This window comes from Sphingomonas sp. J315, from assembly GCF_024666595.1.
GTDB lineage: Bacteria > Pseudomonadota > Alphaproteobacteria > Sphingomonadales > Sphingomonadaceae > Sphingomonas.
This window is the reverse complement of record NZ_CP088296.1, coordinates 837,129-1,066,734: the sequence shown is the minus strand read 5'-3', so window position 1 is coordinate 1,066,734 and position 229,606 is coordinate 837,129. Positions and strand designations below refer to the sequence as shown.

197 protein-coding genes, 2 tRNA genes and 16 pseudogenes (2 of these 215 only partly in view) are annotated in these 229,606 nt (G+C 65.3%); 98 read left to right on the top strand and 117 right to left on the bottom strand.

The window, feature by feature from the left end; translation table 11 throughout:
• The 4 genes in view from cysD to LRS08_RS05595 are tightly spaced (at most 30 nt apart) and all read left to right on the top strand, a layout consistent with a single transcriptional unit that may run on beyond the window.
• Window positions 1-460 carry the 3' portion of a sulfate adenylyltransferase subunit CysD gene (gene cysD / locus LRS08_RS05610; RefSeq protein ID WP_257844573.1) on the top strand. It extends 437 nt beyond the left edge of the window, so 460 of the gene's 897 nt are visible here — the last part of the coding sequence; its start codon lies off the left edge, out of view; its stop codon occupies window positions 458-460.
• On the top strand, window positions 460-2,373 hold the full coding sequence (gene cysN, locus LRS08_RS05605) for a sulfate adenylyltransferase subunit CysN (protein WP_260481421.1): 1,914 nt from the start codon (window positions 460-462) through the stop codon (window positions 2,371-2,373). The genes cysD and cysN overlap by 1 nt, the downstream gene beginning before the upstream one ends.
• A 30-nt stretch (window positions 2,374-2,403) precedes the next feature.
• The gene (locus LRS08_RS05600) at window positions 2,404-2,571 is read left to right on the top strand and encodes an LPXTG cell wall anchor domain-containing protein (RefSeq protein WP_260481420.1); all 168 of its coding nucleotides are present in this window, start codon (window positions 2,404-2,406) and stop codon (window positions 2,569-2,571) included.
• 30 nt (window positions 2,572-2,601) lie between these two features.
• Entirely contained in the window at window positions 2,602-3,354 is a 753-nt protein-coding gene (locus tag LRS08_RS05595) for a 3'(2'),5'-bisphosphate nucleotidase CysQ (RefSeq protein ID WP_257844574.1), read from the top strand.
• On the opposite strand, the pseudogene wecC reads toward LRS08_RS05595, so the two are convergent.
• The 3 genes and pseudogenes from wecC to LRS08_RS05580 form a co-directional block, all read right to left on the bottom strand.
• Window positions 3,351-4,651 (bottom strand): annotated as a pseudogene (gene wecC / locus LRS08_RS05590) (UDP-N-acetyl-D-mannosamine dehydrogenase). The gene LRS08_RS05595 and the pseudogene wecC overlap by 4 nt on opposite strands.
• The gene (wecB, locus tag LRS08_RS05585; protein WP_257844576.1) at window positions 4,629-5,768 is read right to left on the bottom strand and encodes a non-hydrolyzing UDP-N-acetylglucosamine 2-epimerase; all 1,140 of its coding nucleotides are present in this window, start codon (window positions 5,766-5,768) and stop codon (window positions 4,629-4,631) included. Before wecB ends, wecC begins: the two are co-directional and overlap by 23 nt.
• Window positions 5,769-5,819: 51 nt before the next feature.
• Window positions 5,820-6,842, bottom strand: a complete 1,023-nt coding sequence (locus LRS08_RS05580; RefSeq protein ID WP_257844577.1) for an NAD-dependent epimerase/dehydratase family protein — start codon at window positions 6,840-6,842, stop codon at window positions 5,820-5,822.
• A 99-nt stretch (window positions 6,843-6,941) separates the two neighbouring features.
• Between LRS08_RS05580 and galU the strand changes: the two are divergent.
• Window positions 6,942-7,812, top strand: a pseudogene (gene galU, locus LRS08_RS05575) (UTP--glucose-1-phosphate uridylyltransferase GalU).
• 285 nt (window positions 7,813-8,097) lie between these two features.
• Here galU and LRS08_RS05570 read toward each other — a convergent pair.
• Together LRS08_RS05570 and LRS08_RS05565 are read right to left on the bottom strand one after the other, a co-directional pair.
• Entirely contained in the window at window positions 8,098-8,340 is a 243-nt protein-coding gene (locus LRS08_RS05570; protein ID WP_257844578.1) for a hypothetical protein, read from the bottom strand.
• Window positions 8,341-8,564: 224 nt separating this feature from the next.
• Window positions 8,565-9,308, bottom strand: a complete 744-nt coding sequence (locus LRS08_RS05565; protein WP_257844579.1) for a metallophosphoesterase — start codon at window positions 9,306-9,308, stop codon at window positions 8,565-8,567.
• Window positions 9,309-9,424: 116 nt separating this feature from the next.
• On the opposite strand from LRS08_RS05565, the gene LRS08_RS05560 reads away from it, so the two are divergent.
• Window positions 9,425-10,435 carry a M48 family metallopeptidase gene (locus LRS08_RS05560; protein WP_257844580.1) on the top strand — a complete coding sequence of 337 codons (1,011 nt, stop codon included), beginning with the start codon at window positions 9,425-9,427 and terminating at the stop codon, window positions 10,433-10,435.
• Here the strand turns inward: LRS08_RS05560 and LRS08_RS05555 are convergent.
• The 3 genes and pseudogenes from LRS08_RS05555 to LRS08_RS05545 all read right to left on the bottom strand — a co-directional run bounded on the left by LRS08_RS05555 (window position 10,398) and on the right by LRS08_RS05545 (window position 12,641).
• Window positions 10,398-11,320 (bottom strand): annotated as a pseudogene (locus LRS08_RS05555) (alpha/beta fold hydrolase). The gene LRS08_RS05560 and the pseudogene LRS08_RS05555 overlap by 38 nt on opposite strands.
• Before the next feature lie 61 nt (window positions 11,321-11,381).
• Window positions 11,382-12,281, bottom strand: a complete 900-nt coding sequence (locus LRS08_RS05550; protein WP_257844582.1) for a pirin family protein — start codon at window positions 12,279-12,281, stop codon at window positions 11,382-11,384.
• A gap of 75 nt (window positions 12,282-12,356) precedes the next feature.
• Window positions 12,357-12,641, bottom strand: coding sequence for a BolA family transcriptional regulator (locus tag LRS08_RS05545; protein ID WP_257844583.1), 285 nt, complete (start codon window positions 12,639-12,641; stop codon window positions 12,357-12,359).
• A gap of 35 nt (window positions 12,642-12,676) precedes the next feature.
• Here LRS08_RS05545 and LRS08_RS05540 point away from each other — a divergent pair, with 35 nt between their 5' ends.
• Complete coding sequence (locus LRS08_RS05540) at window positions 12,677-13,282, top strand: J domain-containing protein (protein WP_257844584.1); 606 nt, start codon at window positions 12,677-12,679, stop codon at window positions 13,280-13,282.
• Window position 13,283: 1 nt separating this feature from the next.
• Here the strand turns inward: LRS08_RS05540 and LRS08_RS05535 are convergent, their stop codons facing one another.
• The 8 genes and pseudogenes from LRS08_RS05535 to LRS08_RS05500 all read right to left on the bottom strand — a co-directional run bounded on the left by LRS08_RS05535 (window position 13,284) and on the right by LRS08_RS05500 (window position 17,915).
• Window positions 13,284-13,952, bottom strand: a complete 669-nt coding sequence (locus LRS08_RS05535) for a dihydrofolate reductase family protein (RefSeq protein WP_260481419.1) — start codon at window positions 13,950-13,952, stop codon at window positions 13,284-13,286.
• A gap of 13 nt (window positions 13,953-13,965) precedes the next feature.
• Window positions 13,966-14,625 (bottom strand): glutathione S-transferase family protein, encoded by a 660-nt coding sequence (locus LRS08_RS05530; protein ID WP_257844586.1) that lies wholly within the window; start codon window positions 14,623-14,625, stop codon window positions 13,966-13,968.
• Complete coding sequence (locus LRS08_RS05525; protein ID WP_257844587.1) at window positions 14,622-15,413, bottom strand: VOC family protein; 792 nt, start codon at window positions 15,411-15,413, stop codon at window positions 14,622-14,624. The genes LRS08_RS05530 and LRS08_RS05525 overlap by 4 nt, the downstream gene beginning before the upstream one ends.
• A 114-nt stretch (window positions 15,414-15,527) precedes the next feature.
• A complete protein-coding gene (locus tag LRS08_RS05520) occupies window positions 15,528-15,938 on the bottom strand; it encodes a DUF1428 domain-containing protein (protein WP_257845488.1) in 411 nt (136 codons plus the stop codon).
• An 18-nt stretch (window positions 15,939-15,956) separates the two neighbouring features.
• Window positions 15,957-16,253: pseudogene (locus tag LRS08_RS05515) on the bottom strand (DUF1428 domain-containing protein); the annotation flags it as partial.
• Between the two features lie 22 nt (window positions 16,254-16,275).
• The gene (locus LRS08_RS05510; RefSeq protein ID WP_257844589.1) at window positions 16,276-16,926 is read right to left on the bottom strand and encodes a glutathione S-transferase family protein; all 651 of its coding nucleotides are present in this window, start codon (window positions 16,924-16,926) and stop codon (window positions 16,276-16,278) included.
• Window positions 16,927-16,952: 26 nt separating this feature from the next.
• The gene (locus LRS08_RS05505; protein ID WP_257844590.1) at window positions 16,953-17,447 is read right to left on the bottom strand and encodes a VOC family protein; all 495 of its coding nucleotides are present in this window, start codon (window positions 17,445-17,447) and stop codon (window positions 16,953-16,955) included.
• Between the two features lie 24 nt (window positions 17,448-17,471).
• Window positions 17,472-17,915, bottom strand: coding sequence for a VOC family protein (locus LRS08_RS05500; RefSeq protein WP_257844591.1), 444 nt, complete (start codon window positions 17,913-17,915; stop codon window positions 17,472-17,474).
• Window positions 17,916-18,051: 136 nt separating this feature from the next.
• On the opposite strand from LRS08_RS05500, the gene LRS08_RS05495 reads away from it, so the two are divergent.
• From LRS08_RS05495 to LRS08_RS05480, 4 genes are all read left to right on the top strand, one after another.
• Window positions 18,052-18,732, top strand: coding sequence for a helix-turn-helix domain-containing protein (locus LRS08_RS05495; RefSeq protein WP_257844592.1), 681 nt, complete (start codon window positions 18,052-18,054; stop codon window positions 18,730-18,732).
• Between the two features lie 217 nt (window positions 18,733-18,949).
• On the top strand, window positions 18,950-19,954 hold the full coding sequence (cobS, locus tag LRS08_RS05490; RefSeq protein WP_257844593.1) for a cobaltochelatase subunit CobS: 1,005 nt from the start codon (window positions 18,950-18,952) through the stop codon (window positions 19,952-19,954).
• A 52-nt stretch (window positions 19,955-20,006) separates the two neighbouring features.
• Window positions 20,007-20,279, top strand: coding sequence for a type II toxin-antitoxin system Phd/YefM family antitoxin (locus tag LRS08_RS05485; protein WP_257844594.1), 273 nt, complete (start codon window positions 20,007-20,009; stop codon window positions 20,277-20,279).
• A gap of 3 nt (window positions 20,280-20,282) precedes the next feature.
• Entirely contained in the window at window positions 20,283-20,669 is a 387-nt protein-coding gene (locus LRS08_RS05480) for a type II toxin-antitoxin system VapC family toxin (protein ID WP_257844595.1), read from the top strand.
• A gap of 51 nt (window positions 20,670-20,720) precedes the next feature.
• On the opposite strand, the gene LRS08_RS05475 is transcribed toward LRS08_RS05480, so the two are convergent.
• Window positions 20,721-22,904 (bottom strand): methyl-accepting chemotaxis protein, encoded by a 2,184-nt coding sequence (locus LRS08_RS05475; RefSeq protein ID WP_257844596.1) that lies wholly within the window; start codon window positions 22,902-22,904, stop codon window positions 20,721-20,723.
• A 195-nt stretch (window positions 22,905-23,099) separates the two neighbouring features.
• On the opposite strand from LRS08_RS05475, the gene cobT reads away from it, so the two are divergent.
• The 4 genes from cobT to LRS08_RS05455 all read left to right on the top strand — a co-directional run bounded on the left by cobT (window position 23,100) and on the right by LRS08_RS05455 (window position 28,361).
• Window positions 23,100-24,932, top strand: coding sequence for a cobaltochelatase subunit CobT (cobT, locus tag LRS08_RS05470; RefSeq protein ID WP_257844597.1), 1,833 nt, complete (start codon window positions 23,100-23,102; stop codon window positions 24,930-24,932).
• Window positions 24,925-25,197: a ribbon-helix-helix domain-containing protein gene (locus LRS08_RS05465; RefSeq protein WP_260481418.1), complete on the top strand. Its 273-nt coding sequence runs from the start codon at window positions 24,925-24,927 to the stop codon at window positions 25,195-25,197. Before cobT ends, LRS08_RS05465 begins: the two co-directional genes overlap by 8 nt.
• 79 nt (window positions 25,198-25,276) lie before the next feature.
• Window positions 25,277-27,595, top strand: a complete 2,319-nt coding sequence (locus LRS08_RS05460; RefSeq protein WP_257844598.1) for a TonB-dependent receptor — start codon at window positions 25,277-25,279, stop codon at window positions 27,593-27,595.
• An 82-nt stretch (window positions 27,596-27,677) separates the two neighbouring features.
• The gene (locus tag LRS08_RS05455; RefSeq protein ID WP_260481417.1) at window positions 27,678-28,361 is read left to right on the top strand and encodes a Fe2+-dependent dioxygenase; all 684 of its coding nucleotides are present in this window, start codon (window positions 27,678-27,680) and stop codon (window positions 28,359-28,361) included.
• A 307-nt stretch (window positions 28,362-28,668) separates the two neighbouring features.
• Here the strand turns inward: LRS08_RS05455 and LRS08_RS05450 are convergent, their stop codons facing one another.
• The 6 genes and pseudogenes from LRS08_RS05450 to LRS08_RS05425 all read right to left on the bottom strand — a co-directional run bounded on the left by LRS08_RS05450 (window position 28,669) and on the right by LRS08_RS05425 (window position 38,226).
• On the bottom strand, window positions 28,669-29,544 hold the full coding sequence (locus tag LRS08_RS05450) for an FAD:protein FMN transferase (protein WP_260481416.1): 876 nt from the start codon (window positions 29,542-29,544) through the stop codon (window positions 28,669-28,671).
• Window positions 29,545-29,642: 98 nt separating this feature from the next.
• Window positions 29,643-30,473, bottom strand: a complete 831-nt coding sequence (locus LRS08_RS05445; protein ID WP_257844599.1) for a DUF4198 domain-containing protein — start codon at window positions 30,471-30,473, stop codon at window positions 29,643-29,645.
• Window positions 30,474-30,490: 17 nt separating this feature from the next.
• Window positions 30,491-30,994, bottom strand: coding sequence for a DUF2271 domain-containing protein (locus tag LRS08_RS05440; RefSeq protein ID WP_257844600.1), 504 nt, complete (start codon window positions 30,992-30,994; stop codon window positions 30,491-30,493).
• A 15-nt stretch (window positions 30,995-31,009) separates the two neighbouring features.
• Window positions 31,010-31,657 carry a PepSY-associated TM helix domain-containing protein gene (locus tag LRS08_RS05435; RefSeq protein ID WP_257844601.1) on the bottom strand — a complete coding sequence of 216 codons (648 nt, stop codon included), beginning with the start codon at window positions 31,655-31,657 and terminating at the stop codon, window positions 31,010-31,012.
• A gap of 471 nt (window positions 31,658-32,128) precedes the next feature.
• Window positions 32,129-36,769 (bottom strand): annotated as a pseudogene (locus LRS08_RS05430) (NAD-glutamate dehydrogenase domain-containing protein).
• A gap of 176 nt (window positions 36,770-36,945) precedes the next feature.
• On the bottom strand, window positions 36,946-38,226 hold the full coding sequence (locus LRS08_RS05425) for a hypothetical protein (RefSeq protein WP_257844602.1): 1,281 nt from the start codon (window positions 38,224-38,226) through the stop codon (window positions 36,946-36,948).
• Between the two features lie 170 nt (window positions 38,227-38,396).
• Here LRS08_RS05425 and LRS08_RS05420 point away from each other — a divergent pair.
• A tRNA-Thr gene (locus LRS08_RS05420) sits at window positions 38,397-38,472 on the top strand.
• 170 nt (window positions 38,473-38,642) lie between these two features.
• On the opposite strand, the gene paoC (LRS08_RS05415) is transcribed toward LRS08_RS05420, so the two are convergent.
• The 4 genes and pseudogenes from paoC (LRS08_RS05415) to LRS08_RS05400 all read right to left on the bottom strand — a co-directional run bounded on the left by paoC (LRS08_RS05415) (window position 38,643) and on the right by LRS08_RS05400 (window position 43,525).
• Complete coding sequence (gene paoC / locus LRS08_RS05415; RefSeq protein ID WP_257844603.1) at window positions 38,643-40,841, bottom strand: aldehyde oxidoreductase molybdenum-binding subunit PaoC; 2,199 nt, start codon at window positions 40,839-40,841, stop codon at window positions 38,643-38,645.
• Window positions 40,842-40,844: 3 nt separating this feature from the next.
• A complete protein-coding gene (locus tag LRS08_RS05410) occupies window positions 40,845-41,795 on the bottom strand; it encodes a xanthine dehydrogenase family protein subunit M (protein ID WP_257844604.1) in 951 nt (316 codons plus the stop codon).
• Window positions 41,792-42,421, bottom strand: coding sequence for an aldehyde dehydrogenase iron-sulfur subunit PaoA (paoA, locus tag LRS08_RS05405; RefSeq protein WP_257844605.1), 630 nt, complete (start codon window positions 42,419-42,421; stop codon window positions 41,792-41,794). Before paoA (LRS08_RS05405) ends, LRS08_RS05410 begins: the two co-directional genes overlap by 4 nt.
• A gap of 190 nt (window positions 42,422-42,611) precedes the next feature.
• Window positions 42,612-43,525, bottom strand: a pseudogene (locus LRS08_RS05400) (formylglycine-generating enzyme family protein).
• A gap of 112 nt (window positions 43,526-43,637) precedes the next feature.
• Between LRS08_RS05400 and LRS08_RS05395 the strand changes: the two are divergent.
• Window positions 43,638-43,781: a hypothetical protein gene (locus tag LRS08_RS05395; RefSeq protein ID WP_257844606.1), complete on the top strand. Its 144-nt coding sequence runs from the start codon at window positions 43,638-43,640 to the stop codon at window positions 43,779-43,781.
• 285 nt (window positions 43,782-44,066) lie between these two features.
• Here LRS08_RS05395 and LRS08_RS05390 read toward each other — a convergent pair whose 3' ends face one another.
• From LRS08_RS05390 to LRS08_RS05370, 5 genes are read right to left on the bottom strand one after another with little or no spacing between them, the layout of a single operon-like run.
• Window positions 44,067-44,549: a DUF892 family protein gene (locus LRS08_RS05390; protein WP_257844607.1), complete on the bottom strand. Its 483-nt coding sequence runs from the start codon at window positions 44,547-44,549 to the stop codon at window positions 44,067-44,069.
• Window positions 44,550-44,579: 30 nt separating this feature from the next.
• On the bottom strand, window positions 44,580-44,855 hold the full coding sequence (locus LRS08_RS05385; RefSeq protein ID WP_260481415.1) for a hypothetical protein: 276 nt from the start codon (window positions 44,853-44,855) through the stop codon (window positions 44,580-44,582).
• 8 nt (window positions 44,856-44,863) lie between these two features.
• Window positions 44,864-45,649 (bottom strand): SDR family oxidoreductase, encoded by a 786-nt coding sequence (locus tag LRS08_RS05380; protein WP_257844609.1) that lies wholly within the window; start codon window positions 45,647-45,649, stop codon window positions 44,864-44,866.
• Between the two features lie 5 nt (window positions 45,650-45,654).
• Window positions 45,655-46,851: a zinc-dependent alcohol dehydrogenase gene (locus tag LRS08_RS05375; protein WP_257844610.1), complete on the bottom strand. Its 1,197-nt coding sequence runs from the start codon at window positions 46,849-46,851 to the stop codon at window positions 45,655-45,657.
• Window positions 46,851-47,456: an SRPBCC family protein gene (locus LRS08_RS05370; RefSeq protein WP_257844611.1), complete on the bottom strand. Its 606-nt coding sequence runs from the start codon at window positions 47,454-47,456 to the stop codon at window positions 46,851-46,853. Before LRS08_RS05370 ends, LRS08_RS05375 begins: the two co-directional genes overlap by 1 nt.
• Before the next feature lie 171 nt (window positions 47,457-47,627).
• Here LRS08_RS05370 and LRS08_RS05365 point away from each other — a divergent pair, with 171 nt between their 5' ends.
• The gene (locus tag LRS08_RS05365) at window positions 47,628-47,924 is read left to right on the top strand and encodes a plasmid stabilization protein (protein WP_260481654.1); all 297 of its coding nucleotides are present in this window, start codon (window positions 47,628-47,630) and stop codon (window positions 47,922-47,924) included.
• A gap of 197 nt (window positions 47,925-48,121) precedes the next feature.
• Here the strand turns inward: LRS08_RS05365 and LRS08_RS05360 are convergent, their stop codons facing one another.
• The 6 genes from LRS08_RS05360 to LRS08_RS05335 form a co-directional block, all read right to left on the bottom strand.
• Window positions 48,122-48,301, bottom strand: a complete 180-nt coding sequence (locus tag LRS08_RS05360) for a DUF202 domain-containing protein (RefSeq protein ID WP_257844612.1) — start codon at window positions 48,299-48,301, stop codon at window positions 48,122-48,124.
• Window positions 48,298-48,813 (bottom strand): DUF421 domain-containing protein, encoded by a 516-nt coding sequence (locus LRS08_RS05355; protein ID WP_257844613.1) that lies wholly within the window; start codon window positions 48,811-48,813, stop codon window positions 48,298-48,300. Before LRS08_RS05355 ends, LRS08_RS05360 begins: the two co-directional genes overlap by 4 nt.
• A 57-nt stretch (window positions 48,814-48,870) precedes the next feature.
• Entirely contained in the window at window positions 48,871-49,155 is a 285-nt protein-coding gene (locus LRS08_RS05350) for a hypothetical protein (RefSeq protein ID WP_260481414.1), read from the bottom strand.
• Window positions 49,156-49,157: 2 nt separating this feature from the next.
• Complete coding sequence (locus LRS08_RS05345) at window positions 49,158-51,689, bottom strand: cbb3-type cytochrome c oxidase subunit I (RefSeq protein ID WP_257844615.1); 2,532 nt, start codon at window positions 51,687-51,689, stop codon at window positions 49,158-49,160.
• Window positions 51,686-52,528 (bottom strand): cytochrome c oxidase subunit II, encoded by an 843-nt coding sequence (gene coxB / locus LRS08_RS05340; RefSeq protein ID WP_260481413.1) that lies wholly within the window; start codon window positions 52,526-52,528, stop codon window positions 51,686-51,688. The genes LRS08_RS05345 and coxB overlap by 4 nt, the downstream gene beginning before the upstream one ends.
• Before the next feature lie 89 nt (window positions 52,529-52,617).
• Window positions 52,618-52,998, bottom strand: coding sequence for a c-type cytochrome (locus tag LRS08_RS05335; protein WP_257844617.1), 381 nt, complete (start codon window positions 52,996-52,998; stop codon window positions 52,618-52,620).
• Window positions 52,999-53,077: 79 nt separating this feature from the next.
• Here LRS08_RS05335 and LRS08_RS20225 point away from each other — a divergent pair.
• A pseudogene (locus LRS08_RS20225) lies at window positions 53,078-53,653 on the top strand (c-type cytochrome); the annotation flags it as partial.
• 1 nt (window position 53,654) lies between these two features.
• Here LRS08_RS20225 and LRS08_RS05330 read toward each other — a convergent pair.
• From LRS08_RS05330 to LRS08_RS20220, 3 genes are read right to left on the bottom strand one after another with little or no spacing between them, the layout of a single operon-like run.
• Entirely contained in the window at window positions 53,655-54,332 is a 678-nt protein-coding gene (locus tag LRS08_RS05330; RefSeq protein WP_257844619.1) for a cytochrome b, read from the bottom strand.
• Window positions 54,329-54,418, bottom strand: a complete 90-nt coding sequence (locus LRS08_RS05325; RefSeq protein ID WP_409456293.1) for a hypothetical protein — start codon at window positions 54,416-54,418, stop codon at window positions 54,329-54,331. The genes LRS08_RS05330 and LRS08_RS05325 overlap by 4 nt, the downstream gene beginning before the upstream one ends.
• Before the next feature lie 32 nt (window positions 54,419-54,450).
• Window positions 54,451-54,690, bottom strand: coding sequence for a cytochrome c oxidase assembly protein (locus LRS08_RS20220; RefSeq protein WP_409456277.1), 240 nt, complete (start codon window positions 54,688-54,690; stop codon window positions 54,451-54,453).
• Between the two features lie 461 nt (window positions 54,691-55,151).
• On the opposite strand from LRS08_RS20220, the gene LRS08_RS05315 reads away from it, so the two are divergent.
• Window positions 55,152-57,545 (top strand): membrane-bound PQQ-dependent dehydrogenase, glucose/quinate/shikimate family, encoded by a 2,394-nt coding sequence (locus LRS08_RS05315; RefSeq protein ID WP_260481412.1) that lies wholly within the window; start codon window positions 55,152-55,154, stop codon window positions 57,543-57,545.
• 223 nt (window positions 57,546-57,768) lie between these two features.
• Here the strand turns inward: LRS08_RS05315 and nagE are convergent, their stop codons facing one another.
• The 6 genes from nagE to LRS08_RS05280 form a co-directional block, all read right to left on the bottom strand.
• Complete coding sequence (gene nagE, locus LRS08_RS05310) at window positions 57,769-59,448, bottom strand: N-acetylglucosamine-specific PTS transporter subunit IIBC (RefSeq protein WP_257844622.1); 1,680 nt, start codon at window positions 59,446-59,448, stop codon at window positions 57,769-57,771.
• Window positions 59,445-61,991 (bottom strand): phosphoenolpyruvate--protein phosphotransferase, encoded by a 2,547-nt coding sequence (gene ptsP / locus LRS08_RS05305; RefSeq protein ID WP_312026659.1) that lies wholly within the window; start codon window positions 61,989-61,991, stop codon window positions 59,445-59,447. The genes nagE and ptsP overlap by 4 nt, the downstream gene beginning before the upstream one ends.
• A complete protein-coding gene (locus LRS08_RS05300) occupies window positions 61,951-62,361 on the bottom strand; it encodes an amidohydrolase family protein (RefSeq protein WP_260481411.1) in 411 nt (136 codons plus the stop codon). The genes ptsP and LRS08_RS05300 overlap by 41 nt, the downstream gene beginning before the upstream one ends.
• A gap of 32 nt (window positions 62,362-62,393) precedes the next feature.
• Window positions 62,394-64,139 (bottom strand): SIS domain-containing protein, encoded by a 1,746-nt coding sequence (locus LRS08_RS20020; RefSeq protein ID WP_312026658.1) that lies wholly within the window; start codon window positions 64,137-64,139, stop codon window positions 62,394-62,396.
• Window positions 64,140-64,249: 110 nt separating this feature from the next.
• Window positions 64,250-65,326, bottom strand: a complete 1,077-nt coding sequence (locus LRS08_RS05285) for an acyltransferase family protein (protein WP_257844625.1) — start codon at window positions 65,324-65,326, stop codon at window positions 64,250-64,252.
• A 126-nt stretch (window positions 65,327-65,452) separates the two neighbouring features.
• Window positions 65,453-65,785: a hypothetical protein gene (locus LRS08_RS05280; protein ID WP_260481409.1), complete on the bottom strand. Its 333-nt coding sequence runs from the start codon at window positions 65,783-65,785 to the stop codon at window positions 65,453-65,455.
• On the opposite strand from LRS08_RS05280, the gene LRS08_RS05275 reads away from it, so the two are divergent.
• The 4 genes and pseudogenes from LRS08_RS05275 to LRS08_RS05260 all read left to right on the top strand — a co-directional run bounded on the left by LRS08_RS05275 (window position 65,775) and on the right by LRS08_RS05260 (window position 73,149).
• Complete coding sequence (locus tag LRS08_RS05275; RefSeq protein WP_260481407.1) at window positions 65,775-68,708, top strand: TonB-dependent receptor; 2,934 nt, start codon at window positions 65,775-65,777, stop codon at window positions 68,706-68,708. The two genes, LRS08_RS05280 and LRS08_RS05275, sit on opposite strands and share 11 nt — an antisense overlap.
• A gap of 65 nt (window positions 68,709-68,773) precedes the next feature.
• Window positions 68,774-70,280, top strand: a pseudogene (locus tag LRS08_RS20215) (tryptophan halogenase family protein).
• Entirely contained in the window at window positions 70,277-71,668 is a 1,392-nt protein-coding gene (locus tag LRS08_RS05265; protein ID WP_257844627.1) for a tryptophan 7-halogenase, read from the top strand. Before LRS08_RS20215 ends, LRS08_RS05265 begins: the two are co-directional and overlap by 4 nt.
• A complete protein-coding gene (locus tag LRS08_RS05260) occupies window positions 71,665-73,149 on the top strand; it encodes a tryptophan halogenase family protein (RefSeq protein ID WP_257844628.1) in 1,485 nt (494 codons plus the stop codon). Before LRS08_RS05265 ends, LRS08_RS05260 begins: the two co-directional genes overlap by 4 nt.
• Here LRS08_RS05260 and LRS08_RS05255 read toward each other — a convergent pair.
• The gene (locus tag LRS08_RS05255) at window positions 73,146-73,823 is read right to left on the bottom strand and encodes a GntR family transcriptional regulator (protein ID WP_260481651.1); all 678 of its coding nucleotides are present in this window, start codon (window positions 73,821-73,823) and stop codon (window positions 73,146-73,148) included. The two genes, LRS08_RS05260 and LRS08_RS05255, sit on opposite strands and share 4 nt — an antisense overlap.
• Before the next feature lie 131 nt (window positions 73,824-73,954).
• Window positions 73,955-75,016, bottom strand: a complete 1,062-nt coding sequence (locus tag LRS08_RS05250; protein ID WP_257844629.1) for a glycosyl hydrolase family 18 protein — start codon at window positions 75,014-75,016, stop codon at window positions 73,955-73,957.
• An 89-nt stretch (window positions 75,017-75,105) separates the two neighbouring features.
• Between LRS08_RS05250 and LRS08_RS05245 the strand changes: the two genes are divergently transcribed.
• Window positions 75,106-77,658 carry a family 20 glycosylhydrolase gene (locus tag LRS08_RS05245; RefSeq protein ID WP_257844630.1) on the top strand — a complete coding sequence of 851 codons (2,553 nt, stop codon included), beginning with the start codon at window positions 75,106-75,108 and terminating at the stop codon, window positions 77,656-77,658.
• Between the two features lie 38 nt (window positions 77,659-77,696).
• On the opposite strand, the gene ggt is transcribed toward LRS08_RS05245, so the two are convergent.
• Entirely contained in the window at window positions 77,697-79,418 is a 1,722-nt protein-coding gene (ggt, locus tag LRS08_RS05240; RefSeq protein ID WP_257844631.1) for a gamma-glutamyltransferase, read from the bottom strand.
• Between the two features lie 566 nt (window positions 79,419-79,984).
• Between ggt and LRS08_RS05235 the strand changes: the two genes are divergently transcribed.
• Window positions 79,985-81,625: a TonB-dependent receptor plug domain-containing protein gene (locus LRS08_RS05235; protein WP_257844632.1), complete on the top strand. Its 1,641-nt coding sequence runs from the start codon at window positions 79,985-79,987 to the stop codon at window positions 81,623-81,625.
• Here the strand turns inward: LRS08_RS05235 and LRS08_RS05230 are convergent.
• Window positions 81,609-82,387, bottom strand: a protein-coding gene (locus LRS08_RS05230) for an IS5 family transposase (RefSeq protein ID WP_374580061.1) whose coding sequence is annotated in 2 segments (ribosomal slippage) — window positions 81,609-82,030 and window positions 82,030-82,387 — 780 coding nt in all. Because the reading frame shifts where the segments join, the coding sequence is not laid out codon by codon here. The genes LRS08_RS05235 and LRS08_RS05230 overlap by 17 nt on opposite strands.
• Before the next feature lie 149 nt (window positions 82,388-82,536).
• Here LRS08_RS05230 and LRS08_RS05225 point away from each other — a divergent pair.
• From LRS08_RS05225 to LRS08_RS05215, 3 genes are all read left to right on the top strand, one after another.
• Window positions 82,537-83,742, top strand: a complete 1,206-nt coding sequence (locus LRS08_RS05225; protein WP_374580819.1) for a TonB-dependent receptor domain-containing protein — start codon at window positions 82,537-82,539, stop codon at window positions 83,740-83,742.
• A 124-nt stretch (window positions 83,743-83,866) separates the two neighbouring features.
• Complete coding sequence (locus LRS08_RS05220) at window positions 83,867-84,715, top strand: dienelactone hydrolase family protein (RefSeq protein WP_257844633.1); 849 nt, start codon at window positions 83,867-83,869, stop codon at window positions 84,713-84,715.
• Between the two features lie 135 nt (window positions 84,716-84,850).
• Entirely contained in the window at window positions 84,851-86,809 is a 1,959-nt protein-coding gene (locus LRS08_RS05215) for a DUF5060 domain-containing protein (RefSeq protein WP_312026656.1), read from the top strand.
• Window positions 86,810-86,917: 108 nt separating this feature from the next.
• Here LRS08_RS05215 and paoC (LRS08_RS05210) read toward each other — a convergent pair whose 3' ends face one another.
• The 15 genes and pseudogenes from paoC (LRS08_RS05210) to LRS08_RS05150 all read right to left on the bottom strand — a co-directional run bounded on the left by paoC (LRS08_RS05210) (window position 86,918) and on the right by LRS08_RS05150 (window position 100,389).
• Window positions 86,918-89,134, bottom strand: a complete 2,217-nt coding sequence (gene paoC / locus LRS08_RS05210; RefSeq protein ID WP_257844635.1) for an aldehyde oxidoreductase molybdenum-binding subunit PaoC — start codon at window positions 89,132-89,134, stop codon at window positions 86,918-86,920.
• Window positions 89,131-90,085: pseudogene (locus tag LRS08_RS05205) on the bottom strand (FAD binding domain-containing protein). The gene paoC (LRS08_RS05210) and the pseudogene LRS08_RS05205 overlap by 4 nt, the downstream one beginning before the upstream one ends.
• Window positions 90,082-90,711, bottom strand: a complete 630-nt coding sequence (paoA, locus tag LRS08_RS05200; protein WP_257844637.1) for an aldehyde dehydrogenase iron-sulfur subunit PaoA — start codon at window positions 90,709-90,711, stop codon at window positions 90,082-90,084. The pseudogene LRS08_RS05205 and the gene paoA (LRS08_RS05200) overlap by 4 nt, the downstream one beginning before the upstream one ends.
• Window positions 90,712-90,760: 49 nt before the next feature.
• On the bottom strand, window positions 90,761-91,975 hold the full coding sequence (locus tag LRS08_RS05195) for an MFS transporter (protein WP_260481406.1): 1,215 nt from the start codon (window positions 91,973-91,975) through the stop codon (window positions 90,761-90,763).
• Window positions 91,976-92,116: 141 nt separating this feature from the next.
• Window positions 92,117-92,665 carry a 3-dehydroquinate dehydratase gene (locus tag LRS08_RS05190; protein ID WP_257844640.1) on the bottom strand — a complete coding sequence of 183 codons (549 nt, stop codon included), beginning with the start codon at window positions 92,663-92,665 and terminating at the stop codon, window positions 92,117-92,119.
• A 38-nt stretch (window positions 92,666-92,703) separates the two neighbouring features.
• Window positions 92,704-93,480 carry an SDR family NAD(P)-dependent oxidoreductase gene (locus tag LRS08_RS05185; protein WP_257844641.1) on the bottom strand — a complete coding sequence of 259 codons (777 nt, stop codon included), beginning with the start codon at window positions 93,478-93,480 and terminating at the stop codon, window positions 92,704-92,706.
• Entirely contained in the window at window positions 93,477-94,286 is an 810-nt protein-coding gene (locus tag LRS08_RS05180) for an alpha/beta fold hydrolase (RefSeq protein WP_257844642.1), read from the bottom strand. The genes LRS08_RS05185 and LRS08_RS05180 overlap by 4 nt, the downstream gene beginning before the upstream one ends.
• Window positions 94,273-95,079 (bottom strand): alpha/beta fold hydrolase, encoded by an 807-nt coding sequence (locus LRS08_RS05175; protein ID WP_257844643.1) that lies wholly within the window; start codon window positions 95,077-95,079, stop codon window positions 94,273-94,275. The genes LRS08_RS05180 and LRS08_RS05175 overlap by 14 nt, the downstream gene beginning before the upstream one ends.
• A complete protein-coding gene (locus LRS08_RS05170) occupies window positions 95,076-96,158 on the bottom strand; it encodes a CaiB/BaiF CoA transferase family protein (RefSeq protein ID WP_409456292.1) in 1,083 nt (360 codons plus the stop codon). Before LRS08_RS05170 ends, LRS08_RS05175 begins: the two co-directional genes overlap by 4 nt.
• Window positions 96,088-96,291 (bottom strand): CoA transferase, encoded by a 204-nt coding sequence (locus LRS08_RS20210; RefSeq protein WP_409456276.1) that lies wholly within the window; start codon window positions 96,289-96,291, stop codon window positions 96,088-96,090. The genes LRS08_RS05170 and LRS08_RS20210 overlap by 71 nt, the downstream gene beginning before the upstream one ends.
• The gene (locus LRS08_RS05165) at window positions 96,288-97,067 is read right to left on the bottom strand and encodes an IclR family transcriptional regulator (protein ID WP_257844645.1); all 780 of its coding nucleotides are present in this window, start codon (window positions 97,065-97,067) and stop codon (window positions 96,288-96,290) included. Before LRS08_RS05165 ends, LRS08_RS20210 begins: the two co-directional genes overlap by 4 nt.
• Window positions 97,064-97,654, bottom strand: a complete 591-nt coding sequence (locus LRS08_RS05160) for a thiolase family protein (RefSeq protein WP_260481405.1) — start codon at window positions 97,652-97,654, stop codon at window positions 97,064-97,066. Before LRS08_RS05160 ends, LRS08_RS05165 begins: the two co-directional genes overlap by 4 nt.
• Window positions 97,655-97,922: 268 nt before the next feature.
• A pseudogene (locus LRS08_RS20205) lies at window positions 97,923-98,177 on the bottom strand (lipid-transfer protein); the annotation flags it as partial.
• Window positions 98,178-98,212: 35 nt separating this feature from the next.
• A complete protein-coding gene (locus tag LRS08_RS05155) occupies window positions 98,213-98,614 on the bottom strand; it encodes an OB-fold domain-containing protein (protein WP_260481404.1) in 402 nt (133 codons plus the stop codon).
• A 410-nt stretch (window positions 98,615-99,024) separates the two neighbouring features.
• A complete protein-coding gene (locus LRS08_RS05150) occupies window positions 99,025-100,389 on the bottom strand; it encodes a sensor histidine kinase KdpD (RefSeq protein ID WP_257844647.1) in 1,365 nt (454 codons plus the stop codon).
• A gap of 133 nt (window positions 100,390-100,522) precedes the next feature.
• On the opposite strand from LRS08_RS05150, the gene LRS08_RS05145 reads away from it, so the two are divergent.
• The 5 genes from LRS08_RS05145 (at window position 100,523) to LRS08_RS05125 (ending at window position 105,016) form a co-directional block, all read left to right on the top strand.
• On the top strand, window positions 100,523-101,431 hold the full coding sequence (locus LRS08_RS05145; RefSeq protein ID WP_257844648.1) for an Ig-like domain-containing protein: 909 nt from the start codon (window positions 100,523-100,525) through the stop codon (window positions 101,429-101,431).
• A gap of 287 nt (window positions 101,432-101,718) precedes the next feature.
• Window positions 101,719-103,365 carry a tetratricopeptide repeat protein gene (locus LRS08_RS05140; RefSeq protein WP_260481403.1) on the top strand — a complete coding sequence of 549 codons (1,647 nt, stop codon included), beginning with the start codon at window positions 101,719-101,721 and terminating at the stop codon, window positions 103,363-103,365.
• Between the two features lie 25 nt (window positions 103,366-103,390).
• Window positions 103,391-103,684, top strand: a complete 294-nt coding sequence (locus tag LRS08_RS05135) for a hypothetical protein (RefSeq protein ID WP_257844650.1) — start codon at window positions 103,391-103,393, stop codon at window positions 103,682-103,684.
• Window positions 103,681-103,896, top strand: a complete 216-nt coding sequence (locus LRS08_RS05130) for a hypothetical protein (protein WP_257844651.1) — start codon at window positions 103,681-103,683, stop codon at window positions 103,894-103,896. Before LRS08_RS05135 ends, LRS08_RS05130 begins: the two co-directional genes overlap by 4 nt.
• 28 nt (window positions 103,897-103,924) lie before the next feature.
• Window positions 103,925-105,016 (top strand): hypothetical protein, encoded by a 1,092-nt coding sequence (locus tag LRS08_RS05125; RefSeq protein ID WP_257844652.1) that lies wholly within the window; start codon window positions 103,925-103,927, stop codon window positions 105,014-105,016.
• 88 nt (window positions 105,017-105,104) lie between these two features.
• Here LRS08_RS05125 and LRS08_RS05120 read toward each other — a convergent pair whose 3' ends face one another.
• From LRS08_RS05120 to LRS08_RS05110, 3 genes are all read right to left on the bottom strand, one after another.
• On the bottom strand, window positions 105,105-105,758 hold the full coding sequence (locus LRS08_RS05120; RefSeq protein ID WP_257844653.1) for a response regulator transcription factor: 654 nt from the start codon (window positions 105,756-105,758) through the stop codon (window positions 105,105-105,107).
• An 84-nt stretch (window positions 105,759-105,842) separates the two neighbouring features.
• Entirely contained in the window at window positions 105,843-107,024 is a 1,182-nt protein-coding gene (locus LRS08_RS05115) for a carbohydrate porin (protein WP_257844654.1), read from the bottom strand.
• Between the two features lie 29 nt (window positions 107,025-107,053).
• Window positions 107,054-108,247, bottom strand: a complete 1,194-nt coding sequence (locus LRS08_RS05110) for a PepSY-associated TM helix domain-containing protein (protein WP_260481402.1) — start codon at window positions 108,245-108,247, stop codon at window positions 107,054-107,056.
• 45 nt (window positions 108,248-108,292) lie between these two features.
• Here LRS08_RS05110 and LRS08_RS05105 point away from each other — a divergent pair, with 45 nt between their 5' ends.
• Window positions 108,293-109,420, top strand: coding sequence for a CaiB/BaiF CoA-transferase family protein (locus LRS08_RS05105; protein ID WP_260481401.1), 1,128 nt, complete (start codon window positions 108,293-108,295; stop codon window positions 109,418-109,420).
• Window positions 109,421-109,565: 145 nt separating this feature from the next.
• Here LRS08_RS05105 and LRS08_RS05100 read toward each other — a convergent pair whose 3' ends face one another.
• The 7 genes from LRS08_RS05100 to LRS08_RS05070 all read right to left on the bottom strand — a co-directional run bounded on the left by LRS08_RS05100 (window position 109,566) and on the right by LRS08_RS05070 (window position 119,193).
• Window positions 109,566-110,528, bottom strand: a complete 963-nt coding sequence (locus LRS08_RS05100) for an alpha/beta hydrolase fold domain-containing protein (protein WP_260481400.1) — start codon at window positions 110,526-110,528, stop codon at window positions 109,566-109,568.
• Complete coding sequence (locus LRS08_RS05095; RefSeq protein WP_260481399.1) at window positions 110,510-113,692, bottom strand: amidohydrolase family protein; 3,183 nt, start codon at window positions 113,690-113,692, stop codon at window positions 110,510-110,512. The genes LRS08_RS05100 and LRS08_RS05095 overlap by 19 nt, the downstream gene beginning before the upstream one ends.
• An 86-nt stretch (window positions 113,693-113,778) precedes the next feature.
• Window positions 113,779-115,116: an MFS transporter gene (locus LRS08_RS05090; protein ID WP_257844659.1), complete on the bottom strand. Its 1,338-nt coding sequence runs from the start codon at window positions 115,114-115,116 to the stop codon at window positions 113,779-113,781.
• 50 nt (window positions 115,117-115,166) lie between these two features.
• A complete protein-coding gene (gene proC, locus LRS08_RS05085) occupies window positions 115,167-115,943 on the bottom strand; it encodes a pyrroline-5-carboxylate reductase (protein WP_257844660.1) in 777 nt (258 codons plus the stop codon).
• Window positions 115,943-117,196: an amidohydrolase family protein gene (locus tag LRS08_RS05080; protein ID WP_257844661.1), complete on the bottom strand. Its 1,254-nt coding sequence runs from the start codon at window positions 117,194-117,196 to the stop codon at window positions 115,943-115,945. Before LRS08_RS05080 ends, proC begins: the two co-directional genes overlap by 1 nt.
• Entirely contained in the window at window positions 117,193-118,521 is a 1,329-nt protein-coding gene (locus LRS08_RS05075) for an amidohydrolase family protein (protein ID WP_257844662.1), read from the bottom strand. The genes LRS08_RS05080 and LRS08_RS05075 overlap by 4 nt, the downstream gene beginning before the upstream one ends.
• Window positions 118,522-118,563: 42 nt before the next feature.
• On the bottom strand, window positions 118,564-119,193 hold the full coding sequence (locus tag LRS08_RS05070) for an FMN-binding negative transcriptional regulator (protein WP_257844663.1): 630 nt from the start codon (window positions 119,191-119,193) through the stop codon (window positions 118,564-118,566).
• 166 nt (window positions 119,194-119,359) lie between these two features.
• On the opposite strand from LRS08_RS05070, the pseudogene LRS08_RS05060 reads away from it, so the two are divergent.
• From LRS08_RS05060 to LRS08_RS05020, 8 genes and pseudogenes are all read left to right on the top strand, one after another.
• A pseudogene (locus LRS08_RS05060) lies at window positions 119,360-120,824 on the top strand (PLP-dependent aminotransferase family protein).
• Window positions 120,825-120,912: 88 nt separating this feature from the next.
• A complete protein-coding gene (locus LRS08_RS05055) occupies window positions 120,913-121,392 on the top strand; it encodes a hypothetical protein (RefSeq protein WP_257844665.1) in 480 nt (159 codons plus the stop codon).
• Window positions 121,392-123,059, top strand: coding sequence for an amidohydrolase (locus tag LRS08_RS05050; protein WP_257844666.1), 1,668 nt, complete (start codon window positions 121,392-121,394; stop codon window positions 123,057-123,059). The genes LRS08_RS05055 and LRS08_RS05050 overlap by 1 nt, the downstream gene beginning before the upstream one ends.
• A 168-nt stretch (window positions 123,060-123,227) precedes the next feature.
• Window positions 123,228-125,426, top strand: coding sequence for a TonB-dependent siderophore receptor (locus tag LRS08_RS05045; RefSeq protein ID WP_257844667.1), 2,199 nt, complete (start codon window positions 123,228-123,230; stop codon window positions 125,424-125,426).
• A gap of 331 nt (window positions 125,427-125,757) precedes the next feature.
• Window positions 125,758-127,240, top strand: a pseudogene (locus LRS08_RS05035) (UxaA family hydrolase).
• A pseudogene (locus LRS08_RS05030) lies at window positions 127,237-127,842 on the top strand (mannitol dehydrogenase family protein); the annotation flags it as partial. The pseudogenes LRS08_RS05035 and LRS08_RS05030, both read left to right, overlap by 4 nt.
• 1 nt (window position 127,843) lies before the next feature.
• Window positions 127,844-128,680 (top strand): hypothetical protein, encoded by an 837-nt coding sequence (locus LRS08_RS05025; protein WP_260481398.1) that lies wholly within the window; start codon window positions 127,844-127,846, stop codon window positions 128,678-128,680.
• A complete protein-coding gene (locus LRS08_RS05020; protein WP_260481397.1) occupies window positions 128,658-128,852 on the top strand; it encodes a hypothetical protein in 195 nt (64 codons plus the stop codon). Before LRS08_RS05025 ends, LRS08_RS05020 begins: the two co-directional genes overlap by 23 nt.
• A gap of 283 nt (window positions 128,853-129,135) precedes the next feature.
• Here LRS08_RS05020 and LRS08_RS05015 read toward each other — a convergent pair whose 3' ends face one another.
• From LRS08_RS05015 to copC, 6 genes are read right to left on the bottom strand one after another with little or no spacing between them, the layout of a single operon-like run.
• Window positions 129,136-129,309, bottom strand: a complete 174-nt coding sequence (locus LRS08_RS05015) for a hypothetical protein (protein ID WP_257844670.1) — start codon at window positions 129,307-129,309, stop codon at window positions 129,136-129,138.
• Window positions 129,310-129,352: 43 nt separating this feature from the next.
• Window positions 129,353-129,745 (bottom strand): Cu(I)-responsive transcriptional regulator, encoded by a 393-nt coding sequence (gene cueR / locus LRS08_RS05010; protein WP_257844671.1) that lies wholly within the window; start codon window positions 129,743-129,745, stop codon window positions 129,353-129,355.
• Window positions 129,742-132,093 (bottom strand): heavy metal translocating P-type ATPase, encoded by a 2,352-nt coding sequence (locus tag LRS08_RS05005; protein WP_257845491.1) that lies wholly within the window; start codon window positions 132,091-132,093, stop codon window positions 129,742-129,744. Before LRS08_RS05005 ends, cueR begins: the two co-directional genes overlap by 4 nt.
• A 57-nt stretch (window positions 132,094-132,150) precedes the next feature.
• Window positions 132,151-132,555, bottom strand: coding sequence for a DUF305 domain-containing protein (locus tag LRS08_RS05000; RefSeq protein WP_257844672.1), 405 nt, complete (start codon window positions 132,553-132,555; stop codon window positions 132,151-132,153).
• 50 nt (window positions 132,556-132,605) lie between these two features.
• A complete protein-coding gene (gene copD, locus LRS08_RS04995) occupies window positions 132,606-133,493 on the bottom strand; it encodes a copper homeostasis membrane protein CopD (protein WP_257844673.1) in 888 nt (295 codons plus the stop codon).
• 2 nt (window positions 133,494-133,495) lie between these two features.
• Window positions 133,496-133,882, bottom strand: coding sequence for a copper homeostasis periplasmic binding protein CopC (gene copC, locus LRS08_RS04990; protein ID WP_257844674.1), 387 nt, complete (start codon window positions 133,880-133,882; stop codon window positions 133,496-133,498).
• Between the two features lie 117 nt (window positions 133,883-133,999).
• Here copC and LRS08_RS04985 point away from each other — a divergent pair, with 117 nt between their 5' ends.
• The 8 genes from LRS08_RS04985 to LRS08_RS04950 all read left to right on the top strand — a co-directional run bounded on the left by LRS08_RS04985 (window position 134,000) and on the right by LRS08_RS04950 (window position 140,421).
• Window positions 134,000-134,278: a hypothetical protein gene (locus LRS08_RS04985; RefSeq protein WP_224921278.1), complete on the top strand. Its 279-nt coding sequence runs from the start codon at window positions 134,000-134,002 to the stop codon at window positions 134,276-134,278.
• Window positions 134,275-134,712, top strand: coding sequence for a periplasmic heavy metal sensor (locus tag LRS08_RS04980; protein WP_257844675.1), 438 nt, complete (start codon window positions 134,275-134,277; stop codon window positions 134,710-134,712). Before LRS08_RS04985 ends, LRS08_RS04980 begins: the two co-directional genes overlap by 4 nt.
• The gene (locus LRS08_RS04975; RefSeq protein WP_257844676.1) at window positions 134,709-135,269 is read left to right on the top strand and encodes an RNA polymerase sigma factor; all 561 of its coding nucleotides are present in this window, start codon (window positions 134,709-134,711) and stop codon (window positions 135,267-135,269) included. The genes LRS08_RS04980 and LRS08_RS04975 overlap by 4 nt, the downstream gene beginning before the upstream one ends.
• Before the next feature lie 64 nt (window positions 135,270-135,333).
• On the top strand, window positions 135,334-136,497 hold the full coding sequence (locus tag LRS08_RS04970) for an acyltransferase family protein (RefSeq protein ID WP_260481396.1): 1,164 nt from the start codon (window positions 135,334-135,336) through the stop codon (window positions 136,495-136,497).
• Window positions 136,498-136,593: 96 nt separating this feature from the next.
• Window positions 136,594-138,405 (top strand): copper resistance system multicopper oxidase, encoded by a 1,812-nt coding sequence (locus LRS08_RS04965; RefSeq protein ID WP_257844678.1) that lies wholly within the window; start codon window positions 136,594-136,596, stop codon window positions 138,403-138,405.
• Window positions 138,402-139,499 carry a copper resistance protein B gene (locus LRS08_RS04960; protein WP_257844679.1) on the top strand — a complete coding sequence of 366 codons (1,098 nt, stop codon included), beginning with the start codon at window positions 138,402-138,404 and terminating at the stop codon, window positions 139,497-139,499. The genes LRS08_RS04965 and LRS08_RS04960 overlap by 4 nt, the downstream gene beginning before the upstream one ends.
• A 37-nt stretch (window positions 139,500-139,536) precedes the next feature.
• The gene (locus LRS08_RS04955; RefSeq protein WP_257844680.1) at window positions 139,537-139,974 is read left to right on the top strand and encodes a DUF305 domain-containing protein; all 438 of its coding nucleotides are present in this window, start codon (window positions 139,537-139,539) and stop codon (window positions 139,972-139,974) included.
• 12 nt (window positions 139,975-139,986) lie between these two features.
• The gene (locus LRS08_RS04950) at window positions 139,987-140,421 is read left to right on the top strand and encodes a DUF411 domain-containing protein (protein WP_257844681.1); all 435 of its coding nucleotides are present in this window, start codon (window positions 139,987-139,989) and stop codon (window positions 140,419-140,421) included.
• 9 nt (window positions 140,422-140,430) lie between these two features.
• Here LRS08_RS04950 and LRS08_RS04945 read toward each other — a convergent pair whose 3' ends face one another.
• From LRS08_RS04945 to LRS08_RS04895, 11 genes are all read right to left on the bottom strand, one after another.
• Complete coding sequence (locus LRS08_RS04945) at window positions 140,431-140,757, bottom strand: YkvA family protein (protein ID WP_374580842.1); 327 nt, start codon at window positions 140,755-140,757, stop codon at window positions 140,431-140,433.
• Window positions 140,758-141,012: 255 nt separating this feature from the next.
• The gene (locus LRS08_RS04940) at window positions 141,013-141,192 is read right to left on the bottom strand and encodes a hypothetical protein (protein WP_257844683.1); all 180 of its coding nucleotides are present in this window, start codon (window positions 141,190-141,192) and stop codon (window positions 141,013-141,015) included.
• A 20-nt stretch (window positions 141,193-141,212) separates the two neighbouring features.
• Window positions 141,213-141,572, bottom strand: coding sequence for a hypothetical protein (locus LRS08_RS04935; protein ID WP_257844684.1), 360 nt, complete (start codon window positions 141,570-141,572; stop codon window positions 141,213-141,215).
• A 69-nt stretch (window positions 141,573-141,641) separates the two neighbouring features.
• Window positions 141,642-142,991: an MFS transporter gene (locus tag LRS08_RS04930; RefSeq protein ID WP_257844685.1), complete on the bottom strand. Its 1,350-nt coding sequence runs from the start codon at window positions 142,989-142,991 to the stop codon at window positions 141,642-141,644.
• Window positions 142,992-143,037: 46 nt separating this feature from the next.
• Window positions 143,038-143,667 carry a transmembrane anchor protein gene (locus tag LRS08_RS04925; protein ID WP_224921289.1) on the bottom strand — a complete coding sequence of 210 codons (630 nt, stop codon included), beginning with the start codon at window positions 143,665-143,667 and terminating at the stop codon, window positions 143,038-143,040.
• A gap of 13 nt (window positions 143,668-143,680) precedes the next feature.
• Complete coding sequence (locus tag LRS08_RS04920) at window positions 143,681-144,376, bottom strand: HupE/UreJ family protein (protein WP_224921290.1); 696 nt, start codon at window positions 144,374-144,376, stop codon at window positions 143,681-143,683.
• Between the two features lie 29 nt (window positions 144,377-144,405).
• The gene (locus LRS08_RS04915) at window positions 144,406-144,828 is read right to left on the bottom strand and encodes a hypothetical protein (RefSeq protein ID WP_260481395.1); all 423 of its coding nucleotides are present in this window, start codon (window positions 144,826-144,828) and stop codon (window positions 144,406-144,408) included.
• A gap of 2 nt (window positions 144,829-144,830) precedes the next feature.
• A complete protein-coding gene (locus tag LRS08_RS04910; protein WP_257844687.1) occupies window positions 144,831-148,007 on the bottom strand; it encodes an efflux RND transporter permease subunit in 3,177 nt (1,058 codons plus the stop codon).
• Window positions 148,008-148,018: 11 nt separating this feature from the next.
• Complete coding sequence (locus LRS08_RS04905) at window positions 148,019-149,269, bottom strand: efflux RND transporter periplasmic adaptor subunit (protein ID WP_224921293.1); 1,251 nt, start codon at window positions 149,267-149,269, stop codon at window positions 148,019-148,021.
• Complete coding sequence (locus LRS08_RS04900; RefSeq protein ID WP_224921294.1) at window positions 149,269-150,477, bottom strand: TolC family protein; 1,209 nt, start codon at window positions 150,475-150,477, stop codon at window positions 149,269-149,271. Before LRS08_RS04900 ends, LRS08_RS04905 begins: the two co-directional genes overlap by 1 nt.
• Window positions 150,478-150,570: 93 nt before the next feature.
• The gene (locus LRS08_RS04895) at window positions 150,571-150,954 is read right to left on the bottom strand and encodes a hypothetical protein (RefSeq protein WP_224921295.1); all 384 of its coding nucleotides are present in this window, start codon (window positions 150,952-150,954) and stop codon (window positions 150,571-150,573) included.
• A 464-nt stretch (window positions 150,955-151,418) separates the two neighbouring features.
• Between LRS08_RS04895 and LRS08_RS04890 the strand changes: the two genes are divergently transcribed.
• The 4 genes from LRS08_RS04890 to LRS08_RS04875 all read left to right on the top strand — a co-directional run bounded on the left by LRS08_RS04890 (window position 151,419) and on the right by LRS08_RS04875 (window position 157,788).
• Window positions 151,419-152,006 (top strand): RNA polymerase sigma factor, encoded by a 588-nt coding sequence (locus tag LRS08_RS04890; protein ID WP_224921296.1) that lies wholly within the window; start codon window positions 151,419-151,421, stop codon window positions 152,004-152,006.
• On the top strand, window positions 151,952-153,013 hold the full coding sequence (locus LRS08_RS04885) for a FecR domain-containing protein (protein ID WP_260481394.1): 1,062 nt from the start codon (window positions 151,952-151,954) through the stop codon (window positions 153,011-153,013). The genes LRS08_RS04890 and LRS08_RS04885 overlap by 55 nt, the downstream gene beginning before the upstream one ends.
• A gap of 144 nt (window positions 153,014-153,157) precedes the next feature.
• Complete coding sequence (locus tag LRS08_RS04880) at window positions 153,158-155,671, top strand: TonB-dependent receptor (protein WP_257844690.1); 2,514 nt, start codon at window positions 153,158-153,160, stop codon at window positions 155,669-155,671.
• A complete protein-coding gene (locus tag LRS08_RS04875; RefSeq protein WP_409456275.1) occupies window positions 155,665-157,788 on the top strand; it encodes an Atxe2 family lasso peptide isopeptidase in 2,124 nt (707 codons plus the stop codon). The genes LRS08_RS04880 and LRS08_RS04875 overlap by 7 nt, the downstream gene beginning before the upstream one ends.
• Here the strand turns inward: LRS08_RS04875 and LRS08_RS04870 are convergent.
• From LRS08_RS04870 to LRS08_RS04835, 8 genes are all read right to left on the bottom strand, one after another.
• Window positions 157,778-158,386, bottom strand: coding sequence for an asparagine synthase-related protein (locus LRS08_RS04870; RefSeq protein WP_257844693.1), 609 nt, complete (start codon window positions 158,384-158,386; stop codon window positions 157,778-157,780). The two genes, LRS08_RS04875 and LRS08_RS04870, sit on opposite strands and share 11 nt — an antisense overlap.
• Entirely contained in the window at window positions 158,302-159,546 is a 1,245-nt protein-coding gene (locus LRS08_RS04865) for an asparagine synthase-related protein (RefSeq protein ID WP_257844694.1), read from the bottom strand. The genes LRS08_RS04870 and LRS08_RS04865 overlap by 85 nt, the downstream gene beginning before the upstream one ends.
• Window positions 159,546-160,196 (bottom strand): lasso peptide biosynthesis B2 protein, encoded by a 651-nt coding sequence (locus LRS08_RS04860; protein WP_257844695.1) that lies wholly within the window; start codon window positions 160,194-160,196, stop codon window positions 159,546-159,548. The genes LRS08_RS04865 and LRS08_RS04860 overlap by 1 nt, the downstream gene beginning before the upstream one ends.
• 48 nt (window positions 160,197-160,244) lie before the next feature.
• Window positions 160,245-160,364, bottom strand: coding sequence for a benenodin family lasso peptide (locus LRS08_RS04855; RefSeq protein ID WP_257844696.1), 120 nt, complete (start codon window positions 160,362-160,364; stop codon window positions 160,245-160,247).
• A gap of 122 nt (window positions 160,365-160,486) precedes the next feature.
• Complete coding sequence (locus tag LRS08_RS04850) at window positions 160,487-161,098, bottom strand: GntR family transcriptional regulator (RefSeq protein WP_257844697.1); 612 nt, start codon at window positions 161,096-161,098, stop codon at window positions 160,487-160,489.
• The gene (locus LRS08_RS04845; protein ID WP_257844698.1) at window positions 161,095-161,976 is read right to left on the bottom strand and encodes a phytanoyl-CoA dioxygenase family protein; all 882 of its coding nucleotides are present in this window, start codon (window positions 161,974-161,976) and stop codon (window positions 161,095-161,097) included. The genes LRS08_RS04850 and LRS08_RS04845 overlap by 4 nt, the downstream gene beginning before the upstream one ends.
• 15 nt (window positions 161,977-161,991) lie before the next feature.
• A complete protein-coding gene (locus tag LRS08_RS04840) occupies window positions 161,992-162,609 on the bottom strand; it encodes an acyl-homoserine-lactone synthase (protein WP_257844699.1) in 618 nt (205 codons plus the stop codon).
• A gap of 79 nt (window positions 162,610-162,688) precedes the next feature.
• The gene (locus LRS08_RS04835) at window positions 162,689-163,441 is read right to left on the bottom strand and encodes a LuxR family transcriptional regulator (protein WP_257844700.1); all 753 of its coding nucleotides are present in this window, start codon (window positions 163,439-163,441) and stop codon (window positions 162,689-162,691) included.
• A 350-nt stretch (window positions 163,442-163,791) separates the two neighbouring features.
• On the opposite strand from LRS08_RS04835, the gene LRS08_RS20200 reads away from it, so the two are divergent.
• The 7 genes from LRS08_RS20200 to LRS08_RS04805 all read left to right on the top strand — a co-directional run bounded on the left by LRS08_RS20200 (window position 163,792) and on the right by LRS08_RS04805 (window position 172,556).
• Window positions 163,792-164,307 carry a transcriptional regulator domain-containing protein gene (locus LRS08_RS20200; RefSeq protein ID WP_374580855.1) on the top strand — a complete coding sequence of 172 codons (516 nt, stop codon included), beginning with the start codon at window positions 163,792-163,794 and terminating at the stop codon, window positions 164,305-164,307.
• The gene (locus LRS08_RS20195; protein WP_374580857.1) at window positions 164,195-164,488 is read left to right on the top strand and encodes a DNA -binding domain-containing protein; all 294 of its coding nucleotides are present in this window, start codon (window positions 164,195-164,197) and stop codon (window positions 164,486-164,488) included. Before LRS08_RS20200 ends, LRS08_RS20195 begins: the two co-directional genes overlap by 113 nt.
• Window positions 164,489-165,203: 715 nt before the next feature.
• Complete coding sequence (locus tag LRS08_RS04825) at window positions 165,204-166,076, top strand: ArdC family protein (RefSeq protein ID WP_257844702.1); 873 nt, start codon at window positions 165,204-165,206, stop codon at window positions 166,074-166,076.
• Between the two features lie 155 nt (window positions 166,077-166,231).
• Window positions 166,232-167,581 (top strand): site-specific integrase, encoded by a 1,350-nt coding sequence (locus LRS08_RS04820; protein WP_260481392.1) that lies wholly within the window; start codon window positions 166,232-166,234, stop codon window positions 167,579-167,581.
• Entirely contained in the window at window positions 167,578-169,365 is a 1,788-nt protein-coding gene (locus tag LRS08_RS04815; protein ID WP_021224414.1) for a hypothetical protein, read from the top strand. The genes LRS08_RS04820 and LRS08_RS04815 overlap by 4 nt, the downstream gene beginning before the upstream one ends.
• Window positions 169,362-171,524: an integrase gene (locus LRS08_RS04810; protein WP_224921298.1), complete on the top strand. Its 2,163-nt coding sequence runs from the start codon at window positions 169,362-169,364 to the stop codon at window positions 171,522-171,524. The genes LRS08_RS04815 and LRS08_RS04810 overlap by 4 nt, the downstream gene beginning before the upstream one ends.
• Window positions 171,525-171,692: 168 nt before the next feature.
• Complete coding sequence (locus LRS08_RS04805) at window positions 171,693-172,556, top strand: ArdC family protein (protein ID WP_016744721.1); 864 nt, start codon at window positions 171,693-171,695, stop codon at window positions 172,554-172,556.
• A 3-nt stretch (window positions 172,557-172,559) separates the two neighbouring features.
• Here LRS08_RS04805 and LRS08_RS04800 read toward each other — a convergent pair whose 3' ends face one another.
• A complete protein-coding gene (locus LRS08_RS04800) occupies window positions 172,560-172,976 on the bottom strand; it encodes a MerR family transcriptional regulator (RefSeq protein ID WP_224921299.1) in 417 nt (138 codons plus the stop codon).
• A gap of 222 nt (window positions 172,977-173,198) precedes the next feature.
• Between LRS08_RS04800 and LRS08_RS04795 the strand changes: the two genes are divergently transcribed.
• From LRS08_RS04795 to LRS08_RS04760, 8 genes and pseudogenes are all read left to right on the top strand, one after another.
• Window positions 173,199-173,411 (top strand): mercuric ion transport protein, MerT, encoded by a 213-nt coding sequence (locus LRS08_RS04795; protein WP_260481391.1) that lies wholly within the window; start codon window positions 173,199-173,201, stop codon window positions 173,409-173,411.
• Entirely contained in the window at window positions 173,404-173,628 is a 225-nt protein-coding gene (locus tag LRS08_RS04790; RefSeq protein ID WP_021224337.1) for a GDCCVxC domain-containing (seleno)protein, read from the top strand. Before LRS08_RS04795 ends, LRS08_RS04790 begins: the two co-directional genes overlap by 8 nt.
• 214 nt (window positions 173,629-173,842) lie before the next feature.
• A complete protein-coding gene (locus LRS08_RS04785) occupies window positions 173,843-174,421 on the top strand; it encodes an alkylmercury lyase family protein (protein WP_260481390.1) in 579 nt (192 codons plus the stop codon).
• The gene (locus LRS08_RS04780) at window positions 174,403-175,752 is read left to right on the top strand and encodes a dihydrolipoyl dehydrogenase family protein (RefSeq protein WP_016744716.1); all 1,350 of its coding nucleotides are present in this window, start codon (window positions 174,403-174,405) and stop codon (window positions 175,750-175,752) included. Before LRS08_RS04785 ends, LRS08_RS04780 begins: the two co-directional genes overlap by 19 nt.
• Before the next feature lie 378 nt (window positions 175,753-176,130).
• A pseudogene (locus tag LRS08_RS04775) lies at window positions 176,131-176,316 on the top strand (zincin-like metallopeptidase domain-containing protein); the annotation flags it as partial.
• A gap of 161 nt (window positions 176,317-176,477) precedes the next feature.
• Window positions 176,478-176,894 (top strand): DUF2958 domain-containing protein, encoded by a 417-nt coding sequence (locus LRS08_RS04770; RefSeq protein ID WP_224921302.1) that lies wholly within the window; start codon window positions 176,478-176,480, stop codon window positions 176,892-176,894.
• 161 nt (window positions 176,895-177,055) lie between these two features.
• On the top strand, window positions 177,056-178,831 hold the full coding sequence (locus LRS08_RS04765) for a ParB N-terminal domain-containing protein (protein ID WP_312026653.1): 1,776 nt from the start codon (window positions 177,056-177,058) through the stop codon (window positions 178,829-178,831).
• Window positions 178,832-179,001: 170 nt separating this feature from the next.
• On the top strand, window positions 179,002-179,445 hold the full coding sequence (locus LRS08_RS04760) for a hypothetical protein (RefSeq protein WP_224921304.1): 444 nt from the start codon (window positions 179,002-179,004) through the stop codon (window positions 179,443-179,445).
• Window positions 179,446-179,502: 57 nt separating this feature from the next.
• Here the strand turns inward: LRS08_RS04760 and LRS08_RS04755 are convergent, their stop codons facing one another.
• Window positions 179,503-179,913, bottom strand: coding sequence for a thermonuclease family protein (locus LRS08_RS04755; RefSeq protein WP_224921305.1), 411 nt, complete (start codon window positions 179,911-179,913; stop codon window positions 179,503-179,505).
• Window positions 179,914-180,397: 484 nt separating this feature from the next.
• Here LRS08_RS04755 and LRS08_RS04750 point away from each other — a divergent pair, with 484 nt between their 5' ends.
• The 6 genes from LRS08_RS04750 (at window position 180,398) to rlxS (ending at window position 185,363) form a co-directional block, all read left to right on the top strand.
• Window positions 180,398-180,718 (top strand): DUF736 domain-containing protein, encoded by a 321-nt coding sequence (locus LRS08_RS04750; RefSeq protein ID WP_179510978.1) that lies wholly within the window; start codon window positions 180,398-180,400, stop codon window positions 180,716-180,718.
• 179 nt (window positions 180,719-180,897) lie between these two features.
• Window positions 180,898-181,119 (top strand): helix-turn-helix transcriptional regulator, encoded by a 222-nt coding sequence (locus LRS08_RS04745; protein WP_224921306.1) that lies wholly within the window; start codon window positions 180,898-180,900, stop codon window positions 181,117-181,119.
• Complete coding sequence (locus LRS08_RS04740) at window positions 181,112-181,708, top strand: S26 family signal peptidase (RefSeq protein WP_224921307.1); 597 nt, start codon at window positions 181,112-181,114, stop codon at window positions 181,706-181,708. Before LRS08_RS04745 ends, LRS08_RS04740 begins: the two co-directional genes overlap by 8 nt.
• Window positions 181,696-182,328 carry a lytic transglycosylase domain-containing protein gene (locus tag LRS08_RS04735; RefSeq protein ID WP_224921308.1) on the top strand — a complete coding sequence of 211 codons (633 nt, stop codon included), beginning with the start codon at window positions 181,696-181,698 and terminating at the stop codon, window positions 182,326-182,328. Before LRS08_RS04740 ends, LRS08_RS04735 begins: the two co-directional genes overlap by 13 nt.
• Before the next feature lie 320 nt (window positions 182,329-182,648).
• Window positions 182,649-183,008 (top strand): hypothetical protein, encoded by a 360-nt coding sequence (locus LRS08_RS04730; RefSeq protein WP_224921309.1) that lies wholly within the window; start codon window positions 182,649-182,651, stop codon window positions 183,006-183,008.
• Window positions 183,009-183,350: 342 nt separating this feature from the next.
• Complete coding sequence (gene rlxS / locus LRS08_RS04725) at window positions 183,351-185,363, top strand: relaxase/mobilization nuclease RlxS (RefSeq protein WP_224921310.1); 2,013 nt, start codon at window positions 183,351-183,353, stop codon at window positions 185,361-185,363.
• 631 nt (window positions 185,364-185,994) lie between these two features.
• Here the strand turns inward: rlxS and LRS08_RS04720 are convergent.
• The 7 genes from LRS08_RS04720 to LRS08_RS04690 form a co-directional block, all read right to left on the bottom strand.
• On the bottom strand, window positions 185,995-186,234 hold the full coding sequence (locus LRS08_RS04720) for a hypothetical protein (protein WP_224921311.1): 240 nt from the start codon (window positions 186,232-186,234) through the stop codon (window positions 185,995-185,997).
• Window positions 186,231-188,213: a heavy metal translocating P-type ATPase gene (locus LRS08_RS04715; protein ID WP_224921312.1), complete on the bottom strand. Its 1,983-nt coding sequence runs from the start codon at window positions 188,211-188,213 to the stop codon at window positions 186,231-186,233. The genes LRS08_RS04720 and LRS08_RS04715 overlap by 4 nt, the downstream gene beginning before the upstream one ends.
• Window positions 188,210-191,434, bottom strand: a complete 3,225-nt coding sequence (locus LRS08_RS04710; protein ID WP_224921313.1) for an efflux RND transporter permease subunit — start codon at window positions 191,432-191,434, stop codon at window positions 188,210-188,212. The genes LRS08_RS04715 and LRS08_RS04710 overlap by 4 nt, the downstream gene beginning before the upstream one ends.
• Before the next feature lie 3 nt (window positions 191,435-191,437).
• Entirely contained in the window at window positions 191,438-192,628 is a 1,191-nt protein-coding gene (locus LRS08_RS04705) for an efflux RND transporter periplasmic adaptor subunit (RefSeq protein WP_224921314.1), read from the bottom strand.
• A gap of 2 nt (window positions 192,629-192,630) precedes the next feature.
• Window positions 192,631-193,908 (bottom strand): TolC family protein, encoded by a 1,278-nt coding sequence (locus LRS08_RS04700; protein WP_224921315.1) that lies wholly within the window; start codon window positions 193,906-193,908, stop codon window positions 192,631-192,633.
• Between the two features lie 60 nt (window positions 193,909-193,968).
• Entirely contained in the window at window positions 193,969-194,310 is a 342-nt protein-coding gene (locus tag LRS08_RS04695) for a hypothetical protein (protein ID WP_224921316.1), read from the bottom strand.
• Between the two features lie 199 nt (window positions 194,311-194,509).
• Window positions 194,510-195,157: a cation transporter gene (locus tag LRS08_RS04690; protein WP_224921317.1), complete on the bottom strand. Its 648-nt coding sequence runs from the start codon at window positions 195,155-195,157 to the stop codon at window positions 194,510-194,512.
• A gap of 66 nt (window positions 195,158-195,223) precedes the next feature.
• On the opposite strand from LRS08_RS04690, the gene LRS08_RS04685 reads away from it, so the two are divergent.
• The 4 genes from LRS08_RS04685 to LRS08_RS04670 all read left to right on the top strand — a co-directional run bounded on the left by LRS08_RS04685 (window position 195,224) and on the right by LRS08_RS04670 (window position 200,257).
• Complete coding sequence (locus LRS08_RS04685; protein ID WP_260481389.1) at window positions 195,224-195,613, top strand: MerR family transcriptional regulator; 390 nt, start codon at window positions 195,224-195,226, stop codon at window positions 195,611-195,613.
• A 231-nt stretch (window positions 195,614-195,844) separates the two neighbouring features.
• Complete coding sequence (locus tag LRS08_RS04680) at window positions 195,845-196,624, top strand: IS5 family transposase (protein WP_374580018.1); 780 nt, start codon at window positions 195,845-195,847, stop codon at window positions 196,622-196,624.
• A gap of 40 nt (window positions 196,625-196,664) precedes the next feature.
• Window positions 196,665-198,602: an ATP-dependent nuclease gene (locus LRS08_RS04675; RefSeq protein WP_224921319.1), complete on the top strand. Its 1,938-nt coding sequence runs from the start codon at window positions 196,665-196,667 to the stop codon at window positions 198,600-198,602.
• The gene (locus LRS08_RS04670) at window positions 198,599-200,257 is read left to right on the top strand and encodes a UvrD-helicase domain-containing protein (RefSeq protein WP_224921320.1); all 1,659 of its coding nucleotides are present in this window, start codon (window positions 198,599-198,601) and stop codon (window positions 200,255-200,257) included. The genes LRS08_RS04675 and LRS08_RS04670 overlap by 4 nt, the downstream gene beginning before the upstream one ends.
• 149 nt (window positions 200,258-200,406) lie before the next feature.
• On the opposite strand, the gene LRS08_RS04665 is transcribed toward LRS08_RS04670, so the two are convergent.
• The 3 genes from LRS08_RS04665 to LRS08_RS04655 are packed head-to-tail and all read right to left on the bottom strand — an operon-like array spanning window position 200,407 to window position 204,667.
• Complete coding sequence (locus LRS08_RS04665) at window positions 200,407-201,054, bottom strand: hypothetical protein (RefSeq protein WP_224921321.1); 648 nt, start codon at window positions 201,052-201,054, stop codon at window positions 200,407-200,409.
• Window positions 201,054-204,206, bottom strand: coding sequence for a class I SAM-dependent DNA methyltransferase (locus LRS08_RS04660; protein ID WP_224921322.1), 3,153 nt, complete (start codon window positions 204,204-204,206; stop codon window positions 201,054-201,056). Before LRS08_RS04660 ends, LRS08_RS04665 begins: the two co-directional genes overlap by 1 nt.
• On the bottom strand, window positions 204,203-204,667 hold the full coding sequence (locus tag LRS08_RS04655) for a hypothetical protein (protein ID WP_224921323.1): 465 nt from the start codon (window positions 204,665-204,667) through the stop codon (window positions 204,203-204,205). The genes LRS08_RS04660 and LRS08_RS04655 overlap by 4 nt, the downstream gene beginning before the upstream one ends.
• 262 nt (window positions 204,668-204,929) lie before the next feature.
• On the opposite strand from LRS08_RS04655, the gene LRS08_RS04650 reads away from it, so the two are divergent.
• The 14 genes and pseudogenes from LRS08_RS04650 to LRS08_RS04585 all read left to right on the top strand — a co-directional run bounded on the left by LRS08_RS04650 (window position 204,930) and on the right by LRS08_RS04585 (window position 217,972).
• Complete coding sequence (locus LRS08_RS04650; protein WP_224921324.1) at window positions 204,930-205,838, top strand: HEPN domain-containing protein; 909 nt, start codon at window positions 204,930-204,932, stop codon at window positions 205,836-205,838.
• A 161-nt stretch (window positions 205,839-205,999) separates the two neighbouring features.
• Window positions 206,000-208,024 (top strand): conjugal transfer protein TraG, encoded by a 2,025-nt coding sequence (locus LRS08_RS04645; protein WP_224921325.1) that lies wholly within the window; start codon window positions 206,000-206,002, stop codon window positions 208,022-208,024.
• 7 nt (window positions 208,025-208,031) lie between these two features.
• On the top strand, window positions 208,032-208,436 hold the full coding sequence (locus LRS08_RS04640) for a CopG family transcriptional regulator (RefSeq protein ID WP_224921326.1): 405 nt from the start codon (window positions 208,032-208,034) through the stop codon (window positions 208,434-208,436).
• Window positions 208,436-209,434 carry a P-type conjugative transfer ATPase TrbB gene (trbB, locus tag LRS08_RS04635; protein ID WP_224921327.1) on the top strand — a complete coding sequence of 333 codons (999 nt, stop codon included), beginning with the start codon at window positions 208,436-208,438 and terminating at the stop codon, window positions 209,432-209,434. The genes LRS08_RS04640 and trbB overlap by 1 nt, the downstream gene beginning before the upstream one ends.
• Before the next feature lie 7 nt (window positions 209,435-209,441).
• Entirely contained in the window at window positions 209,442-209,771 is a 330-nt protein-coding gene (locus LRS08_RS04630) for a TrbC/VirB2 family protein (RefSeq protein WP_374581286.1), read from the top strand.
• Window positions 209,768-210,043, top strand: a complete 276-nt coding sequence (locus LRS08_RS04625; protein WP_224921329.1) for a VirB3 family type IV secretion system protein — start codon at window positions 209,768-209,770, stop codon at window positions 210,041-210,043. Before LRS08_RS04630 ends, LRS08_RS04625 begins: the two co-directional genes overlap by 4 nt.
• Window positions 210,037-212,487, top strand: coding sequence for a conjugal transfer protein TrbE (gene trbE / locus LRS08_RS04620; RefSeq protein ID WP_224921330.1), 2,451 nt, complete (start codon window positions 210,037-210,039; stop codon window positions 212,485-212,487). Before LRS08_RS04625 ends, trbE begins: the two co-directional genes overlap by 7 nt.
• Window positions 212,487-213,233, top strand: a complete 747-nt coding sequence (gene trbJ, locus LRS08_RS04615) for a P-type conjugative transfer protein TrbJ (RefSeq protein WP_224921331.1) — start codon at window positions 212,487-212,489, stop codon at window positions 213,231-213,233. The genes trbE and trbJ overlap by 1 nt, the downstream gene beginning before the upstream one ends.
• Window positions 213,234-213,361: 128 nt before the next feature.
• A complete protein-coding gene (gene trbL / locus LRS08_RS04610) occupies window positions 213,362-214,666 on the top strand; it encodes a P-type conjugative transfer protein TrbL (RefSeq protein WP_224921332.1) in 1,305 nt (434 codons plus the stop codon).
• Window positions 214,666-215,473, top strand: a pseudogene (gene trbF / locus LRS08_RS04605) (conjugal transfer protein TrbF). The gene trbL and the pseudogene trbF overlap by 1 nt, the downstream one beginning before the upstream one ends.
• Window positions 215,470-216,324: a P-type conjugative transfer protein TrbG gene (gene trbG, locus LRS08_RS04600; RefSeq protein WP_224921334.1), complete on the top strand. Its 855-nt coding sequence runs from the start codon at window positions 215,470-215,472 to the stop codon at window positions 216,322-216,324. Before trbF ends, trbG begins: the two are co-directional and overlap by 4 nt.
• Window positions 216,321-217,538 (top strand): TrbI/VirB10 family protein, encoded by a 1,218-nt coding sequence (locus tag LRS08_RS04595; protein WP_224921335.1) that lies wholly within the window; start codon window positions 216,321-216,323, stop codon window positions 217,536-217,538. Before trbG ends, LRS08_RS04595 begins: the two co-directional genes overlap by 4 nt.
• A 9-nt stretch (window positions 217,539-217,547) precedes the next feature.
• On the top strand, window positions 217,548-217,763 hold the full coding sequence (locus LRS08_RS04590) for a DUF2274 domain-containing protein (protein WP_224921336.1): 216 nt from the start codon (window positions 217,548-217,550) through the stop codon (window positions 217,761-217,763).
• Window positions 217,760-217,972 carry a helix-turn-helix domain-containing protein gene (locus tag LRS08_RS04585; RefSeq protein WP_224921337.1) on the top strand — a complete coding sequence of 71 codons (213 nt, stop codon included), beginning with the start codon at window positions 217,760-217,762 and terminating at the stop codon, window positions 217,970-217,972. Before LRS08_RS04590 ends, LRS08_RS04585 begins: the two co-directional genes overlap by 4 nt.
• Window positions 217,973-217,974: 2 nt before the next feature.
• Here LRS08_RS04585 and LRS08_RS04580 read toward each other — a convergent pair whose 3' ends face one another.
• From LRS08_RS04580 to LRS08_RS04565, 4 genes are all read right to left on the bottom strand, one after another.
• On the bottom strand, window positions 217,975-219,207 hold the full coding sequence (locus LRS08_RS04580; RefSeq protein ID WP_224921691.1) for a tyrosine-type recombinase/integrase: 1,233 nt from the start codon (window positions 219,205-219,207) through the stop codon (window positions 217,975-217,977).
• Window positions 219,208-219,380: 173 nt separating this feature from the next.
• Window positions 219,381-219,467, bottom strand: a tRNA-Leu gene (locus LRS08_RS04575).
• Between the two features lie 98 nt (window positions 219,468-219,565).
• Complete coding sequence (locus tag LRS08_RS04570) at window positions 219,566-220,771, bottom strand: MFS transporter (protein WP_257844707.1); 1,206 nt, start codon at window positions 220,769-220,771, stop codon at window positions 219,566-219,568.
• A 47-nt stretch (window positions 220,772-220,818) separates the two neighbouring features.
• On the bottom strand, window positions 220,819-223,083 hold the full coding sequence (locus tag LRS08_RS04565; protein WP_257844708.1) for a beta-glucosidase: 2,265 nt from the start codon (window positions 223,081-223,083) through the stop codon (window positions 220,819-220,821).
• A gap of 216 nt (window positions 223,084-223,299) precedes the next feature.
• Here LRS08_RS04565 and LRS08_RS04560 point away from each other — a divergent pair, with 216 nt between their 5' ends.
• The 4 genes and pseudogenes from LRS08_RS04560 to LRS08_RS04545 form a co-directional block, all read left to right on the top strand.
• A complete protein-coding gene (locus LRS08_RS04560) occupies window positions 223,300-226,263 on the top strand; it encodes a TonB-dependent receptor (protein WP_260481388.1) in 2,964 nt (987 codons plus the stop codon).
• 84 nt (window positions 226,264-226,347) lie between these two features.
• On the top strand, window positions 226,348-227,901 hold the full coding sequence (locus LRS08_RS04555) for a tryptophan halogenase family protein (RefSeq protein ID WP_260481387.1): 1,554 nt from the start codon (window positions 226,348-226,350) through the stop codon (window positions 227,899-227,901).
• Window positions 227,898-228,614 carry a SapC family protein gene (locus LRS08_RS04550; RefSeq protein WP_257844711.1) on the top strand — a complete coding sequence of 239 codons (717 nt, stop codon included), beginning with the start codon at window positions 227,898-227,900 and terminating at the stop codon, window positions 228,612-228,614. The genes LRS08_RS04555 and LRS08_RS04550 overlap by 4 nt, the downstream gene beginning before the upstream one ends.
• Window positions 228,607-229,606, top strand: a pseudogene (locus LRS08_RS04545) (cupin-like domain-containing protein) (it continues 33 nt past the right edge of the window). The gene LRS08_RS04550 and the pseudogene LRS08_RS04545 overlap by 8 nt, the downstream one beginning before the upstream one ends.

Below are 229,606 nucleotides of genomic sequence, written 5' to 3'. Positions count from 1 at the left end.
CAGCTTCCGCTCGGCCAGCCACCGCTGGGACCCCAAGGCGCAGCGGCCCGAACTCTGGCGGCTGTACAATGCGAAGAAGGCCAAGGGCGAAAGCATCCGCGTCTTCCCGCTGTCCAACTGGACCGAGCTGGATATCTGGCAATATATCCGCGCCGAGGGGATCGAGATCGTCCCGCTCTATTTCGCCGCGCTGCGCCCGACCGTAGTTCGCGGGGGGCTCACGCTGATGGTCGATGACAACCGTTTCCCGCTCGATGGTGAGAAACCGGTGATGCGCTCGATCCGCTTCCGCACGCTCGGCTGCTATCCGCTGACCGGCGCGGTCGAGAGCGAGGCCGCGACGCTCGACGATGTGATCCAAGAGATGCTGCTGACGACAACCAGCGAGCGACAGGGGCGGGCGATCGATCACGATCAGGCGGCGTCGATGGAGAAGAAGAAGCAGGAGGGCTATTTCTGATGTCCTCCAGCTACCGCCCCGACGCGCTGATCGCGTCCGACATTTCCGCCTATCTCGAACAGCACCAGTCGAAATCGCTGTTGCGCTTCATCACCTGTGGCTCGGTGGACGACGGCAAATCGACGCTGATCGGGCGGCTGCTCTATGATTCGAAGATGATCTTCGAGGATCAGCTCGCCGCGCTTGAGGCCGACAGCAAGCGGGTGGGAACGCAAGGGCAGGAGATCGACTTCGCCCTCCTCGTCGATGGCCTCGCCGCCGAGCGCGAGCAGGGGATCACGATCGACGTCGCCTATCGCTTCTTCGCAACCGAGAAGCGCAAGTTCATCGTCGCCGATACGCCGGGGCATGAGCAGTACACGCGCAACATGGTCACCGGCGCGTCGACCGCCGACCTAGCCGTCATCCTGATCGACGCGCGCAAGGGCGTGCTCACGCAGACGCGGCGGCACAGCTTCCTCGCGCATCTGATCGGCATCCGTCACATCGTGCTGGCGGTGAACAAGATGGATCTGGTCGGATACGATCAGGCGATTTTCGACGGCATCGTCGCCGACTATCGCGTCTTTGCCGACAGCATCGGGATTACCGACTTCACCGCGATCCCGATTTCGGGGTTTAAGGGCGACAACATCACCGGCCCCAGCGGCAATACGCCCTGGTACGGCGGCCCCGCGCTGATCGAGCATCTCGAAACCGTGCCGGTCGGCGGGGAGGGCGAGGCGCGCCTGTTCCGCATGCCGGTGCAGTGGGTCAACCGCCCCAATCTCGATTTCCGCGGGTTCGCCGGCACGATTGCCAGCGGATCGATCAAGCCGGGCGACGCGGTGCGAATTCTCCCCTCGGGCCGCACCAGCACCGTGGCGCGGATCGTCACCTATGACGGTGACCTGACGGAGGCGGGGCGCGACCAGTCCGTGACGCTGACACTGGCGGACGAGGTCGATTGCTCGCGCGGCGACGTGATCGTCGCGGCCGATGCCCCGCCCGAGGTTGCCGACCAGTTCCAGGCGACGATCGTGTGGCTGGATCAGGAAGAACTGCTCCCCGGCCGCGCCTATTGGCTCAAGCTCGGCACCCAGACGGTCAGCGCAACGGTCCAGCCGCCGCGCCACGTGATCTGCGTCAACACCATGGCCGAGTTGAGCGCGAAGACGCTGAGCCTCAACGATATCGGCGTCGCGGAGGTCTATACCGACCGCGGGATCGTGTTCGAACCCTATGCCGAAAGCCACGACCTTGGCGGCTTCATCCTGATCGACAAGCTGACCAATGCGACCGTGGCGGCGGGGATGCTCAACTTCTCGCTGCGCCGGGCGCAGAATGTCCATTGGCAGGCGCTGGAGATCACCCGCGAAGCGCATGCCGCGCAAAAGGGGCAGCACCCGCGCCTGTTGTGGTTCACCGGCCTGTCGGGATCGGGCAAATCGACCATCGCCAATCTGGTCGAAAAGAAGCTGCACGCGATGGGCAAGCACAGCTTCCTGCTCGACGGCGACAATGTCCGCCACGGGCTCAACAAGGATCTGGGCTTCAGCGATGCCGACCGGATCGAGAATATCCGCCGCGTGGGCGAGGTCGCGAAGCTGATGTGCGACGCGGGGCTGATCGTCCTCACCGCCTTCATCTCGCCGTTCCGCGCCGAGCGGGAGCTGGTGCGGCGGATGCTGCCTGAGGGCGAGTTTCTGGAAATCTTTGTCGATACGCCGCTGGAGGATGCCGAACGCCGCGACGTGAAAGGACTCTATAAAAAAGCGCGGGCCGGGGAAATTGCGAATTTCACCGGTATTTCAAGCCCGTATGAGCCGCCGATCAATCCGGAGATTCGAATCGATACACAGATTGTGACACCGGAGGCAGCCGCCGAATTGATCATCGAACAGGTCGTCGGTATCTGGGCTCCAGTGCTGTGATTGGCCACGGTACGAGTTCATGGAGTGTCGGTGTTGGTCGAAGTGGAAGGCCGGGAATTTATAGCTTATGCTCTGATCGCGATCGGGGTCGCGTTGGTCGCGGGTTGGGCGATCATGGCACGCCGACGGCGCTACTGGAAAAAGCGCCGGATGTCGGGCCACTCGGAGGCGAAACGGCGCGAAATCCGAAAATACTGATCCGTGATCGATATCCAGACGCCGACGTCTATGGATGACGCATCACTCGCCCGCTCTGTCGCAGACGCGGCGGCGGCGCTGCTGCTGAAAATTCAGGACGATGGGGCCGATGGCGCACGAGGGGATCGCGACGCCAACCGTCTGATCCATGACATGCTGCTTTCCAAGCGACCCGATGATCCGATCCTTTCGGAAGAATCGGCGGACGATCCATTGAGGCTTGGTGCGCCGCGCGTCTGGATCGTCGACCCGCTCGATGGGACGCGTGAGTTTGCCGAAGGGCGGGACGATTGGGCGGTCCATATCGGTCTGGCGATTGATGGCGTGGCGGCGGTCGGCGCGGTCGCGTTGCCCCGTCGGGGCGTGACGCTCGCGACCGATGCGCCTCCGGCCTTGCGTCCGGCGAGCGGAGTTCCGCGGATGCTCGTGAGTCGCACGCGGCCGAGCCGCCTATGCGGTGCAGTCGCCGATATGTTGGGAGCGTCGTTGATCCCGATGGGCTCGGCAGGAGCGAAGGCGATGGCAGTCGTGATGGGTGAGGCGGAAATCTATCTCCATTCGGGCGGACAATATCAATGGGATAACTGTGCCCCGGCGGCGGTGGCGCTGGCGGCGGGTCTCCACGTCTCGCGGATTGACGGCACCCCGATCGTTTACAACCGTCCTGCGCGTGAACTCCCCGACCTGCTGATTTGCCGCAAGCAACTGGCGGACGGGGTGCTCGCCACGATCAAAGCGTTTCAGCATGGGTTACGTCGCTCACGCGGAAGCCGACGTACTTAGCCTGCTCGGACAGAGCGCAATCGAAAGCTCTTGTCGGCCGACGGCTGATCCGGCCAGATCCCGCGCGTGTCATACACGAGCTTGTTGGCCCGCTCTTCGAGGGGGATCGACTTGAAGACGTCGTGATCGACCAGCACGATTAGAATCGGACAGGTTTCAAGCGCGGTATCGATGTCGGTAAGCTTCGCGCCGCTTTCGGCGAGCGCGGCGGGGAGTCGCGAGGCGTAAGGCTCGACGATCCGCACGCGCGACCCGTGACGCGCTGCGATCGCTTCCGCGACATGCAGCGCCGGGCTTTCGCGGAAATCGTCGATGTTCGCCTTGAACGCCAGGCCGAGGCACGCGATGGGGGCGTCGGAGAGTTGCGCGATCAGCGTTTCGGCGCGCGCGACCGTAAAGGCGACCTTGCCGTCATTTACCTCGCGTGCCGTGCGAATGAGCGGTGTATTCTGTGGGTCTGCGGCGACCAGAAACCAGGGGTCGACGGCGATGCAATGGCCGCCGACTCCGGGACCGGGCGAGAGGATGTTGACCCGCGGATGGCGATTGGCGAGGCGAATCACCTCCCACACATCGATCCCCATCCCGTCGGCGACGATCGAGAGTTCGTTTGCAAAGGCGATGTTCACGTCGCGAAATGCATTCTCGGTCAGCTTGGTCATTTCTGCCCGCGCGCGCTGGTGGTGACGCACGCGCCCCGTACGAAGCGGCGATAGAATTGAAGTGCCTTGCGGGCGCAACGGGGCGTGACGCCGCCGATGACACGATCATTATCGATCAGTTCGACCAGAATCCGGCCCGGCAAAACACGCTCGGGGCAATAGGCGATCGCGATGTCGGAAGTGCCGCTGCAATGTCCTGGAATTTTTAGGTCGGGGCGGAGCTGGCTGAGCAATTCGGCGACCTTCTCGGTCGTGCCGACCGGGGATGTCGATTCGAGGATAACCGTATCGCCCGGCTTCACCACCGTCGCGACCGTGGTGGCCGCTTTCAGGACGTAGCCGATATCGGGCGCGTGATTCTCCGCGAACGGGGTCGGAACCGCGATCACGAAGACATCGGCGGGTTCGATCTGGATCGATGCGCGCAACGTCCCCCGTGCGATAACGCCGGAGACAAGGCCGTCGAGGTCGACCTCCTCGATATGGACGCGGCCGGAATTGACGGTGTCGACGACGCGCTGGGATACATCGATGCCCAGCACCATCGCGCCCGTCCGCGCGATCACTGCGGCGGTCGGGAGGCCGATATAGCCCAGACCGAGGACGGCAACTTTAAGCTGAGTATCCGAATCCATGCGCGACGACCTTCGCAATTCTTGCCGAGGCATGGCCGTCGCCGAACGGATTGTGCGCGCGCGCCATTGCCTGATACGCGTCCTTGTCGTCCAACAGGGTTGAGATTTCGGAAACGATCCGGTCGGTGTCGGTGCCGACCAGCTTGGCGGTCCACGCCGAAACGCCTTCGGGGCGCTCGGTCGTCTCGCGCATGACCAGCACCGGCTTTCCGAATGCAGGTGCTTCCTCCTGCACGCCGCCCGAGTCGGTCAGAACGAGATGGCACAGCTCCAGCGCACGGATGAAGTTGGGATAGTCGAGTGGGTCGATCCGCAATATGTTCGGCCGACCGCCGATCACCCGATCCATCACCGCGACCACATTGGGATTGGGATGCATCGGAAACAGCACCACCACGTCGGGGCGTTCGGCGATGCGCGATATTGCCCGCGCGATCGACTCCATCCCGTCTCCGAAATTCTCGCGGCGGTGCGTTGTGACCAGGACGACGTGCTTGCCTGAGAGCCGTTCGCGAATGGGGTCGAGCGCAGTCGCGAGGTCAGGGTGCGCTGCGATGCGCTCACGGGTCGCCAACAGCGCATCGATCACCGTATTTCCGGTGACGAAGACGCTGGCGGGATCCACATTTTCACGCAGCAGCGCATCCGCAGCGGTCTGGGTCGGTGCGAAATGCTGGTCCGCCATGGTCGCGACGATGCGACGGTTCACCTCTTCCGGCCAGGGCTGCCAGATGTCGCCCGAACGCAGGCCCGCCTCGACATGGCTGACCGGTATCTTGCGAAAATAGGCGGCCAGCGCGCCGGCCATCGCCGTCGCGGTATCGCCCTGAACGACGACGCGGTCGGGGCGTTCGGCATCCATGACCTCCCCGAGCCCGGTCAGCAGCCGGGCGGTGAGGCGATCGAGCGTCTGCCCCGGTTCCATGACGTTGAGGTCGATATCGGGGGTAATTCCGGCGATCGCCAGAACCTGATCGAGCAGCGAACGGTGCTGTGCCGTGACACAGGTTCGGACGTCCAGGCCCGATACGCGCTGCATCGCATGAACGACGGGGAACAGCTTGATCGCCTCCGGTCGGGTGCCGAAAATCGTCAAAATCTTTGCTGGATTCCTCATGAACGGGTCCTTAGCGGAACGACGTTAACGGGCCGATACATCTTTAGGCAGTTACGACGCGGATCCTGCCATCTCATCCAGATACCAGCGCACGAACGCAGCGACGCCCGCACGCACCGTAGTCTCCGGCACGCGGCCAATCAGGGCGCGCAACAATTCGGGCGAGGCCTCGGTCGCGGGAACATCGCCTGCCTGTATCGGCAGGAAATTCTTGCGCGCGGCCTTGCCCATCGCTGCTTCGAGAGCGGCGATATACTCTGTCAGCGAGGTCGACTTGCCGCCGCCGATATTGACGACCCGAAAGGGCGCGACAGGGGACAGGCTGTCATGCATTACAGGCTCCTTGCCGGGCACCACGGTGAGCAAATCGACAATCGAACGCACCAGATCGTCGATATAGGTGAAATCACGCTTCATCTCGCCATTGTTGAATACGTCGATCGGGGCGTCGCGCAGCATCGCATCGGCGAATTTGAACAGCGCCATGTCGGGCCGACCCCAAGGTCCATAGACCGTGAAGAAGCGGAAGAAGGTCATCGGGATGCCGAACAAATGGGCATAGCTGTGACCGATCAGTTCGGTCGCGCCCTTGGTCGCCGCGTAGAGGCTAATCGGTGTTTGGGTGCGTTGCAGCTCGTCGAACGGCATCGCGGTATTCGAGCCATAGACCGAGCTGGTCGACGCGGCGAGAAAGTGGCGGACCGGATTGTGCCGCGCCAGTTCGAACAAGTTGAACGTGCCAAGAATATTGGTGCCGACATACCCCGCCGGCTGCTCGATGCTGTAGCGGACACCGGCCTGAGCCGCGAGGTGGATCAACGCGTCCGGCGCGAAATCGCGCCACGCCTGCTCAAGTGCCGGTGCGTCCTCGATCGAGATGCGGGCCAGCTCGAAATTGGGGTGGTTGGCGAGGATCGCGTTGCGCCGCTCCTTGAGCGAGACATCGTAATAGGGTGTAAAATTGTCGATCCCGAGCACCTTGGCTCCGGACTGAAGAAGCAAGCTCGCAGTGTGAAATCCGACAAACCCCGCCGACCCGGTGACAAGAACGCGGCGTTGGGTCAGGTCATTCATTGCGCAGGATTTCCCTTTTGGCTTGCCGCGCCCCTAACCTAATTCCGCCCCTTGTTCTATGTCCCACTTCAGCTATGCGCGCTGCCAGGAGACACCGGAATGACGTTCAAACCGCTTCGCAAGGCCGTTTTCCCGGTTGGGGGGCTTGGAACGCGCTTTCTGCCCGCGACCAAGGCAATGCCCAAGGAAATGCTTCCGGTCGTCGATCGCCCGCTGATCCAATATGCGGTGGACGAGGCGATCGAGGCGGGAATCGAGCAGATGATCTTTGTCACCGGTCGCGGCAAGAGCGCGATCGAGGATCATTTCGATATCGCTTATGAGCTTGAGGCGACCATGGCGTCGCGCGGCAAGTCGCTGGACGTTCTTGAGCCGACGCGGCTCAAGCCCGGCGCGATTGCCTATGTGCGCCAGCAGGAGCCAATGGGCCTGGGTCACGCGGTCTGGTGCGCGCGCGACATCGTCGGCGATGAGCCGTTCGCCGTGCTGCTCGCCGACGATTTTATGGTGGGCCAGCCGGGCTGCCTCAAGCAGATGGTCGCGGCCTATAATAAAGTGGGGGTAACCTCATTTGCGCGCAGGAAGTGCCCGACTCGCAGACCGACAAATATGGCGTCATCACCCCGGGCGAACGCGACGGCGTGCTGACTCAGGTGCGCGGTCTCGTGGAAAAGCCGAAGCCCGGTACCGCGCCGTCAGAATCTCGCGGTGATTGGACGATATATTCTTCAGCCTGAAGTGATGCGGGTTCTGGAGACGCAGGAGGCCGGCGCAGGTGGCGAGATCCAGCTGACCGACGCCATGGCGCGGATGATCGGCGACCAGCCGTTCCACGGGGGTGACATTCCAGGGGATGCGCTATGATTGCGGCGACAAGGCCGGATACGCTCAGGCCAATTTCGCGCTCGCGCTCAAGCGCGACGACATTGGCCCGGCCGTCCGTGAGTTTGCACGCACGCTCATTGGCTAGGCGCGTCGGGAGCTTCAGCACTTAGGACGAGGTTCTGGTCGGCGCTGCGGCCGTGTCCGGAATGCGTGGGCGTGCTGCTGCCCTGCCCGACATGGGCGGTTTGATCCCGATTCGGGACATCCTCCGCTGATTAGTTTCGGCAGGAACCGCGCCGGATCACCCGGTGGTCGATCTCTGCGAGATTCGCGAATAGGTGGTGATCCCGCCGTAGGCCGGTGCGAATCGTTCGAACAAAAAAATGGCGGCCACCGGGGCCGCCATTCTAATTGCCATCGGCAGACCGAATTACGTGCTGTCGGGCGTATCGTCACCGCTGGTCGCGGCATAGATGCCGAGGCCGACTGCAATCACCACGAACACGATCAGGAAGGGAAAACCCGCCTGCTCGTTGGCTTCACCCGCCGGCGTCGCAGTCCGCGCAGCAGCGGCCTTCGAGACGGACAGCTTTGCCGATGCCGACGAAGCGAGCGCCGGAGTCGTTGCAAGCGAACAGGCCGCCACGGCCATCATCAACTTTGCGAACCGCATTATTTCTGCTCCCTCTTATCAAACAACCTTAGTTGCCTGGGGGCTATGGCAGATTCGCGCGTCGATCTCAACCCGCAAACAACCAAAAGAGCGCCGCCCAGTGCTCCCTGAACATCTACTATGCTACTCTGTTCCCACGAAATCCGCCGATTGCGGCTAAATGTTCGTGACAAGAGACAGCACGCCGCCTCCTGAGCGAAGAGTGTTAAATTTTTATGGCGGCGTCAACTGGTCTCAAGATACCAGCGGGTCGAACCCTCAAGTCCCAGCGCGGTAAGGCGACCCGAGGCATAGGCCCCTGTGTCGATGCCGATCCGATGCGATCGTTCCTCGACGGAATCGCTGATAGTGTGTCCATGCACGACGATCTTTTCAAGCGACCCGCGATGATTGATAAACTCGTCGCGAATCCACCGGAGCGTGGCGGACTTCTGGTCGGCAAACGGGCTGGTCGGATCGACGCCAGCATGGGCGAACGCATAGTCCCCGATCACGATAAGATCTTCGAAACTGGACAGAAAATCGACATGCTCGCGTGGGACGCGCGCCTGGAGCAGCTCCTGCAATGCCACGTAATCCGCTTCGAGATATTCGGCTTCGGTAATGTCGTAGCTCAGGACGGTGGATTTGCCTCCGATTCGGATGAAGAAGGGCAGCGCATTCTTTTCGCCCGCCAGCGCCTTCAGGAACACCTCCTCGTGATTACCGAGCAGGAAGCGGACGGTCGCGTCGCCGGGACGAAATTGCCTGAGTCGTTCCACCACCTGTGCAGAATCGGGACCGCGGTCGACCAGATCGCCCAGAAAAATGATCGTCGTCTCTGCCGGGCCGCGCGCAAGCCGGTCCTGCTCGATTCGCGCGAGCAGGTCATCGAGCAGGTCGAGCCGCCCGTGAATATCGCCGATCGCATAGACGCGCTGCCCCGGAGGGATCGACCCATCCGGCGCAACCTGCGCCCGTTGGGGCATGAAAGAAGAAAGAAGCCGCCGCAGCATTAAAATATACCTGTCTGCCGCCCCTTAGGCCAGACTGGCTTCCCGGCGCAACGCCAACGCGGCATAGACCGCGCACGATGTTCGACCGGATGCGTTTCACTGTCCTGACGATTGCGATGTGGCTGGGCGCGCTGCTGGCGGGTCCGGCCAGCGCCCAGTCGCTCGACCCACAGACGCTGGAGGCGATTCGCGCGGCAGACCTGCGGTTGGCGATCGACGGCTTCCGGCTCAGCACGGCGAATGCGGCGCTATGCGATCGACTGGAGCCGGGTCACGGCATCCAGATCCATACGCTGGATCAATATGCGCGGCCGCAACGTGCGGCGGTGCGCGCGCATTTCAGGTTCGCGGGTCCGGTCGCGGTGGAGGGCGTCGTTCCTGGCAGCCCGGCCGACCGCGCCGGGGTGCGCGCCGATGACACGATCCTGTCGATCGGCGGTATCGCGGTCGAGCCGCAGGGCGATGGTCCCGCATCGACCGATCGGCTGGTCAATCTGTGGACGCAGATCGCACGGCTCCCGGCTGCCGCGCCGATGCACGTGGAGCTTCTTCGCGCAGGATCGCATCTGGCGCTGACCCTCACGCCAGTCCCCGCGTGCCGGACGCGGTATGAGCTGGCGATCACGCCTGCGCTCGAGGCAAGCGCCAATGGCGAGATGGTGCGGATCAGTTCGGGCTATTATGACAGGTTCGATGCCGACCTTGTGCCGGTCGTGATCGCGCACGAACTGGCGCACAACGTCCTTCGCCATCGCGATCGGCTCAAGGCGGCGGGGGCCGAATTCGGGTTGCTGTCGGGGTTCGGTCGCAACGCCAACCTGTTTCGCCAGACCGAATTACAGGCGGACATCCTTGCCGTTCATCTGCTGGCGCGCGCGGGGTATCCGGCGGATCTGGCGGTCCGGTTCCGCATGCATCGCACGGCGAAAGCCATGTCGGGCGCGTTCCAGGCGCGGTCACACCCCCATTGGAAGGACCGGCTGCGCATCGCGAAGGCGGAACGGGCGCGAATCGCGACCAGCGGGCCGGGCGCACCTTTCGTTGCAGAGCGGGAGGCGCCGCTTACCGGTGACTGGCGACCTCTGGTCCCGGCGGATTAGTCCTCCAGCCACTTCCGATCGCATCGGTCACCGGCTGCGGCTTTTCCCAGGGCACGAAATGCCCGGCATCGACTTCGACCAGCGTCAGGTCGGGGATCAGCGCGTCGAGCCCCTCGAGCTGCACCGGGAGCAACGCGGTGTCGCGCATGCCCCAGATCACCAGCACCGGCATCCGCAGCGGCGGAAACGGCCCGTCGAGGAAGGCGGGGCGCTCGGGGGGGTCTCGTCCATCGCCGGGACGACCACCGCGCTGGCGCGGTACCAGTTGAACATCGACCCGATCGCGCCCGGCTGGCCCCATTGGTCGAGATAGGTGTCGCGCTCTTCGGCAAGCAAGGCGGGATCGCCATGCTTGGCGAAGGTCGTGTCGAAGAACCAGGCGACACCCTTGGTTTCGATCGCGGCCTCCAGCGCCGGATCGCGGAAGGCACGGATATACTGGCTCGCCGCGCGCTGGCCCATGTCATCGTAGAGCGACTTCTGAAAGACAAAGGGATGGGGGGCGTTGATGATCACCAGCCGCTCGACCCGGCCGGGATGCTGGAGCGCGGCCATCCACGCAATCGCCCCGCCCCAGTCATGGCCGACCAGCACGAACTGGTCCTTGCCGAAATGGGTGGCGAGCGCGAGCAGGTCGGCAACCGGCTTGTCCGGCGTGTAATTCTCGACCCCCTCGGGCCGAGACGAGCGCGCAAAGCCGCGCTGGTCGGGGGCGATGACGAAATGGGTCTTCGCCAGTTCGGGGATTACGTGCCGCCAGGTGCGGTGCGATTCGGGAAAGCCGTGGAGCAGGATGATCGCGGGCGCCGCGGGGTCGCCGGCGGTGGCGACGTCGAGTTCGACCCCGGTGGGCAATGCGATGTGCTGAAGCTCAAACCCGGCCATGACCCTCTCCCTCGATTTTTTCGAAATCAGGGTATGGGTGCGTGGCCGGGCTGGCAAGCCTTCAGGGATAGCTGACCGTCTTGGGCACTTCGGGGATCGGGATGAATTCCTTGTCGTCGCCCGGCACCTTGGGGAACAGCCCGGCTTTCCAGTCTTCCTTGGCCTGGTTGATCCGGTCGCGGTCGGACGAGACGAAGTTCCACCAGACATGGCGCGGTGTGCTGAACGCGTCGCCACCACACAGCATCACCCGCCCGCCCTCGACCGAACTCAGCCGTGCCGAGATCCCCGGGCGCAGCACGTACAGAGTCTGCGGCTCCAGTTCGACGCCATCCAGTCGCGCCTGCCCCATCGCCAGATAGACGGCGCGCTCCTCGGCCTCGGCATAGACCGGGATGCATGCCCCTTGGTCGAGCACGATGTCGGCATAGATGGTCCCGGCATAGGTCGTGGTCGGCGCGGTCTGGCCCCAGAGCGAGCCCATGATGATCCGCGCCTTTACCCCGCCGTCGTCGAGCACCGGCAGATCCGCCTTGGCGACATGCTCGAACGCCGGGTCCATCTCCTCGAGCCGCTCGGGCAGGGCGAGCCAGGTCTGGATGCCCGACAGTTCGGGGCCCGCGGCGCGCTCACTGGCGGGGGAGCGCTCCGAATGGACGATGCCGTTGCCCGCGGTCATCAGATTGACCGCCCCGGGCTCGATCGTCGCGTAGGTGCCCAGGCTGTCGCGATGGTCGATTGCCCCGGCGAACAGATAGGTGACGGTGGCGAGGTTGATATGCGGATGCGGGCGCACGTCGATGCCCGTGCCGACCTCGAGGTGCGCCGGCCCCATCTGGTCGAAGAAGATGAAGGGGCCCACCATCGTGCGCGGGCGCGACGGCAGCGTGCGGTGCACCTTGAACCCGCCCAGATCATGGGTGGTGGGGTGGATGGTATGGATGAACAGGTCGTCGGTCACGCCGCGTCTCCGAATTGGGTCGGAACACAGATAGGGGCGCGGGCGGGAATGTGCCATCCACCCGAACGGGTGGCTTTACTCGCCCGGCGCGGTCGCCTTGATCGCCATGGCGTGGACCCGCTCGATCATCAGGTCGCCGAGCGCGCGGTTGACGAGGCGCTGGCGGTCGAGCCGCGACTTGCCGGCAAAGGCGTCGCTTTCGATCACCACGGTGAAGTGCGATTCGCCGCTGCCGTCGTCGCCCATATGGCCGCGATGCTTGGCGCTGTCGTTGATCACGTCGAGCTGCGACGGGGCGAGCTGGGTGGTGAGGCGGGCGGTGATTTCGGCGGCGACGGGGCCGGTAGAAGTGTCGATCATCGCGCCTATATAGGGCGTTTTTTCCCGGAGTCAGAGTGTCGCGCGAAGCCCCCAAAGACCGCCCCAAGGCCCGCTTCCACGGCCGTGTCGAGGCGCCGGGGCGGCTGTGCGCGGAGCCGGGCTGCGCCGAACCGGGCGAGTTTCGCGCGCCAGCAGGCCCGGCGCAGCGCAGCGCCGACGGACCGGGGGCGTATCGCTGGCTGTGCCTCGACCATGTCCGCGCATTCAATTCGGGCTATAATTTCTTCTCCGGCATGACTCCGGACGAGATCCACGCGGCACAGCGGCCCTATGCCGGGTGGGAGAGCGAATCGCGCGCCTTCACAGCGACCGGGGGCGCCGACCGCCCGCCGCGCTGGGCCGACTTTGCCGATCCGCTCGACGCGATCGGTGCGCGCTTCCGCGCTGCCCGCCCCGCCGAGCGCAAGGACGGCAAGCCGCTGTCGGGAAAGGATCGCGAGGCGATGAAGGTGCTGGCGCTCGACCTCGATGCCGACCGCATGGCGCTGCGTCGCCGCTATTCGGAGCTGGTCCGCCAATATCATCCCGACCGCAATGGCGGTGACCGCAGTCATGAAGGTGCGCTGCAAAAGGTGATCGAGGCCTATCAGCAGCTGAAGTCGTCGCCAGCCTTCGCGTGATTCACCAGCCCTCGCCCGCGTCGATCCGCGCGCGGCGGGCCAGTTCCTCGGCGGTGGGCTCGGGGAACTGGAAGTCCGCCTGTTCGACCTCGCCCTTCACGTCATAGGTCGCCATCGCGGTGCCGTTGCGGGTCACGCGATGCTCGACCAGTTCGAGCGACCGGGGCGGGGTGCCGTCGCCGAACATCCGCTTGCCCCGGCCCAGCACCACCGGCGCGGTCATCGTCACGATCCGGTCGAGCAAGCCGCGTTCGAGCAATTGCGGGTAGAGCGTCGAGCTGCCCTGAATGACCAGGTTCGGGCCATCGCTGTCCTTGAGCTTGGTAAGTGCGTCGATGTCGGCGAGGCGTTCGCTGCCCTCCCATTCCAACGGCGCGTCGCTGGTCGTCAGCACATATTTGCGGATCGTGCGGAACAGGTCGCCGATCTCGTCGCCCTCCGGCGCGAACGGCCAGTGCGCCGCGAAAATCTCGTAGGTCCGGCGGCCGAGCAGCAGGTCGAACGGCGGCTTGAACACGCTGTCGACCTGATTGCCGATCCCTTCGTCGAACAGCGCGGCGAGCCAGCCGCCCTGTTCGAACCCGCCGGTCCAGTCCTCCTCCGGTCCGCCGGGGGCCTGCATCACCCCGTCGAGGCTGAGGAACGCGGCGCCGATAATGCGTCGTGGCATGATGTGCTCCTGATTAGTCGCGGTCGGGCGCGCCGAGCGGGAAGAAGTGGCGATAGGGCCGCGCGCCATCCACTGCGCGGGCGACCGAGGGGTAGGCGAGCAACCGGGCGCGATAGGCGCGCAGGTTCGCATGTTCCTCCGGGATCGGGATGATCCAGTCGGCGTAGAACAGGGCGGGCGCGGCGGAGAGATCGGCGAGCGTGAAGCTGTCGGTCGCGACCCACTCGCGCCCGGCGAGATGCGCGTCGAACCAGGCGTAGCTGGTAGCGAGCTGCGCCGCGACCTGCTCGTCCGCCAGCGGATCGAGCTTGTCTGCCGGCCGGATCGCGTTGAACACCAGCCGGGTGGCGGGGTCCATGATCTGCTGGTCGAACAGTCGGTCGAGCATCCGCACCTGCAGCGCCGCGTCCGGATCGGCGGGGATCAGGAGCGGCGCGCCCGACAGCCGATCGACATGCTCGGCGATGATGCTTGATTCCCCCAGCACCAGATCGCCATCGACGAGCAGCGGGAAGCGCTTGAACGGCCAGAGTTCGGCCCAGCGCGCGCTGTTCGCCGGTTCCTCGGGCGCGACGATCTTCAGCGTGAACGGCAGATCGTGTTCGTAGAATGCGATCAGCGCCTTCCAGCAATAGGAGGAGAAGGGGTGGGCGTAGAGGTCGGGGCCGCTCATTTGGGCGCGACCAGTCCGAACACCGCGCCGTGCGGGTCGGTCGCGTGGAACACCCGCTCGCCGCCGGGCACCTCCATCGGATCGCTCAGCGGCGTGCCGCCCAGTTTCGTCACCTTGGCGTGCGCCGCCTCGATATCCGGCACGCGGAAGTAAAAGGTCCAGCCGACCGGCTTGTCCTCGCATTCGCGCGGCATCATCGCGCCCCACACGCTGTCCATTTCCTCGCCCGCATCCTTCCCGCGCAGGAAGCTGTACTCGCCCCATGGCATCGGCATGCCGCCCGCCTTTTCCCAGCCGAACAGGGCCGCATAGAAGGCGAAGCCGGCGGCATCGTCGCTGGTCTGGAGTTCGTTCCAGCTGACATGGCCTTCGCCCATCCGCGCATAGGCGGTGCTGGTTTCGGGGCTGGATCCGCGCATCACATAGAAGGGGATGCCTTGCGGATCGGCGACCATCGCAAAGCGGCCGACGCCCGGAATGTCGGTCGGCGGGACATGCACCGACCCGCCCGCTGCCTTGAGCTGTTCGACCGTCGCATCGACATCGTCGACCCCGACATAGCCCAGCCAGGCCGGCTTCGCGCCGCCCGCCAGCATCGCGGCGTCGAGCGTCAGCATGCCGCCGATATCGCCATCGCCCGCGTGGAGGATGCGATATTCGGCACCGCCGGGCGCCATCGATTCGGCGTCGATGGTCCAGCCGACGACGGCTTCGTAAAAGGACCGCGACGCCGCCGCGTCGGGGGTCATCAGTTCGTACCAGATCCATCTGCCGTGGGGATTGGTCATGGGAATCCTCCCTCTCGGATTGTCGTCACCCCGGCGAAAGCCGGGGTCTCATGTGATGTGCACATGCCTCCCGAGACCCCGGCTTTCGCCGGGGTGACGGTGACGTGGCGAGGATCACCCCTTCGCCGTATCCAGGATCGGCGCGAAGCCGCCCCACATCATCCGCTTGCCGTCGAACGGCGGCTCGGCCGGCGGCTTCATCCGCTCGTCCTCCATGATCTTCGCCCAGCCGGCGTCGCGCGTCGCCTTGTCGGGCCATTCGATCCACGAATAGACGACCGCCTCGTCGTCCTTCTTATGGGTCGCGCGGTTGTAGTCGGTGACCTTGCCGTCGGGCGTATCCTCGCCCCACGCCTCGACCACGCGCAGCGCGCCGAATTCCTGGAACAGCGGCACCATCGACGCGGCGAGCTCGCGATACGCCTCCTTGTTCGCGGCGGGGACGGGCAGGACATATCCGTCGATATAGCCGGTCTGACCCGCATCGCCTGCCTCGACCAGCGCGTCGAACCCGGCAAAGATCATGCGGCTCCCGTCGAACGGCATGTCCTTCATGCCTTCAAGCGCGTTGGGGTCGCTCATCATCTTTTCGTTGGCGGCGTCGCGCGTCGCCTTGTCGGGATATTCGAGCCAGCTGAACAGCACGGTCTCGTCCTCCTTGAGGGCGACCGATTGCTTGAGGTCGTTGATCTTCCCATCGGGCACATCATCGCCCCAGGCTTCGACGAAGCGGGTGGCGCCGAGCCCCTTGAACAGCTCGATCGCGCTGTGTGCGTGCTTGGTATATACCGCCTTGTTGGCGGTGGGGACGGGGGTCAGGAATCCTTCGACATAGGTCATTGGGTCTCTCCCTGGGATCGCTTCACGCGAGGGCGTGTTCGGGTTTGAAATCGGCAAGTTGCGCGGCGAGCGCGGCCTTGAAGGCGGGACGAGCAATGGCGCGCTCCAAATAGGCGAGCAGCACGGGCCGGTCGGCGAGCAGCCCGCTGCCTTCCGTCTGACGCAGCACCGTCGCCATCGCGATGTCGGCGATGCTGAACTGCCCCGCGAGCCACTCACGGTCGCCCATCGCGACGGCAAGCCGGTCGAGCCTTTGTTCGATATCCGCGATCAGCGAGGGGCGACGCAGCTCCGCCCATTGCTCGCCGGCCGAGAAGATCTCGACATTGCCGAGTTCGAACAGCATCGGCTCGACGCTGTTATAGGCGGCGAACAGCCAGCTTTGCGCATCGGCGCGCGCTTGTGGGTCGCGCGGCAACAGCCGTTCGTCGCGTTCGCCAAGGTGCAGCAGGATCGCGCCGCTTTCGAACAGATGCACGCCGCCATCGACGAGGGCGGGGACCTGCCCCCAGGGCTGCTCCGCGAAATAGGCGGCGGGCCGGTTACGCGGGTCCATCAGCCGCATGTCGTAGCGCAGGCCGATCTCCTCGCACGCCCAGCGCGGACGCAGGTCGCGGACGAACCCCTTGGCGAAATCGGGCACCCAGTCGAACCCGGTAATCTCGACGGTCATGATCAGTCTCCTTGCGGGAGGTAAGGTCAGGCGGGTTGGGTTTCCCCCGCAGCGGCAGCCTCGACCGTGGCGATGTCGATCTTCTGCATCGTCATCATCGCCTGCATCGCGCGCTGGGCTGCCGCCTTGTCGGGATTGTCCCACACCAGCTGCATCAGCCGGTCCGGCGTGACCTGCCAGCTGACCCCCCATTTGTCCTTGCACCAGCCGCACATGCTCTCCGCCCCGCCATCGGCGGTGATCGCGTTCCACAGCCGGTCGGTCTCGGCCTGATCCGGCGTGTGGAGGATGAAGCTCATCGCCTCGCTATGCTGGAACATCGGGCCGCCGTTGAGCAGCAGGTAGCTGTGCCCGGCCAGTTCGATCTCGCACAGGATGACGTCGCCCGCCTTCTGGCTGGGCGTGTCGATCGGGGTGCGCTCGGTGCGGACGATACGGGCGTCGGGGATCAGCGACGTATAGAACGCCGCCTGATCCTCTGCGGTGTAGTTGCTCCAGATGCAGGTGGTGATTTTGGTCACGGCATCTCTCCTTGGTATCTCGGTTCAGGCCGGTTCGTGCGCCGGTCCGTCGGGGAAGGCGGCCATTGCGGCCTCCATGTCCATGAACATCGGCTCGAAGATGTGGCCGTCAGGGTCCTCGAAGCTGCGGCCATACATGAAGCCCATATCCTGCGGTTCGCGGACATCGGCCTTGCCGCCCGATGCGCCGGCCTTCTCCGTGATCGCATCGACAGCTTCGCGGCTGTCGAACGACAGGCACAGCAGAACCTCGTTCACTTTCGAGGAATCGGCGATCGTCTTGTGCGGGATGAAGGTCGAATAGAAATCATGGCCGAGGATCATCAGCGTGATCTCGTCCGACCACTGCATCGCGCTCGCCATCTCGTTGCTGAAGCGTGGGTCCCTGGTGAAGCCGATCGCTTCGTAGAAGGCGGTCGATGCCGCCACGTCCCTCACCGGCAGGTTCACGAAAATCATCTTGGCCATCGCGCTTCTCCTTGGACGCGTCCGGGAAACTCACCGGTTCCGAATCGCTTGCTTGATGTTGATGCGCCTTTGAGTTATTAAAAGCAACTATGAAGTTAGAAAAAATGACTCATATTTTTAAGTCGCGGAAATCGCTATGAAAAAGGAGCGGCGGCGCTGGTATGACGACGCCTGCGGCACGGCGATGGCGCTGGAACTGGTGGGTGAGCGCTGGTCGTTGATGATCGTGCGCGAACTGATGTTCGGCCCGCGCCGGTTCAGCGAGATCAAGGGCGCACTGCCCGGACTTTCGGCGAATGTGCTCACCCAGCGGCTCGAGGGGCTCGAGGAATCGGGCATCCTGACGCGGCACAAACTGCCCCCGCCGGCCAACGCACAGGTCTATGCGCTGACCCCCTGGGGTCATGAGGCCGAAAAGCCGATCCAGCTGCTCGGCGCATGGGCGGTGCGGTCGCCCGAACATGATCCGACGCTGCATCTGTCCGCAGCCTCCGCCATGATGTCGCTGCGCACCATGCACAATCCGGCGCTCACCGGCGACCTCGATTTCGTCGTGGGGTTCCGGATGGGCGACGACCTGTTCGTCGGGCGCTACAATCGCGACGGGATCGAGCTGAAGCGCGGCGATCCGGCCGGTGCCGACGTGATCTTCAACGGCCCGCCGACCGCAATCGCGGGCGCGGTCTATGGCGGCGCGCTGGCCGAGCTGGAGGCAGCGGGGATACTGCGCATAGAGGGCGACCACGCGCTCGCCGAGGCGTTCGTGACGCGCTTCCCGCTGCCGAAAAAGTGGAGCGAGGACCAGGATAGCCAATAATCCTCCCCCGCGAGGGGGAGGTGTCAGCGTAGCTGACGGAGGGGGAGGAAGCACGACGATCGAGAGGACACAGCCGTCCTCCCCCTCCGTCGCCTTCGGCGCCACCTCCCCCTGGCGGGGGAGGATTGAAGCGAACCGATCCGTCGCCCGCGCTTGCGGAGCGGGGCGCTAGCCGATACCGCACCGCAAAAGAACAGTCCCCGAGTCCGGAAGCCCGATGAGCAGCATCCCCAACACCCAGCCCGACAGCCGCGAGACGACGATCCTCGCTGCGCCTGACAAGAGCGTCAGCGTGCGCGACCTGTTCGGCATCGACATCGACATGGAAGTGCCGGCGTTCAGCGAGGCGGACGAGCGCGTCCCCGATCTCGACCCGGCTTATGTCTTCGACGGCGACACCACGCTCGCGATCCTCGCCGGCTTCGCGCACAACCGCCGCGTGATGATCCAGGGCTATCACGGCACCGGCAAGTCGTCGCACATCGAACAGGTCGCCGCCCGCCTCAACTGGCCGTGCATCCGCATCAATCTCGACGCGCATATCAGTCGTATCGACCTGATCGGGCGCGACGCGATCGTGCTCAAGGATGGGCAGCAGATCACCGAGTTCCGCGAAGGGCTGCTCCCCTGGGCGCTGCAGACCCCGACCGCGCTCGTTTTCGACGAATATGACGCCGGGCGCCCCGACGTCATGTTCGTGATCCAGCGCGTGCTGGAGACCGAGGGCAAGCTGACCCTGCTCGACCAGAATCGCGTGATCCGTCCGAACCCCTGGTTCCGTCTGTTCGCCACCGCCAACACGGTGGGTCTGGGCGACACCAGCGGGCTGTATCATGGGACACAGCAGATCAACCAGGGCCAGATGGACCGCTGGAACATCGTCGTCACGTTGAACTACCTCCCCGCCGCGACCGAGGCGCAGATCGTGCTCGCCAAGAGCGGCGAATATGACAAGCCGGGCGGCAAGGAGATGGTCGAGAACATGGTCCGCGTCGCCGAACTGACCCGGCGCGGGTTCATCAACGGCGACATCTCCACCGTGATGTCGCCCCGCACCGTCATCACCTGGGCGCAGAATACCGAGATCTTCAAGGATGTCGGCTTCGCCTTCCGCCTGAGCTTTCTCAACAAGTGCGACGAGGCGGAGCGGGCGCTGGTCGCGGAATATTATCAGCGCGTGTTCGGCAAGGACCTGCCCGAGAGCGTGGTCAGCAAGGCTTGAAGATCTGAGTGGACTTAGCTAACTTGGCTTAGTCCACTCAAGGAGCTGCGCGATGGCCGAGGCTGATCCGCAAAAGACGTTCAACGTTCATGATGCCAAGACCCAGCTGTCCAAGCTGATCGACCGCGCGCATGCGGGCGAGGAGATCATCCTGTCCAAGGCGGGAAAGCCCTATGCGAAACTGATTGCATATGAGCCCACGCCTTTGCCGCGCCGCCAGCCCGGCCGCTTTAAGCATCTGTTGAAGGATGTGCCGAGCGACATCTGGTTCGAACCGACGTTTACCGAGGAAGAGCTGGACGCATTTGAGAGCAAGGAGCTCTGAGCGTTGCGCCTGCTGCTCGATACGCACGCATTGGTCTGGTGGTGGATGGGAGATCCTCGCCTCTCGGATCGCGCGCGCGTTGCGATTTCCGACCCGGATATCGAGCGATATGTCTCCGCCGTGTCCTGCTACGAGATCGCACTCAAGGTCGGCAGTGGCAGACTTCCCGCGATGGTCGAACCACTGTCGCAATTTGCAGAGGCGTGCAGTCAGGATGGCCTGATCCATCTCGATCTGCGCTATGACCATGCGCGCGGCGCGGGGTTGTTGCCATTGACGCATCGCGATCCGTTCGACCGCATGATCGTGGCGCAGGCGCTCGCCGAACGGCTAATCGTGGTAACCCGTGATCCACAGATCGCCGCATTGGGTTGCGAGACGCTTTGGTAGCACCCCGAACGCTCCGCCGCCCGCCGGGATAACGGAGTGCGCGGTTTCACTTCACGCCGCCGCCGCGTAGCTCCGGCTTTGCGGCGTTCCGTCGATCTCGAACTGCGCAGCGCGGCCGGCGAGATCGGTGGCTTCGGTGCGCAGCTGTTGCGCCGCCGCCGAGGTTTCCTCGACCATTGCGGCATTCTGCTGCGTGGTGCTGTCCATCCCGCTGACCGCAATCACGATCTCCGAAATCGACATCGCCTGAACGCGGTTATTGTCGACCAGCGACCCGACCAGCGTATCCACCTGGGTGAAGATGTCGGCGATCTGGACCAGCGCCCCGTCGACATTGCCGACTGCGCCGACCGCATTGCCGACCTCTTCCTGGGTGACGGTCAGCTGGTCGCGGGCGCGCTTGGCCTCTTCCTCGGCGCGCATCGCGAGCGCGGAGACGAGGTCGGCGACCACCGCGAAACCACGGCCTGCTTCTCCGGCACGACCCGCCTCGACCGCCGCGTTCATCGCAAGGACGCGAGTCTGGAAGGCAATCTTGTCGAGCCCTTCGATCACATCGTCGATGCCCTTGGCGCATTCGGACACGCGGTGCATCGCGGCGACTGCGCCCGATGCGACATCGCGGCCACCGGCGACGCTGACATTGGCGCGCTTGGCGCAATTCAGCGTTTCGTCGGCGGAGGCGGCGCTGGCGCGCAGCCGCTGATCGATCTGCGACAGCGCGGCGGAGGTTTCCTCCAGGCTGGCCGCACTGCTTTCGCTGCGGCTCGCCAGGTCCTGCGCGGCGCGGGCGATCTCGGTCGATCCGGTCTGGATGCTCTCCGAACGCTCGACCACGGCGGCGATCAGGTCGCGCAACGTGGTCGCGGTGGCGTTGAAATCGGTCTTGAGCTGGGCATAGGCCGGCGGGAAATCGGCGTCGATCCGCGCCGTGAGCTTGCCTTCGCGCAGTGCCGAGAGGCCGGTGCCGATGGCGGCGGTGACGATCCGCTGCTCCTCGGCATTGCGCGCCTGTTCGCGCTCGCGCTCGGCGGCGGCGAGGCGGAAGACATCGGCGGCGCGGGCGAGCGTGCCGACCTCGTCGTTGCGCTCGGTCTCGCCGACCGGAACGTCCTCACCCTTGGCGAGGCGGTCGACCGTGTCGCTGAGCCGGCCGAGCGGCAGCCCGACGACGCGCTTCGATGCGACCCACAGTGCCGCAGCGGCACCGGCGATCAGCACGATCGCGATCACCACCAGCATCCAGGTCAGCGCATTGGCCGGGGCGGTGATCGCCGCCGCCGGGATATCGACCACGACCGCCCAGCGATCGTCGATCCCGTCGATCGCCACCGGCACCGCGAAGCGGGCCCAGTGGCTGCCATCGGCGTCGACATGGTCGAAGCTCTGCGCCTTGCCCGACTTGACGACCGCGTCGATCAGATCCTTTTCGGCCTCGTCATAGGACTTCATGCGCAGCTGCGCATTTTCATGCGCGATCCACTTGCCGTCCTGCGCGATCAGGCGCACCCGGCCCGATCCCAGCGGCTTTTCCTTCATCAGTCCGGCGGACAGGTCGTCTAGGCTGATGTCAAAGCCGGACACGCCGACCACCTGATCTCCGCGGCGCAGCGGGAAGGTGATGCTGAACATCGTCACATCCTTGCCGTCGACCGGATAGACATAGGGGATGCTGAGGCGGCCGGCGGCGCGCTTGAGGCCCTCGGCGTAATAGTCCTTCTGCCAATCCTCGGGCGGGCTCGCGGGCTGCATCGCGATCTTGCCCGCCTTGTCGCGGGTCACATAGGGCGCAAAGCCCCCCGCAACGTTCCAGCCGGGCTGTCCCGCCAGATCGGGCCGGTGATATTCCGGCTCGAGGATCGACCAGGCGCCCAGTACGGTCGGCGCGGCGGCAAGGAAGCCGCGCAGCTGCGGGATCGTCCGCTCGGCCGCAAAGCCGGTCGCGGTCAGGTCGGTCGAGATCGACCGCGCCATTGCGTGCGAGGCACCGACAATGCCGTTCACATCGGTCGCGATGCCGCTGGCATAGCGCTCCGCCGTCGCCTGCGCCGTCTCGCTCGACCCGCGCCCGACCACCGACGAGGCCTGAAGCGTGACGATGGTGAAGCCGATCGTCAGCAGCACGCCGATCGCGGCGGCACAGAGCGTCACCAGCTTTCCGGCAACGGGAAGACGGTCGAAGCGGCCGCGCAGCTTCTGGGTCTGGGCGTGCAGCGTGGCGTTGGCGTTGGACAAGTCGGTCCTCCTTGCAGGCGCTTTGCGGGGCGATCGTTGCTGTCGCGAACTGACCCGGTTGATGGCTCAATCTATAGGTGGGGGGACGGCACCGCGGGTCGCGTGGTCCGTAAAATTACCCACTTCCCGGACTTCGGCTTTGACGGGACGCGCTCCCCGCTTGTGTCGCGCGGCCGCTCCGCGCATGGAAATCGCATGGCCAGCGACACTCCCCTCGATCAGTTCAAGTCCGTCCTTGCCGGGACCGCGCGAGCGTTGAGCCACGAGGCCGAGCTTGAGCTTGCCTTTACCGCCGACGCGCCCGCGCAATCGGGGCGGCATCTCAAGGTGCCGATGCCCGGTCGCACCCTGCCGCCCGAACAGGTGGCGGAGGCGCGCGGTTTTGCCGACGGCTTTGCGTTGCGGCTGCGCCTGCACGACGCCGCGACCCATTTGAAGGCAGCCCCGAAGGAGCCAGTGGCGCGCGCCGTGTTCGATGCGGTCGAGACCGCGCGGGTCGAGGCGCTGGGATCGCGTGGCTATGCCGGGATCGCCGACAATCTCGACCATGCGCTCGAGATGAAGATGCGCTCGGACCCGATCAGCCGCGCGCGGACGCGGGACGAGGTGCCGCTGTCGACCGCAGTTCAGCTGCTTGTGCGCGAACGCCTGACCGGGCGGGAGTCTCCTGCCGCCGCCGCGCTCGGCCTGGCGCTGGTGCGCGACTGGATCGAGGACAAGGGTGGCGCGGATCTCGACGCGCTGGCGCTGGCGATCGACGATCAGGCGACCTTCGCGAAACTGGTCGGCAATCTGCTTGCCGATCTGGAGCTGACCGAGGGCGACCTCATCCCCGACGAGTCCGACGAGGGCGGCGGCGAGGACGAGGGCACCGACGACGTCGACGAGAGTGAGGCCGACGCCGGCGACGAACAGGGAGAGACCGGCGAGGGCGAGATCGACGCGCGCGGTGAGCAGCGCGAGGGCGAGACCGACGAGGGCGAGGAGAGCGAGCAGGAGCAGGGCGAGTTCGAGGACGGCGAGGGCGATCCCGGCGATGCCGGGGACGAGGGGATGATGCCCGTCCGCCCCAATCGCCCCTGGTCCGACATGCCGATGCAGTTCGACTATGGCGCGTACACCACGCAATATGACGAGGTGATCGCCGCCACCGACCTGTGTGACGATGAGGAGCTCGACCGGCTGCGCGCCTATCTCGACAATCAATTGTCGAACCTTCAGGGCGTGGTGACCAAGCTTGCCAACCGGCTCCAGCGGCGGTTGATGGCGCAACAGAACCGCAGCTGGGACTTCGATCAGGACGAAGGGCTGCTCGACGCCGCGCGCCTCGCACGGGTGATCGTCAACCCGATGCAGTCTTTGTCCTACAAGGTCGAGAAGGATACCGAGTTCAAGGACACGGTCGTCACCCTGCTGATCGACAATTCGGGGTCGATGCGCGGCCGCCCGATCAGCATCGCCGCGATCAGCGCCGATATCCTCGCGCGCACGCTGGAGCGGGTCGGGGTCAAGACCGAGATTCTCGGCTTCACGACCCGCGCATGGAAGGGCGGCCAGTCGCGCGAGAAATGGCTGGCCGAAGGGCGTCCGGCGCAACCGGGCCGCCTCAACGACGTGCGCCACATCGTCTACAAACAGGCCGACGAGCCGTGGCGGCGCGCGAAGAAATCGCTCGGCCTGATGATGCGCGAAGGGCTGCTCAAGGAGAATATCGACGGCGAGGCGCTGCTCTGGGCGCACAGCCGCCTGATCGCGCGGCCCGAGGATCGCAAGATCCTGATGGTGATCAGCGACGGCGCACCGGTCGACGATTCGACGCTGAGCGTGAACAGCGGTTCGTATCTCGAACGCCATCTGCGCCAGGTGATCGGGTGGATCGAAAGCCGCTCGCCGGTCGGGCTGGTCGCGATCGGTATCGGCCATGACGTGACCCGCTATTATGGGCGCGCCGTGACGATCATGGATGTCGACCAATTGGCCGGCACGATGATCGAGCAGCTTGCCGCCCTGTTCGACATCGATGCCTGACGGCCCGGGCGGCATCGTGCCGCCGCCGGGCGGGTTCCACCCCCCGGTCAAGCGGTCGATGACGATTGCCGCGCATCCGACCTCGATCAGCCTTGAACCGATATTCTGGGACGCACTGGAGGCTGCGGCGCAGGCGCGCGATCTGCCGCTCAGCGCACTGGTCGCGCAGGTCGATTATCTGCGCATCCAGGCCGACGATCCGCCCAATCTTGCCAGTGCGTTACGCAGCTGGCTTCTGGCCGACGCGACAAATTTGCGACAATAATGAAAACGATTCGCATTAGTGTTGACAGTGCGAACGACTCGCAATAGCGGGACCCCAACGACAATCAGAAGGGGTTTCCATGTCTCGCAGCTCGTCCGACGCGCACCGCGCCGCGCCCGCTTTCCTCGCGCTGGCCGCCATCGGCTTCGTCGCATCGGCACCTGCAGCCTATGCCGGCGATCCCGCCGATCCGGCGGAGGAGCAGGATCGCGCTGACGTCGTCGTCACCGGCGAGAAGGTGCGCTCGGAACAGGCCAGCCCCAAGGTCACGCGCCCCGTCCGCGACACGCCGCAGACCGTCACCATCCTGACCAACAAGGTGATCGAGGAGCAGAATCTGCTCACCCTGCGCGACGTGCTGTCGACCGTGCCGGGCATCACCTTCGGCGCGGCTGAGGGCGGCATCGCGCCGAGCGACCAGATCACCCTGCGCGGCTATTCCGCATCGTCCGACATCACCACCGACGGCGTGCGCGACAGCGCGCCCTATTCGCGCAGCGACCCGTTCAACCTGGAACAGGTCGAGGTCACCAACGGCGCCAACTCGGTCTATAACGGGTCGGGTTCGGTCGGCGGGTCGATCAACATCGTGACCAAGCGCCCGCAGGCGGAAACGGCGATCGCGGTGCAGGGCGGGATCGGCACCGACGACTATTATCGCGGCACGATCGACGCCAATGTCCGCGTGAGCGAACTGATCGCCGTGCGCCTCAACGCGATGGTGCACCAGAACGACGTGCCCGGCCGCGACGTTGAAAATTACGAACGCTGGGGCGTCGCCCCGGCGGTGACGATCGGGATCGACGGCCCAACCAGCCTGACGCTGCAGTACCTGCATCAGGAAGAGACCAACATCCCGCAGTACGGCGTGCCCTATTACAAGAATGCCGTGTTCAACGGCGCACTGCCCGGCATCGATCGCAGCGACTATTTCGGCTATCGCAACATCGACACGCAGGAGATCACCGTCGATCAGGCGACGGCGACCTTCGCCCATGAATTCAGCGACAAATTGTCGATCCGCAACCTGACGCGGTGGCAGAAGGTGCAGCAGCTGACCATCGTTGGTCCGCCGCAGGGCAGCTTCTGCCTGCCCGGCAATGTGCAGGGCAACGGCACCGCCTGTCCCGCGACCGTCCCGGTCGGCTATTATCTGATCGGCGGTCCGCGCGGGAACCTGCGCGATACGACCAGCGAGCTGATGTACAATCAGGTCGATCTGTCGGCGCAGTTCGCGACCGGTGCGATCGAGCACAGCCTGGTCGTCGGCGCGTCGGCGGGGTGGGAGAAGTTCTTCCTCTCGACCGGCAACGTCTATCGCAACGCCAACGGCACCGTCGCCAACGCGACCTATCCGTTGATCAACTGGGCGAACCCCAATGAGGTGGTCCCCGGTCCGGCCGGCTTCAACTACGGGAGCAACGTCTATACCGGTCCGGTCAACTTCTTCGAGAGCGGTCGCCAGCGCGGCGAGGTGACCAACTATGCCGTCTACCTGTTCGACACGATGAAGCTCGGCAAGTTCGAGCTGAACGGCGGCATCCGCTACGAGCGCAACCAGGGCAATTACCAGACCGACACCGGCACCGCTGCGACGGTCACCACGCCGCAGGGCGCGATCGTCACCGGCCCGCGCTTCCGCAACACCGCCGATCTGTTCAGCTATCGCATCGGTCTGGTCTACAAGCCGGTCGAAGCGGTGACGCTCTACGCTGCATATGGCAACGCGCGGACCCCGTCGCAAAGCGCGGTCAATGGCGGCTGCACCGCGCTGACCTGCAACGTCGATCCGGAAAGCGCCAAGAACTACGAGATCGGCGCAAAGGCCGAGATCGGCCGCGCGCTGTTCAGCATGGCCGCGTTCCGCAACGAGCGCGACAAGTACAAGGTGCCGTCGAACGATCCGACGCTGCCCGATCAGGTGCTCGACGGCCATTCGCGCGTCGATGGCATCGCGGTCAGCGCAACCGGCAACATCACCCCGGCATGGTCGATCACAGCCAACTACACCTATCTCGAGCCGAAGCTGATCCGGTCGGTCGCGGTGGGCAGCCCGGACCCCGCAGCGGGCGCGGAGCTGCAGAATGTCCCCAACCATTCGGGCAGCCTCTACACCACCTACACGTTCCCGTTCGGGCTAAAGCTGGGCTATGGCGTCACCTATCAGGGCAGCTTTGCGCTGAACCTGCCGACGGCGACATCGGCGGTCGTCTATCGCTCGGACGATTATCTCGTCCACAATGCGTCGATCTCCTACGACATCACCAAGGATCTGAGCGTGCTGGTGAACGTCAAGAACATCACCAACGAGCTCTATTACACCCGCATCCGCAACAATGGCTGGGCCACGCCGGGTGACGCGCGCTCGGCGGTGCTGACCGTGGGCTACCGCTTCTAAAGGCTAAAGGGGGAGGAGCGGGTGACGGCAATCCCTGTCCCCCTGCTTTCATCCGCTCCGACCCCCCTTTAGAAGGCACATCATGCTGATCGCGATTCCAGACCTGCTCGATCCCGCCACGCTCGCCGAGCTGCGCGCGACGATCGACGCGGCGGAGTGGATCGACGGCAACGCGACCTCCGGCCATCAGTCGGCGCTCGCCAAGCAGAATGAGCAGCTGCCCGAGGACAGCGCGGCAGCGAAGGCAGCGGGGAAGCTGGTGCTCGACGCGCTGGGGCGCTCGCCCTTGTTCTTCGCGGCGGCACTCCCGCTCAAGGTGTTCCCGCCCTTGTTCAACCGCTACGGCGTCGGCCAGACCTTTGGCGTGCATGTCGACAGCGCGATCCGAATCCAGCGCGGCACCGATTTCCGCATCCGCAGCGACCTGTCGATGACCGTCTTCCTCGAAGACTCCGCAGCCTATGACGGCGGCGAACTGGTGATCGAGGACCAGTATGGCGTCCAGCGGGTCAAGCTCCCCGCCGGCCACGCGATCCTCTACCCCTCGTCCAGCCTGCACAAGGTCGAGCCGGTGACGCGCGGGACGCGGGTCGCATCCTTCTTCTGGCTCCAGTCGATGGTCCGCGACGATGGCGCGCGTCGCATCCTGTTCGACCTCGACCAGAGCGTCCAGCGCCTGACCGGGCAAGTGGGCGGCACGGACCGCAGCGTCATCGAACTGACTGGCGTCTACCACAACCTGCTGAGGCGCTGGGCGGACGCCTGACGAGCGACTATTTACAGGTGGGCCTCGATCGGTATCAATCGTTCGTGATGCAGGATCGACTCCGACTTCTATTCCGCATGTGCTCGGTTGCATTCTGGCTGGGCTTTGCAGTCGCGATGTTTCGACTCGCCCAAGGGTGGCATGTGCCAAACTGGCTCTGGTTATTGGTTCCTGTTTTCCTCGTGGCCGAGATTGCGGAACGAGTCCGAAGCAAGCCGGCCAATTAGGCGCGAAAAGCCAGCAAGTATTCTTCATCGGCGGCGGGCGGACGCGTAATGTTGCATGCGCTCCTGCCTCCGCAGGAGCGCTAGTCCAACATCGCCCGCAGCCCGCTCGACAACCACTCCCCGTTACCGCGTACCACCAGCTGCGCCGCCAGCCCCTCGCGCTCGGCCAGCGCCTTCGCCGCTTCCGGCTCCAGCACGGTCAGCGCGCTCGCCCAAGCGTCGGCGTGACAGCAATCGGCGTGGATCACCGTGACGCTCGCGGTACCGTGCGCGATCGGGCGGCCGGTGCGCGGGTCGATGCTGTGGCTGCCCTGTGCCGAGGCGCGGCGATAGTCGCCCGAGGTGGCGACCGCGATGCCGTGCAGAGCGATCCTCAGCGGGGCGAGCGCCATGCCCGGCGGCGGCTCGACATCCACCCACCAGGGCTGGCCATCCGGCTGAATGCCGACACCGACCAGCTCGCCGCCGATCTCGACGAGGAAATCAGCGCAGCCAAGGGCGCGCAACCGCGTCGCGACCGCGTCGACGGCATGGCCCTTGGCGATCCCCGACAGGTCGAGCCGCGCGGGGCGGACGCGGCGCAGGCGGAGCAGGGGGGCGTCGAGCTCGATCGCGCCCGGCCCGGCCGCGCTGCGGGCGGCATCGATCGCGGCATCGCTCGGGGCATCCTCGCGCGGTCCCGGCGGACCAAAGCCCCACAGGTCGACCAGCGCTCCGATTGCCGGATCGAACGCCCCATCCGACCGCGCCGCGATATCAAGCGCAACACCCATGACGTGAATGAATTCCGGCGCGATGCCGTGCCACCCGCCCGGCGCAGCGGCGTTGATCTGGCTGAGCTGCGAGCAGCGCTCCCAATGGCTCATCTGCGCGAGGATATGGGTGAGCACGCCCTGGATCGCGGTCTGCACCCCCGGTGGCGGCGCGACGATCGTTGCCGACCAGCGCGTCCCCATCGTCTCCCCGCCAAAGCGCGCGACAGCGGCGTCGGCCCGCCGCCGGTGAAAGGCGGCGGGCGACAGCGTCGGGGGAATGGCGATACGCGGTTCGGGCGTCAGGGCGCCATCACCTCGACCGTCGTCACATAGCTCGCCCGGCGGCCACCCGGCGCGGGCGCGCCGCCCTCTTCGCCGCCCGCGCGCGGGGTGGTGACGTTGATCCAGGTCATGCCCGGATCGCTCCACTTGATCGTGACCTTGCCATCCGCGCCGGTCGTCAGATCCTGCTGATGCAGCTGGTCGCGATAGCGGATGCCGCCGGGGATCACCGTGACCGCCAACCCTGCGGTCGGCTTGCCGTCGAGCAGGAACTGGAAGGTCGCGTCCTCACCCATCACCAGGTCGTTGGGGTGCGTCACCGGTACCAGCTCGATGCCCTTGCCGGTCGGCTTGAACACGGTGGTGGTCGGCTCGCCTGCGGTCACGAAAATCTCGTTGCGGTTGCTGTTGATGCTGGTGCGCACATCGGTCGCGCCCGCCGGGATCACGCTCGCCAGCTTGTCGGCGGTGGTGCCGCGCGGGAGGCGAACCTCTTCCCCGTTCAGCTTGTAAGATCCCATCACGCCCTCGCTGGCGTAGAAGATCTTGTAGGTGCCGCGCTGCTGGATCTGGACGTCGAGCGTGGTGCGGTACCGGCCGGTCGCCTTGTTCTTGACCTCACCCGCCGTGCCGTCGGGCAACATCACCGCAATGTCGGCGCGCAGCGGCTGATGCTCGAAATAGAAGAGGTCGTTCGACACGGCGGCATCGACCGTGACCCACACGTCCGCGCCTTCGCCCGACACGACGGTCATCGACGGCATCATCCACTGGCGGTGCGCCTGGACGCTGGCGGGAAGTGCGACCGCAGCGACTGCGGTGGCGATCAGGATAGTGCGCAACTTCATGTGATGATCCCCTTGGTTCAGCGCTTGACGGTGAGCGTGACCGCTCCGAGTTCGGATGTGCCGGCGGCGCGGGCGGTGCCGCCCTTGGGCAGCGAGAAGGGGATGCGGACCAGTTCGCGCCCGCCCACTTCGCGCGCGGCCTCGACCACCAGCGTGTAGTTGCCCGGCGTCAGCTTGGGTTTGAAGCTCACCTTGTGCGTCCCGGGTGCCTTGGTCGCGCCGGTCACGCCGGCGGCGGGGAAGCGCATCGTGCGGCCCGACGCGCGCCACCATTGGCGCACGTCACGCAGCCACTTGGTGCCCTCATTGTTCTTCAGGTCGACATCGTACCACACCGACAGCGTCTGGGCCGGGCCGCCCTCCTTCTCGATCCACATGGCGACATAGGGCCGGTGATATTCGGCGACCGTCAGCCTTGGAATCGTGACCGAGACATCGAGCGTCTGCGCGGCGGCCATCCCCGGCGCGAACAGGCCAGCGCCCAGCGCGGTGGCGGTCAATCCGGTTACGCGAAACTGCATTTCGGGCGGCTCCCTTTAGATATGGATGAAGAAGATCGCGAGGAACGCGGGGATGACGAGGCCCGCGCCGACCAACGGCCAGGTGCTCGGGCGGTTCTTCGAATGCATCTGCAACAGCACCAGGCCGGTGAGCGAAAACACGATGCAGGCGAGCACGAAGATGTCGATGAACCACTTCCACACCGTGCCGCTGTTGCGGCCCTTGTGCAGGTCGTTGAGCCACGCGATCCAGCCGCGATTGGTGGCTTCGGTGGTCACCGCGCCGCTCGCCCGGTCGATCGCGACCCAGCCATCGCCGCCGGGGCGGGGAAGCGCGAGGTAGATCTCGTCCGCCGACCATTCGGCCTCGCCGCGCGCGTGGCGGATGTCCAGATTGCCCTCGACCCACTCGGCGACCGGGGCGGGCAGCGGCTTCTTCGCATCGGGCGCGTCGTCGGGCCTGATCGCGGGCAGCAGCTGCGCGGGCAACTGGCCCTTGCGCTCAATCGTCTGCGGCGATCCCTCGATCTCGGCGGCGTGGTTGAGCGTGAACCCGGTCACCGCGAACAGCAGCAACCCGACCAGGCTGATCGCCGAACTGATCCAGTGCCAGGTGTGCAGCTGCTTCAGCCAGAAAGCCTTGCGGCTGCGCTTGGCACGCGCGGTCGTGGTGGTTCCGTGCATCGGGGTGGGGACAGCCTAATTGCGATTCGTTCGCAGCACTAGCGCGAGTGATTCGCAATTACAATCTGGCGCGTGCGTCGGACTAATCTAACCCTCCCCCGCCAGGGGAGGTGGCACGCGCAGCGTGATGGAGGGGAGGAAGCACGACGGCCGAGGCCGCTGCGTTCTCATGACCGAACAGCTTTGCGACATTCCCGAGGGGGATTCTGTCGCATGCGTGCGTAGCCCCATGGCGCGCTTTCACGCGACATGTTCGCATGACGTGGTTCGGCTACCGCGCTTCATCGGCCCGATGACGACCGGTTTCGGCGCGGCCAGCGGGTCTTCCGCAGCCCAAAACCCTCGGAAACCCACGCCTCTCCGGGGGGTGGGCTTTCCTACAATAACCTATTTGGTTGCAATGGCAGGACCGGATATCAGAAGGGAGGAGGCAAGTTCACACATTTCGCATGATCTCGCCCGCCTCCGTTTTCACCGCCCCAGCAGCACCCGTGCCTGCCCGGCAATCTGCGCCAGCATCGCGGCGTTGGGCGCAGGGGCCTTCTTCGCCCGCTCGACCAGCGTCACGAACTGGCCGACCCGCGCGGCATGTTCCGCCAGCCAGGCATCGACCTCGGCCTTGGGATCCTTGCCGGTGCCGCGCGCGAGGAACTCCAGCCGCAATTGCTGGAAATCGCGCGCCAGGCCCGCGATCAGCAACCGCTCCCACGGATCGCCCGCGACGATGCGCGCGGCATTGGCCTGTGCCCAGTCGAGCCCCAGCGCCTGTCCCAGATGCGTGAAGGCATGGGTCAGCTCGGTCTCGCCGATGCCGCGCCGCTGGCCCAGATCGGCAAGACCCACCGCGCCGTCCAGCTCAAAGATACGGACGATCTTTGCGACCAAGGCCGCCGGTGCGCCCGCCGCCTCCAGCTGCGCGGCGATGCGACCCGACTGCGCCAGCGCCTCTTCCTTGAGCAGCGTCTTGGCCTGGCGATCGAGGCTGTCGATGCCGGGCTTCAGGCGGTTGAGCATCGCGCTGATGTCTTCGCCCGGGCGGCACACGCGCAGCAGATCGGCGATCTGCGATCGGGTCGCGACCGCGATCTCGTCGAGCACCGCAAGGCGCGCGCCCTCGCTCATCGCCGCAGTCTCGATCTCTTCCCACAATGGCTGGAGGCCAAACAGCCGCTCGGTCACCACGAACATCATTGCGATGTCGCGCAGCGATGCGCCTTCCTCTTCGGCCAGCTCGAACGGGTGCAGCACGCCCAGCCGGTTGACGATGCGGTTGGCCAGCTTGGTCGCGACGATCTCGCCGCGCAGGCGATGCTCGCCGATCGCCTTGCGGAAGGTTTCGCGCATTGCGGGCGGGAAGGCGGCGATCAGGTCGCTCTCCAGCGCCGGGTCGAGGCCCAGCCCGCCGCTTTCGATCGCGTCCTGCAACGCCAGCTTCGACGTCGCGAGCAGCACGGCAAGCTCCGGCCGGGTCAGTCCCGCGCCGTCCTGCGCCCGGCGCAGATATTCCTCATTGGTCGCCAGCCCCTCGACCGCGCGGTCGAGCCGACCCGCACCCTCGAGAATCTCGGTCAGCCGCACGAAGCTCGGCACCGCGACCGGGCCATCATTCTCGAGGAACGACAGCGCCAGCGTCTGCAGGCGATTATCCTCCAGCACCAGATGCGCGACATCGTCGGTCATCGACGCGAGCAGGGTGTTGCGGTCGCCCATCTCCAGGCGACCCTCGATCACCTCGCGGTTGAGTGCGATCTTGATGTTGACCTCATTGTCCGAACAATCGACGCCCGCCGAATTGTCGATGAAATCGGTGTTGATCCGCCCGCCGCGCATCGAAAAGGCGATGCGCGCCGCCTGCGTCACGCCCAGATTGGCGCCCTCGCCGATCGCGCGCGCGCGCAGGTCCTCGGCATTGACGCGCAGGCGATCATTGGCGGGATCGCCGACCTCGATATGCGCCTCTGCGGCGGCCTTCACATAGGTGCCGATGCCGCCGAACCAGATCAGATCGACCGGCGCCTTGAGGATCGCGGAGATGAGCGCATTCGGCTCCATCTCCTCGGCCTCGATGCCCAGCGCCGCGCGGACTTCCGGCGTCAGCTTGATCACCTTTTCAGACCGCGCGAACACGCCGCCGCCCGCCGAGATCAGCGATGGATCATAATCCGCCCAGCTCGATCGCGGCAGTGCGAACATCCGCTCACGCTCGGCCCAACTCGCCGCCGGATCGGGATCGGGGTCGAGGAAGATGTGGCGATGATCGAACGCCGCGACCAGCTTGATCGCCTTGGACAAGAGCATGCCGTTGCCGAACACGTCGCCCGACATGTCGCCGCAGCCCGCGACGCGGATGCTCTGCGTCTGGACGTCGGTGCCCATTTCCAGGAAGTGGCGCTGGACGCTGACCCACGCACCCTTGGCGGTGATGCCCATCGCCTTGTGGTCGTATCCGACCGAGCCACCGGACGCAAAGGCGTCGCCCAGCCAGAAACCGCGTTCGATCGCGATGGCATTGGCGACGTCGCTGAACGTCGCGGTGCCCTTGTCGGCGGCGACCACGAAATAGGGGTCTTCGCCGTCATGGATCACGACGCTGTCGGGGTGCACCACCGCGCCGCTGACGATATTGTCGGTGATCGACAGCAGCGATCGGATGAAGATGCGGTAGCTTTCCTTGCCCTCCTCGAACCACGCATCGCGGTCGATGCTGGGGCTGGGGAGCTGCTTGGGATAGAAGCCGCCCTTCGCGCCGGTCGGCACGATGACGGCGTTCTTGACGCGCTGCGCCTTCATCAGGCCGAGGATCTCGGTGCGGAAATCGTCGCGCCGGTCGGACCAGCGAAGGCCGCCGCGCGCGACCGGACCGGCGCGCAGATGGATGCCCTCGACGCGGGGCGAATAGACCCAGATCTCCCGCCACGGCAGCGGCGCGGGCAGATTCTGGCACACGGCTGCTGTCCAGCTTGAACGCCAGCGCTTCGGCGGCGGCGGGAGCATAGGCGTTGGTGCGCAACGTCGCGCGGATGACACCGGAAATCGCGCGCAGGATACGGTCGTCGTCGATCGCGCTGACCGCGTCGAGGCCTGCGGCGATGGCGGCGTCGGCGGCGGCGATGGCGGCGGCGCTGTCCTTGGCGCGCGCCGGATCATGCGCGGCGGCAAAGCGGTCGACCAGGGCAGTTGCGACGGCCGGGGCGCGGCGCAGCGCCTCGACCACCGTGACCAGGCCGTAGCTGAGGCCGGTCTGGCGCAGATAACGGAACCAGGCGCGCAGCAGCACGACCGATGCCGGGGCCAGGCCGCCCTCGACGATCAGCCGGTTGAACGCATCATTCTCCGCGCGCGCCTCCAGCACGGCGGCAATCGCGCCCTCGACCGTCGCGGTCTCACCCTTGAGGCCGCCGCCGGGCAGCTCGACCTCGAAATCATGGATATAGGCGTCGGCATCGCCCGCCAGCGCGGTCGGCACTTCCTCGATCACGCGGAATCCGAAATTCTCGAATACCGGCACCGCGTCGGAGAGCGGAAGCGGCCCGCCCAGGCGATAAAGCTTGATCCGCAACTTGCCGTCATGGTCGTAGATGCGCACCGACCGGGCGTGGACGTCGCTCAACCCGGCGATCCGGACGATATCGCGCGCAGCCTCTTCGGGTATATTGCCGTTGCGGTAGCCGAACGGGAAGCAGGGGGCGTAGCGCAGCGCCAGCCGCGCCGCGCGAGACGGCGTTGCGCCATCCTCCCGCAGCGCATGCTCGACTGCGGGCAGCCAGCCGCGCACCATCCGCTCCAGTTCGACATCGAGCGCGGCGGCGTCGGGCATCCGCCCCTCGCCACGCAGGTCGAGCGTGTAGCGCAGCAGCGCCACCGGCCCGTCCTCCAGCGCGATCGACCAGCTGAGCAACGAGGCATTGGCGCGCTGTTCCAGCATCTCGCCAATCGCGACGCGACGTCCGGTCGAGACATCGTCGCGCGGCAGCCAGACAAAGGCGAACAGGTGGCGTCCGAGCTGGCTGCGGATCAGCACCAGCTTGGGGCGCGGGCGATCGGTCACCGACATGGCGGTGAGCGCGATTTCCTCCAGTGCAGCGCCGTGGAAGGCGGTGGTCAGATCGTGCGGCAGCCCGCTCAGTGCATGCGCCAGTGCCTTGCCGGTATGGCCGCGCGGGTCGAACCCGAACTTGCTCTCCAGGCTTGCAATGCGCGCCCGCAGCATCGGCACCTCATCCGGGGTCGAATGCAGCGCCGCGCTGGTCCACAGGCCGGCATGAATCGACAGCCCGGTTACTTCCGAGGCCCCGTCTTCCCCCTTCGCGCGCAGCGGCACCAGCACCAGATCGAGCGGCGCGCGTCGATGCACGGTCGAGATGAAGTTGGACTTGAGCAGCAGCGGCGGCTGTCCGCCCTGTTCGAACCATTCGACCGCCAGCTTGCGCGACGCCTCGGCGAGCAACGGCGTGTCGAGGTCCATGCGGCAAATGCCCGCCGCATCGGTGACGCTGCCATCGCGGTGCCAGTTTTCATGTCCGACCAAGGTCATGCTGCCGCCCTGGAACCACCGCAGCAGCGCGGCCCCTTCGGCATCAGCGATGCGGTTGGCGTCATCGCTCATCGCACGGCGCAGCTCGCTCCAGTCGGTGACTGCGGCGCGGACATGGCGCAGATTGCGCTCGAGATCGCGGACCAGCCCCGAGCGATCGCGCGCGTCGGCGCGTTCGAGTTCGAGATAGACCATCGATTCGCGCGATCCGACCCCGTCGCGACTGGCGCCGATCCCGACCAGCGTGCCGTCGCCCGCGCGCTCGACCGCGACGACCGGGTGAATGATCCGGCGGATCGCGATGTCATGTGCGGCGATCGTCGCGGCGATCGAATCGACCAGGAAGGGCATGTCGTCATTGACGACCGCCAACCGCATGGCGCGGCTATCGTCGCCAAGCCCGGTTTCGAGCGCCACCCCGGGCGTGCCCGGCGCGCGCGTCGCCGCGGCCTCCGCCACGAACCTTGCGGCCGCGGCGCGGGCGGTTTCGTCGAACCCCTCCAGCTCCCCGGCAGGGCCCCATCGGTGAGGCGCGCATGCAGCGCCTCGGCGAGCGACTTGATCGGCGTCTTGCTCATGGAGCCGCGCTATGCGCCCGCAAAGGCTGCGGCTCAAGGCTTGCTGCACCGCACCGTAACATTTGAGACTAAATTGCCCGGATAGCGGTAACGCGGGACAAAAAAATGCGCGCGAACCGGGTTTTCGGACCAGTTCGCGCGCAGCTTGGGAGAAGACTTCGGGGAGGGTCAGGTGTTCATGCGGCAGCCTTGCGCAGCGCACGGTTGGACAGCGCGGCATCGTCGTCGATCCGCGCAACGATATCGAGTTCGCCATCGGCACCCGCGCGCGCGAGCAGCAGGACGAATTCCTCCGTGCCTGCCGCCATCTGAACATGCGCGATTGCCGGACGCGCGCGCAGTTCGGCGCGGACCTGATCGAACAGATCGGGCTGCGGCGCGGGCTTGCGCAGCGCGCGCTCGGCCTTGACGATCCCCTTGATGCCACCCTCGGCCGCGCCGATGAAGGCGTCGAGTCCGCCCTCCGCCACGTCGTGGCGGCGCGCATGGCTCATCACCGCGGCGAATTCGGTCAGGCGGGTCTTGTCGTAATCGGTGCCGAAGACGAGCTTGGCAGCAGCGGTCATTGGCGCGCGCGCCTGGACCGTGATGCCGGCATCGGCGAGCAGTTCCGCATAGTCCTCGGCATACGTCTCCGACGCGCGCGCGAAATCATAGGCGCGCGAGAGAGCGCGGTAGAGCGACGAGCGGCTGCGCGTGTCGGCGGCGCGCGCGGCGGCGGCGGTCTCGCGTGCGATCAGCAGCCGGTCGGCGAGCGAATCGGGGGCGGGGGCCGCGACCGGAGCCTCGGCATCCTCGACGATCACATCATCGTCGAACCCGGCGCTCGGCCCGTCAGCCCAGACCGGCGCGGCGACCAGCGGGGTCGGAGCGGTGCGGCGTGCTTCCTCGACCTCGCGCTCCAGCCGCGCCTGGGTCTCGGCGTCGACCAGTTCCTTCCAGTTGATCACGCCATAGATGAAATCGATCGCGTCGCCATCGGACGAGAACGGCATCAGGATGCCGCGGTACAGCGTGTTGTGACCGCGCTGGCCGACAAACTCGGCCTCGAAGCCGATCGGCGCGCGGTTGGCGATGATCTGGAGATAATGGTCGGTCAGCCGCGACAGCAGCGACCGGCTGGGCACCTCGCCGACATGAGTAATGTCGGCGGTGACCCCGCATTCCTCCCGCAGCGAACGGCCAAGATAGCGAATCGCAGGGTTCTCGACGCCCTGACTGAAGTCGAGCAGCACGCTGTGCGGACCGAAATCGGCGATATTGCCCGGATCGAGATCCTCGATCGACGGATAGGCGCGTCCCTGAAGTAGCGAAACCCAATGATTATAGGCGCGTACATGCATGCGCCGCTCGTCCGATCCGATCGACAGGCGATGCGCGTCATGCGCCGAATCGGTCACGCCGGTGTCGTCGTGATCGGTGTCGGGACGGTCATCGAGTCCGCGGGCGGTGTCCATGCGCATGCTCCACAAAGGGCAACGGCCCTCAATCCAGAGCGACTCTGCGCTGCTTGTGGTAAATACTGCGTAAAGGCCGCCAATCGGCAAAACCCGCCCGGCCCCGCTTGTCAGCTACAATCAAGGCTGGTAAGCGCCCCCACCTTCCCCGCCGAACACGCGCGGGGCGAGCCGCTTTAGCTCAGTTGGTAGAGCATCGCATTCGTAATGCGGGGGTCACAGGTTCGAGTCCTGTAAGCGGCACCAGCACATATTGAGAACATTGTAGAAAACCGCAGAAATCTGCGGTAAAATGACCACTGTCGGTCCGCTAAGGTCTCACTATGTTCCATCGGGGCCGCCCAAAAGGGGCCACGAATCGGTGGGCCACGAGAAATGACAGGAGGCGTGGCCCTCATTCGTCTGAGGCGTGCCAGTCACGCGATAGCGGGAAGCCTGTCGAGATACTTGTCCAGCGTCAGCGGATAGTGGCGGACACGGATGCCGGTTGCGTTGTAGACAGCGTTGGCGACCGCCGCGCCTGGGCCGCAAATCCCGAGTTCGCCGACGCCCTTCGCTTTCAGGGGCGAGATCACCGGATCGAGCGTGTCGAGAAACACGCAATCCTGATGCGGAATATCGGCGTGGACCGGGACTTCATATCCCGCCAGGTCGTGGTTCACGAACAGGCCGAAACGCTTGTCCACCGCCAGCTCCTCCATCAGCGCGGCGCCCGCCGACATCACCATCGCGCCGATCACCTGGCTGCGCGCCGAGAGCGGGTTGAGGATGCGACCTGCATCGCACACTGCCAGCATCCGACGAATGCGCGTCTCACCGGTATAGGCATCGACAGCGACCTCCGCGAAATGCGCGGCATAGGTCCCGATGTCATACTCGCGCTTGAAGGCACCGTAGCTCATCTCTCCTTCGGCGGACATCGCGCCTGCATCGGTCAGCGCGAGAGTGCGGTTGCCCAGCCTGATCCGGCCATCCTCGAACTGCGCCGCGTCACCGTCGAAGCCGAGCTTCTCACCGATCGCACGGCGCAGCGCGAGGCAGGCGGCATAGACGCCCGCCGTCGAACTTGCCGCGCCCCATTGCCCACCCGATCCGGCAGCGACCGGAAAATCGGAATCGCCCAGGTCCACGGAGACGCGGTCCAGTGGCACGCCCATTGTCTCCGCTGCAGTCTGGGCGATGATCGTGTAGCTGCCGGTGCCGATATCGGTCATGTCGGTCTGGACGGTGATGCGTCCGTCTGCGGCCAGTTTGATCCGCGCCGCAGACTTCATCGTCGGAGCGCCGCGATACCCGGCGGCGACGCCCATGCCGATCAGCCACCGCCCTTCGCGCACCGCACCCGGCTTCGCATTGCGCTTGCTCCAGCCGAAGCGCTCCGCCCCTTCGCGCAGGCATCGGGTAAGATGGCGATCGGAAAAGGCGCGTTGCGGGTTGCCCGGGACCGACTTGGGCTCATTGCGGATACGAAGTTCGACCGGATCCATACCCAGCTGTTCGGCCAGCTCGTCCATCGCAACTTCCAGTGCCATGTGCCCGGGTGCTTCGCCGGGCGCGCGCATCGCATTGCCCTCGGGCAGGTCGAGCGTCGCGATATAGTTCGCCGTGATGCGGTTCTCGCCGGCGTAGAGCTTCGGCGTCTGCAGCGTGCCGTTCTCGCCATCCTCGCCATTCAGATTGCCCGACCAGTTTTCGTGCGAGATCGCGGTGATCCGCCCATCCTTTTCGGCGCCGATCCGCAGCCGCTGGATCGTCGCGTGACGGTGGGTCGCATTGTTGGCCATCAGGGGGCGCTGCATCGCGATCTTGACCGGTCTGCCGGCCGCCTTTGCGCCGAGTGCGGCGAGCACGGCGTCGGCACGGACGAACAGCTTTCCGCCGAAGCCGCCGCCGATATAGGGCGAATCGACCCGGATGTTCTCTGCGGGGATGCCCAAGATCTGGCTCATTGACCGTTTGGCCCAAGCGATCATCTGGTTCGAGGTCCAGATCGTCAGCCGGTCGCCCTCCCATGCCGCGATGGTCGCGAACGGCTCCATCATCGCATGGCTTTCGTCGGCGGTGTGATAGCGTGCGTCGATCTTGACCGGCGCGGCGGCGAACGCTGCGTCGAAATCGCCCAGTGTCCTGCGGTCCGGCCTGTCTCCGCTGCCCTTGGCGAGGGGCGCGTCGGGTGCCGCCTTCTCAAGGTCGAACGCCCCTTCGGCCCGGTCATAGCGGGTCTGGATCAGTGCCGCCGCAGCGCGGGCCTGTTCGAACGTTTCGGCCACCACGCAAGCGATCGCCTGATGATAGTGAGAAATCTCGCTGCCGCCGAACAGGGGCGCGTTGTTGAATTGCGGCTTGCCGACCGGCTTGGTTTCGGGCGCGGCGACCACGGCCAACACACCCGGAGCCGATTTCGCCGCGGCGGTGTCCATTGCCACGATCCGCCCCTTGGCGATGGCCGATCCGACGATGAAGCCATAAGCCTGGTTCGCGACCACGTCGTGCCGCTCGGCGGCATAGCGCGCGGTGCCGGTGGTCTTGAGCGGACCGTCGATGCGCGGCGTCGCCTTGCCGACGATCCTGGCCTTGTCGAATAGATTGGTCCCGGCGGGGGCGTTGAACTCCATCGGTCAGCTCCTCGCGTCGGCGATCACGCCCGCGAGCGCCCGCTCGGCAAGCGTGATCTTGAATTTGTTCTCTTCGGTCGGGCGCGCCCCGGCAAAGGCACGCGCGACGACTGCCCCGGCGCCCTGGGGCAACAGTGCCTCGGCCGCTTCGACCCGCCACGGCTTGGGCGCGACGCCGCCGAACGCGACGCGACCGGTCCCGTCCTTTTGCAGCACCGCCGCGACCGACACGAGTGCGAACGCATAGGAGCTGCGGTCGCGCACCTTGTGATAGACATGCCTGCCGCCAATCGGCTCGGGCAGGGTCACCGCGGTGATCAGCTCGCCCGGCTCCAGCGCCGTTTCGATATGGGGTGTGTCGCCCCAGAGCCGGTGGAACTCGGCGATCGGAATGGTGCGCGTCGCCCCATCGGGGTTCACCGTCTCGACCATTGCGTCAAGCAACCGCAGCGCGACGGCCATGTCGCCGGGATAGGTTGCGATGCACGCGTCGGACGTGCCGATCACGCCGAGCTGGCGCGAAAACCCGCCGATGGCGCCACAGCCGCTGCCCGGCTTTCGCTTGTTGCAAGGCAAGTTGGGGTCATAGAAATAGGGACAGCGCGTGCGCTGGAGCAAATTGCCGCCGGTTGTCGCCTTGTTCCGCAACTGGCCCGACGCTCCCGCAACGATCGCGCGGGTCAGCACCGCATAGTCGCGGCGCACCCGTCGGTCTGCTGCCAGCGCGGTGTTGCGCACCATCGCGCCGATCCGAAGTCCGCCCTCCCCGGTCTGCTCGATCGTGTCGAGGCCCAGCCGGTTGATGTCGATCAGATGCGTCGGTGCCTCGATCTCCAGCTTCATCAGGTCGAGCAGATTGGTGCCACCGGCGATGAACCGTGCGCCCTGCACCCGCGCCGCCATCGCGGCCGCCTCGGCCGGCGAGCTTGCGCGCGAATAGGTGAAGGCCTTCATGCCTTGGCTCCCGCGACATCGGCCATCGCATCGACGATATTCGAATACGCGCCGCAGCGGCACAGATTGCCGCTCATCCGCTCGCGCATCTCGATATTCGTGGCGCGCGGCCTGGCGGCGACGTCCGTCTGGGCATGGCTTGGAATGCCGCGCTTGATCTCGTCGAGCACCGCCACTGCTGAACAAATCTGGCCCGGCGTGCAATAGCCGCACTGATAGCCGTCATGTTTGACGAACGCCGCCTGCATCGGGTGGAGCTTGTCGGGGGTGCCAAGCCCCTCGATCGTCGTGACCTTGTCGCCATCGTGCATCACCGCGAGCGTCAGGCAACTGTTGATCCGCTCGCCATTGACGATGACCGTGCAGGCGCCGCACTGACCGTGGTCGCATCCCTTCTTGGTGCCGGTCAGCTTGAGATGCTCGCGCAATGCGTCGAGCAAGGTAGTGCGGACATCTAGGTCGAGTTCGCGCAGCTTGCCATTTACGGTTAGGGTAACAGGCATGGTGCTCTCCGCCGCCGGTATGCGGGACGCCGCAGATGCGCGGACCTGGCTGGCGGCCACTCCAGCGGCTCCGGCGGCTAGAACACCACGCCGGGAAAGGTTCAACAAGTCCCGATGATCCATAGCTGGCTACCCTTTGTCCCGCGCCGATGCCCCCCGCGTCCCGTACCGATGCCCCAGCGCAACGTATCGGACCCCAAAAAGTTACCCGATCGCGGCAATCTCTCATACGCGATTCAGCTGCGAAGTCTGCCGCTGCTGCTCAGCAGCCATTCCTCCGCTAAAGGGACAGACTTCTCATTCGATTGCGGCCTCAATGGCCGCGGACGACACAGCGGAAGCCGATATGGCTGGTCGCGCTGTCGATCCCCTGTGGGTGGCGGGCGGCGGGGCGGTAGCGCTGGCAATAGTTCGGTGCGCAAAGATGCGATCCGCCTTTCAGCACCTTGCGTCCGATCTTCACCTGCGGCGTCGCGGGATCGAGGCTGTCGCGTAGTCTGGCGCCGCGCGGGTTGGCGGCGACGCAACAGCTTCCCTTGGCCTTGGCCGGTGCGCCTGTGCCATACCAGTCGCGCGTCCATTCCCACACGTTGCCGATCATGTCCGACAGGCCATAGTCATTTGCTGGGAAGCTGCCGACCGGAGTCGTGCGGAAACTGCCGTCGCTTTTTGTGGAGGCGAAGGGGAACAGCCCCTGCCAGTAGTTGGCGAGTACCGCACCGTCCGGCGCAAGTTCGTCGCCCCAGGAAAATTCCCGGCCTTCATGCCCGCCGCGCGCGGCGAACTCCCACTCCGCTTCGGTCGGCAGCGCCTTGCCGGCCCATTTGGCATAGGTTTCGGCGTCCTCGAACGCGATATGCACGACCGGGTGGTCTTCCATGCCGGCGATCGAGCTGCCCGGCCCAGTCGGATGCCGCCAGTCGGCGCCGGGGACGAAGTCCCACCAATTGCCGTGATCGTCGAGCGGGACGGGGGCGGGGGCTTGATGAATACGAGCGAACCCGGCACCGCAAATGCGGGATCAAGGCCGGGGTAGAGCTTGGGGTCGGGCGGCAGTTCGGCGAAGGTGCGATAGCCCGTCGCCGCGACGAAGGCGGCGAATTGCGCGTTGGTCACCGGCGTCTCGTCGATCCAGAACGGATCGACCTTGACCCGCTTCAACGGCCGCTCTTCCTCGTAAAACTGCTCAGAGCCCATGGTGAAGGTGCCGCCCGGAATATGGCGCATCGCTTCGGGGGGCGGTGGCGGGCAGGGCGGCGGATTGCTTCATCATCGCCCTCGAATATGGGGTCTGGCCATCGCGGTTGAAGCCCCGGCGCGATCAGACGTCAGGCCGGAAATGAAAGCGACGATCGACATCGCCAATGCCGTCCTGACCCTGCTTGCCGAACGTGAACCGGGAACACGCTACGCCCAAGCGAGGTCGCACGGAAGATTGCGGCAGATGGGTCTGCAAAGAACAGGGTGGATTGGCGAAGTGTGATGCCGTCTTCATGCGACCAATCTCCTCGTGCTTCTGCCGAAGTTGGGATTGATCGGCTGATCCTGTCGCAGCGGAAATGTGCGTACTCGTTACGGCTGCCGATGCCCATATGCGGACTATCGGGTCCGGGAGCCAAGGGACACGGTGGTCTCAGTATCTCCTCCGCACGGTCGTGCCGCGCTCGAGATCATGCGGCACTCTATGGGCGCACAGGTCGCGCCTTCCACCGATCAGGATGTTTCGCGCGGGTTCGAGCCAGACCAGGAAAGCTGAGGAACATCCGCCTCACATCTCCCCGGTCAGCGCTACGAGCAATTGCTCGAGCCGCGCATCGGCCTCGATCTCGTCGTCTCGGCAGGCGTTCAGGGTAGCGCGAGCCTGAGCGGCGCCAAGGCGCCGCGCCAGGTGGATTGCGGTTTCGTAGCTGACACGCTCGCTTTGCTTGCCCTTTCGAAATGCACCGCACAGGGCGATATCGCGCAGCCCGCCAGCCCTGATCGTCGTCGCATCGCGGGCGGCGTCGTCCAGAATGGCGCGCAGCCAGATATTGGGCGATCCTTTCAGCGCTGCGCCGCGCTCGCGCAACACCTCCGTGAGGCGCTGCGCATGAGTTTCTGCCCGCGCATACTCGCCAGCGAGAAACGTCGCTATCCCTTCGCCTGCATGCTCGCTCAATGCGTCCGATCGTTCGATCCACCCCCGCTTCGCGTCCAGCAGATCCTGGATCGCCACGACGAACAGTTCCGCAGTGGTGGATGTCTGAGTCATGGTTCAGAAGTCCAGCCAACAGATCATGCCTCAACCGTCCGCACGATCCTTCGGATAATCCTCGGGCTTCACTGTTCCGACGACCGGCCGGTCCTCGACCGCCTCGGGGCGCTGGCCGCCGGGCGTATCCTGCCCACGATCGAGCGTATCGCTCGGACTGCGCGCATCGCCCTCGCGCTGATGCTCGGTCGAGAGGTTGGGCCGCGGCTGCGTTTCGGTGTGGCTATTCGGGGCGATGCCCTTCTCTCCCGGCTCGGTCGAGAGGTTGGGGCGGGGTTGGGTTTGGGTATGTTCGTCGGCCATCATATCTTTCCTCAATCCTTGACCGAGCCCGGCTCGGCCATTCCGCGATGCATTTCTGCCAGAACCGACTGGGGCACGACCCCGGAGGCAGCGACCCGCAACTTGTTGCTGACCCCCGATACGAAATGGCCCGTGCCCGCCAGCATCGCCGACCATCCGTCTTGCGCGACTTTGGCCGGGTCTGCCTTGTCGTCATCCTGACCGACTTCGGTGTCGAGCATGCCGGCGCGGGCGAAGAAGGCGGTATCGGTCGCTCCGGGCATCAGGGTGGTGAGCGTAACCCCATCGACATCCTTGAGCTCGTTCCTCAGCGCCTCGGTGAAATAGTTGATGAACGATTTGGTCGCGTTGTAGATCGCGTTGAATGCACCGGGGATGTAGCCCGCAATCGAGCCGGTCACCAGAACCCGTCCCTCACCGCGCGCGACCATGTCCCGAAGTACTTTCTGAAGCAGGTAGACCGTGCCGGTGACATTCGTATCGATCGAATGACGCCATTTCGCGACATCCTGTTCAAGGAACGCGCCGCCCGTTCCCACACCCGCATTGGCGATCAGGATATCGATCCGTCGGCCGGCTGCCGCAGCGAGCAATCGATCGACACCTTCGATGCCCGAAAGATCGGTCTCTACGGACTCGACCTTGACGTCGTATTTGCCGAATTCCTCCGCGACCCCCCGGATCTGGGGCTCGTCGGCGACGACGATCAGGTCATATCCCGCTTGCGCGGCGAGCCGCGCGAGTTCGAGGCCGATCCCGGTCGAAGCGCCGGTGACGAGTGCAAGTCGATTGGACATGGCTCTTACTCCGCTGCCATCTGGGCTTCCATGCCGGGCTTCAGCACAACCTTGGTCACCTCGTTCTGATTGTCGTGGAACATCTTGTACCCCTCCGGTGCCTGTTCGAGCGGGAGGGTGTGGCTGATCAGGAAGGTCGTATCGATCTTCCCTTCGAGGATCGCCTGCAGCAGGCCGGGCATATAGTGCTGGACATGGGTCTGGCCCGTCTTGAGCGTCAGCCCCTTTTCCATCAGCGCGCCGAGCGGGAACTTGTCGACAAAGCCGCCATAGACCGCCGGCATGGAGACACGCCCGCCCTTGCGACACGCGAGTATCGCCTGGCGGATCGCATGCGCGCGGTCGGTCCCGAGGAAGGTCGACACCTTGATCTGGTCGATCACATTGTCGACGAAGAAGCCGTGCGCCTCGAGACCGACCGCGTCGATGCACGCGTCCGGCCCGATGCCGCCGGTCATTTCCATCAGCGCTTCATAGGTCTTGCTGTCCTCGAAGTTGATCGTCTCGGCGCCGAAGCGCTTGGCGAGCTCGAGACGGCGCGGGAAATGGTCGATTGCAATGACCCGCTCCGCTCCCATCAGGAACGCCGACTGGACCGCGAACAGTCCGACCGGGCCGCAGCCCCAGACCGCGACAGTATCGCCGGGCTCGATCTGCGCATTTTCCGCCGCCATCCAGCCGGTTGGGAGGATGTCCGAGAGGAACAGGACCTTCTCGTCCTCGACCCCCTCGGGAATCACGATCGGGCCGACGTCGCTGAACGGGATACGGACATATTCCGCCTGTCCACCCGAATAGCCGCCGGTCATGTGGCTATAGCCGAACAGGCCGGCCATCGGTTGGCCGTACAGTTCCTGCGCAATATCCTGGTTGTCGGCGGGCAGGCCGTTGTCGCACGCCGAATATTGATGCTTGGAACAATGATAGCAGGCGCCGCACGAGATGGTGAACGGCACCACCACGCGCTGGCCTTTCTGAAGCGTCGATTTCGGGCCGACCTCGACCACCTCGCCCATGAACTCATGGCCCAGGATGTCGCCCTTCATCATTGTCGGGATGTATCCGTCGTAGAGATGCAGGTCGGAGCCGCAGATCGCGGTCGCGGTCACCTTGATGATCGCATCGCGCGGGTTGAGGATTTCGGGGTCGTCGACGGTATCGACGCGGACGTCATGCTTGCCGTGCCATGCCAGTGCGCGCATCAGTTTTTTCCTTCTTCCATCTGGGCACGACTGCGGGCGCCGGTGGCAATCTCCCCCGTCTCCATCAGTTGCTTGAAGCGGCGCAGGTCGCGGCGTGCCTGGATCGCCGGTTCGCGCTGGAACATCTTCGCGATCACCTTGCCGATGATGCCCGCAGGCGGGTCATAAAGGATGGTCGCGGTCACGATGGTGCCGCGGTCGCCCTGCGCGTCGCGAAAGTCGATACGGCCGCTATTGGGCACGTCTGCGCCGTCTTCGGACGCCCATGCGATCACCTCGCCGTCGACTTCCTGGGTGATCATCGACGTCCACTCGACGGTCTTGCCGCCGGGAGCCTTGACCACCCAGCGCGAACGCTTGTCATCGAGCATTTCGACTTTCTCGACATTCTCCATGAACCTCGAAAGCTTGGTTAGGTCGCGCCAATAGGCGTAAAGTTCGGCACGCGGACGCCTGATGGTGACAGTGCGGGCGATCAGAGTGTCTGCCCCGTTGCCGGGCGCATCAATGAGAGTGTCGGTCGCGGCATCTACTGCTGCGGTGGGGTGTTTCGAGGACGCGAGCGGAGCGTCGTCCGCGCGCGCGGGATCGATCGTATCTGCCATGGCTGATCCTTGCTGAAAGGGTGCTGCGTCAACGAGGCAGGCGACTGGAGTGTTCCCCAGGACGCATGGAAAATGCTTATTCTAACATATGTTATGGGTCCGCGGCGGTCCGGAACCAAGCCTGTGGAAGAAGCGCTTTCAACGGCATCGATGATCGACGGGAGACGTGTGATGCCGCAGGGCGACAAGGATAAATATACCGACAAGCAGAAGCGCAAAGCCGAGCACATCGAGGAAGGCTATGAGGATCGCGGCGTCAGTCACAAGGAGGCCGAACGCCGCGCCTGGGCCACGGTGAACAAGGAGTCGGGCGGAGGCAACAAGTCCGGCTCCGGGCGCGGGAAGAAGGACAGCCACGAAAGCGCGCGCAAGGGCGGTCACAGGAGTGGATCAAGTCAGAGTTCGGCCAAGCGCTCGGCGGCGGCCAGGAAAGGCTGGGAGACGCGCCGCAAGCGGGGCAACGGATAAATCGCTTAGACCAGAAGCCATATCGCTGCGGCGAGCGCCGCAGTAGCGACCGAGAGCATCCACGCCAGCATCCGAATGCGTATGGGTGACAGGCTCGAGACCTTGTGTGCCTCCAGCTGACTGATGATCCGGCATGCTCGTCGTTCGGCAGACAGAAACACGAAGATCGCAATCAGCAGGAACGCTGTTGCGATCGCCTAGGCGATCCAGAGTGGTTCGAGCGTTCGAAAGAGCGCGTTGAACCCAAGGCCGAGAGCGACCGCGCCCATGCCCGTGCGCACCCAGCCGGCAAAGCTGCGTTCATGCGCGAGGACGGTCCGATCCTCGGCAAGATCGGTCCGGTCTTCGGCCAGGTCGCTGCGTTCCTGCGCGCTCATGCACTAGTCCCTCTGATCGAGTGGAGAGCGGATCGATCACCGGCGTCGGCCGCAGCGACCACACTGAAGCTGCCATCGGTCTCGAGCACGACTGCTGCGACCTTGCTCAGGTCGCCGAAGCCCGCGCCGCGTATCGCAGAATGGATTTCAGACTCAGTCACGCGTTCCACGCGAAGCGCTCGCTGGTCGATTACGCCATCCGTGAGCAAAATCCGCGCCTGAGATTTCACAAGCCGTTCGACCCACCGATAACGGATGGCCAGAAACGCGATGACAAACTGAAGCAGGATGAGAACTGCGAATGCGAGCACGCCTTCCGCCAGCGCGACATCCTTGGTGAGCAGGATGGTCGCGAGGGTCGAACCCAGCGCAATGGTGACCACCAGATCGAACGCATTCATCTTGGCGAGCGTGCGTTTGCCGCTCATCCGAAGAATGGTGATCAGCGCGAGATAGGCGGACGCGCCGAGCAGTATGACCCGGGCCAGTCCGGTGAAGCTGTCGAAAAGCATCGTTTTCTCCCTCATGCCGTCCGGTCCAAAGGTGAACGCGGCGCGGCGCGAGCTGTTTCAGATCAGCAGCGCGACAAGCCCCTGCCACAGGATCGCTATTCCGCCGACGGCGATGCCCCACAGCGCAACGACCCGTATCCAGTCGCTTTCCGCATCCGGGGCGCGGTTCAGCCATGCACGTCGACCGATCAAGGAAAGCACAAGCAAGCAAACAAGCGTCAGCGCGATCGTCAGCCCGCGCGCGAGATCGGTGGTGAGAAAGATGCTCCCCACCGCATACAAAGCGAAGAAATGGACCGCCCAGACCAGCAGTCCGCCGAGCAGCAGGAGCCAGCTTCGCACGCCTAACCTCCGAACGCGCGGGTGAGGATCGTGGTCAGCGCGCCCTGGCCCGCGGCATAGGTGACGAACAGGACGCACAGATCGAGGCTGTTATTGCGCGGTCGAACGATCATGCCCCGGCTGTTCCGCGCGGAGATATAGCCGGCCATCAGCAATCCGATGAACGCGAGCAAGGCGGTGAGCGTCAGCAGCATGTATACGATCGCGCCCTGCCCGCTTGCATCCGGGCGCAGGCCCGAGGCTTTCCAGAAAGCGATATCCGCGCCCACCGCCGCGGACAGCGCGATCGACCCGCACAGGAACAGCACCCCCGGCGTCCAGAGCTGTGTCCGCTCCCGCGCCAACATCACCCGCGACCAGAGCACCAGCCCGGCTGCCAGCGCATAGAGCGGCAGCGCGACCGCCGCACCGCTCCATCCGGCGGGAGCGACCCAGAAAGCGGGCTGGACGCCATAGAGATAGAGGAAGCTGAACACCGCCATTGCGAAGATCATGCCGATGACGATCAGCAGGATGACCATCGCCCACCAGCCATGGGTGCGCGGTCCGGTGACATAGGTGGGCAGCATGATGCCCGCGCCGACATCGACCTCCGCTTCCTTGACGACCCGGTCGGTGTCCCAGAGCCAGCGCAGCGTGCAGAGCACCGCGAGAACGCCCGATACGAAGCCGGGCGTATAGGCCTGAACCGTCAGCAGCAGGAAGAAGCCGGCGGTGAAGATCGCGGCGAGCAATGGCCAGGGCGAAGGGCCTGGCATGATCTGGAGATATTCAGGCTCGGCGCGCAGCGGGCTGGTAATGATCGTCTCGCGCAGGCCCGTCGGCGCATTTGGGAGCAGGTAGCGTCCCTGCTCGACATCCTCACAGATCTTCGGATCGTCCCACAGCGGCTCGCGACTGCGCACCACGGGAATGCTGCGCGCCGAATAGAGGCCGGTCGGCAGCCATTCGAGCGTGCCCCCACCATAGACATTTCCCGCGTCATCATCGACGGTGAAACGGAAGTTCCGCGCGAGATCGACCAGGAAGACCAGCACGCCGGCCGCAAGCACAAATGCCCCGAGTGTCGAGATCATGTTGGTGACCTCCCACTCGCGCCCGGGAAGATAGGTATAGACCCGGCGCGGCATGCCCATCAGGCCAGTCAGATGCATCGGCAGAAAGGTCACCTGCATGCCGATGAACATCAGCCAGAAGGCCCATCGGCCCAGCCGCTCGCTCAATGCCCGGCTACTGGTCATTGGCGTCCAGTAGTAGAAGGCGGCGAACAGCGGAAACACCATGCCGCCGATCAGTACATAGTGGAGGTGCGCGACGATGAAGTAGCTGTCATGCGCCTGCCAGTCGAACGGGACCATCGCGACCATCACGCCGGTCAGCCCGCCGATCACGAAGGTGACGAGGCCCCCGATCACGAACAGGGTCGGCACGTTGTAACGCGGCTTGCCGACCGCAAAGGTCGCGATCCAGGAGAAAATCTGGATGCCGGCGGGTACGCTCACCGCCATGCTCGCCGCCGAGAAATAGCCGACCGAGATGTTGGGCATGCCGGTGGTGAACATGTGGTGTGCCCACACCCCGAAGCTGATGAAGCCGGTGGCTAGAAAGGCGAGGACGATCAGCGAATGGCCGACCAGCCGCGTGCGCGCCAGCGCCACCACCATCATCGAAACCAGGCCCGAGGCGGGCAGGAAGATGATGTACACCTCGGGATGGCCAAAGAACCAGAAGAGGTGCTGCCAGAGCAGCGCGTCGCCCCCGCGCGTCGGATCGAAGAAGGGCCAGTTGAACGCGCGCTCGATCTCGAGCAGCAGCGTGCCGAGGATGACGGCAGGAAAGGCGATGATGATCATCACCGCCATCACCAGCATCGCCCAGGCATAGACCGGCATCTTGGCGAGGCTCATACCCGGCGCGCGGGTCCGCAGCACGCCGACGATGATCTCGATCGCGCCCGCAATCGCGCTGATCTCGATGAAGCCGATGCCCAGCAGCCAGAAGTCGGCGTTGATGCCGGGCGAGTAGGTAAGGCTCGTATAGGGCGGATACATGAACCAGCCGCCGTCCGGAGCAAGGCCCACGAACAGCGAGGCGAAGAAGCACAGCCCCCCGACGAAATAGGCCCAGAAAGCATAGGCCGACAAGCGCGGAAACGGCAGGTCCCGCGCCGCCAGCATCTGGGGCAGCAGCATCACGCCGATCGCCTCGACCATCGGCACGGCGAACAGGAACATCATCACCGTGCCGTGCATGGTGAAGAACTGGTTGTAGGTTTCCTGCGGCAGGATGCCCTGCAGCGGCAGCGCAAGCTGCACGCGCATCACCAGAGCAAGGATACCGGCGAGCAGGAAGAACAGGAATGCCGTCGCGACGTAGAAGAAGCCGACATAGTTGTTGTTGACGGCGGTCAGCAGACCCCAGCCCCTGGGCGCGGCCCAGATCCGCTTGAGCTCCTCGACCTCGCCCTCGGGACGCGGCTCGCTGGTCGGGAAACGGTCGAGCAGTGCCGGGTCGAACCCGGTCTCCGACCTCATTTCTGCGCCTCAAGATAGACGGCAAGCGTCTCAAGTTCCTGCGCCGACAGCATCTTGTAGGGCGGCATGCGGTTGCCCGGCTTGATCGCCTGGCTGTCGCCGATCCATCCCATCATCGTCCCGCGATTATTCGGCAGGATGCCGGCACCGAGCGAGCGGCGCGATCCAACATGCGTCAGGTCCGGCCCTGCGGTTCCGTTGGCATCGGTCCCCGCAATACGGTGGCAGGCTGCACAGCCGGTCGAGCGGAACAGCGCTTCGCCCTCCATCGCGATTGCGGAGCGCGGTGTTCGGCGCGAAGCCAGCCATGCGTCGAACTCCGCCGGCGCGTGTGCAACGACCACAAACCCCATCAGCGCGTGGGGACCACCGCAATATTCGGCGCATTGCCCGGCATAAACGCCCGGCTTGTCCGCCTGGATCGGCAATGTGTTTCGGCGTCCCGGAACCATGTCGAGCTTGCCCGAGAGGCGCGGTACCCAGAAACTGTGAATAACGTCGTTGGATTCAAGCTCGACCAGCACGGGACGGCCGGCGGGAATGTGCAACTCATTGGCGTCGAGCATGAAGGGCTGTCCCTTCGCGTCGAGATAGGCGACGCGCCACCACCACATCTCGCCCGTGATCCGCACGCGCATCGCATCCGCCGGGAGCGGCGCGGTCAGATTTCGGGTCAGGGACAGGCCGTAGATCAGCAGCGCCGACAGCACCACCACCGGAAAAACGATGCCGCCCGCCCAGACCATCGTCTGACCGCCGAGCCGCGCCTTGAGCGATGCCCCGCCGAACAGCGCGATCCACAAAGCGGCGAGGACCACACCGAGGACAGCGACGGCCATTGCGATCAGAACCCAGCTCAAAGTCGCAATCGAACCGGCATAGGGGCCGGCGGGGGTCGAACACGGGGATGATTGAGGCGAAATTCATTTCACCGATCCCCGGTGGCGTAGAGATAGGCCGCGACGTCGCGTGCTTCGTCGCGCGTCAGCGGCATGGCGGGCATGGTTGTGCCGGGGAGCGTTGCAGGTGCATCGCGGACATAGGCGGCAAGCGTGTCGGGGCGATTGGGAAGCCGACCGGCGATCAGTCCCTGACCCGCAAATCCTTCAAGCGAGGGCCCGGTTCGACCCCTGGGCCAAGCAAGGCCGGGAACAGTGTGGCAGGCGCCGCACCCTGCACGCTGGATCGTCACGAGGCCCCGGGTGGGATCGGCCTGCGGCATATGCTGCTCTGCGTCGGGAGGCGGCTTGCAGGCGACCAGAACCAGCATTGGAAGCATCACGGGCAGCAGGATTTGGGCGTCCGGCAATGATCCCCCTTTGCGATACGCTTGCGACGGGCGTTTCACCTCCGGAACCGTCGCCACACCCTGTCGGTTCCGTGAGGCGATGGAATTGCGCATGCTTTACCTGTTGGCGGGAGCCGCCCTTGCGGGATGCGGCGGCATCGAGCGCGGGTCGGCGGACCGGTTCACCACCAGCGGCGAATTGCTGGCGGTAAGCGGTGGCGATGCGGGCGCACCCAATGCCTGCCTTACCTGTCACGGCGTGGACGGGCGGGGCAACGGCGCTGGCACGCCAAGGCTCGCAGGATTGGATCGCGGCTATATGGTGGCGCAGCTCGAAGCCTATTCGAGCGGTCGGCGGCGTCATCCCGAGATGGAGTGGATCGCGCGCAAGCTCACTCCGGCCCAGCAGGATGCGGTTTCCGCATATTATGCCGAGATGGCGTACGACGCGGCGCCCCGAGCGGCACGCGGCACTGCGGCGGCAAAAACCCTCTATCATCGCGGCGATCCGGCGCGCGGCTTGGCCGCGTGCGCATCCTGTCATGGCACGCGGGGCGAAGGCGTGGGTGCGGCCAATCCGCCGCTTGGCGGACAGCCTTCTGCCTATCTGAGCCATCAACTCGAACAATGGCGGCAAAGCGCGCGCCGCAACGATCCTGAGGGCGCGATGCAGCGGATCAGCCGGGCGCTGTCTCCGGAGGAATCCGCGGCCGTTGCGGCTTATGCTTCGTCTCTTCCCGGGGATCCTGCGCATCGGGGATCTCCGGCAACATCCCGCGCAGCACATCGTGCCGATCCCAGAAGTGGTGCTTCAGCGCTGCCCCGACATGCAGCGGAATGACCACCAGCAAGGTGACGACGAGCACCAGATGCACGTCCTCCGCCAGATCCATGATCCGCCAGCGGGTGGTGAGCGGTAGCTGATCGAACGGCAATTGCGGCCAGGGGATCACGCCCGCCAAATAGAGCGGACCGGGTTCGGCGATCGACGACCACATCACCCAGCCGCTGAGCGGCAGTCCGAAAAAGGCGATGTAGAAGACATAATGGATCGCATAGGCGACCTGCGTCTGCCAGCCCTGCCTGTCGGCATCGTTGATCGGCCCCGGGATCATCAGGCGCCAACCGAACCGCGCCAGTGCAAGCAGAAGTACGGGCAACCCCGCAGCGCTATGCACCTGATAGGCGAGGAGCTTGTCTCCGCCCGCAGGCAGCCAGCTGCAATAATAGCCCCAGCCGAGCTGGAAGAGGACGAGGAACGCCATCACCCAGTGAAAGGCGATCCCGACGGGCGAGTAGCGACTGCGCTCGGTATGCCCGCGCGCCCATCTGCGCAGGGCCGATGCAACGCTCATGCAGCGGCCTGTTCCCGCGCGAACCAGCGCCCGAGCAAGGCGAGCGCAGCGGCGAGGTACAGGCCGGCACCCGGTGCCCACATGATGAGACCGGCAAGTTGCTGATCTTCGAGCGGGGTCAGCCCCCCACTCGAACGGGGCGAGATAATGCGGCGCGTAAAAGGGGGGCCGTGGAGAAAGTCAGGAGCGCGCCGAGCAGCCCCATCTGCACCATGGTCGCAAGCAGTGCCGCGATCCCGCCGGTCACCGGGGCCGCGCGCGCCGCGCGCCACAGCGCGAGCGCGGTCAGCAACAGGCTGAACTGCATCGCCCAGTAGATGGCATGATTGGACAGCGCGGCCTCATAGGCAGCGGGCACATGCCAGAGCCAGAAAGTGGCAGCATGGACGCCCGTCCACGCCCCCAGCCACCGGGAACGCGCCGGAGGGGCAAAGCCAAGGTCAGCAGCGGCGCGGCGAGGGCCGTCAGAGCGATATGATGCACCGCGCGGGCGGAGAACAGCGCGGAGGTCAGCGCGCAGAAAGGCGACACGAACAGGACGAAGAGCACGGCCGTCGCAGCAAGCAGCACGCGGCGTTGGGATGGGTTCGCGCTTCCCCAGCGCCACCACAGCAGCGACAGACCGGCAAGGCATAGGATCAGCAGCGGATCGAAATTCCACCGCCCCGCCAGCTCGATCGGGGCGGGCGCGATCCCGCAATAGGGTATCCAGGTGGCTGGTGGGTTCATGCTGCTCGACAATTGCCCCCGTTGAATTCGCCGGACCCATCCGGAACTGATCGCAGCGGGGTCTGTTCCCTTTGCAACAGGAGGGACAGCATGCTGGATCACGCCGCCGCCCGTCCCCGCGTCCGTTCGCTCTATGCGGCTGTCGTGGGTGCCATCCTAGCCATCGTCGGTTCCGTGCTCGCGATCGGGGGTGCCTGGCTCGCCCTCCTCGGCGGTTCACCCTATTATCTGATTGCGGGCATCGGGCTCCTCGCATCGGGGATATTGCTGGTCCGCGGACATGTCCTGGGCGTCTGGACCTACGTCGCGACATGGGCGCTGTCGATCCTGTGGGGCTTGTTCGAGGCCGGTCTGGATGGCTGGGGTCTCATCCCCTTCGCGGTCGGTCCAACGATCCTGCTCGTACCCGTCCTGCTGACCTTGCCCGTGCTGGGTGGCTATCGATGGCGCATCTCGATCGGCGCGTCCGGCCTCGCACTGCTCAGCCTTGTAATTGCTGGCCTCGCGATCTCCCGCGTCAATCGCAGCGATCCGGGCAGCTTTCCCGGCGTCATCGCCTCGAGCGTCGCCGACCCATCGCCGATGCGCGTCGGCACCGACTGGCCCGCCTATGGCGGCACCTATGCTGCGCAACGCTACTCCCCGCTGGGACAAATCACGCCGGAGAATGTCGGCAAGCTCGCACGTGCCTGGGTTTACCACACCGGTGACATGCCGGAGGGCGATCCGAAGGACAGCAAATATGGCGCGGAGACCACGCCACTCAAGGTCGGCGACACGCTCTATCTCTGCTCGGCCACCAACATCCTGATCGCTCTCGACCCCGCCACGGGCAAGCAGCGCTGGCGCTATGATCCGCAGGTTTCGGACGACTGGATCCCTTACACAGCAGCCTGTCGTGGCGTTGCTTACTATGCCGCGCCCAACGCTTCCGCTGACGCTGAATGCGCCGCGCGGGTGATCGAGGGCACGCTCGACGGTCGCCTGATCGCGGTCGATGCGCGTACCGGAAAGCCCTGCTCCGGCTTCGGCACCAATGGCGCGGTCGATATCAAGCGCGGCATGGGCGCGGTCGAGCCGGGCATGGTTTCGATCACCTCGCCGCCGACCATCGTACGCGGTGTGATCGTGACGGGGCATCAGGTGCTCGACGGTCAGAAGCGCAGCGCGCCTTCGGGCGTGATCCAGGGCTTTGACGCGATCACCGGCGAATTGCGCTGGGCATGGGACATGGTGCATCCCGACCGGACCGGCCTGCCGCCCGATGGTCAGGAATATGCGCGCGGCACTCCGAACATGTGGACGATTGCGAGCGGCGATGAGGCGCTGGGCCTCGGCTATCTGCCGATGGGCAACAGCGCGGTCGATTACTGGTCGGGTAGCCGCAGCCCGCAGGAAAATGCATTCTCGACTTCGCTCGTCGCGCTCGATGTCACGACCGGCAAGCCGCGCTGGCGGTTTCAGACGGTGCGCCGCGATGTGTGGGACTATGATCTCGGCGCGCAGGCAACGCTCGTCGATTTTCCAAGTGCCAGCGGCGTCGTCCCGGCACTGATCCTGCCGAGCAAGCAGGGAGACATGTACGTTCTCGACCGGCGGACAGGTCGCCCACTGTTTCCGGTACAGGAGCGCGCGGTGCCCCGGACCGGGGTAGAGCCGCAGCTTCGCAGTCCGACCCAACCCTTTTCGAGCTATCACACGCTCGCCTTCCCCGCGCTCGAGGAACGCGACATGTGGGGTATGTCGCCGATCGACCAGATGGTCTGTCGTATTCAGTTCAAGCGAGCGGCCTATGATGGCCCCTATACCCCGCCCACGGCTGACCGGCGTTTCGTTCAATATCCGGGCTATAATGGTGGCACCGACTGGGGCGGTATTGCAGTCGATCCCGTCCGGGGCGTGATCGTCGCCAACTATAACGACATGCCCAACTATAACCGGCTGGTCCCACGGGCTGAGGCTGAACGGCAAGGCTTCCCCGCGCCGCGCGGCGAAGAGACGGCGCGCGGCGGCGACATGGGCGACAGCGGACACGGGTCGCAAGACCCTCAGGCCGGGACCCCTTATGCCATCGCGGTCAATCCCGGCTGGCGCCTGCCCCTCACCGGTCTGCTCTGCAAGCGACCGCCCTATGGCGGCATCCGCGCGATCGACATGCGCACCGGCAGGACGATCTGGGACCGCCCATTCGGGACAGCGCGGCGCAACGGCCCCTGGGGCATCCCCTCGATGCTGCCGGTCAATATCGGCACCCCGAACAATGGCGGTGCCGTCGTCACTGCGGGCGGGCTCATCTTCATCGCCGCCGCGACCGACAATCTGGTCCGCGCGATCGATATCCGGACCGGCGAGACGCTGTGGCAGGATACACTTCCTGCTGGAGGGCAGGCGACGCCATCAGTCTATGAGGTCAACGGCAAGCAGTATCTGGTCATCATGGCTGGGGGCATCACTTCATGGAGACGCCCATCGGCGACGCCATGATCGCATACGCCCTGCCCGATTGATTGCGGGGGGCGAAGCCGACCATATTCCGAATCTCGCGATGTCGCCCCGCAGCTAGTGGCAGAATCAGCCCGGCAGCACTTGGGCCGACACTTGTCCACTTTTGGGTGGCCGCAGCATGGAAGAAGCGGTCTTTCGTCCAGCAAAGGTGGCCCACTATTGGCTCGGAATGTCAGGACCCCTGGATCGAACCCTCCACCACTCACTTGAGCAGTAGGTGAAAAACCCTCGCTTCGGGCTGGATCGCGCCGCGAGTCGCGCTGGCCAGGGCGGAGGTGTCGACGCATTCCGACGCCGCGACCTCAATCCGCAGTCGATCTTGCAGTGACTGACAGCCGATGATGTTCGACGCACCCCCCAGCGCTTCCACCAGCGCCGCGCTGAGCGCTGATTTCGGCGTCGCGGGTTGTGCCGGGCTTTGTCCATCTGGCGAGGCGAGATGCCGCGTGCCCAACGCCCCACGAATTTCCTCCGCGATCAGGTCGGCAAGCGGCCCGAGCACGACCTGCGTGGCATTGGCCGAGGGGCGGATGATCCCGCGTGCGCCCAGAGCGGTCAGCGCGGCATCGTCGATCGCATTCTGGTCGGCGACGATCAGCCGCAGCCGCGTGGTACAGGCATCGATGCTGGTGAGATTGTCCGCGCCACCCAGCGCCGCGACAAACTGCGCGCCGCGTTCGCCTTCGACCGCTGCGCTCGCGGCCGAGGCTGTTTCGCGCTCGCGCCCCGGGGTCGCCAGGTCGAGCTTGCGGATGAAGAAGCGGAACAGACCGTAATAGAGCAATGCATAGACGGCCCCGACCGGCAGCAGCAGCCACGGCTGGGTCGACAGCTTGAAGTTCAGCACATAGTCGAACAGCCCGGCGGAGAAGCCGAACCCCAGCTTGACGCCGAGCATGTGCATCAGCGCCATCGACAGGCCGGTGAGCACGGCATGGATCGCGTAGAGCAACGGCGCGAGGAACATGAAGCTGAACTCGATCGGCTCGGTCACGCCGGTCAGGAAGCTGGTGAAGGCGAGGCTGAACAACATGCCACCGACCGCCTTGCGACGCTCGGGCCGTGCTTCGTGGTACATAGCGAGGCAGGCGGCGGGCAGGCCGAACATCATCACCGGGAAGAAGCCGGACATGAACGCGCCCGCGCTGTCGTCCCCGGCGAAGAAGCGGCGCAGATCGCCGGTGACGCTGCCGAAATCGCCGATCACGAACCAGGCGATATTGTTGATGATGTGATGCAGCCCCGTGACGATCAGCAGCCGGTTGAGCACGCCATAGGCGAACAGCCCGAATTCGCCCGACCCCACCACGCCGCGGCTGACCCCGTCCATCCCGCTGCTGATCTGCGGATGCAGCCCGCCGACCAACGCGGCGAGGCCGAGACCGGCAATGCCCGCCGCGATCGGGACGAAACGGCGGCCGCCGAAAAAGGCGAGATATTCGGGCAATGCGATGGTCGCGAACCGGTTGTAGAATTTGCCGCCAATCAGGCCCGACAGGATGCCGATCGGCACCTCCAGCCGGTCGATCTGGCCCGTCACCCAGGTCTTGTTCGCCAGCGCCGCTGCGGCTTCGGGCAGGCCCGCGCCAACGTCCGCCGGCGCGACAAGGAAGGTCTGCGCGCCGGTCATCGTGGTGAGGTAGCAGGTGATCCCCGCCAGCGCCGCCGCGCCATTGCCGTCGCGCGCGAAGCCCGTCGCCACGCCGATCGCGAACAGGATGCCGAGATTTTCGAAGATTGCGGCACCCGCCGCCGAGATGAAGGCGATGTCGAGCAGATCGGGCTGGCCGATGCGCAGCAACAGGCCCGCGATCGGCAGCACCGCAATCGGCAGCATCAGCGCGCGGCCGAGCGGCTGGAGCGCTTCGAGGATTTTCTTCATCGAATGGTCTCCGCAAAGGCGCGGACGAGCGCGCGGACTTCTCCGGCCGAGCTGCAGTCGAGCGCGGCGTGGGCATGCGCCTGCGCCTGCTTCAGCGTAAGTGCGCGGACGATCGCCTTGGCCTCGGCGACGAAGCCGGGCACCACCGACAATTCGGTCGCGCCCAGCCCGATCAGGATCGGCACCGCGAGCGGATCGGAGGCAAGGCCTCCGCACACCCCGACCCAGCGTCCGGCACCGTTGCCGCGACGACAGGTCTCGGCGATCATGCGCAGCACGGCGGGGTGCAGCGGATCGACCTGCGCCGCCACCGCCGGATTGCCGCGATCCATCGCCAGCACATATTGGCTGAGGTCGTTGGTCCCGATCGACAGGAAATCCGCTTGTACCGCGAGCAGGTCGGCAGTGATCGCCGCCGCCGGGGTTTCGACCATTACCCCGATCTCGACGCGTTCTGCGATGCCCAGTTCGCCGCGCAGCCGGTCGACGATCGTGCGCACCGCGACGATCTCGCCAACGCTCGCCACCATCGGCAGCATGATGCGGCACTGGCCGACCGGCTGGACGCGCAGGATCGCGCGCAACTGGGTGTCGAGCAGATCGGGATGCGCGAGGCCGACCCGGATCCCGCGCTGGCCCAGAGCCGGATTTTCCTCCACTGCGAAGGGGAGGTAGGCGGCGGGCTTGTCGCCGCCGATATCGAGCAGGCGGACGATCACCGGCAGACCGGGCAGTGCGTCGGCAATCCCCTGATACGCGGCGTGCTGCTCATCCTCCGACGGCGCGGAATCGCGACCGAGGAACAGGAATTCGCTGCGCACCAGCCCTGAACCCTCGGCCCCCTGCGCGGCTGCGGCGCGTGCGTCCTCGACGCTGCCGAGATTGGCGAACAGCTCGATCCGCATGCCATCGGCGGTGTGGCAACGATCGGTGGCAGACGCGCGCGCGGCGTCGCGTCGGGCGTTGCGCGTCGCGATCCGTGCGGCAAAGGCGACGCTCTCTGTGTCGCATGGCGCAACCGTCGCGCAGCCGGTCTCGGCATCGAGCAGCAGTGTCACGCCGGGCGTCGCCGCATCCAGCGCGTCGCCCATCGCGACCAGCGCGGGAAGCCCCATGCCGGCGCACAGGATCGCGACATGTGAGGTCGGCCCGCCGCGCGCGAGGCACAGGCCCGCGGGGCGGGATTCGGCAAGCGTCACCAGTTGGGAAGGGAGCAGATCGTCCGCGACCAGGATCGCCCCGGGCGGCGCATCCTCCGCATCGGCCCGCGCCCCGGTCAGTACACCGAGCACCTGCCGCTCGATATCGATCAGGTCGTCGATCCGCTCGGCCAGATGGGCGTTCCCGGTCGCGCGCAATGCGTCGATCTGGTCGTGCACCGCGCCACGCCAGGCGAAGCCCGCGCTGGCGCCCTCGGCGATCCGCGCATCAGCTGCGGAGGCGAGGCCAGGGTCGTCGAGCAGGGCGAGATGCGCGGTCATCACCGCCGCCACCTGTGTGCTACCCGACGCGGCGCGCGCTGCGATGTGCCCGGCAACGCTCGCCCGTGCCTTGCCAAGCGCTTCGCGCTCGACCTCGACCCCCTTACCCTCGCGTTGGACGGCGATGGCGGCACGGTCGATCCGCACGACCGGCCCCATCGCAAGGCCAGGCGACGCAATCACCCCGCCAATCTGCCCGGGCTCAAGCAGTGTCGCGGCCATCGGGGCGGGCGCAGCGCCGGAAGCGCCCTCTCCCATATCGGTTTCGAGGAGCGCGACCGTCGCCGCGAGTGCGCGCTCCGCGTCGTTGCCGCGTGCCTCGATCGTCACGTTGTCACCCAGCCTTGTGCCAAGCGCGAGCAACGCTACCGGGCTGCGCGCGTTGCCGCGCTTGTCGCCGAGCACCAGGTGGACGTCTCCCTCGAAGGCGCGCGCGCACTCGGCGAGCCGGGCAGCGGGACGGGCGTGGATGCCGTGGGGCAGGCGCAATGTCACCGTTTGCGCGACTACCGTCCCGTCGTCCGACCAGCGGCGCTGCACCGGTGCGACCGGCACGAGCGCCATGAGTTCCTCGCACGCACCGACCGCGCGATCGACGATGCGGCGGGTGATCGTGAACCCATCGGAATTGGTGACTACGATCGGGGTGATCAGGCTCGCGGCGGCGAGCGCGACGGCGTCGAGGTCGAACCGGATCAGCGGATCGCCGCGCAGCACGCGCGTGCCGGGAGTCACCAGCGGGGTGAAGCCGCGCCCCTTCAGCGCGACGGTCTCCAGCCCGATATGGATCAGCAGTTCGACGCCCTCGTCGCTGCGCAGCGACACGGCGTGCGCGGATTCGTGCAGCGTCACGATCTCGCCGTCGCAGGGCGCGCAGACAATGTCGTCGAGCGGGTGGATCGCGACCCCGTCGCCCATCATCCGTTCCGCGAATACGGGATCGGGAACCGAATCGAGCGGGGCGGCCCAACCCCGGAGCGGCGAGGTGATGATCAGCGCCATCGTGCCGCTGGTCCTTTCGCTATTGGGAAATGCGCTGGCGCGCAGGAGTATCAGCGCCAACCGGAACGCCGCCGATCCAGGTGCCGGTCGGCCGGAGGTCGCGGTCGAGGCAAACCCAGTCGGCACGCAGCCCGGCGGCGAGCGCGCCCCGATCCCCGGCGATCGACAGGAATCGGGCAGCAGTCGTGCTCGCCATCTTCGCGGCATCGGGGACGGACAGACCGGTCACCTCCACCGTGTTGCGCAGCGCCGACGCCATGTCGAGATGGGTGCCCGCCAGCGTGCCGTCGCTGAACACGCACACGCCGTCGCGCACGGTGATGCGCTTGCCTTGCAGCACGAATTCGGTCGCGGCGGTGCCGACGGTCGGCATCGCATCCGTGACCAGCATCAGCCGATCGACGCCCTTGGCCTTGACCGCAATCCGCACCGCTGCCGGGTGGAGATGCGCGTCGTCGACGATCAGCCCGCACCAGATGTCCGATCGAGCGCCGCGCCGACCAGCCCCGGCGCGCGGTGGTGCAGCGGCGACATCGCGTTGAACAGATGCGTGACACCCGACAGCCCCGCGCCGATCGCGCGCGTCGCCTCGTCATAGGTTGCGTCGCTATGCCCGGCGCTGACGATCACCCCGTGGCGAGTGAGCGTGGCGATATCCTCCGGCGCGCATTGCTCGGGTGCCAGCGTCAGCATTACTCGCCCACGGCGCGGCGCGGTGAGCAGCGCAAGCGTATCGCGGTCGAGCCGGCGGATGCGGTGCGCCTCATGGATGCCGCGCTTCGCCTCGTTGATGAACGGCCCCTCGATATGGATGCCGACGACGCCCGGCACCCCCTGTACGATCGCTGCATCGACTGCGTCGAGCGCGGCGGCGATCTGTGCTGCGGTGTCGCTGATCAGCGTGGGGAGGAAGCCGGTGGTGCCGAACCCGGCATGCGCCGCGCCGATCGCGGCAATTGCCTGAGGATCGGCATGGTCGTTGAAGAGCACCCCGCCGCCGCCATTGACCTGACAGTCGATGAAGCCGGGCAGCAGCCAGCCGCCGTTGAGATCGATGGTCGCATCGGCGCGGCTGCTGCCGACTGGCCCAATCGCCGCGATGCGCTCGCCCGCAACCGCGATATCGGCGGATTCGAGGACTTGCCCCGGAGTCGCGACGCTCCCGTTCTGGATGCGGACAATCATAGGGTTTCGGTGACCTTGCGCAGGTGCGGCGGCGCATCGGGGGTTCAGCCCACGCGCCAGCGCGACGGCGTTGGCGAGAGCATAGAAGCTCTGCACCATCAGGATTGGCTCGATCGCCGGATGCGCCGCCAGCGCGGGCAGCTCCGCGTCGGCCGCGACCGGATCGGCGAGCAGCAGCTTTGCGCCGCGCGCGCGAAACTCGGTGGCAGTCTCCCGCACACTTGCCCCGGCGCGGTCGCTGCCGCCGAACGCCAGGACATGGAAATCGCGCCCGACGATCGCCATCGGCCCGTGCCGCACCTCCGCCGCGCTGAAACTCTCGGCATGCAGGGCACAGGTCTCCTTGAACTTGAGCGCGGCTTCCTGCGCGATACCATAGCCGTGGCCGCGGCCGAGCACGAACAGATTGTCCGCGCCCGCCAGCGCCGAAACGCCCGCCGACCAGTCGAGCGCCCAGGCAGCGCGGAGCAGGTCGGGCAGCTGCGCCACGCCGTTCGCAATCGTCGCGTCCTTTGCCCATGCGCCGGTCAGCGCGGCAACCGCCGCGAGCGAGGCGATATAGGATTTGGTCGCCGCCACGGACCGCTCCGGCCCGGCGGACAGCGCGATCACTTCATCGGCAAGGTCGCGCAGCGGCGCATCCTCGGCATTGACCAAGGCGACGACAAAGGCACCCGCGCGGCGGTGCAGCGCGACCGTGGCGAGCAGGTCCGGGCTGCGCCCCGATTGCGAGATGGCGATCACCAGCCGGTTGCCCGGCACGACCGGTGCATCGAACAGGGTCGCGACCGACAAGGCCGCTGACACGACCGGCACGCCGGTGCGCGTCTCGATCAGATATTTGGCATAGGTCGCAGCATGGTCCGACGATCCGCGCGCGCAGGTGATGACCGTCTCGGGCGGATGCGCGACCAGCCGCGCGGCGATCCGGGCAAAGGTGGCGCGATTGGCGTCGAGCATGCGCGCGACCGCGTCTGCAGCTTCGCCCGCCTCGCTCTCCATCAGGGTGGTGCGATCGGCCATTGCCGCTGCCCCCGCCATTGCCTGCCCTTCCCTACCACGCGCCGAACCATGTCGCGCCGACGTCTGGTACTATAGTTGTTATATTGGTCTCATCAAGAGGTATTCCTCGTTCAAATCTTGACGATCCAGTTCTTGCGCCGCAGCCACTCCATCGCAGCCCAGATCAGGACCATGTAGATTGCCACCGGAATCAGCGATGCGACCGGATCGCCCAGCGTTGCGCGGCTCGCGTGGAACGGGATGAGCAGCAGATCCCAAGTCACCACGCTCGCGGTCAGTTGGTGTAGCGTATAGGCGGCGATCGCGTTGGTGCCGAATGCGATCATTGCGGTGGCGGCAAATCCGGGCGCGCGCCCCTCGCGATCGAGCAGTGGGTGGAGCGCAGCGAGCGCCAGCGTGGTGATGCCGGCGGTGACCAGCACGAAGCTGCTCGACCAAATGTCCTTGACGATCGGAAAGGCAAGGCTCCACGCCGCTCCAGCCGCGACCATCGCGCCGCCCGTAATGGCGAGCGCACTGGTGCGCCCACTGCTGCGATCGCGCAGCATCTCGCCCAGTGCGACCCCGATCAGGCCCTGTGCGATGGCCGGAAGCGTTCCCAGAATTCCTTCGGGATCATAGCCTTCCGGGCCCTGGACATAGAGGTGGGTACCGAGCACGACGCGGTCGAGCGAGGCGACGAAATTATGGCCGCGCGCCCAAAGATCGTTGGGCAATCCGTCGAGTGCCGGAAGCAGGGTGAGCGGCCAGTATCCGATCAGGATGACCGCGATCAGTGCCATTCGCACGCGCGGTCCGCACGCGAGATAGAGCAACGCGCAGGCACCATAGACCAGCCCGATCCGCTGGAGCACGCCGAGCACGCGAAACTCGCGCGCGGCGAAGTCGGCCGCCCAATAGAGGTTGGACAGGATCAACCCGAGCAGGATCAGCCGCCCCGCGCGTGCCAGCGCCTTGCCCTGTTGCCCCTCCGCGGAATCGCGCAACGAAAAGGGGATGGCGATCCCCACCATCGTCAGGAATCCGGGAAAGACGAGGTCGGCGAGGGTCAGGCCATCCCAACTCTTGTGCAGCAGGATTTCCGCGACATTGGCGTCCGCGCCCCATTTCATCGCTGCGGCCGAATTGACCAGGATCATCCCTGCGACGGTCAGCCCGCGCAACACATCCAGTGAAATCAGGCGCATCGCGTCCCCTCCCTGTCTCAAGACCTGCCCCCGCACGAACAATTCCTGCGTCGTCGCAAATTTGCAATAGACAGCATCTTGGATTTGTAGTCTATTGGTAATAGCCCAATGGCGTAATTGGTCTCATTAAAGTTCGTAGGGAGCGAGCGGAGGCCGGGAAAATGGGGAGACGGGGACATGATCGAACGGACAGTCGCGGCTGCGCGAGGGCGTCGCTTGCTGCAGGGGGTTTGCATCGCCGCAATGGCCAGCGCCATAAGTGCGCCGGCGCTGGCGCAGGATGCTGCCGAACCGGATGATGCCGAGACGGTCGTCATCACCGGTATTCGCGACAACATGGAATCGGCGCAGAACCGGAAGCGGTACGCCGACACGGTGATCGATTCTGATCACCGCCGAAGATATCGGTTCCTTCCCCGACAAATCGGTTGCCGAGGCACTGCAGCGCGTGCCGGGCATCACCGTCATCCGCTTTGCCGGTACCGACGATACCTCGCACTTCTCGGCCGAGCCGTCGGGCGTCATCGTCCGCGGCCTCAGCCAGGTCCGCTCCGAATTCAACGGCCGCGACGTGTTCAGCGCGAACAGCTCGCGCGGACTCAGCTGGCAGGACATTTCGCCCGAACTGCTCGGCGGGATCGACACCTACAAGAACCAGACCGCCGACCTGATCGAGGGCGGCATCGCCGGCACCGTAAATCTGCGCACCCGTGTACCGTTCGACAGTCCGGGGCAGCTTATCTCGCTGTCGGTCAAGGGCAGCTATGGCGACATCGCCGAGGAGCCGACGGCGGATATTTCGGGCATCTATTCGAACCGCTGGATGACCGGCATCGGCGAGGTCGGCCTGATGGTCAACGGCGCCTATTCGCACGCGATCACCGGCAGCCAGGGCATCCAGTTCGAGCGTATCGGCATTTTCGACAATGTCTTCGGCCCGGGCCTGCAATATATCCCGAGCGGAATCTTCCTCCGCGACAACGAATATGACCGCAAGCGATACGGCGTTGCAGCGGCCTTTCAGTGGAAGTCGCTCGACGAGACGATGCAGGTCACCGGCCAGTACAACCGGTCCCAGTACGACAATAGCTGGCGCGAACATTCGATCTTCTCCAGCGCCTTCAACCCGGACCTCTACGGTCGCCCGAGCGACTACAGGTACACGGACAACAGCCAGGTTGCGCCCTTGCAGGGTACCGCGCCCTTTGCCTTCGATTCAGATGGCGACTTCCTGTCGGGCTGGTGGTCCGCGCCGCGTCCCTATGTCGGCGAAGGCAACGACAATCTGGGCCTGGGCGTGAACGAAGCCGGGCAGGCATTCTACAATCGCTGCTACGCTTGGGAAGGCTGCACCAATGCGCGCCGCGCGCCGCAGGTGGATACCGCCGCCAACGCGCTGAGCAACAAGCAGATTACGCAGGATTTCGGCCTCAACTTCCGCTGGGACGTGACCGACCGGCTGCGCGTGACTCTGGACGGGCAATATGTCGACGCCAGCGTCAGCAACTATAACGCATCGGTGCTCGCGCGCACCTATGCCAACACCTTTGTTGACCTGAGTGGCGACTATCCGCGGCTGCAATTCTCGTCGGGAACCGCCGACAACATCAACCTGTCGCCCGGTGGGTTCACCAACGCCAGCAACTATCACTATTACGCGATCACCGATCACACCGAGGACAGCGAGGGCGAGGAGATCGCATTGCGGCTGGACGCCGAATATGCGGTGGACTCGAGCTGGCTCGACGCGATCAAGGTCGGCGCGCGCTATGCCGACCGCGATCAGACGGTGCGCTGGGGCGCGTACAACTGGGCCAATATCGCGAATACCTGGACCTATAGCCAGGCCCCCTATTTCAACATCAACCGACCGGTCTATCCAGGTGGCAGCAATGCGATCCACACCTTCGGGCAGGATTTCTTCGCCGGCAATCAGACCAACCAGCATTCGTTCGTGTTCTACAACATGGACCGGCTGGTCGATCGCGAGACGCTGGCCAGCACGCTGGGTCGCCCGGCGCTGGGCGTCGGCGAATATTATCCGGTCTGCTCGGGTGCAGGCTATCGCGCGGGTGAGACGGTCACCGGCGACTATGGCTGCTATCTGCCGAGCGAAATCCATCGTGTGAGTGAGCGCACCGCTGCTGCCTATGCGATGGCCAAGTTCGGCGGCGATGGTCTGGCGATCGGCAGTGTCAAGATTTCGGGCAATATCGGCGTCCGGCTGGTGTGGACGGAAGACGCGACGGTCGGCGCGACCACCTTCGCGAATCCGTTCAACGCGACGGACCTCACTTGCGTGCGCGGCGTCGATGGTGCGGGCAATCCGACCGCTACCGCTGGTTGCGTCATTACGCCGGCCGAAATCGCGTTCAACAATGGCGCTACGGTTGCCGACACGACGCGGGTCAATCATTTCCACGCGCTGCCCAGCTTCAACATCAAGTTCGACCTGACCGACAAGCTGGTGTCGCGCTTTGCCTATTCGCGCGCGATGTCGCGACCCGATATCGGCCTGTTGCGCAACTTCCTGAACGTCAACCGCCTGTCGCCCAACCTGTCGGATCGGACCGACCCCAATGTCACGCGCGACGCGGCTGGCAATCCGATCGCCTATGATTGGCAATATACCGGCACCTCGGGCAATCCCGGGCTGAAGCCGATTACTGCGGACCAGGTCGACCTGACGCTCGAATATTATTTCGCACGCGCCGGATCGCTGACGTTCACCGGCTTCTACAAGCAATTCTACGACTATATCCAGGCCGGCCAGTTCAACCTGACCATCGCCAATAACGGAGTTACCGAACAGGTTCGGCTGAACCGTCCTGTCAATGGTGAGGGTGCCAGCATTTACGGAGCCGAAGCGTCGTTCCAGACCTTCTTCGACTTCCTTCCGGGGCCGTTCGACGGGTTGGGGGTCCAGGCCAACTACACCTATGTCAAGAATGACGGGATCGAGACGGTCAATCTGACCAACGAGACCGGTGCCGGCACCGCCGGCGGCGGCATCTCCTACGAGAGCTCGACGGTGAAGGCCAACGCGCTCGAAGGCGTGTCGGAGCACAGCTTCAACCTGGTCGGCATGTACGAAAAGGGGAAGGTGTCGGCGCGCGTCGCGTATAACTGGCGCTCCAAATATCTCGTCACTGCGATCGACTGCTGCGTCGGATTGCCGATCTGGCAGGGTCCGACCGGTTATCTCGATGCGTCGCTCCGCGTGCGGGCGACCAAGGAGATGGAGTTCGTGATCGAAGGGTCGAACCTGCTCGGGACAGACACGGTGCTCTACCAACAGGTCGACTCGACCGGGCTGCTCAAGGCGGCATCCTGGTTCAAGAACGACCGGCGCTTCCAGGTCGGCCTGCGGCTGACCTTCTGATGCGGCGCGCGGCACCGGTCTCCAACGGGACTGGTGCCGCAGTCGCGCAGCGCTAAGCTTCAGTGATGGGTGAACGGTTCGACCTGGTGATTGTCGGCGGCGGGACCGCCGGCTGGATGTGCGCGGCGGCCTGTGCGGCCAAGCTCGATCCGGTGCGCGTGCGCGTCCGCCTGATCGAATCCGAAGAGATCGGCACCGTCGGCGTCGGCGAAGCCACGCTGCCGCAGATGAAGGATTTCAACGACTATCTCGGGCTGGATGAAGTGGCGTTCATGGCCGCGACCCAGGCGAGCTTCAAGCTGGGCATCGAGTTCGTCGACTGGGGACGCAAGGGCGACCGCTATATCCACCCGTTCGGGACCTTCGGCCGGCCGATCGGGGAGGCGGATTTCTTCAGCTATTGGGCGCGCGCGAACGCGGCGGGGCAAGCCGCGCCGCTGCCCGATTATTGCATTGCCATCGCGCTGGCCTGGGCCAACCGCTTCGCGCTGCCCGACGGCAAACCGGGCGATGTCCGCAACGCATATTCCTACGCCTATCATCTCGACGCCTTTCTCTACGCCCGCTTCCTGCGCCGCTGGGCCGAGGAACGCGGGATCGAGCGGGTCGAGGGGCGGATCGTCACGGTCGAGCGCGACGGCGAAGACGGACGCATCTCTGGCGTGACGCTCGCGTCGGAAGCGCAGGTCACCGGCGACCTTTTCGTCGATTGCTCGGGCTTCCGCTCGCTGTTGCTCGGCCAGACGCTCGGCGTCGATCTGGAGGACTGGTCGCACTGGCTGCCGTGCGACAGCGCGGTGGCGGTGCCGTCGGCGCGGTCGGACGACTTCACCCCCCTACACCCGCTCGACCCGCCGCCCGGCGGGCTGGCAATGGCGCATCCCCCTCCAGCACCGGACCGGCAATGGCTATGTCTATGCCAGTTCGCATATCTCGGACGACGAGGCGGCGGCGACATTGCTCGCCAATCTCGACGGCGCAGCGCTCGCCGATCCGCGCGTGCTGCGGTTCAAGGCGGGCAAGCGAAAGCGGGCATGGGATCATAATTGCATCGCCATGGGTCTGGCGGGCGGGTTCCTCGAGCCGCTCGAATCGACCAGCATCTATCTGGTCCAAATGGCGATCATGCACCTGCTGACCTTGCTGCCTGACAGCCCCGAAATCGACCCGGCGCTGCCCGCCGAGTTCAACCGCGTGATGGATGTCGAATATGACCGCATCCGCGATTTCCTGATCCTCCACTATGCCGCGAACGAGGCCGATGCGCCGCTGTGGCAGGCGGTTACGACGATGGAGCTGCCGGATTCATTGAACGGCCGGATCGAGGCATTCCGCCATCGCGCTCATGTCCCTGCCTATCGCGACGGCTTGTTCGGCCCGACCAGCTGGCAGGCGGTGTTCGTGGGGCAGGGGATCGTGCCGCGATCGGGCGACCGGCTCGCCGATGCGATGCCTGCGGAGGTCCTCAAGCAACGGCTCGACGGTTTTGCCGCATCGGTGGCACAGGGGATCGCCGACGCGCCGTCGCACGCCGATTTCGTCGCGCGCTATTGTCCGGCGGCGCCGTTATGAATCCAGTGCAGACCGTGGCGGTGCGCGGCGGCGGGGTTGCAGCGCCTATGGCGGCGCTGGCGATTGCGCGCGCCTTCGGGCGGCTTGGTGTCGAGGTGACCTGGCAGGACACCGGCGCGCTTCCACCGCCGCACGCCGCGCTCGCCGCGCCGCCGGACCTCGTCACCTTTCACCGATTGCTGGGCCTGGGTGACGCCGCGCTGATCGACCGCGCCGCCGGTACGCTCAGCCTCGGCCAGCTCTATGCCGGGTGGAACGAGGGCGCGGACTTCCTCCACGCATGGGGCGATGCGGGCACGCCCTTTGCCGGGCGGCCATTCGTTCAGCACTGGACCCGCGCGCGCCATGCCGGACTGGCGGTGCCGCTGGAGGAATTCTGCCTCGCCGCCGTCGCCGCGAAGCATGGCCGGATCGGCCAGCCGCGCGACCCGGCGACGCGACAGGCGGTCAAGCATGGCTGGCACCTCGACGCCGCCGGCTATGCCGCGCTGCTTCGCGACGCCTGCCTCGCCGCCGGAGTGCGGGTCGCACCGGCGCAGGAGTCGCCGCCCGATGCCGACCTTCTGGTGGATGCCGATGGTAGCTGGTCCGAAGCGGCGGCGAGTCCGGCGCGCTGCGACCGAATGATCCTCGGTTCGGCAGCCAAGTCCGATCCCGTCCCGCTCCACACCCGCGCTGTCGCGCATGCGGCGGGGTGGACGATGCTGACCCCGCTCGGCGACCGGGTGGCGGTGGCTTGCCACTATGACAGCGCAAACATGGCCGAAACCAACGCGCGGATGGTGATCGCGGAGGCAGCGGGGGGCGTTGTCGATGTCGGTGCGCCGATTCCTGTTGCGGCTCGGCGTGTACCCGGCTGGACCGGCAAGGTCGTGACGATCGCCGAGCCCGATGGCGAATCCGCGACCTTTGCCGCATCCGGCCTGCTCGAACTCCAGCTCGCCATCGCACAGCTGATCCTGCTGTGGCCGGTCGACCGCGACGCGATGCCCGAGGCTGCGCTCTATACGACCGAGCTGGTGGGGACGCGCGCGCGGATCGACGATTTTGCTGCGCAGCATTTCCACCTCGCCCACCGCGCCGGACCTTATTGGGACGCCGCCCGCGCGGCCCCGATTTCCGCGGCGCTGAAGGCAAAGCGCGACCTGTTCGCCGCGCGCGGCATGTTCGCGCATGGCGACCATGAGGCGCATGTCGAGGATGGCTGGGCCTTGTGCATGGCGGGGCACGGCATCGTCCCGCGCAGCCCGGACCCGCAGGCACTGACCGTCGACGAGCAGCAGTTGATGGCCGAATTCCAGCGCCAGTTGCGCGCCATCGCCAACGAGGTGCGCGCAATGCCGACACATGCGCAGGCGCTGGCCCAACTCAGGAGTGGTGCAGCATGAGCGCGCGGACCCGACCGGTACGCCGCATCGTCATTCTGGGCGGGGGCAGCGCCGGCTGGATGACCGCCGCCGCGCTCGCCCGCGCGTTGGCGGGACAGCATCATGCGATCACGCTGATCGAATCCGAGGCGATCGGGACGGTCGGCGTCGGCGAGGCGACCGTGCCGCCGATCCACGAGTTCAATCGCTATCTGCGGATCGATCCGGCGGAGTTTCTCCGCGCCACCAATGGCACGATCAAGCTGGGCATCCAGTTCGACGGCTGGGGCGGGACCGACGCGCGCTATTTCCACCCGTTCGGCTATCTCGGCGTCGAAATGGGCGGGATCCATTTCCACCATTATTGGCTGCGGCATCTGGCGGCGGGCGGGGACCCCGATCACGCGCCCTATAGTCTCGAGACGCTCGCCGCGCGCGCCGGGCGGTTCGCGCCCGGGGCGCGGCACGGCCCGGTGCATCACGCGGTGCATTTCGACGCCGCCGGCTATGCCCGCTTCCTGCGCACCCATGCCGAGACGGCCGGGGTGGTGCGGGTCGAGGGCAAGGTGGCCGAGGTGCAGCTCGATCCGGAGGATGGGTTCATCGACTCGCTGCAACTCGACGATGGGCGCACGGTCGAGGGCGATCTGTTCGTCGATTGCTCGGGCTTTCGCGGGGTGCTGATCGAGGGAGCGCTGCACAGCGGCTATGTCGACTGGCGCCACTGGCTGCCCTGCGACAGTGCGGTGGCGATGCCGTCGCAGCGACAGGGCGATCCGCCCCCGTTCACCCGCTCGACCGCTCGTGAGGCGGGGTGGCAATGGCGCATCCCGCTCCAGCACCGCGACGGCAATGGCTATGTCTATTCGAGCGCGCATCTGGGGCATGAAGACGCGGTCGCGAAGCTGACCGAACGGCTGCCCGGCGCGGCGCTGGCCGAGCCCAACCGGCTGCGTTTTGCTGCGGGGCATCGGCGGGTGATCTGGAACCGCAACTGCGTCGCGATCGGGCTGGCGGGCGGGTTTCTCGAACCGCTCGAATCGACCTCGATCCATCTGATCCAGACCGCGATCATCCGGCTGCTGGCGCTGCTGCCGCGCGATGGGTTCGACCCCGGCATCGCCGCGCGCTTCAACCGCGAGACGATCAACGAGGTCGAGCGGATCCGCGACTTCGTGATCGCGCATTATGCGCTGGCGGGGCGCGGCGACACGGACTTCTGGCGCGATGTCGCGGCTGCGCCGATCCCGGACAGCCTTGCCGAGCGGATCGACGTATTCCGTGCGACCGGCAACATTTTGTTCGAACCCGGCGACCTATTCGGCCCGACCAACTGGTATTGCGTGCTGACCGGGCAGGGGGTGCGGCCGACAAGCTGGCACCCGATCGCCGATGGCTTGCCCGCCGACGAGCTGGCCCGGCGGCTCGCGACGTTACGCGGGCGGGTCGCCGAGCAGCTTGCCGAGCTGCCCCCGCACACCGCCTTTCTCGCCAGCCTCTAATTGCTGTTGAGTTCAGCGACCACGTCATAGGCGTCGCCGCGATAATAGCTCTGCGTATATTCAGCCGTCCGCCCGTCCGACAGGAAGCCGCGGCGCTCGATGAACAGCCCCGGCGCGCCCGGTTCGATTCCCAGCACCTCGGCCTGCTCGGGCGTGAACGCGATCGCGCGCAACCGCTGCAAGGCGCGCACGGGCAGATGATCGTGCGCCTCCAGCGCGGCGTAGAGCGAATCCCCGACCACCTCGACCGAGGGCAGACAATAGGCGGGGATCGTCGCATATTCGAGCGCCATCGACGTGTCGTCGGCATAGCGGATGCGGTGGAAACGATAGACCAGCGAACCCGGCGACAGGCCGAGCGACAGCGCTTCTTCAGGCGTCACCGTGCCGGCTGTCTTGCTCACCCACTCGCTGTACGGACGACGCCCGCGTGAGATCATGTCCTGCGAGAAGGAGGTGAGCTTGGAGAAGCTTTTCTCGACGCGCGGCCGCGTGACAAAGGTGCCCGCGCCGCGCCGCCGCGCGACCAGCCCGTCGCTGACCAGTCCGTCGATCGCCTTGCGCACCGTGATGCGCGACACGTCGAATTCCTCGGCCAGGTCGCGTTCGGTCGGGATCGCCTCATCCGCCTTGACCACATGCCCGTCGATCGCGTCGCGCAGGACTTTTTGCAGCTGGAGGTAGAGGGGGTGGGGTCTTCCTTGTGGAGCGGCCCCACAATTTCGATCAGCGACAAGGACGTTGCTCCACCTGCGGTCGGGCGCATCCGCGCCGCACCCACATGTGTTGCATTGGTATGCTCGCGTCAATTGCTGGCGCGCGTTTCCGCTGCGGAAAGGCCCCGAAGCGCCGCACGGGTCAGCGCATGGTCTGGGCTGTCCTGCGACAGTTCCCACACCATCACCCCGGCGGCGATGCGCTGGGCGAGCCGCGCCTTCGCCTCGATCGTCGCCGGGCTATTATGGGTGATGTAGCGGCAGCCGGCGCACGCCTTGCCTACCGTGTCGCCGGTGGCGGCTTGGGGGAAGGCAGACACGAGGTCGCGATAGGACCAATTGGCCGCGTGACCGTTGAAGCCATAGCCGTAGAACGGCACGCCCAGCACCAGTCGATCGCGCGCGACGCCTCGCTCGCGCCACAGCTTGAGGTCGCGTTCCGCCATTGCCAGCGTCGCATGTTCGGCGCCCGCAGGTCCCCAGCTTGGCCCGATCGCGTCATAGGACATGACGTTGACCAGATCGAAATAGCGGATCGAGTCGATCGGGATCATGCCCCCTTCATAGGATGCGGTGGCACAGGTCAGCAGCTTGCCACGCGCCTGCATCGCCCGCGACAGCGCGGCGATGAACGGGGTATAGTTCCCCGCCCGGTCGATCGCGGTGAGCAATTCGCCCTCCAGATCGACATCAACCCCGTCGAGGCCCAGCGTGTCGGACAGCGCGACCAGCGAAGCGACCGTTGCATCGCGCTTGTCGGAGGCGAGCAGCGCATTCCAGTCGCCCGAACAGGACGGGATCACGCCGCCGCCGATCGACACCAGAACCTTTGCGCCCTTGCTCCGCAGCTGTTCCACCCTGGCCCGCAGCTCGGCGACGCCGGTAGCTGCGCCGAAGGGGGCGGGCATGCAGGTCAGTTGCCCGTCATTGACGAACGCGCCGCTGGCGTCGGGGTTGGCGAAGGCGAGGTTGAAATGCGTGTAATCCTCCAGCCGGGTCCTTGCGATGGTGAGGTCGATGCCCTTGAACGCCGCGACATAGCCGACCATCACCGGCTTGCTCGGTGCGGCATGCGCGGTTGAGGCCGATAGGACTAATGCAAAACCAATCAGGCTGCGCAGCGCAGCGTACAGCTTCGACATATACGACATATCGCGGTTCTCCGTCCGAATCGACCTGATTGACCTGTGTCGAACGATATGACAACTTGAATACAAATCGTCGAGAGGGAGCAATGCGGATGCGCGGATTGAGCTGGATGGGGGCGATGGCGCTGATTGCGGTGACGCCGGCCATGGCGCAGGGCGTCGCCCCGCCGCAGAAGGCTCTCGATCACCTCGCCGCTGAAATCGACTATCGCTTCGAAGTGGTCGACAATCGCCCGACCTGCCCGGAAGGCATGACCAATTGCTTCCTGGCGACGATCACGCTGACGCTGCCCGACAAATTGCCTGCATCGTTGCGGACGGGGCTGGACCTCTCGCTCTTTTTCAGCTTCGTCAATCCGCTCGACCGGATCGAAAGCGACCTGTTCGACTATCGCAACATCAATGGCGATGTGCAGCAACTGACGCTCAAGCCCGGCGCGGTGCTGCGTCCGGGCGCGCGGCATGTCGTCAAGCTATGGGGCGTCGGGTCGCATTTCTCGCGCGCGGTGGTGATGCCCAATGCCTATCTGGTAGCGAAGGCGCGGGAGGCGCGGGTGATCGCGGCGACGCGCGATGCGATCGACCCCGATACCGGTCTGCCCGCGCTGCGTTTCGTCGCGTCGATGACCGATGCCGCGCGGCTCACGACCAAAAGCGATAGCGACAAGACGGTCTGGCTGACTCCGGAGCGTGCATTCGTGCAAAACGCGGAGCGTGCCGCGCCCTCCGCAAAGGGCATCGTGATCCTTCCGCGCCCGAGCCATGCTGCGCAGCATGATGGCGAGCTGGTCGATCTGACCAAGGGCATCCGCGTGACGCTGACCGGCGTCGATCGCGCGGCAATCGCACCCGCACTGGTCGCGCTCGGCACCGACGAGAGCGGGAAGTTACCGCTGCGCGTCCGCGTCGATCCGACCGCGGGACTCGCTCCCGAATCCTATCGGCTCGACGCCCGCGCTGACGGCATCGCGATCACCGCCGCCGATGCGGCAGGGGCCAGCCACGGCCTGCGCTCGCTTGCCCAGCAGGCGGCATTTGAGCACCGAAAGATGCGCCCGCTTACCGTCGAGGACGCACCGCTCTATCCGCATCGCGGGCTGCACCTCGACCTTGGCCGCAACTTCCATGGACGCGACCAGATATTGAAGCTGGTCGAGGCGATGGCAGCGTACAAGCTCAACAAGCTGCATCTGCACCTTGCCGAGGACGAAGGCTGGCGGATCGAAATCCCGGCGCTGCCCGAGCTGGCGCAGATCGGGTCGGTGCGCTGCCACGACCTGGAGGAGAAACGATGTCTGCTTCCCCAGCTTGGCGCGGGACCGTACGGCCAGCCGGGGGTCAATGGATACCTGACTACAGCCGACTATGTCGCCATCGTCCGGGCAGCGGCGGCGCGGGGGATCGAGGTGATCCCATCGATCGACATGCCGGGCCATTCGCGCGCGGCGATCGTCGCGATGGAACGCCGCCACGACCGGCTGATCGCCGAGGGGAAGCGCGCCGAGGCCGACGCCTATCGGCTGATCGACCCCGCCGACACCACCAAATATCGCAGCATCCAGCATTACACCGACAACACACTCAACGTGTGCATTCCGTCGACCTATCGCTTCGTGGATACGGTAGTCGATGCGCTGGCGGCGATGCACGGCGACGCGGGCGCCCCGCTCAAGACCTTTCACCTCGGCGCGGACGAGACCGCCGGTGCCTGGGTCAACTCGCCCGCGTGCAAGGCGATGATCGCGGATAATGGCGGCGACGCGCGCAACCTGACCCCGCGCTTCATCGAGCGGGTCGCCACCGGGCTTGCGGCGAAGGGCATCCGCGTCGGCGGGTGGAGCGACGGGATGGGTCATACCGATCCGGCGCGCATGCCTGCCAATGTGCTGACCAACATCTGGGGCGTGCTCCACACCGGCGCGATCCGTGAGGCGCATGACCAGCTCAACCGCGGCTGGGACGTCGTGCTATCGATCCCGGACCTCGGCTATTTCGACATGCCCTATGCCCCGGACCCGGAGGAAGGCGGCTATTACTGGGCGTCGCGCGGGGTGGACAGTCATCAGGTGTTCGGCTTCATGCCTGACAACCTTCCCGCCAACGCCGCGCTGATCCCCAATATCAGCGCACAGCCCCAGCGGATCGACGACCAGCCGGTGCGCGAAGCGGGACGCCGTATCGCAGGTATTCAGGCTCAGCTGTGGAGCGAAACCGTGCGCAGTGACGCGCAGGTCGACTACATGCTGTTCCCGCGCCTGCTCGCGCTGGCCGAGCGGGGCTGGGCACCGGCGCGCTGGACGCCCCACTATCGGCCCGGCCAATCCTATGCATGGCACGACCCGCGCGTGGATCGCGCGGCGCTGGCCGCCGACTGGCGCGACTTCGCCGGGCGGGTGTCGGCACAATTCGGCCGCCTCGGGGACATGGGTATCGCGTATCGCGTCGCTCCGCCAGGCGCGCGTATCGTGGCCGGGAAACTGGAGGCGAACGCCGATTTCCCGGGCGTGACCATCGAGTATCGCGAGCGTGGAGGTCGGTGGGTGCGCTATCAGGGGCCGGTGGCGGTGAGCGGGCCCGTCGACCTCCGTAGCCGCTCTGCCGACGGCGAGCGGAGCAGCCGGACCGTCACGGTGCCGCCATCCTAGTGTCTGGGGCGCGAGGCTGCCGTTGATACCCGGTGCGCCTACTGCGCCAATGCGACACCCTCGCTGCGCGGATCGGCGGCACCTCGCCACGCGCCGCCGGCGTGCTCGACGGCGTTGACCTTGGACCCGAGCGGTGCCTCCCGCGCCGAATGGCCCTTGGCACGCAGGGCGTCGAGCACGCGGCCGGTGTCCGCCGAGGGTTCCATCAGCAGCGTATTCTCATCAAAGAACAGATTTGGAAGTGCAATCGCCTCGCTCACCGGCAATCCGAAATCGAGCACGCCGATCAGCGTCTTTGTCACATGCATGATGATGCGCGGCCCGCCCGCCGATCCCAGCGCAAGGATCGGACGATCGTTGGCATCATATACGATGGTCGGCGACATCGAGGACAATGGGCGCTTGCCCGCCTCGACCCGGTTGGCCACCGGAAGACCGTCGCGCGCGGGCACGAAGCTGAAATCGGTCAGCTCGTTGTTGAGCATCATCCCGTTCGCCATGAGCTGGCTGCCCCAGATATCCTCGATCGTCGAGGTCATCGCAACGACATTGCCCTGGGCATCCACAGCCGAGAAATGCGTGGTCCCGGCTTCGGTCGATCGTGTTGGTGCCCCCCTCGGAGCCGCGCCCGGCGGATTTCCATGACGCACCGACGGCAAGGCCCGGTCCATGCGGATCAGGCGCGACCGGCGTGCCAGATAGTCGGGGTCGATCAAGCCGACCAGCGGGACCGACACGAAATCGGGGTCGCCGATATACCGGCCTCGATCGGCATAGGACAGGCGCATCGCTTCGGCGATCACATGCCATGCGTCGGGTGAGCGCGGGCCGAGACGCGCGATGTCGAAGCGTTCGATCATCCCCAATATGCCGAACACGGTGGTCGCCCCGGACGAGGGCGGGCCCATTCCGCAGACCTTGTAGATCCGATAGCGGATGCATACCGCATTGCGCGACGTAGCGGTGTAGCCCGCCATATCGGCAGCGATGATCTGGGCAGGGTTGCGCCTTGCCCCGGCGGTGGCGGCGATGATCGCGTCGGCATTCTGACCGCGATAGAATGCGTCGGCTCCCTCGCGCGCGATCCGGGTGAGCAGTCCGGCCAGCGCAGGGTTGCGTACCGTCGCGCCTTCGGTGAGCGGGTGCCCGTTTGGCGCGTAAAGCGCCTGGGTTTCGGGAAAATCCTTCCAGCGCGGTGCCGAGCGCGCGATGAAACGCGCCATCATCGGGGACACCGCGAAACCCTGTTCGGCATGGCGGATCGCCGGTTCGAAGAGACGCGCCCAGGGGAGCTTGCCCCAGCGGCGATGCGCTTCCTCCATCAACCTGATGTTGCCGGGAATGCCGACCGACAGTCCGCCGGGATAGACATCGTCATAGGGACGCGGCGTGCCGTCGGTGCTCAAGAAGCGATCCGGTCGTGCCGCGGATGGCGCGCGCTCGCGCCCGTCGATCGTATCGATCAGGCCGTGGCGTGCATCATGGTGAACGAAGAACCCGCCGCCGCCGATGCCGCTGGATTGCGGTTCGACCACGGTAAGCGCCAGCATCATCGCGAGCGCGGCGTCGGTAGCGCTGCCTCCCGCACGCAGTATCTCCACCCCCGCTTCGGCGGCGCGCGGATCGGCGGCAGAAACGACTCCTTGCGCGCTCGCGGTAACGGGACTCGAAGCGAGAAAAGCCAGCGCCAGGATCGCGGAATGCTTCAGCAATAATTGCAACGGCAGCACGCGCGTGGCCGATATGCTCCACCTTCTCATCCCGCCCCCTTCAGCTTTGAACCGTATCGGCCGATCGGTTCATGCTCGAATGGCTGGGCCGGGGCCAGCCGACTTTCATTTCCCGGCCTAGAACCGGAAGTTATGGCGAGACGTCTATTGCCGGCGGTGTCGACAGCAGCGTCGCCATAGTGCTTCCACCCGTTCCTCCCCACCCGGTCTCGATAATCTGCTCGTGCGATCCGTTCTCTGCGGATCAGCTCGTCATTCCGTTGGGCGCTCCTCGCCGTTGCTCAACTGAATCAGGCATCGTTTCCCGCCCATCAGTTCGACCGTTTTCGGAAGGACAACTCGGGGACGGTGTTGAGCGCTTCTGAGGATGACGATGCGGCGCACGACGGGACAATGGCCAGCGAAGGGTTGAAAAGCCGGAATGCGTTTGCTACAGCATTTCCTTAGATAGAATGCTGTTCCGCTCATCGGAATTAACTGACGCCAGTTGGTGACGCGACACAGCTAGCTCCTTTGGGCCTACCGTCAGGGTGTGTGGCTCGGCACGTGCGTTCGAACTGGAAAGAGAAAAGACTGACATTTGGGAGGAGAGGATCATGGCTATTCGGCTGGACGGATCGGTACCGACGATCGCGATTGTATTGGCGGCGTCGTCTCTCGGAATCGCACCCGCGTTCGCGGTCGAACAGGAAGCTCCCGGGAATCCGGTGCCTCAACAGAAAGCCGCCGAGCCTGAACAGAAAGCCGGGCAGGGCGAGACGCCTGCAGAGGAAATTGTTGTCACTGGTTCGGCTCTTCGCGGCGTCGCTCCAATTGGATCGAACCTCGTCACGGTCGATCAGGAAACTGCTGCAAAAGCGGGCGCTACCAACCTGAGCGAACTGATCAACACCGTGCCGGCAATGACCACGGCGGGCTCGGAAGGGCTCGGCGAGAACGTATTTTCCTATTACTCGCCGCAAATCCACCAGCTGGCGGGGAGCGCGAGCAACACGACGCTGGTTGTGATTGACGGTATGCGCGTCGCCGGTTCCGGCATCCGATATGGCCAATCGGATCCAAACATTCTCCCCATCAGCGCGATCCAGCGGGTCGAGGTACTCGCGGACGGTGCGTCGTCAATCTATGGTTCTGATGCCGTCGCTGGTGTGGTGAACTACATCACCCGGCCAACGTACAGCGGAGCGAAAATATCCGCCAGAGCCAGACTCGCGGACAGTTGGCACAGCATCGACGTCAATGGCATCGTGGGAACGAAATGGACTACCGGCGGCATCTATGTCGCGGTTCAACATGTATATGCCAGTCCACTGGCGGCGAAGGACCGGGAATTCCTGAGCCGGGGCGATTTCCGTTCGGTCGGCGGCCGTAACACCAACACGTTCAACTGTATGCCAGCCACGATCCGCACGACGGCGACCGGGACGACGCGGGCATATCTGTCGCCTTCGGCGACGACACCCACAGACCTCATTACGGACAATGCGCCCTGCAATAATTCGATCTATGCGGGTGCGCTTAACAGCAGTGAGCGCACCAACGGGCTGATACGCCTACACCAGTCGTTCGGTGACCGATTGTCGATGACGGCCACCGTGAATTACAATGTGTTGGAGAGCATCTACGACTTTGGTCCCGCGCTGGTCAACAACGTGACCGTCTTTGGACCCGGCTTCGCTCGCGCCAACCAGATCAATCCATTCTATATGGCACCGGCGGGAGAACCCACGGTGACACAACAAATCGTATCCTTTGCCTTGATCAAACCTGACAATTACTATGGAACGCAGGACCAGGAGAGCGAAACGCTGTATCTCTACGGCAACGCCGAATACAAATTGTCCGATAGCTGGACCGTAACCCTCAGCAATGCGTATGGGGACAGCACCGGCTTCTCGCGCGACAGGGATACGATCTGCACCATCTGCGTTCGGCGAGCGCTGAACGGCTCGGTGAACGCAAACGGAAGTGTTAATGCCGCTAATCCAGCCATTCCGCTGACGACGGCGAACGCGCTGGACGTCTGGCAGCCCAATGCCGGCAGAACCTCGGCTGCGGTTCTGGACAGCCTTTACGTCAACCAGGGCTTCACCAGGCACATCAACAGATTCAGCCAGACAAAGCTGGAGGCGCAGGGAAAATTGTTCGCATTGCCGGCCGGCGACGTGCGTCTGGCTTTCGGCGGCGAATATTATTGGGCCGAACAGCTAGGGTCGGGACTCATAACCACCATGTGACGGCTGCGGCGAGGTAGATGGCGCTGAGGAAGTTGGTGGCGAGCTTGTCGTAGCGGGTGGCGATGCGGCGATAATCCTTGAGGCGGCAGAACATGCGCTCGACGGCGTTGCGGCCCTTGTAGAGCGTCTTGGAGAAGCAGCTTTTCCAGCGGCGGTTCGTCTTGGAGGGGATGTTCGGAACGGCACCCTGCCGCTCGATCAGGTCGCGGATCGCATTGCTGTCGTAAGCCTTGTCCGCGAGCACGATGGTGCGCGGCGCGAGATCATCGAGCAACACATCGGCTGCGCGGCAGTCGGCGACCTGGCCACCGGTCAGCAGGAAGCGGAGCGGCCGACCTTCGCCGTCGGTGAGCGCGTGGAGCTTGCTGTTGCGGCCGCCCCGGCTGATCCCGATCGCCTGGACGAGCGCCCCCCTTTTCCACCGCCCGCGGAGCGGTGCGCCTTCATATGCGTGCTGTCGATCAGGACCTCGGCGGGCGGCCCGCCTGCTGCCGCGAGCGTGACGAACAGCTCCTGCCACACACCCTTTGCCGCCCAGCGCACGAACCGGTTGTAGAGCGTCTTCCTCGGCCCGTAGCAGGCCGGCGCGTCGACCCAGCGCCCGCCCGACTTCACCACATGAATGATGCCGCTGATCACCCGCCGATCATCGACCCGCGCCACACCGCGCACCTTGTCCGGCAGCAGCGGACGCAGCCGCTCGAACTGGGCTTCACTCAACCAAAACTCGCTCAAATCCACGCTCCTGCTGGCGCAGCGCATGAATCACATCCCAGCCGCCAAGGGAATCCCGTTTATGGGTCCCGACCCTAGTCCTGGATGTCGATGCGTCGGGAGAAGTTGGCTTCAACCTCGACCGGAATGCCCTGTCGGGCTATGTCGAAGTTGCGGTTCCGCTCGTCTCTGAAGACATGGGTATACCGCTCGTCCGGCGGCTCGACCTGAGCCTTTCGGGTCGACATGACGAATTCAGCGATGTCGGCGGCACCACCAATCCCAAGATCGCAGCTACTTGGGAGGTGATTGAAGGCCTGAGGCTGCGCGGCAACTTTGCAACCGCGTTTGTCGCGCCGCCTTTGGCTGTGATCGGGATTCCGGAGCTCGGCTATCGGCGGAGAGCAGCTGGGGTGCTGAACTCCGGCGCCTTCTTCGTTCCGCTTGATATTTATCCGGATGCCAGGCTGCTGCCCGGTTGTGCGACTGCGGTTACCGTGTGCCAGATCGGCACTTCGGTCAATCCGGGCCTGACCCGCGACTATGGCATCGGGCCTGGCGCCAAGCCGCAGACGGGCAACAGCTGGTCGATCGGCGTCGACTTCGCACCGCCGCAGATCCCCGGCCTTCGGACATCGGTGACGTTCTGGAGCAACAAGTTCCGCGACGGCGTAAATCGACTTGAAGTCACGCAACAGCTTTATTCCGTCACGATGCGGGACCGACTGACGATCTGCCCGACAGGTTGCACGACGGCCCAGATCAACGAGTTCGGCAATGTCGCCAACGGCGGCTCAATCGACGTGACGCCGCCGGCCATAACCTACTTCATGAATAACAACGATTTTGCCAATGTGCTCAACTTGGACGTCCAGGGGATCGACGCGAGCTTCAACTATCAGCTCAGAACCAAGGATATCGGCAAATTCACGTTCGGCGCGACGGGAACATACTATACCCGCTTTGACCAGAATACCGGCGGCGAGGCGTTCGACATACTCAACACTTCTGGCTTCAATTCCGGCTTCCCCTCGATTCAGACGCGGTTGCGGTTCCAGCTTGGCTGGGATCTGGGCGGTCTCTCGGTCGACGGGTTCGTCACTCATACCGGCTCGTATTTGAACTGGGGTAACGCCGCTGTAACGCCGCTGATCCTTGATTCGAACAACCGGCCGATCGGCGGGGGCGACGTGGTCGAGGCGGATACCAGGCTGGATCTGAACGTCGCATACCGCATGAAAATCGCCAAGGCTGACGCCAGGCTTTTCCTGAACGTCAACAACGTGTTCGACAGTGCGCCCCCGTTCTTCAGCGGCACAATGGGCCGAACCCACGGCATCAACCGCTATGTTTCGAACCCATATGGTCGGACGGTCTCGCTGGGCTTCAGCGTGGAATACTGAGTCCGCGAGGTAGGCATGCCGCCGACACATTGCTGGACATCGTGTCGGCGGCAGGTTGCCCCGCACGCCGGATCTTGAGCAATCGGCGTGGCGCGGCGTGGATACGGCAACGAATGGAAACTCGATGCGCCACCTGATCGCTACAGCCCTCGTCACAATCGCGGCCCCCGCCGTCGCACAGCAAGTGAAGGTTGAGGACGTCACCTTCCTCAGCCGCGACGGAAAGACGCAGGTGAAAGGCTATCTGTTCAAGCCAGCCAAAGCCCGTGCCAAACTCCCTGCGGTGGTGATGATGCATGGTGGTGCGGGCGCTTACTCGTCTATGGCGAAGGGCAAATATGACGCCTCCACCCTGTCCAGCCGCCACAGGGCGTGGGGCGAGCTGCTGGCACGCAACGGTTATGCCGCCCTCATGGTCGATGATTTCGGCGCGATCGGATTCCCTGCCGGGTTTGCCGGCACCCATATCGAGCGCCCCGCAGCCATCGACCCGATCGATTTCCGCCCCCAGCACGCCTATGGCGCGCTCCAATTCTTGCAGTCGCGGGCCGACGTCACCGCAACCCGCGTCGCGCTGTTCGGCTGGTCCCACGGCGCGATCGCCACACTCGCCGCGATGGCCGACGACAAGCCCGGCGACATGCGCAAGACCGGCTTCACGGCGGGCGTCGCAATCTACCCCGGCTGCGCCTTTAAGAAGCGGTTCGAGAAGGACGGCTACAAACCCTATAACCCCATCCGCGTCTTCATGGGAACGGCGGACGAGAAGGTCTCGCCCAAGCTGTGCCAGACCTTGGTCGATCGCAGCAAGGCCGCCGGCAACGACATCGCGATCCGCATGTTCGAAGGTGCCACCCACAGCTACGACACCCCTGCGGAATCCCGCCAGTCGGTCGCGGCCAATGCCGCCGCCAAGGCGGCGACAGAGGCCGATGTGCTGGCGTTTCTGGCAGCGCGATTGAAGGAACAGTAACGCTCCCCGGAGGGGAGGTCGCATCGTACAGCGCGAGAGGATATGGCATGAATTATCTCGGATACTTGTTGTCGGGTCGCACGCTCGGGGGCCTGACGCTGGTCGCCCTGGCCTTTGGCACAACGCTGACGGCACATGCCAATGTCACCGCACGGCATGCGGGGGGGGATTTACGATCCCGTGACGCTCGACATGGAGGGACCGGCGCTCGATCAGGCGTCGGGTCCGAACCCGTTCGCCGATTACCGGATCGACGTTACGTTCAGCCGATCGGGTCGCGACTATACGGTGCCGGGCTATTTCACCGCGTGCGCAGACGCAGCGGATCGCGGATGCACGAGCGGGAAGCTGTGGCGCGCGCATTTCGTGCCCATGGAAGCCGGTGAGTGGACCTATCGCGTCAGCTTCCGCACCGGCAAGGATATCGTGGCGAGCGACGGTGCCGGCGAAGCTGTGGCCGGGATCGACGGAGCGACCGGCAGATTCAAAGTGTCCGCGACACCCAGAAACGATGTCCGCGCGCGCGGGCTGCTGCAGTATCGGAATGCGCAATATTATCGCTGGTCCGGCACCGGCAAACCGTTCTTCAAGTTTGGTGTGGATTCACCGGAGAACATGCTGGCCTATATCGATTTTGACCGCACGCCGAATGCCAGAGGGATGCGGCACGATTGGCAGCCGCATGTCAGGGACTATGCCGCGTCGGCGCAGTCGTTTACCTGGGGCGGCGGACGCGGCAAGGGATTGCTGGGCCGCTTCGCTTATCTGCAAGGGGCCGGCGCGAACAGCGTCAGCATGCTCTTGTTCAACGTGGGCGGCGACGATCAGAACGTCATTCCCCAGGTCATGCGCGTGTCTGCGGACAGCTATGCAAAACTCTCGCCCGCCGACCAGTGGGCAAAGGGCGTGGAACACGACCGCTACGACGTCGTGAAGCTGGCCCAGTGGCAGCGTGCGCTATCCTACGCTGACGAGCTTGGTCTCCAGGTGCATTTCAAGATGCAGGAGGTCGAGAACAACCTGTTCATGGACGGCGGCAAGCTGGGCCGCCAGCGGAAGATTTACATCAGGGAGATGGTTGCGCGCTTCAACCACTTCCTCGCCGTGTCCTGGAACATGGGGGAGGAGAACACGCAGGAGCCGGATGTTGTCCGTGAGCAAGCGAAATATATCGACTCCCTTGATCCCTATGATCATCCGCTCGTGATGGCGACCTATCCGCGCCAGAAGGAGCGCTTCCGGCCCCATCTGGCGAGCGGATCCTCCATGAACGGCCTGGCGATGCAGGGGAACACGATCGATTTCTCCGACATGCGCCCCGATATCGTCAAATGGACCAACGCCGCCATCAAGGCAGGGCGCCGTGTCGTGATCGGCTATGACGAGTCGGGCACGGCGGGTCCCGGTGCGCCGATCGACGCGGGGTTCGACCTGGACACCCTGCCCACCAAGGGCGTCCTGTCGTTCAGCCCGGGCGATATCGCGCCCGGCCAGCCCGGCGCGGAGCCGATGCTGTCCAAAGATGCGCTGGCGGGAACGCCTCCCAAGATTCAGCCCGAGATTGCCCCTACCCGGGAAACGTACCGTCGGCACTCGATCTGGAATGCGCTGCTCGCGGGGGCAGCGGGGATGGAAATGTACTATGGTTGGACCAACAAGTGCCACGATCTGGGGTGCGAGAACGACCGCACGCGCGCGCTGAAGTTCAGCGACGGCAGGAACGCCATCGCATTCTTTAACGAACATGTCGGGGAGCGCGCCTTTGGGATGGTGGCTGATGACGACCTGACACTGACCAGGACCGAATATGTGTTCGCCGATCACGGCAAGACCTATATCGTCTATACCCGCGCCGGGACGCCTGCCGCGCTATCGCTACTCGGCGAGAGCGGACGCTACAGCGTCGACTGGTACGACGCCGTTGCTGGCGGTCCGTTGCGCAAGGGAAGTGTGGTCGAGATCGCGGGCGGTCCAGCCCCGCTGGAAGAGGGCGCCGACCGCGCCATTCGCAACTCGCGCTTCGCCTCGCTCGGGACGCCGCCGTCCGGCGGTTCGGACGATTGGGTCGCGCTGGTTCGCAGGATTGCCGACTAGGATCTCCGGGAAGGCGAGTCAGCGTGCTCGCCTTCACAGTTGCCCCGGTTGATGGAGCGGGAAGGGGGGCGGCCGGTGTTAAATCAGCGAAGCTGAAAACAACTCTGGTCACGCGAGCGGCGGCAGCCGATCCAAATATTTGTCGAGCGTGATCGGGTAATCGCGTACCCGCACCCCGCACGCATTGTAAACCGCATTGGCAACGGCAGCACCAACACCAGTGATGCCGAGCTCGCCCACACCTTTCGCCTTCATCGGATTGGCCATCTCGTCCGCCTCGTCGAGGAACACGACCTCCTGATGCGGGATGTCAGCGTGTACCGGCACCTCGTAACCGGCGAGGTCGTGGTTCACGAAGAATCCAAACCGCTTGTCCACCGCCATCTCTTCCATCAGCGCCGCGCCAACGCCCATCGTCATCGCCCCGATCACCTGGCTGCGCGCCGATACTGGGTTGATGATCCGCCCCGCCGCGCAGACCGCGAGCATTCGGCGCACCCGGATCTCGCCCGTGTAGGCGTGGACCGCAGCCTCCACGAAGTGCGCCCCGAACGTGGCGAGATGGACACTTCTGCTCATGTCGCCGTACTCGATGGCGTCCTCGCCGGAAAGTGCGCCAGCCCGGGAAACGTCTGCGAGCCTGACCCTGCGACCGTCAGCAACGACGTACCCGCTCTCGAACCTGGCTCCGTCAACCGACATGCCCAGCTGCCGAGCTACCGCTTCACGCAGCTTCACGCATGCTGCGTACACGCCAGAGGTCGCGTTCGCCGCTCCGAATTGCCCGCCGGAACCGGCGGCGACCGGGAAGCGTGAGTCGCCGAGCCGCACGTCGATCATGTCGAGCGGTAGGCCCAACATCTCCGCAGCGGTCTGTGCAATGATCGTGTAGCTGCCTGTGCCGATGTCGGTCATATCGGTCTCGACCAGGATGCGGCCCGACGGCTCCAGCCGCACCCGTGCCGCCGACTTCATCGCCGGGCTGTTGTGGAAGGCCGAGGATACACCCAGGCCGACCCACCAATTGCCATCGCGCCGCTGGGCAGGTCGCACTGCGCGTCGGCTCCACCCGAACGTCTTCGCGCCCTCGCGGAGACACCGCACGAGCTGGCGCTCGGAGAAGCGTTTCTCCGGCTTCTCAGGGTCCACCTGGGTGTCGTTGCGGATACGGAACTCGACCGGATCGAGCCGTAGCTTCTCTGCCATCTCGTCCATGGCGATCTCGAGCGCCATCATGCCACCCGCCGCGCCAGGCGCGCGCATCGAATTGCCCTCAGGCAGATCGAGCACCGCCTGCCGCATCGATGTGAGCCGATTGGCACCGGCATAGAGGAGGCGCGTCTGGGCCGTCACGGTCGCCGGCCGTCCGCCCTCCAGATCGCCCCCGACGCTTTCATGGGCGATCGCCGTGATCCGCCCATCCCGATCGCAGCCGATCCGGATGCGCTGAATGGTCGCCGGACGATGTACCGAGTTGTTCATCGTCTGCGGACGAGTGATCGCCAGCTTTACCGGGCGTCCGACCGCACGTGCGCCCAACGCCGCGAGCACGGCGTCGGCGCGGATGCGCAGCTTTGCACCAAACCCGCCGCCGACATAGGGCGACAGCACCTGGATGTTCGACTGCGGGATCAGGAAGGTCTGTGAGAGATCACGAACCGCCCAGGCAACCATCTGGGTAGAGGTCCAGAGGGTGAGTTCATCGCCCGACCATGCCGCGATGGAAGCGTGCGGCTCCATCATCTGGTGGCTCTGGTCCGGTGTCGTGTAGGTTGCGTCCAGTCTGACCGGCGCAGCGGCGAACGCTCCTTCGAAGTCGCCGGTGCGCAATTCGCCGGAGTCGCGTTCCTCGCCGTTGCTCCCGCCGACCAGCGGCGCGCTATCCTCTTGCGCCGCAAGGTCATAGCGCCCTTCCGCGCGGGCGTAGTCAACGCGGATCAGCGCAGCCGCAGCCCGCGCCTGTTCAAAGGTTTCGGCGACGACCAGCGCGATTGCCTGATGGTAATGCTGTATCTCGGGACCGGCCAGCAACCTTGCAGTATTGCTCCGCGAGGTCGCGAATGGTCCTGCGTTGGCGGCGGTCACCACCTTGATCACGCCCGGTGCCCGCTCGGCATCGACGGTATCGATGCGCTTGATCCGCCCTTTCGCGATCGCAGATCCAAGCATGTAGCCATATGCCTGATTCGCCACCACGTCGTGGCGCTCGTAAGCGTATGGCGCAGCGCCCGTGATTTTCAGGGGGCCGTCGATCCTGCGAGCGGCACGGCCAACCACTTTCATGCGGTCTATCGGGTTGGGACCAGCTGGCGTGTCGAACTTCATGCGGCTCTCGCTTCGGCCATGACCGCGGCGAGCGTGCGTTCGACCAGTGGCACCTTGAATGCGTTGTGCTCGGTGGGTCGCGCGTCGGCCATCAGCCTGGCGGCAACTGCGCCGGCGCCATCCGGTATGGCGGCATCGGCTGCAAGGAACCCGCCAGGGTTTTGGGGCGACTCCGCCGACCGCAACACGCCCGTTCCCATCGCGCTGGATGACTGCGGCGACGGATATGAGCGCGAAGGCGTAAGACGCGCGGTCGCGTACCTTCTGGTAGATGTGCCGCCCGCCCAGCGGAGGCGGGAGGGTGACCGCAGTGACCAGTTCGCCGGACTTCAGCTCGGTCTCGATGTGAGGGGTGTCGCCCCATAGACGGTGAAAATCGGCAATCGGTATGGCTCGGGTGCTGCCCTGTGGATCGACCGTCTCGATGGTAGCATCGAGTACGCGCAGAGCTACGGCCATGTCGCCCGGATATGTCGCGATGCACGCATTGGAGGTGCCGATCACGCCGAGCTGGCGCGAGAAGCCGCCAATCGCCGCGCACCCGGAACCGGGCCGCCGCTTGTTGCACGGCTGGTTGGGATCATAAAAATATGGACAGCGGGTCCGCTGGAGCAGGTTCCCAGCTGTCGTCGCCTTGTTCCGGAGCTGACCCGATGCGCCAGCAACGATTGCGCGCGCGAGCACGGCGTAGTCGCCGCGGATGCGGGGATCAGATGCGAGCGCGGTGTTCGTCACGAGCGCACCGACCCGCAACCCTCCCGTCGGCGTCTTCTCGATCCGGTCTAGCCCAAGATCCTGCAGGTCGACCAGATGCGTCGGGGTCTCGATCTGGAGCTTCATAAGGTCAAGAAGGTTGGTGCCGCCCGCGAGGAATTTGGCACCCGGCGTGCCGGAGACCGCGGCAGCAGCTTCCGACGGCGACTTGGCACGCTCGTATGTAAATGCCTTCATGAGCGTGCTCCCGCGACTTCCGTCATTGCCTCGGCGATGTTGGAATAGGCACCGCAGCGACAGATATTGCCGCTCATGCGTTCGCGTAACTCAGCATTGCTGGGGCCGAGCTGCGCCGAGATATCGACCTGCGCTTGGCTCGGGATGCCGCGTTTGATCTCGTCGAGCACTGCTATTGCCGAGCAGATCTGCCCAGGGGTGCAGTAACCGCACTGGTAGGCATCGTGCTTGATGAAGGCGGCCTGCATCGGATGCAGATTTTCGATCGTGCCGAGACCCTCGATCGTGGTGACCTTGTCGCCGATATGCTGAATCGCCAGACTGAGGCAGGCGTTGATCCGGTCGCCGTTCACCAGGACGGTGCAGGCTCCGCACTGGCCATGGTCGCAGCCCTTCTTGGTGCCGGTAAGCTTCAGGTGCTCGCACAGCGCATCGAGGAGCGTCGTGCGTGTATCGAGATCCAGTTCGTGATGCGCCCCATTGACCTCGAACGACACCGGCATTGTGACGGGGTTCGTCCGCGTCGCTTGGGCATCGGCACTTGGCAGGCCCGTGGCTGCTGCCGCCGCGGCACCGCCGACTAGTAGCCCCCGCCGCGAAACTTCCAGCTTCCTGTCGTCGCCCATGTTCAATCATCCCTGCGGCACTGAGAGCCCGAGTCGGGAATACCCTGCTCTACGCTGGGCTGGTGGAATCTGTGGGTTCGGCCCGCTTGGCGCGCGGCACGAACGCCCAAAGCGTCGCTGCGCCGAGGTTCAGCGCAACGGCGGTGAGGAAGAACGGGGTCACCGAATTGAAGGCGCTGTACAGATATGGAAAGGCAAGACCGGTCGCAAATGCGCCGAAAGCGCCGACCATGTTCATCTGACCGGTCACAGTCCCTGCCCGCTCGCCGCCCACGTCGATGCAGAATGCCCAGGATGGCGGAAGGGTCATGTCGGCACCGAACACCGTGAGGCTGAGGAACAGCACTGCGACGATTGCGGTATCCGCATTGAGGCTTCCGACAAGCCCGATCGCCGCCAAGGCGAAGCCAAGCATCGCCACATAGCGCAGCGATGCGATGCTCCCTGTCCTGCGTACCGCGAAATCCGAACCCACTCCGCCCAGCCAGTTGCCCGCTGCACCCGCCGCCAAGGGAATGGCGGTCATGAATCCGGTTTCGACGGTGGTTAGGCCATAGGTTTTTTGGAGGTAGGGGAAGAGCCAGGACAGGGCGAAGAAAAAGGTGAAACACGACGCGAAATACTGCGTCACGACGAGCCACAGGCCCCCCTGACGCGACGCGCCCTGCTTCGACGTATCGGCCTTCGGAGTGGAAAGTGTTCGCCCGGCGATGATCTGCTGAACTTCCGCCTCGGGCATCCCCCAATGGTCTTCAGGCCGATCCCGGAACAGCGCGTACCAGGCAATGACCCATAGCAAGCCGACCGCGCCCATGATCACAAAGGTCTGCCGCCATCCGAAGGTCGAGAGCATCCAGGCGAGGCCGGGAAGCGCCAGCGCGGCACCGACCCGGGTTCCGGACAGGTTGATGCCGTTGGCGATGCCGCGTTCGGCGGTGGGAAGCCAGCTGTACACCGCCTTGGCACAAGCTGGCATCGCGCCGGCCTCCGCCGCGCCGAACAGGAAGCGGAACAGCAGCAGCGAGAGAAAGCCCCAGGCTGCCCCGGTCAGAGCGGTGAAGCCGGACCAGATGATGACGATTGCGGCGAGCGTCTTGCGCGGCCCGATGCGATCGGCAAGCTGGCCGGACGGCACCTGAAACAGCGCGTAGCCGAGCGCGAACGCGGAGATCACCCAGCCGAACTGCGTGTCGCTAAGCACAAGCTCACCGGTGATCTGCTCCTTCGCCGCTGAGATCACGACGCGGTCCACGTACAGAAGCATAGTGAGGAGAAACGTCCCCACCAACAGGAAATGTCGCCGTCCCATAGTTCAGATACCCCTACCGTTCGCGCGTTGTGGCTGTTCCGGTCGAAGCCCTCGATCGGAGCTATGGGCCGGCATTGGACTGCTCATGCGCAGGACTCAGGCCGTTTCTGCGTCCGCGAGTTCGCCCCCGAGAAAGCCCTTGTCGTCAAGCGCCATCACCAGGCCCACCAGCGCGGCGATGTAGCTGTACTGGCGCAGCCCCATGCACAGGCCGGTCGCCGTGTGGGTGAAGGTCGAAATCAGTTTGCCGCTGGCCAGACCGCGCGGCGTTCCCGGCGCGCCGGAGATGTTTGCGAAATGCACCTCAATGGCCGGCTTGGTCGTATCCTCGAGCGCGTGCCGGACTGCCTCGCCCATCGTCGTCAGGCCCGCCGGGTTGATGATATAGCCATCGACCCGACTGGCCGACCCGTGGATAAACTCAAGAATCTCGCCCATGTGGTTGGAGGAGAATGTCTCGACCTCCACACCGATGTCCGCGCCCGCCGAGGTCACAAATGCCTTGAGGTCGTCCAGCGACCGTATCGTCCCGTAAACCTGCTTGCTGCGGGCACCCAGGCTGGACATGTTCGGCCCGTCGATCAGGGCGATCCGGTGGCGTCGGGAACCGGTGCGGTTCAGGGTGAACGGATGCTGGGTTGTCATCTTGGTCCTCTCGTTTTTTGTCGTTTTGAATTCGTCGGTTAACTCCGCAACGTGCGTAGTGAGGCGAGCCCGCCATCCACCACGACGAATGATCCGGTGACGGAGCCACATGCAGGGTTGATCAGGAACGAAACGGCGTGAGCGACCTCGACCGGATCGACCATCTTTGCAGTGGGTTGCCGCCGCTCATACGCACGACGCTGCGCGGCCGGGTCGCTCGCCCGCTCGATCAGCGCATGCATGAAGGGCGTTTCGACCGTGCCGGGGACGACGCCGTTCACGCGGATGCCTTCGTGCACCAGGTCGGCTGCGATGCTGAGCGTCATGCTGTGGATCGCACCTTTGGATGCCGAATAGGCAGCCCGTTCCGTGATGCCGGAGGTCGCCGAGCATGAAGAGATGTTGACGATTGCGGGGGAGGGCGAAGTTCGCAGCAACGGTAACGCGCAGACCGTGGCCCGCCGGTAGCCCATGAGGTTCACGTTGAGCAGCTCGAGCCATTCTTCGTCGCTGCCGTCCTCGACACCGCCGACGAACGCGATGCCGGCGTTGTTCACCAACGCATCGAGTCCCGCCGCAGCTTGCCCGATCGTCTCAAACGCCTGCCGAACGCTGTCGGACGAGCGCAGATCGGTCTGGATATAGGTTTCGGCACCGTCTGCTGATCCCTGTTTCAGGTCCAGATTGAAGACCGTCGCGCCCTGAGCATTCAGCAGATTGCAGATCGCCTGCCCGATCCCGGCGCTGCCGCCCGTAACTGCGACGCGCAGGCCGCGAGGCAGTGATCCGGTCGGCGCTGTGGCTGAGGCGTTCATGCTTCGCGCACCTTCCAATGTTGTTTGAGATGCCGCGCCAGCGGCTCCGGCCCGGTCAACGGCAACATGTGCCCGCCACGCGGCAGCACTTCGAGTTTCAGGTCCTTGCGCGCCGTCGCGCCGCCGGGGAGCAGGCCATCGAAGGACGAAGCCGGGACCGAGACATCGTCGGCCGCAGCGACGCAGAGCGTTGGCGGCAGTTCGGCGGAATCCAGCGGGAGGCGGCCGAACCCCGCCAGCGATCGCCAGCCATCGGCATATCCATTGGCGGAAATCGCCGAGATCGCTTCTCGCCCATAGGCCAATGCGCTGCGGTAGTCAGGCAGGTCCTGGAGGCCACTGAACCACCGTTTCAGCGATTGCTCGACGGTGTCCGCCATACCGCCCGCTTCGATCTGTCGCGCCCGATCGGCAAAGCTCGGCATGGATTCGAGCGGGGTCGTGACGAGGGTGAGGCTTCGCACTTCACTGCGAAGGGACTTCGCTGCAAGCGTCGCGACGACCCCGCCAAGAGCATGGCCCAGCAGGTGAACCGGACGGTCGATCCAGCGGATCATGTCGAGCGCATCATCGATCAGCGTCTGGAGGGTGAATCCTGCGTCGCTTGCGCGGCTGCCATGGCCGCGATGGTCATAGGAAATCACGTCCAGCGACCCGCCAAGCACATGGCGAAGCGGGTCGAACGCACGCCGGTCCAGCCCCAAAGCGTGGAGGAGCAACACGGCCGGTCCCTCGGGCAGGCCGGATCTGCGAACCACCAGGCTTCGCCCGCCGATACGAACCGTGCGGTCCTCAACGCCGCTCATATACGCCCCTGGCCCGTAGGAGGTTTGCACCTTCAACGGCGACCCAATGCGCCTCGAGCAGGCGGGCGGTGCCGGGTGCCATTGTCAGGGGGAAGAGGTGCCCACCCGCTGGCAGCGTCTCGAGCATGACGCCCGGCCCGGTCGCGCGGCCACTGATCGCAGCGACGATCGCCGACATCGCCGAGGGCGGTGTCGACAGGTCGTCAGCAGCGGCGATGCACAATGTTGCCAGCGGAAAATCTCCGCCGGAGAAGTCGCCGAATGCAGCGAGCGCCCGCCAGGTCGATGCGATGGCGTCCGCGGACAGGGACGTCAGCGCGCGCGATGCATAGTCGATATGCGTCCGCCATTGCGGCGGTGGCGCAACGCCGAACCAGCGCGCGAGGGTCGTTTCCCTGAACTTTTCGATACCGTTGAGGCGCGTCGCATCGGCGCGATCGGCGTAGAGCTTTCCACCCGCCGATGGCGTCGCAAGAAGTGCCAGCGACGCGATACCATGGCCATCCCTGCGAACCCGCTGACACGCCAGCGCCGCGACCACGCCGCCGAACGAGTGTCCCAACACATGTACCGGGCCGTCCGCCACCTGCCGGATATGCGCGGCTGCGTGGGTGACATGATCCTCCAGGCGATCGCTAGCATGGTCGCGCATGCTTCCATGGCCGAGAAGATCGACCGCAACCAGTTGCCGGTCGTCCGTCAGGCTCCCCCTAAGTGGCTCGAACGAATGGCGGTCGATACCCAATGCGTGGAACGCAACCACCGGGATCTTTGGTTGCGCTCCTCCGCTCATGCCGAGCCCTTCCCCAGCACGCCATCGGCTAGCAATTCGTCTGCGGCTGACCGGGGCATGCCCAGCCATGCCGACAGGACAGAGGCATTGTCCTGACCAAGGGCAGGCGGATAGGTCGGGTCCGGGTCCGGGCCACCGGCGAATTTGATGGGATTGCCCACCACCTCGATGCGTCTGCCCCCGGGGGCCTGCATCCCGACGATCATGTCGCGACCCGCGACGCGCGCGTCGTCCAGCGCCTCCGGGACGCGCTTGATCAGTGCGGCAGGGACGTCGTTGGCCTGCAGGCTCTCGACATGTTCGGCCGCGTCTTTCTCAAGAAAGGCGCCCTCCAGCAACCGCCACAGTTGCACGCGATTGGTCAGCCGGTCGGATGCGGTCGCAAAGCGCGCATCGTTCGCCAGCTCCGCCAGGCCGAGGGAATTGCACAGCCCCCGCCACATCTTTTCAGTATTCGCCGTCACGACCAGTTCACGGCCATCCCGCGCCTTGAACGACCGATAGGTGGGGATCGAATCGTGCCGCGCGCCCTGAGGCCCCGGTTCGGTCCCCGCGACGAGCGAATAGGTACCCTGGTAGGAAAGCATCGCGAGCTGGCAATCGAGCATCGCGACGTCGATGATGTCGGCACGGTCGGTTGAATTGCGACGATGCAGCGCCGCGCAAATGGCGATGCAGGCATAGAGGCCCGCAACCGTGTCCCCCGCCGGGATGCCGAGCCGGACGGCTGGCCGGTCAACCTCCCCGGTTATGCTCATCACGCCCGACAGCGCCTGCACGATCATGTCATAGGCGGGCTTTGTGCTGTCCGGTCCGGTCTGCCCGAAACCGCTGATCGACGCCCAGATCAGCCGCGGATGGCTGGCAGCGATCTGCTCAATGTCCAGCCCGATCTTGCGCGCGACGCCGGGCCGGAAATTCTCCACGACAACATCTGCCTTGGCGATCAGTTCCAGCAGCAGCTCCCGTCCGCGATCAGTCTTCAGGTCAATCGAGACGCTGCGCTTGTTACGGTTGATGCCGAGGAAATACAGACTCTGCCCGTCCAGGAAATGCGGGGGGAATGTGCCGGCTCGAATCGCCGCCAGGCGGCTCGACCTTGATCACCTCGGCACCCAGGTCCGCAAGAATTTGCGTACAAAAGGGTCCGGACAGAAATGTGGTGAGGTCCAGTACACGTACACCGTGCAGCGGCTGGCCAGGCGAGCTCATCTGGCTGCCCCGAGGAACCGCGAAATCTCGTCGCTCCTTTCCACGATATCCTTCACAATTGCATCGATACTGGCGCTGGGCATCCGCTCCTGCGGGGAGGTCATGCAAAGGCAGCCGAAAACGCCCTTTGAGTCGAAGATCGGAGCGGCGACGCCTCGCGCGCCCGGGAGTTTTTGCCCTTCGCTGATCGCATATCCCCGCTCGCGCACTTCGCGCAGTTCTGCCATTCTCGCACGCATAGACGGGGGCTTTTCTCCCGACGCTGACGCGGTTGCTTCGCGAAGCAGGGTTTGTTCGATTTCATTGTCTGGCAGGAACGCGAGGATCGCCTTGCCCGACGCACCCCAGTACAAAGACAGCGGCCGGTGAAGATTGATCTGGTAGGTCAGCATTTGGCTGCCGTCGGCACGGTACACGAAGTGCATCGTCCGGTCAGCGGCGACATGCCGCCCGAGAAGAACGGTCTCATTGTACTTGGCTGCCAATGCGTCGACGATGGGCTGCGCGATTGTCACCTGGGACATGCCCTGGATCACCCGTGCCGAGATCCGGTAGAAGCGCGGCCCGATGCGATAGATGCCGCTGCCCGACGCGACGACGAACCCTTCCGCGACCAGCGCATTGAGCAGCCGGTGCGCGGTAGACGGAGGCACCTTGAGATCGGCGCTGACCTGCTTGACCGTCACCGGTCCCGGCGCGTCAGCCAGATGTGCCAACAGGTAGAGCGCGCGGCTGATGATGCTTGTGCCCGGCCCTTCGTCATTCCCGTCCGTCATATTTCGTCCAGCACCTTCAAGATGTGGATGGCGCATGCGCCATGATCCAGTTGAGCTATGCCTCCGCCGGTGACGTGCGTCATGCCGATGCGTGCATCGGGTACCTGGCGTCTGCCCGCCTGGCCCGTCAGCTGCCAATATAGTTCGACAATCTGTGCGACACCGCTGCAGCCAACCGGATGTCCCTTGGACAGCAGGCCGCCGCTCGGATTGACGACGACGCTCCCGCCGAACGTACTGTGGCCCGAGGCAAGAAAGGATGCGGATTCCCCATCTTCGCACAGCCCCAATGCCTCGTAGTAGACAAGTTCCGCGATGGAGAATGCGTCGTGAAGTTCGACGACATCCACATCCTGCGGCCCAATTCCCGCTTGCTCGAATGCTTCCCGCGCGGAGTGCCGGGTAATCTCGGGCCGCAGCATGTTGCGAAAGCCGGATGTGGGCGTCCCGGAGTGCAGCACCGACCCGCAAATCTCCACCGTCGGCAGGGCCAGTCGCTTGCGGAGCTTGTCGTTCACCACGATGACGGCAGCCGCGCCGTCGCCGGTCGGACAGCATTGCAGCAGCGTCAGTGGGTCGGAAATCATCCGGGAAGCGAGGACCTCTTCGACACTGGTCAGCTTTTTGCAACTGTGCGAACGGATTCATCGCGCCATGCCGCCGGGCCTTTACGCTGACCTGGGCCAGCAATTCGACCGGCTCGCCTCGCTCGTGCAAGTATCGCCGCGCCCGCATCGCATATAGGGCAGGCATCACCATGCCGTTGCGTACCTCGATATCTTCCGCGACGAGCGGCAAAGTGCCGCCACCGAACTGGGTCAGCTTGTCGACTCCGATGACCAGTGCCGCGACATGTTCCCCGCTGCACACGCTCTTCCAGGCGAGGTGCAGCGCGCTGGCCCCGCCCGAGCATGCGTTGTCGACGTTGATGACCGGAACGCCTCCGATCCCTACCTCTTTGACAATACGTTGGCCGGTCAGCATTCCGCCAAAGGCATGACCGCAATACACGGCTTCGATTTCGCTCGGCTCAAGCCCGGCGTCGCGAATTGCCTTGCGGACCGGCGGGACCGCCAATCCGCTGTAGCTTGAATCGCGATGCTTCCCCATCGGGATCATCGCACCGCTCACAATGAAGGCGCGGCTCACTCGCTTTGTCCCGCGACAGGCTCAACAAACCATTCGGAGTTTTCACTGGCGAGGCGAACGACACCGTCACAGCGCAATGCGTGATCGGGGCCTCGGATCTTGGCCAGTACGCGGACATCTCCGGGAAAATCTACATAGCCGATCGTGTAAGGTGCGGGCTGCGACGAAGACACGTGTACCGTCGAGAAGCTGTAAAGCACGCCTTCCGGCCCGACTTCGATGCACTTTTCGCCCGGCCTGTGGGGGAAACTGCGCTGACCTTCAGCTGTCAGGGAGCAGCGCAAAAATGTCGCACCATTGAGCACGACAAAGGCGGGCAGGGCGGTAACATCCAAATCCGAAACCGGATATCCCTCGATGGGTACGGTCTCACCAGGGGGATGTTGGCTGAAACTCATGTCGTTATTCCAATGAACGGAATTGCTTTCCGTCAGAAGAAACGATTAGCAGCGCCGTCACGCTAGTTCAACCCTGAAGATTGCTGTGGATTCCGAATTTGGTTGTCATACGGAATCGATGCGCGATGGCCCACCGGCATCCGCGCGGTCCCTTGCTCAGCCCAGGCAGCAGATGAAGGCTCAGGAGAAGACGGCCATGGCGCACGCCCTGTTCCATTGCTTCGGGCCCTCCATCCGCGTGAGCGTTTCCAGCACAGTCGCTCACTGTGTTGCCACAGGCACTGGCCCCGTGTGGGCTACCCGCAAACGCCGCTCCTGGCGTCGTGGCGACGAGCCCGTCGTGATGTCTCCTCGACACTGGGCGTCCAGTCCCGCCTGCGCATGGCGTGACCTGAATGCTGGTCTCAAGATCAGCCCGGGCCGGGCAATTCCAGATACAGCGCCGCACCGCGCCGCCAGCGTGGATCATGTGCGACCGTTCCGCCGATCAATTGCGCCATCCGGCGGGAAGACGGGAGGCCAAGGCCAACGCCTCTACCAGTTGCTGGCCCGTCGCCGTAGCCGGCAAATTCGATGAACATCCGCCCCGCCTGATCGCTGGATATCCCCCGCCCGTTATCGAGGACATAGACTCGCACAAATTTTCCCACCCGCCGTGTACCGATCAGCACCCGCGTGCCTCGCGAATGCCGCACCGCGTTGTGGATGAGGTTGCGAAGCGCGCGCAGCACCAGATGAGGATCACCCGTCGCATGGCGTCGGCCAGGAATGCAGCGCAGGTCAAAGTCGCTTGCCCCGCAGACCGGTGCGGTTTCGGTGCAGATGCGCTTCAGGAGCTCAGCCAGGTCCAGCCGCTCGATCGTCGGCTGGATGATACCGCTGTCGAGCCGCAAATGATCGAGCAGTCGGTCAAGCAAATGCGCTGCCTCGTCGAACGCCAGCCGCGCCTTGGCCACTGCATCCTGCCGATCGCGGCCCTTGCCGACGGCGACGCGGTTGAAGAACAGGGCAGCCGCCTGAAGCGGCTGGCGCAGATCGTGGGTCGCAGCTGCGATGAAGCGGGTCTTGCTGGTGCGCGCCTCGGTCACCTCGGTCAGCGCGGCGGCGAGCTCGTCCGACACCCGCTCCGCCCGCAGCCGCGCCTCGATGGTCGACCGGATCGCGACCTTCAGCACCACCGCCACGCCGATCATCAGCGCCCCGAACGCGACCAGAAACAAGGCGAGCGGCACGGAATAGGGGCCGGGATTGATCAGGAAGAAGACCGCCGCCGAGCCGAAGATCGACACGACGCCGAAGACGATATTTTCGATCGCTTCGGCCGTGGAAATCACCTGCCCTGAAATCGTCGCGGCGTAGAACACGACCATCAGCAATTGCAGCGCTTCCGAGGCATAGGGCAGCAACGCCCAGACGCTGGAAGCGACCGCCAAGTCGAACAGCACGGCAACCACTTTGCCAAGTGGCGCAAACACTCGCACCACCGTCGCGTCATCGGGCTTCAGCAGATAGACCGACAGCGGCAGGCCGATCATCGATGCGACCACCAATGCGGTAAAGATCGTCCACCCCCAAAGCGGACCCGGAGGCGCAATCGGCGCAAACAGCAGGTGGACATAGGCCAGCGTGCCGCCGACCAGCAGCGAGAAGGCACCGGCCAGAAAAAACTCGATCCGCGATTCAGTCGCGCGGATCGTGACGCGGTCAGAGACGGCACCGGGCTGCATTTCCCGGTTGAACGCCCAATCGCCCGCCTGTGCAAGAGGGCTAGCCATCTGGCTAGCCCATCCGGGCGATGCGCGGTGCCGGGCGATGGGACAGTGTTTCACCACGGGGCCGAAGGGCGCTGCGGGGAGACGGGCGATGCTGCGAACGATCGCGATTGTAGCTTTGGCAGGAACCGGCGCCATGCTGCTCCTTCCGCATGGCGCGGGGCTGGCGCAGGCCAGCCGCACGGTGACCGTAAGCGTGCTCGACAGCGCCGGACGACCGGTTCCGAATGCAGTGGTCTGCGCCGGATCCAGCGCCACAGCACGGGGCGACCTGGGCAGCGGGCGGACCGACGCGAATGGGCGGGCGACATTTGCGGTCGCGGCCGCGCCGCCGCCACGTATTGGCCAGGGCAGCCCGGCGACGCCGCCCATTTCCTATACCAGCCACAACGCGACCAGTGGCGCTTCGGTTGTGACGCCGACCCTGACGGTGACGCTGCGGCTGGCCACGGGTGGTCCGCGCTGCCCGCAGACCAGCCATGTCGTGGCGACGCCGGGCCAGATCATCCCGCCAATCGCGCCGGGGGCTGTGCCGGTTCGACCCGTCCCGCCAGCGCCCATCGTCCTCAACCTCGGCAAGCGCTGCTTCGGTGCCGCCGGAGCCAATTGCAGTGACGAGGGGACGGAACTGGGCACCTGTGACGACGGCAGCTGCAAGATCAACCGGGGCAGCTGGGAGCATGACGAATGCTGCTTCGCCAATCCCGAGGGCGGGGTTTGCGACGACAAACCATGGGAGGTCATCACCGCCCAGGGCATCGCTGGACGACCGCAGATCTGCACGGCGGAATTCAACCTCGCCTTCGCCCGATTGAATGGCCCCTACACCTGGAAACGCCGAGTCGATTTCGCCGCGCGCAACAACACCGGGCGCGTCGTACATGGCGATTATTGCGCGCCACGCGATGCCTTTGTGCCAGTCGGTGAGGAACGCTTCTGCTGCTCGCGCGCCACCCGTGCGCCCAATGCAGGCGACATCGCCCGGTTCACCCTGACCGCGGGCGGCAATATCGGGGCGCTGCCGGCACCCCGCATCTGCACCTAGTGCGCGCAGGAGAGCCCGGATGCTGATGCTCATGCTGCTGATGATGATCCGCACTGCGGCTCAGCCCGCCATCGTCCTCCCGGTTTGCACCGTGGCCAGCCACGATGTGCTGATGGTGCGGACGGGGCGCGATGTTTGTGCTGCGCCGAGAAACGCACAGGGCCGCCCACGCGCCATGGGCTTTCTGCCGACGCAGTGCGCCCGCGCCGAAGCGACCTATCGGATCGATGCGCGGGGCCGAAACGATCTTTGCCTGGGGGAAGATGATGCGCCGATTTGCCAAGCTGATGACTGGGGTCGCGTCAGCGATGCTGCTGTGCGCGTGCGGCGGGCTTCCGGGTGGCGTCGAGAGCGCGTCGAGTCAGGCAGCGCCCGCCTTGCCGGCGGACAGTGCGGCGCTGAAGGCGCAGGGGCTGGCGGCGCTCAACGTCGGCGATCACCGCGCTGCCATCGCGGTCTTGTCCGAAGCCACCGCGCGATCCCCGCGCGATTCGGAACTCCAGACGCTGCTTGGCCTCGCCTACCACAAGGCCGGTGCCAGCGACCCCGAGGCGATCGAACTGGCGCTGGCAGGCTATGACCTTGCGCTGAAGGCGCAGCCCGGCAACTTCTGGGCCGCCGCGCTGGCTGGCCGCGCAGCCTATGACCGGGGGCGCTTTGACGAGGCAACCCGCCGCTTTGGCCAGGCGGTACTCGCCCAGCCCGACGATCCCCGCGGATTGATGGCGCTGGCGCAGGCGGCGTACATGAACGGTGACGCCGTGCTGGCCGCCGTTGCGGCGAGTCGCGCGGCCGAGCGCTTTGCCACTGCGCCGGAACGTGCCGAGGCGCTGAAGCTTGCGGCGATGGCGGAAGCCGGGTCGGGCAATGCCGTGCGCGGCAATGCGCTGGTCGATGCCGTCGCCATCCTCGATCCCGCAGGTGCCCGCGCTCTCGCGCCGCGCGTCGCACAGCTGGCGCAGACCGCTCCGGTGGACGGTGTCGGCGCGGGTGCCGGAGCCACCACCGCGCCCGTCGCGCCCAGCCAGATTTCGGTCGATGTCGCCATCGTCCTGGCGCAGAACACGTCGCGCGAGCGCATCGGCATCAACCTGCTGGACGGCCTCAGCCTCCAATATGGGTATAATCGCGCCGATAGCCGACGGATCGCCCGCAGCGATGCTGGCAGCACCAACACGCTCGATCGCGTCATCACCGAGGCGATCGGCATTCCGCAGCTGACCTACAACCTCAACCTGTTCAATCGGGGCGGGCAGAATTACCAGGTCGTCGCGCGTCCGACGCTGACCGCCTATTCGGGGGAGACCAGCGAATTCTTCGTCGGCCGCACGCTCAAGGTCGCAGTCAGCGGCATCAACGCGGGCCAGCTCGAAACCATCGACATCGGTATCGAGCTAAAGGTGACGCCGGTCGCGATCACCCCCGACGGCACACGGGTGAAGATCGAAACGGGGCGCTCGTTCCTGACCGCCGATCCGGCCGGCAATTTCAATGAAGCGCTGACCACCTTTCGCCAGCGGGTCGCCGCGACAGCCGAACTGCGCTTTGGGGAAACGCTGGTCCTGTCGGGGCTGTCGGAAAGCGTCGACGACGCCACATTCTCCAAGACGCCGGTGCTGGGCGAGGTGCCGCTCATCGGGTCGCTGTTCAATGAGCGTGCCAGACAATCGCGGCGCGACGCCGTCCTGATCCTCGTGACGCCATCGCGCCCGGCGGCGCTGCCCGGTCGCGCCTGGGCGCGGGCGGAGGCGGTGGAACGGCTGGCCGAACTGTGGACGCAGATCGTCGATCCGTCCTCCAACGGCGTCGATGCCGCCGGACGACTGAAATCAATGCGCATGTTCACCCGGATGGCACCGGGCGATTCCCCCCTGTCCTGGCCCAATCCAGGCCGGGTTAGCGCCGAGATGCTTGGCAACTTGCTGGTGCCTTGACCGATTTCGAGAGGGAGACTGAACGATGCTGAGCCTGATCCTTGCCATCGCCATGGCCGCGCAGAGCGGCGACCCGGAAGTGGGGAGCGGCTTTCACGGCTGCGCAACCGATGCCGAGCTGCAACTGGCGCTCGACCCCCGGCCGCGCACGACAATCCCCGGCAATGTCGTCGCGAGCGAGCCACGCTATGTCGTGCGCTGCGTGCGCCGACGGATCGACGGTCCCATCCAATGCCCCCGGGCCAGGGCGTGCTGGCGCACGCCGGGCGCGACCGCTGCGTTGCCGCAAGCGGTAGCGGCGGTACTACTGTCGTCATGACCGACGGTTCGGTCCGCCGGACCACCGATGGCGTCAGCAATACGATCATGTTCGGCGAAACTACCTCGCCTTGCCCGAGCGGAAAGACACTGTTGATCGACGCCGAAGGGAAGATCGATCGCTGCGGGATCCAGGCTCAGCACCCGCCGAGCCAGATGGTCCCGCAATCACTGAAGGTGCTGCGCCGCATCACCGCATCGCCGATGTTCTGAAGCCCCCAAGACATTCAGGAGAAACGCCATGACCCCGATCAAACTTGCACTGTGCCTGGGTGCCGCCGGCATTGCGACATTGAGCTCCGCGCCGGCCAAAGCCGAGTGGGAATCGATCAAGCGTTACGAGCATCTCGGCAGCCAGTTCCAGAATCCGGATCGCTGCCGACAAACGCACGACCGCGAAGCCGCCCTGCGCCGCAGCCAGGGAACCGTGCTGCGATTGCCCGCCGGCTTTCAGGACCGGATCGAGGTGTTTGGCCACCTGATCGACATGAGTCCGTCGGCCGGGATCGAGGGCGGGTCGGGCAGCGTGCAGCTGTACCACAAATATAGCGGTTTTGCGAATAACGGGCGTGGCTGCGGTGCGATCGGGTCCGTCATCCTGACGGTCAATCTCCCGCGTGACGCCACCGGTCGCCGTACCTTTGTCGTCGGCAGCGAGCGGATCACAGTGGATATCGTCCGCCCGACGTTGAGCGCGCTCAACTGGTCCAGCCGCACCAATACGGGGCGACCCACGGTCAGCACGCCGGCACCCGCGCCGACATCTGGCCCGACACCGACGCCGCTGCCCGGTCGCAATCCGGTGACCATCGTCAGTGGCAATTGCCCGCCGGGCTCGGGGTGCGGCAGCGGCACCGGGAGCGGCGTCATTGTGACCGGGCCGAGCGGCAGCACCGCTATAACGCCGGGCGGCGGCGTGAACCTGCCCGACGCAATGGGTAGTTGCATCCGTCAGATCGGCGGCGACATCAATTTTGCGAGCCGCTCCATGACCGTGACGCTGCCGCGCAACCGAAGCGGTGCCGGTGTGCGGGAGTGCCTGCTGCGGCCACTCTATATCGAGGCCGATGTGACATCGGCGGCACTGCATATCGACCATGACGGCAGCATCGGCGAGCGCGACCGCAAGCGCGCTGCGAGTTATGTCCCGCCCACATATGGAACTTATGCATTGTTGGGAGGACCGACCGTTCTTCCCATCGACCGTGATTTCTTCCGTCTGACGCTGTTGCCGGCGATGGTCGACAGCTTTCGCGGGGAGCGGAGTTACACCATCAGCCCGCTGACCAGCGGTGGTAATCCGCTGACCCTTATCGTGCGGGCACCGAACTAAGCCCCTCTTGCCCCGGCTTGGATGTGCCCAAGCCGGGGCAGATTGGGATCTGAACTCGACTAGAACTGGGTCGACTTCAGACCCTAGGTCACACCAGCCCGCGATCCCGGGCGCGTGCCACCGCCTCGGTGCGGTTGGCCGCGCCCAGTACCGCAAAGATATGCGCCAGATGCGACTTGATCGTGGCCGGCGACAGGCCGAGGAGACGGGCAATTTCCTTGTTCGAGCGACCCCGTGCCAGTTGATCCAGCACGTCAACGTGCCGCTGACTGAGTCGCTCGAAGCTCGGCATGTTGGTGGCGGGAGGCGGCATATCGGCCTCGCATGCCGGCGGCGCGTCGCCCGTCGCCAGCGCGGCCACCCGATCGGGCAAATACCGCCCGCCGGCCAATACCAGCCGCAGTGCCGCTTCCACCACGCCGGGCTCCACCGTCTTGGGGACGAAGCCGTCGACCCCGATCGACAGCGCCGTCAACAGATCCTCGTCGGATTGGGAGCCGGTAATCACCACGATCCGCGCTGCCGGTGCCCGCATCTTCAGCCCGCGCAAACCCTCGCTCGCGCCGGTGCCGGGCATGTGCAGGTCGACGACGCACAGCGACAAGTCGCGACACGACTCCGCGAGTACCCAGGCATCGGCGAAATTGGCCGCGGTCAGCACCGGTGCGTCAACAAGCTCGGCTAGCGTCATTGCCAACGCCGAGCGCACCAGCGGATGATCGTCGCAAACCAGTGTCGTCATCGGACGCCCCCTTCGGCACCGTAACGAACATGCAAGTGATGACAAGCGATTCAGCCCCGACAGGAGGCGGCCAGCTGAGCGCACCTAATCGAGCAGCGTGTGTAGGCTCCACTCGGTTCGCACGCCCAGCACCAGCGCGTCGGCCACGCCGGGATCGGCAGAGGGACGACGGACATAATGGGCGCTTGGCTGGATCGCGAGCCAGGGCGTGACCTCTGCGCGATAGGTCAGTTCAAGCGCCACTTCCGATGCCGCAGTCCCGTTCGTTGCGCGATGGGAATCGGCGGTGAAGGCGGCGGCGATGGCGATGCCGAACGAGTCCGCCTCGCGGCCCTTGACCCAGCCGGCAAAGCTGAGCCCGCCGCTCAGGAAACGGTCGAACATGTTGAAGCGACTGCTTGCGACACCGGCACGGATGAAGCCGTCCAGCGTCCCGTCGTCGCGCCGCGCAAGCGGCAGCTGTGCGCGGATATAGCTTCCCGAATTTCCGGTCTCCGCCCCGGTCCCGTCGCTACGTTCGAACGCAGCCGTATAACGCCAATGGCCGAGCAGCAGCTTGCCCCCGGCGAGCGGTGCCTCGACCTCGCCGACCAGCAGCGCACCATCGCCACGACCCAGCTTCACTGCGGTCCGTCGGGGCCGCGCGGGATCGCCGGGAACGCCGTCGAGTATCGCCGCGCGGACAGTCCACCCCTCCGCCGGCGCAAAGACGACGCGCGCGGCGAGCGAGGTCGATGGGAAGATCGACGGCCCATTCTGTCCGCTCTGGGCGAAATCGGTGCCGATGCCGTGCGGGCTGCTCACGAACAGCCCCGATGCATCGAGCGCATCGAATTCCGAATTGAGGTCGTACAGGCCGACACGGAGCGAAACGCTGTCGCCGAATTTCTGGTCGATCCACGCTTCGTACAGCCGGATCGCGCGCGTGCCGGTTTCGATGTTGCTCACCGCCTGCGCGTCGCCGACCAGATCGCTGATCGAATTGCCGTTATTGTAGAGGCCGTAGAGCCACATTTGCGCGCCAGTCCAGCCGACCATCCGCTCGAGATCGGCGTCGAACACGATGTCGAGATTGTCGAGGTAGCGCGCGCCCCGCTCGACCCCGCCTGCGACATTGCCCATCAGTTCGGCGGTATAGACCAGCTCAAAATTCCACGGCTTGTTGTCGCCTTCCTTCGCGGGGAGTTCGCGATGGGTGTGCGTCTGCCCCTCGCTTTCGTCACGCGGGGCGTCGAGCGCAGTCAGGGCAAGGAGGGGAAGCAGCATGGACATCGCCTTGGTACAAGATCGGGGGTTCAGGTCGCGCGGCGCGGCTTGCGGCGCTTGAGCCAGAGCAGCACGCCCGCGACGATCATCGTGATCAGCCACAGGCCGATCGCGATCGACAGGATGCGTCCCACCGTCCCGCCGGCTTCGCCGGTGTGGATCGCGAACAGCGCGCTCATGAACTGGTTCGCCGCGCTCGCCTCGCCGATCGGGAAGATGCCGCGCACCTGCCCGTTGTTCGCATCGACGAGCACGTAGCTCCCTCCATACGCCCGGCGGAGTTCGCCCGGAGCACGCAACCGCACGCGGTATGTGGCATCGTCGGGCTTCGGCCAGACGACCTGTGTCAGCGTGCTGCCCGGCAGCGCGGCAAGACCCGCGCGCGCCGCGGCGGCAAAGCCGATCGGTGCACCTGTCGGCGTGACTGTGGGCATCGCGACGGGCTTTGCACCGACCAGATCGCCGACGCCGTCCTCGAACTTGAGCATCGTTCCGGTCGCGGCGATGACGAGCGCCGGGATGCCGACCCACAGCCCCAGCGCACGGTGCCAGCTATACAGCCGCGCGGCTGCCGGTCCGCGCGTCGCGGGTCGCAATGCGCGCCCCCACGTTCCACGCTTCGGCCAGGCGGCGGCGATTCCAAGGATCAGGTTGGTACACAGCAGCACGCCGCTGATCGACACCAGCCAGCCGCCCCATTCGCCCAACAGGTCGTGGTGAAATCCGACCAGAAAGCCCATCAGGCTCTCCTCATCGGGCTTTGGCGCATGCAGGACGGTGCCGTCGCCGGCGATGCGCGTCGAGGCGCTGGTCCCCTCAGCATCCACGACATAGACATTGTACCGATCCGGTGCCCCCGCAGCGGTCCAGATCGACGCAGCCTTGCCCCCTCCGGCACCAGCGCGTCGATCCGCCGCTCGATCGCGGCAAGGTCGGTCGGGCGGTGGATGGACGATATGCCCGCGTCGGTGATCTCCCAGTGAAAGACGATCAGCACGCCGGTCAGCGCCTGCAGCAGCCAGAACACCGCCGCACCCAGGCTGAGCCAGCGGTGCAGCGTGAGGATCGGCCGACGGTGCGGCGGCGCAGGAGTCGAAACGGTCATGCGACCCTGTCTGGCCGAAGGAGGTGGACCGCCAAACCTCCACTTTCTGGAAGTGTCGGGGACCAATACGCGACCTCCAACGGTCCCGCAGCCTGTCGGGTCTTGGCCCCTGCGGCATCGTGAAGAAGCGGCTAATTGCCGATCAAACACTGGAGGAAGGCAGATGCTGCCGTTGCTGGAGAGGATCAGGGTCGTCGAGGTCGGCGCGGTCGTGCTTGGCCCCTATGCGGGTCAGATCCTCGCGGATCTGGGCGCAGAGGTGATCAAGGTCGAGCCGCTGGAAGGCGACATTGCTCGGCACGCGCATCCCGCGGGTGCGGGCGGCGGGGCGCTGTTCGTCAACAACAACCGTAACAAGAAGATGCTCGCGCTCGACCTTAAATCACCGGACGGACGCGCGGCGCTGGCCAAGCTGCTCGAACGCGCGGATGTGCTGTTCCACAATATGCGCGTGGATGCGGCGGAGCGACTGGGGCTTGGCTTCGAGACGGTTGCCGCGATCAACCCGCGCATCGTCCATTGCGCAGCGATCGGCTTCGGCCAGCGCGGGCGCTATCGCGACCGGCCCGCCTTCGACGACGTCATCCAGGCGGCGAGCGGCATAGCGGGCCTTGGTACCGCGACCGGTGGCGATCCGCGCTTCGTGCCGACGATATTGGCGGACAAGGTGGCGGCGCTGCACGCGGTATATGGCATCCTCGCCGCGCTCGTGGCGCGGGCGAATGGGCGCGCTGGGCCGTTCAAGGTCGAAGTGCCGATGTTCGAGGCATTGGCCGCATTCCTCCTCAACGAGCATCTTGCGGCGGCGACCTTCGATGCCGGTGGCGCGGTCGGCTACCCGCGCATCCTGTCCCCCAACCGTCGCCCGTTCCGCACGGCCGACGGGTGGATCGCGGTGCTCCCCTATACTGACCGGCAATGGCGCGCATTCCTGGGAGAGGTGGGGCGTGAAGACGTGATCGCGCAGGATTGGTTCGCTGATCCGCGGCAGCGCCCCGCGCATATCGACCAACTCTACGCGCTGGTCGCCGAAACGCTGCCCGCGCGCACGACCGACGCGTGGATTGCGGCGCTTGGGGAGCGCGACGTGCCCTGTTCGCGCGTCGCCAGGCTGGGCGATCTGCTGACCGATCCGCATCTCGAAGAGATTGGTTTTTTTCGATGTGCCGGCGGGGTATCCCGAGGGGGTTGCACGGGCCCTGCCGCAGCCAGTGTTGTTCGAGGGGGTGGCAATCCAACCCGACATGCCGCCCCGCCCGCTGGGGGCCGACAGTCGTCAACTACTGCGTGATTGTGGGCTGGAGGAGGAGCAGATCGACAAGCTGATCGCGGCAGGGGTGGTGGGATGCCGTTCCTAGCCTGTCACTCCCACCCCTCCGGGACATCGCGCCTCCCTCCCTCTCCGATTGGAAGGCGCGAGGGGGAGGGGGTGAGCATCAGCCCAGCTTCTCCGCCACGAACCTCGCCCCGTCGGCGATCGCCTCCCGCGCCACCGCCGCCACCGACATCGCCTCCAGAAAACTGTGCGTCGCACCCGGATAGAGCTTGTCCGCAGTCTCCACCCCCGCCGCGCGCAGCAGGGCGGCCATCGCCACCGATTGTTCGGTCAGCAAGTCGCATTGCGGGATGACGAGGAACACCGGCGGCATCCCGGCCATGTCCGCAAGCAGCGGGCAGACCAGCGGATTGGCGCACTCACGCGCCATGTCGGTCAGGTAGTTGGCATAGTAGGCGATGGCCTCGTCGCGATCGAGGTTGGAGGCCGGGCCGCCAAAATCGCGCTCTGCATCGTCGGAAATCAAGTTCGAGAAATAGCCGTAATTGGACAGGATCGCCCCGACCAGCCCGTCCGCGCCCCGGTCGCGCAGGCGCAGCGCAGTGGCGAAGCTCAGATTTGCGCCCGCCGAATCCCCACCCATCGCCAGGCGGCTGCCGTCGATGCCCAGTTCGTCGCCATGATCGCGCAGCCACAGCATCAGCGCTTCGATCCGGTCGAGCGCGACGGGATATTTGTGCTCGGGCGACAGCGGGTAGTCGACGCCAACTACCGCGAACCCGCCCGCCGCAGCATATTCGCGCATCAGTCGGTCGTGGGTGTCGATGCTGAACAGCGTGAACCCGCCGCCATGCAGATAGACCAGGGCGGGCGCGGGGGCCGACGCGCCTTCCGGCAGATAGACCCGGATATGGAGCGACCCGGCACCCGGATCGAATACCCGCTCCACCGTCCGCGCCATCGCCGGCCCACCCTCGGCCCAGCGCGACCGCACCGCTTCGCAGACCGCGCGCTGGCCGGGATAGTCGAGCGATGCGAGGGGCGGGTGCGCTGCCCAGCGCGCAGACATTTCGTCGAGGAAAGCGCGGATCTCGGGGTCGATCGTCACGGGTTGGGCAGCCACTGGGTTTCCTTCTCTTCGCCCGCAAACCAGGGCGCGGGCAGTTTCCGCCGCTGCGGCCAGAGTTCGTCGAGCGTGTCGGCGTCGAACAACTGCCCGCCGCGCATCACAAGGCTGACCGAGCGCGTGTTGCGGATATCGGCCAGCGGGTCGCGGTCGAACACCACCAGATCGGCATATTTGCCGACCTCCAGCGTGCCCATGTCGTTGAGCCGCCCGATGACCTCGGCCGCGCCCGCAGTCGCCGCATGGAGCACCGCCATCGGCGTCATCCCGCCGAGCACATGGGCCTCCATTTCGTAATGATAGCCAATGCCCGGATCGTCGCCATGTGCCCCCATCCCGACCGGCGCCCCCGCTTCGGCCAGGCGCGCCGTATCCCGCGCCAGCGCCGGCGCGCGGCTGGCGGCGAGCGAAGACCAGTCGCGTTGCGCCAGCTTCGACGCGATCGTCGCGGGGGGCCAGAAACGGCGGACTTTGGGATCGAGCGCGGGGTCGTATTTCGCGACGAAATGATGTCGAGCCGCCGGGCCGCTGGTGTTGACGAGCAGGGTCGCGACATAGCTGGTGCGGGTCAGCGCGAACAGCTTGATGACATCCTCCTGCAGTGGCGCGACAGGAAGCGCATGCTCGCTGCCCGCATAGCCGTCGAGCAATTGCGTCAGGATCAGCTTGGGATTGTGGCTCCCCTCGGTGGTCGGGATCAGCCCCTGCGCACGCGCCTCCATCGCAATCCACTGGCGCACCGTCCGGCTCTCGCCGCGATATTGCTTGATGTTGGTCAGACCCCAGGCTTCGCTATAGCGGCGCAATACCGCGCGGACCTGTTCCTGCGACGTGAACCGTTCGCGTGCGAAGATACCGGGGCCGGTCGAACGCAGTCGTGGCGCGACCATCAGCCCGGCGTCGATCAGATCCTGATACGCAATCTGGTCGATGCTCAGCGTCGAAGGGTCGAACGCAGTGGTTACGCCAAAGGCGAGCCGCGCGCGCATCGACGTATCTTCATAGGCAATCGCATAGCGGCGGATCGAGCCGATATGGTCGTGATCGTCGATCAGTCCCGGCGCGACCGTCTTGCCGCCCAGCTCACGCTCCGGCGTTCCGGCGGTCACGGCGAAGCTGTTGCGCGGACCGATCGCCGCGATCCGGTCACCGGTGATCAGGATGTCGGCATCCTCGATGATGCGGTCGCCCCCAGCCATCGTCAGTGCGCGCGCACCGCGCAGCAGGATGCTGCCCTGCGGTTGGGCGCGCGGCAGTTCGGCGATCAGTTCGATATGGGTCGTTGGCACCGCCGCGGTCGCACCGGGCAGCGTCTGCAGGAAATTGCCCACCGACCAGACCAGCGCGCCATCGCCGCGCCAGTCATAATAATTGGCCCCGATATCGGTGACCTGTCGCGCGGGGCTGTCCACTGCAGCGAGATCGACCGGCTTCTCCGGATCGGCGGGGACGGGCAGCAGATACAACTGCTCGCGCGCCTGCGCCGCCAGCCATTTGCCGTCCGGGCTGATCCGGATATCGTCCATCTTCGCTGGCGCTTCGGTGAAATAATAGTTCTGGGTCAGCAGCCTGGCCACGTCGCGCTTCGTACCGGTGGTGAGGTCGATGGCGACGAGCCCGTCGTCGCTGATCAGATGCACGACACCCGGCGCAGCGCGGGTGAAGTGCGGGCGCTGGCCGAGATTGCCGCGCGCGACGACCCGCGCCGCGCCGCCGCTCGCGGGGATCGCGACCAGCTCGCCGGGCCGGATCGGCGACACGATATAGCCGCTCAGCTGTCGCGCCGCCGCCGCCGAGCGTACCGCCACCACGCTCCGCCCGTCGGGGGTGAAGGCGGGCCAGGTGTAGAAAGCGGACAGCGTACTCAGCTTCACCGGCGCGCTCCTGCCGTCCGCCGCGACGGTCCATATCGCCCCGCCGTCACGTTCGCTCCAGGTGACATAGGCGATGCGCTTGCCATCGGGGCTCCAGCCGGGCTGGGACGCAGGGTCGCCGGTGATCGGCAGGCGTAGCGACGACCCGCCCGTAACCGGCTGAACATAGATGCTGCCGAGCGCGGCGAAGGCGACACGCTTTCCGTCCGGCGACGGGCTCGTCCCCATCGGCAGCCTGGCGCGCACCGGCCCGGTCGGCTCGCGCACCGCGATGCGGGTCGGCATTCCGACCTCAAGGTCCAGCTTAGCGGTGAACGGGATGCGCGATGCCGTCGAACCATCGACCGGACGGCGCTCGATCCGGCCATCGACCGCGATCAGGATCGCTTTGCCATCGGGCGTAAAGGTGTAGCGCGGGATCAGGTCCATCCACGCCGCGCCGTTCATCAGGTCGAGCGGTGCCGGGCCGAGATCGCGGTCGAGCCCGGTGGTCAGGTCGCGCACCCGCAACCGCGTCTCCGCCATCCGCCGCGTCGCATAGGCGAGCAGCCTTCCGTCGGGGGAGATTGCAGGGCGGAAGAAGGTTTCCTTCGCCGCCTCGCGCGCGCCCGAACTGGTGATGACCGGCTGTTCCGCGCCGGTTGCGATATCGCGTCGCACGATCGTCCACGCGACCGGCTGATCGAACGACATATCGGCGACGGTGCGCGCGTAGTAGAGATATTTCCCGTCGCGCGACGGCGATACGCCGAGCGTGCTCTGTTCGCCGCGCGCGGTCTTGATCGGCGCGACCAGCTCGCCCGGCCCGCCATCGACAGGGTGCCGCCACAGCTCGTAATGGCCCAGGCGGATGCGGTTGCGGCTGACATAGACCGACTTGCCATCCGCGCTCCATTCGGGCGAGGTGCGCACCGCGCCCTCGTCCTCGGACGTGATCCGCCGCGCGTCGCTGCCATCGGTGCGAGAAATCCAGACATTGTCGCCGCCCGACCGGTCGCTGACATAGGCGATCCATTGGCCGTCTGGGGAGAAGCTCGGCTGAACCTCGAACGCGATCCCCTGTGCGATCGGGGTCGCGCGGCCGCCAGTGATGGGCATGGCGTAGAGTTCGCCCAGCATGTCGAACAGGATCGTCTTGCCGTCGGGCGACACCGCCAGCGACATGAAGGTGCCGCTCGACACCTCATAGCTGAGGGTCCGGCGTTCCTTCATCGGCAGATCGTCCTTCGCCAGCGCCGGCACTGCCAGCGCGAGCAGCGAGACCACAGCCAACGCACCCCGAACCATGAGCTTCCCCCGCAACCGACCTGCCGATCCTAACCCGCCCATCGTCGGGCCGAAACGGGCCAAGTCCGGATTTTCGTGCGCGCCAATCACGTCAAATGCCCATGCGCGCGCGGCTCACGCATCCGCAGCGCGACGATGAAGGCGACCGCGCAGATGGCGGAGACATACCAGGCAAATGCCTGTTCATGCCCCTGTTGCTTCAGCAGCAGCGCCGCCCATTCGGCAGTCCCGCCGAAGATCGCCGAGGCGATGGCATGGCCAAGCCCGACCCCCAATGCGCGGACGCTGGCGGGGAACAGTTCGGCTTTGAACAGCCCGGAGACCGAGGTGTAGAACGACATGATGAACAGCGCGGCGAACACCAGCAGCCCCGCGCTCCACATCGACTGCGCGGTCGCGATCCCGCCGAGCAGGGGCACCGCGAACAGCGTCATGCCCCCTGTAAAGATCAGCAGGTTGGTCCGCCGCCCGATGCGGTCCGACAGGGTGCCGAGGATCGGCTGGAGCAGCAGGAAGACGAAGGTAACGACCAGCATCGTTCGGCTGGCGTCGGTCACGCTCATCCCCGCGGTATTGACCAGATATTTCTGCATATAGGTGGTGAAGGTGTAGAGGCTGACCGCTCCCGCAGCGCTCAGCGCCATCACCACCAGCATCGCGCGCGGGTGCCTGAGCAGCGCTCTGAGCGATCCGGCATCCTCGCCTTTGCCCGCCGGCTCGGCGGTCTCATGCATCAGGTTGCGCAACAGCAGGAAGCCGCCCGCGAGCACCGCGCCGAGCAGGAAGGGCAACCGCCAGCCCCATTCGCGGATCGCCTCCTCGCTCATCGCCGCCTGAAGCCCGAAGATGACCAGCAATGCGAAGAGCTGCCCGCCGATCAGCGTGACGAACTGGAACGAGGCATAGAAGCCGCGCTTCCCGGGTTCCGCGATCTCCGACAGATAGGTCGCCGCCGCGCCATATTGGCCGCCGGTAGAAAATCCCTGCATCAGCCGCGCGACCAGAAGCAGGGCGGGTGCCGCGGCGCCGATCGTCGCATAGGTGGGCAGGATGCCGACGAGCAGCGATCCAGCGCCCATCAGGACCACCGACGCGATCATCGCCGCGCGCCGTCCGCGCCGGTCGGCATAACGACCGAAGAACCAGCCCCCCAAAGGCCGGATCAGGAATCCGGCAGCATAGATTGCGGCGACGTTGATGAGTTGCGCCGTTCTGTCTCCCTCGGGAAAAAAGGCCGAGGCGAAGTAGAGCGCGGTATAGGCGTACGCGTAAAAGTCATACCATTCGATCAGATTGCCGACCGATCCCGCGACAGCGGCGCGCGCGCGCGTCCTGCGGTCGAGCGGCAGCGGGTGCGCGGGGCGCGTGTCGAGCGGGGCGTCCCCGTCAGCGGGCACGCCGATCATTCCGGGAATTCCGGCCATCTTTCCTCTCCTGAACGGGCGCGCGGCGAACACCGGCCTGCCCGTGGCTGTTATCCGGCGAGTTCGCGCGAGCGCGCCGCTGCCGCATCGACGACCGACTGGACGAGCCGGTCGATCGCATCGTCCTGATCCATCTGCACAAGGCCTGCAGCGGTGGTGCCGCCGGGACTGGTCACCTGCCGCCGCAACTCGGCCAGCTCGGCCGGGTCCGCGCCTGCCAGCGCCGCCGCGCCGGTAAAGGTCGCACGCGCGAGCTGCATCGCCAGATCGGCAGGAAGCCCCGCCTGCGCCCCCGCCTTCGCCAGCGCTTCTGTGAAGCGGAAGAAATAGGCCGGACCGCTCCCCGATACCGCGGTCACCGCGTCGATCTGACGCTCGTCGTCGAGCCACACCACCGGGCCGGTCGGCGCGAGCAGTGCGTTGACGGTGGCAAAATCGCTCATCCGCACATCGCGCCCCACGACCGCCGCCGTAATCCCCTGCCCGATCGCGGCGGGGGTGTTCGGCATGGTCCGCACCAGCCGCCCGCTGTTCAGTGCGTCGCCGAGCCCCTGCAACGTGATCCCGGCCATGATCGACACGAACAACGCATCGCGCGCCGCCAGCGAATGCAGCGCTCCCCCGATCGCGGGAAAGACCTGCGGCTTGACCGCCAGCACCACGGCAAGATCGCTACTGGCTTCGACATCGGCCAACGCATCGACCCGCTCCGCGCCCTCGGGCAGATCAGCAGCCAGCGGATCGAACACCAGGACGCGATGCGCGCCCGCCCAGCCGCGCGCCATCGCGCCGCCCATCCGTCCGCACCCGACCAGCAGCACATCCATCAGCGCGCATCCCTGTAGCGTTCGGCGAGGACGTCCTGGCGCGACCGGTTCGATACCTCGCGCCCCTCGATAATCACCCGCACCGCGATGCTCGACGGCTCGAGCGGGTCGCCGTCCCACACCACCAGATCGGCGTCGGCACCGGGGATGAGCGTGCCGCCGCCCCGTCCCCAGATCGCCAGCGGCGCAGTGGTGACTGCGCGCAGCCCCTCGATCCAGCTCAGGCCGTTTGAGACCGCAAGTCCCGCGCCCTCGCGCAGTGCCATGCCCGCATTATAGTTGCTGTGGATCGCGCCGCCCGCCTGACCGATCGCGATCGCCACGCCCGCACGGCGGAGCAGGATCGCATTGTCCTGACGCGCGCCGAGCTGGTCGAAGCTGCCAGGCAGATTGACCTGCGGGTCGAGCACTACCGCGACCTTCGCTGCCGCGAGTTCGTCCGCTGCGCGCCATGCTTCGGTTCCGCCCACGATCACCACCCGGATGCCGAACTCCCGCGCCAGCGCCGCCGCCTGACGGATGTCGCTCTCGCGATGCGTCTGGATCGCGAGCGGGACATCGCCGCGCAGCACCGCGCGGATCAGCTGCTCGCCGGCGCGCTTGCCCGGCGGCGGGCCGCCCCCTTTGCCCTTCCTGCCCTTGCCCTTTTGCGGGGTTGGCTCCGGGCGCGCGTCGAGCAGCGCCTTGCGCAGCGCGGTCCATTGCACTGCGCGAGATCCCAGCCTGTCCCACGCGCCGCCGCCGATCACTGCATAGACGCCGACATCGGCGGCGTCGCGGATATCGACCCCGTCGCGCAGCCGGACCATGCTCGCCTCGCCGCTGAACGGGGCGAAGCGCGAGGGCGACGGGTAAACCAGCGCGCGGGTGATGCCGTCGGCCCGCGCGAGGCTGACCAGCGTCGAATTTCCGTTGAGCGCGCTGCTCATGTCGAACCCGGCATTGCGCTCGTCCGCCGACGCCATGTCGCGGGTGTCGCCCGATCCGGACACTTCGACCAGCCCGATCTGGGTCGCGGCGTTGACGAAACCGGGCGTCACCGGCCTGCCGCGCGCGTCGATGACGCTCGCGCCTTCGGGCACCGCGCCACCCGGCGTGACCGAGACGATCTTGCCACCCGCAATCACGATTGTCGCGTCGCGGACCGGGGCATCGCCCTCCAGCGTCCACGCCTCGGCATGGGTCACGGCGATCGTCTGGGCCGAAACCGGCGCGGCGATTGCCAGCGCGATCAGCGATGCGGCAATTCTCATGGCTTCACACCCCCGCGCCCCGCCTCGAAGTCGGAGACCGGCCCCGTCGGCGGGCGGTTGCGATCATAGGCGACCGCGCCGTCGATCAGCACCAGATCGGCCTTGCTGTAGATGCTGAACGGATTGCCCGACCACAACACCACATCTGCCCGATAGCCCGGCGCGAGCGTACCGACGCTTTTGTCGAGCCCGAGCAGCTTTGCCGGATTGCTGGTCGTCCATTTGATCATCACTTCAGGCGGGGTTTCGATCCCGATGCGTCGCCCCGCCGCCGCCGCCTTTGCCGCGGCGATGTTGAGCCGCTGGCCATCGGCGGGCGAGTCCGAATGCATCATCACGCACACCCCGGCGCGCTCCAGCAGCGGGGCTTCGGCGCGCACTGCGTCCTGGGCCTCCATCTTGAAGCCCCACCAATCGGCCCAGACCGCAGCGCAGGTTCCCGCCTCACGCAACAGGCCGGGGATCTTGTACGCTTCGGTCGCGTGATGGATCGCGCCGATGGTGAAGCCGAACTCCTTCGCCACCGCCATCACCGACGCGATGTCGTTGGCGCGATAGCAATGGAAATTGACCCGGATATCACCCGCCAAAATCCCGGCCAGCGTCTCGAGCTTGAGGTCGCGCTCGACCGCCGCGCCGCGCTCCACCGCGCGCTTGTACGCCTGCGCGTCGAGGAAGGACTGGCGCATGAATGCGACTACGCCCTGGCGGCTGGTCGGGCCATCATTCTTGTCGTCGGCACCCCAGCTCTTGGGGTTCTCGCCGCACGCCATCTTGAATCCCTGGACACTGCCCACGGCCTTCATGCCCCACACGGTCGGCGCACGCACCGGCTTCACCACCACCGATCGCCCGGCAAAGATCGGGGTCGATCCGGGAAGGATCTGGATCGTCGTCACCCCCGCCGCCAGTGCGCGGTCGAACGCCATGTCCTGCGGGTTCACCGCCGTCTCGATCCAGGTGTCGGCGCTGTCGGGCGTCGCCACCTCCGACACGTCGCTCGCTTCGCGGTCGATCGCGGTAAGCGGGAGTACCCAGGTGCCGCCATGGCTGTGGACGTCGATCACGCCGGGCGTGACCCAACGGCCGTTGGCATCGACTTCACGCACGCCGGGATTGGCGATTCCCTTGCCCACAGCGACGATCCTGCCGCCGCGCACCAGCACGTCGCCGCCGTCGATCCGCCCGCCCGCGCCGTCGAGTATGGTCGCGCCGCGCAGCAGCATGTCGTCGGGCGCCGGGGTCTGATACCGGCTGGGGAACGGGTCGAGCGTCCAGGGTGCCACCGATTGCGCCCCCGCAATGGGCGCAGCAAGCAGCGCCATGGCCGCAACGCCGCACCCGATCCTGTTCCCCCGCCGCATCGCTCACCGCCCCCGGTTGAACCGGCGCATCCACGCCGCAATGTCGCCATCAGGCAGCGCATCGAGAATCGCGTCCAGCGTCGCCGAATCCTCGTCCTGCCCCAGCTTGAACTTGCCCGAGACACGGGTCACCCGTGCGCGAAACCCGATGATCCGGTCGAGCATCGCATGATAGCGCGGCCCCAGCTCCTCCACGCCCCAGGCCGCAGGTCTCCCCGCCTCCATCGCATCGACCAAAACCTTGAGAGACATTTCGGTCAAGGCGCTGTCGAATTCGACCTCCGCACCGATCGTCAGCTGCGCATAGTTCCAGGTCGGTGCCCAGTCGCGCCGTCCCGCATGTTCGGGACTGACATAGGCGTGCGGGCCGGTGAACAGCATCGTCGCCTGCGGATCAACGACCAGCGCGGCATGGAGCGGGTTGGAGCGCATCAGATGTCCGATCAGCTCGACCAGCCGCCCGGCATCGTCGAACACGCCGATCAGCGGCAGCAGGCTCGCTTCCATGGCTGCGGCCGGACCGCCGCAGACCCAGGCGAGCGGATGCGCCTCGACCAGCGCGCGAACATCGGCATCGCCGAACCGTTCGAACAGCGGAACCCCTGCCCCCGTCATGCCGTCCGCTTCACTCATCTGCCCCGTTACCCGTATCGAATGGCCCCCTTGTTTCCGATGACTGGGGTAGGGACAAGCACCAATTCATAAAAGGTCGATGGTCCACCGCCCGGTTGCGTGACCGTTTTATTGCGGTTAGCATTGGACCCGACATAGGCCAATTTATTGCAATGGAGATGGTCCAATGCTGCGACCGTGGCAAGTCAGCCTGGGGGATCGCATCGATCCGTCCCGCGACGTTCCCATCTATATGCAGATCATTCAGGCGTTGATCCGCGACATCGAGCGCGGACGGCTGACGTCGGGCACCTATCTTCCCAGCAGCCGCGAACTGGCGACCATATTGCGGGTCAACCGCAAGACAGTGGTGCTGGCCTATGAGGATCTGATCGCGCAGGGCTGGCTCGATTCGGCGGGAACGCGCGGGACGATGGTCTCCGCCTCGCTGCCCGAACCGGTCAACCGCCAGCGCGCCGGGGTCGAGGCGACGATGAGCGACGCGCCTATCGACTATCGCTACGCGCCGCCGCCCGAACGCCCCCCTGGCGCTGCCGTCCGGCCCCGGCCTCAAGCTGGACGAAGGCGCACCCGACGGCCGCCTGTTCCCCGCCGACCTGCTCGCCCGCGCCTATCGCGCCGCCGCCCAGCGCGCATCGCGCGAAAACCTGTTCCAGTACGGCAACCCACGCGGATCCTTGCCGCTGCGGGAAAGCATCGCGACGATGCTGAAGAGCCAGCGCGGCCTTCCCGTCACCGCAGAAAACATCTGCATCACCCGAGGCAGCCAGAACGGCATCTTCCTCGCCGCCCATGTGCTGGTTCGCCCCGGCGATTCGGTGATCGTCGAGGCGCTGACCTATGAACCGGCGGTTGCCGCCTGCCGATCATTGGGCGCGAACATCGTGTCGGTCGGGCTGGACGAAGACGGGATCGACGTCGAGGCGGTCGAGCGTGCCTGTCGCCGCAACGCGGTGCGTGCGGTATTCCTGACCCCGCATCACCAGTTCCCTACGACCGTGTCGCTGCGCCCCGAGCGGCGGCTGCGGCTGCTGGAACTCGCCCACCAGTTCGGTTTCGCGATCATCGAGGATGATTACGACCATGAGTTCCATTTCGAATCGCAACCGCTGCTGCCGATGGCCGGCTATGGCCCCGGCCATGTCATCTATGTCGGGTCGATGTCCAAGCTGCTGCTGCCGGCATTGCGCATCGGCTATGTCGCTGCGCCGCCGCCGGTGATCGACGCGATCGCGCACATGGTGTCGCTGACCGACGGCATGGGTAACACGCTCACCGAAAATGCCGCCGCCGAACTGATCGAGAATGGCGAGTTGCGCCGCCATGCGCGCAAGGTGCGACAGGTCTATGCGAAACGGCGGGAGAATTTCGCGCGGGAAATCGACCGCGGCCTGGGCGACCTGGTGGAATACAGGATGCCCGATGGCGGGCTCGCCTTCTGGCTGCGCTTTCCGAACACCGATCTCGATACGATGGAGGCGCGCGCCGCCGCGATGGGGCTGCGCTTTGCCGCGTCGCGATCGTTCATGACCCGCGACGATGCGCCGCGTGGCCTGCGCATCGGCTTTGCCAGCCTGAATGAGCATGAGGCGCGCACCGCCATCGCCGCGCTGCGTGAGGCAGCGGGATGAACCGCACTGGTCCCGCGAACTCCCTCAACTTGGATGTTTTCCGATCCACTGCTTGGGCAGAGCTTGTACGGAAACGGGAGGAAACCAGATGAACTATCCGATGCTCGCCCTCGCCCTGCTCGCCGCCCCGCCGGTGCTCGCCCAGGACGCCCCGCCACCGGCAGCCGAGTCCGAACAATGGCCCGAAGCGTGGTTCGAGATCTTCAAGCTCGCCCCGGGCAAGCAGGAGGATTTCATCCGCCGCATCGCGCAGGTGGACGAGGTCGCGGCGGCGGGTGGGCAGCCGCCGATCCAGCTGTTCTTTCATGAAAATGGCGCGGATTTCGACGTCATCATCTTCAAGCCGGTGACGGGGCGCAAACCGACCGCCGAGCAACAGGCGGCGATGGCGAAGAAGCGCAAGGAGCTGGGAATGGAGAGCGGCCCGGCCTATTTTGTCGGCATCCGCGAGCTGATCGCCGAACATACCGATTCAAAGACCTATGGCCCGCTGTCCGCTGCAACTTGGCTGGCCAAGCTCGACAAATGGCGCGCCGAGAACCCACCGCGCGTCAAGGGAGGCAAGTGATGATCGGTCGCCGTAGCGTCGTCGCCCTTGGTGTCGGCAGTGCCGTCGCCGCCATCAGCCATCGCGCATTGGCCGGCAGCGATGATCTGCTCGACACCGCCTATATCAATGCAAAGGTCTGGACAGGGGCGGGGCCGGATGTCCGCACCGACGCGATCGGCGTGAAGGGCGACCGCATTGCGGCGATCGGGGCCGATGCGGTGCGCGCGCGGACCGGCAAGCGCACCCGTGTCGTCGACCTGCAAGGGGCGTTCGTGACCCCTGGCTTCATCGACCCGCATGTTCATTTCGTGAAGGCGTCGATCATGCTGTCGCAGGCGTCGTTGCGCGACGCCGCCAATCCGAAGGAATTCGTCGAGCGCGTCGCCGCTGCCGCAAAGGCACTGCCCAAGGGGCAATGGCTGGAGGGCGGCAATTGGGATCAGGACCGCTGGGGCGGCGAAATGCCGCACCGCAAATGGATCGACGCGGTCACTCCCGACACGCCGGTCGCGGTGATCCGCTATGATCTGCACATGCTGTTGCTGAACTCGCTGGCGCTCAAGCTGGTGGGGATCGACCGCAATTCGGTCGCCCCGCCTGGGGGCGTGATCGAACGCGATCCCGACGGCGAGCCGACTGGCATCGTCAAGGACGCCTCAAAGGACATGGTGCTGCGCGCAATCGGGCAAAAGAGCGATGCGCAGATCGATGCCGCCGCGCGCAGCGGCATTGCGCTCGCGCTCAGCAAGGGGGTGACACAGGTCCATCCGACCGAGAAGGAATCGGTCAGCTTCGATTGCACCCGCCGCCTGCATGCGCGGGGCGAAGCGGGCATCCGCTTCCGTCATTATCTGCCGCTTCAGGACTGGGAGGCGCAGGCTGCGCTGATTGCACGCGAAGGGCGCGGCGACGACTGGGTGCAATGGGGCGGGTGCAAGGTCGCGTTCGACGGATCGCTGGGCTCGCGCACCGCGAAGTTCTACGAACCCTATCTCGATGATCCGACCACGCGCGGGATTATCGTCACCGATCCCGCCGACCTGCGCCGCTGGACCGAGGGCGCGGACAAGGCCGGACTTCAGGTCACCGCCCATGCGATCGGGGACGAGGCAAACGACATCGTCCTCGACACGCTCGCCGCCGTTGCCAGGGCCAATGGGCCGCGCGACCGCCGCTTTCGGGTCGAGCATGTCCAGCACATGAAGCCGCACGCCATCCCGCGCTTCAAGGCGCAGGATATCGTGGCGTCGGTTCAGCCCTATCATGCGATCGACGATGGCCGCTGGGCGGTGCGCCGGATCGGCGAAGAACGGCTGGAGACGAGCTTTGCCTTTGGATCGCTGGTCCGGTCCGGCGCGCATGTCTGCATGGGGTCGGACTGGCCGGTCGCGCCGATGGACCCGTTCACCGGCCTCGACGCCGCGGTCAACCGCGAAACGCTGGACGGCAAGCATCCCGATGGCTGGCATCCCGCGCAGCGGGTGACGCTGGCCCAGGCACTGCGCTGCTACACCAGTGAGGGTGCCTATGCCGGGTTCAACGACATGAAAATGGGGCTGATCGCGCCCGGCTATCTCGCCGACTTCGCGGTCATGGATCAGGATCTATTCGCGATTGATTCGCATTTGCTTAAGCGAACGACAGTGCTACGGACCATTGTCGGCGGCGTTCAGCGTTTCGGCTGAATGCTTTACCGGGGGGCATCGCAATCTTGCCGATTGGACCCCCGCATGTGTGGGAACTGGATGTTTCAAGGGCCAGTTCCGGCGGACATGTTGATCCTGCGATAACAGGCTTGGACCCAGATCCAGCCGTGTCGGGAGGGAACACACAACCAGTTCGGGGGAAGTATCATGGTTTCCAGGAAGAATGCACTGCGCGGAACCGGCCTTGCGGCGATGGCTGCGGCCATGCTGGCCAGCGTGCCGGCCCTCGCGCAGGATACGCAGAGCGATGACGAAGTGCTCATCACCGCCCAGCGCGACAACCAGAGCCAGGTCAGCCGCAGCGGCAAGCTCGGCGCGCTGGGCGATCAGGACGCGATGGACACGCCCTTCTCGGTCAAGAGCTACAATTCCGCGCTGATCCTCAACCAGCAGCCCCAGACGCTCGGACAGGTACTCGAGAACGATCCTGCGATCCGCGTCAGCACCGCGTTCGGCACGCCCGCCGAGCTGTTCGTGGTGCGCGGGTTCAACCTCGCCTCGGACGATATCGCGTTCAATGGCATGTATGGCCTGACGCCGCGCCAGCTGGTCGCACCGGAGCTGTACGATCAGGTCCAGGTGCTCAACGGTGCCAGTGCCTTCCTCAACGGTGCGGCGCCGGGCGGCTCGGGCCTGGGCGGCGGCATCAACCTCATCTCGAAGCGCGCAGCTGCGAAGGATCTGAACCGCGCGACGCTCAACTATTCGGGCACGGCGCATTTCGGTGGTGCATTCGATTTCGGACGGCGCTTCGGCAATGGCGAATTCGGTGTCCGCCTCAACGGCGCGTTCCGTGCGGGCGACACGGCGGTGGACGACGAGTTCCGCCGAGCCACCGTGTTGGGTGCGAGTTTCGACTGGAACTCGGGCGACCTGCGCCTGACCGCCGACTTCGCCTATCAGCGGCTGTTCGTGCGCGGTTTGCGCCACAAGGTCGCGATCCCGACCACAACCACCGTGATCCCGGTCGTGCCGCGCGGCGACGTCAATTATTCGCAGCAATGGCAGACCTATGAGCAGCGCGACGTGTTCGGCATCGTCGGCCTGGAATATGACTTTGCCGAAAACGCGATGTTCTACGCCTCGTTCGGCGCGCGCGACGGAATGGAAGAGGGCGTTTCGCTCAATGCGGTCACCCTCACCAACCTGACGACGGGCGCCGCGGTCAGCGGCAACGCACAATTCACGCCCCGCACCGACAATAACGAAGCCGCGCAGGCCGGCTTCCGCGTGAAGGGCAACACGTTCGGCATTTCGCACCAGCTCAATCTGGGCGGATCGCTCAGCTGGCAGGTCAACCGCAACGCCTATCAGCGCTATGGCACCTACACGACCAACATATACAACCCGGTCCAGGTCGCGCGCCCTGCCGAAACGACGGTGCGGGGCGGCAATCTGACCAATCCCTTCCCGGTCGCGCGGACCCGCTATCACAGCTTCTACGTGTCCGACACGCTGGGCTTTGCCGACGATATGGTGTTCCTGACCGTCGGTCTGCGCCACCAGATCATCGAGGATCGCCGCTACGCCTATAACCAGACCGGCGCGATCCCGCCGGGCGGCCAGACCAGCCGGTACAAGAAGGGCACCACCACGCCTGTCGTCGGCCTGGTCATCAAGCCGAGCGAAAGCATCTCGCTCTATGCCAACCGGATCGAAGGGCTGGTCGCCGGCAGCGTCGCGCCGGTCGATGCCGCGCTGATCAACTCGGGCGAAGTGTTCGCGCCGTTCAAGACCACGCAATATGAGTTTGGCGGCAAGGCGGCGATCGGCGATTTCAACGCATCGCTCGCATTCTACCAGCTCAAGCGCCCGAATGCATTCACGCGCGACATTTCGCCGCTGCCCGCGACGGGGCCGACCCGCATCTTCGTCGTCGAGGGCGAGCAGCGCAATCGGGGCGTCGAACTCGCGCTCGACGGCGAACTGACCACGGGGCTGCGCCTCATCGCCGGTGCCGCGATCAACGACGCAAAGCTGACCCGGAACGCGGATGCGACGCTGAACGGCATGAAGGCGGTCGGCGTGCCCGACTATACCGCCAACGCGAATGTCGAATGGGACGTGGTGGGCGGCCTTACCGTCACCGGGCGGGTGATGCACACCGGGCCGCAGATGGTGACGATGCGCAACACGCTGGAACTGGGCGCATGGACCCGCTTCGACCTCGGCGCGCGGTTCGTGACGGTGATGGGCGGCAGCCCGGTCACCTTCCGCGCCAATGTCGATAATGTGCTCAACGATCGCTATTGGGCGGCTTCGTTCACCAGCTTCCCGACCTTCGATGCGTCGCTGCTGCAAGGCTTGCCGCGCACCTTCAAACTGTCGGTGACCGCCGACTTCTGACGGAAGGAGGGCGCAGCGCGACGCTGCGCCCTCCCTCACGACTATGCGCTCGCGCTGCGCGCGCGCGTCCTTCGGTCGGGTTATGCCCGGGCAGCCGGGCTAGCGACCTTATGCGCCTTGCGCACCGGCCCGTTGGTCAGTTCATAGACGAGTATCGCCGCTTCCCAGTCCGGTACGTGACGTTCCGCAACCAGACGGGCAAGGAACGCGCCGTCAGACCGTCGCGCAACATCGTGCCGCGCAACGGTCTGTAGATGGGCGACCTGGGTATATTGTATGATGAACGATGTTTCGCCTAAGGCATGTGTTGCGGACTCCCGGAGTTTCTAGAATGCCCAAGGCGCTGAAGGTCGTCCCGCATGACGATGTGCTGACGATGCTGGAGTCCGGCGCGGCGGGCGACCTTGTCGAGTATGACGGCGGCAGCCTGAGGCTGGTGGATGTCGTGGAGCGCGGGCACAAGGTGGCGTTGCGCCCGATCGAGCGCGGCGCGCCGGTGCGCAAGTTTGGATTTCCGATCGGGCGGGCGAGCCAGTCGATTGCTCCGGGAGCGCATGTTCATTCGCATAATCTGGCGACTGCGCTGGGCGGGCAGGGCAGCTATGCCTATGCGCCCGGAAACGCGACGACGCCGGAACATGCGGCAGGGGCTGCGACGTTCATGGGCTATCGCCGCGCCGACGGCCGGGTCGGGACACGCAACGAAATCTGGATTCTGCCGACGGTTGGCTGCGTCGCGCGGACGGCGGAACGCATCGCGCGACAGGCGGGGGAGCGGGTCGCGCATCTGGTCGATGGTGTGCATGCCTTTGCGCATCCGCATGGCTGTTCGCAGCTTGGCCATGACCTTGACGGCACGCGCGCGATCCTGGCGAGCCTCGCATGCCATCCCAATGCTGGCGGCGCGGTGATCATCGGGCTGGGGTGCGAGGAAAATCAGGTCGCGGCGCTGCTCGACGAAATCCCCGAAGCGCGGCGCGGATCGGTGCGGTTCCTCGTTGCCCAGATGAGCATGGACGAGGTGGCCGAGGGGGTCGCGCTGGTCGAGGAACTCGCACAGGCGGCGACCGCAGAGCGTAGCCCGGTCGGACTCCAAGCGCTTGTTCTGGGGGGTCAAGTGCGGAGGCTCCGACGGACTGTCGGGCCTGACCGCGAACCCGCTGGTGGGGCGGATGGCCGATCATGTGACCGCGGCGGGCGGTAGTGCGATCCTGACCGAGATTCCCGAGATTTTCGGGGCCGAACATCTGCTGATGGATCGCGCAGCGTCAAGCGACGTCTTTGATGCGATCGTGGAACTGGTAAACGGCTTCAAGCAGCATTTCATCGACCATGGCGAACCCGTGTCGGAAAACCCCTCGCCCGGAAATGTCGCGGGCGGGATCACCACGCTCGAGGAGAAATCGCTCGGCGCGGTGCAAAAGGGCGGCACGAGCCCGGTCGCCGATGTGATCAACTATGGCGCGCGGATCACGGCGCGGGGGCTGACCCTGCTGGAGGCACCCGGCAACGACGCGGTGTCGTCGACGGCGCTGGCGGCTGCCGGGGCGACGGCGATCCTGTTCACCACCGGGCGCGGGACGCCACTCGGCTTTCCGGTGCCGACGATCAAGATTGCGTCCAATCACGACCTTGCCGCGCGCAAGTCTGGCTGGATCGACTTCGATGCAGGAATGGTGCTCGACGCGGGGATGGACGCGGCCGACTCTGCATTGCTTCAGGCGATCGTCGCGATTGCTTCCGGTCAGGAAACCGCCGCAGAACGCAACGGCGAGCGCGAGATTGCTATCTGGAAACGTGGAGTAACGCTGTGACCGTTCTTTGCCGCGCCACCTTGTCCAGCCTGCCCGCGAGCGTGGAGACGCCAGCAGGGCGGCCTGCGCTGTCCACCGGCATCGTCCATTTCGGTCCCGGCGCGTTTCACCGCGCGCATCAGGCGGCCTATATCGATCGCCTGCTGGCCGATGACCCGCGCTGGGGGATTGCGGCGGTGTCGATGCGGACGCGCGGCACAGTCGATGCGCTGGCGGCGCAGGATGGGCTGTACACGCTGGCAATCCGCGACGCGGCGCCGTCGCTGCGGGTGATCGGCGCACACAGCGCGTTCCTTGGCCCAGAGGATGCGGCGCATACCAGCGCCTTGCTGGCCGATCCGGGCGTGCGGCTGGTCACTTCGACCGTCACCGAAAAGGGCTATTGCCTTGCGCCCGACGGGACGCTTGATTTGGCCCACCCCGACATCGTCCACGATCTGGCAGGGGCAGCGATGCCGCGCTCGGTTGTGGGCTGGATCGTCCAGGGGCTTGCCGCGCGACGATCAGCGAGAGTCGCGCCGTTCACGGTCATGCCGTGCGACAATCTGGCGGACAATGGGCGCAAGCTGCACGCGGCGTTGGTCGCCTATGCGGGGCAGATCGATGCCGAACTGGCGGCATGGATCGCGACGGAGGTCGCGGTGCCGTGCACGATGGTCGATTCTGATCACGCCGGCGAGCGATGCCTGCTTCCTGTCGGACCTGGCCGCGCAACTCGGTGTCGAGGATGCGGCGGCGGTCCAGCGCGAATCCTTCGCACAATGGGTGGTCGAGGATCGCGGCATCGACTTCGGCCCCGACCTCGAGGCTGTGGGCGTCATCCTGACCAGCGACGTGGCGGCATGGGAACGGGCCAAGCTCCGCATCCTCAACGGCGCGCACTCGAGCATCGCCTATCTTGGCCTGCTGCGCGGGGCGGGGTCGGTGGCGGAAGCCATGTGCGACGTCGCGCTGGCACGCTTCGCCGACGATATGGTGCGCGACGAAATTCAGCCCTTTGTCGGTACCGTGCCGGGGCTCGACCTGGATCAGTATCGCGCCGACGTGATGCAGCGCTTCCGCAATCCGGCGATCGTCCATCGGCTGGAGCAGATCGCGATCGATGGGTCGCAGAAGATTCCCTATCGGCTAGGGGACTCGCTGGCGGCGAACCGCGCTGCTGGCGTGTTGCCTGGACATATCGTCACGGCGTTGGCGGGGTGGATCGTGTTCCTGCACGAACGCGCGCGCTCTGGCACGCCGATCGCCGATCCGCATGCGGCGGCGATGGCTGAGCTTGCCGGGGGCACAGACGCGGCGGGCTTCGCGCGGGCACTGGCAGAGCGGGATATCGGCCTCACCCGCGCACTGCTCGTGGACGCGGCGCTGATGCGCGCGCTGGAACGGGCGGTATGCGCTGTCGCCGCCCGCGATTGGGATGCGACGCCGCTGGCCGGCTGAGTTCCGCTGGCGCGTCGCGATCGCCCGGTGGCAATTTGCGCCGATCGTCGGGACGCCGTCCAAGGGCTGTTCGCCGTCCAGTTGCACGCAAATCATCAATTCGGAGACGAACTACTGGCTCCCCGACGGCGCCAATCTGGGCGAACTGGTCGAACGGTTGCTGCGCATATGACCGCGCTCGCGGCGCGGGTCTTCGATGTTGAACCGTCGCAAAGGACGCGATTTCGCAGTCCGCGAAACAGCCCCCGTCACAGCCCCGGATTAGACGTGAATGATTGCGGACGTGCCGGGACCCTGATCGGGAAAAAATCTAGGTTTTCCGGGGCTTTAGCTCATTCGCGCGAGGTGCTGCGAATGGGTGGCTGGTGCCAGAAGAACACTCCCATCGGCACCCAAGTAGCTGATTTCCTACGCGAATTGGCAGTGGGAAATCACCAACACCATCAATAGCACCATCATATCTTCTGGAAAAGGCTGGATTTCCACGGACCAAGCATGTTTTCCGCCGGAACGAAGGCGTGCCGGTTGATGCGGCCCTTGATCATCAAGAAAGGCCTGCCCAGGCCCCAGCACACCCCACCGAGCAACACGAGACTGTCGCCTAGAGCAAATCGCGCGTAGTTGATCATGCGCCCTGATCGTTCACGAACGCAATGCGACCAAAGAAGAACATCAGGCCGGTCGTTCAAGCGAGTCTATGATCGGGCAGTCGGGGCGGTCGTCACCGCAGCAGCGTGCCGCCAGATCAAGCAGCGCTCGCCGCATTTTTTCGAGCGCCTCTGCCTTGCGGTGTAGTTCCTCGGCGCGCGCGGTCGCCAGCGACTTAACGTCGGCCGACGACCGTGCGCCGTCGTCCCACAAATCAAGCAGCGTTCTGATCTCTTCGATAGGGAAGCCAAGGTCGCGGGCGTTGGCGATGAAGCGCAACCGATGCATGTCGGCGTCGGAATAATCGCGGTAGCCGCTGTCCCGGCGCGGCGGTGCCGGGACGAGGCCGATCTTCTCGTAGTGCCGGATCATCCGCTGCGAGACACCGCTCGCCTCCGACGCGGGTCCGATTTTCATAGTTTCACCTGGTTTAAGCGCAGGGCATTGAGGACGACGGTGAAGGAAGACAGCGCCATCGCCGCGCCCGCGAACATCGGCGACATCAGGATGCCGAACGGGGGATAGAGCACGCCCGCCGCAATCGGTACGCCGAGCCCGTTGAAGAGGAACGAGAAGAATAGATTCTGGCGGATGTTGCGCATCGTCGCATCGGCCAGTCTGCGTGCTCGGACGATCGCGGTCAAATCTCCACGGGTCAGCGTCATCCCCGCACTCTCGATCGCCACATCGGTACCCGTTCCCATCGCCAGCCCCACGTCCGCCGCCGCCAGTGCGGGCGCGTCGTTGATGCCGTCGCCGGCCATTGCGACCTTCGCCCCAGCCGCCTTCAGTTCGTCAACGATACGCGCCTTGTCCTCTGGCCTGAGATCGGCACGAACATCGTCAAGGCCGCCTACCGCGTGCGCGACCGCGTCGGCAGTGGCCTGGTTGTCGCCCGTAAGCATGATGACTTTCAGACCCTCGGCGCGCAGCGCGGCGATCGCCTCGCGGGCATTGGCGCGGACCGGATCGGCGACCGCGAGCAGTCCTGCCGGCGACCCGTCGATAGCGATGAACATGACCCCGGCTCCAGTCTTCCGGTGCGGGTCGGCAGCAGCCTCCAGCGCGGACGGATCGGCGCCGACGCGGGTCATCTGCGCAGCGTTGCCGATCGCGACGATGCGGCCATCGATCACTCCGCTGACACCCAGACCGGTCTGGGATTCGAAGTTCTCCACCTTTCCAACGATGGCACCGCGTTCCGTCGCGGCCGTCACGATGGCGTGTGCGAGCGGATGCTCGGATTGTGCCTCGACCGCAGCGGCTAGGCCAAGCAAATCGTCTTGGTCGAATCCCGGCAGGGCTTGGGTGGCAACGAGCCTCGGCTTGCCTTCGGTGATCGTGCCGGTCTTGTCGATCACGAGCGTATCGACCTTTTCCAGTGCCTGTAGCGCTTCAGCATTCTTGACGAGGACGCCAGCATGTGCGCCGCGACCCGTGCCGACCATGATCGACATTGGGGTGGCGAGGCCAAGCGCACACGGACAGGCGATGATCAGGACCGCGATGGCATTGAGCAGTGCGTGGCCGAAGCGCGGCTCCGGTCCAACGAAATTCCATACGATGAACGCCGCGATCGCGATTGCGACCACCAGCGGCACGAACCAGCCCGAAATGCGGTCGGCAACCGCCTGGATCGGGGCGCGGCTGCGCTGTGCCTCGGCAACCATCCGCACGATCCGTGCAAGCATCGTGTCCGCGCCCACCGCACGGGCTTCCATGACGAGGCTGCCAGTACCGTTAACGGTTCCGCCGGTCAGCGCATCGCCTGCCGACTTCCCGACTGCTAACGACTCACCGGTGAGCATCGATTCATCGACCGACGAACGCCCTTCGATAACTATGCCGTCAACCGGAACCGCATCGCCCGGCCGGATGCGCAGCTTGTCGCCCGCCGCCACGTCACCGAGTGACACTTCTTCCTCCGAGCCGTCACCGCGGATGCGGCGCGCGGTCTTGGGCGCAAGATCCATCAGCGCGCGGATCGCGCGTCCCGTCGCCGCGCGGGCGCGCAGTTCCAGCACTTGCCCGAGCAACACCAGCGTCACCACGACGCCCGCTGCCTCGTAGTAGACTGGCACCATGCCGCCGTGCATGCGGAACGTGGGCGGGAACAGGCCAGGCGCGAAAGTCGCGACCAGACTGTAGAGGAAAGCGGCACCGACGCCGATCGCGATCAGCGTGAACATGTTGAGGCGCCGCGTCCGGATCGATATCCAGCCACGCTCGAAGAAAGGCTTGCCCGCCCACAACACGATCGGCGCAGAAAGCGCGAGTTGAACCCAGGGCGACGCGGCGGGGCTGACGATCTCGATGCCCAGCATCTCGGCGACCATCGACACGATTAGCAGTGGTACTGCGAGCGCGGCGGATACCCAGAAGCGGCGGGTGAAATCGACCAGCTCCGGATTGGGCGCATCGTCGAGTGAAGGCTCCTCCGGTTCGAGCGCCATGCCGCAAATCGGGCAGGTGCCCGGACCCTCCTGACGGACTTCAGGATGCATCGGACAGGTCCAGATCGCGCCCGGCATTGCCTTGGGTTCCGGACGCGGGGCATTGCTCAGATATTTGTCAGGGTCGGCGACAAATTTGGTCCGACAGCCAGCGCTGCAAAAGTGGTAATCTTCGCCGTCGTGCGCGGCATGATGCGCCGTTGTCGCGGGGTCGACGGTCATGCCACATACGGGATCTCTGACTGCCGACGTTGAGGGCTGGGTCGCGCAACAGCTGTGTTTGTTATGAGCGTTATGGTCGGCATGGGTCATCGAGTCGTCCTCCATGACCCGGCAATAATGTCTGACATCATGTCAGGGTCAAGCTGCTTATTTCTGGGCCGCCAGCCAAGTGTCGATTTCGGCGATCTCCGCGCGCTGGTCTCTGATGATCTTCTCCGCCAACGCCCGCGCCTCTGGATCGTCACCGTGACGCAGTTCGGTTTCGGCCATGGCGATCGCCGCCTGATGATGCCCCTTCATCTGCCGCATGAAATCCGTGTCGGCCTCGCCAGTGTACTTTGGCATGTTGGCGATCATGTCGTTCATCGACTTCTTGTACCCCTGGGTCGCCGGCGGGTCGCCGGGGCTGGCGGCTGACATGTCCATCGGCATCGTTCCGTTGGCGGCCGACGTGGCGGCCATATCGTGCGCGCTATTCTGCTGCGCATTGTCAGAACAACCTGCCACCGTCAGCGACCCGGCGAGCAATAGCGGGATTGCAAGATTCTTCATGGCTTTCTCCTAAGATCCACCACAACGCCCGGACGGACGATCCGTGCCAGTCAGTCGACCGGTGACAAAGTTCCAAGGATCGCCACAATAGCGAGGATGAGCACCGCCGCCACCGTCTCGACCAGGATCGCCAGCCGCAATCGGTGCTGCGCGATGGCCTGCCTATCGCCGCCCAATGCCATCTCCAGGGTCGGCACGAGCCGCCAGCGGTTGAATCCGGCCAGAGCAAGCATGACGCCAAACAGGGTGAGCTTCAGCACAAGTAGCTGTCCGTATGGTGTTCCAAATGTCGTGGAGAGACCGTCGACCCCGACGATTGCGACAAGGTTGATCGCTCCGCTGACGACGATCGCCGCGACGATGATCCCACCGATGCCGGAGAAGCGTGCCAGTGCGGCGAGCGCCGTTGTCGCCGCGCCCGGCGTCGCAAAGTCTAACAGCAGGAGCCGCACGAACATCGCCAGCGCTGCAATCCACAGCGCGCCCGCAACCAGATGAACAATATCGCTGCTGCGGTGCGCCCAGCCCAGCGCCGCTTCGGATGCGCCGGCATGACCGGTCCAGGCTAGCGAACCCAGCGCAACGAGCGCCAGCGCGGCCGCAACCGGCCTGCTCGCCCGCCCGGCGAGCTGGAACGCCGCTAGCAATCCGAGCGCTGCGGCGCGCACGATATGGGAGATGCCCATCGGCGTTTCAAACGCCATGAACGTGAGCATTTCCCGATCCAGTATGGCCAGGTCGTAGCCAGTCATGGCCAAGGACGTCGCAGCAAGCTGGGCGATTGTGATGACTACGCCTAGTATGGCCAGCCAGCCTATTACACGTCCGCCAATCGCCGGCGCATGTCGACCGAGACCGCCACCCATGGCGAGGCCCGCCAACAGCATGAGATCGGCATAGGCGGCGAAGCGCAGGCCGACCGCCACCCAGTCGCTCATGATCAGCGGACGCTGAAGCTGTGCTGGCCGGTGATGCGATGCGTGTCCGCGCCAATCACGACCCAGTCAGCGCGGTAGCTGCCAGCGGGCAACGGCTTGGCCGAGGTGAGGATGATCGACTTGCCATCGGCGGAAACGGCGCTGGTGACGCCCGCCATCTTCATTTCGGGGTGGTTCGCCATTCCCGGCATCCCGGTCATGATCAGCGTGGCAGTGGAAAGCTTGGGCGTCAGGCGCTCGCTGAAGGTCAGCGTGATCGTCGTCGTGCGCGCGACCGTTGCGTTCGCGGCGGGCGTCGCCGCGACCAGCTTGGGATGTGCGAACGCGGTTGCCGGGATCAGCACCATGGCGAGGGCGGCGATGACGGCGGCGAATGGATTGAACTTCATCTCGAACTCCTATGATATGCCCCCAATACGCAGTACCGGTTTTTACCCCTCAAACCGGCGTAGTTGAGGGATCGTGCATTCTCATACGTATGGGAAGCAGCGGATTACGAGGCAGTCATGCAAACCAATATCGACGATGCCCTTCAGCGGCTGGCGACAGGAACGCCGCATCGGGGACTGGCGGGTCTGGAAGACCGAGTCCTGAATGCGATCGCGCAACAGCCGGTTGCGGGCTTTGGTGCCGGCACCACGTTGGGGGCGATGGGCCTGGCACTGGCGCTCGGCGTTTTCAGCAATGTCGTTCCATCGACCGATGCGCAGGCCGCGCCGGTGCTGTCGCCTTTGGGCGCGTCCAGCCCGCTCGCCCCATCGACACTGCTGGGCGCGACCCGATGAACACACGGCGCACCGGGATCATCGTGATACTGGTTTTCCTCGCCGCATTGCTCGGGGTGGTCGCCGGACGATATCTTGTCGAACCGGCGGCACAGCCCGGGGCTGAGCTCCATGCGGTTCTTCACGACCAATTGAGTCTGGACCCGGCTCAGGAACGGCAGCTGCATGTACTTGAGGAAGCGTTTGCCGTGCGCCGTCGCGCGCTCGAACTGGAAATGAAGGCCGAGAACGCCCGGCTTGCCGAAGCGATCGCCGCCGAGCACGGCAACGGCCCGCGCGTCGCCGCCGCGGTCGATGCTTCGCACCGCACGATGGGGGAGCTTCAGAAGGAAACGCTGGCGCATATCTTCGCGATGCGGGCGCTGCTCAAACCCGATCAGGCGGCGAAGTTTGACGCCGCAGTGACCAAGGCACTGACCGAAGACGCACGGTGACCGACGCACTTGCCGACCGCACGGACGGCGAACTGGTCGCCCTGTGCCTTGGTGGAAGTCAGCTGGCGTTCGCCGAAATCGTGCGCCGCCATAAGGATCCACTGCACCGGCTCGTCGCGCGTATCGTCGGTGACGACGACGAAGCGCTCGACATCGTGCAGGAAGCTTTCGTCGCCGCGCATCGCGCGCTGCGGCGCTACGACATGGCGCGGTCGATGCGCCCCTGGCTTTCGCGCATCGCGATCAACAAGGCCCGCGACTGGCGCCGCCGCCGGGCGATACGCCGCCTGATCGCGGTCGTGTTGCCGATCGATCATGCCGCCGACACCGCCGACGCGACGCCGTCGATCGAAACCGCGACCGCCGATCGCCAGGAATTGCGGCATGTCACGGCCGCCATCGCCGAACTGCCGGGCAATCTGCGCGAGACGCTGGTGCTCCGCACGATCGAGGGGCTGAGCCAGGCTGAGACCGCCGAGACGCTTGGGATCAGCGAAAAGGCGGTCGAGACGCGCCTGTATCGCGCACGTCAGCGGCTGACTGCGTCGCTGTCATAGAGCGTCGCCGTAGAAATCTTGTAGATGGCGCAAGGGATGCGCGCCCGGGCGTCGTATTATCCGCATGGGGGCGGTGGACCAAACAGACGGGGGCGGCGATCCGCAGGCGCGCGACTGCGGTGTAGAGACGCGGGCAAGCGGGGCTTTCATCGTCATGGACGCCCTCCGGTGCGTACTGGCGGTGACAGTGGCGTTCGCCCACGCTTGGTATTTGCTCATTGCCGACTATCCGGGACAGGCTTCGACGATAGCGTCGGCAGGCTATTTTCTGGCCGGTTTCGCCCATGCCAGCGTTATCCTGTTCTTCGTCCTCAGCGGTTACTGGATCGCAAAGAGCGTCGACCGGCGAATGACGGCAGGTTGGGTCTGGACAGGCTATATGATCGACCGGCTGGCGCGGTTGCTGGTCGTCTTGCTCCCCGCGCTTGCGATCGGGGGCATCCTAGACGCAATTGGTCTCTACGGCCTTGAATCCTCGACCCACACCGGCGCGACCGACACTTATGTGCTGAACAACAACCTCGCGGAGCGGCTGGGATGGCAGACGCTGCTCGGCAACATCCTGTTTCTCCAGAGTATTGCCGTGGCTCCGTTCGGCACCAACGGTCCGTTGTGGAGCCTGGCGTATGAATTCTGGTTCTATATCTGGTTTCCGGCACTGTGGGTCAGCTGGCGCAGTCGACGCCCGTCGCCGCTGCTCGCCACCCTGCTCCTTGCCTGGATCGTGCCGAATATGCTGGTTGGCTTTGCCTGCTGGCTTTGCGGGGCGGCATTGTTCTGGGTGACCCGCCGTTCCGGGGGTCAGAGCTTGCAGCCATTACGCCGCCTGTGGCTGATCGTTGCAAGTGTCCCGTTCCTCGGAACCCTGATCTATTCGCGACTCTTCGGGTTAGGTGATGTCGAGCTGCCGCTGGCGTTTACGTTCGCAGTGCTTCTCTACGCGTTGCTGCGCGTCGAATTGCGCGCGCCGCGCTGGCTGAGGCCGTTCGCCGGCTATGGCGCGCAGGCGAGCTTCTCGCTCTATATCCTGCATTTCCCGGTCATCGCCTTTGCCGCTGCGTTGTTGCTCGACGACAAGCGTTTGCCCGCGACCGGAGCGAGCGTCATGCTTGTCGTCGTGGTGCTTGTGGTAGCGATCTTGCTGTCGGCGCTGTTCGCGCGGTACACCGAACGGCACACGGCCAGGGTCCGCGCGTTCTTCTCCAACGGACGGCCTGCCCGGATTTGATACACGGGTTGATCCGTGCAGTCTTTTGCCGATCGGGATGAGGGTCAAACCGATCTTCTGCGTAAAGCGGGTAACGTCATCGGAGCCTTACATCACATGTCGCTGTTGCTAAGCCGTCGTAATCTGCTGCGCGGAGCCACACTTGGCGGTGGCTCGCTTGCCCTCGCCCCGTGGTTTCCGGCGTGGGCGCAACCGGTGTCGGCCGGCATCGTGCAGGCGCTGCCGAGCGTATCCGGCGAGGATATCCGCCTACGCATCGCGCACCAGATGATGACGATCGACGGGCGCGAAAGCCACGCGATTGGCATCAACGGGACCATCCCGGGTCCGCTGATCCGGCTGCGCGAGGGGCAGAACGTCCGGCTGCACGTCGAGAATGCGCTTGACGAGGACAGCTCGATCCACTGGCACGGTCTGATCCTGCCGTTTCATATGGACGGCGTACCGGGCGTCAGCTTTCCGGGCATCAAGCCGCGCTCGACCTTCATGTACGAGTTTCCGGTCAAGCAGGCCGGCACCTATTGGTATCACAGCCATTCGGGATTGCAGGAGCAGCTTGGCCATTACGGCCCGATCGTGATCGATCCGGCAGGCACGGACCCGATAGCTTCCGACCGCGAGCATGTCGTCGTGCTGTCCGACCATAGCGAGATGCACCCGCACATCATCTTCAAGAAGCTCAAACAGCAGGGCGGCTATTTCAACTATCAGAAGCAGACGCTGGCCGATCATCTGCGCGGCGAGGGCCAGCCGGCGAAGGATCGCCTCGATTGGGGCAAGATGCGGATGGACCCGACCGACGTGTCCGACGTGACCGGTTCGACCTATAGCTATCTCGTCAACGGTCATGGCCCCCGCGACAACTGGACCGCCTTGTTCATGCCCGGCGAGCGGGTGCGGCTGCGCGTCGTCAACGCCTCGGCGATGACCACCTTCAACGTCCGCATTCCGGGGTTGAAGCTGACGATCGTCCAGGCCGACGGGTTGAATGTGCGCCCGGTGCAGGTGGACGAGTTCCAGATCGCCGTCGCGGAAACCTATGATGTCATCGTCGAGCCGTCCGACGACCGCGCCTATACGCTGGTTGGCGAAAGCGTCGATCGCTCGGGCATGGCACGCGCCACACTCGCCCCGCGCGCGGGAATGGCGGCGGAGGTGCCGCCTTTACGCAAACGGCCGATCGCCACCATGAAGGATATGGGCATGGGCGGCATGGATCACGGTGCGATGGCGGGCGCGGCCGCGACGCCGGGTGCAGACGATTGTCCGCCCGAACATGCCGCGATGGGCCATTGCACGCCCGCAGCGGGCGGTGCGGCAGAAGCTGGTGGCGGCATGGCCGGTATGGACCATTCGATGCGCGATTTCGCCGTCGCGCCTGGCGTAAAGAAGACGCCGACGGTCCAGACGATCTCACCGATGCCGATGGACCGCACCGGCGAGCCCGGACAGGGGCTGGCGGATGTCGGGCACAAGGTGCTGGTCTATCGTGATTTGATCGCAGTCGATCGCAACCCCGATGTGCGAGCACCCGACCGGGCGATGCGCATCCACCTCACCGGCAATATGGAACGCTATATGTGGGCGTTCGACGGCGAGAAGCTGAACGAGGTCAAGGATCCGATCCCGTTCCTGCAGGACGAGCGGGTGCGCGTGACGCTCGTCAACGACACGATGATGGGCCATCCGATCCATCTCCACGGCCATTTCTTCGAGCTGGTGACGGGACATGGCGAATATGCGCCGCGCAAGCATACGGTGCAGGTGCAGCCGGGCGGCACGGTGACCTTCGACGTCACCACCGACGCGGTCGGCGACTGGGCGTTCCACTGCCACATGCTCTATCACATGCATGCCGGGATGATGCAGGTCGTCACTGTCCGCCCGCGCGGGGGAGAGGGCGCATGAAGATGCTGCTCCTCGCCACCGCCGCCATCGCACTGGCCGCCCCCGTCGCCGCGCAGACGATGGATCACTCGAAAATGCCCGGCATGAAAATGCCGGCGAAAACCGCGCCCAAGCCACAGCCGGTAGCGAAGCCGCGTCCGGCGCCGAAACCGGCGGCGAAGGCGACACCCACCAAACCGGCGCAGGCGGCACCGGCCATCGATCCGGCCTGCCCACCTGAACATGCGGCAATGGGGCATTGCACACCCGCGGGTGCAGCCCCCGCTACGCCCGAGAAAGCCGATGGCGATAGCTCGGCAATACCTGACATGGCCGCCGATGCACCGAGCACCGGCAGCGGCGGGACCGCGCTCCCCGCCGGAAACGCTCCGGCACCCGCCGCGCCCGAGCCGAACTATGCCGACCGTGTCTGGGGTCGCGAGGCGATGACCGGCGCGCGCAAAGCGCTGCGCAGCGAGCATGGCGGCGGCACCTTTAGCCAGGTCATGCTGGACATCGCCGAGCTGCAAATCCGCAAGGGGCGCGAGGGCTATCGCTGGGAAGGCGAAGGCTGGTTCGGCGGCGACATCGACCGGCTGGTCGTCAAGAGCGAAGGCGAAGGCAGTTTCGGCGAGGCGGTCGAAAGCGCCGAGGTGCAGGCGCTCTACAGCCGCGCCATCGGCCCATATTTCAACCTGCAGGCCGGCGTCCGTCACGATTTCGAGCCCAAGGCGCGTAGTTATGCCGCGTTCGGCATCGAGGGGCTTGCCCCCTATTGGTTTGAAGTCGAGGCTCATGCGTTCATATCGACCAAGGGCGATGTGCTGGGACGCCTCGCCGCCAGCTACGATCAGCGCATTACCCAGCGGCTGATCCTGCAACCGCGCATCGAGTTCAATCTGGCGGCGCAGGATGTGATCGAGAGCGGAATCGGCGCGGGACTCTCCGACGCCGAGTTCGATCTTCGTCTGCGCTATGAGATCGTGCGCGAGTTCGCGCCCTATATCGGCATCTCGCATTCATCGAAATTCGGTCGCACCGCGCGCTTCGCTCGCGCTGACGGTGAAGACCCTTCTGCAACCACCTTCGTCGTCGGGATCAGGGCCTGGTTCTAAGCGTCGGAGACTGTCGAAAACGGCAAAGGAGAATGCAATGACTTCCTATCGCAGCCTTGCACTGCAGACCGCGATCAGCGGGGTCATCATGTATCTGGTGATGTTCGTGATGATCGACCAGCTGTCGAGCTTCTACAACAACCTCAACATGCTCTACATGACGCTGATGATGGTCGCACCGATGGTTGTGCTGATGATCGTGGCGATGCGAGACATGTTTCCGTCCAAGCGCCTCAATGTGTTGCTGCTTGCCGGATCAGCCGTCGCGTTCTTCGGCAGCTTCGCATTGATCCGAACTCAAACTACGATCGACGACACCGCATTTCTCCGCTCCATGATTCCGCACCATTCAGGCGCGATCCTGATGTGCGAACAGGCATCGCTCAGCGATCCCGAACTGGTATCATTGTGCCGACAGATCATCAAATCACAGCGCGAGGAGATCGCGCAGATGAAAACCATGTTGGAAGGTTAGGAAACAACGACGATGATTTTGAAGCCATTGTCCACGACGGTTCTGCTGTTGGTGGCCACTTCGGCGTTTGCCGCCGACGTCGTGGTGCATCGTGATCCGGGTTGCGGTTGTTGCACAAAATGGGCGGCGATCGCGCAACGCGAAATCAAGCGACCAGTGCGGATGATCGATAATCCGCAGCGCGCTGCCTTCGCACAAAAGGCTGGCGTGCCTGCGGCGTTGTCGTCCTGCCATACCGCGATCATCGACGGCATGGCGTTCGAGGGGCATGTCCCCATCGCTGATGTGAAGCGCGCGCTCGCGACGCGACCGAAGGGTGTGAAGGGCCTCGCGGTGGCCGGAATGCCGATCGGCTCGCCCGGCATGGAAGTACCGGGAGTGCAAGCGCAGCGCTATAGCGTCATCGCCTTTGGATCAGACGGGCAGAAAGTCTTCGCCCGTCATTAAACGGGATAATCAGATCCACTGCCAACACAGCCAGATTAACCCCGCCACGGCGGCTATCCAGATCAAGGCGATAGCGGCGGCTGCGGCGTAGCTGGTAGGCTTCTCGGCACGGCGATTTGCTTCCTCGCGAAACTCCGCCATCAGTGGTGCTGGAACCAATCTGACCACAAGCCAAATCCCCGCCGGAACGATAAGCAAGTCGTCCAGATAGCCGAGGATCGGAATGAAGTCTGGAACGAGATCAATAGGACTTAGTGCGTACGCTGCGACAGCGCCCGCAAGTGCCTTAGCGTACCAAGGGACGCGGGGATCGCGTGCGGCGAGCCAGAGCGCCACCACGTCACGCTTGAGGCTCCGAGCCCACGTCCTTAGCGTCATGGCAGCTGTAGCTCCGCAGGCTTTGGCCGTGTAACTTTCTTTTGCCGCTCGTCGAGCTGAGCGTTTCTGTATTCCAGCACTGGCTTGCCCGTCCTCAAGACTACATTGTTTGAGATCAGCAATTTCCTGGCGCTTTTCCAGTCACGCCCCCTGGTTAGCTTGGAGTAAAATCGTCAAAAAAGGAGGGAGACGCGGACGCCTCCCTCCCGTTCGTCACTGGCCCTGTGGGTGGGGCTTGTCCTTTTTCATGTCGTCGCAGCAGCCCGGCTTGTCGCCTTCTTTCTTGCAGCAACAGCTCTTCATCTCCTTGCAGCAATCCATGCCCTCGGCGGCATGGGCCACAGGTGAGGCGAGGAGCGCCAAGGTGGCACCGAACAGTTTGAGCGTCTTCATTACTAATCTCCGTGATTTGATCAGATCTTGTAAAGTGCAGGTCGATCACGGATGCGCGGCGGGGGCGGTGCGGGGCCTTCGTTGACGCTGCGGAGCGTCCCGGCGCTCGACGGATCGTAAACGGTGCGTTGCGCCAGCCTGGTCGCCAGCGGAGCGATGGGCGCGGTATTCGCCAGCAAACAGGGTACCGCGCACGAAAGTGAAACCGATTTTTGCACGGGCGGCTTGCGCGGCATTTCCGGGCAGGCAGCCATGTCCGTCACGTGCTGCGATGCAACGATTTCACAGACGGGCGGCGACTTGAGGACGAGCAGACATGCCAGCACAAGCAGGCCCATCATGCTGGCGATCGATCGGCGGTTCACGCGGCCCGTGTCCATTGTTTTCCATTACCCCCGAAGCGGTGCGCCTGCCAGCGATATGAGCAGATCACGCCGATCTTTGATAAGTCACAATCCCTTCTTTCCTCGGCGCGGCCAGTGACGGTGGAGATCGTCGATCTGAAAGGCGTGCCCAGCCCGTCCATCTGGATGTGCCTCGATCAGATGCGGGTGACCGGGCGGCAGGTCGTCATGACGATGCTCGACCACTTCCGGATCGCGGGATGGCCAGATGAGGAATGCAATGATGGTTCCGATCGCGGCCAGAATCGCGGTCGCCATGAATGCCGTGCCAAATCCTGCGAGCGCGCCGATTTGTCCGGCGAGCGGGTAGGCGATCAACCAGCAGATATGGCTGAGCGCGAACTGTGCCGCGAACAATGCTGTGCGATCATCGGAACCCGCTGAACGCCGTAACAGCCGTCCGCCGGGTGTGATGCTGGCGGCATAGACCATACCGAGCAGCAGCCACCCGCCCAGCAGCGCATACCAGAAGCCTGATCGCCCGTGCAGCTGCCATCCCAGCGCCAGCGCGCCGAGCAATAGGGTCATCGCTGCGGCGGAAGCCAGCATCACCGTGCGATCCGCAACCCGATCGAGCAGTCTGGGCAACAGCAATGCGGCGATCATCGATCCGCCGCCGAATGCGGCCAGGGTCATCGCTACCTCGCTCTGCCCGAGGCCCAGCCCGGCGCGGATCAGAACCGGCGTGTTGACGATCACCATGGCGCTGGCGGCGGCGGCGGCAAGGGTCACGGCGAGCAAGCCGCGCAACCGCGGTGTCGCGAGATAGATGCGGGTGCCGAGGGTCGTGTTGGTCCAGATGCCGCCTTGTCGCTGCTTCGCCGATGACGCGGGCAGCGCGGTCGCCAGCACCAGCAATGCCGATGCCGCAAAGCCGACCGCCGTCCCGGCGAACAACCAGTGGAAGTTGAAGACCGTGAGCAGCGCCGCCGCCAGGATCGGGCTGGTCAGGCTCTCCATGTCATAGGCCAGCCGCGAGAGCGACAACGCCCGGGTATAATCCTTCTCGTCCGGCAATATGTCGGGAATAGTCGCCTGAAACGTCGGCGTGAACCCGGCGGAGGCCGATTGCAGGATGAAGATCAGCACATAGACCTGCCAAACCTGGTCCACGAATGGCAGAACCAGCGCGACGCCGATGCGAATGACATCCATCGCGATCAAGAACGCGCGGCGTGGCAGACGGGCGGCATAGGCACCAACGACAGGCGCGACGCCGATATAGGCGATCATCTTGATTGCCATCGCCGTGCCCAGCACCGCTCCGCCGTTGCTACCGGCGATCTCATAGGCGAGCAGGCCCAGCGCGACGGTCGTCAGACCCGTGCCGACCAGCGCGATGACCTGCGCCAGGAACAGGTTGCGGTAGGTGGTATTGCTTAGAACGGCGAGCATTTCATGTCCCCATTGTCGTCCGCTTCACACGTCAGAGACGCTCGCGTCAAACCACCCGTTTGATCGCAGCGTAATTCCCGCTGGTCTTCAGCGTGACCGTCACCGGCGCGCCTGAGCGGTTCCGCCAGAACCAGCCATGTCCCCCGTCGAATGCAGCAACCAGCGTGCCGCGCTCGCCGGTCGACTCCTTGCCTTTGCCATAACCGTGGTAGAAGCCGCGAGGCGCGCCGATCTTGTCGCCATGCGTGTCATAGTTGACGTGTCCGCCCGTCACCGACCAGTCGAATGCGATAGCGGCCCCGGCGTCCGCAGTGACCTTGATCTCAGCCGCTTCGCCGGGTGCAAGCGTCAGCTTCATTTCGTCGGTGCGCGCGGCTGCCGCCTTTGTCGCATCGGCCTTTGCCGCTGGTGACGTCGCCACCGGCATTGCCGACGGAGTCGGTGCCGCCGCCTGCGCTTCTTCCTCGGCAGCTTCCGCCGCGAGCTGCTGTTTGATCTCGCCCATTTCGGTCAGGCCGAGCACCCGCCCGATGCCCGTGGGATCGATGGCATATTCGGATGGCAGCACGATAGTCACGAGCAACGCGCCCGCAACCCCCGCCGCAATCGCGGTCGAGCGAACGAGCTGACGCGACGTGGGCAGTTCGTCGGCGTTTGGCATCTGGGAATTATACATGGGATTTCTCCGGTCAGGCGGCGACGAGGCCGGTCAGTTGGTAGCCCACCAGCACGAAGCCAGCGGTCATCAGGATTACGTTGGCGACATAAGCATGGCGCTGGAAGCTGCGGGTGCGACGCCAGAAACCCATCGCGATCAGGATCGCGCCGAGCGCGAGCAACTGGCCGATTTCGACACCGATGTTGAACGCAATCAGATTGGGCAGCAGGCCGTTCGGCGACATCTCGAACTCAAGGATTTTGGTCGCCAGTCCAAAGCCATGGAAGAAGCCGAAGATCAGAGTTGCCGCTTTGGTATTTGGCTGAACGCCGAACCATCGCCGGAACGCCCCCATATTATCGAGCGCCTTGTAGACGACGGACAGACCAATGATCGCGTCGATGAGATAGGCGTTGGCGCTGATCCCGGTCAGCACGCCGAACAGCATCGTGGTGGAATGGCCGACCGCGAACAGCGTGACGTAGATGCCGATGTCCTTCATCCGATACAGGAAGAAGATGACCCCGAACAGGAACAGCAGATGGTCGTATCCGGTGACCATATGCTTGGCCCCCAGATACAGGAAAGGCATGAACAGCACCCCGCTGCTTTCCTGAATATAGCCCTTGTCGCCTTCCTCGACGCCATGCGCGAACGCATCGACGGCGGCGAGCAGCAGGACCAGCAGGGCGCTCAGCAACAGGAGCGCGGTTCGTTTATCAGACATCCATCGCTGGATTGTGTTCGCAGGCATCATCATCCTTTCACGACGGCTGCGTGCAGCGCGCCCTCATGATATTCCACCGCAAGTTGCACGATGTCCCGGCGATCCAGCTTGTTGAAGAAGACGCTGAACGATCGCGTGCCCTTCCCTCGTCTGGGAAGCGGGCCGGGCCGGGTGCCAATCGTTCGCGTATCGCTGACATTGGCGAGGGTCGCGGTCACGTCCAGATGGCCCCGCCCCGTTCGATACACGCCGTTGCGCGGTCGGATATTGCCAACGACGCGCACGCCATCCCCCGCTTGATAGGCATGCAGCCAGAATATCGAGATGGGGTCGTCGGGGGCCGTCATCGCGATGGGTCGCAGCGGCAATGGCTCCAAACTCGTGCAGCCGGACAAGAGGAGCACGGCAAATGCCGCGCCAAAGACCCGTCGCCGGGTTGCAGACTTCATCATCGTCATCCTTTCGCGAGGCGCTGGGTGTGTGGTGATGCTTCAGGATTTTCGTCGTCCGCCCGGCGACGATGTACGAGGCGATAGAGCGCGGGCAGGACGACCAGCGTCAGCAGCGTCGACGAGATGATCCCGCCGATAACCACTGTTGCCAACGGGCGCTGCACTTCCGAGCCGATCCCGACATTGAGTGCCATCGGGACAAAGCCGAGCGACGCGACCAGCGCCGTCATCAACACCGGTCGCAGGCGGGTCAGCGCCCCTTCGCGGATCGCGTCGTCGAGGCCCATTCCTTCCTCGCGAAGTTGGCGGATGAAACTCAGCATCACCACGCCATTGAGCACCGCGACGCCGGACAGCGCGATGAAGCCCACGCCCGCCGAGATCGAAAACGGGATATCCCGCAACAACAACGCGAGCACGCCTCCGGTCAGCGCCAGCGGCACGCCGGAGAACACGATGCCCGCATCCTTGAGCGAGCCGAACAGCAGGAACAGCAGGCCGAGGATCAGCAGCAACGTCAGCGGTACGACGATCTGGAGCCGTGCCGACGCGGATTGAAGCTGCTCGAATGTGCCACCATAATCGACCCAATAGCCTTCCGGCAGTTCGGCCTGGGCTGCGACCTTTTCCTGGACCTCGGCAATGAACGAGCCGAGGTCGCGACCGCGCACGTTGACGGTGACCACCGCACGCCGCTTGCCATCCTCGCGACTGATCTGGTTTGGACCCGTTGTCTCGCGGATCGTCGCCACTTCGGATAGCGGCACGCTGTCGCGCAGCCCTTCGCCGCCGCCCGGCAGCGGGATCGGCAGCCGGTCGATGATGGAGCGATCCTGCCGCATCGCCTCGGGCAAGCGAACGACGATGTCGAAGCGCCGGTCGCCCTCGAAGATTTGCCCCGCCTCGGTGCCTGCGGTGGCGGCGGACACGACCGACTGGACATCGGCGATGTTGAGTCCCAGCTGGCTCAACCGCTGGCGATCGGGAATGATCTCCAGAAACGGCAGGCCGGTGACCTGCTCGGCCTGAACATCTTGTGCGCCGTCAATCGCTGTGACGATGCCCACGACCCGCTCCGCCGCTGCGGCCAGTTCGTCGAGATCGTCGCCGACGATCTTGATCGCCACGTCCGACCGCACGCCCGCAATCAATTCGTTGAACCGCATCTGGATCGGCTGGATGAACTCATAGCGCGAACCCGGCACGTCGCGTTGAATGCCCGCGTTCATTTCATCGACCAGTTGCGCCTTCGTCTTGCGTGGATCGGGCCATTGGTCGCGGGGCTTCATGATGATGAATGTGTCGGCGACCGAAGGTGGCACCGGATCGGTCGCGACATCGGCGGTGCCGATCTTAGCAAACACGTCCTGCACTTCCGGGAAGCGCTTGATCCTGTTCTCCAGTGCAGATTGCATCTGCACAGCCTGGCTGAGGCTGGTGCCCGGGATGCGTAGCGCGTGCAGTGCGATATCGCCTTCGTCCAGATTGGGGATGAACTCGGATCCCAGCCGTGTCGCCGCGACGCCGCTCAGGGCAACCAGCGCGACCGCGCCTACCAGCACAGCGATGCGCGCCTTCAGCGCCCAGTCGATCAAGGGCGCATACCAGCGTTTGGCCGCCCGGATCGCTGCGCTCTCCTTTTCGCTGACCTTGCCGCTCACGAAAGTTGCCACGGCTGCGGGCACGAAGGTGAGCGACAGGATCGCCGCCGCCGTCAGCGCCAGCACCACCGTGATCGCCATCGGGTGGAACGTCTTCCCCTCCACCCCGGTCAGCGCGAAGATCGGCAGATACACGATCGTGATGATCGCGATGCCGAACAGGCTGGGCCGCACCACTTCGGAGGAAGCCGATGCCGCGATGTCGAACCGCTCTTCCCTGGTCAGCAGCCGTCCAAGCCGATGCTGTGCCTCGCCGAACCGGCGCAAGCAGTTCTCGACGATGATGACGGCACCATCGACGATGAGGCCGAAGTCAAGCGCGCCCAGGCTCATCAGATTGCCCGAAATGTCCCCCGCGACCATGCCGGTGATCGTCATCATGAAGGTGATCGGGATCACCGCCGCCGTAATCAGCGCGGCGCGAATATTGCCGAGCAGCAGGAACAGCACGACGATGACGAGCAGCGCGCCTTCGGCCAGATTCTTTTCGACCGTGCCGATCGTCGCTTCAACCAGCTTTGAGCGGTCATACATGGTGACCGCGACGACCCCGGCGGGAAGCGATTTGTTGACCGTTTCCAGCCGCTCCGCGACCGAGACGCTGACCTCGCGCGCATTCTCGCCGACCAGCATGAAGATAGTGCCGAGCACCACTTCGCGCCCGTCCTTGGTCGCCGCGCCCTGCCGGATTTCCGATCCGATCGAGACATCCGCGACGTCGGCGACCCGCACCGGCGTACCATTGCGCGACGCCACGATGACCCCGGACAGGTCGGCTCGATCGGTCGCCTGCCCCGGCACGCGGATGACATATTGTGCGCCGGATCGTTCGAGATAGCCCGCGCCGACATTGGCGTTGTTCTTCTCCAGCGCCTCGGTCAGTTCGGTGACGCTCAGCCCATAGGCCGACAGTCGCGCTGGAATCGGAGCGATCACGAACTGCTTGCGATAGCCGCCGATCGAGTTGACCTCGGTCACGCCCGGCACGTTGCGCAATTGCGGTCGCACGACCCAGTCGTGCAGCGTACGCAAATCCTGCGCCGTATAGCGCGAACCGTCCGGCTTCACCGCGCCTGGCTTTGCCTCCAGCGTGTACATGAAGATTTCGCCCAGACCCGTCGCGATCGGACCCATTGCCGGTTCGACGGTCGGCGGCAGCGCCTCGCGTGCGCCTTGCAGCCGTTCATTGACCAGCTGCCGCGCGAAATAGATGTCGGTGCCGTCCTTGAAGACGACCGTCACCTGGCTGAGGCCCGCGCGCGAAACCGATCGGGTGAACTCCAGATCGGGCAGGCCGGCCAGCGCCGTTTCCACCGGATAGGTGATGCGCTGTTCCGCTTCCATCGGCGAAAATCCCGGTGCGGGCGTGTTCACCTGCACCTGGACGTTGGTAATGTCGGGAACGGCGTCGATCTTGAGCCGTCCAAACGAGTAGATGCCGATACCGATTAGCAGCAACGCTGCGATCAGAACGGCCCAGCGCTGTCGGATCGACAGCCTTATGATGCGTTCAAGCATGGCCGTGTTCCTCAGTGATCGTGGCTGGCGCCGGATTTTTCGATATCCGCCTTGATGACGTAGCTGCCCTTGGTGACGTAGCTCTGGCCGGGCTTGATGCCGGACTTGACCTCGGTCCACACCGGGCCGCGCGTCCCCAATTCCAGCATCCGCACCTCATAGGTGTCACCGACTTTGGCGAACACGACGGTGAAATCGCGGAATGCCTGCAACCCCTCGGTCTTGACCGCCAGCGGCACCTGACGCTGGTCGACGGTCAGCACGCCCTTGACGCTCATTCCCGGTCGCCAGAACCCGTCCCGGTTGGCGAGCGGCGCGCGGGCAACGAGCGCACCCGTCATGGGATCGGCCACCGGGCGAAAATCGCGGATGGTCGAGCCGATCGTGCGATTGCCCTCAAGCAGGCTGAGTTGAACGGGCGCGCCAGCGCGGACCCGCTCCATGTCGCGCGGAAACACCGGGAAGGCGGCGGTCGTCCGGGATGGGTCGGCGATCACATAGATCGGATCGCTTCCCGCGACATCGCCGGGGTTGGTGCGCCGTTCGGTGATGACGCCGCTGATCGGCGCGGTCACCGAATAGATCTGCATGCTTTCATTGCTCTCGACCCGCGCCAGCACTTGCCCGCGCCGCACGCGATCGCCCACGTTCAACGATGCCGAGACGACGCGGCCAGGGAATTTGGCTCCAACCTCCGCCGTGGCCGAAGGGTCGAGCTCGACCCGTCCGATCAATTCGAGCGCCTCGCCAATCTCTGCGGGTCCGGCATTTTCAAATGCAAGGCCCGCCGCACGGGCGGCGGCGGCGGGCATCGACACGCGGCCTTCGAACGAATCATATTTCCACCGGTGGGTGCGCCCGCCTTCGCGCGCGACGACAGTCACGTCGAAGCTGTGCGGCTCGACCACCCGGCCATCACCGCGCAGATAATCCGCCTCCGGTTTGAAGGCGAAGCGGTTGACCTCGCCGTCCAGCCTTCCCAGCGCGACCGATAGCTGTACTTCGCCCGGTGCGACCGGCTTGTCGTCGCGATAGGCATAGATGCGAAATTCGGGCGGCACGCCATCCTCGAAAATCGTCATCTCGACCGCGAAATTCCCGTCGCGCAGCATGCGGCCATTATGCGGCCCGCGTTCATAATCGGCGGCGGGTGCGCCCTCCGCTTCGGACGCCGTGTTCTCGGTTGCAGATTCGCCGCCACACGCGATCAGCGGCAACGGCAGGATAAGCGCTGCGGCGAGCGCGGCGTGGATGCGGGCCATCAGAAATCCCCCTTGGCGAGTTCGGTGAAGCGGCCGGTCAGTCGGTCGAGTTCGACCCTGGCCTCATGGTGACGGCGCACGGCATCGACCATCCGGGCGCGGGCATTGGCGAGCGTCGTTTGCGCCGCCGACACATCGACATAGCTGAAGAATCCGCGATTATAGCCGACGCGGACCTCCATCAGAGTGAGGTCGGCGTTCGGAATGACCTGATCGCGGATCGCCTCCGCCTCATGCGCGGTTTCCTCGACCTTCTCGACGGCCAGCGCGATCGTCCGTTCGCGGGTGAAGCGCTCAACCGCCAGATCGGCCTCGACCCGCCGTCGGTCGGCCTGGGCTTCGGCTAATCGTGCGTCTGATATGCGACGTCCTCCCAGCGGCAATGAGACGCCAGCGACCAGTGCGACATCACCGGTGCCAATGAAGCGCGGTCCCGCAGAGATTGTGGGATCGCGCTTGGCATTCGCGACCTGAAGGTTGATCGCTGCATCAGCACGCGCGCCGCGCGCCACAAAAACGGCAAGGTCCGCCGGGGCTGCCCCCGCCGCGCCGACGGGCTCGTGCTTGAACGACAGAAAGTCGCTGGTCGGGACCGATAGACCAGCCGATGCACCGCCCCACATTGCCGCCAGTCGCTTCAGCGCGGCGTCGCGGGCGTGAATCGCAAGTTCCACATCGACGCTGGCTTCGGACACACTGGTGGTCGCGCGCATTCCGGCGAACAGCGGGTCTTTGGCTGAAGCGACGCGGCGCTTCACTTCGGCCTCGACCATCCGGGCCATCGTCAGCCGCTGCCTGGCGATACCGATCTGCGCCTCGGTCGCCTGTACCTCGACATAAAGACGCTGGACCTGTGCAATGACGTCTAGCCGAACGACGATCGCCTCAGCGCGCGTCACGTCCATATCGCGATCGACGACGGCAACGCGCGCTTCGCGCTTGCCGCCGCGTTCGATGCGCTGGCTGTAGGTGGCAGTGACCTGAAACTGATCATAGAGGTCGCCGCTCGGAATGCCGAAGTTTTCAGTCGTGACTTCGATCGTCGGTTGCGGACCCAGTCCGGCGGCGGTGCGCGCGGCGGTCTGCGCCTCGATCCGGGCGGCGGTGGAGGCGGTTTGCGGTGCGGCGGCAAGCGTGCGCCGGATTGCGTCGTCGAGCGTCAGCGGCTGTGCCTGAGCCAGCGCTGCCGATGGCAGACAGACAGCCACGACAAGCGCGGCCCTGAACGGGGAATGCATCTGAAATCTCCTGATCCTATCGGTCAGCGGCGCGCGCGAACGCAGGCCGCGGGACGGCTAGGGTCAGGCTGACGGTGGTTCGGGGAGTGGTTCCAGCGTTGTCGAGCGCAGACGGGCGTCATCGAGGGGCTGCCGCCGGACTTTGTCGCTGGCGCTCGCAAGCAGGCTTATTGAGCTGCCCGGGACACCATCAGCGGCGACGTGAGTATGATAGCCCGATCCCTGCGTTGCCTTGTCCAGATCGTTCGACCGGTCGGGGGCTGCATCAGTCTGAGCAGATTGCGCGTCAACGGCCGCAGGATCGTCATTGTGATGATCGTGGTGGTCGGCATCGACCGCACGAACATGCTCATGCGTCGAACCGTCAAGATGAGGCACGGCCGCGCCCATCGGCCCGTGCGAAAGCGCCAGGACGAGAATGAGCAAGGCTGACAGGATGCGCCCCATATACCGGCCCGTAGCATCCTGGGCGAAGCGGGGCAATCGGCGACTAGTGCCAAAAATCTCGACGGAGTCTTCGAATGTGGTTCGCGGGTTCGCGAGCAGCAACCCAAGCCATCCAAGCAAAGGTGATAAGATCTACCAAGGCGGGCATTTGGCGCGCATTCAACCGACCCTGCCGGAGTTGCTTCTTCGAGTCAGGCTGTTAGTCTGCTCGGGTGCCGCGAGGGCGGCGCCGAGGCTTGAGAACCTCGCTTGGGAAGAATGACCCGCCATCGACGCGGCCGGGTGGCCGACGCGCATGTCCAAGCCGCTTGCGGCCAAAGGCGTCGGCGCACGACTCAAGCGTGCTTCTCAACACCCGGCTTCCGCCGGCGTCGCCTCGAAACGGGCGAGTCGGCGATGGATATTGGACTGATCAGATTTTTTCGGGCGAGTGGTCCGCCATACCCTCGGGATCGGGTATCGCGATGCGCCTGATCCCCGATGTTTTGAACGCATTGACCTCGCCTCGCCTGGCCGAGGGCGATCCATTGCCGCCCGATAATCGGGTCGCGGCCGGATCGGTCCTGGCGCTGAACGACTTGTACCAGACTCAGGCGCCGCGGCTGCATCGCTACTTCGCGCGCCGGACGGATCGGCAGGATGTGGGAGATCTGGTGCAGGAGAGCTTCGCCCGGCTCGTCGATGCGTCGGCGACGAAGGACCGGACGATCGAGCAACCCGAAGCCTATCTCAACCGTATCGCGACGAACCTGCTTCGCAGTCGCGCGAGGACCGCCTTGCAGCGATCGCTCGCCCAGCACGTCCCTGCGGATGAGGAATCGCTCGCCGGGCCAGACATGATCGCGGCGCTGGAGGCGCGTGATCTACTCAACCGGCTCCAAGGCGCCCTGATGCGGCTTAATCCGAAGACCCGCGAGATATTCCTGGCCCACCGCGTCGATGGCGTCAGCTATAGCGATATCGCCAAGCGGATGGGATTGAGCGTAAAAGGCGTCGAATGGCACATGACGAAGGCAATCGCGCGTCTCGACCACGTGCTGAGGTCGCGTTGACATCCGAGGCCGGGGAGGCACCCAGCCCGGACGATACCATCCGGGCGACCGCTGTCACCTGGCTGGCGCGTCTGCGCGCGCCTGACAGCGCGGACCATCATGAGGATTTCGAGGCCTGGTACGCCGCCGATCCGCGACATGCCGACATCTATGACGAGGTTCTCGCAAACTGGGAGAACATGGCCCTGGCGGCGCAGACGCCTGCCGCTGAACCGGCGCGGCGCCAAACTGCCCGGGCTGTGGATCGGCGCCGCCCGACATTGGCCTTCGCAGCGGCGGCGGCTGTCCTCCTTGTCATCTTTGCAGGCATCGGCATGTCGCGGCTCGATGGGCCTTGGTCGAGGGCAGTCGAGCCGACCGAGATCGCCAGCCGGCTCGGTGAGATCCGCACCACCACGCTTTCCGATGGCTCGCGCGTGACGCTCGACACCGACAGCCTGCTCCTGGTGGCCTATACGGATGGCGAACGAAGATTGTTGCTTCGTCGGGGGCGTGCTCGTTTCGACGTGGCGCATGACACGGCGCGGCCGTTCGTTGTCCAGTCGGATGGCGGCTTAATCATTGCGCACGGAACCTTGTTCGATGTCGAACAGCAGGCACGGCGGATGACCGTGTCGCTCCTGCGCGGATCGGTCGAGGTCCGCACAGCCGTGACTTGGACAGGCGAAACGGTCGGCAAGGGCCGATTGCTGCGTCCTGGCCAGCAGCTTGCACTCGAGCCGCAAACCCCGGCTGGATCGCCGGTGCCGCTTCGGGAGTCGGACATGCGGTGGACCTCGGGCATGCTGTCCTTCGAGGACGCACCGCTCGCGCAGGTGGTGGCAGCCACGAACCGCTACAATGACCAACAGATCCGGCTGGCGGACCCCAAGTTGGGCGCGTTGCGGTTCACCGGCACCTTCGCCGCAACAAAGCCCCGTGAGCTTGCCCAAATGCTGGCGGCAACCTTCAATCTTGACGTCGCGCTCGCCGATCGCGGCACCCTCATCCTGTCTCGGCGTCGATAGCCGAAAAAAATTCCCAGGGTAGGCGACGCCCCTGGTGTCGAAGCCCCCAAGCGATGCCACGTCGGCGTCGCGCAGGGGCACTTGACGATGACAATATTGCGCAACGCGGCGTTCGCGACTTCGATTTCGACATGCACAGCCGCCTTGATCCTGGGTTCGGCCCCGGCATCGGCGCAAGCCTCCGGGCGACAGACCTACCGTCTTCCGGCACAATCACTGGCTGAATCGCTACGCGCAGTCGCCATTGCATCCGGCCGTAGCATCATCGCGCCTTCCATCCTGGTCAACGGCAAGGACGCGCCTGCCCTGGACGGGGATCACACCGCCGAAGAGGCGCTGAATGCCCTGCTTGCCGGCTCGGGTCTGCGCTATCGCGTCATCGCTACGGGTCTGATCATCGAGCGGGATTCCGCTTCGCGGGAGACTGCGCAACAGGCAGGCGAGTCTGAGGTCGTTGTGACCGGCAGCCGTATTCGCGGAGCGCCGGTGGCGTCTCCGGTCGTCCGGCTGGACCAGCAAGCAATACGCGATGCCGGCCAGTCGGACCTTGGCGAGGTCGCACGCAGCGTGCCGCAAAGTTATGGCGGCGGGCAGAATCCGGGCGTGGGCTTCAATGTCCCTTCCAGCACCGGCGGAAATGTCGGCGGGGGATCGTCGTTCAACCTGCGCGGACTTGGCAGCGACGCAACGCTGACGATCCTTAACGGCCGCCGCCTCCCTTATGATTCGGCGCGGCAAGGCGTCGATGTCTCGGCGATTCCCCTGGCGGCGGTCGACCGCATCGAAATCGTCGCCGACGGCGCTTCGGCGCTCTATGGCTCTGACGCCGTTGGCGGGGTGGTCAACGTCGTCCTCAAGCGCGATTTCGACGGGATCGAGACACGCGCGCGCATCGGCGGCTCGACCGAGGGCGGCAATTTCCAGCAGCAATATGGCGCGATCGCGGGCGGTCGCTGGGACAGCGGCAGCGCCTTCATCACCTATGAATATGCCGACAACACCGCGATCAGCGCGGCCGACCGCGATTATGCCGCCTCGCGTCCCGGCATCACGCTGCTCCCCGCGAGCACGCGCCATGCCGTTACCGCCAGCGGTCATCAACGACTGACGGACGCCCTCTCGATCGAGGCCGACGCGCTCTATAATCACCGCACCAGTGCGACGACATATCCGCTCAATTTTGCGGGCGACCTTGCAGTCAGCCGAACGACGCAAAGCTTCGAGGCCGAATCCCACGCGCTGGCCGCCAGCCTGCGCTGGTCACTGGACCTGTGGCGGGTGAATCTCACCGGCAGCTTTGGTGAAAGCAGCACGGCCTTTCGGGGAGACACCTTCGTCAACAATGCCTTCGCCAGCACCGCTGGGGGACGCTACGACAATCGCTCGACCACCGGCGAACTCTCCGCCGACGGACCCCTGATCGCGCTTCCGGGCGGGCCGGCAAAACTCGCGCTGGGGGCGGGTGTGCGGTTCAACGATTTCGCGCTGTTTCGCGGCGCGGGCGCGATCCAGAACATCGATGCCTCGCAGGACATCTTCTACGCCTATGGCGAATTGAGCTTGCCAGTCATTTCGCCCGATCAGCAGATTCCGCTGATCCGGCACCTCAACCTGAGCGGTGCGATCCGCTATGAGCGCTATCGTGGCGTAGCCGACGTCGTCACCCCAAAATTGGGGATCGTCTATTCGCCATCGGACAGCCTCGATCTGAAGGCGACCTGGGGCCGGTCGTTCCGCGCACCCAGCTTCATCCAGCAATATCAGGTCGGGCAGGCACTGCTCTATCCGGTCACGAGTTTCGGCGGCGTTGGCTATCCGTCCGGTTCATCCGCGCTGTTACGGGCGGGGGGCAATCCGGCGCTCAAGCCAGAGAAGGCGAGGAGCTGGTCAGCGACGATCGCACTCCATCCGCCTTCGCTTGCGGGCGCGACGCTTGAGCTGAGCTATTTCTCGACGCGCTATGTGGATCGCATCGTCAATCCGATCCTGCTGCTCTCGCAGGCATTGTCCAACCCGATTTATCGCGACCAGATCACCCTCAACCCGACGCCGGGCCAGCAGGCTGCGCTCATCGCCGGTGCGGACCAGTTCATCAACGCCACGGGCTCAACCTATGATCCGGCGCGGGTCGTCGCGATCATCGACAGCGCGAACATCAATGCGGGGCGACAGTCGATCCACGGTGTCGATGCGCTGCTACGTTATCGGATGGCGGTTGCGCGCGGCTCCATCGAGATGAGCCTCAACGCGAGTTATCTCGACAGCGAGCAACAGCTCGCGCCCGCCCAGCCGGTTCAACCACTGGCCGGCAGGCTGTTCAATCCGCCGCAATGGCGCGCGCGCGGAATGATCCGCTGGGATAACGGACCGCTGGGCATTGCGGCGACGGTCAGCCATATCGGCGAGGTCCGCGACACGCGCCCGGCGACCGCAGTCCGTATCGGCGGAATGACCACTGTCGACATCTCGGGGCGGTACCGGTTCGCCAACGCTGCGGGACCGCTGGCCGGGATCGAATTGTCGCTGTCCGTCCAGAACATCTTCGACGAGACGCCGACGACGATCGCGACGTCGGTTTATTACGATACGCCCTACGACTCGACCAACTATTCGCCGGTCGGACGCTTCATCGCCGTCGGGCTGTCGAAGAAATGGTAGTGGCCGTACCCGGACATCGGCGACGTGTGCTGACCACTGCCGCTGCGCTCCTGCTGCCGTTGATAGCCGAGGCGCGATGCGACCTGTTGCCGCGCCAGCAAGCTGTCGATCAGCCGCAGCGGCTTGTCGCACCCGAGGATCTCGTGCGACTGCGCGACATCGGACTGCCGGACGGATCGATCCTCGGATGGCCAAGCCCACTTGGTCTCTCGCCCGATGGAACACGCGCCGCTTTTGTCATCAGCCGGGCGGACCTTGACACCAACCGCTACTGTCGCGGCCTCGCGGTGATCGACATCAAGCCCGCCGCAGCGCCGAGGCTCCTCGATGAAGGCGGGGACCCGATCCTGTCCGTTGGCGTCTATCGCGGTCTCTTCGCCCGGACCGGCTTCCCACAGGTCGTAACGCCTTTATGGTCGCCCGATGGCCGCTGGATCGCCTATCTGCGGCGAGATCGAGGAACGACGCAGCTTTGGCTTGTGGCTTTGGCGGGCGGACCGGGCCGTCCGCTCACCCGCTCGGCGGTCGATGTCGAGCGGTTCGCCTGGCTTTCAGATGGCACTGGGCTGGTCTTCGCAAGCCGCCCCGGAACGCTTGCCGAGCGTTCGGCGGCGGATCGCGAAGCGCGTCGCGGCTTCCATTACGACGAACGTTTCGTACCGAGCATGGGAAACGGCCCGCAGCCCAGCGCATCGACGCCGCTTGAGTATTTCAAGATCGGGTTGGCGGATCGCGAACTGTCCCCGGCCAGCGCGAGCGAGCGGGAGCGCATCAGTGCCGAGGGTGTGCCGGGCGTCCCGCCCGATCCGCGGGCGGACGCACCGGACGGGCGGCGCGCCTGGACCGAACGGCAATCGTCCTCGCCGCTCGGGCCGCTCGTCCTGCGGGCAACCGCCGCCTCCGGTGCGACCGTCACCTGCCCGCCGAGTGCGTGTTTGGGCAAGATCGTCGGGATGTGGTGGCTTCCAGGCGGCGGGCCGCTGTTGTTCCTTCAGCGCGAAGGCTGGGCACGCGGCGAGATGGCGCTTTATCGCTGGACGCCGGGTGCCGGACCGCCAAAGCGCGTTTTCGCCACGACGGATATCCTCGACGGCTGCTTGCTCTTCGCCGCACAACTGGTCTGCACACGCGAGGCAGCGACGGTGCCCCGGCGCCTCGTCATCCTCGACCCCCGCACCGGGCAATCGCGCCTCCTTTACGATCCGAACCCGGAATTCTCGCGACTTCGCCTTGGCCGCGTGGTCCGACTGTTCTGGAAGAATGACCTTGGCCTCGAAGCGCGCGGCGACCTCGTGCTTCCCCCCGGCTACCGTCCGGGCACGCGCCTCCCGCTGATCGTGACGCAATATTTCAGCAACGGGTTCCTGCGCGGCGCGACTGGCGACGAATATCCGATCCATGCCTTTGCCGCGCGCGGCTTTGCCGTGCTCAGCATCGAGCGCCCTCCCTTCTTCGCGGCAGCCAATCCGGCCCTCAAGACCTATGAGGATCTCAACGCTGCCAACGCCCGCGGCTGGAGCGAGCGCCGCAGCCTGTTGTCGGCCGTCACGAAGGGCGTGCAGCGGGTGATCGATCTGGGGATCGCCGATCCCGCGCGGATCGGCATCACCGGTCTTAGCGACGGCGCGAGCACGGTGGCGTTCGCGCTCATCAACACCGACCGGTTTGCGGCGGCGGCGATGAGCTCATGCTGCATCGAACCCTGGACCGTGATGACGGTCGTCGGTCCCGCCTATGCCGATCGCATGCGCGCGCTCGGCTACCCGCCGGCTACGGCATCGGATCGATCCTTCTGGGCACCGGCCTCGATCGCCCAGAATGCGGCGGCGATCGACACGCCTTTGCTCATGCAACTGGCGGACGATGAATATCTGACGAGCTTGGAGGCGTTCACCGCGCTGCGCGAGCATGGCAAGCCGGTCGACATGTACGTCTTTCCGGGCGAGCATCATATCAAATGGCAGCCCGCGCATCGTCTGGCCATCTACGCGCGCAACCTCGACTGGTTCGGCTTCTGGCTCGCCGGGCGCATCGACCCCGACCCAGAAAAGCGCGAAGAATTCGCACGCTGGCAGGCAATGCGCGATCGCCGCGATCGGGCGCGCATCAAGCAATAGATGCTGTCCAGTTCGCCGCCCAGGCCTCGACATCGGCCAGTCGCATGATGCGGCGATAATCCGCACCGACAGCCGGGCGCGGATCGGCCAGCACCTGCTCGACGGCCTGTGCATCGAGAATGCCTTCCGCGCGCAGCCTGCCGTCCAGCAGCATCGCGCGAAGCATAGGCCGGTTCAGTTCGAACAGTTCGGCGACGAAGCTGTCGGGCGATCCCTTTGACGACCGCCTGAGCGTTTCGTTGGGCAGCATCCCTTCGAATGCCTCGCGAGCGACGGCGCGATTCCTGCCTTCGGCGAACCACCACCAACTGGGCACGCGAAGGCAAACCTCGACCACCGGCTGGGCAACGAGCGGGGAAGCGCTGGCCAGCGCCCGGGGTTCACCCACCTCCGCCCAGCTTTGCGCCGCAACGACCATCGCAATATGCGCCGCCGTGCCGGGCGTGCTGCCGCGCGGGGGCTCGAGCCAGGGGTGCGCGGCCGCCACGCTCGCGCCGAATTGCGCTGCCCGGCTCAGAAAGCGCAATTCCGGCGACCAGCGATAGGCCGCCGAGCGGAAATAGGCACGACGGACAGCGCGCAGTAGCACGTTGGACACGCTTGTCTGCGCCAGCCCTGCCATCGTGCCCGCCACAGCCAGCGTCCTGCGGAAGGGCTCGCCGTGCAGCATCGCGTCGGCAACGGGTGCGACCGATTGCAGTGCGCAAAGACATTGTCGCCGCCGCCGCCGTCGATGATCAGGTCGGCACCCGCTCGGGCAGCGGCGGCACTCGTCAAATGATCGGACGCTTGCATGAAACTGCGCGCAGACGGATTGGGCATGTCTGCGGCAGCCGAGCGTGTGACATCGACGTCGCGCACGTCCCACTGCGCCACGAGGAGCTCCACGCCCAGCGCGTCGGCGACGAGCCTCGCATAGTCGCGCTCGTCGCCGATCGCACCCGCGCTTGCCAGGTTCAGACAGCTGAACGGACGCTCGAGCGCCGAGAGCGAGGCCGCAACGATCGACGAATCGAGTCCGCCGGACAGCAGGAGCAGCGGATGTGTAGCGCGCGAAACGGTCGAGCGGACGGCATTCAGAACAGCCTGTTGGACGGCCTCCACGGCGAGGGCGCGACTGGCCACCGATCCGCAGCGCTCGGCCTGCTTCCAGGGCGTCCAGATTCGGTCGAGCGCGATCTTGCCATCTGCCAGGGTCATGCGATCGCCGCCCAGTAATTCCTCCACCCCGATGAGGCAGGTCGCAGCGCGGCGCAGGTCGCGCATGGCGAGATGCGACGCGACCTGATCCCAGGCCACGCCTTGCGGCGTCCAGCCTGCCTCCGCGAGCAACCCCAAGTCGGAGGCGACCAGTAGGGCGGCGCCGAGGCGCGTCATCAGACAAGACAACGCACCGAACGGCGCGCGCACCACCGACCATTGCCGCGCGCGGGCGCCGCGCACGAATGCGACGTAGCTTCCCCAGAACTCTTGGGTCAGTGTGCTGCCATTCGACACGGGGATCGCGTGCTTCCAGCCGCCATCGAGACTTTTCACCCGCGCGCCGGTGCTTCTTGAGTAAAGCTGACCGAGAACCGCCCCCTCGTCGCGTCCGACCGGGAGCGTCGGCAGATCGTTCGTCGCGATCAGCAGCAAGTCGGGCTGATCGACGACAATGCCGAGGTCGGCGCGACGGTTGCAGAGCGCGCGAACACGGTTTGCCGCGACGGCTCCATCGGGCGAGTCGGCACCGAGGACGGCGAGATATTGCCCCGCCATCACACGACCAGGATGGGGGTGAACAAGCGCACAGCATCGAGCTGGTCGTTCACGACCACATCGCCCAACTGCACCCAGCAATGCGCCTGGAAAGGATGCAGCTTCACGCCCAGGATGAGGTCGGGCGTTGCCCCGAGGCTGGCGAGCTGCCAGGCGACCGCGAGCGAGGTCGCGAGGCATTGGTCATGCGCGGATACGAGCATTCCGGCGCGACGATAGGCCGCAGCGAGCCGCGAGATCTGAGCCACAGACAATTCCACGCCCGCTCTCGACGATTTTCGCTCCTGCACCCGATCCAGCACCGCCTTGAGCGGGCGTGCGCGAAGCCAGACCCGACTTGCCGCGCGGCGGGTGAGTGCCCCGAGCACGCTCGTCCGGCTGACGATCTGGTTGCTCTCGTGCAGCGACCCGCGCGGCGGGGCCGGCGGGACACACGCAACCGGGCGCGTGTCGTCGGCAGCCTCGCGGAGCAGGCCATCTCGCAGCGCCGCCGCGACCCACACGGGCGAACCTCCGGCGGTCACATCGAGAAATGCCTGGTCCGCGGCCGGACTCAGGCAGAAATATCGATCGCGGGGCAAGTCGAGGAACACGAAGCGGCCGTCGACACGGCAGAATGTCAGTCCCTTGCGCAGAGCATAGCCTGTCATTTTCGCGAATAGCGAAACGGCGCGCAGCCAAGGCTGCGCGCCGTCGCTTCAGTCGTCGGAAAGACCGGTCTGGAAGATTCCGAGCGCCAGATCGTCGACCGGGCCGCCGGGGCCCTTGGTCTCGGCGCTCGCGGTACCCAGGTCGATGACTTCGTCTTCGCGTTCCATGATACACTCCTTCTCTCAGGCTGCGAGTTGCAGCCCAGGGAGTGTATGAAGCGCGCCCGGCTATCCGAACTTTATACGGATTCTATATCGAGATTGTTTAGCGATCAGCGAAATCGTGACCGTTAGTCGGCCCGGTACACGGCGCGGACAATGGCCGCCGCCGCGCGACGCCGCCGACGGTGGTAAGCCGTGTTGAGACGGCGGAGCAGGTTGCGCTCCCCGGCCTCTGCTGCTGCCGTCACGGCAGCCAGTTCCGCATCCACATTATCGAGCACGTGGGCTTCAACCGTGCGGACGGCATGGAGCCTTGCGTTGAGACGATCGACTGCACGCGCGTGCTCGCCATTCGGCGAGCGCCGGGCAATTCCGAGGAACGCCTCCGCGACGCGCTCGGCGATCGGGTGCCCGTCCTGCGCACGCGGGTGAAAGACGATTGCAGCGTGTGGGCGCGGCCAGGCGTGAATGGCGAGCGCGACGAGTTCGGCGGACCAGTCGTACAAGTCTTTCAACGCCGGCTCGTCGAGCGCCGGCACATGGAATCCGTCGCCGGTGCGCGTCTCGACCAGGTCCTCGCCGGTGAGCAGGTGGAGGGCGTCGCGGACCGGCGTCACGCTCGATGCCAGCGGAACCGCCAGGATCGCCGGGTCGAGCCGGTCGCCTGGCCGGAATTCGCGGCCCATGATGCGGGCCTTCAACGCCTCATGAACCCGTTCCGCGGTCGCGCCCGAATTCACGGCGCAGCTCGCTGATCTTGGAGATAGGCGTCGATCATCGCTTGTTGATCGGGGCGCAGCGCATCGATTGCACCCAACGGACGGTCGCTGTCTTCGCCGAGCAGGACGGAAGGACACTGGCCCTCATAATTGCCGAGATTGGGGCGGTGCTGACGGTAACCGACGAGCGCGGCCAGCTCCGACGGAAAATGCCGCGCCACCTCTGGTGGATAAGCGAGCCACTGATTTTCGTAAGGTTTGAGCCACCCGAGCGAATAGCCGATGACCAGACCGCGCCGAACGCCCATGCTGGTGTTGGCACCCGCCCCGTGCAGCGCCGACCCGAGAAAGATCAGCGCGCCGCCAGGCTCCATTTCGGCCGCCACTGGCGTCTCGACGGGTTCCGGGTTGAGCGCCTGCGGCCCGTGGCTGCACGGCCAGACCAGCGTGGCACCATTTTCTCGCGTAAAGGACGTCAGCGGCCACATCACATTGACGAGATATTCGATCTCGCCGGTCGGTCCACGCCACATGTCCTGATCCCGGTGCGGCAACTGCGCCGGCGCGCCCGGATGCACCGCGATCGCCTGGGTGGTGTTAAGCTGGATCCGGTCGCACCACGGCGACAAGACCGCCTCGACGATGCCGAGGATCAGGGGGTGCTGGACCAGCGCCGCAGCCTTTGGCGAGCGGACGAGAAGTCGACCGAATCGCTTGGTCGTCGTGCCGTAGAATCCGCCCTGACCAAATGGCGTCCGGGCGAAATGCGCCGCGAGATCATTGTCGAGAGCACCGACCGCCGCGGGCGGCAACGCGTCAGGAATGTGACAATAGCCCCGGGCAGAAAGTTCGGCGGTGCGTCGCGCAATCTCGCCGGCGAGGTCGAACATATCCGTCATCGAAATGCTCCCCTATCAGGCTGCGACGCGACGGCCGTCGAACGGCATCGGCTTTGCCGCGATGCCTGCCGCGGCAAGCAATTCTGGCGTTTCGGGCGTGATGTCGATGCGGAGCGCTGCAAGCAACGTGCCGCCGACGATCCGTGGTAGACCGAGCGGCATGCAGCGCCAGCCGAACGCCAGGATTTGCTGGAACCAGCCGATTTCGGCCAGTGCGGTGTAGGTGGTAATGCCGGTTGCGAGCGCATGCTCGACCAGTCCCGTTACCAACGTATCGCGCACGATGCGCCGCTGGGCTGCGTTCAGCCGCCGATCGAGGCAGAAGCGCGTAATCTCGAAGGTGCCCGGTCCCTTGGGCGGGACCGCTTCGCACAACTCGGCATAGAGGCTGTCGAGAATATGTGGGCGGCATGTCGGCAGCAGGCGGGCCGATCCGAGATGGGTGCCGTCCGCTTCGGTGAGGACAAGGTAGGTGGCATGGATATTGTCGAATTGGTCGATCTCATAGGCATCGTCGAGCACGGGCACGTCCCATTTGAGCAGATCGACGAAGACGGATTTGCGCGCGGCGAACATTGCGCGGAGCGCGGCGTCGGATGCCGGGCTACCGGTGGACTGGAGGACTTGCAGCATGTCGGTGGCTCCCTGACCGAGTGATCGGGCAAGGGTCGGCGAGGAGCAGGCTGCGCCGCTATCCCGGAAAAGGGGTATATCAGTGGCGGAATAGGTCGGTGAAGGTCAGCGTTCCGTCGAACAGCGCCCGGATCACCAGCAATGTCCGCTTGCTTACCCCGTAACGCTCGCAGGCGTCCTTGATATGGCGCGCAACCGTCTCTTCGCTGATGCCGAGGATTATGGCGATCTCCCAGTCGCCCTTGCCATGGGCAACCCAAAGCACACAATCGCGCTGACGATCGGTCAGCGGCCGTTGCTGTGCGACCGGCATGTGACCGCGGATGCTCCACAAGCGTCGCGCGGCCTCGAAGGCGAAATTGCCCGCGAGTTGCGCCACCGGCAATATCGTCTCGGGCACCGGCCGGCCCGCTTCGCTGGCGAACGAACAGGAGCCGCGCGCTTCGCCTGGGACATGCGCCGGTATTGTGAAACCGTCGCCGATTCCCTGATCGCGACCAAGCGCCAGCACCTTGCGGTCACACGCTGTGAGTGGGATCATATCGGGCATGCGCGACCAGCAAAATCCCATGCTTGTCACATGGCTTGCCCTATGGACCGGGTCGGTGACGCCAAGCGCGTTGCCGTCATAATAGTCGGCCCATTGTGCCGGATAGTTGTGCAGCCGGATCGCGCTGCTGCTTGCCGCGACGATGTCGACATGGTGCGTCAATGCGAAGTACTGGAAGCCGAGCTCGTCGGTGATCGCTGCCATCGCCGCCGCGAGGTCGTCGGCACTTGCGACATCTTCGACGACGTGCATGAACCGCACTGCCATTGCGTGCAGGTGCATCGGGCATCAACGCAATCGCGGGCGGCGTCTCAAGCCACCGCAATCCCGGCGATCGTCCTTTCACGCGGGTACGGGCCGAACGGTGGGATCTCAAACCAGCGCACGGCAAATCTAGCAATAAAAGTGCAATATCACAGTGGGTTTGTCCGTCAAAGCGCCAGCGCCTCGGGAACAGGGTATGCGCACCGTAAAGGATTGAGCTTCCAGTCCATTGTGGAGGTTTCGTCCCGCAGTGTAAGGCTGCCCCCGGGATCAAACTGGTGAGCGGTTACGCTAGGGAGAACGCTTCTACCGACTGGCGCAACGGATCGAGCTATGATCGATTGCGTAGCATCGATCGCGCGGGGCTGATGTGGGAATGGCTGCGCCGCGATCCCGGCTATATCAGCTGGTATGCGCGGGCCAGCACGGCAACCCGCGGCACCGGCGACGCCATGCCCTGGGGGCTGCACTTTCGCCGAGCATCCCGACCTCCAGGCCCCGGAGGCGCGGATCATCTGGCATGCCGATTTCGATCCCGGGGCAATTGCCGTTACCGCCGAGTCGGCGGACCCGTCCGATCCGGACAGTCTCCGCATCGACCGGATCGCGCCCTGGCTCGCCATTGCGACCGACGCGGCCGGGCGCGAGCATGTCGTGCTATCCGATGGCTGGCATCATATTCGGCTCGATGTCGAGGAGGGCCGTCTGGCGGGCCAGGAAGCGGTCCTGTTGCATTACAGGTTGCGTGGGCTTGTCTCAGCGGAGGCCCGCTTGCTGCCGCTCAGCCGATTGCTCGATCTGTGTCGCCATCGCCGCTTCGCCCGCTCGCTCTTTCCCAGCGATGTCCGGATCGATCGGGGCGTCGATATGTTGCGTGTCCATGATGCAATCGGCCAAGGTGCGAGCCAGCGCGAGATCGGTTCGATCCTGTTCGGCAGCGAGCGGGTGGCGCGCGACTGGAATGACGTATCCGATTCGCTGCGCTCGCGGGTCCGGCGGCTGGTACGCGAGGCTGGTGCAATGGCGCGCGGCGGATATCGTCAATTGATGCGGCGCAAACCCTAGCCCACCCTTGGGTCGGATGGACGCGGTGCGCCTCATCCCTGGACCCGATCGGGTGTGCGAAGCGATGGCGCCTCACGCCGGTGAAGCGGCGCGACCGCGCTCTACGGCTCGAAGCCGGGCTTCGCGCCGCCGAGCCCCGTGGCCGGGTCTCGGCCTGACGGTGACGATCGGCTGGCGCGGGTCAGCGATGCTGACCCTGACGGAGCGGGGCTGAGGACGCACACTGCCGGACTGCGGCGCGGGTGATCCCACAAAGTCCCGCTTTGTGGGCCGCACAGCAGCCTCGCAGGGTGCGGCGCCTGATGGTGGCCCCGCAGGCACTCCGACCTCTCGGGCGGGCGGTGCGCCCGGTTTTGCAACGCCGGCGACAGGTGCCGCCTTGCCTTGCAAAGCCCGACCCTGCACCGCGCGTTCGCCCGCACCGGCCGGGGGCCATCCCTTCGTTGGCGGCGGCTCTGCCGCCGGAAACGGCTGCGGTCGCCGCTCGCGCGGCGGCGCTGTTGGTGGCCTCTCCCGGTGGCGCGGGAGTGGGCGGCGCTCCCTGCTAGGCCCGCTCGCGTCCCCGGCAAGCCGGGCTGCGCCCGGCTCCTTCACCTACGTTGCGGCCCTTCGGGTGCCGGAGCCGCTCAAGCGGGCCTCTCCGGTTCGCATCTTGCCGCCCACCCCCGCTTCCGGGGAGGCCCTGGTGGTTTTGGGGCGGTGCAGGAGGTGAACGATGCGTGCTTCAACTTGCCATCGCGCGCGCGGCGCGGGCCGGAAACCCACCGCGTCCCGCGCCGGAAGAGCAACCCCGGCCAAGCCCGGAACTGACTCCGAAACGACCCGCGTCAACCTCTATGACGAGGTCACCGCCCGGATCATCGCCGAGCTTGAGGCAGGTCGCTTCCCATGGGTTCAGCCTTGGGCGACAGCCGGTGCCCCCGGACGTCCCGATGGCAACGGCAGCGCGGCCAGCCCCGGTCTCCCGCGCAACGCGCTTACGGCCCGGCGTTACTCTGGCGTCAATGTGCTGATCCTGTGGGGCGCGGTGATCGAACATGGCTATCCTTCGCAGGGCTGGCTCACGTTCAAACAGGCGCTTGAGGCGGGCGGCTGCGTGCGCAAGGGCGAGCGCGGCACCACGGTCGTCTATGCAGACCGCTTTATCCCCGAGGCCGAAAAGGCGCGCGCCGTCGAAACTGGCGGCGACGCCAAGGCCATTCCCTTCCTCAAACGCTTCACTGTGTTCAACGTCGCCCAGTGCGAAGCGCTGCGCCCCGGCCTCGACCCGGAACCGGCCCCCTTGCCCGAACGCCAGATCGTGCCGGTTGCCGAGCAGGTCATCGCGGCGAGCGGCATCGACTTCCGCGTCGGTGGCAATCGCGCCTTTTACGTCCCGGCGCAGGATTATGTGCAGGTGCCGCCGCAACCGGCCTTTTTCGAGCAGATCAATTATTACCGGACCTGTCTGCACGAGCTGACCCATGCCACCGGCCATCCGTCGCGGCTCGCGCGCAACCTGACTACCGGCTTCGGGTCGAAGGATTATGCCCGCGAGGAACTGGTCGCCTTATCTGGACAGTCTGCGCCGTCCGCAACATTGCAGTAAGGTCGGCGATGGACGCCCACGGTAGGCAGTTATCAGGCTGGCCGTAGCGCTGACCCAAGAGCTGGCGGAGGCCAGCCTGATAGCTGCCGGGCCATAGGGCGCAACGGTGCGAGGTCAGTTTCCGGGTGGGGGGTCCGGGGGAGGGTTTCGCGCCGGTGTCGATCATTGCTGTTTGCGAGCGGCGCGAGGCCAGGGGCCTCGATGCGCATGTGCCGCTGATCCTGCGTGGCGATGCGCTCTATCATCCCGATCTGGATCGCTTCTTTCTCGACCTGCCGCTGTCGGGGGTCCGTTCGCGGCACTCGCTTCGCGCCTACGCCTATGATGTCGCGGTCTGGCTTCGCTTTCTCGATGCCTGCGGCAAGACCGTGTGGGCTGCGACCCGCGACGATGTCGGCGCCTATCATCGTGAGCGACGCCGCGACGAGGCCGATCACCCGATCACGGCGGCAAGCTGGAACCGGGCCGTCGCCAGCCTCGATCGCCTCTACCGCTGGGGCGAGCAGCAAGGGCTGATCGCCGACGCGCCGTTCAGCCGCCGCGCCGTTTGGCGACCGGCGCAGGGTGGCCGTCGCGGCATGATCGCGGCGCGCAACGACGCCTATGAGCGCGTCGCCAGGCGGTCGGACGTCCGGTTCGTCACGATGGACGATTACCGCATTTTCCGCGAGCTCGGCCTGCGCGGGCTCACCCCTGACGGCACGGAGCGCCCCGGCGCTCGCGATCGCAACGGGCTGCGCAACGCGCTATTCGCCGATCTTCTCGTCACCACCGGCCTGCGCCTCGAAGAGGCGTCGGGCCTGCTCACTGCCGAGCTCGCGGCGATCGACCGCGAGGACGGTGCCGTCCAACAACTTTGGTTGCCCCTTCCGCCGCCGCTCACCAAGGGCGACCGCGGACGCAGCGTTCTGGTCCCACGCCGGCTGCTTCGTCAGATCGCCGCCTATGTCGCGGTCGAGCGCGCCGCGGGCGTGGCCAAGTTCGCCGCGCGCGACGGTGCGGCCAGCTTCGACCGACCGATCCCTGTCACCCGCGCCGGTCTCGACCGCATGCGCGATATCTGCACCCCGGAGGAACGATGCCGCCTGATCCTGTGCGACGAGGATGGAACGCCCCGCGAGCCGGCGGCGCTATGGCTGACCGAGGTCGGCCAGCCTGTCCGCCCCAACTCGTGGGAGGTGATCTTCACCCGCGCCTGCAAGCGGTGCGCACAGAACGGCTTCCCGCTGTCGATCAGCCCGCACCAGCTTCGCCACGCCTTCGCAGTCCATATGCTCGCCTTGCTGATCCAGCAGCGGCTGCGCGAAGCGGCATTGCCGGTGGGGCCGGTGGAGAGCTATCGGCTGATCCTGGGCGACCCGCTGCAACAGGTGCAACGCCTGCTTGGCCACGCCAGCCTCACCACCACCTATATCTACCTCGACCATATCGCGACCCGCGCCGATACGGTGGACGCGGCCGTCGAGGGGCTGCTGGCGTTACTGCCGGGGCCGCAAGGCGTATGAGCGGGCGTCCCCGCAAGGGCCGGCCTGTCGCCTTTGCGCCGATCACGCCGGAGCGATCGCAGCCCGATCCTGTGCTCGGCCTCAAGTTCACCATCGAGGCGCGGCATGGCGGAACGGTCCTAGTCGATATGACCGGGCTCGATCCTCGCCCACTCGCCATCGCTTTCGCCGGTGCGCTGCGTCGATCGGCGGCGCTCGGCGGCCCCATCGGTGCGGCCAGCGTCATCAAGCAGTATGTTCAGGTCTATCGCCACTTCTTCGCCTGGCTTGGCGATGATGCGCCGGAGGTGACCGGCGTCAACGACCTGCGCGCAGTCCATATCGATGGCTTTGCGTCCGCGCTCGAACGGCGTGGGATGGGCGCGATCCACCGGCACATAACGGTCGGCAAGGTCATCAACACGCTGCGCGCGATCGAGGCAGACCGGCCCGATCGGATCGCGCCCGACCTGCATGAGCGGCTGCGCTACACGCTGGCCACTTCGGCGGGCCGCTCGACCCCGCGCGATGCCTATAGCCCCTTCGTCGCCCGCGCGCTGCGCGACGCCGCGAGGGCCGATATCGAAGCGATGCTTCGCCGCCTCGGCGCCGACGACCGCACTGATGAGGGCGACCCTGTCGTCGCCAGGGCGCGCGCCGATGTCGAAGCGATCATCGCGCGGCAGGGCTTTATCGTCGCAGACCAGCCCGCGCTGAAGCGCCTCTATTTCATGCGCATGCGGCGCGGATTGCCGATCAGCACGCTCATCGACGACCTGCATGGCCGCCATCATCTGCTCGCGCGCGATCTGCCGGCGCTGCTCGTGCTGCTCACGCTCGATACCGGCCTCGAGCCGGAGTGCCTGAAGACGCTGACCGTGGATTGTCTCACCAACCCGCATGCCGGCACGGTGGAGCTACGCTATCTGAAGCGCCGCGCCCGCGGTGCCGAGCACAAGAGCATGCGGGTCCGCGATGGTGGTAGCGGCACACCCGGCGGCCTCATGCGTCGCCTGATCGACGTCACCGCCGTCGCACGCGAGCATCTGACCGACGATTGCCTCTGGCTCTATCACAACGTTGGCGGCCTTCGCGCCGGCATCGTCGATCCCAAGTTCCAACTCGCCGCCTGGGCTCGTCGCCATGGTATCGCCGGCGATGATGGGAAGCCGCTCCATCTGCTGCTTTCCCGGCTGCGCAAGACCCACAAGGCGCTATGGTACACCAAGACCGAGGGGCATATGGCCCGCTTCGCGGTCGGTCACACCCGCGAGGTCGCGGCGCGCCACTATGCCGATCTGCCGTCGCTCCGGCCGTTGCACGAGGCGGCCGTCGCCGATGCCTTCCGCGCAGCGGTCGCTGCGGCGATGCCGACCGTGCTTCCACCCACCGCCGAGCAGGCGCTGCGCGAAGCGCCCGAACAGGTCGCGTCGCTGATGTCGGCTGATACGGTGGGTCCGGTGCTCGACGGCGAACAGGATGTCTGGCTCGCCGCCTGCGCGGGCTTCCATAGCAGTCCTTTCGCCGAGCCCGGTTCGCCCTGCGCGCAGCCCTTCTGGGGCTGCCTCGATTGTCCCAACGCCGTCATCACCGCGCGCAAGCTCCCCGCGATCCTCGCCTTTCTCGCGTTCGTCGAAGAGCAGCGATGCAGCCTGCCGGCGAGCGACTGGGCCGCCAAGTTCGGCCGCGTCCACACCCGGATCACGGTCCAGGTCCTGCCGGTCTTCTCCGATGCCGTTATCGCCGAAGCGCGCCGGCAGATGGGGAGCGAACGGCTCTATCTGCCGCCGGAGGCACGCGCATGACCACGCCCGTCCATGCCCTCGTGCCCGCGTTCGACGATCGCCCTGTGCTGGCGAGCGCGCCGCTCAAGGCGGGCCATGCCCGCGAGGAGCTGTCGCACGTCGGCGACCCGACCTGGGATCTCGGTCCCGCCGTCTTCCGCGAGAACGCTCGGCGCTGCCACGTCACCGTGCATTTCGACGTGCTCGAACATGCCGATGTGCAGGCGGCAATGCGCGCCTATCTCTACGCCCGCCTCAACGTCGGTCTTCCCGGCTACCACCCGAAGCTGCCGCCCGCCAGCATCCGACAGGCATTCAACCGGGCTCGCCGGTTCTTCGCCTTCGCGCGCGAGCGGCTTGGGCGGCTCGACCTGGGCCGCATCGATCAGGCGCTGATCGACGCTTATGCGCGCCACCTGCGGGATGATTCAGCGCGGCGCCCCGTCATCGTCGGCCAGCTCTTGCAGGTGGTCACCGATCTCTACCATCTCCGGGATCACCTGCCTGGAGGCGGTCTCGGGTTCGAGCCGTGGGCCGGGCAAGCGGCTGCGCGCGTCGCCGGATATCGGCATGTGCGCGAGAACCGCACCCCACGCATGCCGGAGGAGATTGTCACGCCGCTGCTCGCCTGGTCGCTGCGCTATGTCACGACCTTCGCGACCGATATTCTGGCGGCTCGGGTCGCGCTCGATCGGCTCGAGGCAGTCCGCGCTCGGCTGCTCGCCGCCGAACGCGGACTGCCTGATGCAGAGCGCCGCCTGCGGCAGCGCGCGCGCCTCGAGCGCTATCTCGCGCGCCGAGCCCGGCAAGGACGCGGCGTGCCCATCTGGACGACGGCACACAACGGCGCCACGCGCATCGATCCCCTCACCGGGGATGCAACCCCGCCGATCAACGCCCATCTCCTCCATTTGCATGCCGGCATCGATGCCGTCGCCGAGCCGGCCATGCATCTCATGCTCACTACCGGCGCACCGGATGTCATTCGCGAAGCGGTTGCATCGCTTGGTACCGAGGTCGGCGGCATGGACACGCCGATCTCGATCGCTCCCGAGAGCGGTCGGCCATGGCGTGCCCGCTTCGACGTGAAGACCCTAGCGATCGAGGAGCGGATGCTGCAGGCCGCCGCCTATATCGTATGCGCCTATCTGACCGGCATGCGCGACTGCGAGGTCCAGGCGATGCGGCGCGGCTGCCTCTCGATCGCGCGCAGCGAAGACGGCCTGATCGAGCGGCAACGCGTCCGATCGACCCTCTACAAGCGCCGATCGAGCGCCGGTGAGTCGGCGAGCTGGGTGACGATCGAACCGGTGGCCGAGGCGATCACGGTGCTCGAACGGCTGTCGGAACACGCGGCACGGAAGACTGGAAGCGACACGCTCTGGCCGGTGCTTCGTCCCCGCGCTGTCACCAAGACGCATCTGTCGAGCGAGGTGGTCCGCCAGCTCAACGCCTTCCGCGACCACCTCAACACCGTCTTCGGCAGCCCCGATGCGCCGGTCATCCCACCCGGCCCCGATGGCAAGCCGTGGCGCATCACGACGCGGCAGTTCCGGCGCACCATCGCGTGGCACATCGCCAACCGTCCGTTCGGCACCATCACCGGCATGATCCAGTACAAGCATGCCTCGGTCGCCGCTTTCGAGGGCTATGCCGGGACCAGTGGATCGGGGTTTCGCGCAGAGGTCGAGGCGCAGCGCCGGCTCGGTCAGATTGACGATCTGCTGGACTATTTCGACCGGCGGCAGGGCGGCGCATCACTCGGCGGACCGGCGGGACCACGCATCGCGCGGACCCTCGACGATGCCGCCGTTAAGCTCGGGCCACTGCCCGCCATGATCGCCGATCGGGCCCGCCTGCGCGTCATGCTCGCCAGCGTCGCGCGCACCTTCCACGTCGGTCTGCTCGCGGATTGCTTCTTCGATCCCGCGACCGCGCTCTGCCTCAAGCGCGTGACGACCCCCGATCCCAGGCAGCCGCTCACCGCTCTGTGCGAGCCGACCCGCTGCCCCAACGCCTGTATCACCGCCCGCCACAGGCCGGCGTGGGAGCGCGCGGCCGATGATGCCAGGGCGCATTTACGCGAACGGCGCATGTCCGATCTCCAGCGCCGCGCGCTTGAGGGCGAGCTTGACCGCCTGACCGCGGTGATTGCCGGGATCGACCCTCCCGCGCCGTAGACCACCCCGGCTGTTGGCGGAGTCCTGCGCCGGTCGGCGCACCCGCGCAACGGCTTCGCCGTCCTCCGCTTCGCTGCGGCCCTGACGGGTGCGCGAGCCCCCTGTGCCCGGCGCGAACGGGCCTCCGCCGCCGGGGATGGTCCCCGGCGCGAGAACGGAGAACAGATCATGTCAGCCTCACCACGCTCAGACGTCTATGCGCGCGTCACCGACGCGATCGTCGCCGCGATCGAAGCCGGCACCGGCACCTGGCGCATGCCGTGGCATCATTCTGGCGCCGACGTCACCCGCCCGACCAACGTCGCCAGCGGCAAGCCCTATCGCGGCATAAATACGGTCTCGCTCTGGGCGGCCGCCTATGGCAGCGGCTATGCGAGCGGGGTCTGGGGCACCTATCGCCAGTGGCAGGCGCTCGGCGCGCAGGTCCGCAAGGGCGAGCACGCCAGCCTCGGCGTCCTCTGGAAGGAGTTTCGCGCGAAGGGCGATGACGCCGGCGACGATGACGACCACCGACGGCTTTTCGCCAAGGCATTCAGCCTGTTCAACGCCGATCAGGTCGATGGCTATGCGCCCGAACCGGGGCCGGTCCTGCCCGAGAGCGAACGCCTCGCCGCCGCCGAAGCCTTCATCGCCGCGCTCGGCATCGATACCGTCTACGGCTCGGCCAGTGCCTATTATCACATCGCCGAAGACCGCATCCACTTGCCGGATTTCAGCGCCTTCCACGACGCCCACGGCTTCTATGCCACCCACATTCACGAAGCGGCTCATGCCAGTGGCGCAGTCCATCGGCTCGACCGGGATTTCAGCGCCAAGTGGACCAGGCACGCGCTCGCGATGGAGGAAGCAACCGCCGAGCTGACCGCATCGTTCCTGCTTGCCGATCTCGGGATCGCGCACGAACCGCGACCCGATCATGCGGCCTACATCGCCTCCTGGCTGCAACTGCTCAAGGACGAGCCTCGGGCGATCTTCACCGCGGCGAGCAAGGCGCAGGCGGCAGCCGACTGGATGCACGCCCGACAGCCGTAATGCTCACGCGACCCGCACTTCGGCGCCAAGTGTGTCGAGCAGCGGACAGCCCGGATCCCGACCGGCATCGCAGGCGCGCACCGAGTCGGCCAGAACCCGTTCCATCCGCTTGAGGTCCGCGATCCGCGCGCGTACGTCCGCCAGGTGCGACGCCGCGAGCTCGCGCACCTCGGCGCAGGAGGCCTGACCGCCAACCGCGAGTCCGAGCAAGGCGCGTACCTCGTCCAGGGTAAAGCCCAGCTCCCTCGCGCGGCGCACGAAGCCCAGGCGAGCCACGTCCTCCCGGCCATAGCTGCGGTAGCGGCCCCGCCGCGGCGGAGCGGGCAGCAGCCCGATCCGCTCGTAATAGCGGATCGTCTCGATGTTGCATCCGGTGCGGCGTGAGAGTTCGCCGATCTGGATCGCGCCCGTTGCGGCCATCCCCAAAATACCTCTTGAGTCTGTAGTCGCTACAGATGTTAGGACAGCTCAATGCCCGCCACAAGGAGTCGCCCGTGACCCAGACGCCAAGCCCGCCTAAGGGGGATCGGCACCGCCACGCTCACGCTGGCGGGGATCGCTGCGGCGTTCGGCGTCGCCGCCTGCTGTGCGCTGCCGATCCTCTTCGCATCCGCCGGGATCGGCGCAGCTTGGCTCGGCGGCGTGGCCATTGTCGCCGCGCCGTATCGCACGCCGCTTCTCCTCATTGGCGCATTGTGCCTGCTTGCCGGCGCGGCGCTGCTGTTGCGCCAGCAAGTTACGGCGGCGCGCTGTGGGCCGGGCGGCATATGCACGCCGCGCTGGATGCGTGTTCTCACGCTCATCGGATTGCTGTTCGGTGCGGCCCTGCTCTGGGCAGGCTATCGCTATGTCTGATGCCACCCCCGAGCTGCGCTCGACGCTGACCTGTCCCCACTGCGGTCATCGGGCGACGGAGACCATGCCGACCAATGCCTGCCAGTATTTCTACGACTGCCGGGGTTGCGGCGCGGTCCTCAAGCCCAAGCCGGGCGATTGCTGCGTCTATTGCTCCTACGGCGACGTGCCCTGTCCGCCGATCCAGGAGAGCGGCGGCAAGGCGTGCTGCGGCTGAGGAGGGCGGGCGATGGCGCGCGTATCATCCGCTGAAGCCGCCTTTGGATCGACGGTTACATTTCCCGGCGGTGCCGTTGTCCCGGACTGGAGCGCAGTCACAACACCCAGCGCCCGCGCAGCCCTGACGGCACTGTTCGCGGCGTTCATCGGTTCGAAGTGGCGCGGGATGGACGGCGTCGAGGAGCGGGTCCGGCGCGCCGTGCTTCAAGCCTATGCTGCCGATGGTCGCTCGCCGGTGCCGGCACAGATCGCCGCCGCATCGGGACTCCCCCTCCGGCGAGGTCGGCTCGGCCCTGCAGCGGCTCGCCGGGCGCGATCTCGTGGTCCTCGACGGCGCGGGCCGGGTGACCGGCGCCTATCCGTTCACCGACGGCCCCAGCGAACATCAAGTCGAAGTCAGCGGAGTGACCATGAGCGCCATGTGCGCCATCGACGCGTTGGGGATCGGCGCCATGCTGGAGCGGGACTGCATGATCCGCTCGGCCTGCCGCCAGTGCCGGCGCACGCTCGCCATCCATACCCCCAGCCGCGGCCGCGAGCTGGAAGAGGTTGAGCCGGGCGCGATCGTCGTCTGGTCCGGCCGTCGCTATGCCAGTGGCTGCGCGGCATCGTCGCTCTGCACCTTGCAGGCCTTCTTCTGCGATGACGATCATCTGGCGGCCTGGTGCGCGAGCGGTCCGGTCGGAGCCGATGACGGCATTCGTCTGTGCCTGGCCGAAGCGCTCGAGGTTGGGCGCGCGATTTTTGCGCCGATGCGGATGGAGATGCGACCATGGCTTCCTACGACCTGATCGTCATCGGCAGTGGCACGGCAGCGCAGGTCGCGGTCGGCCGGGTCCGTGCCGCTGGATGGTCCGTCGCCGTCATCGATCACCGTCCGTTCGGCGGCACCTGTGCGCTGCGTGGCTGCGATCCCAAGAGGATGCTGGTCAGCGGCGAGGAAGCGATCGACGCGGCAAGGCGCATGGCCAGACATGGCGTCGACGGCACGCTGGCGATCGACTGGCCCGACCTGATGGCGTTCAAGCGGACCTTCACCGATCCGATCCCCGCCAAGCAGGCGCACCGCTACGCCGAGCTCGGTGTCGACGCATTACACGGTGTTGCTCGCTTTGCCGGCCCAGACACGATCGTGGTGGAAGGCCGGACATTGCGGGCCCGCCATATCCTGATCGCCAGCGGCGCGCGTCCAGTCCCGCTCGGCATTCCGGGCGAAGATCTGGTGAGCACAAGCGATGCGTTCCTGGAGCTTCAGGCCCTGCCGCGCCGGATCGTGCTGATCGGCGGCGGCTATGTCGCTGCGGAGTTCTCGCATCTGGCGGCCCGAGCGGGCGCAGAGGTCACCATCCTACAGCGGGCCGAGCGGCTCCTGCCGCACTTCGATCCCGACCTGGTGGGCTGGCTGACGCCCCGGTTCGAGGCGCTCGGCATCCGCGTCGAGACCGGTGCCACCGTTACCCGGGTCGAGCGCAGCGGGAGCGGTCTGCTGGTCCACGCCGAGCGCCAGGGCGAGCCTGATCTCAGCGTCGCCGCCGATCTCGTCGTTCATGCCGCCGGGCGCGGTCCTGACCTCAAGGCGCTCGACCTGTCCGCCGGCGAGGTGGCCGTGCAGGACGGGCGCCTGCAGCTCGACGCGCATCTGCGGAGCATTTCCAACCCGCGGGTCTATGCCGCCGGCGACGCTGCCGGAGTCGGGCCGCGGCTGACGCCGGTGTCCAGCCACGATGCCAAGGTAGTTGCCGCCAACCTCCTGGATGGCCCGACGCACCAGCCGGACTATCGCGGCGTGCCGAGCGTGGCCTTCACTCTGCCGCCGATCGCCGCCGTCGGACTGTCAGAGGAGGCGGCGCGCCGCGGCGGCGTCGCGCTCCGGGTCAACGCAGCCTCGACGCCAGACTGGTTCACCGCCCGCCGCCTCGCCGAGCCGGTCTACGGCCATAAGCTGCTGATCGACGAGGACACGGACCTCATCCTCGGCGCGCATCTCGTGGGGCCGAACGCCGACGAGGTAATCAACGTTTTCGGTCTGGCAATCCGCCACGGCCTCACCGCGGCCGATCTTCGCTCCACCATGTTCGCCTATCCGACCGGCGCCTCCGACGTCGGCTACATGCTGACTTAACGCACGAGCGCCACTGCCATGGCGGCCGATCCCTCGCGCGATCGGCCGCTTCGCGATGCATGTCGATGCGGGCTGTCGCCCGCCATTAAGCGGACGCCGCTTGCGCGGCGGCTCCGATTTTTTGGCCTCTCCCTCGATGCGGGAGTGGTCGGCGCTCCCTGCTAGGCCCGCCGCGGCGCGCTGCAAGCCTCGGCTTCGCCGGGCTGCTCCATTTCATTTCGCCCCTGCGGGTGCAGCCCGCCGCTTCAGCAGGCCTCTCCGGTCGCTCTCGCCGCCCACCCCCGCCTCGGGGGAGGCCATGGGGCTTTTGGGCAGTGCTGGAGGCAACCGATGGTTTTCACCTTCCAACCGCCATTTTGGGCTGGACTGTCAGGATATGTCGCGGAAATGGGTTCGGCTTTCCTCTGCGCGGCGCTCGGCATCGTGCCGACCGTCCGCCACGCCGACTATCTGGCATCGTGGCTTGAGGTGCTGCGCGAGGATAACCGCGCGATCTTCCGCGCCGCCAGCGCCGCAAGCAAGGCTGCCGACTGGCTGCTGGCACGGCACGCCGCCGCCCAGGCCGAGGCTGTCCAAGGCGACACTTCCCATGATGACTCTGGCGAACGGAGGGCGACGAGGCCCAAGGTTCCGGCGATGCGCAGCATCGTTGGAATGGCGGAGGAGGGGGCGAAGCCTCGCAAGGCTCCGGCGGCGCGAAGCGTCGCGGGACAGGGGGCGGAGGGATGATCCTGCTCACCCCCGAACTTCGCGCCACGCTGCGCGTGAACGCCGAACGCTCCGCCGCGTGCGATCATGATCCCGCGCCGGTCGTCAAATTCTTCAATCCGCTCGGTGCGGCGACATGGCTGGCAACCGAACTTTACGACGATGGCGACACGCTGTTCGGACTGGCCGACCTTGGGTTCGGCTGTCCCGAACTCGGGCATTTCAGCCTGTCCGAACTGGCGGGCATTGGTTTGCCCTTCGGCCTCGGCATCGAGCGCGATATCGACTTTTCGACCACCGTCAGCCTGTCGGTGTGGGCCGACGTTGCGCGCCGAGCCGGTTCGATCAGCCAAGCCCAATCCATCATCTGGCGCATCGAGTCCGCGCCGGTCCCCGAGCTTCCGACCGACCCCGAACACGGGAGAGGTGGATGACGCGCGGCGCGTAACGCCGCTTTGCAAGCCGATCCGCCAACCCCGGAAAGAGCGACGGACCGGCACTCACAAGGAGTGACGACAATGAAACTCGATTTTATCCCGCTCGACAAGCTGGTCGTGAGCAAGGCCAATATGCGCTACGGCAAAAGGCCCCGGACGTGTCCGATATCTTGCCGACCGTGCGCAGCCGTGGCGTCATCCAGCCGGTCATCGTCCGCCCGAACTGCGCGCCCGATGGCTTTGAAATCGTCGCCGGTAGCCGCCGCTTCCATGCCGCCAAGATCGTCGCCGAGGAACGGCGCGCGACAGGCGACGCCGATCCCGATGCGGCATTGCTTCCCTGTGCGATCCTCGACGAGGGCGACGATGCCGCCGCCATCGAGGCGTCGATGATCGAGAATATGGCGCGGCTCGACCCCGATGAGGTGACGCAGTGGGAGAATTTCACCCGCCTCGTCCGCGAGGGCCGCACGGTCGAGGACATCGCCGCAACCTTCGGATTGCCCGACCTCACCGTCAAGCGCGTGCTGGCGCTCGGCAACCTGCTCCCGGCGATCCGCGATCTCTATCGCAAACAACGGATCGACGCGGGGACCGTGCGCCACCTGACGATGGCGTCCAAGAGCCAGCAAAAATCATGGCTGGCGCTTGCCGACGATGAGAATGCCTATCTGCCGACCGGCCACCAGTTAAAGGCTTGGCTGTTCGGCGGGCAGTCGATCCCGGTCAAACATGCGCTGTTCGACATCGAGGCGAGCGGCCTTGCAACGATCGCCGACCTGTTCGGCGAGGACCGTTATGCCGCCGATCCGGAAGCTTTCTGGACTGCGCAGAATGCCGCAATCGAGGCACGCCGCGCCGCCTATATCGAGGCGGGCTGGGCCGACGCGATCATCGTCCCGCCGTCCGATCATTTCTCGACATGGGAATATGAGAAGGCGGGCAAGCGCAAGGGCGGGCGCGTCTATTTCGACGTGCGCGCGAGTGGCGAAGTGATCGTCCACGAAGGCTATGTCTCCGGCAAGGAAGCCCGCCGCATCGCCAAGGCCGAGGGATCGCAGAACGGGACCGGTCAGAAACCGGCGCGGCCCGAGGTCACATCGACGATGCAGACCTATATCGACCTGCATCGTCACGCCGCCGTCCGCGCTGCGTTGACCGGCCAACCGGCAATCGCGCTGCGCTTGATGGTCGCCCATGCCATCGGCGGCTCTCACCTTTGGACGGTGAAGGTCGAGCCGCAGTCCACCCGCAACGACGAGGTGCGCGACAGCCTCGACAACAGCAAGGCCGAGGCGGATTTCGACGAACGCCGCCGCGCAGTACTGGCGGTTCTCGGTTTCTCGCCCGAGGAACCGACCGTGACCGGGGGCAGCATCGAAGCGGACGGCGACGACTATGGCGTCGTCGGCATCTTCCACCGGCTGCTCGACCTTCCCGATGCGGTCGTCATGGAGGTGCTCGCCATCGTCATCGGCGAAACGCTGGCTGCGGGCAGCGCCGCTGTCGAGGCGGTGGGCATCGAGATCGGCGTCGATATGGCCCGCTATTGGCAGCCCGACGATGCCTTTTTCGCGGTTGTTCGCGACCGGGAAGTGCTCACCCGGATCGTCGCCGAGGTGGCGGGCGAAACCGTCGCCAGCGCCAACCGGCAGGAGAAGACCAGGACCCTGAAACGGATTGTGCGCGACCATCTTGACGGCACCAATGGGCGCGACCGGCGCGAAAACTGGGTGCCGCGCTGGATGGCGTTCCCGCCCACCGCCTATACGGCGCGCGGCGGCGTCGGCACGGTCGCGGCCCATGCCAAGGCGCAAGCCGCCCGCGCGGTCGAGCGGCCCCGCCCGGGCGACGAGGAGCCTGATCCGGGCGCACCGGGCGCGGTGATGGCCGTGCCGGACTCCGACGACGAGGCCGACCGCCTCGCCGCATGATTGCTCGCGGGCGGCGGCAAACCCGCCGCCCGCATCCTTCCATTTCTGAAAAAATTCGGCCGCGCGCCCGCGCCAGCAATCGGGTCGGTCATACCCCCGGTATGACCTGAACAGCGCGGGGCGCTGTTCACCCGTTGCTCGGGCGCGGGCGCGCGGCAAAGGAGATCATCATGGCCGACCGTGTATCCGCGAGCATCACCATCGGCGGCACCTTGCCGCGATCCTTGTTGCCCGATTTTCTCGCGCTCATTCGGGAGCAGGAACTGTCCACCGAATGGGACGGCGAACCCTTCGCCCCCACGATGTTCCGCGAGGGCATGTCCCTTGAACTCATGGCGCATGAAGTGCCCTGGGGCCGGTTCGAGCGCCTCGAAAGCTGGTGCGTCGAACATGGCCTGCCCTTCGCGCGTTGGTCGGGCGGCTATTGCGGCCAATGGGGTGCCGAGCGCGCCGTGTTCACCGGCACGGGCGAGGTGCAATGCTATGCCGCCGACGAGGACGACTATCTCCTGATCGGTCGCTGCACCGTCGAACGGCTCGGCAGCTACGCAGCGATCCTCGACCACTTCGCGGCGGGCGATTTCGCCGTGCCGCCGTTGCGGCTGATGCCGTGAATATCGGCCGCGCCCCGGCCTGCTGGCGCGGGCCGGGGCGCGGCTGGTTCCTTGTTTTCATCGCCGCGCGCGCGCGCACCAGTCGGGCATCCGCTGCCAGCGCGGCCACCAGCGTGCGATGCCGCTCGCCACCAGTTCGGACCCGACATCGCGACCGGCCAGCGTCACTTGGGCGACCGTGCGGTTGTAGCTGCGCCCGCCCCGCATGACGGTGACAGTCCGGCCATCGAGCAGCGTTCGGACACGCGCGGTCGCGGCCCGGCCAAGTACGATCTCCGCTCTACATCTGGCCTGTCCCGCTTGCGTCTCCGGGGCGTCGATTCCGGCAATGCGGATGCGTTCGCCGTTCTCCAGCCGGAAGGTATCGCCGTCGATCACAAGGCCGACACGCCCCTGATCAGGCGGCGCGGCGGCGATCAGCAACAACGCCGCGCAGGCGGCCAGAGGGCGGAGGACGATCATCGACATGGTGCTGGCCTTTATCGCCTTTGACGCCGCACACGAAGCCCCGGCCTGTCGACATCGGCCACGCCGACGGCAATGCCGGCAGCCTCGCCGTGCGTGCCCCGGACGGTCGATCCGGTGATGCGGCGGTACGTCCGCGCTGTCCTCGACTGATCCATCGCGTAGGTGAACCGGCGGCATTATCGTCGTCGCCACCGCCATCTCCCGCACCGTTTTCGGCTCCTCGGGCGCATGACCTGGTACGGCCGCAGTCCCGCGAAACCATCGCCGTGCGGCTTATTTCCCCCGCCCGCGCCCACCCCACGCGGCACGCCGCGTGGGGGCCCCGAGCTTGCGGGCTCCTCGCGCTCGCTGCGCTTCAAATAAGCCTTCGGCTCCGGTCCTCCGCTTCGCTCCGGCCTGCCGGTTCGCGGACCTGCTTTGACCGTCCCTTCGGTCCGCCCATCGCCCGGAAACGGTTCGGGGCGACTTTCTAAGGAGACGAGCAATGCCAGCCATCGGTTATGTCACCCGCGACGGAAACGGCTTCAAGGGCCAGCTCAAGACGCTCTCGATCCGCACCGATATCGAGATCATTCCCAACACCCGCAAGTCCGGCGACACCCAGCCCGACTACCGGGTGTCGGCAGCCGGCGTCGAGGTCGGGGCCGGGTGGGTCCGGCGCGGCGAGATGAGCGGCAAGGACTATGTGTCGCTGTCGCTCGCCGCCCCCGAATTCGGTCCGCGCCGGCTCTACGCCAATCTCGGCCGCGCCGCCGGCCAGGACGACGATGACGCTTTCGCAATCATCTGGAATCCCGCCGACTGAGCGAACCGCCCCGCGTCCCGAAAGGACGCGGGGCATCGCCACCGGCTCTAAACGCCGGTGCCAATTTGGGGGGTCGGAATCGCAGAGGTCGATTTGCGACCCTGCCGAAGACGACCGGATCGATCCAATCCGCGCTCATCAGCCGACGCCGGGTGCGTGGGCGCAGATGGAGCTTCATCATGGATACCGCCGAACGGGCGCAGGCCGCGCGCGAAACCTGTCCCTTCCTCACCGCCAAGCAGGCGGCTTTTCATCTCGGCCTCGCATACTCGACGCTCAAGCGCCTGCGCCAGACCGGCAAAGGGCCGAAATGCCGCCTGCATGGCCGAACCTGGCGCTATCACATCGACGATATCGAGACCTGGTCGGCAGCCCGCGCGCGCGGGGGCGACCGTGGTTGAGCGCCGGATTCGCGACCGCCCGCTCCCGCTTCTCGCCTGGCTTGAGGTCCGCCGCGCGGAACGTCAGCGCATCCGCGCGCGCCGCCTGCGGCTTGGGCGGCACGCGGCGCTGCTCGGTATCGGTATCGCCTGCCTCGGCGTCACGATCGCCGTCCCGCCGCTGCCCCGGCTGGTGTGGAACGCGAGCGCGAGCGCACCTATCGGCCTCTATGCCGTGTCGCCCGGTGCATCGCTCGAACGCGGCGACATGGCGATTGCCTGGCCGCCAATCCAAGCACGGCAACTCGCAGCGCGCCGCCACTATCTGCCGAGCAATGTACCACTGGTGAAGCGCGTTTCCGGCATTGCCGGAGACACAATCTGCGCGGTGGATAGCGTCGTGACGGTGAATGGCAGGCCGGTTGCGCAGCGCCGTGCCGCCGATGCAGCGGGCCGTCAGCTACCTGCGTGGCGGGGGTGCATCCGGCTTGGACCTGGCACGCACTTCCTGCTCCTGACCGAGACCCCGGACTCGTTCGACGGGCGCTATTTCGGACCGACGCTGACGCAGGATGTCATTGGCAAGGCGACCCCGTTGTGGCTGCGCTGAGGACGTTCGCGCTCGGCCTTGCGTTGCTCGCCGCGCCCCCCGCCGCCGCCGCAAATCCGTCGGGGACCGATCCGGTATCCCGCTGGCACGCCGAGATCGCCGAGGCGTCCGCCCGGTTCGGTGTGCCGGTCGCCTGGATCGAGCGGGTGATGCGCGCCGAAAGCGGGGGCCGGACCATGCTTGGCGGGCGACCGATCACCTCCCACGCTGGCGCGATGGGGCTCATGCAGTTGATGCCGAGGACATGGCTGGCGATGCGAGCCGCGCACGGCCTGGGGCGCGATCCCCATGATCCACGCGACAATATTCTCGCAGGGACGGCTTATCTGCGCGCGATGTATGACCGGTTCGGCTATCCCGGGTTGTTCGGTGCCTATAACGCCGGTCCCGGTCGCTACGCCGTCCATCTCGCCACGGGCCGTGCGCTGCCGACCGAGACGCGCGCCTATCTTAAACAGGTGTCGGGCGGGCCTTTGGTGCCATCCCCATCGCCCGCGCCGCAGCCGCCATCGACCTTGTTTGTCGTGCTTCGGCCCAGCAATCAGTCGGCTGATCCATCGCGATCGCGCACGCCGGACGCGCCGCCAGATACGCTGTTTGCGATCCGCGCACCCCGTTGAGTCTGCATGTGTTGCTGCGTCGAAGGGTGCCGACTGTAAGGGCATCGCGCGACCTTGGATGTTGGAGGGGCTCGTCTCGGCAAGGCCCAGCATGACGGGCGGCGAAGCGGCTGTGCAAGGCCGGCGGCCCCTCCAATTTTGCCGCGAACCAGAGGCTGCTGCGCAGCCGCGTTGTTTGTTTTCAGCGCAACAAAATCGGTTCCTCCGCCGCCGCTGCGCGGCGCTTCCGGCTTCGCCTCCAGCGGCCCTGACAGCCGCCTCGCCACCCGTCTTCGGATGTCTGTCCTCGATGATGGGGACTTCAAGCGAAGGAGGCGATCATGACCATGTTTCAACCGATTGGTGCGGCGTCGGACCGCGTAGTGGCGACGCTGGTGGCAGGGCTCGAAATCGAGTTTGGGCGGGGCGCAGGCGAGGCGCTTGCGACACGGTTTCTAGAGGCTGAGGAGAGCGATTTCCTGTGGGATGCGCGCATGTCGGAGCGGTGGCTCGGTGCGTATGAGAACATCGACGACGAGAATTTCGAGCTCGATCGGGTGGCGATCACGGGACGGTTGGATGGCCGCTGGTTCGTCGCGGTGAGCATCGTCGATGGCGATGGGAGCGCGCAAGGATTGATGGGTCGCCGCGATTTCAGGAGCGAACGCCAGGCACGCGAAGCGTTCGCAGCGACGCATTGATCGCAGCATCGGAAACGCCGGGACACAGTGCCGACAGGCATCGTGTCCCGGCTCTTTTTTGCCTCGGCTCAGGCCAGATGGGCAGGCAGCAGGTCAGCGGAAATTGGCGACAGGAGCGGTTCCGATGGGAGGGTGGCGTAAGGCAAGATAAAGCTATGGCACTGGTGTTCCATAAGCCTTTGTCTGCACAGCGTTTTTTGGAGCCGCCACCGGCACTGCCCTCTCGGCACCAGTGCCGTTCGGCCCGGACATGGCGGTATTGCGCCACATTCGGCGGCACCGGTTTTCAGGGGAACCGCACGGGGTCATGCTTGCCGCTCCGCACCCCTTGGAATCATCACAATGGCCGACGACGACAGCTTTGAACCGCGCCTCGGGCGCCAGCGTCAGCAGGGTGCCAAACGCGCCCGACGCTATCTCGGCCGCGTCCTTGCCGCCGCCAACCTTGCGCGCGGCGGCGCGGTGGCTTCCGGTCTCGCGCGTGGGGCGTTCTCAGGCGTCCGGATCGGACGCGGTGCGGGTGTCGGACGCCTGCTCGCCAGCCGCGGCAATCATGCCGCCGCGAACGGCCGCCGGGTGATCGTCAAGGCAAGCATCGTCAAGCTCGCCGGCAAGGGCGCATCGACCGCTGCCGCGCATCTGCGTTACCTCCAGCGCGACGGCACAACGCGCGAGGGCGAACGGGGCGCGCTTTACGGGCGCGATGCCGGCGCTGTCGACGGCAAGGCGTTCGGCGGACGGGGGGCTAGCGATCGCCACCAGTTCCGCTTCATCGTCTCACCTGAGGACGGCGATCAATATGACGATCTGAAACCGCTCACCCGGCGGCTGATGGCGCGCATGGAAGAGGATCTTGGAACGAAGCTCGACTGGGTCGCGGTGGACCATTTCAACACCGGTCACCCGCACACCCATATCGTCGTGCGTGGGAAGGACGATCGTGGTGCCGACCTCGTCATCGCCCGCGACTACATGACGACCGGCATCCGCGAGCGTGCCGCCGAGCTGGTCGACCTCGACCTTGGCCCGCGCACCTACCGCGAAATCGCGCAGACGCTGCGCGTAGAAGTCGAGCAGGAGCGCCTGACCTCGATCGACCGGGCCTTGCTCAAGGGGATGGACGCCGCGCGGATAGTAGCGACCAACGGTCGCGATGCCGCCGACCAGACGCTGCGCGCCGCCCGACTTGCAAAACTGTCGCGCCTGGGCCTGGCCGAGCCGCTCGGCGCGGGACGCTTCCGGCTTGTGCACGACCTTGCCGATACGCTGTGGGCGTTGGGTGAGCGCGGCGACATCATCCGCACGATGCAGCGCGACTTTTCCCGTGCCGCAACCGTGCGGGCGTCGGCAGATCAGGCGATCTACGATCCCGCCGCGTCCGGTGCCCGCCCGCTGGTCGGCCGCGTGCTGGCACGCGGACTCGCCGACGAACATGCCGATCGCCATTATCTGATCGTCGATGGGGTCGATGGGCGCAGCCACTATGTAGCGATCGGCAAGCCCGCCCTGAGCTTCGTCGATAGTGGTACAGAAACCGATGCCAGCTTGCCGTGCGGTGCGATCGTGCGGGTCGATCCGGTTAGCCCGATCGTCCGCGAGGTGGACCGGACCGTCGCTGCGGTCGCCGCAGCGAATGGCGGACGCTATGATGTGGATGCCCATCTTCGCTACGATCCGGCCGCGACCCAGGCCTTTGCCGAAACCCATGTCCGGCGTCTGGAGGCGATGCGACGGACGTCGGGCATCGTCGAGCGCGAACCGTCGGGCCGCTGGATCATCGCGCCGGACCATCTGGCGCGTGTCGCGGCCCATGAAACGGCGAGGCTACGGGACCGTCCGGTCGCGATCACCTTGCTGTCGGCGCAGCCGCTTGACCGGCTGGTCGATGCCGAGGCCGCGACCTGGATCGATCGCGAGCTGATCTCGGCAGCGCCCGAGGCGGTTCGAGATGCCGGGTTCGGACGTGAGGTACGCGAGGCTCAGACGCGGCGTCGGCAGTGGCTGGTTGCGCAGGGTTTTGCGGAGGAAACGGGCGGCGATACGCCGTTCCCGAGGACCATCGTTGCGACGCTTCAGCGGCGCGAGTTGCTGCGGATCGCGGGCCAGCTCTCCGACGAACTCAAGGTGCCGTTCCGCGAAGCTGCCGAAGGCGACCGTGTCGAGGGCCGTTATCGCCGCCCAGTCGACCTTGTCAGCGGGCGCTTCGCGCTCATCGAACGGTCGCGGGATTTTACGTTGGTGCCGTGGCGCCCGGTGCTGGAGCGGCAGGTCGGCAAATCGGTTTCAGGGTTGATACGCGGCGACGGCATCAGCTGGTCCATCGGGCGCAGTCGAAGTGGGCCGGGGATTTCATGACCTGGCTGCTCTTGTGACCGTCGAGTTCGACGGACGAAGTCTGCAACCGACCGCAGTCGGTCAAAATCAACCGTACCCGGCGATCATGGTGACGTCCGCCCTTGAGAAACAGGCCGATAGGGCGACCCAAACAGACATTCGGCAACGCGCTCGCCTTGTCGTAGCTCAAACAGCTTGCGGCGACCTCCGAAAGCACTCCTTCGGTCAGCGCGACGGTCGGTCCGGAACGTGCGGCCAGTCCTCATGATATCTAACCGAAATCCGTTCCACATCTTGATAGTGGGTCTCGGCCATGTAGGCACTGAATGATCGACTACCCCGGCCTCGGCGCGAAGATGGTCCAGGCCGGGTTGCAATCGTCTGCGGGTCGCGCCGATCGGAAAACATGGCAGTTACGTCGATATGGCCACGGCCAGCCCTGTACACTCCGCGGCTCGGTCGAACGGTGCCGACCACCCTTATGCCGCTTCCGACCTGATAGGCATGTAGCCAGTAAATCCTAATCGGGTCGCCGGGCATGTTGACCGCCAAAGGCTGCAACGGGATCGGCTGCAAGGTGGCGCACCCTGAAAGCACAATTGAGATCGCCAGCGCTGCAAGCGACAGAAGCGGTCGCGGACCACCACCCATCCTACTTCTCCTGATTATTGTTGCGGCGGACGCCCATTCGCCAAGGGCGCAGCGGGGAGGGCAGTACAAGGCGTAGCTGCGCCGCCCGTCCGCGGATGGCATCAACCGTCCGGTGTAACCTTCGTGCGATCTCGCCCGGAGGGTGTCGCGCCTCGATCATCTGTATTAGCGCGGCATCGTCGGCCTCGGTCCATGGGCGCGGCTTGCGGCGCGCGGAGGTGTCGGTCGGATCGCTGCTCATTGGCGATACGCCAACAGACGAAGGGCATTGAATACGACCAGCAGTGTCGATCCCTCGTGGATCATCACCGCCGGTCCGATGCCCAGGCCCAGGATCGTAGCGGGCACGAGAAACCCGACGATGCCGAGGCTGACCACCAAATTCTGCCGGATGATGCCGCGCGTTTTGCGGCTTAGACCAACCGCGAAGGGCAGATGGGCGAGGTCATCCGCCATCAGCGCGACATCGGCGGTTTCCAGCGCCACGTCCGAACCGGCGGCGCCCATCGCGATGCCGACCGTCGCATTGGCCATCGCCGGCGCGTCGTTTACGCCATCGCCCACCATCGCGACCTTCGCTTCGCCACGCAGCTTGCGGATCGCCTCGACCTTGTCTTCGGGCAGCAAATCGCCCCATGCCTCGTCGAGGCCGACGTCGCGCGCAATTGCCTCGGCAACCTTCTGGTTGTCGCCCGAGATCATGATCATCCGCGTGATGCCGAGCGCATGAAGACGCGCGATCGTGTCTTTCGCAGCCGCGCGCGGCGTGTCCATCAGCCCGATGGCGCCGAGATCGCGTTCGCCGCGACGCACTACCATCGTCGTTCGCCCGCCGTCTCGCAGCCGGGCGATGGCATCGCGCATGGCATCCGAAAGCGGCGCAATGCCGTCAGCGCCGAACATCTCCGCCTTACCGATCAGCACCGGCTCGCCATCGATCTTCGCGGTGATCCCGCGTCCGGTCAGGCTGGCGAGATCGGTCGCGGCGGGAAGCTTGATCTCGCCGAGCCGTTTCTCGCCGTCCTTGGCGATCGCACGCGCGAGCGGATGGTCGCTGAGCCGCTCGACCGCCACCGCGACCGCGAGCAGATCGCGCTCATCCACACCGTCCGCCGGGATGATGTCGGTGATCCGCGGACGCCCCTCGGTCAGCGTGCCGGTCTTGTCAAAGGCGATGGCCTTGAGCGATCCCAGATCCTCGAGCGGACCACCGCCCTTTACCAGCACGCCGCCTCGGGCAGCGCGAGCGACACCGGATAGCACCGCGCTTGGCGTGGCGATTGCCAGCGCGCAGGGGCTTGCCGCCACCAGCACTGCCATTGCGCGATAGAAGCTGTCGCGGAACGGCTCGTCGATCACGACCCAGGCGAACAGCAGCACGACCGTGAGAAGTAGCACCGACGGCACGAACACGCGCTCGAACCGATCGGTGAAACGCTGCGTCGGCGACTGGCGCGTTTCGGCCTCGCTGACCAGTTCGACGACGCGCGCCAGCGTCGTCTCACTCGACTTGCGCGTGACCTCGACCTCGATCAGACCGCTGCCGTTGATCGTGCCGGCGAACACTCGATAGGGCGCTTCGATCGTGTCCGGTCTGGTGCGCGCCGCGGCTTCGTCGGGCACCGGCCGCTTGTCGACCGGCATGCTCTCACCCGTCACCGGCGCCTGATCGATGCTGGTCGTCCCTTTGACGATGAAACCATCCGCTGGCAGCCGCTCGTCGGGTTTGACAACCACCGTGTCGCCAACCACGAGTTGCTCGACCGGCAACTCGACCAGCTCGCCATCACGGCGCACCAAAGCTGTCTGCGGCGCCAACTCAGCCAACGCCTCGATCGCCCGTTTGGCGCGCCCCATGGCGTAGTTTTCGAGCGAATGCCCAAGGCTGAACAGGAACAGCAGCAGCGCGCCTTCGGCCCACGCGCCAAGCGCCGCCGCACCCACTGCGGCGACCAGCATCAGCGTGTCGATCTCGAACCGCTTGTGCCGCAGGTTGTCGATCGCTTCGCGCAACGTGAAGAAGCCACCGAACAGATACGCGGCGACGTAGCAGGCTAGCGGTATCCAGCCGGGCGGATTGGTCAGCTTCTCGAGCGCAAAGCCGATCGCGAGCAGCGCGCCGCACAGCAGCGCGCAGATCAGTTCGGTATTTGCGCCAAAAATCCTACCGTGCGCATGATCGTGCCGGCCATTTGGCTCGGGTGGGGCTTGATCGGTCATGCGATGGCCTCCGTTGGACGGACGTCATCCCGTTCGACCTCGGCCACGTCGGTCTCACGCCGGCCGTAACGGGCGTAGAGCGTGGGCAGGACGAACAGGGTCAGAAGCGTCGCCGAGATCAGGCCGCCGATGACGACTGTCGCGAGCGGCTTCTGCACTTCGGCACCCGACCCGGTCGCGATCGCCATCGGCACGAAGCCGAGCGAGGCCACCAGTGCGGTCATCACCACCGGCCGCAGCCGGGCGAGCGCGCCCTGCCAGGCCGCATCTGCCCTCGCGACGCCGCGCGCCATCAGATCCTGAATCGAGTTGACCATGACAAGGCCGTTGAGCACCGCGATGCCGGACAAGGCGATGAACCCGACCGCTGCCGAGATCGAGAATGGCATCCCGCGCAGGAACAGCGCGAGCACCCCGCCGACCAGCGCGAGCGGCACGCCGGTGAAGACGATCGCTGCGTCGCGCACGCTGCCCAATGCCCCGTAGAGCAGCAGGATGATCAGCGCGAAGCAGGCCGGCACGACCAGCATCAGCCGCTGGCTGGCCGATTGCAGATTCTCGAATTGGCCACCCCATTCGAGATACTCGCCGGCCGGCAGACGTACCTCCCGGGCCATCGCCACGCGGGCGTCTTCGACCACGCCCGCGACATCGCGGCCCCGGACATTGGCCTGAACGACGACACGGCGCTTGCCATTTTCGCGGCTGATCTGATTGGGACCGGCCGTCACCGCGATGTCGGCGATGCTTTCGAGCGGGACGAATGCGCCATCCGGCGTGGGCACGGGAACCTGCCCCAGCGTCTGTAGATCGGCGCGCGCGGCGTCGGTCAGCCGGATCGTCACCGCGAAACGCCGATCGCCCTCGAAGATCATCCCGGCGTCGCGCCCGCCGATCGCGGCGGCAAGCGTGTCCTGCATGACCTGCGCAGTGATCCCCAGCCGCGCCATCGCATCGCGGTTGGGCCGGACGTCGAGCATGGGCAGACCTTCGGTCTGTTCGACCCGCACATCGGTCGCGCCCTCAACATTACGCAAAATGCCCGCGATCTGGTTGGCCGTTGCGTTCATCGTGTCGGTGTCGTCGCCGAACACCTTGACCGCGATGTCGCCGCGCACGCCCGCGATCAACTCGTTGAAGCGCATCTGGATCGGCTGGCTGATCTCGAATGCGTTGCCCGGGAGGCTTTCCAGTGCCTTCTCGATCTTCGCAACCAGTTCCGCCTTTGGCAGCTTCGGATCGGCCCACTCGTTGCGGTCCTTCATGATGATGAAGGTGTCGGAGATGTTCGGCGGCATCGGATCCGACGCGAGTTCGGCGGTGCCTGTCTTGGAAAAGACGAACTTGACCTCGGGAATCGCCGAGATGGCCTTTTCAACGCGGAACTGCATCGTCTGGCTCTGCTCGACCGACGTGCCCGGCACGCGGAGCATCTGCGCGGTCGCATCCCCTTCGTCCAGCTGCGGCAGAAACTCCTGGCCCAGCGTCATGAACGCACCGATCGCCAGCACGAAAGCACCGACGGCGGCGGCAATCGTCGTGCGTGGCCGTTTCATTGCCTTGCCAAGGCCCGGCTCGTAGCGCCGTTTGAGCCAGGTCATGATCCGGCCCTCCTTCTCCTCGACCGGCTTTGACAGCCAGATCGCCAGCATCGCTGGCACGAAGGTAAGCGAGAGGATGAACGCGCAGGCCAGCGCCAGGATTACGGTCAGCGCCATCGGCGTGAACGTCTTGCCCTCGACCCCGGTGAGCGTGAGCAGCGGAACATAGACGAGGATGATGATCGCCTGGCCATAGACCGAGGGGCGGATCATTTCGCGCGTGGCGCTCGCCACCGCGTGCAGTCGTTCGCCCTTGTCGAGGGTGCGGCCAAGGTGATGCTGGCGTTCGGCGATCCGTCGCAGCGCATTCTCGACGATGATGACGGCACCATCGACGATCAGGCCAAAGTCGAGTGCGCCGAGACTCATCAAATTTGCCGATACACCGCCGCGCAGCATGCCAAAGCTGGTCATCAACATGGTGATCGGTATGACCAGCGCCGCGATGAGCGCGGCCCGGAAATTGCCGAGCAGCAGAAACAGCACGACCACGACGAGCAGTGCGCCTTCCGACAGATTCTTGGCGACGGTCTTGATCGTCGAATTGACCAGCCCCGTGCGGTCGAGCACCGGCTGGATGATGATATCGGTCGGCAGCGAAGCGTTGACCTCGTCGAGCCGGTCGGCGACCGCCGAGGCGACATTGCGGCTGTTCTCGCCGATGCGCATGACGGCTGTGCCGACGACGACTTCCCGACCGTTTTCGGACGCCGATCCCATCCGCGTTGCCTGACCGAGCTTTACCGTCGCGACCTGATTGAGCAGGATCGGCACGCCTTCGCGCGTCGCGATCACGGTGCGGGCAAGCTGGTCGGCATTGGCGATGCGCGCGTCGGAACGAACCGCGAGACCTTCACCGTTGCGATCGACGACACCTGCGCCGACCGCGCTGTTGTTCGCCTCAAGCGCTTCGGCAAGGTCGCTAAGGCTGAGTTTGAGCGCGGTCAGCCGCTGTACGTCCGGCACGACCTGATACTGCTTCACATAGCCGCCGATCGAGTCCACGCCCGCCAGGCCGGGGACCGACTTGAGCAACGGCGCGACGATCCAGTCCTGCGCAGTGCGCAGATAGGTCGCCTTGTCAGCGTCGCTGACCAGCCGGTCACCTTCCGGCGTGATGTAGCTGCCGTCCGGCTGGATGCCCGGCTCGCCGGCCTTGTGCTTGTCCTCGGGCCGATGAGCCATGTGGACGGTCCACATATAGACTTCGCCAAGGCCGGTCGCGATCGGCCCCATTTCCGGTGCGACGCCCTCCGGCAGGTTTTCCTCGGCGGAGCGCAGCCGTTCAGCAACTTGCTGGCGCGCGAAATAGATATCAGTGGCGTCGGTGAACACCGCAGTCACCTGCGCAAAGCCGTTGCGGCTTAGCGATCGGGTGTATTCTAGACCGGGAATGCCCGCGAGCGCGGTCTCGATCGGGAATGCGACTTGCTTCTCGACCAGTTCGGGCGAAAGCGCCGAGGCGCGGACGTTAATCTGCACCTGGTTGTTGGTGATGTCGGGAACGGCATCGATCGGCAGCCTCGACAAGGAGACCGCGCCGATAACCGCGGCGATGAGGGTCAAGAGCAGCACGAACCAGCGCCGCTCGACCGCGAAATTGACAATGCGTTCGATCACGGATCAATGCCCTCCGTGCTCGGCTTCGCCCTTGGCGAGCTCTGCCTTGAGCGTGAAGCTGCCATTACCGGCGACTTCCTCGCGGCCGGTGAGGCCGGACGTGACTGTGACCGTGCCGGCGCCGCGAGCGCCCAGCGTGACCGCCTGCGCGCGAAATCCGGTAGCGGTGCGGACGAACACGGTGTTGCGGTTTTCGACCGTCTGGACTGCGGCAGTCGGCACGCTGACCGCGCCGCCCCCTTCGCCCGGCAAATTCAATATGGCGGACACCGGTTCGCCGACACGCCACTGGCCGGCACGATTGTCGATCAGCGCGATGGCGGCGACCAGGCGCGTCGTTTCGTCGAGCACTGGCGAGACGAAGCTGAGCACTGCAGCCGAGCGGCGGCCACCCGCGCTGACCTCGACCGGCGTGCCAACCCGCACGCGCGCGGCATCGGCCGGTGAAAGCGAAATCGTTACTGCGACGAGCGACAGATTGGAGACGCGAAACAGCTCGGCATCTGCCGCAACGGTCTGGCCGAGCACAACCGGTCGTGCGGTGATGCGCCCGCCAAGCGGCGCGACGACACCGATGCGGTTGAGTGGGCCACCGCCGACGCCAGCCGCAGAGACCTGCTGTTGGGCAAGGCGTAGTGCGATACTGGCCTCAGTCGCCGCGGTGCGAGCTGCGATGAGATCGCGTTCGGGCGAGACACGAAGCTTGAACAGCCGGTCTTCGCGCCGCAGGTTGGATTGGGCGAGCGCCGAACGTGCTCGCGCCGCTTCGACCTCGGCCCTGAGCGACGCGGCTTCACGGCTTTCGATCACGGCGACCACCTGGCCGCGCGCGACGGCGTCGCCCAGATTGCGGTTGAGTGCGACGACGCGACCGCCGATCGCTGCGGAGACCACTTGTGTCCCCTGCGGATCGCCCTCGATCGTCGCGGGGAGCGTCAGCGCGCCGCCGCCGGAGGACAAGACCCGGACAACCTCGATGCCCGCAGCCTTAATCTGTTGCGCGGTCAGCGTGATGACGCCTTCTTCGCCTTCGCCTTCTCCGTGGGCGGCTTCATTGTCGCCATGATCATCCTTAGCCTCTGCACCGGCTCCCACGGCCGCGCTGTTGTTGGCGGCATCTTCGTTACCTGAGCAACCTGCCAGCAGCATCGCCAGGACGAGCGGTGCCGCAGCCCCGCTTACGAGCTTCTTCATCGTCAATTCCCCGTTTGCACCGGCGTGAGAGCCGGTGTTGTCAGCCGGGCGAGACGCGCCTCGGCATCATGATATTGTGCGCGCGCATCGACCGCGGCGGTGCGGGCATCGAGCAGTGCCTGTTCGGCTTCTAGCAAGACCAGCTGGTCGAACTTGCCCTCGCCATAGCCAATGCGTGCGATGCGGGCGGCTTCCTGTGCGGCACCGAGTGCCGGTCCAGACGCCCGCACGCTTGCCGCCGCCCGATCGCGGTCGGCGCGCGCCGCGGTGATCGCACGTTCAGCCTCGAAGCGGGCCACTCGCCGCTTGGCGTCACTCTGGTTGCGCAGCGCCGTAGCCTGACCCACGGCAGCCCGGCCGTTGTTGAACACCGGCAGCGGCACCGAGACGCCCAAGACCATCGCCATGTCGCCGCTGGCCTGAAGACGGCGCGTACCCGCGCTTACCGTCAGGTCGGGAATGCGCTGACTGCGCGCGAGGCGAAGTTGTGCATCGGCGGTGGCGACGTCGGCACCTGCGGCTGCGAGCGCCAACGTACCATCCGCATTCGCCGGTGTCGCAGGACCCGCCCGAACGTTGTCGATACGATCGAACCACGGCTGGTCCAGGGCACCGGGCCGGCTGGCGCCGACGAACTGGGCGAGCGCTAATCGGTTCGCCTCGACGCTGCGCTGTGCACGCTCCAGCTCTGCTTCCGCGTTTGCCGCCAGCAGGGCAGCGCGCTGCTGATCGATGGGTGAGTTCGCCCCGGCTTCGACCCGGTCGCGCGCGATACGCAAATTTTCGCGCGTGACCCCAAGCTGGTCCTGCGCGATCGTCAGCCTTCGTTCAGCGGCGACCGCCTCGATATACGCTTGTGTGACTTGTAGCCTGAGGTCGGCTCGCGTGATCACTGCGTCGATCTTGGCGCGCGCCGTCTGCGCGTCGGCTACTGCGATGCGTGCTGGGCGTTTACCGCCGAGTTCAAGCGGAAGCGCGAACGCAATCGTTGTCTCGGCTTCGTTGATGCCCTTGTACGGGCCGGTGCCGATTACATTCTCGACATCGGCGCTGAGCGTCGGGTTCGGTCGCAACGCAGCGACTACACGACCCGCTTCGGCGGCTTCGATGCCGAGCGCCGCCACTTCGTTGGCCGGCGCGATCGCGCCCGCCTGAGCCAACGCTTCGTCAAGCGTTAGCGTCTCGCCAGCTGAGACCGGCGCGGACGATGTCGAACTTTGCGCCTGCGCAATCCCTGCGCACGACGCCGCGGCGAGAAGCGCCGCGTAGATGGACTTCATGATGGAACACTCCTGACAGCCACAAACAGCCGCCGGGCATCGGCCCGCGGCGGAGGGGCGTCAGGCTTGCGGAGGTCTCAACGCGGCGTCGGGCGCGGCCGCGACCAGCACACTCGCCGGGCCGCGATCACGAATATTCTCATGTGAGGTTAGCGTCGCTGTCACGGCGGCATCGTCAAGCGACGCGAAATGGTGGCCGTGGCAGCCGCCGTGCTGATGCGCGATGTTCTGGTCGCTCTTGCCGGTCTCCGGCGCGTTCTGATCGGCGTGATCCACATCCACGCCCGGCAGCGAGGGAGCCATCTCGACGCAGATCGACCGCTCCACGGCATGCGCGACCGGCGCAGTGCCGATCGACAGCAGCGCAAACGCACAAAGCATCAAGGTGAACAGACGGATCATCGCGATGCCGCGTTATCCTTTCGTGGCCGGGTTGTCATCTGCAAAGTGCGCGCCAACGAAGTTGATATAGCGTATCATATCGCCGACGAAAGTGAATCGAACTGTCGGCATTTCGAGTTAACGCTTGAGACCATAAATATCCTGGCCAAAGGTCTGAACTCATTCCGTATAGACGCCCGATGTATTTCATCTTCATCTTTCATTTGACTTGCAGACGGAAGATGCCCTGCTGCCCGGACGCGGAAATCTCACGCTTAGCCTGACGGATAATCTGAACACCGCCGGTGATCCCTAGGCCGGCCATGATCGCCGCCACGATCAGATCAGGCCAGGCCGTCCCGGTGCCGAACACCCCGACAGCAGCCATGACCACGGCGACGTTGCCGATCGCATCGTTGCGCGAGCAGATCCACACGGACCGCATGTTCGCGTCGCCCGCGCGGTAGCGGTAGAGCAGCAACGCAACGCCGGCATTGGCGATCAGCGCCACGACGCCAACAACACCCATCACTTCGGCCTCCGGCGTCTGTCCGTCCCACACAGCCCACAATGTCGCGCCGAGCACATAGGTACCAAGCAGAAGGAGCGTCACACCCTTGAACAGGGCGGCACGCGCACGCCAGCCGAGCGCCATACCGGCAACGCCGAGGCTGATCGCATAGTTGGCCGCGTCGCCCAGGAAATCGAGCGCATCGGCCTGAAGCGCTTTCGATCCGCCCGAGACACCGGCGATCATCTCGGCCACGAACATCGTCGCGTTGACCACCAGCGCGATCCACAGAGCGCGGCGCCATTTGGGGTCATTGTTCGCGTCGGACTTGTCCGAAGCACAGCTATTGCAGGCCATTGCCACCTCGCACGACTCGATGTGACAGGCTATATGGACCCTGTAGTAACTCGAGGGTCAATGGGCATGAAAATCGGCGAGCTCGCACGAGCGACCAGCACCAAGATCGAAACGATCCGCTTTTACGAGAAGATCGGTTTGCTTCCCGCGCCCGCTCGGACTGCAACGAATTATCGCGCCTACAATCAAACCCAACTGGCCCGTCTGTCCTTCGTGCGCCGCGCCCGCGACCTTGGCTTTACGCTCGATCAGATACGCGGTTTGCTCGCCTTGTCAGATGATCGGGACCAGTCTTGCAGTGCAGTCGATACCGTGGCTCGTCAGCACGTGTCCGAAATCGACCGCAAGATCACCGATTTGCGGGCGCTCCGCCGCGAACTGCAAGAGATGCTCGATCAATGCAGCCAGGAGACGGTCTCAACATGCCGGATCATTGAGTCTTTGGCGCCACGCTGACTTGGCGTCTCGTTGAGCGAAGTGGCAAACGACCGATTCGGTCGCTCCAAGCGCTCGCGGAGATACCCGACCCTGGGCGTTAGCTTGTAGAAGCTGACTCCGAAAAGCGACCGTTCCCAGAACGTCCGCGCAAGGTTATTGCCGTAAATAATTGATCGCACAGCGCAGTATGAGTCAGTGCTAGGGTCGGGACCCATAAACGGGATTCCCTTGGCGGCTGGGATGTGATTCATGCGCTGCGCCAGCAGGAGCGTGGATTTGAGCGAGTTTTGGTTGAGTGAAGCCCAGTTCGAGCGGCTTCGTCCGCTGCTGCCGGACAAGGTGCGCGGTGTGGCGCGGGTCGATGATCGGCGGGTGATCAGCGGCATCATTCATGTGGTGAAGTCGGGCGGGCGCTGGGTCGACGCGCCGGCCTGCTACGGGCCGAGGAAGACGCTCTACAACCGGTTCGTGCGCTGGGCGGCAAAGGGTGTGTGGCAGGAGCTGTTCGTCACGCTCGCGGCAGCAGGCGGGCCGCCCGCCGAGGTCCTGATCGACAGCACGCATATGAAGGCGCACCGCTCCGCGGGCGGTGGAAAAGGGGGGGCGCTCGTCCAGGCGATCGGGATCAGCCGGGGCGGCCGCAACAGCAAGCTCCACGCGCTCACCGACGGCGAAGGTCGGCCGCTCCGCTTCCTGCTGACCGGTGGCCAGGTCGCCGACTGCCGCGCAGCCGATGTGTTGCTCGATGATCTCGCGCCGCGCACCATCGTGCTCGCGGACAAGGCTTACGACAGCAATGCGATCCGCGACCTGATCGAGCGGCAGGGTGCCGTTCCGAACATCCCCTCCAAGACGAACCGCCGCTGGAAAAGCTGCTTCTCCAAGACGCTCTACAAGGGCCGCAACGCCGTCGAGCGCATGTTCTGCCGCCTCAAGGATTATCGCCGCATCGCCACCCGCTACGACAAGCTCGCCACCAACTTCCTCAGCGCCATCTACCTCGCCGCAGCCGTCACATGGTGGTTATGAGTCCCGACCCTAAGACTGCTAACCTCCGGGGGATGGACCGATGAAGCTCGCGCATTTGCGCATCTGTAACTTCAGGTGCTTTGGAAATGTCGCTACTGAGATCGGGTTGGACGACACCACGTTCATCCTCGGACCTAACGGCACCGGCAAAACTGCGATCCTGCAGGCGCTGGCAAGAATGTTCAGTCTCGATCCTGCGCTGCGCAAGATCAGGCATTCGGATTTTCACATTGCAACCGATGAAGCACCCGATGCCGCGCCGGAAGAGCGCAGGCTCTGGATCGAAGCCGATTTCGACTTTCCCGAACTCGAACTGGACGACGAAGGCGCCATGCCCGCCGTGCCGGGCAATTTCGCGCACATGCTGATGGTGGACGATGATGAGGCTGTGCGCGTCCGTTTCCGTCTGGCTGCGACGCTCGATCAGGATGGCGATATTGAGGAAACCTTCACCTATGTGACCAAAACCGACGATGCAGGGGTGCCGACCGAGGAAAGCCGCGCATCCAAGCAAGATCGCAATGCCATTCAGGTGCACTATCTGCCCGCTCGGCGCGATCCTTCCGATCATATCTCCTACTCGTCCAATGCGCTGTTGGGCCGGGCATTGCGGGCGGCGGACTGGAGCGGTGAACGTGCGGCAATCGGCGATCTCACCGCGCAGATCACCGCAGCGCTGACGGGCAACGCCGCCATCGAAAGCATTGGCGAATCCCTGACCACGATCTGGAGCCAACTGCACAAGGGCCAGTTCTTCGCCGACCCCGGGGTTTCCTTCGAGCAGAGCGAGATCGATACGCTGCTTCGCCATTTGAGCCTGACGTTCACGCCCGGACACGGTGAACCTCTCGTTGATTTTTCGCGGTTGAGCGACGGTCAGCAGTCGCTGCTCTACATCTCGCTGGTACTCGCCATGCGCGAGATCAGCGACAAGGTGCTAGCAGGCGAGCTGTGCGCGTTCGATATCGATAAGCTGCGGCCCGCAATCTTCACTCTGATTGCGGTCGAAGAGCCGGAGAACAGCCTGTCGCCACATTATCTGGGACGCATCGTGCGTGCCGTTTCCGAATTCGCCAAAGGTCAGAATACCCAAGCGCTCGTGGCAACGCACGCGCCGTCGCTTCTGCGGCGGGTTGCGCCCGAGACCATTCGTTATCTGCGGCTCGACGGCAACCGCCGCACGGTCGTTACGCGTGTCGTGCTTCCTCAAAATGCGGACGCCGCCAAATATGTGCGCGAAGGCGTACAAGCCTTTCCGGAGCTGTATTTCTCGCGGTTCGTGATCCTGGGTGAAGGCGACAGCGAGGAGGTCGTTCTGCCGCGGCTGCTCGGCGCGCGCGGGATTCTTACCGATGACGCGTCGATTTCGATCGTTCCCTTGGGCGGTCGGCACGTCAATCATTTCTGGCGGTTGCTGCACGCGCTCGGCATTCCGCACGCGACACTGCTCGACCTTGACCTTGCTCGCTATCAAGGGGGCTGGGGCCGGATCAAATATGCCGCGAAGCAACGCCTCAAATACGGCGATATCGAAAACGCCGGCATCGACGACGACGATATCGCGGGCATTCCGGCCTGGGACAGCGATCTGGGATTGCTGGACGATGACGATGACTGGATCGAGTATTTCGCAGATCGGGGAATCTTCTTCTCTTCTCCGCTTGATCTCGACTTCATGATGATCGAAGCGTTTGGGGAAGTGTACAAGATTGACGACGACGAGCGCGAGGAACCGGACGAAAGCACGCTCAAGGCGGTTCTTGGCAAGAAGCACGACACAGTTGATGGCCAGTACTCCGACGAGCAGCTGGAGCTGTTCGATGCCTATCACCGCAGGTTCAAGATCGGCAGCAAGCCGGCTTGGCACATCCGGGCGATGGCGGCGCTCGATGATGCGGAACTAGCGGCCGACATGCCAGCAGTTATGACAGCGCTGATCGACTATGTTGAAACCGCACTGGAAGGCCTGCCAGAATGATCTCGGCCGAGCGATGGTCTCCTGCCGACGGCTTGACGCTCGAGCCGAATGCGATGGCTGCCGCTACGGAGATCGCACGCAATCTGGCGCTGACCGCAGGTCCGGGTGCCGGCAAGACCGAAATGCTCGCGCAACGTGCGGACTTCCTGCTTCGGACCGGCACTTGCCGCTATCCGCGGCGGATCCTCGCCATCTCCTTCAAGACCGATGCCAGCCAGAACTTAAAGGCGCGCGTCCGCAAACGCTGTGGACCCGAACTGGCGGCGCGCTTCGACAGCCACACCTTTCATGCATTTGCGAAGCGGATCATCGATCGCTTTCGCCCCGTGCTCACCGGACGGGATGCCCTGGGCCCGGACTATTCGATCGGTACACGTCGGGTGCAGCGCCAGTCCATCACCTTCGCCGACATGGTGCCGCTCGCCCATACGATCATCGAAGCCAGCCTCATTGCACGCAACGCAGTGCGTCAGACCTACACCCATATCTTTCTCGATGAATTTCAAGACTGCACGGCCGAGCAATATCGCCTGATTCTCGCTTGCTTCGGGGGCACCTCGGCGATTCTGACAGCGGTGGGCGATACCAAGCAAAGCATCATGGGCTGGGCCGGCGCGCTTGAGGGTATCTTCCAGACCTTTGCCGATGAGTTCGATGCGCTACCGCGCAACCTCTACCAGAATTTCCGATCCGCACCGCGGCTACGCCGCATGCAGAATGCGATGGTCAAAGTGATGGATCCGCCCGCCGCGCTCGACGATGCGGATATCCTCGGCGAAGAGGGCGAGATCGCTGTTCTTCGTTTCGACGATGATGGCGAAGAAGCTGCCAGCCTGACGGGGCAAATCCGCGACCTGATCGACAATGGCGTCCGACCCTCTGAAATCGCGATTCTCGTCAGCAAGCAGCAGAACCTCTATTGCCAGCGCCTTACGGTCGCATTCGAGGCCGCCGAAATCCCGTTTCGTGAGGAAGACAAGGAACAGGATCTGGCGTCGGAGCCGGTCGCCTGCCTGCTCATCGACTTTCTCCTAGTCGCCAGCGGTTCGCGGCAGCCCGCCGCCTATCGCCGATTACTGGATATCGTGGTGTTCAACCATGGCTATGACGAGGAGCGCGAATATCAACTGCGCTCACGCTGGGATCGCTTCGTTACAGAAACTAGGCGGCAGATCGCGTCGGGTGAGATCAATCTAGGCCATATCAACGACCTGCAAGCCGTTGCCACGGCGCTGGTAGGCGTAGTCGGGCGCGACAATCTCATCGCGCTTTCGCCTGACTACGCGCATGGTGGCCGCCTCGACCAACTTATAGAACAGGCACTCGAACGCGCGCATCTGTTGCTGCAAGGCGACGCGGAGCCGGCGACGGCCTTGGCGTCCTTCTCTGGCGACAGCGCGGTTCGCATCATGTCGGTGCATAAGAGTAAGGGTCTGGAGTTTGATACAGTCGTCATTCTCGGGGTCGAGAAAGAGACTTTCTGGGGTGAATCATCGGCGGAGCGCGCTGCCTATTTTGTCGGGATTTCCCGCGCTAAACAAAGGCTTTGGCTAACCACGTGTCACTGTCGCCAGCGCCCGGATGGCGCTAAACGCTGGGATGTCGAGCGTCGGGAGCACGACGAATTTCTTGGCTACGCACTTGATGGCGATTGAGCCGAACTTATGCAGCGATCAGCAAAACTCGACATCGGCGTGGTTGTGTCAAGCTCGGTGAGCTCTTGGAGTTCTCGCAGGTACCTGACGAGAATCCGCGGTGCCAGTTTTCAAACCAGTCGGGCAGCCGTGCTGGCGCGTATGTACGATCAACCAAAAGGATCAAGCGCGTGCGAAAGCAAAGCGTGACGCACTTCGATGTTCTTCGTTCCGGCGCGGCTATGGGTCGTACTGAACCGGTTGATTCGATGCACCGGGACCATAGGAACCGGACCACCTAGAATATTTAGCGCAGCGTGAGACGCGATCGCATTTGCCAATCGCTCCATTGAGAAACCGAGATCGCCGTCCAACACATAACCGAGCATGCAACCGACCTCCAACCCTTCGGCATATTGCTCGGTGATGAAGCGCATCATTCCGTCGGTGACGTAAGGGCCGGCCAGTGATTGTCTGCCACCGCTGTAGATCACATTTAGGCGTTTGCATTCGTAGGCGAGGTAGCGCGTGCGATCCCAGTCGAGAATGACAGCGAGGTCGATCTGACCTTTGCTGTATTGGGCGCCTGTTGGATGGGTGCCGGTCGGTTCGAACTGAAATTCTATCCAGTGACAAAGCCGACGAACCACAGGATCCTTGCCCAGCAAAGAGACGAGATTGATTGTGATCGTGTCTTCGTCGGGTTGTCCGGGCAGAAGATCGAGGAGCGTGGGCCATACCGCCGCAATACGGTCGAGAATGCGATCATCGAGCGAGGCAAAACGCGCTGCCCATTTCTCAGTGTCGCCCAGCAGCATCAGGCGCCGGCAGTCCGTCTTTGGATGGTGATCGCGTCCTGAAGATCCATCGCGATCGAATCCGCGTCGGCAAGTGCGGCAGCCCGAAGCCAGAACCGCATTTGCATCGGCTTGATCAGATAGAGACTGTCGCCGACGAAGACCCGGAGATCGGGGATCAACTGGAAATTACCGTCCAGCGGCTGATTGATGTGCTCCGACAGATAATCCAGCACATCGTTCAGAGAAGCGCTGTCATCCTCGGAATAGCTGCTCTCATGCTCGAGCGTGATCCGCAATATTGCGAGATCGACGCTCCTGGCGACCAACTTCGTGCCTACCGATCCGCCATCAAGGAGCCATCCCCGCAGACTCTCGGCCAAGGTTTCGGCATATGCCCGCCGCTGATCTTCGAGCGGCGGCTTCCAAAGACCCGGACTTGCACCTTCGTGCGGCTGGATCGCGGGAATGATTGTTTCGACCGCATCGTCGATCAGAACGATCTCGTCGTCCGAAAGGCAGAAATAATCATATGTTAAGCGGTCGATCGCGCCGAGATACGCATCGTCTCCGCCACCGAGCGTGAAAGGTTGGCGCGAGGCATCCATCGCCGCGTCGATCACCGCGACCAGCGCGTCCGAGGCGCGGGCCGCTCGATCGGGATCCGGCAGCTCCGCGAGTTGCGGGAAGGGCAGGCGTCGCAGTTCGGCCTGCTTCACTTCCGGCCGGTCCGATCCGAACGATGCCGTGCCATGGAATGCGTACCAGACGGAAAGTCGGCTGTTCAGGATAGCCGTGAGCAATTTTGCCCGCCGCTCCTCGCCGGACGGAACGATGATCGCCTGCAGAATGTCTTGGAACGTCAACGGACTTTGACAATAGGCGGCGCGCAACCTGGTTTGGGAGGTTTCGACCCCGCGCGGGACAAGGATGCGAACCCCAGCAAAGCCCGGCTCGAAACCCCTTCTGCGCACAAGGTTGCTGATAGCAGGGTGCAGGCCATCATCGGCTTGTGCCAGTCTGCGAAAAGCACCGATCGGGAGGTCGGGGTATGTGCCGACATACTGGCTAACCTGAGGCTTGACCGGTTTGCTCCCCGTTTCGTCCTCCTCGGCGCCGGCGTAGCCCGCAGTTTCATCATCTTCATCGTCATCGGTCGTGAATGGCTGGTAGCCTTGCCCAATGACCCAGTGCCCAGTCGGGTCCTGCCGCCGCCGGCTGAACGACCCAAAGTCAGCGACAAGGTCGCCGATTTTTGACAGCCGGGCGAGATAGCCGAACAGTTTGGCGTCCGGTTCCCGCATCCAGAGGCGTTGCTTGAATGCTAACGGGTTATCTAGAACGGCCTCCACGGACATCGCCATCTTGTCGGCGCTGCTGAGCGTGATCACCCGTTTGATCCGCAGGTTCAGATCGGCTTTCGGCGCCCAATAATCAAACGTGTAGGGAAAATGGTCCACTGAGCCGGCACCATAAATGACAAGTGCTGCGGGACGATGGGCATGTTCGAAGAGCTGGAAGCGCAGGTCGGCGAAGTTGATGATCCGCCGGATGCGGCACGCGCGCATAAATTGGTTTCGCGCGGCCACCGTCTTTGCCGAATGGTTATGCAGGAAGCCCATCGACGGAAGAAGAAAAGCGACGACGCCGCCTGCGGCGAGATGCCGACCGGCCTTCCAGGTGAAGGCCCAGGCGTCCTCCTTGCCGGGCATCGGGAGCGCTGCCGCCTTACTCCACCGAACCGACGACCGGTCGGGTCCTCGCCGGCTCGTCCAAGGCGGATTGCCGATGATGAGATCGAAGCCCTCCTCGGCTTCGGGCACCGCGAAAAAGTCCCGACAGATGAGGCTGTGGCCCCACAGCTCCGGCAAGACCTTCCCTCGGCTGATCAGCCGTCGGATGTCGCGGGGCGATACTTCCTCGAGCAATGCGACGTAGAGAGAGAACACCGCCACGCGCACCGCGCTGCCATTGATATCCCAGCCATGGACACGGCGCAGTATCCCGAGGAGCTGGTCCCAGGCGATCTCGCCATCGTTCGAACGGCTTCGCCAGTGTTCGCACAGCCGCTGGAAGGACCGGACCAGAAAAACACCCGACCCGCATGCCGGATCGAGAAAGCGGCCTTTGTCGCGCACTGCTGGGCTTAGCATGTCCCAGACCTGCGATACGACGGTATCGGCCAGGAACATGGGGGTATAAAAGGCGCCGGTCGCCCGACGCTCCGCTTCTTTTTCCCCTAGAAAGCGATCATAAACCGCACTGACGAGTTCGACGGGGATGTATCGGAAATCATAGCCCCAGAACCTATGCTGCCCGTGCGCCATCTCTTCGCGACCCAGGCGGAACGAGGCGAGGATATCAAGATGGCTGCCCCTGATCTCCGGCGCTTGTACCTGCGGCTCGAACGAGCAGGGCGCGACAAAAATATCGCCGTTGAAGTCGGCCTTGAGCGTCGCGAACAGAGCCTGAAGAAGCGACACGTCCCGCTGTCCTAGCATTTCAAGGAAGCTATTCGCGGCTCCTGAGGATACCGTGCGGAAATATTCGGTCGAAATGATGTCGCGGTCTTCGAGATAAGCGATGAACATCGCCTGGATCAGAAGCGCCTGAGCGGGGTCGGGATCGAGACCCTCCTTGCGAAGCAGCGTGTGCGAGACCTTGAGATTGTCGAGCAGAACCTGGTCGATGCGTTCCTTCGGCTTGAAGTATTCCGCGTGCTCGGACCACAACCGACCCGATTCGGCGCCATCGACAATATTTCGAAACCGCAGGGCATCGGCCGTCAGCGTCAACGTGTCGACCAAGCAACGATTCTCGAACGCCTCGTCGGCATCTTTCAGCGGCGTTCGGGCGAGCGAGAACGCCCGCATGACCTCACCACTGATGACTAGGAGCAGACTGATCAGCCCTTGGTTCCACAATGCACCATGGAGATCGACGATCGCCTTGCGGTCGTAATTGTCGGTGACCAGAATAGCGATCGTTGGCACCGTCTGGACGCAAAACACCGCCGACACCTGAAGGTCATCCAGCGCCACCCGGATCGCCGAGGCGTGCGGCGCATCAACAACAGACGCTGACACGTCGTAGAGTTCCGGCGCCTGCCGGTTGGCGAGGCCAAGCCGCTCCTTCCATTCCGGGCTAAGCGCGAGGGTCATCGGGTCGCTCATCCGGTGGCTGCAGCGCGCGTCAGTACAAGTGGCGGGAACATCAATTGACTTTGATCGCTCTCGCCCTGCTCGCGAAGCAGGGCACCACGCAGCTCCGCGAGCAGCGGATCGAGCGGACAGAAGATCGTCAGCTCGCCAGCTTTCCACGGCGATGGATCCCGGACAATGCGGCATTTGCGTTGCAGCAGGTCGATTGCGAAGACACCGCCTTCCATGACGCTCCAAGGGGACGCATCGCAGATAGTGATGATGTCCGGGACAATATCCTTCAGCGCGCTTACTCGAATGCCAGCCGTTTCGGTCAGTCGCCGGATGATGCTCGCCGCGACCAGATCACCAATTGTGAAGCATGGCGCTCGTCCAGTGCGCCCAGCATAGGACGGCAACGCGCGTTTCCAGTGCCGATAGGTTTCTAGCGAGAGGCCGACGGTGTCACGCAATTGGCCAATCGTATAATGCATGGGGCTCACAACGGCCTGAGGTGGGGCCAGCCCCATGTAATTGGTGCGCTAGGCGCCGTCAACCATGTTCTCTCTGTGTTCCCGGCAAGCTAGTTGCAGCGCGAATTGGCGGAAGTGCAAAGGCAAATGTGCATAACTCGTGGCTTTCCTCCATGCTCCGATCGGCCCGCTCCGTAAGCCGTTGGGCTTTGGAAGAGGCAATGGACGAATTATGTTGCTGCCAAGGCGGTTCGCCGCGAGAATCGTGACCGTGAGGCACGGCGTGGATCATCTGCCCTTGGTCCAGCAAGGCGAGCTGGACCGAGTGAAGCAATTGCTGATGGGCGAGTTCGCCCAAGCGACGGCGCGCGCAACTCAGCCCTGGAAGAGAAACGGGAGCATCCTCAAGGTCGTGTTGTTCGGCAGTTATGCCCGAGAGGATTGGGTCGATGAACCCCAGAATGGCTACCAGTCCGACTATGACCTGCTGATCATCGTCAGTCATCCTGATCTCACTGACATTGCCGACTACTGGTATGTCGCCGAGGATAAGATACTGCGCGACGCCGAAATCGCCCGGCCAGTGAACATCATCGTCCACACGCTGGATGAGGTGAACCAAGCGCTGAGCCGGGGCGAGTATTTTTGGGTCGATATCGTCCGCGACGGCATCGTCCTATACGAACGGCCTGGCAGTGCGTTTGCCACACCGCAACCGCTAACGATGGCTGATGCGTATGAGATGGCGAGCAAGTACCTTTCCGAATGGCTGCCCAGCACAGATAGAGCGTTGACGACGGCACACGAGCAGGCGCTTAAGGGCGCTGACGATCTCGGATGGCGCAAGGAGGCCGTGTTCTCGCTGCATCAGGCGACGGAGCGCGCCTATATCTGCTTCCTGCTTGTCCGAACCCTGTACTTCCCCCGCTCGCACAACATCAAATTCCTGCGGTCGCTGGCCGAGGACAGCGAGACACGGCTGATCGACGCATGGCCGCGCGCCACCCGGATTGACCGCCGGCGCTTCGAATTGCTCAAGCGCGCCTATGTCGAGGCTCGCTACTCGGCGAGCTTCGAGATCACCAATGACGACCTCAATGTCTTGTCCCAATCGGTCCGCACCCTTCGCGATATCGTCGAAATGGTCTCGCGCGAACGTATCGAAACGCTCCGGATAGACGCCGGTCTCTAACTGCCGAGCGATAGCTGCCGGATAGCTTCCGGCTCCGGCATCTGACCGAAACGCACCAAGACAAGCCCATCTGCGCCCATCAGCTCCGTTCCGTTTTGGGCGTCCGTGACCGAGTCTGAATCCGCCCGAGCCGATCCTGTCCGGCGGGCGGGAGCCTCGACGTGACACCGACCAAATTGCTCATCGGCCAGATCCTTGTCGTCTTCGCGATCGTCATCGCGGGCGTGTGGGCCGCGACGCAGTGGGCGGCGGCGATGCTCGCTTATCAGTCCGAACTGGGGCGGCCGTGGTTCCAACTCGGGTCCGTGCCAATTTACCGTCCCTGGGCGTTATTCGGCTGGTGGTATCATTATGATGCCTATGCCCCGATCGTCTTCGACAAGGCGGGCATGCTTGCCGGCACCAGCGGCTTTATCGGCTGCGCGGCGGCGATTTTTGGATCGATATGGCGCGCGCGCCAATCGAGCAATGTCACCACCTATGGCTCGGCGCGCTGGGCCAGCCGCCGCGAGATCGAACGCGCTGGGCTGCATTGCGACGCGGGAGTCATGCTCGGCACGCTCGGTGGCCGCTATCTGCGCCATGACGGCCCGGAGCATATCATGGCGTTTGCGCCCACGCGATCGGGTAAGGGTGTTGGCCTCGTCGTCCCCACCTTGCTGTCCTGGACCGGTTCGACCGTCGTCCACGACATCAAGGGTGAGAATTGGACGCTGACCGCTGGCTGGCGCGCACGCTTCTCGCACTGCCTGCTGTTCAACCCCACCGATGTCGCGTCGGCGCATTACAATCCGCTGCTCGAAGTTCGGCGCGGTATCGACGAAGTGCGCGACGTCCAGAACATCGCAGATATCCTGGTTGATCCCGAGGGTGCGCTGGAACGCCGCAACCATTGGGAAAAGACGAGCCATTCGCTGCTGGTCGGTGCGATCCTCCATATCCTCTATGCCGAGCAGGAGAAGACGCTCGCGCGTGTCGCGACCTTCCTGTCCGACCCGCAGCGCAGCTTCGTGGCCACGCTGCGTCGGATGATGACCACCAATCATCTTGGCGACGATCAAAGCCCCAGGGTCCATCCTGTAATTGCGTCCGCCGCACGCGAACTGCTCAACAAAAGCGAGAACGAGCGTTCTGGCGTGCTCTCGACCGCCATGTCCTTCCTTGGCCTTTATCGTGATCCGACCGTCGCGGAGGTCACGTCCCGCTGCGACTGGCGGATCGCCGACCTAATCGAGGCCGAACGCCCCTTGTCGCTCTATCTCGTCATTCCGCCGTCGGACATCAGCCGCACCAAGCCGCTGATCCGTCTTGTGCTCAACCAGATCGGCCGTCGGCTCACCGAGCGGCTCGACCAGCCCGGCACATCCGCGCGTCGGCACCAGCTCCTGATGATGCTCGACGAGTTCCCGGCATTGGGCCGTCTCGATTTCTTCGAGACCAGTCTCGCATTCATGGCCGGCTATGGCATTCGCGCTTTCCTGATCGCGCAGAGCCTCAACCAGATCGAGAAGGCATATGGCGATCACAACGCCATCCTCGACAATTGCCATGTCCGGGTTGCATTCGCGACTAACGACGAACGCACCGCCAAACGCATTTCCGACGCGCTCGGCACCGCGACCGAGCAGCGCGCCATGCGCAACTATGCAGGCCATCGCCTCGCGCCGTGGCTCGCGCACGTCATGGTCAGCCGCCAGGAAACCGCCCGGCAGCTGCTGACCCCCGGCGAGGTCATGCAGCTATCGCCCGACGAGGAACTCGTGCTCGTGTCCGGGCTCGCGCCGATCCGGGCGCGTAAACTGCGCTACTTCCGCGACCGCAACTTTGTCGCGCGCGTGACACCCGCGCCGGTGCTGGCATCGGGTGAATATTCCGATCGCCCTAAGCCGCGCGGCAATGACTGGTCCGATCAGGTGCGCGGCATCGATGCCCGGCTGCACCAGGCAGAGGATGCTGCGGGCGGCGAGGACGAAAGCGGCATGCAGCAGCAGCGTCATCCCGGCCTTCCCGAACAGGTCTCTAAGGCAACCGACGCCGCCGAAACACGCGATCCCCAGATCGTGCCCGACGACGACGATGTCGCCGCCGACAAGCGCGCCATGGACCAGGCGCAAGGGCAGAACGCCGTCGTCCGGAGCCATGCGATCAACGAGGGCGCGAAGCGCGACCTCATACCGGATTTCTGAGGCTGCGATGAAGATCCGTCAGAACCTTTATATCGACCGCGAACTCAGCGACGCGCTGGAAGTGCTCGCCGCCGGACCGCGCGGCAACAAGAGCCATCTCGTCAACGATGCACTGAAGGACTGGCTCGCGCGCCGGGGGACCAAGGAGGTCGATGACCTCCTCAAGGTTCGCCTCGACCGGCTGTCGCGCGAACTGGCCGGCGCGCGGCGCGACATCGACGTGCTGCTGGAAAGCCTGTCGCTGTTCGTCCGCTACCAGTTGATGGTGACGGCACCTTTGCCTGAAGCCGACGCCGCGGCCCGCGCCACCGGCCGCGACCGCTTCGATGCGTTCGTCTCACAGGTTGGCCGCCAGATTGCGGGCGGCACCCGCACGCTCGTGCCTGCCGAATCCGACGGAGCATCATCGTGATGTCCGCCCAGCCTGAAAGCGTCTCCGCAGAACGCCGCCGCGCGATGCTGCGCACCGCAATGGGATCGGCGATTGCCGCCGCGCTCGCCGACCCGCGCGTCATCGAGATCATGGTCAATCCCGACGGTGCGCTGGGCATCGACATTCTGGGCGAAGGCCGCGTCGATACCGGCGTGAAGCTCGATCCCGCCCAGGTCGAGCGGATCATCCGGCTGGTGGCATCGCATGTCCGGTCCGAAGTCCATGGCGAGAGGCCCATCGTGTCGGCTGAGCTGCCGCCGCTTGGCTCCGGGGCCGGGGAGCGGTTCGAAGGAATTCTGCCGCCAGTTTCGACTGCCCCCTGCTTTTCGATCCGGAAACCTGCGGCCCGCATCTACACGCTGATGGACTATGTGACCGACGGCATCATGTCGGCGGAGGCCGCGCGCCTCTTGTCGCTTTCCGTCGTCGATCGCCGCAACATCCTCGTCGCCGGTGGAACCAGTTCGGGCAAGACCACGCTCGCCAACGCGCTGCTCGCCGAGATGGCGCATTTGGACGAACGGGTGATCCTGATTGAGGACACCCGCGAGCTGCAATCGCCCGCGCGGGACACGGTCGCGCTCAGAACCCGGGCTGGCACCGTGACTATGGGCGATCTCGTGCGCTCGACGCTGCGCCTTCGACCTGACCGCATCATCGTCGGCGAGGTACGTGGGTCCGAAGCGCTGGACATGCTCAAGGCTTGGAACACCGGTCACCCCGGCGGGATCGCGACCGTCCACGCCAACAGCGCCGCATCCGCGCTCTACCGGATCGAACAGCTCATTCAGGAAGCTGTCGTCACCGTCCCGCGCCGCCTCGTCGCCGACGCGATCGACATGATCGTCTTCATTGCCGGACGCGGCACCGCGCGGCGCATCGAAACGATCGCGCGCGTCGCAGGGCTCGACCCCCAGGGCGATTACGCCGTCGTCGATCTCACACCCGTCCTGACCCCTGACCTTCAAGGAGACTGACATGCGTATGCTTCATATCCCCAACCGCGAGCGCTTTTTCCTGACCGGCCTGGCGCTCGGCCTTTCGTTCACCTTGGCGAGCGCAGCACAGGCCGGCGGGTCCGGCATGCCTTGGGAGCAGCCGCTCCAACAGGTTCTCGAGTCTGTCCAGGGACCGGTCGCCAAGATCGTCGCGGTGATCATCATCATCACCACCGGCCTGACGCTCGCCTTCGGCGAGTCCTCGGGCGGCTTTCGCCGGCTGATCCAGATCGTGTTCGGCCTTTCGATCGCGTTCGCCGCTTCGTCCTTCTTTCTGTCCTTCTTCAGCTTTGGCGGCGGGGCGCTCGTCGCATGAGCCCCGTGGACACCGGTCATGTTGCGGGCTTCGAGGCGCCGATCCACGCGAGCCTCGGGCAAGCAATCCTGCTTGGCGGCGCGCCGCGCGGAATCGCCATCGTCAACGGTACGGTCGCAGCGGCCATCGGGCTAGGCCTCCAGCAATGGCTGGTCGGGATCGCGCTATGGGCAGTCGGACACAGCATCGCGGTTTTCGCCGCGCGCCGCGATCCTGATTTCGCAGCCGTTTTGCTCCGCCACCTGCGTCAGAAGGGATATCTGGCGTGCTGAACCTCGCCGAGTATCGCAGCCGTGCCGACCGGCTCGCCGATCATCTGCCCTGGGCGGCGCTGGTCGCACCCGGAATCGTCCTCAACAAGGATGGCAGCTTCCAGCGCAGTTTCGCGTTTCGCGGTCCCGACCTCGAAAGCGCGACCGAGGCGGAGCTCGTCTCCGCCTGCGCGCGCGCCAACAACGTCCTCAAGCGGCATGGGTCGGGTTGGGCGCTATTCTTCGAGGCCGAACGGCGCGAAGCACTGGGCTATCCTGAAAATGTCTTTCCCGATCCTGCGTCGTGGCTGATCGATCAGGAGCGGCGTGCCAGTTTCGAGGCCCAAGGCCAGCATTTCGAGAGCCGCTTTCACGGCACGCTGGTCTGGCTGCCGGATGCCGACAGTAGCGATGCGGCAGGACGGACACTCGTCGAGCGACCCGACGACGCCAAAGGGCGCGACTGGCACGCCAGCCTCTCCGGCTTCATCGCCGAAAGCGATCGCGTGCTCGACCTTCTGTCCAGCTTCATGCCGGAGGTGCGCCCATTAAACGACGGGGAGACGCTGACGTATCTCCACGGCACCGTTTCCAGCCGTCGTCACCCCGTCGTCGTGCCGGAAACGCCGATCTATCTCGATGCGCTGCTCGCTGACACACCGCTGACCGGCGGGCTTGAGCCCAGGCTCGGCGATCTGCATCTGCGCACCCTCACCATCCCCGGTTTTCCGAACCTCAGTCGACCCGGCATTCTCGATGCGCTCAACCATCAGGATTTCGGATACCGCTGGGTCACGCGCTTCATTGCCCTCGACAAGACCGATGCGACCAAGGCGCTGACGAAGATCCGGCGGCAATGGTTCAACAAGCGCAAGTCGATCGCCGCGCTGCTGCGCGAGGTGATGTACAACCAGCCAGCCCAGCTTCTCGACAGCGACGCTGATAACAAGGTGGTCGATGCCGACCTTGCGCTCCAGACGCTCGGCGGCGATCACGTTGCCTTTGGGTATCTGACTACGACGATCACGGTGTCGGACTCCGATCGCGCTCGCGCAGAGGACAAGGTTCGCGCGGTCGAGCGGATCGTCAACGGCCTCGGCTTCACATGCTTGCGCGAAGGCATCAACGCGGTCGAAGCGTGGCTGTCGTCGCTGCCCGGTCAGGCTTACGCGAACGTGCGCCAGCCGCTGATCCATACCCTCAATCTCGCCCATCTCATGCCACTGTCGTCGGTGTGGGCAGGACCTGCTGGCAACCGCCATCTCGACGGCCCGCCACTGCTCTATGCGCAGACCAGTGGATCAACCCCTTTTCGCTTGTCGACCCATATCGGCGATGTCGGGCACATGCTCGTCGTCGGTCCCACCGGTGCTGGCAAGTCGGTGCTGCTGGCCCTGATCGCATTGCAGTTCCGGCGCTATGCCGGCTCGCAACTCTATATCTTCGACAAGGGCTATTCGGCACGCGCGGCGGTGCTGGCGATGGGCGGCGCGCATCATGCGTTGGGTCTCGGCGCGGATAGCGGCGACACTTTGGCGTTCCAGCCGCTTCGCCGCGTTGATGATCCCAGCGAACGGAGCTGGGCGGCAGAATGGATCGCGGCGCTGCTGGCCCACGAAAAGGTCATCGTCACCCCCGAGGTCAAGGACGCTGTGTGGTCCGCACTTTGCAGCCTCGCATCGGCACCACCTCAGGAGCGGACGCTGACCGGACTGGCCATGCTACTCCAGTCCAATGCGTTACGCATCGCGCTGACCGCCTATACGCTCGACGGCCCCTATGGGCGTCTCCTGGACGCGGCTGAACAGCATCTCGCCTTCGCGGACATCCAGTGCTTCGAAACCGAGGCGCTGATGGGACAGGCCGGGGTGGTCGCCCCGGTTCTGACCTATCTCTTCCACCGCCTCGAAGAGCGCTTCGACGGTCGGCCAACGCTACTCGTTCTCGACGAGGCCTGGATTTTTCTCGATCATCCAATCTTTGCCGCGCGCATTCGCGAATGGCTGAAGACCCTGCGCAAGAAGAATGTCGCGGTGCTGTTCGCAACGCAGAGCCTCGCCGATATCGCCGACAGCAGCATCGCGCCGGCGATCATAGAGAGCTGCCCGCAGCGCATTTTGCTGCCCAACGACCGCGCGATCGAGCCGCAATCGCGGGCCGCCTATGAGCGTTTCGGACTCAATGACCGGCAAATCGAGCTGGTAAGCCGCGCAACGCCGAAGCGGCAATATTACCTTCAATCGGCGCGCGGCAATCGGCTGTTCGAGCTCGGCCTCGGGCCAATCGCGCTCGCGCTGTGCGGTGCGTCCGATCCGGCAACCCAGGCGCGCATCGACGCGCTGCTGGCGGAGCATGGCCCCGAGAATTTCGCGGCCCGCTTCCTTGAGCAAGCTGGTCTCGACTGGGCCGCCGACCTCCTCGCCGATTTCCCGAATTTCGCGCCCACCGAAGAAGGAGAAGTGTAATGCGTATTGTCACCCGCAAAGTCCTGATCGCGTCCGCGCTCAGCATCGGAACCGCCGGTTCGCTGGCTATGGGGCTCGCCAGTGCGAGCACCCCGGCACGCGCGCAAATCAGCGTATTCGACCCGACCAACTACAGCCAGAACCTGCTCACTGCGGCGCGCACGCTCACCCAGATCAACAATCAGATCCAGTCGCTCCAGAACGAAGCGACGATGCTAATCAATCAGGCGAAGAACCTCAGCCGGATCGACTTTCCGCAACTCCAGCAGCTCAACCAGAACTTGGCTGCGATCGACCGGTTGATGGGGCAGGCGCAAGGGATCGATTTCAGGGTCGATGGCCTGGACCAGCAGTTCAGCCAGTTGTTTCCCAAGGACTTCAATCAGGCACTGACCACCAACAAACAGGTGGTCGCCGCCAAAGCGCGGCTCGATGCCGCAATGTCGGGCTTCCGGCAGGCGATGGGCGTGCAATCCCAGATCGTCACCAACGTGCAGGCTGATGCCGGGACGCTGAGCGAGATCGTTGCGAAGAGCCAGGGCGCTGAGGGCGGCTTGCAAGCCCAACAAGCCACGAACCAGCTACTGGCACTCACCGCCAAGCAGCAGTTCCAGATCCAGAAGATGATGGCGGCGCAATACCGCGCCGAAGCAACCGAAGCCGCGCGTCGTGCACAGGCCGAGGCAGAAGGGCGGGAACGCACCCGGAAATTTCTGGGCACCGGCCAAGCCTACACGCGCGAATAGGCGCGGTGACGAGCTGAGGCGGCGCAGTCCAGCTCCCCGATCGCGCCGCCTCGTCGCGGAGTCCGTTTGCCTTGCCCCCGGGTGGCGGGCTCCGCGACACCTTTACTCAAGTCGAAAGCTGCCGAACCGTGCAAGATCTCAATGTCATCGACCGCTTCATGCAGGCCTTCATCCGCTACATCGACAGCGGATTCGGGCTGCTCGGCAATGACGTCGGATTTCTCACCGCGACGCTGATAGGGATCGACATCACGCTCGCTGGCCTGTTCTGGGCAATGGGTGGCGACGACAACGTCCTTGGCCGGTTCCTCAAGAAAATCCTCTACATTGGTGCGTTCGCGTTCATCCTGAACAGCTTCTCGACGCTTGCTGACATCATCTTCAAATCGTTCGCCCAGGCCGGACTGACGGCTGGCGGCGGCACGCTGTCGGCCGACGACCTGCTTCGCCCCGGACAAGTCGCATCAACCGGCTTCAGCGCCGCCTGGCCGCTGCTCGAGCAGGCCTCGAGCATGATGGGCTTTGTCAGCTTCTTCGAGAACTTCCTGACGATCATGGTCCTGCTGTTTGCCTGGGCGATCGTCATCCTCGCCTTCTTCATCCTCGCCGTGCAGATGTTCGTGACCATCATTGAGTTCAAGCTGACGAGCCTCGCCGGCTTCATCCTCGTGCCGTTCGCGCTGTGGAACCGCACCAGCTTCCTCGCCGAGCGCGTGCTTGGCAATGTGGTCAGCTCGGGCATCAAGGTGATGGTGCTCGCGGTCATCGTCGGCATCGGTTCGAACTTTTTCGCCGAGTTTACCACCTCGATGCAGGGACAAGAGCCCGATCTCGGTGCCGCGATGAGCCTCGCGCTCGGCGCGCTTTCGCTGTTCGGCCTCGGTATCTTCGGTCCCGGCATCGCCTCCGGTTTGGTAGCGGGCGCGCCGCAGCTGGGTGCAGGCGCTGCGCTCGGTACGGCCGCCGGCGCGGCGGGCGTCACCATGCTTGCCGGCGGTGCGACGATGGGCGCGGCCAGCGCGATCGGGGGCGGTGCGCTCAGCGCGGTCCGCGCCGGGACATCAATGGGATCGGCTGCATCGACCGCTTACACGCTCGGCAAGGACACCGCCCCGTCGCCGACCATGGCTGCCGGCCTTGGCGGCGTCGCCCGCGCCGCAGGTAACGCCGCCCGCGATCGCGCGTCGAGCGCGCTCGGGCTTGGCGAAGCCGCATCGAGCGGCCGCACGGCTGCCTGGAACGCGCTCAATCGGTCCGGCGCAGGTGAGCCTGCCTCCTCAACGACTGTCGGCGAAGGAGCGCCCGAATGGGCTCAATCGATGCGCGCGCAGCAAAACGCTCGTCATCACCGTCAGATCGCACTGCACTCGATTCAACAGGGCGATCGTGGCGGTGCCTCCGCTCACCCCGACATCAAGGAAAGGGACGACTGATGATCTTCAAGCGCGCCGTCCAGCGCTACGGACGGACACCCCAGCCCGAAACGCCCTACCAACGTGCCAGTCAGCTGTGGGACGAGCGGATCGGCTCGGCCCGGGTTCAGGCCCGAAACTGGCGGCTAATGGCGTTCGGAACGTTGACGCTCACCTGCGCCATGTCTGCCGCACTCATCTGGCAGTCACTCCAGAGCAGGGTCACGCCCTATGTGGTCGAGGTCGATCGTCTTGGCGAGGCACGGGCGGTCACCGAGGCCGAGGCTGGATACAAGCCCACAGACCCACAGATCGCCTGGCATCTGGCGAAGTTCATCGAAAATGTTCGCGCTGTTTCGCTCGACCCGGTGCTGATGCGCCGCGACTGGCTATCAGCCTACGCCTTCGTGACCGAGCGCGGCGCCCGATCCCTCGACGACTATGCAAGGGCTGCGGACCCGTTCGCCCGGATCGGCGAGCGAACCGTGGCGGTGCAGGTGACCAGCGTCGTCCGCGCCTCGGAGCGATCGTTTCAGGTGAAATGGACCGAAACGCCCTACGAGCGCGGGAGTGCGGGGGGGATCATCGACCTGGACGGGGATTTTGACGATCGTGACGAAGCCGCCCGTATCGGCGGACACGATTCGCAAGAATCCGCTCGGCATCTACGTCGATGCGATCGACTGGAGCCGCGAGATCGAGCCGGCAACGGTCACCGCCCCGGCGCGCACGCCGCCGCCTCCGTCCTCAGACAACCTGCCGCTGGGCTCGCCGCTCGATCCGAACCTTGCCGCACAACCGACCCCCAATCCGGAGACACAGCCATGATCCGCTACCTTGCAGTGCCATCCCTGCTGGTGCTTGCCCTTCCGCCAGCAGCGCATGCGGCCGGGGCTTCACCATCTCAAAGCAGCCCGACGCAACGGACGGTCGCATCCGCCAACCGCCTTGCAACCATCGAACCCGCTGCAAATGGTTTCCTGCATGCCGTTCAGGTTTATCCCTTTACGGAAGGGGCAATCTATCGCGTGATGACCGCACCCGGGCGGGTTACCGACATTGCGCTCCAGCCAGGGGAAACGCTCGTGGCGGTAGCCAGCGGCGACACGGCTCGCTGGGTTATCGGCGATACGACCAGCGGATCGGGCACCGCGAAGCGTACGCATGTGTTGGTCAAACCGTTCAGTGCTGGGTTGTCGACCAACCTTGTGATCACCACTGACCGCCGCAGCTATCATATTGCGCTCACCAGCGTCGGGAAGACGGCGATGGCTGCGCTCTCATGGACCTATCCGCAGGATGCGCTGATCGCCCTCAAACGCGCGGCCACGGCCGCCGAGGCAATGGCCCCGGTGGCCGCCGGCATCGAGGTGGAAACTCTTCATTTCAACTATGTCGTATCGGGCGATCGTCCTTCCTGGCGGCCGCTACGCGCGTTCGACGATGGCAGGCAGACGTTCATCGAGTTTCCTGCGTCGCTCGCTGTCGGGGTGGCTCCCCCGATCTTTCTGGTGGACGCAAAGGGCGAGGCCCAGCTGGTCAACTATCGGGTGAAGGGCCGTTTCTACGTGGTCGATCGGATCTTCGATGCTGCGGAGCTTCGTCTCGGCACGAAGAATCAGCAGGTCGTCCGCATCAGCCGGCTGGCGGCTGGCGCTAAGACACGGAGGGGATCATGACCGACGGGAATGATCGGCCGGCGACTGATGTCCAAGCAGCGCCCGGCAAGGCTGATCCGGAAACACTGGCACTTCGCGCCCAGCCGGCGCGGGCGATCCGTTTCAAGCGCGGTGCCATCGTGGCGATCGCGGCGCTCGGCTCCGTCAGCCTTGTCGCAACCGCCTGGGTTGCGCTCAGGCCATCCAATCTGCAGCTCGTAGGCCAGGCTGACGATCGGACAATCATTGCGAAGCCCCCTACCGACGCGCTCAGCGCACTTCCGGGCGGCTATGGCGACGTACCCAAGCTCGGACCGCCGTTGCCTGGTGATCTCGGCCGACCCATTCTCGATCATCAGCGCGCAATGGGAACCGAGCCGGTGGAAGGAGAGGCAGCCCGGGCCGATCAGGCGGCAGCAACCGAACGTGAGCGGCGCGCTGCTGAATTGAGAGCTGCGCGAGAATCCGGGTTGCTCGTTCAGTCGGGCAGTCGTCCAATCCCGACCGCTGAGGCTCAGGCAGCATTGCCTCTGGCACCGGTGGCAAGCGCCGATGCGCCGCGGCCTGCAGTCAACCCGGACCGCGATCCCAACGCCCAGCAGCGCAAGGCCGATTTTGTGGCCAAGCGCGATTCCGGCGGCGACGTCAACGGTGATCGGCTGACCCCACCTGCATCACCAAATATGCTTTCAGCCGGCAGCGTGATCGCCGCAGGTCTGATCACCGGTCTTAGGTCAGATCTCCCCGGCCTCGTCACCGCCCAGGTCACCGAACGGGTCTATGACAGCGCAACCGGCTCCATCCTGCTCATTCCGCAGGGCGCTCGGCTGATCGGCAGCTATGACAGCGTCGTAGCGTATGGGCAGAAGCGCGCGCTGATCGTGTGGCAGCGGATCATATTGCCCGACGGCAGTTCGATCCGGCTAGATAACGTCCCCGCGACCGACCCGTCGGGCTATGCGGGACTCGCCGACAAGGTCGACTTCCACACCTGGACGCTGCTCAAGGGCGTCGCGATTTCAACGCTGTTGGGCGTCGGTGCCAACCTCTCCTTCTCCGGTGAAAGCGATCTCGTTCAAGCAATTCGGGAATCGACCCAGCAGAATGTCTCCCGCGCTGGAGACCAGATCACGTCGCGCAACCTGCAAGTTCAGCCGACCATCACGATCCGGCCCGGCGCCCCTGTTCGGCTGGTCGTCCATCGCGACCTGATTCTCGCGCCCTGGCGCGGCTAGGAGACAACGATGCCAACCATTAAGCTGACCAAGCTGCCTGATCGCACGCCGATCAAGCTCACCATCACCATCACGCCGGACCTGAACCAGTTGCTGGCGGACTACGCGGAAGCCTATCGGGATGCCTATGGTCAGTCGGAGCAGGTGACTGACCTGATCCCCTATATGCTTCGCTCCTTTCTTGAGAGCGATCGCGGTTTCAGCCGCGGGAAGGCGAAATCATGACTTCACCCTCCCTGCCGACGCGGAACCATGAGCATGGCGGTGTCGCGATCGAGCCATTGTCCGTGCGCATCGCGACAGCGGTCCAGATCACGGGGATCAGCCGCTCTCGACTTTATGAACTTATCCAGTCTGGCGATCTTGAGACGGTCAAGGTCGGTCGGTCGACACTCATACCATATCGCAGCCTCAAGGAGCTGGTCGGCGGCTAACCCTATCGTCGACCGCCTCCGCTCCCGAAGATCGGACGAAAAATTGCTGCGCCGTCACGCAGCTGGTCAAGATGGTCCGACCAGTGCTGCATCATTCGGACTCGCTCGTCCCAATATTCTCCCCGCGTGTAAGCGCGGCGCACCGCGCTGCCGTCGAGGTGAGCGAGCTGCTTTTCAATCGCATCGGGGTTCCAGATGCCCATCTCGTTGAGCAGCGTTGCTGCCATGGCGCGAAAGCCATGCGCGGTCATCTCCTGCTGACTGTAGCCAAGCCGGCGAAGCGCTGCGTTGATCGTGTTCTCCGACATCGGCTTGTCCGCCGACCTGAAGGATGGAAACAGGTATTTCCCATGTCCGGTGAGCGTATGAAGGTGATCGAGATGCGCCATGACCTGTCGGGACAGCGACACCCGATGCGGGCGGCGCATTTTCATTTTCTCCGCCGGGATCGACCAGATTGCATTCTGCGCTTCAATTTCGGCCCATTCGGCCTTGCGCAACTCTCCTGGCCGGACAAACAAGTACGGCGATAGCTGAAGTGCGACCGCAGTAATCTCGTGGCCAGTGTAGCCTTCGATCGCGCGCATCAGCGCACCAGCTTCCTTCGGCGTCGTGATGGCTGCAAGGTGCGTGACCTTGGGTGTGATGAGGGCACCGCGAAGGTCGGCCGCTACGTCGCGGTCTGCTCGGGCGGTTGCGATGCCATAGCGAAGGACGCGGCTTAGTACGCTGCGCATCCGGCGGGCGCTCTCGTAGCGCCCAGTTGCCTCCACCTTGCGCAACACGGAAAGCACGTCCTGCGCAGTGACCTTTGAGATCGGCAGGTTGCCGATCGTGGGATAGGCCATGCCCAATAGCCAGCGAATCTTCTCCAGCGTGACATGCGCCCGACCCTCCCGTTCAATCTTGTCGAGCCACTCCTCGGCAACCGTCTTGAACGTATTGTCGGATGCGATCTTCTCCGCGATTCGAGAGAGTCTCTTCTCTGCGCACGGATCGAGTCCGGCGGCGATCTGCTCTTTCGCTTCGGTCCGTCGCTGGCGTGCCGCTGCGATTCCCACCTCGGGCCAGGCCCCGAAATACAGTGTCTTCTGCCGACCAAGGTGACGGTAATTCATACGCCAGAGCTTCGCGCCGTTCGGCTGTACGAGAAGGTAAAGCCCCTCGGAGTCGGCTACCTTGTAGGCTTTGTCCCTGGGCTTGGCGTTGGTGATCTGGATGTGATTCAGTGCCATGATGGTGCTAGCTCCAAAGGGCTCGCCGGCACCATCAAAAACACCATCATTTTGATGGTGCTGCCGATGGATTCGGGTGGATGAGCCCGGATTCCATTCGGCGATTTTCACTGAAAATATGCTGTAAAACCAGCTGCTTACTGGACCTTCCCGGACGTCGCCGGAAAGGCCTCTGGTGCCCAGAAGAGGACTCGAACCTCCACGACCTTGCGATCGCCAGCACCTGAAGCTGGTGCGTCTACCAATTCCGCCATCTGGGCACGGGGTAGGCGAGCGCCTCTACGGGGGCGTCCGGGGGCTGTCAACCGGCTTGCCCGGCAAATCAGCACCCCGTCTCGATTTTTTTCGGCGACGCCGCTCAGCGTTGCTGGCGAATGGCCAGGACCAGCCCGCCGCCGAGCAGGGTCAGCGCCGCGAGCAGCAGCATCACAGGCCCGAAATCGCGCGGGGTGGACAGCGCCCAGGCCAGCGCCGGGCCGATCAGCGCGGGCAGCGTGTTGGTGAGGTTGATGAGGCCGAGGTCGCGCCCGCGATGGTCGGGGCTGGGCAGCAACTGCATCGCAAAGCCGGAATGGATCGACAGGAACACCGACGACCCCATCGCATATAGCGCGAAGGCGGAGGCTGCGACTCCCCAGTCACGCGCGACGGCGAGGCCGAGTAGCCCGGCGGCGGCGACTGCGGCGGCGGCCAGCAGGAACGGCTTGCGCCGCCCGATCCGGTCGGACCAGCGGCCAAGCAGTACCGCTACGGGTAGCGGAAGCAGGTAGGCGATCGTCATCAATTGCCCGATCGGACCGACCTGCTTGGCGGCGGACAGATCGGGGTCGATGCTGACGAAATAATAGACCAGATAGAGCGACAGGACGTTCCCCGCGACCTGAACGAGCAGCCGCGAGGTCCAGGCAATGGCGAGATCGCGCCCGAGCAGGCGGGGCGGGGCGCTGGCGCTGTCCGGGACCGCGAGCCGCGAGGGGGTCCGCAGCAGTGGCACCACGCAGATGAGAACGGCGCCGAACACGAAGCCGAGCTGCGCGCCTGCTCCGGCAAGGTTGAGGCCGATCATCAGCGCGCCGACCGCGGAGGCGAGTGGGGAGCCGAGCGCGATCAGTCCGCCGGCTAGGCCCATCTGGGCCCCGGGCACTTCGTCGGCCATGATCGCGAACATGGGGGACAGCAGTGCATTGACGGCGACCTGAAACAGGATGATCGCGAGGATGATCGCGGTGGGAGTCTGCGCCAGCGCCACCGCCGCGAACGATAGCCCGAGCAGGGCGAGGCCCAGTACGACCCAGGATCGCCGCGTGCCGCCCCGGGCGAGCGCGCGATCGCTGGCCCAGCCAAATGCAATGTTCGACAGGCTGGCTGCGATGGCGCCGGCAATCACCGTGGCGGTGAACAGACCGATCCGCGCCTCGCCCGCGATCTCCGCGATCTTGACCGGCAGCAACAAGCTGAGCAGCGGCAGGAACGCGATCACGCCCCCCGCATTGGCGAGCGCGACCAGCAGGATGAATCCCGTCCCGCGCCGCCTCGCGCCGCCTGAACCGTTGTCGGTCGTCACCCTCTCCGCCCGTTCGGCCGCGTGGATGCGCGGCGCTTATCCGATGGCTAGGGCTTCATCGTCGCCGCGTCGAGCGTCGTGGTGAGCGTCATCGACCGGTCGGTCGCATCGCGGGCGATGGCGACGCGATAGCTGCCCCCCGCGATCCGCCAGCCGGGCAGGGCGGCGTCGTAATCGGCAAGGATGCGCGGTTCGGCGGTCAGCGTCACGCGCCGCGATTCGCCGGGGTCGAGCGTCACCCGCTGGAATGCGGCGAGGCGCATCGGCTTGCCCGATCCATCGCGGGTCACATAGAGTTGCGGCACATCCGCCCCGGCGCGCTGGCCGCTATTGGTGACGGTGAAGCTGACGGTCAACTTTTTGCCTCCCGTCACCTGCGGCTGGGCATAGGCGAACTGGGTGTAGCTGAGGCCGTGGCCGAAGGCGAAGAGCGGCTTGTTCCCCTGCTTCTCGTACCAGCGGTAGCCGACGTCGCTGCCCTCCGGATATTTGACGGGGAAGGTCTGGAGGCTGAAATCGCCGCCCGCAGCGGGGTTGGACGCCGCATCGCGCTCGAGTCCCGTGAGCAGGTCGAGGCCGACCGGCGTGGGGCGCGGTGCCTGTGCCTCGCGCGCGGGGAAGGTGATCGGCAGGCGGCCCGACGGATTGACCTTGCCGGTCAGGATATTGGCGATCGCCTCGCCGCCGCGCTGGCCGGGATACCAGGCCTGAACCACAGCCGGGACCGATGACAGCCACGGCATCGTCACCGGGCCGCCGGTGGTGAGGACGACGACCGTCTTCGGCTGGGCCTTTGCGACGTTCGCGATCAACGCGTCCTGATGGTCGGGCAGGCGCAGGTTGGGAACATCGTCCGCCTCGGTCGTCCATTGCGTTGCGAACACGATGACGATGTCGGCCTTGGCGGCAGCGTCCAGCGTCGTGTTCATGTTGCGGCCGTCGGTGAAGTCGACCGTTGCTCCCGGCGCTGCCTTGCGCAGCGCGGCGAGCGGGGATGAGGCATGCCAGGTAATCCGCGCGAAGGAGGCGGAGCCGCCATAGGCCAGCGGAATCTCGATCGGCGCACCGCCGACCGAGCGCACCTGGCTGGAGCCGCCGCCCGACAGCACGCCGACATCGGCGCCGCCGCCGATAATCAGGATCTTCTTCGCGCTCGCGGCCAGCGGCAGGATGCCGCCGTCATTCTTGAGCAGCACGATGCCGGCCTCCGCAGCGCGCTGCGCGACATCGGCATTGGCGGCGTAATCGATCGGCTGGGCGGCGGCGGGCATCGGCGTGTCGAATGCGCCGGTGAGGATCAGGCCGGTCAGATAGCGGGCGACCATGTCGTTGAGCCGCGCCATCGGCACCTCGCCCTTCTCGACCGCGGCCTTGAGTGGCGCGTCGAAAAACATCGCCTTGTCCAGTTCCTGACCCGATTGCTGGTCGAGGCCTGCCATCGCGGCCTTGACCGTGGTGTGGACCCCGCCCCAGTCGCTCATCACCCAGCCGGGATAGGCCCAGTCGCGCTTCAGTACCTTGTTGAGCAGGAAGTCGTTTTCCGACGCCCAATGGCCGTTGACCTTGTTGTACGCGGCCATCACCGATCCGGGCTTGCCCTTCTCGATCGCGATCTGAAAGGCGAGCAGGTCGCTCTCGCGCAGCGCCGCCTCGTCGATCTGCGCGTCGAGGACCATGCGTCCGGTTTCCTGCGCGTTGAGCGCGAAATGCTTGATCGTGGAGACGATGCGGTTCGACTGGACCCCCGCAATATGCGCGCCGGCCAGCTCGCCCGCGAGCAGGGGGTCTTCGCCCAGATATTCGAAATTGCGCCCGCCCCACGGGTCACGGGTCAGGTTGACGCCGCCTGCGAGCAGGACGTTGAAACGCTTGGCGCGCGCTTCGGCACCGATCATCGCGCCGCCTGCGCGCGCGATCTCGGGGTCGAAGGTCGCGGCGGTGGCGAGGCTGGAGGGCAGGGCGGTAGCGACATCGCCCTTGCGCTGTTCGACCTGATTCGCGACGCCAAGCGAGGCATCGCTTTCGCGCACGATCGGAATGCCGACGCGCGGTACGCCGTCGATATGGCCGGCGGAGGGGATCAGTTCGTTCTGCGTCTTGCCGTTGGCCATCGGCGGGAACAGTCCGTGGACGAGCATGATCTTCTCGTCGAGCGTGAGCTTTGCGACGATCGCGTCGGCGCGGGCGCGCGCCTGTTTGGCGGTGACGGTCGACTTGGCCGCAGCTTTGGGAGCCTGCTGCGCGACTCCGGCACTGGTGGCGAGTGCGCCGGCGGCGGCCGCAGACAAGAGTGCGGCAATCATCCTCGACATCGAAATTCCCCTCCAGATACGCATGCCGTGCGGATTCCCCGCCGACGCCATTCTTCGCCCAGACAGCATAGATTGAGAACGTTCACAATAGCGGAAATGCGCGGGTTAGGCTTTTTGGCACCCTGCGCACAGCCGCTTGACAACGTTGTACAACGGGTTCAAGTGAACGTTCTCAACACGAGCGCGAATGGCGCGCCGTAACGGGGAGGATGGGAAATGCGTGACCTGAAGGCACGCGCACTTTCGCGATTGGTGATCGGCGTTTCGACGCTGGCAATCGCGACTGCGCCGGCATTTGCACAGGATTCGGACGCTGCGGCGCCGACCGATGAGGGCGAGGAAGTCGTCATCACCGGTATTCGGGCGAGCCTTGAAACGTCGATGAATATCAAGCGCGATGCCCAGGGCGTTGTCGATGCGATCTCGGCCGAGGATATCGGCAAGTTCCCCGACACGAACCTTGCCGAATCGCTTCAGCGCATCACCGGCGTTTCGATCGACCGGTCGAACGGCGAAGGATCGACCGTCACCGTCCGCGGCTTTGGTCCCGAATTCAACCTCGTCACGCTGAACGGTCGCCAGATGCCGACCTCGACGCTGGGCGATGGCGCGAGCCCGCCTTCGTCGCGTTCGTTCGATTTCGCCAACCTCGCGGCTGAGGGGATCGCCGGGGTCGAAGTGTACAAGACCGGACGTGCCTCGATCGCATCCGGCGGTATCGGCTCGTCGATCAATATCAAGACGCCGCGTCCGCTCGACAACCCCGGCCTGCGCGGCAGCATCGCGGTGAAGGGCGTGCTCGACACGTCATACAACCAGGGCGACGAGATCACTCCCGAAGTATCGGGTATCTTCAGCACGACCTTCATGGATGACAAGGTCGGCATCCTGCTGGCCGGATCGTACCAGCGGCGCAAGGCGAGCAACAACAGCTACAACACCGACTGGCGCGACGGCTATCTCGGTACCGAGAATAACTGGGGTTCGCTGCCCAACAACGCGCAGCAGCAGAACCGCCCGAGCGGCAACGACGTATATGAGGTGCCGCAGAACGGCTCGTACAACCTCAACGACATCGACCGCGAGCGGATCAACGGCCAGGCTGTCCTGCAATTCCGCCCGACCGAATCGCTGACCGCGACGTTCGACTACACCTATTCGCGCAACAAGGTTGAAGTTCGCAACAACAGCGTCGGCATCTGGTTCAATTTCAACAACGTGTCGAGTAACTGGACCGACGGCCCGATCGCCGGCCCGATCTTCTATTCCGAAGCGTTCGGCGCACTGGAGCGCAAGGACCTGTCGTACAGCGGTTCGCTGGTCGCCAACCAGAGCGAGAACCACTCGCTCGGCGGCAATCTGACCTGGGAAGCGCCCGGCGGGGTCACCGTCGTGCTCGACGCGCATCATTCGACCGCGGAATCGAAACCCACCAACAAATATGGTTCGAGCGTGTCGGTCGGAAACGCAGTGTTCGGCGTCGCGTCGCAGACGATCAACTTCGACACCGCGCTGCCCGTGATCTCCTACACCATGCATCCCGGGATCAACGCGCTCAATCCCGCGCTGATCACGCCGGGCGGCAACGCCTTCCGCAACGCCTATTTCCGGGACGAGATCAACCAGGTGCAGCTGCGCGGCAGCTACGACCATGATGGCGGTTTCCTGGACGGCATCGATTTCGGCATGGCCTATACCGAGAACAAGGTCCGGTCTGCCTATGGCTTTATCCAGAACGAGACATGGAGCGGTGCCGGCCCGGCATCGGACATTCCCGACGACATCTTCAGCCTGGTTTCGCTTCCGGACAAGTTCGCCGGAATGGATGGCGCGGCCAACATCATCCCGAGCCTGTACACGTTCGATTTCGAGCGGATGGTGGGGCTGATCGACGGTCTGTACGGCACCTGTCGCAATCCGCAGATCGGCAAGGCGGCGGCGGGCACCTGCCTTGCCGACTATACGGTCGACCGGCGGATCACGGAAAAGACCGTCTCGCCCTATTTCCAGTTCAGGGGCAAGTTCGGTGCATTCGGCAACGACGCGCACGTCGTCGCCGGACTGCGCTACGAGCATACCGACATCAATTCGTCCGCGCTGGTGCCGGTCCCGACCGGAACGTCGTGGAACGCGGCGAACGAATTTTACATCATCTATTCGGGTGACTCGGACTTCTCGAGGTTCAAGGGGTCGTATGAAAATTGGCTGCCCTCGGTCGATTTCGACATCTCGCCGACCGACGACATCAAGCTGCGTGCGTCGTACAGCCACACCATCACGCGCGCCGATTATGGCAGCTTGCAGGGTGGCCTGACGCTCGACGCGCAGTTCCGCATCGCCTTTGGTACCGGCAGCCGCGGCAACCCGGGTCTGCTCCCCTACAAGTCGAAGAATATCGACCTGTCGGCCGAGTGGTATTACGGTCGCAACAGCTATATTTCGGCTGGCTTCTTCCACAAGGATGTCGCGAACTTCATCTCGCAGGATCGCGTGACGGAGGGTGCATTCGGACTGCGCACCGTGGCAAACGGACCGCGCTACAATGCGGCTGTGGCCGCCGGCGCGGAAGCCACGACCTGTGGCATCCGCGGCTATATCTTCAACAATTATCCCGGCTCGGTTCAGGTTACCGGAACCGACCCCAGCGGTTGCCCGATCGGTCAGATCTATGCACTGCCCGAAGATCCGCTGCTGAACTTCCAGGTCAACACGCCGGTCAACAGCGACCAGACGGCAACGCTCTATGGCTTCGAATTCGCCATTCAGCACAGCTTCTGGGACACCGGCTTCGGCGCGATCCTGAACTATACGATCGTCCGCGGCGATGCGACGTTCGACGCAACCCAGCCGTCGACCGTGACCCAGTTCGCACTCCCCGGTCTCAGCGACAGTGCCAACGCGGTACTGTTCTATGACAAGGGCGGGTTGCAGGCGCGCGTCGCGTACAACTGGCGCCAGAAATTCCTCGCCGGAACCGGGGCCAACCCGTTCTATGTCCAGGATTACGGCCAGATCGATGCCAGCGCGAGCTATGAAGTCACCAAGGGCCTGACGGTCTTTGGCGAGGTCATCAACTTGACCGGCGAGAGCCGGCGTGGGCATCGCCGTTCGGACCGCAACGTGTTCTTCGCCTCGCCGGGCTTTGCCCGCTACGCGGCGGGCGTGCGGTTCAGCTTCTGACGGACCTCTCCCCCCGGCCACCCTCTTCGGAGGGTGGCCTTTTTTAGCCGGGGGGCCAAGCTGCGCGGGGGCGCGGCAAATCGGATGATGCAGGTGGATCAGGGCGTGCAGAACGTGGTCATTGTCGGCGGTGGAACCGCCGGATGGCTGGCCGCGTGCCTGATCGCCGCGCAGGCCGACCGGAATGCCGAACGGCCGCTGTCGGTGACGTTGATCGAATCCCCGGACATTGCGACCATCGGAGTGGGCGAGGGGACCTGGCCGACGATGCGGCGAACGCTGCAGCGGATCGGCATCGACGAAGCGGAGTTCCTCACCGCCTGCGACGCATCGTTCAAACAGGGGTCGCGCTTCATCGGCTGGGCCAATGGCGCGCCAGGCGATGCCTATTATCACCCGTTCAGCCCGCCCGTGGACGGCGATGCCCGCGCGCTGATCGCCGGATGGCGAGAGGCGGCGGGCAACCAGCCCTTTGCCGCTACAGTCTCGCCCCAGCCGGGGGTATGCGATCTGCACCTCGCGCCGCGCCAGCGTTCGATGCCCGGCTATGGCGGCGCGCTCAACTATGCCTATCATCTCGACGCCGCCAAGCTCGCCGCGCTGCTCGCGCGCCACGGCGTCGATCGGCTCGGCGTGCGGCATGTGCGCGGGCATGTCACCGGCGTCGAGACGCGGGAGGACGGGCATATCGCCGCCGTTCGCATCCGCGATGGTGATCCGATCTCCGGCGACCTGTTTATCGACTGCACCGGCCATGCCGCGATGCTGATCGGCGGGCATTTCGGCGTGCCGTTCATCGACCGCAGCGACGTGCTGTTCAACGACCGTGCGCTCGCGGTGCAGCTGCCCGTCGATCCCGCCAGCCCGATCGCGTCACAGACCGACGCCACCGCGCACGCCGCAGGATGGATCTGGGACATCGGCCTGCCGACGCGGCGCGGGGTCGGGTGCGTCTATGCCTCGGCCTATATGGACGACGATGCGGCCGCCGCGACGCTGGCCGGCTATCTCGGGCGCGACCCGGCGGAACTGGGCGCACGCAAGCTCAGCTTCCGGTCGGGGCATCGTGAACGCTTCTGGGAGCGCAACTGCGTCGCGGTCGGTCTGTCGGCGGGCTTCCTCGAACCGCTCGAGGCATCGGCAATCGTGCTGATCGAACTCTCGCTGGACGCGCTGCTCGACGGATTTCCCGCGACGCGCGGTGCGATGGACATCCATGCGCGCCGGTTCAACAGCCTGTTCCGCTATCGCTGGGACCGGATCGTCGAATTCCTCAAGCTCCATTATGTCCCGAGCGCGCGCACCGATCCCTATTGGCGCGCGCATTGCGACCCGGCATCGATCCCCGACCGGCTGAAGGAGTTGCTGGAGCTGTGGCGGCACCAGCCGCCGTCGATCGCGGATTTTCCGATGGTCGACGAAATCTTCCCCGCCGCCAGCCACCAGTTCGTCCTTTATGGCATGGGCTTCCCCGCGCCGCCGCCATCAGCCATCGCGACCGATATCGTCGGCGTCGCGCGCGGCATGGCGCAGGCGGCTCAGCGCGGCCGCGCGCTTGCCGCCAGCCTTCCCACCAACCGCGCCTATCTTGACGCGCTGCGCGCCGCCGCGCCACGCATGGCGCTGGAGATACCATGACCGACCACGCCGTCCTGACCCCCGAAGACCATCGCGACCTGCGCATCCGGCGCGAGCGTGACGCCGCCTATGGCGATGCGGTGATGTCCTGCATCACCACCCCCGACGAGTTCCGCCGGGTACAGGCACATTACCCGATCCTGTTCCGCCGCGATGTCGAGCGCGACGCCTTCATGGCGCTGGCGATGTTCGGGTTTCAGGATGGCGAGAACCTGTTCCTCAACGATGGCCATTGGGACGCGGACTATGTTCCGCTGACGATCGACATCCAGCCGTTCCTGATCGGCGGGCCGGCATCGGGCGACGGGCCGAAACAGGTCCATGTCGATCTCGCCAGCCCGCGCATCGCGGGCGACGAGGGCGTGCGCGTATTCGACGACACCGGTCGCCCGACCCCTTATCTGGAAACCATCGCCGAACAGCTCGGCGCGCTCGATGCGGGGTGGCAGGGATCGGCGGACTTCTTCGCCGCGCTGCGACGCCACGATCTGCTCGAACCGCTGACGCTGGAGATCACGCTTGACGACGGATCGACCAACAGCCTGGTCGGCTTCCATGCGGTGAATGAGGACCGGCTGCGCGCGCTCGACGGCGACGCGCTGGGCGACCTGCATCGCGACGGGCATCTGATGCCGCTGTTCATGGCGGTCGCGTCGATCGGCAATTTCACCGCGCTGATCGCGCGCAAGAACCGACGGAATGCGGATGGCTGAGGCTGATCCCGGGATCCTCACGGGCCTCGCGCAGGTGCCGGAAGTGCGGGTCGCGGACAGCGCCGCGCTCGATGCGCAGCTGCGCGTGGCAACCGCGCCGTTCGTGGTACGCGGGCTGGTGAAGGAGTGGCCGCTGGTCCGGGCGGGGCTGGAGTCGGGCCGCACCGCGCGCGACTATCTGCTGCGCCACCGCCGCGACGCGCAGTTCACCGTCGCGGTTGGCGCACCGGGGGATGACGGGCGCTTGTTCTACGATGCGGCAATGGCAATGAACTTCCGCACGCTCCGCGCCAAGCTCCCCGAGATTTTCGCCCAAATCGACGCGACCGAGGGAAGCGTCGACGCTCCCCCGATCTACCTCGCCTCGATCGATGTGCACGACTTCTTTCAGGGTCTGCACGAGGCCAATCACGTCGATCTGGGCGACCGCAACTGCCTCGCCAGCATCTGGATCGGCACGCGCACGCGGATCGCGGCGCACAACGACTTCCCCGCCAACCTCGCTTGTGTCGCGGCGGGTCGTCGCCGGTTCACGCTGTTCCCGCCCGATCAGTTCCGCAACCTCTATCTCGGCCCGGTCGACAACACCCCCCGCCGGCCGCGCGGTTAGCATGGTCGATTTCCATCATCCCGACTTCGCCGCCCATCCCAGGTTCCGCGAGGCGCTGGCGCACGCGCAGGTGGTCGAGCTGGAGCCGGGAGACGCGCTGCACATCCCGTCGATGTGGTACCACCATGTCGAGGGGCTGGAGCCGTTCAATATCCTGCTCAATTACTGGTGGCGTGAGGCGCCGATCTGGCTCGGCCAGCCGCAGGACGCGCTCAACCACGCGATGCTGTCGGTGCGCGACCTGCCGCCGGAGCAGAAGGCGCATTGGCGCGAGCTGTTCGACCATTATGTGTTCGACGCCGACGCCAGCGTCACCGCGCATATCCCGGAGGGCGGGCGCGGCATCCTCGACCCGATGACGCCCGAGGCGGCGTCGCGCATC

What these genes read in the sequence shown, in the direction of transcription:
- cysN (WP_260481421.1), top strand. Translation starts at nt 460, where the DNA reads ATGTCCTCCAGCTACCGCCCCGACGCGCTGATCGCGTCCGACATTTCC.
- LRS08_RS05595 (WP_257844574.1), top strand. Translation starts at nt 2,602, where the DNA reads ATGGATGACGCATCACTCGCCCGCTCTGTCGCAGACGCGGCGGCGGCG.
- wecB (WP_257844576.1), bottom strand. Translation starts at nt 5,768, where the DNA reads ATGAGGAATCCAGCAAAGATTTTGACGATTTTCGGCACCCGACCGGAG.
- LRS08_RS05580 (WP_257844577.1), bottom strand. Translation starts at nt 6,842, where the DNA reads ATGAATGACCTGACCCAACGCCGCGTTCTTGTCACCGGGTCGGCGGGG.
- LRS08_RS05570 (WP_257844578.1), bottom strand. Translation starts at nt 8,340, where the DNA reads ATGCGGTTCGCAAAGTTGATGATGGCCGTGGCGGCCTGTTCGCTTGCA.
- LRS08_RS05565 (WP_257844579.1), bottom strand. Translation starts at nt 9,308, where the DNA reads ATGCCCCAACGGGCGCAGGTTGCGCCGGATGGGTCGATCCCTCCGGGG.
- LRS08_RS05560 (WP_257844580.1), top strand. Translation starts at nt 9,425, where the DNA reads ATGCGTTTCACTGTCCTGACGATTGCGATGTGGCTGGGCGCGCTGCTG.
- LRS08_RS05545 (WP_257844583.1), bottom strand. Translation starts at nt 12,641, where the DNA reads ATGATCGACACTTCTACCGGCCCCGTCGCCGCCGAAATCACCGCCCGC.
- LRS08_RS05535 (WP_260481419.1), bottom strand. Translation starts at nt 13,952, where the DNA reads ATGCCACGACGCATTATCGGCGCCGCGTTCCTCAGCCTCGACGGGGTG.
- LRS08_RS05530 (WP_257844586.1), bottom strand. Translation starts at nt 14,625, where the DNA reads ATGAGCGGCCCCGACCTCTACGCCCACCCCTTCTCCTCCTATTGCTGG.
- LRS08_RS05525 (WP_257844587.1), bottom strand. Translation starts at nt 15,413, where the DNA reads ATGACCAATCCCCACGGCAGATGGATCTGGTACGAACTGATGACCCCC.
- LRS08_RS05520 (WP_257845488.1), bottom strand. Translation starts at nt 15,938, where the DNA reads ATGATCTTTGCCGGGTTCGACGCGCTGGTCGAGGCAGGCGATGCGGGT.
- LRS08_RS05510 (WP_257844589.1), bottom strand. Translation starts at nt 16,926, where the DNA reads ATGACCGTCGAGATTACCGGGTTCGACTGGGTGCCCGATTTCGCCAAG.
- LRS08_RS05500 (WP_257844591.1), bottom strand. Translation starts at nt 17,915, where the DNA reads ATGGCCAAGATGATTTTCGTGAACCTGCCGGTGAGGGACGTGGCGGCA.
- LRS08_RS05495 (WP_257844592.1), top strand. Translation starts at nt 18,052, where the DNA reads ATGAAAAAGGAGCGGCGGCGCTGGTATGACGACGCCTGCGGCACGGCG.
- cobS (WP_257844593.1), top strand. Translation starts at nt 18,950, where the DNA reads ATGAGCAGCATCCCCAACACCCAGCCCGACAGCCGCGAGACGACGATC.
- LRS08_RS05485 (WP_257844594.1), top strand. Translation starts at nt 20,007, where the DNA reads ATGGCCGAGGCTGATCCGCAAAAGACGTTCAACGTTCATGATGCCAAG.
- cobT (WP_257844597.1), top strand. Translation starts at nt 23,100, where the DNA reads ATGGCCAGCGACACTCCCCTCGATCAGTTCAAGTCCGTCCTTGCCGGG.
- LRS08_RS05465 (WP_260481418.1), top strand. Translation starts at nt 24,925, where the DNA reads ATGCCTGACGGCCCGGGCGGCATCGTGCCGCCGCCGGGCGGGTTCCAC.
- LRS08_RS05460 (WP_257844598.1), top strand. Translation starts at nt 25,277, where the DNA reads ATGTCTCGCAGCTCGTCCGACGCGCACCGCGCCGCGCCCGCTTTCCTC.
- LRS08_RS05455 (WP_260481417.1), top strand. Translation starts at nt 27,678, where the DNA reads ATGCTGATCGCGATTCCAGACCTGCTCGATCCCGCCACGCTCGCCGAG.
- LRS08_RS05450 (WP_260481416.1), bottom strand. Translation starts at nt 29,544, where the DNA reads ATGGGGACGCGCTGGTCGGCAACGATCGTCGCGCCGCCACCGGGGGTG.
- LRS08_RS05445 (WP_257844599.1), bottom strand. Translation starts at nt 30,473, where the DNA reads ATGAAGTTGCGCACTATCCTGATCGCCACCGCAGTCGCTGCGGTCGCA.
- LRS08_RS05440 (WP_257844600.1), bottom strand. Translation starts at nt 30,994, where the DNA reads ATGCAGTTTCGCGTAACCGGATTGACCGCCACCGCGCTGGGCGCTGGC.
- LRS08_RS05435 (WP_257844601.1), bottom strand. Translation starts at nt 31,657, where the DNA reads ATGCACGGAACCACCACGACCGCGCGTGCCAAGCGCAGCCGCAAGGCT.
- LRS08_RS05425 (WP_257844602.1), bottom strand. Translation starts at nt 38,226, where the DNA reads ATGGACACCGCCCGCGGACTCGATGACCGTCCCGACACCGATCACGAC.
- paoC (WP_257844603.1), bottom strand. Translation starts at nt 40,841, where the DNA reads ATGGAGTTCAACGCCCCCGCCGGGACCAATCTATTCGACAAGGCCAGG.
- LRS08_RS05410 (WP_257844604.1), bottom strand. Translation starts at nt 41,795, where the DNA reads ATGAAGGCCTTCACCTATTCGCGCGCAAGCTCGCCGGCCGAGGCGGCC.
- paoA (WP_257844605.1), bottom strand. Translation starts at nt 42,421, where the DNA reads ATGGATCATCGGGACTTGTTGAACCTTTCCCGGCGTGGTGTTCTAGCC.
- LRS08_RS05395 (WP_257844606.1), top strand. Translation starts at nt 43,638, where the DNA reads ATGAAAGCGACGATCGACATCGCCAATGCCGTCCTGACCCTGCTTGCC.
- LRS08_RS05390 (WP_257844607.1), bottom strand. Translation starts at nt 44,549, where the DNA reads ATGACTCAGACATCCACCACTGCGGAACTGTTCGTCGTGGCGATCCAG.
- LRS08_RS05385 (WP_260481415.1), bottom strand. Translation starts at nt 44,855, where the DNA reads ATGATGGCCGACGAACATACCCAAACCCAACCCCGCCCCAACCTCTCG.
- LRS08_RS05380 (WP_257844609.1), bottom strand. Translation starts at nt 45,649, where the DNA reads ATGTCCAATCGACTTGCACTCGTCACCGGCGCTTCGACCGGGATCGGC.
- LRS08_RS05375 (WP_257844610.1), bottom strand. Translation starts at nt 46,851, where the DNA reads ATGCGCGCACTGGCATGGCACGGCAAGCATGACGTCCGCGTCGATACC.
- LRS08_RS05370 (WP_257844611.1), bottom strand. Translation starts at nt 47,456, where the DNA reads ATGGCAGATACGATCGATCCCGCGCGCGCGGACGACGCTCCGCTCGCG.
- LRS08_RS05365 (WP_260481654.1), top strand. Translation starts at nt 47,628, where the DNA reads ATGCCGCAGGGCGACAAGGATAAATATACCGACAAGCAGAAGCGCAAA.
- LRS08_RS05360 (WP_257844612.1), bottom strand. Translation starts at nt 48,301, where the DNA reads ATGAGCGCGCAGGAACGCAGCGACCTGGCCGAAGACCGGACCGATCTT.
- LRS08_RS05355 (WP_257844613.1), bottom strand. Translation starts at nt 48,813, where the DNA reads ATGCTTTTCGACAGCTTCACCGGACTGGCCCGGGTCATACTGCTCGGC.
- LRS08_RS05345 (WP_257844615.1), bottom strand. Translation starts at nt 51,689, where the DNA reads ATGAGGTCGGAGACCGGGTTCGACCCGGCACTGCTCGACCGTTTCCCG.
- coxB (WP_260481413.1), bottom strand. Translation starts at nt 52,528, where the DNA reads ATGGCCGTCGCTGTCCTCGGTGTGGTCCTCGCCGCTTTGTGGATCGCG.
- LRS08_RS05330 (WP_257844619.1), bottom strand. Translation starts at nt 54,332, where the DNA reads ATGAGCGTTGCATCGGCCCTGCGCAGATGGGCGCGCGGGCATACCGAG.
- LRS08_RS05315 (WP_260481412.1), top strand. Translation starts at nt 55,152, where the DNA reads ATGCTGGATCACGCCGCCGCCCGTCCCCGCGTCCGTTCGCTCTATGCG.
- nagE (WP_257844622.1), bottom strand. Translation starts at nt 59,448, where the DNA reads ATGAAGAAAATCCTCGAAGCGCTCCAGCCGCTCGGCCGCGCGCTGATG.
- LRS08_RS20020 (WP_312026658.1), bottom strand. Translation starts at nt 64,139, where the DNA reads ATGGCCGATCGCACCACCCTGATGGAGAGCGAGGCGGGCGAAGCTGCA.
- LRS08_RS05285 (WP_257844625.1), bottom strand. Translation starts at nt 65,326, where the DNA reads ATGCGCCTGATTTCACTGGATGTGTTGCGCGGGCTGACCGTCGCAGGG.
- LRS08_RS05280 (WP_260481409.1), bottom strand. Translation starts at nt 65,785, where the DNA reads ATGCCCGGCACGCGCTGCAGTGCCTCGGCAACCGATTTGTCGGGGAAG.
- LRS08_RS05265 (WP_257844627.1), top strand. Translation starts at nt 70,277, where the DNA reads ATGAATCCAGTGCAGACCGTGGCGGTGCGCGGCGGCGGGGTTGCAGCG.
- LRS08_RS05260 (WP_257844628.1), top strand. Translation starts at nt 71,665, where the DNA reads ATGAGCGCGCGGACCCGACCGGTACGCCGCATCGTCATTCTGGGCGGG.
- LRS08_RS05250 (WP_257844629.1), bottom strand. Translation starts at nt 75,016, where the DNA reads ATGTCGTATATGTCGAAGCTGTACGCTGCGCTGCGCAGCCTGATTGGT.
- LRS08_RS05245 (WP_257844630.1), top strand. Translation starts at nt 75,106, where the DNA reads ATGCGCGGATTGAGCTGGATGGGGGCGATGGCGCTGATTGCGGTGACG.
- ggt (WP_257844631.1), bottom strand. Translation starts at nt 79,418, where the DNA reads ATGAGAAGGTGGAGCATATCGGCCACGCGCGTGCTGCCGTTGCAATTA.
- LRS08_RS05235 (WP_257844632.1), top strand. Translation starts at nt 79,985, where the DNA reads ATGGCTATTCGGCTGGACGGATCGGTACCGACGATCGCGATTGTATTG.
- LRS08_RS05225 (WP_374580819.1), top strand. Translation starts at nt 82,537, where the DNA reads ATGGGTATACCGCTCGTCCGGCGGCTCGACCTGAGCCTTTCGGGTCGA.
- LRS08_RS05220 (WP_257844633.1), top strand. Translation starts at nt 83,867, where the DNA reads ATGCGCCACCTGATCGCTACAGCCCTCGTCACAATCGCGGCCCCCGCC.
- LRS08_RS05215 (WP_312026656.1), top strand. Translation starts at nt 84,851, where the DNA reads ATGCCAATGTCACCGCACGGCATGCGGGGGGGGATTTACGATCCCGTG.
- paoC (WP_257844635.1), bottom strand. Translation starts at nt 89,134, where the DNA reads ATGAAGTTCGACACGCCAGCTGGTCCCAACCCGATAGACCGCATGAAA.
- paoA (WP_257844637.1), bottom strand. Translation starts at nt 90,711, where the DNA reads ATGGGCGACGACAGGAAGCTGGAAGTTTCGCGGCGGGGGCTACTAGTC.
- LRS08_RS05195 (WP_260481406.1), bottom strand. Translation starts at nt 91,975, where the DNA reads ATGCTTCTGTACGTGGACCGCGTCGTGATCTCAGCGGCGAAGGAGCAG.
- LRS08_RS05190 (WP_257844640.1), bottom strand. Translation starts at nt 92,665, where the DNA reads ATGACAACCCAGCATCCGTTCACCCTGAACCGCACCGGTTCCCGACGC.
- LRS08_RS05185 (WP_257844641.1), bottom strand. Translation starts at nt 93,480, where the DNA reads ATGAACGCCTCAGCCACAGCGCCGACCGGATCACTGCCTCGCGGCCTG.
- LRS08_RS05180 (WP_257844642.1), bottom strand. Translation starts at nt 94,286, where the DNA reads ATGAGCGGCGTTGAGGACCGCACGGTTCGTATCGGCGGGCGAAGCCTG.
- LRS08_RS05175 (WP_257844643.1), bottom strand. Translation starts at nt 95,079, where the DNA reads ATGAGCGGAGGAGCGCAACCAAAGATCCCGGTGGTTGCGTTCCACGCA.
- LRS08_RS20210 (WP_409456276.1), bottom strand. Translation starts at nt 96,291, where the DNA reads ATGAGCTCGCCTGGCCAGCCGCTGCACGGTGTACGTGTACTGGACCTC.
- LRS08_RS05165 (WP_257844645.1), bottom strand. Translation starts at nt 97,067, where the DNA reads ATGACGGACGGGAATGACGAAGGGCCGGGCACAAGCATCATCAGCCGC.
- LRS08_RS05160 (WP_260481405.1), bottom strand. Translation starts at nt 97,654, where the DNA reads ATGATTTCCGACCCACTGACGCTGCTGCAATGCTGTCCGACCGGCGAC.
- LRS08_RS05155 (WP_260481404.1), bottom strand. Translation starts at nt 98,614, where the DNA reads ATGAGTTTCAGCCAACATCCCCCTGGTGAGACCGTACCCATCGAGGGA.
- LRS08_RS05150 (WP_257844647.1), bottom strand. Translation starts at nt 100,389, where the DNA reads ATGGCTAGCCCTCTTGCACAGGCGGGCGATTGGGCGTTCAACCGGGAA.
- LRS08_RS05145 (WP_257844648.1), top strand. Translation starts at nt 100,523, where the DNA reads ATGCTGCTCCTTCCGCATGGCGCGGGGCTGGCGCAGGCCAGCCGCACG.
- LRS08_RS05140 (WP_260481403.1), top strand. Translation starts at nt 101,719, where the DNA reads ATGACTGGGGTCGCGTCAGCGATGCTGCTGTGCGCGTGCGGCGGGCTT.
- LRS08_RS05135 (WP_257844650.1), top strand. Translation starts at nt 103,391, where the DNA reads ATGCTGAGCCTGATCCTTGCCATCGCCATGGCCGCGCAGAGCGGCGAC.
- LRS08_RS05130 (WP_257844651.1), top strand. Translation starts at nt 103,681, where the DNA reads ATGACCGACGGTTCGGTCCGCCGGACCACCGATGGCGTCAGCAATACG.
- LRS08_RS05125 (WP_257844652.1), top strand. Translation starts at nt 103,925, where the DNA reads ATGACCCCGATCAAACTTGCACTGTGCCTGGGTGCCGCCGGCATTGCG.
- LRS08_RS05120 (WP_257844653.1), bottom strand. Translation starts at nt 105,758, where the DNA reads ATGACGACACTGGTTTGCGACGATCATCCGCTGGTGCGCTCGGCGTTG.
- LRS08_RS05115 (WP_257844654.1), bottom strand. Translation starts at nt 107,024, where the DNA reads ATGCTGCTTCCCCTCCTTGCCCTGACTGCGCTCGACGCCCCGCGTGAC.
- LRS08_RS05110 (WP_260481402.1), bottom strand. Translation starts at nt 108,247, where the DNA reads ATGCCGCAGGGGCCAAGACCCGACAGGCTGCGGGACCGTTGGAGGTCG.
- LRS08_RS05105 (WP_260481401.1), top strand. Translation starts at nt 108,293, where the DNA reads ATGCTGCCGTTGCTGGAGAGGATCAGGGTCGTCGAGGTCGGCGCGGTC.
- LRS08_RS05095 (WP_260481399.1), bottom strand. Translation starts at nt 113,692, where the DNA reads ATGGTTCGGGGTGCGTTGGCTGTGGTCTCGCTGCTCGCGCTGGCAGTG.
- LRS08_RS05090 (WP_257844659.1), bottom strand. Translation starts at nt 115,116, where the DNA reads ATGGCCGGAATTCCCGGAATGATCGGCGTGCCCGCTGACGGGGACGCC.
- proC (WP_257844660.1), bottom strand. Translation starts at nt 115,943, where the DNA reads ATGGATGTGCTGCTGGTCGGGTGCGGACGGATGGGCGGCGCGATGGCG.
- LRS08_RS05080 (WP_257844661.1), bottom strand. Translation starts at nt 117,196, where the DNA reads ATGAGAATTGCCGCATCGCTGATCGCGCTGGCAATCGCCGCGCCGGTT.
- LRS08_RS05075 (WP_257844662.1), bottom strand. Translation starts at nt 118,521, where the DNA reads ATGGCGCTGCTTGCTGCGCCCATTGCGGGGGCGCAATCGGTGGCACCC.
- LRS08_RS05070 (WP_257844663.1), bottom strand. Translation starts at nt 119,193, where the DNA reads ATGAGTGAAGCGGACGGCATGACGGGGGCAGGGGTTCCGCTGTTCGAA.
- LRS08_RS05055 (WP_257844665.1), top strand. Translation starts at nt 120,913, where the DNA reads ATGAACTATCCGATGCTCGCCCTCGCCCTGCTCGCCGCCCCGCCGGTG.
- LRS08_RS05050 (WP_257844666.1), top strand. Translation starts at nt 121,392, where the DNA reads ATGATCGGTCGCCGTAGCGTCGTCGCCCTTGGTGTCGGCAGTGCCGTC.
- LRS08_RS05045 (WP_257844667.1), top strand. Translation starts at nt 123,228, where the DNA reads ATGGTTTCCAGGAAGAATGCACTGCGCGGAACCGGCCTTGCGGCGATG.
- LRS08_RS05025 (WP_260481398.1), top strand. Translation starts at nt 127,844, where the DNA reads ATGCCGAACTGGCGGCATGGATCGCGACGGAGGTCGCGGTGCCGTGCA.
- LRS08_RS05020 (WP_260481397.1), top strand. Translation starts at nt 128,658, where the DNA reads ATGCGACGCCGCTGGCCGGCTGAGTTCCGCTGGCGCGTCGCGATCGCC.
- LRS08_RS05015 (WP_257844670.1), bottom strand. Translation starts at nt 129,309, where the DNA reads ATGATCAACTACGCGCGATTTGCTCTAGGCGACAGTCTCGTGTTGCTC.
- cueR (WP_257844671.1), bottom strand. Translation starts at nt 129,745, where the DNA reads ATGAAAATCGGACCCGCGTCGGAGGCGAGCGGTGTCTCGCAGCGGATG.
- LRS08_RS05005 (WP_257845491.1), bottom strand. Translation starts at nt 132,093, where the DNA reads ATGACCCATGCCGACCATAACGCTCATAACAAACACAGCTGTTGCGCG.
- LRS08_RS05000 (WP_257844672.1), bottom strand. Translation starts at nt 132,555, where the DNA reads ATGAAGAATCTTGCAATCCCGCTATTGCTCGCCGGGTCGCTGACGGTG.
- copD (WP_257844673.1), bottom strand. Translation starts at nt 133,493, where the DNA reads ATGAGCGACTGGGTGGCGGTCGGCCTGCGCTTCGCCGCCTATGCCGAT.
- copC (WP_257844674.1), bottom strand. Translation starts at nt 133,882, where the DNA reads ATGAAGTTCAATCCATTCGCCGCCGTCATCGCCGCCCTCGCCATGGTG.
- LRS08_RS04985 (WP_224921278.1), top strand. Translation starts at nt 134,000, where the DNA reads ATGCAAACCAATATCGACGATGCCCTTCAGCGGCTGGCGACAGGAACG.
- LRS08_RS04980 (WP_257844675.1), top strand. Translation starts at nt 134,275, where the DNA reads ATGAACACACGGCGCACCGGGATCATCGTGATACTGGTTTTCCTCGCC.
- LRS08_RS04970 (WP_260481396.1), top strand. Translation starts at nt 135,334, where the DNA reads ATGGGGGCGGTGGACCAAACAGACGGGGGCGGCGATCCGCAGGCGCGC.
- LRS08_RS04965 (WP_257844678.1), top strand. Translation starts at nt 136,594, where the DNA reads ATGTCGCTGTTGCTAAGCCGTCGTAATCTGCTGCGCGGAGCCACACTT.
- LRS08_RS04960 (WP_257844679.1), top strand. Translation starts at nt 138,402, where the DNA reads ATGAAGATGCTGCTCCTCGCCACCGCCGCCATCGCACTGGCCGCCCCC.
- LRS08_RS04955 (WP_257844680.1), top strand. Translation starts at nt 139,537, where the DNA reads ATGACTTCCTATCGCAGCCTTGCACTGCAGACCGCGATCAGCGGGGTC.
- LRS08_RS04950 (WP_257844681.1), top strand. Translation starts at nt 139,987, where the DNA reads ATGATTTTGAAGCCATTGTCCACGACGGTTCTGCTGTTGGTGGCCACT.
- LRS08_RS04940 (WP_257844683.1), bottom strand. Translation starts at nt 141,192, where the DNA reads ATGAAGACGCTCAAACTGTTCGGTGCCACCTTGGCGCTCCTCGCCTCA.
- LRS08_RS04935 (WP_257844684.1), bottom strand. Translation starts at nt 141,572, where the DNA reads ATGGACACGGGCCGCGTGAACCGCCGATCGATCGCCAGCATGATGGGC.
- LRS08_RS04930 (WP_257844685.1), bottom strand. Translation starts at nt 142,991, where the DNA reads ATGCTCGCCGTTCTAAGCAATACCACCTACCGCAACCTGTTCCTGGCG.
- LRS08_RS04925 (WP_224921289.1), bottom strand. Translation starts at nt 143,667, where the DNA reads ATGTATAATTCCCAGATGCCAAACGCCGACGAACTGCCCACGTCGCGT.
- LRS08_RS04920 (WP_224921290.1), bottom strand. Translation starts at nt 144,376, where the DNA reads ATGTCTGATAAACGAACCGCGCTCCTGTTGCTGAGCGCCCTGCTGGTC.
- LRS08_RS04915 (WP_260481395.1), bottom strand. Translation starts at nt 144,828, where the DNA reads ATGATGAAGTCTGCAACCCGGCGACGGGTCTTTGGCGCGGCATTTGCC.
- LRS08_RS04910 (WP_257844687.1), bottom strand. Translation starts at nt 148,007, where the DNA reads ATGCTTGAACGCATCATAAGGCTGTCGATCCGACAGCGCTGGGCCGTT.
- LRS08_RS04905 (WP_224921293.1), bottom strand. Translation starts at nt 149,269, where the DNA reads ATGGCCCGCATCCACGCCGCGCTCGCCGCAGCGCTTATCCTGCCGTTG.
- LRS08_RS04895 (WP_224921295.1), bottom strand. Translation starts at nt 150,954, where the DNA reads ATGGGGCGCATCCTGTCAGCCTTGCTCATTCTCGTCCTGGCGCTTTCG.
- LRS08_RS04890 (WP_224921296.1), top strand. Translation starts at nt 151,419, where the DNA reads ATGCGCCTGATCCCCGATGTTTTGAACGCATTGACCTCGCCTCGCCTG.
- LRS08_RS04885 (WP_260481394.1), top strand. Translation starts at nt 151,952, where the DNA reads ATGGCACATGACGAAGGCAATCGCGCGTCTCGACCACGTGCTGAGGTC.
- LRS08_RS04875 (WP_409456275.1), top strand. Translation starts at nt 155,665, where the DNA reads ATGGTAGTGGCCGTACCCGGACATCGGCGACGTGTGCTGACCACTGCC.
- LRS08_RS04865 (WP_257844694.1), bottom strand. Translation starts at nt 159,546, where the DNA reads ATGGCGGGGCAATATCTCGCCGTCCTCGGTGCCGACTCGCCCGATGGA.
- LRS08_RS04860 (WP_257844695.1), bottom strand. Translation starts at nt 160,196, where the DNA reads ATGACAGGCTATGCTCTGCGCAAGGGACTGACATTCTGCCGTGTCGAC.
- LRS08_RS04855 (WP_257844696.1), bottom strand. Translation starts at nt 160,364, where the DNA reads ATGGAACGCGAAGACGAAGTCATCGACCTGGGTACCGCGAGCGCCGAG.
- LRS08_RS04845 (WP_257844698.1), bottom strand. Translation starts at nt 161,976, where the DNA reads ATGACGGATATGTTCGACCTCGCCGGCGAGATTGCGCGACGCACCGCC.
- LRS08_RS04840 (WP_257844699.1), bottom strand. Translation starts at nt 162,609, where the DNA reads ATGCTGCAAGTCCTCCAGTCCACCGGTAGCCCGGCATCCGACGCCGCG.
- LRS08_RS04835 (WP_257844700.1), bottom strand. Translation starts at nt 163,441, where the DNA reads ATGCACCTGCACGCAATGGCAGTGCGGTTCATGCACGTCGTCGAAGAT.
- LRS08_RS20200 (WP_374580855.1), top strand. Translation starts at nt 163,792, where the DNA reads ATGTGGGAATGGCTGCGCCGCGATCCCGGCTATATCAGCTGGTATGCG.
- LRS08_RS04825 (WP_257844702.1), top strand. Translation starts at nt 165,204, where the DNA reads ATGCGTGCTTCAACTTGCCATCGCGCGCGCGGCGCGGGCCGGAAACCC.
- LRS08_RS04815 (WP_021224414.1), top strand. Translation starts at nt 167,578, where the DNA reads ATGAGCGGGCGTCCCCGCAAGGGCCGGCCTGTCGCCTTTGCGCCGATC.
- LRS08_RS04810 (WP_224921298.1), top strand. Translation starts at nt 169,362, where the DNA reads ATGACCACGCCCGTCCATGCCCTCGTGCCCGCGTTCGACGATCGCCCT.
- LRS08_RS04805 (WP_016744721.1), top strand. Translation starts at nt 171,693, where the DNA reads ATGTCAGCCTCACCACGCTCAGACGTCTATGCGCGCGTCACCGACGCG.
- LRS08_RS04800 (WP_224921299.1), bottom strand. Translation starts at nt 172,976, where the DNA reads ATGGCCGCAACGGGCGCGATCCAGATCGGCGAACTCTCACGCCGCACC.
- LRS08_RS04790 (WP_021224337.1), top strand. Translation starts at nt 173,404, where the DNA reads ATGTCTGATGCCACCCCCGAGCTGCGCTCGACGCTGACCTGTCCCCAC.
- LRS08_RS04785 (WP_260481390.1), top strand. Translation starts at nt 173,843, where the DNA reads ATGCTGCCGATGGTCGCTCGCCGGTGCCGGCACAGATCGCCGCCGCAT.
- LRS08_RS04780 (WP_016744716.1), top strand. Translation starts at nt 174,403, where the DNA reads ATGGCTTCCTACGACCTGATCGTCATCGGCAGTGGCACGGCAGCGCAG.
- LRS08_RS04770 (WP_224921302.1), top strand. Translation starts at nt 176,478, where the DNA reads ATGATCCTGCTCACCCCCGAACTTCGCGCCACGCTGCGCGTGAACGCC.
- LRS08_RS04760 (WP_224921304.1), top strand. Translation starts at nt 179,002, where the DNA reads ATGGCCGACCGTGTATCCGCGAGCATCACCATCGGCGGCACCTTGCCG.
- LRS08_RS04755 (WP_224921305.1), bottom strand. Translation starts at nt 179,913, where the DNA reads ATGTCGATGATCGTCCTCCGCCCTCTGGCCGCCTGCGCGGCGTTGTTG.
- LRS08_RS04750 (WP_179510978.1), top strand. Translation starts at nt 180,398, where the DNA reads ATGCCAGCCATCGGTTATGTCACCCGCGACGGAAACGGCTTCAAGGGC.
- LRS08_RS04745 (WP_224921306.1), top strand. Translation starts at nt 180,898, where the DNA reads ATGGATACCGCCGAACGGGCGCAGGCCGCGCGCGAAACCTGTCCCTTC.
- LRS08_RS04730 (WP_224921309.1), top strand. Translation starts at nt 182,649, where the DNA reads ATGACCATGTTTCAACCGATTGGTGCGGCGTCGGACCGCGTAGTGGCG.
- rlxS (WP_224921310.1), top strand. Translation starts at nt 183,351, where the DNA reads ATGGCCGACGACGACAGCTTTGAACCGCGCCTCGGGCGCCAGCGTCAG.
- LRS08_RS04720 (WP_224921311.1), bottom strand. Translation starts at nt 186,234, where the DNA reads ATGAGCAGCGATCCGACCGACACCTCCGCGCGCCGCAAGCCGCGCCCA.
- LRS08_RS04715 (WP_224921312.1), bottom strand. Translation starts at nt 188,213, where the DNA reads ATGACCGATCAAGCCCCACCCGAGCCAAATGGCCGGCACGATCATGCG.
- LRS08_RS04705 (WP_224921314.1), bottom strand. Translation starts at nt 192,628, where the DNA reads ATGAAGAAGCTCGTAAGCGGGGCTGCGGCACCGCTCGTCCTGGCGATG.
- LRS08_RS04700 (WP_224921315.1), bottom strand. Translation starts at nt 193,908, where the DNA reads ATGAAGTCCATCTACGCGGCGCTTCTCGCCGCGGCGTCGTGCGCAGGG.
- LRS08_RS04695 (WP_224921316.1), bottom strand. Translation starts at nt 194,310, where the DNA reads ATGATCCGTCTGTTCACCTTGATGCTTTGTGCGTTTGCGCTGCTGTCG.
- LRS08_RS04690 (WP_224921317.1), bottom strand. Translation starts at nt 195,157, where the DNA reads ATGGCCTGCAATAGCTGTGCTTCGGACAAGTCCGACGCGAACAATGAC.
- LRS08_RS04685 (WP_260481389.1), top strand. Translation starts at nt 195,224, where the DNA reads ATGAAAATCGGCGAGCTCGCACGAGCGACCAGCACCAAGATCGAAACG.
- LRS08_RS04680 (WP_374580018.1), top strand. Translation starts at nt 195,845, where the DNA reads ATGCGCTGCGCCAGCAGGAGCGTGGATTTGAGCGAGTTTTGGTTGAGT.
- LRS08_RS04675 (WP_224921319.1), top strand. Translation starts at nt 196,665, where the DNA reads ATGAAGCTCGCGCATTTGCGCATCTGTAACTTCAGGTGCTTTGGAAAT.
- LRS08_RS04670 (WP_224921320.1), top strand. Translation starts at nt 198,599, where the DNA reads ATGATCTCGGCCGAGCGATGGTCTCCTGCCGACGGCTTGACGCTCGAG.
- LRS08_RS04665 (WP_224921321.1), bottom strand. Translation starts at nt 201,054, where the DNA reads ATGCTGCTGGGCGACACTGAGAAATGGGCAGCGCGTTTTGCCTCGCTC.
- LRS08_RS04660 (WP_224921322.1), bottom strand. Translation starts at nt 204,206, where the DNA reads ATGAGCGACCCGATGACCCTCGCGCTTAGCCCGGAATGGAAGGAGCGG.
- LRS08_RS04655 (WP_224921323.1), bottom strand. Translation starts at nt 204,667, where the DNA reads ATGCATTATACGATTGGCCAATTGCGTGACACCGTCGGCCTCTCGCTA.
- LRS08_RS04640 (WP_224921326.1), top strand. Translation starts at nt 208,032, where the DNA reads ATGAAGATCCGTCAGAACCTTTATATCGACCGCGAACTCAGCGACGCG.
- trbB (WP_224921327.1), top strand. Translation starts at nt 208,436, where the DNA reads ATGTCCGCCCAGCCTGAAAGCGTCTCCGCAGAACGCCGCCGCGCGATG.
- LRS08_RS04630 (WP_374581286.1), top strand. Translation starts at nt 209,442, where the DNA reads ATGCTTCATATCCCCAACCGCGAGCGCTTTTTCCTGACCGGCCTGGCG.
- LRS08_RS04625 (WP_224921329.1), top strand. Translation starts at nt 209,768, where the DNA reads ATGAGCCCCGTGGACACCGGTCATGTTGCGGGCTTCGAGGCGCCGATC.
- trbJ (WP_224921331.1), top strand. Translation starts at nt 212,487, where the DNA reads ATGCGTATTGTCACCCGCAAAGTCCTGATCGCGTCCGCGCTCAGCATC.
- trbG (WP_224921334.1), top strand. Translation starts at nt 215,470, where the DNA reads ATGATCCGCTACCTTGCAGTGCCATCCCTGCTGGTGCTTGCCCTTCCG.
- LRS08_RS04595 (WP_224921335.1), top strand. Translation starts at nt 216,321, where the DNA reads ATGACCGACGGGAATGATCGGCCGGCGACTGATGTCCAAGCAGCGCCC.
- LRS08_RS04590 (WP_224921336.1), top strand. Translation starts at nt 217,548, where the DNA reads ATGCCAACCATTAAGCTGACCAAGCTGCCTGATCGCACGCCGATCAAG.
- LRS08_RS04585 (WP_224921337.1), top strand. Translation starts at nt 217,760, where the DNA reads ATGACTTCACCCTCCCTGCCGACGCGGAACCATGAGCATGGCGGTGTC.
- LRS08_RS04580 (WP_224921691.1), bottom strand. Translation starts at nt 219,207, where the DNA reads ATGGCACTGAATCACATCCAGATCACCAACGCCAAGCCCAGGGACAAA.
- LRS08_RS04565 (WP_257844708.1), bottom strand. Translation starts at nt 223,083, where the DNA reads ATGTCGAGGATGATTGCCGCACTCTTGTCTGCGGCCGCCGCCGGCGCA.
- LRS08_RS04560 (WP_260481388.1), top strand. Translation starts at nt 223,300, where the DNA reads ATGCGTGACCTGAAGGCACGCGCACTTTCGCGATTGGTGATCGGCGTT.
- LRS08_RS04555 (WP_260481387.1), top strand. Translation starts at nt 226,348, where the DNA reads ATGATGCAGGTGGATCAGGGCGTGCAGAACGTGGTCATTGTCGGCGGT.
- LRS08_RS04550 (WP_257844711.1), top strand. Translation starts at nt 227,898, where the DNA reads ATGACCGACCACGCCGTCCTGACCCCCGAAGACCATCGCGACCTGCGC.